Here is a 224,419-nt window from a genome sequence, read left to right as displayed (position 1 = left end):
ATTTCCTTCAGCATGATGTCCATGCAGCGGCGTCCCAGCTCCTCGAAGTCCTGGCGGACGGTGGTCAGCGGCGGCGTGAAGTACCCCGCCTCCGGCTGGTCGTCGAAGCCCACCACGGAGACGTCGTCGGGCACCCTGACCCCCGCCTCGGTGAACGCGCGCAGCAGGCCCAGTGCCATCTGGTCGTTTCCAACGAAGATGGCGGTGGCCCTGAGTCCGGAGGCCAGCTTGCGGCCGATCGCGTAACCGCTGCCAGCGCTCCAGTCCCCCTCAACCAGCAGGGAATCATCCAGGCCGGCATCCCGGAGGGCAGCACGCCACCCCTCCGCGCGCTCAGCGCCGTCCGTCCAGTCAGGCGGCCCGGCGATGTGCCCGATCTGCCGGTGGCCCTCACTGATGAGATGTTCGACGGCGAGCCTGGCGCCCGCACGCTGGTCCACCATCGCGCCGCTGACGGAAGCGCTGCCGGCCGAGCCCACTGCCACCACGGGCACGGGAAGATTCATCTGCTCCAGCACTGCGAGGGTGTCCGAGTGCGGCACCAGCACGGCGATTCCGTCCACGGCCTGGTCCATGAAGTGGCCCACGGCGTTGGAGATGGCATCCCGGCTGATTTCCCGCAGGGCCGCGATACTGACAAAGTAACCGGCGTTGCGGGCGGCATGTTCAACCCCCAGCAGGGTGTTGGCCGGGCCGTACTGCGAAAGCTCGCTTGCCAGCACGCCAATGGTCTGCGAGCGCCGGGTGACCAGGCTCCGGGCCGCGGTGTTGCGCCGGTACCCCAGTTCGGCAATGGCGGCCTCCACCTTTTCCCGGGTCGCCTTGCTGACGTTGGGATGGTTGTTCACCACCCGGGAGACGGTCTGGTGGGAGACCCCCGCCACCTTGGCCACGTCTTCCAGGCGCGGCATCCGGCCCTTGCTGGTATTTGCCATGAGCCTATTGTGCCTGTTGCAGCCCCCGCGGCGGCGTCCCCGGGCGCCGGCACAGCGCGCCTGAATCCTTGCGCGGCAGCGGAGCGATGGGAAGGATGAAGCTTATCGACTTGCCAGCGAAGGAGCCGTGAGAATGACCAAATACCTGATCTCGTTTCCCAGCGGCGCCATGGACATCCCGGATGGTGGCCTGCAGGCCGTAGCGGACGCCGCGCATGCCGTGGTCCAGGAGGCGAAGGATGCCGGCGTCTGGGTGTTCGGCGGCGGCATCGACGAGCGCGTTCCGCCCGTGATGGTCGACGGCGACGGTACGGTGAGCGAAGGCACCTACCCCCAGACGGCGCAGATCGAAGGCGGCTACACGGTGCTGGAGCTGCCCGGCTACGAAGCCGCACTGCACTGGGCCGCGAAGATCGCCGCGGCCTGCCGCTGCGCACAGGAAGTGCGCGCCTTCCAGTACGATCCCGCCAGCTGACCCATCAAGCCCCGCCAAACCATGCCTGCGGCGACCCCTGCGGACCTGGAGTATCCGTTCACCGGCCCCTGGCTGGTGCAGAATTCTCCCGCCAACCGGATCCCCAGCCACGGGACGCGGCTTTTCGCCACGAGCCACGCCATCGACTTCACCCCGCTGGACCGGAACGGGCGGTCTGCGCCGGTCACCCTGGCGTCGCTGTTCCGGCCCGAGCCGCCGGAGCAGTTCGTGGGGTTTGGCAGGGCTGTGACAGCCCCGGCCTCCGGTATTGTCCTCGCCGCCCATGACGGGGAGCCGGACCATGCCGCCTTCCGCGGCTTTCCATCCATTCGTTACGCCGCTTCGCAGGCCAGGCGGGCGCGGGAGGGATGGCCGGGCCTTGCAGGCAACCACGTGATCATCGGGAGCGGCGCGGTGTTCATCGCCCTGTGCCATCTGCAGCGCGGGAGCGTCTGCGTCCGGCCCGGCAAGCCGGTTGAGTGCGGGGAGATGGTGGGCCGCTGCGGCAACTCCGGCAACAGCACGGAACCGCATCTGCATGTGCAGGCCATGGATTCCGCCGATCCAGCCCGGGCTTCCGGCGTTCCCCTCTCGTTCCCCGGCGGACTGCCGCGCAACGGGACCATCGTGCATGCCTGAGGCGGGGGTTACCAAGGGCCGGAGCAATGGATGGGACCGGTCAGGGCCCGGCGGTGTGGGATCCCTTGCCCGCACACGTGCTACACGAGCAGGATGGACGCATCGAACGGTTGGGAAAAGGCGGGGGTCATGCGCTTGGTTCAGGTCGCTCAACACGCCAGTGATCTGCAGCGGGCAGCGGAGTTTTACAGCGCCTTGCTTTCGGCAAGATACACGGCCGTGTTCGATCCGCCCGGGCTGCTGTTCTTCGACCTTGACGGCGTACGGCTGTTGCTGGAGCAGGGCGCGCCGAGTTCGCTTCTCTATCTTGGCGTTCCCGATGTGAAGCGCACTGTGGAGCAACTCAAGGGCCGGGGAGTGGAAATAGTGGCCGAACCGCGGGTGATCTTCAGCCACGACGACGGCCTGCTGGGGCCCGCCGGCACGGAGGAGTGGATGGCATTCATCCGGGACAGCGAGGGAAACACCCTGGGGCTGGTCAGCCAGATTCCCCCGGCATCGCCATCCCGGCCGTGAGGCACCCAAACGCTTGCAGGCCGGGCCCGCGGACGCCCGCGCAATAGTTGGCCACGGCCCTGAAACCACCGGCAGGCCAGAGGCTGGATGCCTCTGACCTGCCTAAATGGTGGGCCCTGTGGGGCTCGAACCCACGACCCACGGATTAAAAGTCCGATGCTCTACCAACTGAGCTAAAGGCCCCTGCCGGCCAGCCAAACACGCTGTGTCTGCCCATCCGGCCCAATCCATTTCTGGACGTTAATACTCTAACCCATGGTTCCGGCGGCTTCGCACATGGCCGAGGCGCCGTCGTCGGACGCTTTCATCCTCCTTTTGACGCCTCTTCCCGCAGGTGAAGCCGGGTGCCGCAGACGCTCGATTTCCGCCGCGGCACAGGAGTAGCGTGGGGGCATGAGCGAGCAAGCAGGAACCAGTCCTTACGGCGGCAGCAACCGGCACCACAAGCCCAAGCCTTTCGCCCCGATGGATTTCGAGCCCTTCGCCGGCGGGGCCGATCCCGCCCGCGTCTCGGAGGCCGCCCACCTCGCCGCGCAGGCCCTGGTCCGCCACGGCCGGGACAGCGATGATCCGGTGGTCACCGAACGCCTCGTGAAGCTTGCCGACGAACAGGGCCTGGAGGCCATCGCCGAGATGTGGGCCGAGAGCCCGGCCCGCTCCCTTCCCGGCGCCCTATGGCGGCTTTACGCGCTGCGCGCTGCTACGGTCCAGGATCCGGAACGCATCTCCGTGTATTTCCGCGCGGGCCGGGACACCGCGCAGGTCTCCAACGTGGTGGCCGGCGCGGCTGAACCACCCGGCGCGGAGGAAATGCGCACCATGGCCGACGCAATCCTTTCCGGCGCGTTCGACGGCGATTTCGACGTCGCGCTGGAACGGTCCGCCGCCTTCTGCCGGGTGGTGGCGCTGGGCCAGGCCACCCTTGCCGACGGCGCCGAACACGCCAACGAGGCACACGCCAGCAAGCTGACCCGCAACTCCCACCAGTTGGTCAAGACCGCCGAGGACCTGGAGCACGCCGCCAACGCGTGGCGCCTGGGCGAACTGGACTGAGTGGCCGCCGGGACCGGGTAACCGGCCGTACAGGGCTGGTTGCTCGAGCCTACCCGGCACCCTCTGGCCCTTATTTTCGGGACGAACAAGGGCGCCGCTGTCAAGATTGACTTGGGCCGGGTGAAGTAGAAGACTGAAACCGGTGCCGAGCCGCGAAACCCCCGGGCTTCAACAATTAGCCGCCTAGAGCGGCCTACCGCCGAGAGGCGTATCCGGTTCGGCACCATTTTTCTGCCCTCTTCCGGGTGGACAATTCAGAGGTGCTCTTTCGGGCCGGTAGAGTAGGCGACAGTTGCGCGCCGGAGTCAAGTCACACGGCAGCGACCCCCGCCTTGATAAGTCCCCGGAGACCGGTAAACACGTGAAGCTGCGCCTTTTCCCCCAGGAGCCCGCAGGGCTGAACCTGCTCTCGCAGATGGCACAACAGATCGTGCTGGCCACCGCCACCCTGGCCGAAATCCTTGGCGTACCCGCGGACGAGCACGGCAACCTCGTGGAGGACATGCACAACCTCGAGGCCAAGTCCGCCGAACTGCATTTCGCCCTGCTGACCCACATGCGCACCAGCTTCGTGAACCCGCTCCCCCGCGAGGACATGTACGCCCTCTCCCGGTACCTCAACGAGGCCATGGAGAAAATGGATGCCGCCGCGGAACTGGTGGCGCTGTACAAGCTGGACCGCCTGCCCAAGCGCGCCGCGGACCAGCTGGAGATCATCAGCCGGCAGGCCGAGCTGACGGTCGACGCCATGTGCAGGCTCAACAACCTGGATGACCTTGAGGACTACTGGATCGAGATCCTGCGCCTGGCCAAGCGTGCCGAGCGGACCCACCGGGTTTGGGTGGCGGACATGATCGCGGACATGAAATGGGCGCAGTACTCGCGCAACCGGGACATCGCCAACCAGCTGGTGGAGGTCACCAAGGACATGCGGCGGGTGGCCACCCAGGTAGGCAGCATCATCGTCAAGGAATCCTGAGGTGGCGGCAGTCATCTTCGCGGCGGTGGTCCTGCTGGCGGCGGCGTTTGCCTTCCTCAACGGCTTCCGCGATGCGTCCACCTCAGTGGCCCTTGCCGTCCGGAACCGGGCCCTCACCCCCAGCGTGGGCGTGCTCCTTGCCGCGTTCTTCAACTTTGTCGGCGCCCTGGTGAGCGCCCTGCTTGCCGTCGCCGCCAGCCAGACCTGGATCCATCTTCCCGCCGGGGCCGACGGGCTCACCATCCTGGTGGCCGGCCTGGCCAGCGCCTGCGCCTGGGGGCTGCTGATGTGGCGGCGGGGCATCCCCGCGTCCTCCACCCACGCCCTTGTTGGTGGTCTTGCCGGCGCAGGCCTTGCCAGCCTTGCCATCGGCGGCCCGGGGGTTGCCGGGGTGGACCAGTCGCTGCTGTTCCAAGTGGTGCTGCCCCTGGTGCTGTCCCCGCTTGTGGCCTACAGCGGTTCCTTCCTGCTGGTGTATCCGGCCACGTGGGTGGCCCGGTACACGCAGCCCAATGTGGTGAACCAACGCTTTCGCAGGGGCCAGGCCGTTGCGGCCGGCGCGGTGGCCTTTGGCCACGGCCTGCAGGACGGCCAGCGCGTCAGCGCGGTACTGCTGCTGGCCCTCCTGGCGGCAGGCTATTCCGACGGCGGGATCCCCGTGTGGGTGGCAGGACTCTCCGCAGTAATGATGACCGCCGGGACGCTCTTCGGAGGTTGGCGGATCTCGCACACCATCGGCTACAAACTCACCAGGATCGACCCCCTGCGCGGATCGGTGGCCCAGACCTTCAGCGCACTGATGCTCTTTGTGGGCGCCATCGGGCTCCACTGGCCGCTCTCCACCACCCATACCGTCACCGCCGGGGCCCTGGGCGCCGGGGAGAACCAGAATTTTTCGGTAACGAACCGGAAGCTGGTGATCAGGATCCTGTGGCTCTGGGCCCTGACGCCCCTGGCCACCTGCGCCCTGGCCTTCGTGCTGGCCCTGGCCCTGTCCCCCGTTTCTGCCTAGCCCACCCCTGTCGAATCCACCCCCGGTGGGCCCTGGCAGCGGAGGGTGGAGCTCCCCTGTACAGGGGCACCCCCGTGACGTAGATTCGAAAAAAGCGCCCCGGGCCAAAGGTGCGGGGACCGGCGTCCGGGCCGCGTGCAGGGCCGCGGACGGGCAACCGCTGCAGCAACACGGCGGCTTGGATGCACACAGCGGAAAAGAGCAGGCGTCATGTCTTCCCCGTATTTCCGGCGCCCCCTGCCACAGCCACGGCAACTTCAGTGCGAGGCCTGCGGAACCGGGCACCAGCTGACCATTCATGCCATCACGTCCATCGGCGCCGCCGGCGGGGACCTTGTCACGGTTTCCTACACCTGCAACGACTGCAACCTGTTCCAGGAACACAGTGCCTTCGCTGCCGACGTGGCGGCCGCCCTGAACCAGGTCCGCTGGATGGCGAAAGTGATCCTCTTCGGGGACGAGTACATCCACTGCGGCTGCCCCATGGAGGAAGCGGAACACGAGGTTGAGCGGCTCTGCTATCGCAGCAGCAACACGGGCAGTGGCCTCAACGCGGTGTCCCTGCCCACCCGGGTCCTGCGCTGCCATTGCGGATTCCAGCTGGAAGTTCCGGAATAAGCCCGCCCGGGCCCGGGCGGGCGCCGGTCAGAGCTGGATGGCGGCCGGGCCATCGGTTTCGGCCATCAGGACGGCCGCGAGCTCCTCGGCGGTCAGGTTCGCCGCGGTGCAGAGTTCGTGGTGTGCCACTCCGGCCGCGGAAGCGTTGCGGACCGCCTGGTGCAGGGACTGCAGGGCGTTGTCCAGTTCCCACTGCATGCTTTCGAGGTGGGAGCTGGTGCGCCACACCTCCGACAGGACATCGCCCTCTTCCTCAAGGCCGGCCGCAGCCAGCCCGAGGTGTGGTTGAAGCTCAGGGGCCAGGGGGCCGGCGGCAAGGGGTCCTGCCAGGCCGGCGGCTGCGGCAAAGCCCTCCACGGGCAGCACGGCATCCCGGGCCGGTGCGCCCGGCCCGGGGACGGACACCGTAAGCTGTGGGCCCAGGGCGTTGCTGGCCGTCTGCGTCATGGCGAAACTCCTTTAGCTGACTTACTACTAGATTCAAAAGTATCTAGATGAGCGTACTAAACCGGCCAGTAGATCGCCAACGCTGGAGTGCCCTATCCGAAGCGGCCGGACACGTAGTCCTCAGTAGCCTTCTGGACGGGGTTGCTGAAGATCGTGTGGGTGTCGCCGTATTCGATCAGCTTGCCCGGCTTGCCGGTGCCCGCGATGTTGAAGAACGCCGTCCGGTCGGAAACCCGCGCGGCCTGCTGCATGTTGTGGGTAACGATCACCACCGTGTACTGGTCCTTGAGCTCATTGATGAGGTCCTCAATGGCCAGCGTGGAAATGGGGTCCAGGGCGGAGCACGGCTCGTCCATGAGGATCACCTGCGGCTCCACGGCGATGGCGCGGGCAATGCAGAGCCGCTGCTGCTGGCCGCCCGAAAGGCCGGAACCGGGCTTCTCCAGCCGGTCCTTGACCTCGTTCCAGAGGTTGGCGCCCTTGAGCGAGCGCTCCACCAGGACGTCGGCCTCACCCTTGGAGATCTTCTTGTTGTTCAGCTTGACGCCGGCCAGCACATTGTCGCGGATGGACATGGTGGGGAACGGGTTGGGGCGCTGGAAGACCATGCCGATCTGCGAGCGCACGGTGACGGGGTCCACGCCGGGGCCGTAGAGGTTGTCGCCGTCCAGCAGGACCTCACCCTCGACGCGCGCGCCGGGGATGACCTCGTGCATGCGGTTCAGGGTGCGGAGGAAGGTGGACTTTCCGCAGCCGGAGGGGCCAATGAACGCGGTGACGGACTTGGCCTCGATGTTGATGCTGACGTCCTCCACGGCAAGGAAATCGCCGTAGTACACGTTCAGGTCCTTGACGTCGATGCGCTTAGACATGGAGTTCCTTCACTTACTGGGTATGGATTGAAGTCTAGGATCCGCCGCGGTATGGCGGAAGGGAGGGCCTGGTTACCGGCCGGCTTTGGGGGCGAAGATCCTGGCGATCAGGCGGGCCACCAGGTTCAGGACCATCACCAGGATGATCAGCACCAGCGCCGCGCCCCAGGCCCGCTGCGAGGACGGGTCCGGGTTGGAGGGCGAGGTGGGGTTGAGGATCTGGGTGTAGATGAACGTGGGCAGCGATGCCATCCAGCCGCCAAAGACGTTCGAGTTGATGCTGGTGGCAAAACCGGCGGTGACCAGGATGGGCGCCGTCTCGCCGATGACCCGGGCAATCGCCAGGGTGACGCCGGACGCGATGCCTGAAATCGCCGTCGGAATAACCACCTTGAGGATGGTGCGCCACTTGCGCACGCCCAGGGCGTAGGCGGCCTCGCGGAGTTCGTTGGGGACGATCTTGAGCATTTCCTCGCTGGAGCGGACCACCACGGGGATCATCAGCACCGACAGCGCGACGGCGGCCACCGCACCGGTCTTGGTGCCCGGGCCCACCACCACGAAGAAGAACGCGGCAGCGAACAGGCCCGCCACGATGGAGGGGATGCCGGTCATGACGTCCACGAAGAACGTGATGGCCCTGGCCAGGCGGCCGTCGTGGCCGTACTCCACCAGGTAGATGGCGGTGAGCAGCCCCACCGGAACGGAAATCATGGTGGCAAGCAAGGTGATCTGCACCGTGCCCAGGAGGGCGTGGTAGATGCCGCCCATCACCGGGCCGCCGCTTTCCACGGCCTTGTTGTCATAGGCGCCCGTGACGCCGTTCATGGAGGTGGTGAGGAACCCGGGGTCCATAAGACCCGGGATGCCGTTCACCAGCACCGTCCAGATCACCGAAACCAGGGGCAGGAGGGCCACCAGGAACGAGCCCACCACCAGGCAGGTGGCCAGCTTGTCCTTGGCCTTGCGGGACCCTTCCACCACTGCGCTCCAGGACACCAGGCCGATGGCGAACAGGATCGCGGAGACCAGTCCCCAGCCGAACGCATTGAAGCCGACCAGGGCCAGGATGGCGGCGCCAACAATCAGGGCCGCAGCCAGGACGGCGTAGGGGGCATACTTGGGCAGTTGGCCCTTGGTGAGCGCCGACCGCTTGCTGCGGACGGGCGTAAGCGTGGAGGTCATTTAGTTGGCTCCCGAGAATTCTTTGTGCCGGGTGATGACCCAGCGGGCGATCATGTTCACGGCCAGGGTGATGACGAACAGGACCAGGCCGGCGGCGATCAGCGTGCTGACCCTGATGCCGCTGGCTTCCGGGAAGTTCAGGGCGATCTCGGCAGCGATGGTTTGGTTGCCGGACTGGATCAGGCTGGCCGTCAATGCGCCGGAGGACAGGACCAGGGCAACGGCCATGGTTTCGCCCAGCGCGCGGCCCAGGCCCAGCATGACGGCGCTGATGATGCCCGGCCTGCCGAAGGGCAGCACTGCCATCTTGATCATTTCCCAGCGGGTAGCGCCCAGGGCCAACGCGGCTTCTTCATGCAGCTTGGGGGTCTGCAGGAAAATCTCGCGCGACAGCGAGGTGATGATCGGCAGGACCATGACCGCCAGGACGATGCCTGCGGTGAGGATTGTCTTGCCGGTGGTGGAGGCCGGACCCTGGAAGATGGGAAGCCAGCCCATGTTGGCCGCCAGCCAGACGTACGCCGGAGAGATTTCCTTTGCCAGGAACGCTGCACCCCAGGCACCGTAGACCACGGACGGAATGGCGGCGAGCAGGTCAACCACATAGCCCAGTCCGGAGGCAAGGCGGCGCGGTGCGAAGTGTGAGATGAACAGCGCCACGCCAATGGCGATGGGGGTGGCGATGACCAGTGCGATGACGGCCGCGATGAGAGTGCCGATCACGATGGGCCAGATGTAGGCGAAAAAGCCCTGGCCGCCCTGGATCTTGTCGGCGGGCGCGGTCAGGGCGGGAACTGCCTGGACAACCAGGAACAGTGCGACGCCGAAGAGGACGGCAAGGATCAGGCACCCGGCTGCCAGCGTGGCGCCGGAAAAGACTTTATCCCCGGCGCGTCCGGCGCCTTGGGTACTTGTCAGGGGGGTGGCGGTCATTCGACGGCCCTTCGAGTCGTTGCTGGATTGGGAATGCAGGGTGCAAAGCCAAGTTCCCCGCACTGCCTTCCGGCAGGCGGGGAACCCGGTTTCGCAGCGATGGCTAGGACTTGGCCTTGATCGAGTCGATCGCCTTGACAGCCTTGGCTGCGAGGTCCGAGGACAGCGGAGCGGACTTGGCCGAGTCTGCTGCGGCCTTCTGGCCTTCAGCGGAAACTACGTAGTGCTCGAAGGCCTTGACCAGGTCCACAGTCTCCTGCTTGTCGTACGTGGTGCACAGGACGTGGAAGGACACCAGGACGATCGGGTAGGCGCCTTCGATGGTGGTCTTGCGGTCCAGCTTGATGGACAGGTCGTTGGCGGCGCGGCCTTCAACCGGTTTGCCGGCATCCACTGCCTTGGCGGCAGCATCGGCGGAGATCTTGGTGAAGGACTCGCCCACCTTGATCTGGGCCACGCCCAGCTTGCCGCTCACGGCGGAGTCGTCGGCGTAGGTCACGGCACCGGGGGTGTCCGTCACGGTCTTGACCACGCCGGAGGTTCCCTTGGCGTTCTCACCCTGCAGGCTGGCAGGCCAGACGCCGGCGGCCTTGTCGGTCCAGACGTCGGACGCAGCGGCGGCCAGGTAGTCGGTGAAGTTCTGGGTGGTGCCCGAGTCGTCGGAGCGGTTCACCGGGGTGACCTTGAGGTCGGGCAGGGAGACACCGGCGTTCAGGGCGGCGATGGCGGGGTCGTTCCACTTGGTGATCTGGCCGCGGAAGATCTTGGCCACGGTGGTGGCGTCAAGCTTCAGGTCCGTGACGCCGGGAACGTTGAAGGCCACAGCGATCGGGGAGATGTAGACCGGGACGTTGATGGCGCCGTCGGGGCCGCAGACGGACTTGGAGGAGGCGTATTCGTCATCCTTCAGGTACGCGTCGGAGCCGGCGAACTGGGCCGAGCCGTCCAGGATGGCTTTGCGGCCTGCTCCGGAGCCGTCCGGGGAGTACTGCACGGTGGCGCCGGAGTTGGCGGAGGCAAAGTTGGTCTTCCAGGCGTCCATGGCGGCGCCCTGGGCGGAGGAGCCGATGCCGGTCAGCGTGCCGGTGACCTTGGTGCCGCCGGCGGACTGGCTGCCGGCAGGAGCGGTGCCCGTGGCATTGTCTGAACCGCAGGCGCTGAGCGCGAGTGCGCCGGCTGCGATGACAGCGATAGCCGCGTGGCGGCCGAAGCGGAGTGCCTTCACTTAGATGTACCCCTTCCAGGGTTATTCAGGTGCGGGACAGGGCCGGAGAACCCTGCTGCGCGATGCGTACGGTGTGTACCTTTCAGTAAGTTATGGGCTGCAGGTAACGGGATGGGCTGTCCAAAGTGAACGGAGGATTAACGACGGCGGGATATTGGCTGACAAATGCCGGGTCACCATTGCGCGGATCACAGGTCCGGCCGTAGTGGCCTGCCCGGGTGCTCCACCGCCACTGAATAGACTTGAACCCATGGCAATCGAAGCAGGACTCTCGGCAACCCAACGGTTCCTGCGCAGCCGCGTCCGGACCGGCCTGATCCGGAGCCGCAACTCGTTCGTCCCTGCCATCCAGATGACCGTCTGCGCGGTGGGCGCCTACGCCTTCGCGGAATACGTCCTGGGCCACTCCGGCCCGCTGTTTGCCGCCACCTCCTCGCTGATCGCGCTCGGGTTTTCGCGGGAACCGCGGCTGCGGCGCGTGATGGAAGTGGGCCTGGGCTGCACCATCGGGATCGCCGTTGGCGACCTGCTCCTGCACTGGCTGGGCGGGGAAATCTGGGTGGCCGCCGTCGTTCTTCTCTTCTCCATCCTGCTGGCGCGGTTCCTTGACAGCGGGAACATCTTCACCACCCAACTGGCCCTGCAGTCGCTGCTGGTGGTGCTGCTTCCGGCGCCGTCGGGCGGACCGTTCACCCGGAGCATCGATGCGGTGGTGGGCGGCCTGTGCGCCCTGCTGGTGACCATCCTCATGCCCAAGGACCCACGGCGGGAACCACGCCGCGACGTCCAGAAACTGCTGCACGAACTGGCGGAAGTGCTGCGGGAATGCGCCTCCGCGCTGGCCAACAGCGACTCTACCCAAGCGTGGCATGCGCTGATCCGCGGCAGGAACTGCCAGCCCCTGGTCGATGCCATGCGGCAGTCGCTGCGGGCCTCCGGGGAAGTTGCCACGCTGGCGCCCGCCTACCGCCGGCACCGGGATGAACTGGACCGGCTCAAGCAGTCGCTGGACTTCATCGACCTGGCCCTGCGCAACAGCCGAGTCTTTGCGCGGCGGCTCACCAGCGCCATCAACCACGCCGCCCTCTCGGACGAGGCCACGGACAGCATCGCGGAGGTGCTGCAGGAGACCGCTGCCGCGATTGATGAGCTTTCGCTGGGCCTTGCGGAATCGCACGACGGCGTCCGCCGCGCCCACCTGCGTACGGCCCGGCGCGACCTGAGCGAAATCGCCCTTCGCCTGCACCCCAAACTCCTGGAGGTGCAGCGGCTGGAGGGCGAAACGGTGGTGATGCTGTTCCGGCCACTGATGGTGGATCTGCTGGAGGCCACGGGGATGGACGCGGACGAGGCCAGGGACGTGCTGCCCGCACTGTAGGCGGGATGGGCCGGGCCCAGCGCGGGGTGGGCCCGATGTCGGTGCCCGCCACTAGGGTTGGACGCATGGCAACAAAGACTTCCCGGGCCTCCAAGGCGCCCGCATACAAATGCGCCGAATGCGGCTGGACCACCGTGAAGTGGGTGGGCCGCTGCGGCGAGTGCCAGGCGTGGGGCACGGTTGAGGAAACAGGCACGGCGGTGGCGCGGACCACCGCGGCCACAACAGTCGTGGAGCCGGCGCGGCGGATCGCGGACGTGGACGCCACCACCGCGGCGTTCCTGCCAACAGGGGTGGATGAACTGGACAGGGTGCTGGGCGGCGGACTGGTTCCCGGCGCCGTCATCCTGCTGGCGGGTGAGCCCGGGGTCGGCAAGTCCACCCTGCTGCTGGACGTTGCCGCCAAGTTCGCGCGGACAGCCCAGGACGTCCTGTATGTCACCGGCGAAGAGTCGGCCGCCCAGGTGAAGCTGCGGGCGGAGCGGATCGACGCCGTCGCCGAATCCCTCTACCTGTCCGCGGAGACGGACCTTGGGCAGGCGCTGGGGCAGGTGGAGAAGATCGAACCTCGGCTGCTGATCGTGGACTCGGTGCAGACGCTCAGCAGCGCGGACGTGGACGGCAGTGCCGGTGGCGTGTCCCAGGTCCGGGAAGTGGCGGCTTCCATCATTGCCGCAGCCAAGCGGCGGAACATGACCACCCTGCTGGTTGGCCACGTCACGAAGGACGGTTCCATAGCCGGACCGCGGCTGCTGGAACACCTGGTGGACGTGGTGTGCCAGTTCGAAGGTGAGCGGCACTCCCGGCTGCGGCTGCTCCGTGCCGTGAAGAACCGGTACGGGCCCACGGATGACGTGGGCTGCTTCGACCTGAATGAAAACGGCATCGAGGGCCTGGCCGATCCCAGCGGGCTGTTCGTCAGCCGCACCAAGGATCCGGTTTCCGGGACCTGCATCACGGTCACCATGGAGGGACGCCGCCCCCTGCTGGCGGAGGTGCAGTCGCTGCTGGCGGAAAGCCCCAACTCTCAGCCGCGGCGGGCCACCAGCGGGCTGGACAGTTCCCGGGTGTCCATGCTCCTGGCCGTGCTGCAGCAGCGCGCAGGGACCCAGCTGCACAAGGACGATTCGTACGTTGCCACCGTGGGCGGGGTGAAGCTCAGCGAACCGGCAACGGACCTTGCGGTGGCCCTCGCCGTGGCGTCGGCCAAGGCCCGCAAGCCCCTGCCTGTCCGGCTGATCGCATTCGGCGAGGTGGGGCTGGCAGGTGAAGTCCGGCCAGTACCGGGCATCAACCAGCGCATCCAGGAGGCGCACCGGCTGGGATTCACCCACGCCGTGGTTCCGGCCAGCCACACCGGCCCGGGCCCTGTGCCTGCAGGGTTTTCGGTCCGGGAAGTGGAACACCTCACGGAAGCGCTCAGCCTCCTGATCGGGTAGCGGCAGGAGATTGCCGGCGCCCACGGAACGCCCTGCCCTGGTTTCTGCAGGGCTTTCGGCGGGTACTGTTGGTGCAAAACCTTCTTGCAGACGGAGGCTTTTGGTTTCTGCGCTGGGGGAAGCATGGCAATCAAGGAACAGCAGGGCACCACCGACCGTGCGGGCCGCGTACGCATGGCGCCTGTGCAGCCGGTTGTGTCGGACCGGATTGACGGACTGCTCGAAGGCCTGAGCATCCGGAAGCGCGTGGCCGCAAGCCAGCTGCCGGTCACGGCCACGGTTGCACTCGTGGTGATCGCCACGGCAATCTTCAGCCCGGAGACGTTCGACGACAACCTGTTCGTGGCGGCGCTGCTCTTCCATCTGGCAATTGCCGCGGCGTGCTTTGCAACACCCTGGGGCCGGCTCCCTGCAGGTGCGTTCGCCGTCATCCCGCTGCTCGACTGCCTGGCCATCGGGTTCACCCGTGAGGCGGGAGGCCCGCCCTTCAACGTCCTCAGCATCATGCTGGTGTTCCCCGTCATCTGGCTCTCCGTCCACGACCGGCCGTACATGCCTGTCCTGGCCATGGCCGGGGCAGTCCTCAGTACCGTGGTTCCGTCTGTTGTCCAGGGCTCCCCGGTGCTGGGGGGATCGATGATCAGGACCCTGATCCTTCCCCTGGTCCTGTCAGTCATAGCGGTGACCGCGCATGTGATGGCCACAACCATCCGGCGCCAGCGGATCAAGCTCATGGAAAACGAACTGCACCTGGGCCGAACACTCGGTGAAGGCGTCCGCCGGCAGGCCCTGCTCGACGCAGTGCTCAGGGCGGTTGGCTTGGGCGTTTGGGTGGTGGACGCCAAAGGGAACACGGTGCTGGCAAACAGGGCAATGCACGCGGACCCTGCCCTTGCCGGCGTCATCAGCCCGGCAGGGGGCCAGGCACCCCTGATGTCCGCCGACCGCTCCACTCCAGTGCCGGCAAACCTGCTTCCCGCTGCCCGCGCCGCAGCGGGAGAAGCCTTCATTGACGAGCTGTACTGGGCCGGCCCGGCGGACCGGCAGCGCGCCTATTCCGTGAGCTCGCACGGGTTTCCTCCGGCGGGCGGGCAGGAAGGCGGCGCCGTCATCACGTTTGTGGACGTCACCAGCCTGATCGGTGCGCTGGCGGCCAAGGACAACTTCGTTGCCACGGTTTCGCACGAGCTGCGGACCCCCCTGACATCCATCCTCGGCTACCTGGAACTGGTCCTGGACGAACCCGGGCATGAGGACATCCGCGACGAGCTCCTGGTGGTGCGCCGGAATGCCGAACACCTGCTGGGACTCGTCAACGACCTCATTGCGGTCGCCTCGGAACGCGTGGACCTCGCGCTGGAGCAGGCGGACCTTGCCCGGCTGGTGGCCCGGGAGGTGGACGCAGCTTCGCCCACGGCTGCCGGCAACGGACTGCAGCTGGTGCTCGATGTGGAGCAGCCGCTTCATGCCAGGATGGATCCGGCACGGATCGGCCAGGTGATCCGGAACCTGCTTTCGAACGCCATCAAGTACTCCCCCAACGGCGGCCTGATAACCGCCCGGGCCTTCCGGACCCGGGAGGGCCTGGCCTGCTCCATCACGGACACCGGCTTGGGGATGACCGGGGAGGAGCAGGAGCAGGCCTTCAGCAAGTTCTTCCGTTCGGCCCGGTCGCGTGAAACCGCCATTCCCGGCGCCGGCCTGGGCCTGCCGGTGAGCAAGACCATTGTTGAGGGCCACGGCGGATCAATCAGCCTGGAGAGTGAACCCGGCCGGGGTACCAGGGCAACATTCATCCTGCCGGAATCCTGACCCGCCATCGCAGGGAGCTCCCGTTCTGCCCCTCAGGAGGAACCGCGCCGTCGGCAGGCGACGTGGGTCAGGAACCCGTGCCGGCCAGCCAGTTGGAAACGTCGCTGCGCAGCACGAGAAGGGGGCCCCCGGTGGCGCTCACGTTGCCGTTCACCACGTAATAGCCGCGGCCCGATCCGGCTCCCCCGGCGGCACGGTCCAGGGCATCCACCAGATGCCGCGGCAGGTGGCCCTGCGGCCCAAGGCTGCGGAGTTCATCGACTTCTTCGGGCGTAAGCCGCCCCAAAACCTCGGCAATGTTGGCCATGAGTGGTCCCGTCCCTTTCGACCAGAGTGCCTGGCAGAGTGCCTGAAGGAATAACCTAAAGCAGGGCCGTGAACTCCACGTTAACGGCGGACGGCAACTTCCTTTCCTGTTCCCAGCGGCTTTCTTGGAGGATCAATGCCCATTCGAAGCGCCGGCATCCTGCTGTACCGGCAGGACCCGGCCATGCCCGCCGGCGCCCGGGAGGGCCTGCAGGTGTGGATCGCCCACATGGGCGGCCCGTTCTGGGCCCGCAAGGACGCGCATGCCTGGTCGATTCCGAAAGGCGAATACAGCGAGGGCGAAGACCCACGCGCTGCCGCGCTGCGCGAGTTCGCCGAGGAAATGGGCACCGCGGCCCCGGACGCCGAGTACCGGCTTCTGGGCGATTTCCGGCAACCGTCCGGAAAGCTCATCACGGTCTTCGCGGCCCAGGCCGACTTCGCCCCGGCCGTGATCAGCAGCAACACGTTTCCGCTGGAATGGCCCAAGGGGTCCGGCAGGATCCAGCATTACCCCGAAATCGACGACGCCCGCTGGTTCCCCGAGCAGGAGGCGCGGCTCAAGCTCGTGAAGGGCCAGCTGCCCATCCTTAGTGCCCTGGTCAGCGACGCCGCGCTGGCGTGAAGCCCCGACCCATTAAGAACGCACCCCTGCCTTCACGGCCAGCACCGGCCGGTCCGCCTGCATCAGGATCTGCTGGGCGTGGCTGCCGAGGATGAACTTGCCCACCTGGGTGCGGTGGCGGAGGCCGATCACGATCAGCGAAGCATCAACTTCCCTGGCCACGTCCAGGAACTCGTCCGCCAGGTCGTGCTCGTACGGCGGCTGGATGACGGTGGCATTGACTCCGGCGTCGGCCGCCTTTTTCGCGGCCTGGGCCAGGACGTCCTCCGGGGCCACGGACTTGTCCACCAGCGCCCCCTGGCGGGCGGAGTTCACGATGTACAGGTCCTTTTGCCGGAGCCGCGCTTCGGCGATCCCGGCGGCGAGGGCTGCCTCGCCGGCAGGCGTGGGGACGAACCCAACGATGATGCTCATACCTTCTCCTTGATGTTGTTGGTGCTGTCCGTGGCGGAGGCGACTGCCGCCGTCGTGCCCTTGCGCTTGGCCAGCATGCTGCGGAGGCCCGGCAGCACGGCCACCAGCACGAAGACCACCAGCAGTGTTGCCGAGATGGGGCGGGTGAAGAAGCCGGAGGCGTCGCCGCCGAAGACCAGCAGGGAGCGGCGCAGTGAGCTTTCCAGCAGCTCGCCCAGGACGAAGGCCAGGACCAGCGGCCCCGGTTCGAAGCCGAACTTCTTCATCAGGTAGCCCAGCACGCCGAAGAACACCACAAGGGTCACGTCGAACATGCTGTTGTTGATGGTGTAGGCACCCAGCAGCGTGATCAGGGCGGTGACCGGCGCCAGGATGGCTGCCCGGACGCGGAGGATCCGGACGAAGATGCCTACCAGCGGCAGGCTCATGATCAGCAGCAGGATGTTGCCGATGTACATGGAGTTGACCACGCCCCAGAAGAGCTCCGGGTTCTGCTCCACCAGCTGCGGGCCCGGGGTGACGCCCTGGATCAGCAGCGCGCCGAACATCAGCGCCATGGTGGCGTTGGCGGGGATGCCGAGGGTCAGCAGCGGGATGAACGACGACGTTGCTGCCGCGTTGTTCGCTGTTTCCGGGCCGGCCACGCCTTCCGGTGCGCCCTTGCCGAACCGCTCCGGCTGCTTGGCCCGCTTCTTCTCCATGGCATAGGAGGCCATGGAAGCGATGGTGGCGCCGCCGCCGGGCAGAATGCCCAGGAAGAAGCCCAGGACCGAGCCGCGGGTAATGGCTCCCGATGCCTGCTTGAGGTCGGACCTGGAGGGCCAGACATTCGAGACCTTCGACGGCGCCTTGGCAGCCCGGTGCCGCTCCTCGAGGTTGTAGAGGATCTCGCCCAGTCCGAAGAGGCCCATGGCGATGGGCACGAAGTCGATCCCGTCCGCGAGCTGCAAGCTGCCGAAGGTGAAGCGGCTTTCGCCGGTAAAGATATCGCGGCCGACGGTAGCGAGCAGGAGTCCGACGGCGGCCGCGATGAGTGCCTTGGCCTTGGCGCCTCCGCTGATGGTTGCCACCAGCAGGATGCCCAGCAGCGCCAGCGCGGAGTACTCCGCGGGTCCGAAGTCGAGCGCGAAGCCCGCCACCACGGGAGCCAGGAAGGTCAGGCCGATAATCGAGGCGGTTCCGCCGATGAAGGACCCAATGGCCGCCAGGCCCAGGGCCGTGCCGGCCTTGCCCTGCCTGGCCATCTGGTACCCGTCGAAGACGGTGACCACGGAGGATGCCTCACCGGGAAGCCGGAGCAGGACGGACGTGATGGTGCCACCGTACTGGGCGCCGTAGAAGATGCCGGCGAGCATGATGATGGCGGTGACCGGCTCCACGCTGTAGGTCAGCGGAAGCAGGATGGCGATGGTGGCGGCCGGGCCCAGCCCGGGCAGCACGCCGATCAGCATGCCGATCACCACGCCAATCAGGCAGTAGAGAAGGTTCATTGGTTCCAGGACGACGGAAAAACCGTTGATCACAGGATTGAGGAAATCCACTGCGGTCTCCTAGAAGAGGTGGGGGATGGAAGTGCCCAGCGCCAGCACGAAGATCCCGTAGAAGGACGCGACGACGATGGCACTGATCACGAGGGTGGAACGCCAGGTCTCGCTGCCCAGGAACTTCATCCAGATGATGCACAGGATGAGGGCGGGAATCTCGAACCCGATCAACGGCATCAGCGCCACCATGGCGGCCAGCGTGGCCAGGCCAGTGAGGGGCGCGAAGGACATCCGGGTGAACTTCTCCGCGTCCCGGTTGTGCCGGCCCCACACCAGCTGGAAGGTGGCCAGGGCCACCATCACGCAGCTGGTCAGGAAGGGCCACAGCCCCGGTTCGGGCTTCTCCGGAGTGCCAAGGCCCATGGAAACTGACAGCGCCAGGGCGGCGGTTCCGACGGCGAGCACCACCAGGGATGAGGCCGCGTTGGCGAGCGGGCCTGCAGCGGGAGGCTTTTCCTCCTCCCACTGCGCAGCCAGTTCTTCGGGGGTCAGGGCCTCGGGCAGGTCTTCCGGGCCGTCACAGCCCGGCGGAAGGGCGGAGCTGCCGCCCCGCCCGGCAGCCACTGCTGGAGTAGTCCCCATGGCCGTTACTTGTTCCCGTTGAGGCTGATGCCGTACTTCTCCACCAGGGACTTGTACTTCGCGGCGTAGTCCTTCCACTGCGTTACCACTTCCTCGCCGGAGATCTCCTTGGGCGTCAGGAGGTTCTTCTTGTTGAACTCCTGGTAGGCGTCGGTCTTGAACGTGTCCTTGAATGCAGCGGCGAGCTTGTCCTTGACCTCCTGGGGAGTGCCCTTGGGAGCCGCGACCGCACGGTACTGTGCCACGGGAACGTCGTAGCCGGCTTCCTTGGCGGACGGAACGTCAGGCAGGAAGCTGTTGCGCCCTTCGGAGAAGACCAGCAGAGGGGTGACTTTTCCGGCCTGGATCTGTGCCATGGCTTCGCCCAGCTGGACAGTGGCCAGCTCCACCTGGTTGCCCAGGACGGCGGTCAGTGCCGGCTTACCACTGTCGAACGGCACATCGGTGCCCTGCACGTTGGTCTGCTTGAACAGGACGGTCTGGGCCAGCTGGCTGCCCGTGCCCACGCCGGTGGTCCCGAACGTGACGTTCCGGCCGGCGGCGGTGACGTCCTTGAAGCTCCTGAACCCGGAGCCCTGGCTGGCCACCAGCACGTAGTCGTCCTGCGAAAGTCCAGTGATGATGTCCAGGTCGTCGAGGTTCACTGCCTCGTCCTTGCTCACGGCAAGGGGGGTGATGGTGACCAGGGAGGCTGTGAGGAGTACCAGCTCCTGGCCGTCGGCCGTCTTGCCGGCAACTTCCTTGGTGGCGAGGGCGCCGTTGGCGCCCGGCTTGTTCACCACGGGCATCGGGGCTCCGAGGGTCTTGGCGGCGCCGTCTGCAAGCGCCCTGGCGATCAGGTCCGTGCTGCCGCCGGCGGCCTGTCCCACGGTCATTGTTACGGGCCCGGCCGGGTACTTGGACGGGTTGCCGGCTGCGGCTCCGCCGGCAACGTTGCCGCCGCAGGCTGTCAGTGCCAGCAGGGTGAAGGCCGACGCCGTTCCGAGAACGGCGCGGCGGGACGGGAAGTGCATCATTGGGACTCCTAGGTGCAAGCGCAGGTGCGGGCTGGGACGCCCGGTACATCTGTGAAGCGGATCACCCCCGCCTCGCTGTGTTGAGTGTAGGGAGCAGTTATGATGCCTGTCTAAGCCCATATCTGCATCATTTGATACCCGGAAGGCATCATGTTCACTTTCGACCAACTGGCCGGATTCATCGCCGTAGCGGAGGAACTCCACTTCGGCAGGGCGGCAGAACGCCTGAATATGACGCAGCCGCCACTGAGCCGGCAAATCCAGAAACTCGAAAAGGCCGTGGGCGCCGAACTGCTGGAGCGGGACAACAGGAAAGTGGAGCTGACATCTGCTGGCCGGACGTTCCTGGACGAGGCCCGCCGGCTCATGGCACTCGCGGAGCGGGCACCTGTCACCGCACGCCGCATCGCTTCCGGCAAATCCGGCGTCCTGCGGATAGGCTTCACCGCGGCCAGCGGCTTCAGCATCCTGGGTCCGCTGCTGGAGGAACTCGCGGGCATCATCCCCGATGTGGACATCGAGCTGCAGGAACTGGTGACCGGAGACCAGTTGGCCGGGCTGCTGACGGGCGAACTGGACCTGGGGCTGGCACGGCCGCCGTTCGACCGGGAGACCTTTGACTCGCATCTCCTCTACCGCGAGTCCATGATGCTGGCCGTCCCCGAGGGGCACCCGCTGACGAAGCTGGAACGGAGCATTGCCGCGGACGATTTCAGCGATGAGCCCGTGATCATGCACTCGGCCACCCAGGCCCGCTACTTCTATGACCTGGTGGTGCGCATGCTCCCCATCCGCCACACCAACGTGGTGCACACGGTGAGCCAGATCCTCACCATGGTGTCGCTGGTGGCGGCCAAGCGCGGGCTGGCCTTCGTGCCCCACTCGGCCACCATGCTAGGTATCCGCGGCGTTGAATTCCTCCCGCTGGAGGGTGGCGACCACGAACAGGTGGAGCTGCATGCGCTGTGGAACCGGAGGGTCACCAATCCTGCGCTGTCGCGCCTCCTTCGGGACCTTGAGTTCGCCATGGAGTAACCGGCGCCCCTCCGGTCGGTAATGCAGCAAAGGTATCAATGCATATAAAAATGCACTTAGACAGGCATCGAGGGCGCTCCTACTGTGGGAACGGAATCATCAGCCTGCCGCCCGCGGCGCACACACCCGGAGGACCCACACCGTGGCAAAGTACACACCCCAGGAACTGGCGGACACGCTCAAGGAAGGCCTGCTGTCCTTTCCCGTGACCCCGTTCGATGCCCAGCTCCAGGTCGATGAGGAGAACTACCGCAAGCACCTGGCGTGGCAGGCGAGCTTTCCGGTGGCGGGCCTGTTCGCGGCCGGCGGCACCGGCGAAGGGTTCTCCCTGACTCCTGCCGAGTCGGAGCACGTGGTGCGGACAGCCGTCGACGAGGTGGGCAGCCGCATCCCCGTCCTTGCCTCCGCCGGTGGCTCCACGGCGCAGGCCATCGAAAATGCGAAGGCTGCCGAGGCTGCCGGCGCAGAAGGCATCCTCCTCCTGCCCCCGTACCTCACGGAGGCAGACCAGGACGGGCTCGTGGAACACGTCAGCGCGGTCTGCCGGGCCACCTCCCTGGGCGTCATCATCTACAACCGGGCCAACGCCATCTACCGGGACACCACGGTGGCAACCCTCGCCGAGCGGCACCGGAACCTGATCGGCTTCAAGGACGGTGTGGGCGACCTGGAACACGATGCCCGCGTTTACGCCAAGCTCGGCGAACGCCTCTTCTACCTGGGCGGCCTCCCGACCGCCGAGACCTTCGCCCTTCCCCTCCTGCAGCTCGGCATGAGCACGTACTCCAGCGCCATGTACAACTTCGTCCCCCAGTTCGCACTGGACTTCTACCAGGACGTCCGCAACCAGGACCGGGCCGCGGTGAACAGGAAGCTCAACGACTTCGTCATCCCCTACCTGGACATCCGCGACCGCGTGAAGGGCTACTCTATTTCCATCGTCAAGGCCGGCCTTGATGCCGTGGGCCGTCCCGCCGGCCCGGTGCGGCCGCCGCTGCAGAACCTCAACGAGCAGGACTTCGCGGACCTCAAAGCCCTGATCGCCACCGTTTCATAGCCGTCGCTGCAGACACAGGAGCCCCACCATGACCCTCAACGGACATTCACTCATCGCCGGCCGGCCCGTTACCGGCGAAGGCAAAACCACCAGCGGGTTCAACCCGGCCACCAACCAGGCCCTGGAGCCCGCCTACTCGCTGATCACGGAAGAACAGTTGAAAGCCGCCACGGCAGCGGCCGCCGAGGCCTTCCCGTCCTTCAGCACCCTTGACCCGGAAACCCACGCGTCCTTCCTCGAAGCGATCGCGGACAACATCGACGCCCTGGGCGAGGAACTGATCATCCGCGCCGGCCAGGAAACAGGGCTCTCGGCGGCGCGGCTCACCGGTGAGCGGGCCCGCACCACCGGCCAGCTTCGCCTCTTCGCGGACGTGGTGCGGCAAGGCGACTTCCGCGGCGTCCGCATCGACCCCGCCCTCCCGGACCGGAACCCGCTCCCCCGGGCTGACATCCGGCAGCGGCAGCTCCCCCTGGGTCCCGTCGCCGTGTTCGGCGCCAGCAACTTCCCGCTGGCGTTCTCGACGGCGGGCGGAGACACCGCCTCGGCCCTCGCCGCAGGCTGCCCGGTGGTCTTCAAGGCCCACAACGCCCACCCCGGCACCAGCGAACTGGTGGGCCAGGCGGTGACCCAGGCCGTCAAGGACGCAGGGCTGCACCCCGGCGTGTTCTCCCTGATCTACGGTCCCGGTTCCAGCATCGGCCAGGCCCTCGTGGCGGACCCCGCCATCAAGGCGGTCGGCTTCACCGGCTCCCAGGCTGCAGGCATCGCCCTGATGAAAACCGCGGCCGCCCGCCCCGAGCCGATTCCCGTGTACGCGGAGATGTCGTCACTGAACCCGGTCTTTGTCTTCGAGGGCGCCCTCGAGGGCGACGTCGACGCCCTTGCACAGCAGTACGTCACCGCCGTCACCGGAAGTTCCGGCCAGCTCTGCACCTCCCCCGGGCTCCTGTTCGCCCCCGAAGGCGAGGCAGGGGACAAACTCGCTGCCGCCGTCGGACGTGCCGTGTCCGCCTGCGCCGGTCAGACCATGCTCACCGAAGGCATTGCCAAGTCCTGGAACGCCGGGACGGAAAACCTTGGCGCGGCAGCCGGCGTCGAACTCATCGGCCAGGGCACTCCCGGCCCCACCGAGAACGCCCCGGCCCCCACCATCTTCGGCACGGGCGTCACCGAATTCACCAGCAACCACGTCCTGCATGAGGAAATCTTCGGCGCCGCGTCCCTGGTGATCCGCTACAGCTCCATCCAGGACCTCCTCCAGGCAGCCGGCCGGATGGAAGGCCAGCTCACCGCGTCCCTGCAGCTCACCGAACAGGACTATCCAACAGCGGCGCCGCTTATCCCCGTCCTGGAGCAAAAAGTGGGACGTATCATTGTCAACGGCTGGCCCACCGGCGTCGAAGTCGGCCACGCCATGGTCCACGGCGGCCCCTTCCCCGCCACCTCGGACTCGCGCACCACCTCCGTTGGAACCCTGGCGATCAACCGCTTCCTGCGTCCCGTGGCCTACCAGAACCTCCCCCAGGAACTGCTCCCGGCAGCCCTGCAGGACGCCAACCCCTGGCACCTCAACCGGCGCATCGACGGCGAAGTGGTTTCCGCCGCAGAGAAAGCAGATAGCAACGCATGAGCAACCAGCCCACCATTGCCGCCATCGAAGTTGTACCGGTAGCCGGCCACGACAGCATGCTGATGAACCTCAGCGGCGCCCACGGCCCGTTCTTCACCCGCAATGTGGTGATCATTACCGACTCGGACGGCCGCACCGGCCTCGGTGAGGTTCCCGGCGGCGAAAAAATCCGCAGCACCATCCAGGAAGCCGGCGTCCTGATCAAGGGCAAGCCCGTGGCCCGGTACCGCTCCCTGCTGCGGGAAATCGCCGCGGGATTCGCGGACCGGGACGCCGGCGGGCGCGGGCTGCAGACGTTCGACCTGCGCACCACCGTCCACGCCGTCACCGCCGTCGAGTCCGCCCTGCTGGACCTGCACGGCCAGTTCCTCGGCGTTCCCGTCGCGGAACTGCTCGGCGACGGGCAGCAGCGGGCGTCCGTGCCGATGCTCGGGTACCTGTTCTTCATCGGCGACCACACGCGAACCGACCTGCCGTACCTGGTGGAGGAGTCTCCGTCGGACCGCTGGGAAAAACTCCGGCGCCAGGAGGCCATGACTCCGGAAGCCGTCGTCGCGCTGGCGGAAGCCGCCCAGGAACGTTATGGCTTCTCCGACTTCAAGCTCAAGGGCGGCGTGCTGTCCGGCGACGACGAAGTGGACGTGGTCACGGCACTCGCCAAGCGGTTCCCGGAGGCCAGGGTCACGCTCGACCCGAACGGCGGCTGGCTGCTGGAGGAGGCAATCCGGCTTGGCAAGCGGATGCAGGGCGTGGTGGCGTATGCAGAGGACCCCTGCGGCGCCGAAGGTCGGTTCTCCGGCCGCGAAGTGATGGCCGAGTTCCGCCGGGCCACCGGACTGAAGACCGCCACCAACATGATCGCGACGGACTGGCGCGAAATGTCGCATGCCATCCGCAGCAACGCCGTGGACATCCCGCTGGCCGATCCGCACTTCTGGACCATGCACGGCTCGGTCCGGGTGGCCCAGCTGTGCAACGAGTTCGGCCTCACCTGGGGCTCGCACTCCAACAACCACTTCGACATCTCGCTGGCCATGTTCACCCACACCGGAGCCGCCGCCCCCGGTGGGATCACGGCACTGGACACGCACTGGATCTGGCAGGACGGACAGGGCCTCACCAAGGAGCCGCTGCAGATCAAGGGCGGCGCCATCGAAGTCCCGGCGGCTCCCGGCCTGGGGATCGAGCTGGACCGGGACGCGCTGGACAAGGCGCACCAGCTGTACCTTGAGCACGGCCTGGATGCCCGTGACGACAGCATCGGCATGCAGTACTACATCGACGGCTGGTCCTTCGACCCCAAGCGGCCGTGCCTGGTCAGGTAATGGGCCAGGCCACGACAGCAGGTAACGAAAGCCGGCAACCGCAAGTCCGGTAAGTTTCTCCAAGGCCCCCGCCTTGCCAACACCCCTCCCAAAGGAAACATTCAATGAAGTCTGTGGACAACGCCGTCCTGGACCTGGCATCTGCCACCAGGAAATTCTTCAAGCGCGTGCTCCCGGTCATGCTGGTCATGCTGGTCTGCAACCAGCTGAACCGCTCAAACATCGGCTACGCCCAGGACCACCTCCAGGCTGACGTGGGAATCGGCGCCGCCGCTTATGGTTTCGGTGCCGGCCTGTTCTTTATCGCCTATGCCATCTTTGAGCTCCCCAGCAACGTGATGATGGAAAAATACGGCGCCAAGGTCTGGTTGACCAGGATCATGGTCAGCTGGGGCATCGTCTCCTTCCTGATGGCGTTCGTGCAGAACGAGACCATGTTCTACGTCCTGCGGTTCCTCCTGGGCGCCGCAGAGGCCGGCTTCTTCCCGGCCGTCATCTTCTACTTCGCCCGCTGGGTTCCTGCCGGCCAGCGCGGAAAGGCAACGGCGGTCTTCATCGCCGGTTCCTCGGTTGCCGCGGCGATTTCCGGCCCCATCGCCGGCATGCTGCTGAGCCTCAACGGCGCCCTGGGAATGCGCGGCTGGCAGTGGCTCTTCGGGTTCGAAGGCATTCTGTCCGTCCTGGTGGGCGTCACTGTGTTCTTCCTGCTGGACGCGAAAATCGCCGACGCCAGGTGGCTCTCCCCCGCCGAAAAGGACGCGCTGTCCCAGGCCATCGATGCGGAGGACGCCGGGCACGCCAAGGCGGAGAGTGGAAAGGTCAACCGCTGGAAGATGCTGCTGAACCCGCAGATCCTGCTCCTGTGCGGCATCTACTTCGCCATCTAGCTGTCCATCTACGCCAACACCTTCTGGCTGCCAAGCATCATCAAGCGGATCCCCGGGACCACCGACCTCTCCGCAGGTTTCCTCTCCTCCATCCCCTGGATCTGCGCCGTGTTCGCGATGTACTTCGCGGCGAAGTGGCAGGACAAGGCCAGGTCCAGGAAGCCCCTGCTGGTGGTCGCGCTCCTGGTGGCAGCCATCGGTACCTACGCGGCGGCCGTGGCCTCGCCCGTGCTGGCGCTGGTGTTCCTGGCCGTAGCGGCCATGGGGTTCAAGAGCGCCTCACCGCTGTTCTGGACCATTCCGCAGTCCGGACTGCACCCGCTGGTGCTGGCTCCGGCCATCGCCATCATCAACTCGCTGGGCAACCTGGGCGGGTTCGTGGCACCGTTCGGTTTCGGCATCATCAAGGAGCAGACCGGCAGCGTCATCCCGGGACTATTCGCCCTGGCTGCGGCTTCGGCGGCGGCAGCCGGCCTGGTCTACTTCCTGAAGGAACGCCGCAGCGGGGCTGAGGCGTCGCCCGAGACGCCGGAACTGCCCAACACGGCGCCGCTCCCCAGCAGGGCCTAACCCGCGGTAAGCACCAGCGCCACGCTGTGGCCGCCAAAACCGAAGGCATTCACCAGCCCGGCCGGGGCATAACCCGGCGGAAGCTGGTGGGTGCCTTCGGTGAGGACGTTAAGGTCCACTTCCGGGTCCAGCGCTTCCACGTTCAGCGTCCCGGGGACCTTCCCGGTCCGCAGGGCTTCGAGGACCACGACGGCGGCCAGGGAACCGGCGCCGCCCAGCAGGTGGCCGGTATGCCCTTTGGTGGAAGTGACCGGCACGTCAGCGCCGAAGACGGCGTTGATCGCCTGGCCCTCCAGCCGGTCCCCCACAGGGGTGGAGGTGGCGTGCGCGTGGACGAATCCGATATCAGCCGGCCGCATGCCCGCCGAGTCCAGCGCCTTCTGCATGACCCGCCGCTGCATGGCGGGGTCCGCGGCCACGATGTCGTTCGCGTCGGAGGTCACGGCTCCGCCTGCCACAGCACCAAGGACGGCGGCGCCGCGGGCACGGGCGTGCTCCTCGCTCTCCAGCACCACCACGCCGGCGCCCTCTGCCAGCACAAACCCGTCGCGGCCGCCGTCGAACGGGCGCGAGGCCAGCTTGGGGTCATCCGACCGGGTGGACAGGGCACGGATCTGGGAGAAGCCGGTGATCACAAGGTCGTTGACGGAGGCGTCCACGCCGCCGGCAATCACGACGTCGGCTGCACCGGAGCGGATCATCTCGGCTGCCTGGACAATCGCCTCAGCCCCGGAGGCGCAGGCGCTGACAGGCGTCCGGGCGCCGCCACGGGCGCCAAGGTCGATGGACACCCATGCGGCCGGACCGTTGACCATGAGGCGGGTGAGGGTATGCGGCGAAACCTTCCGGGGGCCCGATTCGGCCAGCACCCGGTCCTGCTCGATGGTGGAACCGAGCCCGCCGTAAGCGGAGCCGATCACCACGGCGAACCGCTCCGGATCCACCTCGGGGGCGCCGGCCTGCGCCCATGCCTCGCGTGCCGCGATCAGCGCCAACTGGCCGCACCGGTCCATCCGCTTCATCTCGCGGGTACTGAGGTGCTCCGAAAGGTCTGTGGTGACCTGCCCTGCGATTTTGACGGGCAACTGCCCTGCCCAGTCCTGCTCCAGCGGCCCGATCCCGGACCGGCCCTCAAGCAGGGCCTCCCAGGTTTCCTTGACGCTGGAACCCAGCGGGTTGATGGTGCCGGCGCCGGTGACCAGCGCGCGTGGTTGTACTGCCGTCATGGTTGGCTACTTTGCGGGGTTATGGGTACCGATGGGCACGAGCGTCAGGTCGGGGTGGTTCTTCTCGATCCGCCGGAGCGCCCAGACGTCGTTGAACAGGGCGAGGTATTCGCCGTCGGACCGCAGCAGCACCTCCGCGCCCGGGACGTTTGCCAGCGCGGGCATGGCATCCGCAGTCGAAATCCTGGCCAGGGAGTAGGGCAGGCGTTCCAGGCGCATGGGTGCGCTGAAGTCGTGCGCCATGCGGTCCTCCACCACTTCGAACTGCATGGGCCCGACGGCGGCAAGCACCGGCGCCTGGTCACCGCGGACGTCGGAGCGGAGCACCTGGATGACGCCCTCGTGTTCCAGCTGCTCAATGCCGCGGCGGAACTGCTTGAACTTGCTGGGGTCCTTGGACCGGGCCACCTGGAAGTGCTCGGGGGCAAACAGCGGGATGGCCGGGTATTCCACCGGGTTCTCAAGGAACAGGCTGTCGCCCACGCGCAGCGAGGACGCGTTGACCAGGCCCACCACGTCACCGGGGTAGGCCTCGTCAATGACTTCGCGTTCGCGGCCGAACACCTGCTGTGCGTACTTGGTGGCGAAGGACTTGCCGGTGCGGGTCTGGGTGACCACCATGCCGCGCTCGAAGACGCCCGAGCAGACGCGGATGAAGGCCACGTGGTCGCGGTGCGCCTTGTTCATGCCGGCCTGGACCTTGAAGACGAACCCGGAGAACGGGGATTCCACGGGACGGGGGTTTCCGTCCACGTCGGGGCGGGGCGCTGCCGGCGGGGCGAAGTCCACCAGCGCGTCCAGCAGTTCCTTGACGCCGAAGTTCAGCGCAGCGGAACTGAACAGGATGGGGGTTGCCCTGCCGGCGTGGAAGGCGTCGACGTCGAACTCCAGGTTGGACTCAATCACCAGTCCGGCCTCGTCCACCGCGTCTGACCAGTTGCTGCCCTGGTCTTCCGCCGCTTCCTCGGGAGTGAAGTACTCGGTGATGGCGATCTGCGCTCCGGCGTTGTTGCGCTGGAACCGGGCGAAGCGGTCGTTGCGGAGGTCCCAGACGCCGCGGAAGTCACCGGAGATGCCCACGGCCCAGGTCAGCGGCATGGGCTGCAGCCCGGTGCGCTCGGTGATCTCGTCCATCAATGCCAGGGCGTCCAGGCCCGGGCGGTCCCACTTGTTGATGACCGTGATGATGGGCAGGTTGCGCTGCTTGCAGACCTCGAAGAGTTTCATGGTCTGGGTTTCCAGGCCCTTGGCGGCGTCCACCAGCATCACGGCGCAATCAACGGCGGCGAGCACGCGGTAGGTGTCCTCGGAGAAGTCGGCGTGGCCGGGGGTGTCCAGAAGGTTGATGACGGTGTCCCGGTAGGAGAACTGCAGGGCCGCGGAGCTGATGGAGATGCCGCGGTCCTTTTCCATCTGCATCCAGTCCGAGACTGTTTCCTTGCGGTTGGCCTTGCCACTGGAAGCGCCCGCGGTGCCGATCACCTTTGCGTGCAGCGCCAGCGCTTCGGTGAGCGTTGACTTGCCCGCGTCAGGGTGGGAGATGACAGCGAAGGTCCTGCGGCGGCCAGCCTCTTTGTGGATCCCGGAGATCCGGGCGGGGGTCAGGACATCTTGGGACACGGTGCTACTTTCGCTGCGGTTGTGGCTGCCCAGGTGTCTTTCGGGTACTGCGCTGCGACTCAAGGGCGGGGAAGGTGATTGGCAAACGGCCAAAGTACAGTTTATCGCAGGGCTGCAAACCGGACGGGTTCCGCTTAACGCGGGCGAAACCGGACGTTCAAGGCGGCGAAATGCGGGGCAGTTAGCTTTGGGCGCATGATGCATGGCGCCACTTTCACCGGCAACCTTTTTTTCGACCCCCTGGCCACCAACCTGGGCGCCAACGCGGGTGCGGTCCTTGGCACCGCCGCGGCCCAGCCGCCGGGTTCGGTCCTTCCTACCGGCCCGTCCCGGAAACGGGGAGTGCAAACAGCGGCTGAACACAAAGCACTCCGTGCCGCTTCACTGTCGAAAGTCAGCCGGGATTTGGAGCGGATGCTCAGGGACCGGAAGCGCTGACGTCCCCGCGGCGGCAAAACCTGGCAGGCATGGGGGTGCCCGGCAACGGGTACCCGGCAACGGCATGATGGGTTCATGCGCAGCATCGAGTTGGTCTTTGACGGCCCCACCGAATCCCTGGTCAGGGCTGACTGGGCACGGCTCGCGGCCGCCGGCCTCCCCAGCCTGGCAGGGCATACCTCCCCCAGCAACAGACCGCACATCACCCTTGCGGCAGGCACGGACCTGGTTGCCGCCCGGGAAGGTCCCTGGGAGGTGCTGCCCGTGGATGTCACCTTCTCCGGAGCGGTCGTCTTTCCCGCCGGCGCAGGAAAATATGTCCTTGCCCGCGCGGTGCTGCCGACTGCTCCCCTGCTGGACCTGCACGGAATCCTGCACCAGGGCCTGTCAGGGGCGCTGCCGCTGACGTGTCCGGGGGCGTGGACACCGCACGTCACCATCTCCCGGCGTATTCCCGGCCATCAGCTCGGAACGGCGGTGGACCTGCTGGACCTGCGCCTCGAGGGCCGCTGCACGGGAGCGCGGCTCTGGGACAGCAGCACCAGAACGGTCACACCCCTGGGAGCCTCCGCCTGAGCAACCCGCTGAAAGGCAGAGCTAAGGCCGGGCAGGGTCAAAGCCGGGGCAGGGTTGAAAATGGCGGGGGCCCAAAGCGGCGAAAGTGGCCGCCCCGCAATGCCCCCAACCAGCGTTTTTGCCGCCGTTCCGGGCACCCCCTAATGGGGCACTTTGGGGCTTGCCCGTGCGGAAGTTGGGTTTCTTACCCCTATCATTGAGCTTGCGGGAATCAGTGCACTTTTTGATCCTGCCGGCAAACTGCGGACGCCGGCATTCCTGCGGGTGGCGGTCCGCACCTTTGAAGGGAAAAACCTATGGCGCGGAGCCCCGAAGAATCGCTGAGGGCCACTCTGGGCAGGGTTGCACCCGGAACGCCCCTCCGCGACGGCCTGGAACGGATCCTCCGCGGACGCACCGGCGCACTGATCGTCCTCGGCTCCGACCGCACCATCGATTCCATCTGCTCCGGCGGATTCGATATCGGCATCGAATTCTCGCCCACCCGGCTGCGCGAACTGGCCAAGATGGACGGCGCCATCATCTGCGACAAGGATGCCGGCAACATCCTGCGTGCCGCGGTCCAGCTGGTCCCGGACTCAAGCATCGAAACGCAGGAATCGGGCACCCGCCACCGCACGGCGGAACGGGTGGCCAAGCAGACCGGGGTCCCGGTCATATCCGTGAGCCAGTCCATGCAGATCATCGCCCTGTACGTCAACGGGTTGCGGCACGTCCTGGAGGGCTCGGAAAACGTCCTTGCCCGCGCCAACCAGGCCCTGGCCACCCTGGAGCGCTATGTTGCCCGCCTGGACCAGGTCACCAGTTCGCTCTCGGCCCTGGAAATCGAGGCAATGGTGACGGTGCGCGATGTGGCCGTGACCCTGCAGCGGCAGGAGATGGTGCGCCGCATCTCGGAGGAAATCTCGCAGTACGTCCTGGAACTTGGCGAAGACGGCCGGCTCCTCTCGCTCCAGCTTGACGAGCTCACCGTGGGCCGTGGACCGGGCAGCGACGTGATCATCCGCGACTACGCCAGCCCCAACGCCTCCGCGGAGGACATCGAAAAGGCCGTCAATGAACTGGTCAGCCTGGGCCCGACAGAGCTGATCGATCTCGGCAAGATCTCCGCGATCGTGGGGTTCGCGGGCGGCGAGGCAAACCTCGATGCCGTCGTCCAGCCCCGCGGATACCGGCTCCTGTCCGGCCTGAAGGCGGTTCCCAAGGCGGTAGCGGACCGGCTGGTGGACCATTTCGGTGGCCTGCAGTTCCTCATGGCGGCCACCATTGACGACCTCATGACCGTTGACGGCATCGGCGACCAGCGCGCCCGCACCGTGCGTGAGGGGCTCAGCCGGATGGCCGAAGCAAGCCTCCTGGACCGCTTCCTGTAACCCCAAGCCCCAACCCCACGGCCCGCTCCCACCATGCCGGCGGGATGCGTCAGTTCAGCTGGAAGACGGCCTTTGGACTGGCCCGCGAGCCAAGCTTGGCGGTGAAGATGTAGTAAGCGCCACCGCCGCCGGGTGCCGCCGCCACGGCCTTGCAGCCATCGGCACTGCGGGTCCGGTTCCATGGAAAGTTCGCGGTTTCGCTGGCGCCGGGCGCGATCACCTTCACCAGGTCCTCGCTGGACGCCTGGCAGTCCTTGGACGAGAAGATCCGGTCGGAACCGCTGGTCACCAGGAATTCCATTTGCGAGGTACCGATGTTGACCTCACAGGGGACGGTGCCGCCGTTGGTCACCTTCAGGGTGAGCATCGGGTTTTCCCCCGGCCCGTAGGCGGGCTTGTCAGTGGACGCCGAAACAGTCACCAGGTTCTGGTTGCAGGAGGGGGCAGCGGGGGCAGTGGGCGACGGCGTGGCGGACGGGGTTGCCGACGCGGACGCAGAGGGACTGGCGGCAGCAGACGGGGAAGCCTGGGAGGTGGCCGGATCGGCGGAAGACGGCTGCGTGGAGGACGCCTGCTGCGAGCCGCCCTTGAAGGCACCGGCCAGGGCGAAACCACTGATCACGAGCGCAATCACCAGCAGGAGCGCGCCGCCAACAACCAGGCGGCGGCGGCGGTACACGGCGGCGCTGGGCTTCCGGACGCTGCTGGAACCGGATGCCGTGCCGCGTGCTGGTGAATCGCCTTGCCTGCCCATCCTCCTAGGCTAGGGAACGCCGCCGGATCTGCACTGCCACCACGCCGCCGCAGGCCCATCGCACTGGTCACACCCCTGTTTTTCAGCCCGCCCGAACCTATCCACTACAGTGTTGGCATCGACACTGAAACCTCCACCGCCGCCCGCGCCGCGGTCGCTCCCACCGGCCCTGCAGACCTGGAGTTGCTCCATCACCGGATCAACTCCTGGTTCGCCGGAATCGCCCGGGACCTGCCCTGGCGCGAACCTGGCTGCTCGCCGTGGGGTGTGCTGGTCAGCGAGATCATGCTGCAGCAGACCCCCGTGGTCCGGGTCCTCCCGGTCTGGCACGAGTGGCTCAAGCGGTGGCCCACGCCGGCCGGCCTGGCCGGCGAACCGGCAGGTGAAGCGGTCCGTTCGTGGGGCCGGCTGGGCTACCCCCGGCGTGCCCTTCGCCTGCACGCCGCAGCCACAGCAATCGTCGAGGACCACGGCGGCCATGTCCCCGGCACCTACACGGAACTGCTGGCTTTGCCCGGAGTGGGCAGCTACACGGCCGCCGCGGTGGCCGCCTTCGCATATGGCCGCCGCGAGACTGTGGTGGACACCAACATCCGGCGGGTGCACGCCCGCCTGGTGTCCGGCGTCGCGCTCCCCGCGCCTGCACTGACCGCTGCGGAGATGCGGTTGGCCGCCGCCCTGTTGCCGGACGACGACGAAACCTCCGTGCGCTGGAACGCTGCGGTCATGGAACTGGGGGCGCTGGTGTGCACGGCCCGGGCACCCAAGTGCGCTGCCTGCCCGGTGAAAGACTCCTGTGCGTGGCTCGCCGCGGGTGAGCCCCCGCCGTCGTACGTTCCCAAAGGCCAGGCGTGGCACGGCACTGACCGCCAGGTCCGCGGTGCGGTGCTGGCCGTGCTGCGGCTGGCCGAAACTCCCGTGCCGGCCGACATGTTCCAGCGCGAGCCCGCCGACCTTGGGTTCACCGCCGAGGGCATCGGCGTGCCCCTCGCCGCGCTGCACCGGCTCAACTCCGCCCCCGAGCAGCTGGAGCGGGCGCTGGCGGGACTGCTGGCGGACGGCCTCGCCGAGATCCACGACGGCGGCTACCGGCTCCCCGCCTGACCTGCCGCACCCTCAAGGGCCAGGCCGGGATGGCATACTTCTTGGTGACCGGAACCGGGGGAGCCATGAAAACCATTCTGTACATCGTGTGGGCATTGTTCGTTGCCGCCGCGATATTTTCGCTGGTCCGTGCGGCCCGCAGGACCAGGCGCCAGGAACAGCAGATGGCGGCCTGGCCCAAGGTACAGGCGACCGTCACCGGCAGCACCACCGGCTGGACCAGCGGCGTGGGCGGCGCCAACCGGAACCTCCGCCACTACCCCACCTACCAGTTCACCGATCCGCAGGGCACCCTCTTCATGGGCAAGTCGGAGATCTCCGGGGTGGAGCAGCCTGTGCCGGGAGCCCTCATCGAGGTGGCCTACAACCCGCAGAACCCCAACGAATCCCTGCAGGTTTCCCCGGAGCCGCGCACCGCCATGGGCTGCCTGATCGCGTTTTTCTCGGTCTTTGCCATCGCGCTCTTCTGGTTCATCGGCATCTTCCCGCTGGGTTAGGCCGTGGAGGCATAACAATGCTGCCTCCAATTGACGCCGATCCGGCCCTGCGCGGGCCCGCCCGACGTAGCCTGAAAGCATGCACAAGCCCGGACTGCTCCTGGCATTGACGACCGCGCTCATCTCCGCCCTTATCTCCGCCTGCGGGCCTGCCGGCAGCGCCTGCCCCGCGATCGCGCAGGCCACCGCCGTTTCCATCACCGTCAGCGCCGGCTACTCGCCGAAGGTGGCGGCGCTGCACGTCCGCGCCTGCCAGGACGGCACCTGCAAGGAGGCCGACGTCGAACTCCGCCCGGGCAGCACTTCCGTGGACGCGGGGTGCAGCCGCGAGGGCGCCTGTTCGGCCACTGCCTCGCCCGACGGCACCAAGACCGCTGTGCTGATGCTGGATACCCTGACCGAATCGCCCATGACGGTGACCGTGTCCGGTACAGCGCCGGAGGGAACCGCACTGCCGGTACGCACCCTGGAATTCAGGCCGCAGGTGGCCTACCCCTTCGGTGAACAATGCGGCAAGGTCCTGTCTGCGTCCGTCGTCCTGGACGACGCCGGACTGCACCAGCAGCCTGCATCCCGGTAACTGGACCGGGCGGCACCGGACTAGAACAGCACGGGCTGGGTGAAGGTTTCGCCTTCGGCGGTTCCGGCCGCCGGACCGCCACCCACGGGCTGGGCACTCCAATCGAAGCCGAGTTCGGCGAGCAGTTCCTCCACGGAGATTTGACCGTCCAGCACTTCGATTTCCTGGGGGTTCTCTGCAAGCGGCCGTTCCATGCCATCGAGCTTATTCGCAGGAACCCGCCATCGGGCTTAGGGCTCGCCGAAGCCGGCCTGCACCAGGCCGCCGACGTACTCCACTGCCCGTTCCGCATCCGCCCCCCACGCTTCCACGTGCAGCACGGTGCCCTTGCCGGCGCCGAGGGTCATCAACCCCGTCATGGACGCGCCATCCACCCCGTTGATGGTGACCTCGGCATCCAGCGAGGCCAGGCCCCCTGCCACTTTCGCGGCCGGCCGGGCGTGCATCCCGGCCTGGTTCACCAGTTCAAAGTCGCCGGTGGAATCCGGTGCGGCGCTACTGACAGGTCCCTGCCCCGCTCCCCCGGTCCGTACGGGTTCCGGCCGGCGGGCCGGACCGCCTGCCGCTTCAGCCGCCGCCCGGACCGCCTGCACATCTGCTCCGCCCTGGGCGGCAACCGCAGCGGCCACCAGCCCTTCCACCAGCGGCGCGTCGGCGAGCAGGACGCCGGCGGCATCCTCCAGGAACTCCAGCGCCGCTTCGGCCGTCATCACCGCTGATCCAAGGTCCGTCAGGATCACCGTGCCGTTCCCGCCGGGCTGCACTCCGGGCTGTTCCGCGCCGGCCTCTTGTGCATTGCGCTGTTTATCGCCGGCCTGTTCAAGGGCTGCCAGCACCTTCTCCAGGCTGGTGCCGATCCTGCCGTCGTCGGTGCCGCCGGCGGGCAGGATCACCACGTCGGGAGCCATCTGGGCGGCAAGCTCCACGGCGCCGTCGGCGATCTTTTCGCTGTGGGACACCACCACGATGCTTACGGTCACGCAGCCGCCCCAACGGCCGCACGCAGGATCAGCGCACTGGACACAGCGCCGGGGTCCCGGTGGCCGGCGCTGCGTTCGCCAAGGTAGCTGGCCCGGCCTTTCCTTGCGATGAGGGGATCGGTGGCCACTGCCCCGGCCTCGGCGGCTTCCGCGGCTGCCACCAGGACGCCAAGGACGTCCGTGCCGTCGCCGTCAGCCGCGGCCCGGGCCGCATCAACTGCCGGCGTCCACGCATCCACCATGGTCTTGTCGCCGCTCTCCGCCTTCCCGCGCGCCACGATCCCGTCCCGGGCAGCCTCCAGGGCAGAGGCCAGCCCTGCCGGATCAATCTCGGGCGCGTCGCCGAAGGCGGTGGCGGCGCGAAGGAACGCGGTGCCGTAGAGGGGACCGGCGGCTCCGCCCACCTTGGACATCAGGGTCATGGCCGTCATCTTCAACGCCGCCCCGGGCGTCTCCGGCGTGGATTCGCCCAGCTTGGCCAGGACGGCCTGGAAGCCGCGGTCCATGTTCTCGCCGTGGTCCGAGTCCCCGATTGCACGGTCCAGTTCGATCAGTTCAACGCGGTGTTCAGCCATGGCCTGCGCGCACAGGGTCAGCCATTTCACGGCCCAGTTGGCGTCCAGGACCACGGTCACACGCCCCAGCGGAGGGCGGCGGTGTGCACGGGTGCATCCCACAGTTCCGTGAGCTCGTCGTCCAGCCGGAGGACCGAAATGGAGCAGCCCTGCATCTCCAGGGCCGTGATGTAGTTGCCCACCAGCGACCGTTCCACCGTGGCACCTGCTTCGGCGAGCACCTGCACGGCCCGCCGGTACACGATGTACAGCTCGCTCAGCGGTGTGCCGCCCATGCCGTTGACGAACAGCAGCACCCTGTCCCCCGAACTGATCTTCAAATCAGCCAGGACCGGCTCCAGCAGGCGGTTGGTGATGCTGTCCGCGTTTTCCATGGGGATGCGGTGCCTGCCCGGCTCGCCGTGGATGCCAATGCCGATCTCGATCTCATCCTCTGCGAGGTCGAAACTGGGCGTGCCCGCGTGGGGCACGGTGCACGCGGACAGGGCCACGCCCATGGTCCTGACATTGGCGTTGACCCGTTCGCCGATGGCAGCGACGGCGTCCAGATCGTCCCCGCGCTCGGCGGCGGCTCCTGCGATCTTCTCCACCAGCACTGTGCCGCCCACCCCGCGGCGGCCGGCCGTGTACAGGGAGTCCTCCACGGCGACGTCGTCATTGACCAGGACGGTGCGGACGCTCACGCCCTCCGCCTCGGCCAGTTCGGCCGCCGTCTCAAAATTCAGGACGTCGCCGGTGTAGTTCTTGACGATGTGCACGACGCCGGCACCTGAGTCGACTGCCAGGGTGGCGGGAAGGATCTGGTCCGGCGTGGGTGAGGTGAACACCGCCCCCGGCACCGCGGCGTCGAGCATTCCCTTCCCCACGTAGCCGGCATGCAGCGGCTCGTGGCCGCTTCCGCCGCCGGAAACCAGCCCCACCTTGCCGGCCACCGGCGCGTCCTTGCGCGTGATGTAGATGGGGTCTTCGCTGACCGTCACCAGTCCGGCGTACGCCATGCCGAAGCCCTGGACAGCTTCCTGGACAACGGATTTTGGATCGTTGATGAGTTTCTTCACGGCGTTGCTCCTGGCTGTGCTCCTGAAGGGTGTGTTTTCCGACCCTACTACCGTCATCGCAGGTGGCGGTAGGTTCTTCCTGCCCGGGTTTGCCGCCCGCTTCCCGGAACCGCCGGCCCGGGACGCAGCAAAGGGACAGCCCCCAATGACTGTCCCTTTCCTGAGGCCCCCCACATACCGGCCTGCAGTAGTTTATCCATCAATTCGAGTAAAGCCAATACGGCAGTCCCCCGTGCTCCCGCGGTTGGCTTTGAAGGGTGCGGAACAGCGTTAGAGGGTGCGGATCATCCGGGTGTTGCCCAGGGTGTTGGGCTTGACCCGGGCCAGGTCCAGGAACTCCGCCACGCCTTCGTCATGGGAGCGCAGCAGCTCGGAGTACACTTCCGGGTCCACCGCCGACTGGTCCGCCATCACTTCGAAGCCGTGGCGCTTGAAGAAGTCCACTTCGAAGGTGAGGCAGAAGACCCGGGAGACACCGAGGGCACGGGCCTCCTCCAGCAGGCTTTCCACCAGGACGTGCCCCACCCCTTTGCCGCGCCATTCACCCGAAGCCGCGAGGGTGCGGATTTCCGCAAGGTCCTCCCACATCACGTGCAGGGCGCCGCAGCCGATCATTTCGCCGTCGCTGGACTCGGCAATGCGGAACTCCTGGAGGCTCTCGTAGTACGCCACCGTCTCCTTTGCCATCAGGATGCGCTCCTCTGCCAGGGGCGCCACCAGCTTCTTGATGGCGGGGACGTCGCTGGTGCGTGCTGGGCGGATGTGGAAGGAGTCGGTCACAGAGCTATCCTACGAGGCGAAGGAGGCTGGGACATTTGCGCAGCTTGCGTCAAAGCTGGGCCCACGCTGGTGAGGGTCCCCGGCCGAGCTTGCGAGGCAGGGGGCCAGCGGGGAGGAACGAGCAGCAAGCGGCAAATGCCCCAGCCTCCGAGCCGGAGTATCCAACAGCTTAGAGGCCGAGTTCTGCCGGCAGTTCGATGTCCTTGCCCAGGACGTTCCGTGCCAGGAACCACTCCACCACCTGGTACCAGACCTTGGCGTGCTGCGGCTGGAGGACCCAGTGGTTTTCGTCCGGGAAGTACAGGAACCGGTGCGGGGTCTGCCCGTCCTGGTCCGCCGCGAGCCGGGACTTGGACAGCAGCTCGTACCAAAGCCGCAGGCCCTCGCCGATGGGCACCCTGTAGTCCTTGTCCCCATGGATCACCAGCATGGGCGTGCCGATGTTCTCCGCATGCACGTGCGGCGAGTTCTCTAGTGCCATCTCCTCGGTCATTTCCTTCAGCCAGTACTGGGAGGCGTCCGTGGTGGGCCCGAACTGGTCCAGGGCCCACAGACTGGCATGGGTGACAACTGCCTTGAACCGGTCCGTGTTGCCTGCAACCCAGTTGGCCATGTACCCGCCAAAGGAGCCGCCCATCGCCGCGGTCCGGGACTCATCGACGTCGGGCCGTTCCACCGCCGCATCGGTCACGGCCATCAGGTCGGTGAAGGGCGCCTTCCCCCATGAGCCCCAGCCCCGCTGGATGTACGACTGCCCGTATCCCGTGGACAACGCGGGATCCGGCAGCAGCACCGCATATCCCCGGGCAGCCAGAAGCCACGGGTTCCAGCGCCACGTCCAGGCGTTCCAGGATCCCAGTGGACCGCCGTGGATCCACAGGAGCAGCGGCGCCGGCTCACTTGCGGAGGCGCCCTCCGGCAGGGCCAGGTAGGCAGGCACCCGGGACCCATCGGCCGCGGTGGCCGCGATGCGTTCCAGCCGCCCCGGGAGGCTGGGACGTTCCGCAGGAGCCGGGAGGCGGGTTGTTTCCCCTGTGGCCAGGTCGATCCGGACGGCTTCGGCCGGAAATTCGTAGGAGCTGCGCAGGGCATACGCGCTCCGCCCCTCTGGAGAAATGACGACGTCGGAATATGCCGCGGCGTCCTGCGTCACCCGGGTGACGCCAACCTCAGCGGCAGCCGACGGAATGCTGACCCGGAAAACCGGCGACGCGCCGTCGTCGTCCGCTGTGACCAGGAGGGCAGAGCCATCGGGGAGCCACGCTGCAGGCTTGGGCCAACGGTCCCAGTCGTGGGCCAGGGGCTGCAGGCCCGCGGCGTTCCCGGCGGCACCGCCGGAGACGTCCAGGAGGTGCATCTTGATGTCGGGGGCCTGCTGCGGGGTGGAGTCGCTTTCGCTGACCACCACCAGGGTCCGGCCGTCGGGGCTGACCGGACCCGGGAAGTAGCTCATTCCCTCCTGGTCCAACAGCACCTTGAGCCCGCCGGATGCCACATCCACCGCCACCAGGACGGACCTGCTGTCCGCCTTGGCCAGTGGTTTGGTGTAACTGCTGTAGATGGTCTTGCCGTCAGGGCTGACCACGGTCTCCGCTTCCCGCAGCCGGGGCCCGGCGTCCGGCGTCAGGTTACGCAGGACCAGCGGGGCGGTGGCGTCAACAGTTGCCGGTTTGCCGGGCGCCTTGTCCTCCCCCGCTTCCACCGCAAAGATCCGCGGCTGGCCCGGCCCCAGGTCCGCGTCCCAGTATCGGACCGGATATTCGCTGTGCAGGATGGCAGAGACTTTCCGGTCCTTGCGCGTCTTGCGCCGGTCGGCGTCGTCTTCCTCGTCCGTTGACCCTGCCAGGACCTCGGCGGTGACGAACGCTGCGTCCGCGCCCCTGGCCGTCAGCACTTTGCTGATGCCGCCGGGCCGGCTGAAAGCCACCCTGGCTTCCCCGCCGTCCGCCGGAAGCACCCACAGGGCGTTCACCGGCTCCTCGTCGGGGCTGTCCGGGTCGGGACGCGCGGACGTGAAGTAGACGTCGCCGTTGGCCGAGAAAGCGGCACCGGCTTCGCCCTTGGCACTGCGCGTAATTCGCCGCGCATGCTTCTGCCCGGCCGGGTCCAGCTCCCACAGTGCAGTGGCGAACTCGGTGCCTTTGCCGTTCAGGGTGCTGACGGTGGTGACCAGCCGCGAGCCGTCCGGGCTCAGGGCCAGGCCGCTTACCCGGGGGATGGACAGGTAGTGGTCGAGGTCGTGGAAAGGGGTCAGTGATTGCTCATCCGGGATCGCCGGTTCCAAGTTAGCCATGCCACCGATTCAACACGTTTTGTGTCCTGGAGCACAGCCGCCACGCACTGCCCGGCTGCGCGCCCGGGTGCGTTTTCCGTGGCTGGGTTCGCTCCGGCCCCGGCGCCATTTGCCGCTTGCTGCGCCGGGAAATCTCTGATGTCCGGCGCCGGACCCAGCCAGAGATGAAAGCGCCGGACCCAGCCGGCGGAGGGGTGGATAACAAGCGGAAGCCCCGCCGCTCCTTGCGGAGTGGCGGGGCTTTGGCTGTGGAGACTAGACGCTCGGGGCGATCTCCGGGATGCGCGGCTTGGCGTTGCCGGCGAAGGTGAACTTCGCGTCGTCGCCTTCGCCTTCGACATCCACCACGACGATGTCGCCGGGGTGGATCTCGCCGAAGAGGATCTTCTCGGAGAGCTGGTCCTCGATCTCGCGCTGGATGGTGCGGCGCAGGGGCCGGGCACCCATGGCGGGATCGTAGCCGCGGGTTGCGAGGAGCACCTTTGCGGCCTTGGTGAGCTCGATGCCCATGTCCTTGTCCTTGAGGCGCTTCTCCAGGCGGGTGACGAACAGGTCCACGATCTCGATGATCTCGTCCTGGGTCAGCTGCGGGAACACCACGACGTCGTCAACACGGTTCAGGAACTCGGGACGGAAGTGCTGCTTGAGCTCCTCCGTCACACGGGCACGCATGCGGTTGTAGCCGGTCTGCGTGTCGGTGCCGGACTGGAAGCCGGTGGCAACGCTCTTGGAGATGTCCCGGGTACCCAGGTTGGTGGTCATGATGATCACGGTGTTCTTGAAGTCCACCACGCGGCCCTGGGAGTCCGTGAGGCGGCCGTCTTCCAGGATCTGCAGCAGCGAGTTGAAGAGGTCCGCGTGGGCCTTTTCCACTTCGTCGAACAGCACCACGGAGAACGGACGGCGGCGGACCTTCTCGGTCAGCTGGCCACCCTCTTCGTAGCCGACGTAGCCCGGAGGGGCACCGAAGAGCCGCGAGACGGTGTGCTTCTCGGAGTACTCGGACATGTCCAGGGTGATGAGGGCGTCCTCTTCACCGAACAGGAACTCCGCGAGTGCCTTTGCGAGCTCGGTCTTGCCGACGCCGGTGGGGCCGGCGAAGATGAACGAGCCACCGGGGCGCTTGGGGTCCTTGAGCCCTGCACGGGTACGGCGGATGGCCTGGGACAGTGCCTTGATGGCCTCGTCCTGGCCCACCACGCGCTTGTGCAGTTCGTCTTCCATCTTGAGCAGCCGCGAGGACTCTTCCTCGGTCAGCTTGAAGACGGGGATGCCGGTGGAGTTGGCCAGCACCTCGGCGATGAGATCCTCATCCACCTCGGAGATGTCGTCCATGCCGCCGGACTTCCAGTGGCGTTCCTTCTCCGCGCGCTCGGAAATCATCTTCTGTTCCTTGTCGCGGAGCGAAGCGGCGCCTTCGAAGTCCTGCGCGTCGATGGCGGATTCCTTCTCCATCTTCAGCTTGGCGATGCGCTCGTCCATGGCCTTGAGCTCCGGCGGAGCGGTCATGCGGCGGATGCGCAGCCGGGCGCCGGCTTCGTCGATCAGGTCGATCGCCTTGTCCGGCAGGAAGCGGTCCGAGATGTAGCGCTCGGCAAGGCTTGCAGCGGAGGCCAGGGCGCCGTCGGTGATGGTGACCCGGTGGTGCGCCTCGTAGCGGTCGCGCAGGCCCTTGAGGATCTCAATGGCGTGCGCCACGGAGGGTTCCTTGACCTGGATCGGCTGGAAGCGGCGCTCCAGGGCGGCATCCTTCTCGATGTGCTTGCGGTACTCATCCAGAGTGGTGGCGCCGATGGTCTGCAGCTCGCCGCGGGCCAGCATGGGCTTCAGGATCGAGGCTGCGTCGATGGCGCCTTCGGCGGCACCGGCACCCACCAGCGTGTGGATCTCATCGATGAACAGGATGATGTCGCCGCGCGTGCGGATCTCCTTGAGGACCTTCTTGAGGCGCTCTTCAAAGTCACCGCGGTAACGGGAACCTGCCACCAGGGAACCGAGGTCCAGGGTGTACAGCTGCTTGTCCCGGATGGTCTCCGGAACGTCGCCGCGGACAATCGCCTGGGCCAGGCCTTCGACGACGGCCGTCTTGCCGACGCCGGGCTCACCGATGAGGACCGGGTTGTTCTTGGTGCGGCGGGAAAGGACCTGCATGACGCGTTCCATTTCCTGCTCGCGGCCGATGACCGGGTCCAGCTTGTTCTCGCGCGCAGCCTGGGTCAGGTTGCGGCCGAACTGGTCCAGGACCACGGAACCGGCGGGTGCGCCTTCGGGCTGTCCGCCGCCGACGCCTGCGCCGGTGGTTTCCTTGCCCTGGTAGCCGGAGAGGAGCTGGATGACCTGCTGGCGGACCCGGTTGAGGTCGGCGCCGAGCTTGACCAGCACCTGGGCGGCGACGCCTTCACCCTCGCGGATCAGGCCAAGCAGGATGTGCTCCGTGCCGATGTAGTTGTGGCCCAGCTGCAGGGCTTCGCGCAGCGAGAGCTCCAGCACCTTCTTGGCGCGGGGGGTGAAGGGGATGTGGCCGGAGGGGGCCTGCTGGCCCTGCCCGATGATCTCCTGCACCTGCTCGCGCACGCCGTCGAGCGAAATGCTCAAGGACTCAAGAGCTTTGGCGGCAACGCCCTCACCCTCATGGATCAGACCCAAGAGGATGTGTTCGGTACCGATGTAATTGTGGTTCAGCATGCGTGCCTCTTCTTGGGCAAGCACAACTACGCGACGGGCACGGTCCGTAAATCGCTCAAACATTTCGCCACACTCCTAGCTACGACGTACTTTGATGCTACGTGGCCGGTCCGAAGTTGTGGAGCGTGTTCGCCACAGGGGAAACATGGGACTTCCGGGAATATTGCCGCGCCCCCTTCCACGGACTTCGGCCGCCGGGCAGCAGCGGGCAAAGGAGCCCTCCAAGAAGCCCTTGTCCCGCGCCGGATGATGGGCCATTCTTGGCCCTAACGGCGGCCTTGGCCGCTCCAGCGGGAGCAACATGGGCAGCGTGAATCAGCGGGGAGGGCGGGAACATGTCGCAGGTGGACCTGGAACGCGTCAGGCGCCCGGCGGGGGTTGCCCTCGCGGCCGGTGCGGTTTGGCTGGCCGGCATCAGCCCGGTGCCGGGGGTCTACCTGGAGCCCGACGCTGCGCGGCGGCTGGACATGCTCCGGAAGGGGCAGCGCTGGTGGGTGGCCGGACAACATGTGGCGGCGGCGGGGACGGCTGCCATGCCCGCGGCGTTTGCCCGGCTGGCCCTGGCCCTCCCGCCCGGAAGGAGCAGGGCACTCGCCGGCACAGCCGCCGTCGCACTTGCCGCCGGGGCGCCGTTATTTGTGTCCGAACTCGCAATGCGTGCGTCGGACCTGGAGCGCTTCGCGGCGCGCCGCTTCCCGGCGTGGCCGTTCCACGCCTATGCGTGGCTGCATGTGCTCGCGCTCGGGTCCCTGTCCGGCACCCTGGCAACCTTGCCGCACCGGAAAAAGGAAGCGGCAGCGCTGGCCCTCGCCAGTGCCGGGTCTGGAGTGGTACTGGCGAAAACAGGCGATATTCCGCCTTTCGTGTTCTATGTCGCCGAGCAGTTTGCTGCCGGCAGCCTGCTGCGCCGTGAATCGCACAGCGGTGAATCCCCGGCTGCGGCGCGGGAGTAATTACGCCCGTACCGCTAAATACCTGTACCCCGCCAAAAGCCCTGCCTCCCGAAGGGGGGAAGCAGGGCTTTTTAGTCAGGCCACGCGCGTACCTAGGAATTTGCCTTTTGGTAGGCTTCCTGGATTTCAGCCTGAATTCGGCCGCGGCTGTTAACGGTGTAGCCGTTATCCCGGGCCCATTGCCGGATTTGCGCCGAATCGTGGCTGCGGCCACCGGCCGGAGCCTTCGCCCGCTGGGCGGTGCGGCCTCCGGAAGCCTTGCGTGCAGCGTTGATGAACCTCTCCAGTGAAGACCGAAGTTCAGCGGCATTGGCTGCCGACAGGTCAATCTCGTAGTTGACCCCATCGAGGCCGAACTTAACATTCTCGTCTGCGGATCCCCCATCCAGATCATCAACGAGGATGATGTTTACTTTCTGTGCCATTAAAGGTCTTCCTCTTGGGTTTTCAGAAAAGCAGGATGTTTCCCAAAAAAATTATGACTCTTATCTTGGCAACGCGTCAAAGCGCCTATTCGTTCCTTGGGGATAAAACCGGAAAGAAGGGGGTTTATCTATTTGGATTCGGGGCCCGGGCGGTCCGTGGGCTGCACCGGGAGGGAATCCGCCTCGGCCTGCGCACGGGCCTCCGCCTGGCGCTCGGCCTTGTCCGCGTTGAAGATTGCCTTCATGGCGAACCAGAACAGCAGGCCCACCACCAGGGAGGGCAGGATAACCGCTACGTATTCCATGGTCAGTGCCCTTCGGGCTTCAGCAGGGGGAACAGGATGGTTTCGCGGATGCCGGCGCCCGTGAAGAGCATGACCAGCCGGTCGATGCCCAGGCCGATGCCGCCCATGGGAGGGGCGCCGTATTCCAGGGCGCGCAGGAAGTCCTCGTCCAGCTGCATTGCCTCCACGTCACCGGCGGCTGCGTGCAGGGACTGCTCGGTGAGCCGTTCGCGCTGGATGACGGGGTCGATCAGCTCGGAGAAGGCGGTGCCGCGCTCCATGCCGCCGATGATCAGGTCCCAGGCCTCGATCAGCCGGCCGTCCTCGCGGTGCGGGCGGGCCAGCGGCTGGGCGGAGGGCGGGTAGTCGTAGACGAAGGTGGGGTTCAGCAGGGTGGGCTCCACGATTTCGCCGAAGAGTTCCACCGCCAGCTTTTCGGCGTCCCACTTGGGGTCCGCCTTGACGTCGTGCTTTTCCGCGATCTCCCGAAGCACCTCAACGGGCGTCTCCGGCGTGATCTCCTGCCCCACGGCGTCGGAAAGTCCGGGGTAGACGGCCAGCCAGGCCCACTCGCCGTCGAGGTTGATCTCCCCCGCCCCGGTCTGAAGGACGCGTCCGGCACCCACGGCGTCGGCGGCGTCGAGGATGATCTCCTTGATCCGCTCTGCCATCACGAACTGGTCCGCCCAGGCCTCGTAGCACTCAAGGGTGGTGAATTCGGGGCTGTGGGTGGAGTCCACGCCCTCGTTGCGGAACACGCGGCCCATGTCATACACGCGGTCGATGCCGCCAACAACGGCGCGCTTGAGGTACAGCTCGGTGGCGATGCGCAGCGTCATCTTCTGGTCGAAGGCGTTCATGTGGGTTTCGAACGGCCGGGCGAGGGCGCCGCCGTGGACCAGGTTCAGGATGGGGGTTTCCACTTCCACGTAGCGGTGCCGGAACAGCGTTTCGCGGATGGAGCGGGTGATGGCGGCACGGGTGTAGACCATTTCGCGGGCTTCGTCGCGGACCATCAGGTCGACGTAGCGCTGGCGGACGCGGGTTTCCTCGTTCAGGTCCGCGTGCAGGACCGGAAGCGGGCGCAGGGCCTTGGAGGCCATGGACCAGGAGTCCGCCATGATCGACAGCTCGCCGCGGCGGGAGGAGATGACCTCGCCCTTGATGAACACGTGGTCGCCGAGGTCAACCAGGGCCTTCCAGTCGGCGAGCGCCTCCTCACCCACGTTGGCCAGGCTCAGCATGGCCTGCAGGCGGGTGGCTTTGCCGTCGGTGCCGCCTTCCTGCAGGGTGGCGAAGCAGAGCTTGCCGGTGTTGCGGATAAAGACAACGCGGCCGGTGACGCCCACGGTGTCGCCGGTGGTGTCGTCGGCCTCGAGGTGGGCGTACTTTTCCCGGATCTCGGCGAGCGAATGCGTCCGCTCCACCCCCACGGGGTACGCCTCCGTGCCGCGCTCAAGAAGTTTGGCGCGCTTTTCCATGCGGATCCGCATCTGCTCGCTGGCATCAACGGGCTCCGGGGCGTTCTTGGGCGAGGGGGTGTTTTGGGAAGTCACAATCATCAAGTTTACCGGGCATTGGGTGCCAGGACTTGCAGCTGGCCCGCAGGCTCACACCCTGGGATGGACGGGTGAAAGAACGGGTACTTCCAGCGCACGACGGCGGCAGGCTGGCTTTGTACAGCTACGGCACCGAAGACGCGCCCGGGCAAAAGCGGGTGCTGCTGATCGGCGGCGCGTTCCTCACGGCCCTGATCTACCGCCAGTTCTCCATCGCCCTGGCGAAAGGCCTGGGAGAGGGCTGGGCGGAGCGGTGGCGCTGAACGCCGTGCAGGAGTTCAGCGGAACCGTAAAGGTCCCGGACAGGCTTGCGGTGTACGACGCAGCGGTGAACATCGACGGCAACATCGACACCGCGTGGCTGGACGGGTTCGAGGACGCCGTCAACGGCGGCAAGGTGGGCCACGCCCTGGCGCACATGAAGAAGGCCACCAGCCCGGGCTACAAGGAAACGGCGGAGCGGCTGCACCAGGCAGTTCCAGGCAGCACTTACCAGCTCTCCCCCAAGTGCTTCCACGGGTCCATTCCGGCGGCCGTCAAGGAGCTTGTGACCGACATCGCAGCGTATTTCACGGGCGGGCATCCGGACGGCGGAACCCGCCCGGATGCTGCCGGCACTATCCCCGCTCGCCGCGGCTGAACCCGGCCAGGGCCGCCTCCCCCAGGTCCCGCCACACGGTCCGCGGCTTCGGTTCCACGCTCCGGTCCGCCAGCCAGTCACCCCAGGCCGTGATGTCCTTCCCGCCCGCAGCGGCAACCGCATCACAGGCGAACCCGACGGCGCTGGAGCCGTCCGAAAGCTCCACGGATCCCAGGAGCATGGGTTCCGGGAGGGCGGCCAGGAACGTCCCCAGGGCCGCAGGGGACAGCAGCCACCGCTCCCCCACCAGTTCCGCGCCGTCGTCGGACCGGTAGACGCCCGGCTTTGCCGGCACCGTGTCCAGCGCCACCATGCGGTAGCGTGCGGCGGTCCGGACCGGACCATCCCACGAGGCCCCGAGTTCCTCCAGCTGCGGTGCCAGCGGCTGGCCCTTGCGGTGCGCACCCACCACCACCAGCGGCACGGCCGTTGCGCCCGCCGCCAAAGGCCAGGGCGTGGACGACGACGGGTGGGCGCCGGTGCGGCCAACTTCCGCTGCTGCGCCCGGAGCGAAGAGGGCGGGAGCGTCCGGGGTTAGCTCCAGGCGGCGGGCGATATCGGCCGCCACGGCATCGTCGAAGGTCCGGCCGACCACCGTGAGGCCGAACTGCGCGCCGTCCACTTCCCCGGCAGGGACAGCCACGGCACAGAGGTCGAACAGGTTACAGAAATTGGTGTAGGTGCCCATCAGCGAATTCACGCCTACCGGGTCCGCGGCCACCTCAGCCAGCGTGGGGTGGAAGGGCGCCGTGGGAACCAGGAGGGCATCGAAGCCGGCGATCCGGGCCAGCGCCCTGGTCCGCAGTTCCTCCAGCCGGGCGGTATCGGCAACGTACCGGGAGGCGGAAACGGTACCGGCCGCCCGGATGATGCCCGCCACGGTGGGATCGATGCCCGCCTGGCCGTCAGTGCCGGCGTCGTGCTTTGCCAGGAAGGCCCCCACCGCAGCGTGGCGTTCGGCCACCAGCGCGCCCTCGTACAGCAGCCGTGCTGCCTGCAGGAAGTCGTCGAATTCGATTGCTTCGGCATCCACCCCGCTGGACCGCAGGCGGTCAACCTGCCGCTGGAATTCCGCGGCCCACTCAGGGGGCAATGCGGGCAGGCTGGCGGGAAATGCCACGCGGGGACGTGCCGGCGCGGCCAGTCTGATGTCCGCGGGCCAGGACCGGGAGTTGCCGGCCATGAAGCCCATGGCCAGCTCGGCGGTGGACAGGTGCCGGGCAAAGATGGTGACGGCGTCCCAGGACCGGCAGGCGGGCACCACCCCCTCCGTGGAGACGGCGTTCAGCGTTGCCTTGATGCCCACGATGCCCTGCAGCCCGGCGGGGACCCGGCCGGAGCCCGCCGTGTCCGTGCCGATCGCGATGTCCACCAGTCCCAGTGCCACCGCCACCGCGGAGCCGGAGCTGGAACCGCCGGAAATGTACTCCGGCCGGCGCGAATCCCGGACGGCGCCGTAGGGGCTGCGCGTCCCCACCAGCCCGGTGGCGAACTGGTCCAGGTTGGTGGCGCCCAGGACCAGGGCACCGGCGGCGCGGAGGCGGGCCACGGCTTCCGCATCCTTTTCCGGCGTGTAGGCAAAGCCAGGGCAGGCTGCCGTGGTGGGGATGCCCGCCACGTCAACATTGTTCTTGACGGCCAAAAGCAGCCCGGCCAACGGCAGATCCGCGCCACCTGCCACGGCGGCGTCGATCGCTGCAGCCTCCGCCAGGAGGTCCTCGCCGCTGCGGACCGTGATCCAGATTTCAGGCCGGTTTACTGATTCCAGCGCCGCTAGTGCCGCCTTGGCGCGACTGGTGGCACTGCTGTTGGTTGCCGGACTCATACTGCTGCCTCTTCCAGTTCCTGGGCGTCGTCTGCCGGTTCAAGGCCCAAGTCGGCGCCGAGGACCACTACCGCCTCGCCGGCCACCACCTGGGAGCCGGCGGCCGGCAGGACGCGGAGCACCACGCCCTCGCACGGCGCTTCGAGGACCGTTTCCATCTTCATTGCTTCCAGCGAGACCAGCGGCTGGCCCTTGGCGACACGGTCGCCGGCCTTGACGTCCACCTTCCAGACGCTGGCGGCGAACGGTGCGGAGATGAGCGATCCGCCGTCGGGAACCACCACGTCGTCAACAGCGGGGGCCACGACGGCGGCGAGCGCGTCCGCCCGGTCGAACTCGCCGGCGTCGGCCCAGGCCTGCCGTTCCACCGCGAACGCTGCGCCCTGCTTCTCCCGGAACGCGTCGATGGACTGGCTGTTGTCGGCAAGGAACTGTTCGTGCTCGGCGAGGGAGAACGTGCCCTCCTCGATCTCCACGCCGCGGCCGCGTCCTGCTGCCATGTCCGCGCGCAGGTCCAGGAGTTCCTCGGGGCTGACGGGGTACCAGGAGATGCGGTCGAAGAACCGGAGCAGCCAGGGCGAACCGGGTTCGAACGGCGCGGAACCGGCGTACCGCGACCACACCTGGGTGGTGCGGCCGACGAACTGGTAGCCGCCGGGGCCCTCCATGCCGTAGATGCACATGTAGGCGCCGCCGATGCCCACCGCGTTCTCGGGCGTCCAGGTCCGGGCGGGGTTGTACTTGGTGGTGACCAGGCGGTGGCGGGGGTCCAGCGGGGTGGCCACGGGGGCGCCGAGGTAGACGTCGCCCAGGCCCAGGACCAGGTACTCTGCGTTGAAGACGGTGTCGAAGACGTCGCTGATGGAGTCCAGGCCGTTGATCCGCCGAATGAATTCGATGTTCCACGGGCACCAAGGGGCGTCGTCGCGGACGCCTGCCATGTAGCGTTCGATTGCTTCGCGGGTGGCCGGATCGTCCCAGGACAGCGGCAGCCGGACGGTGCGGCTGGAGACCACCAATTCTGAGCTGGCGGGCAGGGCGGCCTCGATTTCCTGGACCAGGTCCAGCAGCCGCCCGGTGGTGAGGACGGACGGGTCCACCTTGATCTGCAGCGACCGGATACCCGGGGTGAGGTCCACGATGCCGGGTACCCGGAGCGCTTCGATGTGCTGGTGCAGGGCGTGGACCCGGGCGCGCAGGCCCAGGTCCAGCACCATCTCGCCGTATTCCACCAGCAGGTTGTCGTCTCCGGAGCGGCGGTACGTGACCGCGGGCCGGCCGGAACCTTCCGGCACCCGGCCCAGCACGCCGTCGTCGCCGTCGCCGCGTACCGTGCGTGCGGGACGGCCGGCTGCCGGGCTCACCGCCGGGAGGTGCGCTGAAAGATTGCCGGACCAGCCGGCGTCGCCCGGGAGCACCAGCTGGCGGCCGGGTCCCAGGTCCCTGGCCGACGGCGCCTGGCTGGCTTTGATGGGCACGAAGCGGACTTTGTCCCCCGGGCGCAGCTGGCCGAGCTTCCAGCGTTCGGCCGTCACCACGGTGACGGGGCAGACGAAACCGCCCAGGCTGGGGCCGTCCGGGCCGAGCAGGATGGGGGTGTCGCCGGTGAAGTCCAGGGCACCCACCGAGTAGGCGGTGTCGTGGATGTTGGAGGGGTGCAGGCCTGCTTCGCCGCCGTCGGTGCGTGCCCAGCGGGGCTTGGGGCCGGTGAGGCGTACGCCGGTGCGGGCGGAGTTGAAGTGGACCTCGTACTCCGCTCTGTACAGTTCCTCGATGTCCTCACGCTGGAAGAATTCCGGGGCGCCGTGCGGGCCCTCGGCCACGGCCAGTTCCCAGGTGGAGGTGAGGGCGGGACGGCTGTCGAGGGGCACCGCTGCCGCGGCGGCTTCCTCGGGTGCGCCGGCGGCAGGCTTGACCGTCCGCAGCACATCGCCCGCGCGCAGGACCCGTCCGGCGTGGCCACCGAACTGGCCAAGGGCGAAGGTGGAGGCGCTGCCCAGGTACTCGGGAATGTCCAGGCCGCCCTGGAACAGGATGTAGCCGCGCAGGCCCTTGCCGGCTGCGGTGCCGGCGTCGAGCGTTCCGCCTGCCGGGACCGTCACGGGCGTCCAGGCGGGCACCTCCGTTCCGTCAACTGTCACAGCCACTTCGGCGCCGGTAACGCAGACGGTGGTGGCGTGGGTGAAGGTCAGGCTGGGGCCGGTCATGGTGAACTCGAGGCCCGGGGCGCCTTCGGGGTTGCCCAGCGCGGTGTTGCCAAGCCGGAATGAGAGATCGTCCATGGGGCCGCTGGGCGGAACGCCGATCTGCCAGAGGCCGGTGCGGCCGGGCCAGTCCTGCACGCTGGTCTGCAGGCCGGGCCGGCCCACGGTGATGCGCGGCTCCGGGTCCCCCACGTTGTCCAGGGTGCTGGTGGAGTGCTGAACGCTGCGAACCACCTCCAGCCCGGTGGCGGCGCGGAGCAGCCCTAAGTTGGTCTCGATGCCGTCGATCCGGGTGTTGCCCAGCGCTGCGGCGAGGAGGTCGAAAGCTTCGGTGCGGTCAGTGCCGGAGGTGATGATCTTGCCCAGGAGGGGGTCGTAGTTGGTGGAAACGTCGGTGCCGGTTTCCACCCAGGCGTCCACGCGTGCTTCTACCGCCGTGGGGTAGGCGGCGTTGGTGACGGTTCCGGCGCTGGGCTGGAAGCCCCGGGCCGGATCCTCGGCGTAAACGCGGGCCTCCACGGCGTGGCCGGTCACGGGCAGGCTGTCCGGCACGTCCGCAAGGACTGCCTGGGCCTGGCTGCCGCCCTGGGCCAGTCGGAGCATCCATTCCACCAGGTCCACCCCGGTGACGGCTTCGGTGACGGGGTGCTCCACCTGGAGCCGGGCGTTGACTTCCAGGAAGGAGGCTTCCTTGCGGGCGGAGTCGTAGACGAACTCGACGGTGCCGGCGGAGCGGTAGTTAAGGGAGGCGCAGAGGGCCCGGGAGCTGCGGTGCAGTTCTTCGCGCAGTTCGTCCGGGAGGTCGGGTGCGGGTGCCTCTTCGAGGACTTTCTGGTGGCGGCGCTGCAGGGAGCAGTCGCGGTCCCCCAGGCTGACCACGCGGCCTTCGCCATCGCCAAAGATCTGTACCTCGACGTGCCGGGCGTTCTCCACGTACCGCTCGGCGAAAACCCCTGCGGTGCCGAAGCTGGCACCCGCCAGGCGGGCCACGCGGGGGAAGCTGTCCACAAGCTCGGCCTCGTTGCGGCAGACCGTCATGCCGATCCCGCCGCCACCGCCGGTGGCCTTGAGCATCAGCGGGAAGCCAATCGCGGTGCTGGCCGCAACGGCATCGTCCACGTCCCCAAGCAGCCCTGAACCGGCGATCATCGGCACCCCGGCTGCCCGGGCGGCGTCGCGCGCTGTGTGCTTGGTGCCGAAGATGCGCAGTTGCTCGGCGGTGGGGCCCACGAAGACCAGTCCCGCCGCTTCCACGGCCTCGGCGAAGGCCGCATCCTCGGAGAGGAAGCCGTAGCCGGGGTGGATGGCGCCGGCGCCGGTTTCCTTTGCCGCCGCCAGGATTGCGTCCACCCGGAGGTAGGATTCCTTGGCTGGCGCGGGCCCCAGCAGTACGGCCTCGTCGGCGAGCCGGACGTGCTTGGCGCCGCGGTCCGCCTCGGAGAAGACGGCAACGGTGCGCAGGCCCAACCTGCGGGCGGACTCAATGATGCGGCACGCGATCTCGCCGCGGTTTGCGATCAACAGTGTGTCGAAGGTGTTCGGCGTGTCAAAGGGGTTCACAGTGCAGCCTCCGGCCGGGTGACGATCATGCGGACGGGGGTGGGGTTGAAGCCGTTGCAGGGGTTGTTGATCTGCGGGCAGTTGGAGACCAGGACCAGGGTGTCCACCTCCGCCTTCAGTGCCACGCGCTTTCCGGGGGCGGACAGGCCGTCAACGATGCCCAAGGCGCCGTCCGGGTCCACCGGGACGTTCATGAACCAGTTGATGTTGGACACCAGGTCCCGTTTGCCCAGGCCCCAGCGCGAGCCCTCGATCAGGAAGTTCTCCACGCAGGCGTGCTGTTCGCGGGTGTGCTGGCCGTAGCGGAGGGTATTGGATTCCTGTGAGCAGGCGCCCCCGATGGTGTCGTGCACGCCCACTTCGTCTGCAACGACGGTCATCAGGGCAGCGCGGTTGTCGGCGCGCAGGACCGAACCGGTGGTGAGGACGATGGACTGCTGTGCGGCGATGGTGGCTGCCGCCGAGTAGCGCACGGTGGTGTCCGCCGCGGCGTACAGCAGGCAGTCAACCGCCTGGTTGCCTTCCAGGTCCACGATGGTCAGCACGTCGCCTGCTGCCACCACGGCAGACCAGGGGCCGCGGGCTTCGACGAACTCATCAAGTACAACGGCGCCAGGGGCCAGCGCGCTGGCGGCGGCGTCCGGGATGGGCGTGGTGTCAACGGCAGTGTTCATCGGGCGTTCCTTGCGGCGAGGTCGTGTTCGGTGTTGCGGAGGGCCTGCAGGTGTTCCGGGGCCAATGGTCCGGCCAGGTGGCCGGCCTCCAGTGCTGCCAGGTCCTGCGGCGCGTGCCAGGCGACGATGTCGACGGCGGTCCCCGCAAAGTCAGCGCGCGGGTCCAGGGGGTGGGCGGTGTTGGCCAGTACCAGCACGGTGTCCAGCTGGAGCAGGAGTTCGACGGCGGCACCGGGCCCGGCGCTTCCGGTAAAGGTGATGCTGCCGGCAGGGTCGACGGTGATGCCTTTGAAGAAGGAGATGGACGGCGCCACGTCGCGGGTGCCCAGGCCGTTCTTGAGGGCGCCCAGGGTGAGCAGTTCGCGTGCTGCCGGGGAGGGGCTGTGGGCGGTTCCGGCGCCGTACTTGGCGGTGTTGCCGGCGAGGGTGGTGGCGCCGGTGAGTGCGTCATGCCGGGACGACGTGTCCGCCACGATCGTTGCCATCAGGCGGCCGGCGTCGGACAGCAGCGGGTGCCCGGCGGCGGGGTAGGCCTGCCACGGGACCTTGACGGTGTCGGCGACGTTCAGTCGTTCGTGGGTGGCCCCGGCGCGGTACAGGAGTGCGTGCACGCAGGCGTCGCCTGCCTTGTCGGTGAGCCGGACCCGGGTGCCGCGCGCCAGGGACATGGTGGTGTAGCGGCCAAAGGCGACGGATTCCGCCCATGTGGGGGACGCGGCGTCGGCCCCGTCCACTCCGGGCAGTCCGGCCAGAAGGTGCGCGGGCGCGGACGCTGCCGGTACGTGGCGCATGGTCTCAGCGGTCCTGCCGTGCTGTTCCCGGGCATGGGCGCGGGCACCGGCCGTGGTGGCCGTCCCGGCGGCTGGCGTTTCGATGGTCTGTGTCATGTCAGTCCTGTAGGTCTGGAAGCGTGGCTTGCGGAAGCGTGGTTTTTGGGTGCGGGGCGGGCGGTCAGGCCTTGGCGGCCAGGTTCCTGCTCCGGACCCAGATGCCCAGGAGCAGCACCGCGGTGACCATCAGCGGCGCGGACCAGAGAAGGAGGCCGTTCTCGCCTGTGGGGTCGTACACCTCGGGCCGGGGCCATGCCAGGTTGACCACCATGACGCCGCCGTAGAGGACGGCGAGGATGTTGACTGGAAGGCCCCAGCGGCCCAGGGAGAAGAGGCCTGCCGGCATGGTCTGTCCCACCCGGTTCCAGTCGCCGCGGAGGCGGTTGACCAGCTGCGGGACGGTGACCAGGAGGTAGGCGAGGTAGACCATCACGATGCAGACGCTGCACAGGGTGGTGAACAGGGCGGCGTTGCCGACGTTGATGGCCAGCACGGCGACTGCAAGGGCGCCGATCACGATGGAGGGCCACATGGGGGTGCCGCGGGTGGGGTGCACGGAGGAGAGCAGGGCCGACGCCGGGAGCTTGCCGTCGCGGGCCATGGAGAAGACCAGGCGGGAACCGGCGGTCTGGATCGCCAGGGTGCAGACGAAGATGGCGATGGCGACATCCACCAGCAGGACCTTGCCCCAGAAGGTGCCCAGGACCGCGGTGAGGACGTAGGGCAGGCCTTCGGTGGCGAGGCGGCCGTCGTCGACGCTGGGCGCTGCCATGAGGGCGGTGATGATCATCAGCGCGCCGCCGATGCCGGAGATGAGGAGGGCGGAAAGGATGGTCCGGGGTGCGGTGCGGCGCGGGTCCTTGGTTTCCTCGGACAGTTCACCGGCGGAGTTGAAGCCCACCATGACGTAGGCGGCCATCAGCCCCGAGACCAGGAAGGCTCCCACGGCGCCCAGGTCCGATCCCTGCAGCACGGTGGTGTCCGCAACCACGTTGGGTCCGCGCTGGGCGGCACTGACGAGGGCCAGGATGACGGCAGCGACGCCCACGATCTCGCAGGTGACACCCACGGAGTTGACGTGGGCCATCAGCTTCACGCCCAGGGAGTTGATGATGGTGGTGGCGACCAGGAGGACGGCGCCGAGGACCACGGCGTTGGAAGCGCCGGTCACCGTGTTGAGCGCGGAGTCGCCGCCCACCACCTGGAAACCGTCCCAGAGCTGGGGCAGGACCACCTGCAGGGCGATTGCGGCAGCAGCTGCGGTGACCACCTGTGCGATCGCCATGAACCAGCCGGCGAACCAGCCTACGCCTTCCCCGCCCACGCGCCGCGCCCACTGGTAGACGGCACCGGACAAGGGGTAGCGGGCCGCAAGTTCGGCGAAGTTCAGGGCCACGAGCAGCTGGCCCACCAGCACTACGGGCCAGGTCCAGAAGAAGGCCGGCCCGGCGAAGGAGTAGCCGAACGCGAAGAGCTGGAAGATGGTGGTGAGGATGGAAACGAAGGAGAAGCCTGCGGCAAACGAAGCGTAGCGGCCGAGCTTCCGGTGGAGGGTGGGCTGGTAGCCAAGGGACGTCAGGTCTGCATCGTCCTGGTGGACGGTAGGGAGAACGGTTGATGTCATCGGGAATCTCCGGGGCTGGAAAGGGATCTTGGGGGCGAAGCCTCCCGGCACTGCAGCGCTCGGCCGAAGGCTGCGGATTACCGGTCACTTGATAGTTTTCCAGCGGGATGTCCCCAAACAGTTTCGCCTCTGTAAAAGGCGGATAGACATCCTGTTTCCGGCAGATTTCCGTCCCCTCACAACGTCCGGGCGTCATTTCCGCCGCGCCTGGCAATGCAAGAATGGGGCCGTGACTTCAGCCGGACCGGGACGCCCCCGCCACCAGCAGCCCTCGCGGCCAGGTGCCACCGCCCGCGATGAAATCCTGGACGCCGCGGCGGAGCTTTTCACCACCCAGGGCTTTGCCAGCACCTCCACCCGGTCCATCGCGGACGCGGTGGGCATCCGGCAGTCGTCCCTGTACCACCACTTCAAAACCAAGGACGACATCCTCGAGGACCTCCTCGAGGGGACGGTGTCCGGTGGGCTGACGTTCGCACGCTCGGTGGCCGCGCTTCCTGCCGACGCACCTGGAACCGAAAGTCCGGCTGGAAGCCGGCTGCACGCCGTCGCGCTTTATGACGGCACCCAGCTGTGCAGCGCCCGGTGGAACCTTGGCGTGCTGTACCACCTGCCCGAGGTCCGGAGCACCCGCTTTGCCCGGTTCCTCAACAACCGCCAGGAACTCAGGCGGCTCTACGGGGAACTGGGCGCCAGGTTGTCAGCCTCCCCGCACGGACCCGACGGCGGCGACTTCACCTTCCGCCTGGTCGAATCCCTGATCTACCTCCGCGCGGACGGCGCGGCCAACGCCGAATCGGCACTGCAGGCCGCCGACGCCGGGCTGATCCTGTGCGGGCTCGGGGACCGGCTGCCGGCCATCCGCGCCGCGAGCCAGGCCATCATCGACCGCCTTGCCTGACCTCCGGGCCGCCGGTGGCCGGGATGCCCCGCCCGGCTTGCTCGGCTAGGCTCGGAACATGACGCGAGAGAACATCAGGACCCCCGACGGCGGCACTGTGGAGCTCTTCTCCACCGGCGCTGAGCTTGCTTCTGCCGGTTCGGGCGTGGTGGTTGTGCCGCCTTCCATGGTGACCGCCGCGGATTACACCAAGTTCGCCCAGAAACTGAGCGCCTCCCTGGGCCGTCCCGTGCACACCTTCAACCGGCGCGGCCGCGGATCCTCGTCACCGCAGCCCGAGGACTACACGCTGGACGTGGACATCCGGGACCTGGACACGGTCATGAAGCACACCTCCAGCACGGACGTCTTTGGGCACAGCTTCGGCGGCGCCGTCGCACTGCACGCGGCCCGGACCCTTCCGGTGGAACGGCTGGCCGTCTACGATCCCGCGGTCTCGGTGAACGGCAGCGTCACGGCCGACTGGATCGTGGAGTACGAGCGTGCCATCGCCGCAGGAGACCATGACCGCGCCCTCGCCGTGATCCAGCGCGGGCTGGAAGCCGGCGGCTCCTTCTCATCGCGCATGCCGCTGTCCATGCTGACCCTGGCCAACAAACTGACCGCCGGCACCACCGAGGGCAAGCAGCAGCGCGAGCTGATGCGCACCGGAGTCCGCGAGATCAAAGCCATCATTGCCGCCGACATGCCGGCCGAACCGTTCCAGGCGCTCCCCCTGGAGACGCTGATCGTGGTGGGCGAAAAGAGCCCCGCCTACTTCGGCATCGCCTGCGGCCAGATCCACGACGTGCTTTCCGGCTCCAGCTACACCATCCTGCCCGGGCTGGGCCACGACGGCGCCATCAAGGCCCCGGACAGGCTGATCAAGGAACTGAGCGACTTCTTCGCCGGCTAGCGCGGCCTGGGCTAATGTCCTGCGCCGTGGCCCGCGCCGGCGCCTTCGGTCTTGCGCATCATCGCTGAAAGCACGACGGCGGCAAGGGCTATGACGGTTGCCGTCAGGAAGGCGGCGCTCATCCCGGCGACGAGTCCCGACGTCGCGCTCACAACCGCGAAGATTGACACCAGCAGCGCCGTGCCAGCGGCACCGGCCACCTGCTGGGTGGTGCTCATGATCGCGGAGCCGTGCGAGTAAAGGTGCGGCGGGAGCGGGTTGAGCCCGGTGGTGAAGGCGGGGGTAAACAGCAGCGCGAGGCCGAAACTCAGCCCAACGTGCAAGGTGACGATCCACCACACCGCTGTTCCGGCGTCGAGCATTGAAAACTGCCAGAGGGTCACCACCATCAGGACGGACCCGGTAATGGTGAGCGGCAGCGGACCCACCTTGTCGAACGCCCGGCCGATGACCGGGCCCAGCAGGCCCATGGCCAGGCCGCCGGGGAGCAATGCCAGGCCGGTTTCCAGCGAACCCAGGCCCCGGACCTGCTGGAGGTAGAGCGGCAGCAGGATGACGCCGCCGAACAGGGCCATCATGGCCACCACCATCAACAGGACGGAGACGGTGAACATCCGGAACTTGAAGGCGCGCAGGTCCAGCAGCGGCGCGGCTGCTTTCTGGAGGCGCACCTGGCGGAGGACGAAAACCGTCAGGGCGGCCACGCCGATGACCAGGGCTGCGATGGCGCCGGCACTGGGGCCGGCCTGGCCGCCATGCCCGCCGCCGATCTGGCTGAGCCCGTAGACCAGGCCGCCAAAGGCCGGGACGGTGAGGATGACGGACAGCACATCCAGCCTGGCCTTTTCAGGCTTCCCAACGTTGGTGAGGTATTTGGCCCCGATGGCCAGCGCCGCCAGGGCAACCGGCAGCACGAAGACGAACATGAAGCGCCAGGTGAAATGCTCCAGGATCAGGCCGGACACTGTGGGACCCATTGCGGGTGCCACAGAGATGGCAATGCTCACGTTGCCCATGACGGCGCCGCGCTTGGCCAACGGGACCAGGGTGAGGATGGTGGTCATCAGCAGCGGCAGCATGATGGCGGTGCCGCCGGCCTGGACAATGCGCGCCAGGAGCAGGACCTCGAACCCGGGAGCCACCGCCGCAAGCGCCGTTCCACCCGCGAACAGGCCCATGGCCAGCATGAAGACGGCGCGCGTGGACAGGCTCTGGAGGATGAAGCCGGTAGTGGGGATCACCACCGCCATGGTTAGCATGAACCCCGTGGACAGCCACTGGACCGTGGGAGCGTCCACGCGAAGGTCCATCATGAGCCGCTGCAGGGCGACGTTCATGATGGTCTCGTTGAGGATCACCACGAATGTCGCCACCAGCAGCGTGCTGATGATGGTTACCGATTCACGGGACATCTTCTCCGGCGCTGCGGACTGGGTTCCTTCGCGGGTTTCAGCGCGTATTCCTTCGCCCTGAACGGGCTTGCCGCTGGCGTTCGGAGAGACTTCGGTAGACATGGGTGTTCCCTCAGGGGTTTTTGGAAGTGATGCACGGCCGGCGCCGCTGCAGATGCAAACACTCTACCCGCTGGAGTAATTCCTCCATACGGGTTTTTCAACCCTGAGGGAACATTGGGGGTCAGGCGGTCTGGCCCGCGTGCTGGCCTTCGGAGATCTCTTCCACCAGCTTGTTGTTGAACGCCGGGAGGTCGTCCGGGTTCCGGCTGGTCACCAGGCCCTGGTCCACCACCACTTCCTGGTCCGTCCAGTTGGCGCCGGCGTTCTTCAGGTCGGTTTCAAGCGTGAAGTAGGACGTGACGTTCCGGCCCCTGATGACTCCCGCGTCGATCAGCAGCCAGGGTCCGTGGCAGATGGATGCCACGGGCTTGTGCTGTTCAAAGAAGCTGCGCGTGAAGCTCTGGGCATCCTTGTCCACCCGCAGGTGGTCCGCGTTGACGACGCCCCCGGGAAGCACCAGGGCGTCAAAGTCCGTGGCATTCGCCTCTGCCACGGTGAGGTCGACGTCGAAGGTGTCGCCCTTCTCGGTGCCGTTGTAGCCCTGCAGCTTGCCGCTCTTGGGTGCCACCAGGGTGGGCTCGCCGCCGGCATCCTTCACTGCCTGCCAGGGGCTGGTGAGCTCCACCTGCTCCACGCCGTCAGTGAGCAGGAATGCCACCTTCTTGCCTGCGATGCTGTGCTCTGACATTGATCCTCCTCATGCTTGCGGTTGCACGCTTTTGGCGCACAGGTCCCGCTTCGAGAGTTGTTTGCCTGACGCTTTCCAGCCTAGGAAAGTTGAAAGTCATAAGCAAGCTGACTATTTACTTTCCGGGGTACGTGCTTTGTTCGGTACGGCGGCTGCGGGCCGGCAAGGACGACGGCGGCACGGGGCTGCACGCTGACGGGTTGTCTGCGGGCCTTTCGGGTTCCTTCTGCGCACGGCAAAGGGAGCTGCGAGTCCTGCGGATTGTGCCTCGGCGCCCTTTTCGCTGCGGATATCTTTTGGCGCTGCGCATCTTCCCTTTCGCGCGGCATATTTGGGGTGCGAAAAGGAATGTGCGTGTCGACAAGGCGTACGACGGCGGCACGGGGCTGGCACGCTCGCGGCACCTTGGCTGCGGCTGACGTTGGGGTACGGGCAGGAGCCTGGGGGCAGGGCTGGTCGGCAGGCCTGATTGTCAGTGCCTCGCTGGATGATGTTTCCATGGGAATCGGCACGGATGTTGGGGTGGTTTTGGAGGGTGTTTCTGCCTCTGTTGCTGCCCTCGATGCGCTGAACCGTGAGGATCATTTCCTTGCCGCCGGGTCCGGTGTTGGCGCTGACGTGGATGTGCTGCAGCGGCGGTATGAGCTCCGGCTGGAACGGCTGGAGGCAGTCTCCCGGGTCGAGGCTCAGCTCGCGGCGGTGAAGGCCCGTGACGCGGCAGAAGCGGTCGAGATCCAGCAGGCACTGCTTGCCCCCGACGCCCCGGTGGATGAGCGCATGTTTTCGGAGATGTCAACGGTGGAGGAGATCGCCGGTGTCCTGACCGTCAGTTCCGCGGCCGCGGGTGCTTTGGTGGAACAGTCCCGCCGGGTGTGTTCCCTGCCGCCGATGATGGCTGCCCTGTCAGCCGGTGACCTGTCGTGGCAGCATGCCAGGATCGTCGCCGATGAAACCGAAGGGCTCACCCCTGACGGGGCTGCTGCCTTGGTGGCGCACTTCTTCGACCCCGACGCGCCCAACCCCGCCCGCGGCGCCGCGCCCGGTGAACTTGTCCCTGCCCGGTTCCGCGCCAAGGTCCGCGCCTGGCGGGAACGCCACCACCCCGAAACCCTCGAAAAACGCCACGCCAAAGGTGTGGCGGACCGGCGGATGGAATACACCCCCGACCGCGACGGCATGGCCTGGCTCTCGCTCTACCTCCCCGGCGACACCGCCTGCGCCATCTGGAACCGCACCACCGCCACCGCCCGCGGCCTGCAGGGCCCTAACGAGCCCCGCACCCTCACCCAACTCCGCCCCGACATCGCAGCATCACTCCTCCTCGGCGCGGGAACCACCACGGCCACGGGTGAGGCTGCTCCGGGTGGGGCTGCACGGGCTACAGGTGATACGGCGGCCGCAGGCAGCGTTTCCGGCACAGGGAGCACTGGTGATGTTGGCAAGGTCCCCACCCCTCGGGCCGATGTCCTGGTCACCGTCCCGGTCTTCGCCCTGCTCGGACTGACCGATGAGCCGGCCGTGCTGGACGGCCTGGGCCCGATCCCGGCGTCGATGGCGCGGAGGCTTGTCGCGGACGGGGCGGAGTCGTTCTACCGCGTCCTGGTCGACCCCCGCGACGGGGCACCCCTGGAGATCGGACGCACCCGCTACCGGCTCCCCGAAACCATCAAACAATGGATCCGCATGCGGGACGGAAAATGCACCTTCCCCGGCTGCAGCAACCACACCCCCGACAACCACACCGACCACCTCACCGCCTGGGAACACGGCGGCAGAACAGCCGTCCGGAACCTGGCCCAGCTATGCCCAAAACATCACCGTTTGAAGCACGCCCGCGCCTGGACCCCGGATCCCGCGACGGAACACGGACCGCCCGGCTGGACCTCACCCACAGGCCGCCACTACAACCCCGAACACCAAGACCCCGAACCAACCCACTGGCCACAATGGCCCATGCCCGCTGCTGCAACCCCGGGTGGAGATCCCGGCCCGGAGCACCCACAGTGGGAACCAGACGACGACACCTTCATAGACCTCAACGATCTGTCACCGGAAGACCCCCTCTGGGCAGACTTCTACACCACGCCATTCGCGCCCTTTCCGGACCGCGTTGGCGCCGGGCAGTAGTAACTGTGGCGCCGGAGCAATGCATCGCGTCGTACCTTATGCCTCGCCTCGGACGCCTATCTGGCGTCGGGCGCTATGCCCGGTGGTGCTCGATGAGCCAGCGCGCCATCTGTTGGGCGCGCTGGGCGGCCTGGAGGTCACCCTCGGTGGCTGAAGTTATGGAGCCCTTCATCAGGATGTGCCAGGAACGCGAAAATTCCTCCGGTCGGGCCAAACCGGCTTCCTCCGCCAGCCCCCGGACGTGCCCGCGGACCTTCGCCAGGTAGTCGATGCTCGCCTGGCCCAGGGGGTGGGAGGGCCCCATCTCCAGCAGGACATTGATAAAGGCACTGCCTTCGAAATCGTCCTGCTGGAACCAGTCGCCCAGGACGTCGAAGATCGCCAATAGTTGCTCAACGGGAGTGCTTCCCTTGCCGCGGGCCTTGGAAATGATGCTGTCCTCCGTCCACTGCTTATCCCGCCGTTCCAGGAAGGCCAGGACCAGCGAATCCTTGGATGGGAAATGCCGGTAGAAAGTCGCCTTCGCTACACCCGAACGCTCGATGAGCTCGTTGACGCCCACAGCCCGGATCCCCCGGCGCGAGAAGAGCTCGTACGCCACGGACAGGATCCGTTCCTCCGGGCTCGACTGGCCGCTCGGCGAAGCCGGCGCCGCTGGGAGTGGCACTGGCGATTCCGGCCCTGACGATGCTGGGGACGATGAATTTTCGGGCTCCGGATTCGTCACGTCCATGGGGTAATTCTGTCATGAGACAGACTTGTCTTCCCCGTTGTAATGTTTGTCCTACGTGCAGTGCATTCGAACGTCGCGGTGGTTCCCCGGCCACTGCAGCTTGATGCAAGGAGGCCACTATGACCGTAGAGCGGTCGGTCCAAGGCGTGCCATCGGCTCCCGAGCCGTGGATCCCCAGTGATACTCCTGTGGAGATCCGCCAGTTCGCCATCGAATCCCTGCGCTGGCAGGCGCAGGAGATTATCGACGAACAGCTTTCCAGCACGGATCCGGCCGAAGAACTCTCCAGGGCACGGCTTCGACAGTTCGTTGCACGCAACCCCGGCCGTCCGGAAAAAGCACTCCTGGAACAGCTGATGGCCAGCGAGGACGGGCTTGCCCCTTAACCCGCCATCCTCGTTCCCGGCGCTTCAGCCCGGCTGGAGGCCAGTGAAACAAGAAGTCAGGAACTGAGCGGCATATTGTCGATCAGCCGCACCGGGCCAACCTTGGCGGCGATGAGCGCCAGGGCCTCACCCCGGAAGGGAGTCTCGCGGCAGTTCTCGGCCAACGGTTCAAGGGTTCCCGGATCCACTACCTCGAAGTAGTCCAGTTCCACCAGTGGCTGGGACCTCACAAGCGCCAGCGCGGAGTCCAGGTCCAGCGGCTCATGCGCGTTTGCCCGCTCCTCCAGCAGCCGCAGGGCCCTGGACAGAACAAGCGCGGCATCCCGCTCGGCGTCGGACAGGAAGCGGTTGCGGCTGGACAACGCCAAGCCGTCCTCCGCCCTGACCGTGGGCACGCCGACGATCTCGACCGGAAAGTTCAGGTCGGCAGCCATCCGCCGGACCAGGGCCAGCTGTTGTGCGTCCTTCTGCCCAAAGTAGGCCCGGTACGCCGGCAGGCCGCCTGCTTGTGAAGCCCCGTCAGTGGAACCGGAAGGAAGGCCCGCTGCCGGCATTCCGTAGTGCAGCAGTTTTGCCACAACGGTCAGGGCGCCGTCGAAGTGTCCGGGCCGGGAAGCGCCCTCCCACTTCTCCCCCAGGCGGCCGGAGGTAATCCGGACCAACGGCTCCCCACCGGGGTAAACCTCCTCCACGGACGGCGCGAACACCAGGTCAACACCCTGTTCCTCCAGCAGCGCAAGGTCGGCGTCCAGCGTCCTGGGATAGCGGTCCAGGTCCACAGCGTCGCCGAACTGCAGGGGGTTGACGAAGATGCTGGCCACCACAACGTCATTGTGCTCGACGGCGGTGCGCGCCAGAGCGGCATGGCCTTCGTGGAGTGCGCCCATGGTGGGCACCAGGCCCTGCGAGGTCCCGCGCCTGGCGCCAAGGAGCCTGGCGCTTTCCGCGTGCAGTTCGTGAACGGTTTTGACGAGTTGAATGGACATTCAGTCCTCCTTTGGATCGAGGGCCTCGTGCAGCCCCTTCAGCTGGTCAGGTTTCAGCAGTCCACGTCCTTCTGCCCTGAGGGCAGTGGCCCGCGCCATCGCAAGGTAGGCCTCAAGCACATCACCGTGCCCGCCGCCATCGAACTCCCGCAAAGCCTCCGCATGGGCACGGACCGTCCCCACGTCCCCGCGGGCCACCGGGCCGGTCAGCGCAGACTCCCCTGAGGCCAGCGCGTTTTCCAGCGTGGCCCTCAGCAGCGGACCAAGCATGCGTTCGGGCGCCTCCACGCCAACCTCCCGCAGGAGCTGCGACGCCTGCGCCACCAGGGTCACCAAATGGTTGGAGCCGTGCGCCAGGGCAGCGTGGTAAAGCGTCCGGTCCGCCTCGGCGATTGCAACCGGTTCCGCCCCCATCTCCACTACCAGCGCCTGGGCGATGGGCAGCATGGCGGCATCGGCCGTCACCCCGAAGGTGCAGTCCAGCAGCCGGGTGAGGTCCAGGCTCATTCCGGTGAAAGTCATGGCCGGGTGCAGCGCCAATGGAATGGCACCGGCGGCGCGGACGGGATGCAGCACGCCGACGCCGAACCGACCGGAAGTGTGTGCCACAAGCTGGCCGGGCTGCCATGCCCCAAGCTTCGCCAGGCCCTCCACCAGGCCCGGGAGGGCGTCATCCGGCACTGCCAGCAACACCAGTTCCGCGCGCTCAACGATGTCCTGCACTTCCAGGATGGGCACGCCGGGCAGCAGCGCTTCAGCCCGTTCCCGGCTTGCGTCGGACACCGCCGACACCCCGACGACGGCGTGCTCGGCTGCGCGCAAAGCCGCGCCAAGCACGGCTCCCACCTTGCCGGCACCGATGATTCCGACGCCGAGGCGTCCGGGCTTAGCCATGCTGCTGGCCTTCCTGTTGGTGGTGGGTGCGGGTTTCGCCGGCCGCCGCCTGGGACATCGGCGCGGCAGGGGTCGGCCCGGCAGGCAATTGCACGCCCAATTGCATGCCACCCGGCAGCGTGGGCGCAACTGCCGGAACAACCTGCAGCAACCATTGTTCGGTGGTTTGCCGCTTCCGGGCCAGCCGTGCGCGTGCTGACTGGTCGTCGAAGAGTTGCCTGGCTTCGTCCAGCCCGGCCTGCCTCAGGCGCGGCACAACCGGCCCGGCGGTTGTATGCAGGACCAGGTCCGCCACCCGGAACCGGCGTGCCAGGGGCCCCTGGTGCAGGGCCAGCGACTGGGTCCGCTGATGGGGAACCAGCACCAGCTCACGCCACCACCGCCCGGAACGGATCAGGAGGGCCGTGTCCGTTGACGTGAACCCGTTCCGGCGCCACGCGAGGGGCGCCAGCAGCCGGGCCCGGCGCGGCGTGGTGACGAATCCGCCGTCGGAATCCCTGCCTGCAAGCCCGGTGGTGAACACCAGCTCCGGCCGGTCCGTCCCGGGGTCCGGCAGGACCAGCGACAGCATTGCCATGACGTCGGCAAGCTTGCCGACGGGCAGGAGGATGGTCCTGGTGTTGCCCTCGACGGCGTTGCCGGAAACCCCGTAGCCGGCCGCATTCACCTGCATCCGATACCAGCCGAACGGCCGCCACAGCGGAGGCTGGGCGATTTTCACCGCCTGGATCCGGCCGGGCGGAAGCGTCTGCGCCTGGGTGTCCAGCAGCCCGTACCGCAGCCGGATGCCGTCGGGCGAAACCGCTGCGGTGAAGTTGAATCCCTTGTTGAAATAGTTCCAGTAGCCGGCGGCAAGGCCCAGAGCCGCGGGCACCAGGTAGAAGTAGAACGCGCGGTTGTCCGTCAGTGCCGACAGAACCACCGACGCAATGCCGCCCACCACAATGAAGACGCTTTGCTCGCTGAGGATCAGCGATCCGAGAAGGCGCGACGGCGGCACGGCGAGGACAGTGATTTCCGGCGCCTCGGGTGCGGGTTGGGGAAAGCGTCCCGGCCCCTTACTATCCCCGGAAAAACCATCCGGGGCGGAACCAGCGCCGGCACCGGTATGGGAACCGGCGCCGGAGACTGCTCCGGAAGCCTGCGCCAGGATGGTGGCACGAAGCTGGCGGGCGTCATCGATCTTCAGGTAGGCCAGGCGCACCGCTGATTCGCCGGCGTCGGCCACCTCGAATTTGAGTTCGGCCAGTCCGAAGATCCGGGCCAGCAGGGGCTGCACGATGTCAATGGCCTGCACCCGGTCCAGCCGTGCCTGCCGGTGCTGGCGGAAGATGAGCCCGCTGTTGACCCGGACGTAGCCACCGGATACCTGGTACTTGGTGAAGTACCAGGTAAGCACGAATCCCAGCACCGCCACGGCCAGCACCACGGCCCCGCCGCCCAGCAGCCATGGGGCGCGCCTGGCGAACCCCTCCTCGAACACGGGCTGGCCCTGCAGTGTCCGCTCGAAGAGGTCCCGGCCGAAGAAGAACGTGATGGCTGCCAGGGCAACCCAGCCGCGGACGAACGGCGAGGCGGGATGTACGCGCAGCCATTCGCCGTCGGGCGTTCCGTTGGTTTGCGGCCCGGCCGCAGCAGGCGGAACCGCTGCCTGCCCGGGCAGCTGGCCGTCAGTGGTCACAGCCCTGCCAGCCTGGCTTCGCCGCGGGCGGCCAGCTGTTCCCGGAGCCGTGCGCCCTCCGCTGCCGGCAGGCCGGGGATGCGTGCGTTCGTTCCGGGTGACGCGGTGTGCAGCTTCACGGTGCACAGGCCCAGCGCGCGTTCCACGGGTCCGACGCCGATGTCCACGTACTGCATGCGGCCGTAGGGGACGGCCATGGTGCGCTGGAAGAAGATCCCGCCCCGGATCAGCAGGTCCTCGTCGCGCTCGGCGTAGCCGATGGCCCTGACCTGCCGCGGAATGAGCACCAGCCGCCACAGGGCAGCCAGGAGCGTGGCAGACGGAACAGTGATGGCGAGCCACAGCGGCGGCCACCGCCACCAGCCCAGGAGGACAAACAGCAGCGGAGCGGCCAGGACCACTACGGTGACAAGGTTGGCCACAGCCCATTCCACCAGGCGGACTGTGATGTATTTCGGTGAAACCCGCTGCCAGGCGATACCCGGCGGGTCAATCGCCTCGGTATGCATATTCGCCTTCCCCGGCGGCTTCCCCGCGGGCAGGGCGGCCCTTCTTCCCGTCGAGGCTGTTGGCGTCGCCGTCCTCCGGGGGGATCTTGCAGAAACGCTCCACGAGGAGCCCCACCACGATCATCACCAGGCCGCCGCCGGCCATGGCCAGGGCCAGCCAGGTGATGCCCTGGTCGCTGCGCAGGCTCCAGATCCGCAGCTGGTCCAGGAAGATGCCCACGTGCCAGCCCAGGAGCACCGTTCCAGCGTAGGCGCACGCCTGTGCCAGAATCAGCGTCCGCGCGGCGAGAAGGGGGTCCAGCTGAGTCTTCCTGGCCGTGCTGTTGGGCTGGAGGCTGTTGCGCCACCGCAGCACCCGGATACCCAGAATCAGCGTGATGGCAACGATGACGCCCATGGTGGCCAGCGCTGTGGCGGGCAGGACAGGCGTGGCCATGCTGTACCGGCTGGTGACTACCGTGGCTGACCAGCCCGCCACGGCGAGGATCACGCAGATCAGCAGGAGGCGCAGCGGGTTGATCGGCTTCATCGCTCCTCCACCGCTCCCGCCGTGGGCATGCCGTCAAAGTCGCCGAACCCGTCGAACGGCGACAGGTCCTTGAAATCCTCTGCCCGGGCTGCCAGGGCGCTGATCCGTTCGCCGTCCAGCGTGGCGGCTGGTTCGATAAGCGACCAGGGGTAGAGGACGAAAGCCCGCGACGCGGCGCGCGGGTGCGGCAGGGTCAGCGCGGGATCATCGCTGCGGTGGTCGCCGTAGGTGATGATGTCGACGTCGAGCGTCCGCGGCCCCCAGTGGACCTCGCGGACGCGGTGGTGCTTGTTCTCCACCGCCTGGCAGTGTTCCAGCAGTTCCTGGGGGCTCAGGCTGGTTTCCACCGTGATGACCATGTTCAGGAAGTCCGGCTGCCCGGCCGGGCCCCCCACGGCTTTGGTCTGGACTATGGGTGAAACGGCAAGGAGCCGGACCTCCGGCGGATCCACCAGGTCCCCCACAGCCTCGGTCAAGGTCTCGTTCCGTTCACCAAGGTTGCTGCCCAGGGCCAGCACGGCCTTGGTATAGGTCCCGTTCACGTCTGCACCCCGGAGCCGTCCTGGCCAGCGGGGACCAGTGCCCGGTGGACGGTGACAGCCACGTCCCCGAAAGGAACCGCGATGGGAGCCTGCGGCTTGTGCACGGTGATGTCCACGGCCTGGAGCTTGAATTCGGACAGGAGGCTGTCGGCGATCCGCACTGCGAGTGCCTCGATGAGGTTGAGTGGTTCGCCCGTGATCCAGTCGGTGATACGCTGCGCCACCTCGCCGTAGTGCGCGGTGTCCCGCACATCGTCGGACTCTGCCGCTTCGGTGAAGTCCAGGTGGAGCACTGCGTCCACCACGAAAGGCTGGCCCTCCCGGCGTTCGAAATCAAAGACGCCGTGATGGCCGACGGCGGTCACTCCGGTCAGCGTAATCCTGTCCATGGGTCCCCCGGCCCTATTGGTTTTTGGGTACGGCTTGTGCCGTGGATGCTGCGGCCATGCGTGCAGCCACCTTGACGGCGTCAAGGCTGGACCCCACCTCGTGCACGCGGACGGCCCAGGCCCCGCGGTAGGCGCTGATGGCTGTGATCGCCGCTGTGGCCCCGTCCCGTTCCTCCGGGGCGGCGGACTTGCCGGCCACCGTGAGCAGGGTGCCGAGGAAGCGCTTGCGGGAAGCGCCCACCAGGACCTTGTGGCCCAGGCTGTCCAGCTGGTCCAGGTTCTGCAGCAGTTCCCAGTTCTGGGCGTCATTCTTGGCGAACCCCAGGCCGGGGTCGATGATGATCTGTTCCTGGCTGACACCGGCGGCGTAGAGCTTGTCGCGGACTCCTGCCAGCTCGGCCACCACTTCACCGGCAACGTCCGTGTACTCGGCGAGGGAGTTCATGGTGCGGGCGTCCCCACGGCGGTGGGTGAGGACGTACGGCACCTTGGAGGCCGCCACGAACTCGGCCATTTCGGGCTCGATGCTCAGGCCGGAGATGTCGTTGATGATGGCTGCGCCGGCTTTTACCGCCGCTGCCGCCGTCGAGGCATGCGTTGTGTCGATGCTGACCAGTGCGCCGGCCTTCACCAGGGCCTCGATCACCGGCAGGACGCGGCGCTGCTCTTCTTCCGGGCTGACATCGTCAGCGCCGGGCCGGGTGGATTCGCCGCCGACGTCGATGATGTCCGCACCCGCGTAAAACATCCGCAGGCCGGCGGCGATGGCGGTGTCCGCCGTGGCGTGCTTCCCGCCGTCGCTGAAGGAATCGGGGGTGACGTTGAGGATTCCCATGACCAGGGTGCGGTCGGTGGGCAGGCCTTCGAAGCGCGCGGCCGGGCGGGGCTTGCGCAGGATGGGCAGCGGGGAGGTTGCGGGCCCCGTTCCAGGGGCTGCAGCGAGTGAATCCATGGTCTGTAGTTACCTTCCGAGGATGAGGCTCATGGCTTCGGCACGGGTGGCCGGGTCATGAAGCTGCCCGCGGACCGCACTGGTGACGGTCTTCGCTCCGGGCTTGCGGATACCGCGCATCGACATGCACATGTGTTCGCATTCAACGACCACGATGGCGCCACGGGGCTTGAGGTAGCGGACCATCGCTTCGACGATTTCAGTGGTGAGGCGCTCCTGCACCTGCGGGCGGCGGGCGTAGATGTCCACCAGGCGGGCCAGCTTGCTCAGCCCGGTGACCTTGCCGTCGTGGGACGGAATGTACCCCACGTGGGCCACCCCGTGGAACGGCACCAGGTGGTGCTCGCAGGTGGAGTAGAACGGGATGTCCTTGACCAGGACCAGTTCCTCATGGTCCAGGTCGAAGGTGGTGGACAGCACGTCAGCAGGATCGTGGTGCAGTCCCGCGAAGACCTCGGCGTACGCCTTCGCAACCCGCTTCGGGGTGTCGCGCAGGCCGCCGCGGTCCGGGTCCTCGCCAATGGCAAGGAGGATCTCGCGGACGGCCGCCTCGATCCTCGGCCGGTCCACCTTTTCGCGTTTCGAATGGTGGGATCCGTCCTCCGCCAGGTGTACGGCGGAGGCGGGAACGTCGTCGTCGTCGAAAGAAGTCACAGGGAAAGCTTAGCCGCGAAGGGTGTCAGGCCCCGAGTCGGAGGTGCCTCCGTGAAACGGAGCGTCCTCCGGAACGCCCTGCGAGTGCGGCGGCTGGGCGTCCAAAGGCTCGTCCAGCCGGGCCTTCTTTGCCTCTTCCTGCGCCTCGCGTTCCGCCCTTTCCTGGCGGGACTCCACGGGGCCTGCCATCTGGACAGGACGGGTTTCCTTGGACAGCCACACTTCGCGGAAGTCGCGCTTGCGCACGTCGCGGAAGATGTCGGCAATCTCGGACTGGTTGAGGGTTTCGCGCTCCAGCAGCTCAAGGGCCAGGATGTCCAGGATGTCGCGGTTCTCGGTAAGGATCTCGTAAGCCTCGTCGTGGGCCTGCTCGATCAGCCGGCGCACTTCCTCGTCCACCACGTAGGCGATCTGGTCCGAGTAGTTGCGCTCGTGGCCGGCGTCGCGGCCCAGGAAGGGTTCGCCGCCGCCCTGGCCCAGGCGGACAGCGCCGACGCGTTCGCTCATGCCGTACTCGGTGACCATCTTGCGGGCGGTGCCGGTGGCCTTCTCGATGTCGTTGGAGGCGCCGGTGGAGGGGTCGTGGAACACGATCTCCTCGGCAACGCGCCCGCCCATGGCGTAGGCCATCTGGTCGAGGAGTTCGTTGCGGGTGATGGAGTATTTGTCGTTTTCGGGGACCACCATGGTGTAGCCCAGGGCCCGGCCGCGCGGAAGGATGGTGATCTTGGTGACCGGAGCCGAGTTCCGCAGGGCTGCCGCCACCAGGGCGTGGCCGCCTTCGTGGTAGGCGGTGATCTTGCGCTCGTGTTCCTTCATGACGCGGCTGCGCTTCTGCGGGCCGGCCATGACTCGGTCAATGGCCTCGTCCAGGGCGCGGTCGTCAATCAGGTTGGCGTTGGAGCGCGCGGTGAGCAGTGCGGCCTCGTTGAGGACGTTGGCGAGGTCTGCGCCGGTGTAGCCGGGCGTCTTCTTCGCCACACCCTTCAGGTCGACGCCGGGCGCCATCGGTTTGCCCTTGGCGTGCACCTGCAGGATCTGGTCGCGGCCAATGAGGTCCGGCGCCTCCACCGAAACCTGGCGGTCGAAACGGCCGGGGCGCAGCAGTGCCGGGTCCAGGACGTCGGGCCGGTTGGTGGCGGCGATGAGGATCACGTTGGTTTTGACGTCGAAGCCGTCCATCTCCACCAGCAACTGGTTGAGGGTCTGCTCGCGTTCGTCGTTGCCGCCGCCGATGCCTGCACCGCGGTGGCGGCCAACGGCGTCGATCTCGTCCACGAAGATGATGGCGGGCGAGTTGGCCTTGGCCTGTTCAAAGAGGTCGCGGACGCGGGATGCGCCGACGCCGACGAACATTTCCACGAAGTCCGAGCCCGAGATGGAGAAGAAGGGGACGCCTGCCTCACCGGCCACTGCGCGGGCCAGCAGCGTCTTGCCGGTGCCGGGCGGGCCGTACAGCAGCACGCCCTTGGGGATCTTGGCGCCAACGGCCTGGAACTTGGCAGGCTCCTGCAGGAATTCCTTGATCTCCTGCAGTTCCTCGACGGCCTCGTCCGCGCCTGCGACGTCGGCGAAGGTCACCTGCGGCATGTCCTTGCTGACCATCTTGGCCTTGGACTTGCCGAACTGCATGATCTTGGAGCCGCCGCCCTGCATCCGGGTCATCAGGAACCAGAAGAGGGCACCCAGCAGGATGACGGGGATCAGGAGGGAGAGCAGGCCGGAGAACCAGTTGCTTTCAATCGGCTGGTCGGTGAAGCCCTGGGCCGGCTTGGCGTCGGTGACAGCCTTCACCACGTCCTGTGCGCGGGCGTCAACGAAGAAGAACTGGACGCTCTTGCCTTTGTCCTGCCCGTCCACCTGCAGGTTGTCCTTCAGCGTGAGGTCAACGCGGTTCTCTCCGTCGAAGATCTTGGCCTGCTCCACCTTGTTGCCGGAGAGCAGTTCCAGGCCCTTGTCCGTATCGATGCGGGCGGCACCGCCGGGGGCGAGCGTTGCAAAGGCCACCAGGAGCAGACCGACCACAACGACGATCCAGATGCCCGGGCCTTTGAAGAAGTTCTTAGCTTTCATCTGTTCGGGGGCTGGCCCCGTCCCTTCCGGTAGTGCTTCACGGCGAGTAGTCTGCGCGCGTGATGGTGCTGCGTCAGCTTCTAGCTATACACCGTCCGGAGTACATCACGCATAGCGAAAAGCAAAAGTTCCCTGTGGGCGTAGCAGTGCCGGGACAGCCCAGGAGTTGCCCACATGGCGCGGTTTTACCGGAGTACGGCGGCGGAGTGTGCGGCGCCGCTTACTCGTAGACGTGCGGGGCCAGGGTGCCCACGAAGTCAAGGTTGCGGTACTTTTCGGCGTAGTCCAGGCCGTAACCCACCACGAACTCGTTGGGGATGTCATAGCCGACGTACTTGACGTCGATTTCCACCTTGGCGGCTGTGGGTTTGCGGAACGCCGTGCAGATCTCCACGGACGCGGTGCCGCGGGACTCCAGATTGGTCTTGAGCCAGGACAGGGTGAGGCCGGAGTCGATGATGTCCTCGACGATCAGCACGTCCTTGCCCATCAGGTCGGTGTCCAGATCCTTCAGGATGCGTACCACGCCGGAGGACTGGGTGCCCGAACCGTAGGAGGACACTGCCATCCAGTCCATGGAGATGTGGCTGTGGAGTGCGCGGGCAAGGTCAGCCATGACCATGACGGCGCCCTTGAGCACGCCCACCAGGAGGATCTCGCGCCCTTCGTAGTCCTTGTCGATCTGGGCAGCGAGCTCGGTGATCCGCTGCTGGATCTGCTCCTTGGTGTAGAGAACGTGCTTGAGATCTGCCTGGACGTCGTTTGAATCCACCAATGGCTCCTGTTTAGATGCGGGGTGCGACTATTTTGCGGGCGGTTTTTGGGACCGGAATACTAGCTTCCCACAGCGCGCCCGTTCGCGGGGAACAGAACCGGGGCCGCCCTGGGCACCCGGCACGCCGGCGTCCTTTGATCCCTCCAGCTGTGCCAGCGACAGCCGGTACACGCTGACGCCGCCGGGAAGCTCCACCGGACCCGCCGAACCCTGGCGCCGCAGCAGCGCTTCCGCCGCCAAAAGGCGCTGGTAGCTGGGCTGCTGGCCGCCGACGTCGGCCGCTGCCTTGGCGATCACACGGAACCTGATGGCCGGGGCCAGGGCACGCAACGCCTCCTCGGGCAGCGCCAGTGTGCCGCCGTCCCGCTCCACCAGGGAGGCGAAGGTGCTTTCCGCCACAGCCTCCAGGTAGTCGGCGTCAAGCTGCAGGATGGCGGCGGTCCGGGCCAGGGATTCGGCAACCCCGGGGCCCAGGTTCTCCTCGAGGTGCGGAAGGACCTCCACGCGGGTCCGGGAGCGTGCAAACGCGGGATCGGCGTTGGTGGGATCGTGCCAGGGATCCAGGTCCTCCACCGCGCAGATCTCCTCGGTGTCCGCCCTGCGCAGGCCGAGGAACGGGCGCAGCAGGACACTGTTTCCGGCGCCTGCCCGGGACGGCCGCATGCCCGCGAGCGAGCGGGAGCCGGAGCCCCGGGCCAGGCCCAGCAGTACCTGCTCCGCCTGGTCGTCGAGCGTGTGGCCCAGCAGGATGGCGCCGGCGCCCTGTCCCGCCGCGGCGGCTTCGAGCGCGGCGTGCCGGGCTTCGCGTGCGGCGGCCTCTGGGCCCATACCGGCACCAGCCACCGTGACCGTGCGGATCTCAACCGGTGAAAGGCCCAGCTCCTCCAGGGTCTTGGCGGTGCGCGCGGCAATGTCGCCGGACCCCTCCTGCAGCTGGTGGTCCACCACCACGGCTCCCACGGTCAGCGGGCGTCCGTCCACATGCCCGCGCCGGGCAAAGTACGCAGCGACGGCGGCCAGCGCCAGGGAATCGGGGCCTCCGCTGCACGCCACGACGACGTGGCCGGGATATCCGGCATCGGCGAGCGCGTTTTGCAGCATCCTGCGCGCAGTCCCGACGACGGGCGCGAGCCTTCCGGGCCGGCGCCGTCCGCTGCGTGGCCCGGCGGTGCCGGCAGGCCACTCAGTCCCGGGTACAGGTGTGTCCGTCAATCAGTGACCCATCCGCTCAAGCCACAGCTTGGCGTCGTGGATTTCGGGCTCGGTAGGCAGGTGGTCCACGGACTCCCAGACTTTGTTGAAGCCGTCCATTCCGGCCACGTCCACCACGGCCCGGACGAAGCGGGCGCCGTCGGAGTACTGGCGCATCTTGGCGTCCAGGCCCAGGAGGCTGCGGATGAACTTCTCGATCACGCCCCGGTCCTTGCCGCGGTCGTTGAACCGCTGCCGGATGGTCTTCACGGACGGGACGATGCTGGCGTCGACGGCGTCCATCACCACGTTGGCGTGCCCTTCGAGGAGGCTCATGACGGCGGTGAGGTGCGAGATGGCGGCCTTTTCCTCCGGATCCTGCAGCAGGTCCAGGATTGCGCCGCGGCCGGGAGTGTTTCCGGTGGCGGAGCGGTCCTTCAGGGAGCGGGCAGCAGCGGTGGCGCGCTCCATCAGGGTGTCGACGTTGCCCAGCAGGTGGCCGCTGAGTTCGTCGATTTGTTCCAGCATGTGGTGCCGCAGCCAGGGGGCGGCCGCGAACTGGACACGGTGGGTTTGCTCGTGCAGGCAGACCCAGAGCCGGAAGTCCTCGGGCGTGACGTTGAGTTCCCGTTCCACCGACACGATGTTGGGGGCCACCAGCAGGAGCCGGCCGGCCGCGGGAGCCGTGGAGTTTTCTGCCAGCGCCGCGAAGGGATCGTACTGGCCCAGGACCTTGCTGGACAGGAAGGCAAGCACGGCGCCCAACTGGCTGCCGGTGATGGCGCCGCTGACCTGGGCGGCAGCGGGGCTGAGGCTTCCGCGGCGGCTGTCCAGCATCTTCTGCATGGCGGGTTTGAGCATCACCGCGAAACTCTGCGTGTTGGCTTTGGCCCAGGACGCTCGGTCCACCACCAGCACCGAGGAATCGCGAAGGTCGCGCGCCGCCTCCAGGCCGGTGATGTCGTGCACGTGCGGAACGGAAGCGTCCGCCAGCCGTCGAAGGCTGTCCACCGCTTCCCCGATGGCCTTTTCATCGAGCTCCGGTCCGGCGGGAGCCAGCCGCGCTGCGGCAGACGCAGCGAGGTCCCAGTTGATCAGGGACTGGGCTGTTGGGGACAACGTCGATGCGGATTCGCGCGCAGTGGACTCCATGGTTCCCATCAGAACACAGCAGGCTGGGGATCGTCCTTAAGTTCGCTGACCGGCGAACTTGCACAGCCCCGGCACAGGCGGCCAGAAGCGCCGTCCCAGTCCAGGCCGGCACGTTGGAAGTGCAGGAAGAATCCCCCTCATGGAGTACCAATGGCAGCCGTGCTAGCGGCAGCCGCAGCCTGCCAGCGCCGTGGCGGCCCGGTCCAGGGCTTCCTTGTTGCCGGCCGCGCCCGGGGTCAGGCCGTTGCCGATGAAGGAGAAGACCAGGAGCCGCCCGTCGGAGTCCACCACATATCCGCTCAGCGCCAGAACGGTGTTCAGTGTCCCGGTCTTGGCGCGAACCAGGCCGGCACCGCCGGACGTGGTGGCATCCCCGTAGCGGGTGTCCAGGGTTCCTGACAGGCCACCAACCGGAAAGCCGTCCAGGGCGGCCCGCAGCCTGGTGTCGGCGCCGGTGGTGATGGCCCGCACCACGTCAGTGAACTGGCGGGCCGCAACCTGGTTGCCCATGGCCAGCCCGCACACATCCACCAGCTTCACGGCGTCAGAGGGGATGCCCGCTGCCGCGAGTTCGGCCGCGACCACGGCCGTGGCACCGTCATTGCTTCCGGGCCGGCCGGTGGCCAACGCGGCCATCCGGCCCATGGTTTCGGCAAGGTAATTGTCAGATACCTGCAGCATCAGGTTCACCTGCTCAGCCACGGTGGCCGATTGGACGGCCGCCAGGGCTGGGGCGGCGGCTTGGGACGCGCCGGGTGAGCGTTCGACGCCGGCCGCCACGGTGAGGCCGGCCCCGGCACCTGCCGCACGGAGCCGGGCCGCGAACTCCTCCGCGGCGGTTATGGCTGAATCCTGGGGCCGGGGGCCGGTGGTGACGGCGGGGTCGAAGCGTGCAGAGTTGAGGGCCAGGGGGTACAGCGGCGCTATTTCGCCCGCCTCCACGTCGCCGCTCTGCCAGGCCGGATTCAACGCCGCGCCGGTGAAGAGGGAGTCATCCACCACTACCTTGATGTCTCCCGTGGTTCCGGCGGCCTGCAGGGCCTGCACCGTAAGGGCGGCAAGGGTGGCAAGGCCGGCGTGGCCCATAACCTGGTCCGGCTTCGACTCCCCGGCGGCCAGGAGGACGTCGCCGCCGCCCACCAGCACCACCTCCCCGGCGGCGGAGCCCGGCACCACCTTGGTGGCGAAGCGGTGGTCCGGCCCCAGGGTGCGCAGTGCGGCCACCGCCGTCAGCAGTTTAAGGTTCGACGCCGGCACCCGGCTTTCCGCGCCGCCCCGGTCAAAGAGGACCTGGCCCGTGAGCGCGTCCTGCACCATGCCGGTGAAGGTACCGCCGCCGTCGGCCTTCAATGCCGGGTCCACCTGGGCTGCCACCGCTGACGGAAGGGGCACTGGGGCGGACTGCTGAAGCGGGGCGAGCGCCTGCGGGGCGGACAGGGTGGCGGGGGCCTGCTGCCAGGCGGGGGGCGCCGGGGCGGATTCGGGGGCTTCCGCACCAAAGAACCCTGGGCCCAGGAATCCGGGGGCCACCAGCAGGGCTCCCGGGAGGGCGAGGACAAGCAGGATCAAGGCCGCCAGGGCCAGGGGCCAGGGCTTGCGCGGCCCTTCCGCGGGGGTCCGGCCAGGGCTGCCGGGGCGCCCGGACCGGTGCGCGCGCAACGGTTCCTGGCCGGTTGTTTTGGTCATGCTGGTGCTGGTCCTCAAGTCCTGAAATTTCCCCACAAGTTCCTGATTCCAGGGCCTCTCGCTATATCCTCAATAGTAGTCGGCGGCACCGACACTCTTTTTTGTGGGCCCGTCAAGTGTGCCGCGCACCCCCTGCAATTGCCGAGGAGCATTCCATGAAGCACGACGTGACCATCGAGATCCCCAAGGGATCGCGCGTCAAGTACGAAGTTGACCACGAGACCGGCCGTGTCCGCCTGGACCGCGTCCTCTTCACCTCAATGCAGTACCCCACGCACTACGGGTACTTCGAAAACACCCTCGGCGAGGACGGCGACCCGCTGGACGCGCTGGTGCTCCTGCAGGACTTCGACCTGCACCCCGGCGTCATCGTCGAGTCCCGCCCCATCGGTGTCTTCAACATGACGGACGACGGCGGCGGGGACGCCAAGATCCTCTGCGTCCCCGTGGATGCCCGCTTTGACCACATCCAGGAAGTCAGCGACGTCAACGAATTCCTGATCAAGGAGATCGAGCACTTCTTCACCCGCTACAAGGACCTGGAGCCCGGCAAGTGGGTCAAGGCCGAGGGCTGGGGCGACCGCGCCGCGGCCGAAGCCGAGCTGGAAGCCTCCATCAAGCGTTACGTGCCCGCGTCGCACTAGTTCCACCGTCGCACTGGTTCCACCGGCGCACTGGTTCCACCGGGCCACCGCCTCAGGGCGGCCAGGCCCTGAATCCCCGTCTGCCGGACAAGTCCCCGCTTCATGCAAGGGGGATAGGTCCGGAAGGCGGGGATTTGTCGTTGTCCCCGCAAAGGTAAATCTGTGGAATCGTGGGGCTGTGAGTTCTGAGCCAGCACTGACTTCCCAGCTCTTGTTCCATCCGCCCTGCGGCCCTGTCGCCGGCTGGCGGGACGGCGAGGTTATCCGCGCCACAGGGATCCCGTACGCCGCGGCCGCACGGTTCCAGCCGCCCGTGCAGGTCCCGGACTGGACCTCCGAGCTGTCCGCCACGTCCCTCTCCCCTGCCTGCCCCCAGGCGCCCGTGCCGTTCCTCGACGACGTCCTGGGCACCAGATACGGGGAGCTTCCGGGGAGCGAGGACTGCCAGAACCTTTCCATCACCATGCCCGGCGACGTCAGGCCGGACGAAAAGCTGCCCGTCATGGTCTGGATCCACGGCGGCTCCTACACCACCGGCTCCGGGGACCTGGCCATCTTCGACCCCGCCCGGCTGGTGGCCGAGAACCGCGTCATCGTGGTTTCCGTGACGTACCGGCTGGGGCTGTTCGGGTTCCTGGCCACACCCGCGGGACGTCCCGGCAACCTGGGGCTCCTGGACCAACTGGAGGCATTCCGGTGGGTACAGCGGAATATCCAGGCCTTTGGCGGCGACCCCCGCCGGGTCACCGCATTCGGCCAGTCCGCCGGTGGTGACGCGATCGCCCACCTGATGGCCACACCCGAGGCGCCCACCCTCTTCCAGCGCGCCATCATCCAAAGTGCACCGCTGGGCATCACCCGCGGGCGGGCCAAAATGAACCACGCCATGGGCATCGCCGCCGAATCGGTCACCGAACAGACACCGGCCATGGACGTGGTGGCGGTCGAGGAACAGGTCACCCAGGTGGCCAAAAAGTTCGGCATGCTGGCCGCCATGCCCTTTGGCACACAGTACGCGCACGATCCACTCCCGGAGGAAGCCGGGATCGAAGCGGCGTGGGACCGGACGGCGCCCGGCATCGAGGTGCTGATCGGCCATACCTCGGAGGAGGCCCGCCTGTTCCTTCCCCGCAGCCCTCGACTGATGCGGCTGGCCGGTATCCCCTTGGTGGGTCAGCACGCCGTGCGTGCCATCGACTGGGTGGTCACCGAAACCGTGTACGGCCGGGCAACGCGCCGGTTCGCCCGGCGCCACGCCAAAGCGGGCGGAAAAGCCCACCGGTACCTCCTGACCTGGCATGCCCCCGGCAACATCTTTGGCGCGGCCCACACCGTGGACCTGCCCCTGCTGCTCGGCACAAGGGAAACATGGGACGGGGTGGGACTGATCGCCGGCGCCCGCTGGGAGGACGTGGAGGCGGCTGGCCGGAAGGTGCGGGCCCTGTGGGCCGGTTTCGCCCGCGGCGCCGACCTTGGGAAGTCCGGCGGCATCACCGGAGTCCTGCAGTATCAGGCAGCCTGAGAGCGTGAAAACGCTGGGCGTGGACCTGGCGGCGGCCACCAGGAAGACCGCCGTCGCGGTGATCGAGTGGGAGCCAGATACGGCCCGGCTCACCCACCTGGCCCTGGACGTGGACGACCAGGACATCGTGGAGCTGTTCGGCTCCTGCGACATGACCGGCGTCGACTGTCCGGTGGGCTGGCCCGACGCGCTGATCCCGTTCCTTACCGGCCACCTGAACTTCGACGCCGATCCCGTCCTCGAGTACGACGGAATTGCCGGCCGGAGGCTGCTCGCCTACCGGGACACCGACCGCTTCGTCACGCGCGAAACCGGGCTGATCCCGCTCAGCGTCTCCGCCGACCGGCTGGCCCATCCTGCCATGCGCTGCGCCGTGATCCAGGCAAAGATCGCCGCCCTGCACGGCCCACAGGCGCGTGACGGCTCAGGACGCCTGGCCGAGGTCTACCCGGCAGCATCCCTGAAGATCTGGGGCCTGAACGGGCGCGGCTACAAGGGCCGGGGCGTCCCGGAAGCCGAACGTCTCGGCCTCCTGCTGGCGGCCCTCGAAGAGCAGGCGCCATGGCTGGACCTGGGCGGGCACCGGGGCGCCCTGGCCGGCTCGGACGATCTCTTCGACGCCGTCATCGCTTCCCTGACCGCCCGGGCCGCCGCCCGTCGTCGTACGCTCTTGCCGGACGGTTCCCATGCGCAGGCAGCGCGCAGCGAAGGTTGGATCCACCTGCCCTCCTGCACGCTGGACGAACTCCGCAACTAGGTGGGGGTCAGCCGCCCAGCTTCCAGTTCCGGATCTCCTCCGGGTCCTCGCCGTGGGTGCGGGTGTGCTCGCGCGCCCGGTTGCGGCGGTCCTGCAGGTCCTGGCGCAGGAGCGAGTGCTTCTCAGCCAGGCCGGGTACCCGGTCGATCGCGTCGATAGCCAGGGTGAACCGGTCGATTCCGTTGAGCATGGCCATGTCGAACGGTGTGGTGGTGGTCCCCTCTTCTTTATAGCCGTGCACGTGGAGGCCCTGCTGGTTGGTCCGCCGGTAGGCCAGCCGGTGGATCAGCGCCGGGTAGCCGTGGTACGCGAAGATGACCGGCTTGTCGGCGGTGAAAATCCCGTCGAAGTCATGGCCGGGGAGGCCGTGTGGGTGCTCGCTGTCGTCCTGCAGCCGCATCAGGTCCACCACGTTCACCACCCGCACCTTGAGTCCGGGCGCGCCCTCCCGGAGCAGTTCGGCGGCCGCCACGGTCTCCACGGTGGGGACGTCACCGGCGCAGGCCAGGACGACGTCGGGCTCCTCGCCGGGCACCTCGGAACCGGCAAACGTCCAGATCCCCAGGCCGCGGCGGCAATGGTTGGCGGCATCGGCCGGACCGAGCCAGGTGGGTGAGGGCTGCTTCCCACTCACCACGATGTTCACGTAGTCCGTAGAGGCCAGGCAGTGCTCCATGACGGAGAGCAGGGTGTTGGTGTCCGGCGGCAGGTAGACCCGGATGACCTCGGCCTTCTTGTTCACGGCGTGGTCGATGAAGCCGGGGTCCTGGTGCGAGAAGCCGTTGTGGTCCTGCTGCCACACGTGCGACGACAGCAGGTAGTTCAGGGATGGCACCGGCTGGCGCCAGTGCAGCTTCCGGGAGACCTTCAGCCATTTGGCGTGCTGGTTGAACATGGAGTCGACAATGTGGACGAAGGCCTCGTAGCAGTTGAAGACGCCGTGCCGGCCGGTGAGGAGGTACCCCTCCAGCCAGCCCTGGCACAGGTGCTCGCTCAGCACCTCCAGGACCCTGCCGGAGCGCGCAAGGTGCTCGTCGACGTCGTCGATCCTGTACTGCCACACCTTGTCGGTGACCTCATAGACGTTCTGCAGCCGGTTGGAGGCCGTCTCGTCCGGGCCGAACAGCCGGAAGTTATCCATGTTCTGCGCAATCACGTCCCGCATCCAGGATCCGAGCGTAACCATGGGGCTGACCCGCTCGGTGCCCGGGCTGGGAACCTCCACGGCGTGGTCGCGGTAGGAGGGCAGCTTCAGCGCGCGCCTCAACAATCCGCCGTTGGCATGCGGTGTGGCACTCATGCGGAAGTCGCCCGTGGGCGCACCTTCGGCGACGTCGGGCCGGAGCCGGCCGTCGCCGTCGAACAGTTCCGCCGGCCGGTAGGACTGCAGCCACTCCTCCAGCTGCTTCAGGTGCTCGCCGTTGGTGCGGACCTCGGACAGCGGCACCTGGTGGGCCCGCCAGGTGCCTTCCACCTGCAGCCCGTCAACCATGCGGGGTCCGGTCCAGCCCTTGGGCGAGCGCAGCACGATCAGGGGCCAGCGGTGTCCGCCGTCCCCCGCCTCTTCACCGGAAGCGTCCTGCCGGTGGGCATCCTGGATGGCCTTGATATCCGCCAGGCACCGGTCCAGGACGCCGGCGAAATCGCGGTGCGCCTTTTCGGTGTCGTCCGGGTCCGCCACCGTGACGAAGTACGGTTGGTGCCCGTATCCGCGCAGCAGCTGCTCCAGCTGGTCCTGGGGCATCCGGGCCAGGATGGTGGGGTTGGCGATCTTGTAGCCGTTCAGGTGCAGGATGGGCAGGACGGCACCATCCACGGCGGGATCCAGGAAGTTGTGGGAGTGCCAGCTGGCGGCCAGCGGACCGGTTTCCGCCTCGCCGTCGCCAATCACCACGGCGGTCACCAGCTGCGGGTTGTCGAACACCGATCCGTACGCGTGGGCCAGGGAGTACCCCAGCTCCCCGCCTTCGCTGATGGAGCCGGGGGTTTCCGGGGCCGCGTGGCTGGGGATTCCGCCGGGGTAGGAGAACTGCCGGAAGAGTTCGGCCAGGCCTGCCTCGTCATTGCCCACGTGGGCATAGATTTCGGAGTAGGTCCCCTCCATCCAGGCATTGGCGACGACGGCGGGACCGCCATGGCCGGGACCGGCGACGAAGAGCATCTCCAGGGAGTCGCGGCGGATCACGCGGTTCAGGTGGGCGTAGACGAAGTTGAGTCCGGGGGTGGTGCCCCAGTGCCCCAGCAGGCGGGACTTGGTGTCCTCTGCCTGCAGCGGTTCCCGCAGCAGGGGGTTGGACCGGAGGTAGATCTGCCCCACCGAAAGATAGTTGGCGGCCCGCCACCATTTGTCGACGAGGCCCAGGTCTTCCTGCCGCCGTTCATCCTGCCGTGCGCCGCCCTGCTGCACGTCGTCCTGCTGCATCTCATCCTGCCCAGTGCTGCCGGCCATAACCATCCTCACGTCGGGTGTGCCGCTGCAGGCGGCCGTTCCCCCATGGCAACAGATGGAGGGGCAGGCAGGCAAGCCCCGCCGTCGGGCTTTCCGCTCTTGCCACCCCGCGCCAGCCGGCATGGGCTCGCCCGGGCCGGGAAAATCTCCTGCCCCAACCGGCAACCGGGCCCTGCAATCGGCCGTTCCGTAGTTCCTACTTCCGGGTAGTGTGGATCCAGAAATGTTCACGTTGACCATCAATCAGACGGACAGCCGGCGCGACGGCGACCAGGTGCCGCAGCTGCTCAAGGCGCTGCGGCACATCCCTGCGCGCCTGGACTTCGACCGGTCGGTGGAGGACGAAGTCCAGGGAATCGTCGACTGCCCGCACCAGGCCGTGGATGCCGCACTGATCGCACTTCGCAGCGGGCACTGGTACGTGGGGATCGGCGCGGGGCCGGTAAATGAGCCGCTGCCCAACCAGATCAAGGACGCCTCCGGCCACGGTCTGGTGTACGCGCGCCGCGCCGTGGACAGGCTCCGCAGCAGCAAGGAGCGGATCCCGGTGGCGGTGGAAGGACCGCTGGCCGATGTCGCCCACGACGCCGAGGCCATCCTCAGGCTGCTGGGCCATATCGTGCGTGACCGTTCCGATGCTGAATGGCGGGTGCTGGACCTGCTGACCCCCGGTGTCCGGGGGCAGCAAAAAGCCGTGGCGCAGGAACTGGGCATCACCACCCAGGCCGTCAGTAAAGCGGTGGCCCGGGCGCAGTGGAATGAGGAGCACGGCGCCCGGCCCGCAGCTGCCAGGTTGCTGGCACTGATCCTCGAAGCCCGGTAGCCAGCTGACTGTCCAGGCAGCGCTCTTTAGCTACCTTCCGGGCCGGCCGGCCTAGTTGCCGGCGGCTGCCATCACGGGCTCGCCGTTGAAGTACTCCAGTTTCCAGCCGTCCACCGCGTGGTGGTGCGCCAGGTTCAGCACCGCGTTGTCCACGCTCGCCAGGGTCTGGCCAATGGCCCGGCTGAGGCTCACGCGCAGCAGGGTGCCGTGGGTGACCACCAGCAGCCGCTGGCCGCGGAACTCCTCCGCCAGCGCCTCCAGTGCGGCAAGGCCGCGGCCGGCGGCCTCGTCTTCACTTTCCGCGCCCTTGAAGCCGCCCGGAATGCGCAGCGCGTCCAGCTCGGGTCCGGCCTGCATCCCTTCGGCCGGGCCGAAACTGCGCTCGGTGAGTTCCGGAACGCGCCGGGAAACCGCCAGCCCGAGCCCTTCGGCAATCAGGTCTGCGGTTTCCGCGGCACGGCTGAGGGGCGACGAAACGATTGCGTCCCATTCGTACGGGGCAAGGACGGCGACGGCGTCCCTCGCCTGGCCGCGTCCGACGTCGTTCAAGGGGATGTCGGTGGCTCCCTGCAACCGGCGCTCGGCATTCCAGTCGGTCTGGCCATGGCGGACGAGGGCGAACGTCGTAAGGGTCATGCTTCTATTCTGCCTTGACCCAGGACGCGGTCCGGAATCGGGACGGACGGAAGTACCCCGGCCTAGAGGAGGCTGCGCAGCACGTGGGCGGCGCCGTCGTCGTGCACTGAATGGGTGACCTCATCAGCGGCGGCCACCACCTCCGCCGGAGCCTGGCCCATGGCTACACCCCGGCCGGCCCAGGTGAGCATCTCGATGTCGTTCCGGCCGTCACCGACGGCGACGGTGAGGTGCTCTTCAAAACCAAGGCGGACCCGAAGGTTTTCCAGGGCGCTGGCCTTGGTCACCCCTGCGGCAGCGATATCCAGCCACGCAGTCCATCCCACCGAATAGGTCACTCCCGCTAGGCCCACATGGTTGATGGCCTCGTTGAACTCCTCCGGCGTGTTTTCGGTGCTGAAGACCACCACGCGGACGGCGGTGGCTTCCAGCATGGTGTGGAAGTCCACGCCCACGGCCTCCACCCCGAAGCTGGCGTCCTGGAACCGCTCGGTGGAGAGGAAATTGCCGTCGGCATCCTCGAGTGCGTACTTGGCGGACGGGAGGCGCTCCCGGAGCGCACGCAGGGCCGGAGCGGGATCGAACGTGGCCTTGTGGATCACTTCGTAGCCGTTTTCGAGTTCAGGGTGGAGCCGGAGCGTTACGCCGCCGTTGCAGCAGACGGCGTATCCGCGCTCGATTCCGATCTTCTCGATGATGGGAAGGGTGGCGTTCAGGGAGCGGCCGGTGGCGATCATCACCTCGTGCCCCGCTGCAACCACGGCCTGGGCGGCTTCCCGCACACCTGGGGACATGTGGCCGTCGTGGTTCACCAGGGTGCCGTCCACGTCCAGGGCGACCATGAACTTCTGGTCCACAGCGGCGAAGCCGAGGGTGTTGGTGTTGGTGTTGTTGTTCGGATTGTTGTCTCGCCGGTCATCGTTGCCGGCGACTGAGGTTTCAGTCAGCGTTGTCATCCACATAGTGAACCAGACGTAACTGACACGCGCTAGGACGCAGGACACAGGTTTATTGAACTGTTGGTAAACACGGCGGATTCCCACATCCCGGCGGTCCCTCGCGCAGCAGATCCCCCTGGGCGGACGAGTCCCCGTCTTCCCTGGACCAACAGTCCTCACCTCGTTCGCACATCCGTGCCTTCACGGTTCTGATTAGCGAACCAGCTTCTGATTCGCGGGCGAGGACGTGCCGCAGCCCGGGCGGAGTCCGGCTGCCAGGAGCGGGCGGAGTCCGGTTGCCAGGAGCTTGCACCGCAGCCGGCTGGGGTCCGTGAGGTCAGCCCATCGCCAGCGAACAAAGCCGTGGCCCAGCGCCCGGATCCGGTCCTCGCGGAGCTTCTCCCGATATACGGCCTCGTCAGCCGTCATCCCGTCACGCAGGGCGGCCTGGACGTACTTCCCCTTGCCGTCGAACTCACCCACCACCCCCTGGGAAGGCCACCAGAAATCGCTCCTGCCGATGAAGCCGCTGCCGTCCCTAAAGACGTGTTGAAGTTCGGGCTGTTCGAAACCAAGGAACTCAAAGATGGCCCGGCTGTACGACTCCCCAACGGACTCCGGCTGGGGGCTCGCCAGCGCAGCGACCCGCTCCGCGCGGCGCCGGGCAGCCGCAGACGGAAGAGCCGCTATGCCGGCGGCAATGCCCGGCACGGACAGAAGGCTGGCGCCAGGATCCACAACGCCGTCGGCCAGGAGTTTGCGGGCGGCCCCGTCTGCGAGTACCAGTGCCTGGCTCAGGTTCGTGGAGGAAATGACATCCACGGTGGTCTCCATGAGTCCTGTGCAGAGGAACTCCCCATGGCGGACAGGTTCCAGCACGCTCTTGAGCCGGTACCTAAGCGGATAGGAACGCGTGCGGCGCACGTCTTGGGCCGTTCCGTCCCCGCCCAGGACCAACAGCGGCGATTTCCTGATGCCGCTTCGGCCGGGCAAGGCAGTCGCCAACTCCACGCACGGTGGCGTTCCCAGCGTCGGCAGACCGCTCGCCACCGCTGCCGTTTGCCCGCACAAAACGGCACCTTTGACCGATCTGGCGAGTGACGTCGTCGTCCATGCGAAGCGCTGGGACGGCAGCGCGTTGAGCCAGTCCTCGGTGGAGACGTAGAAGCCGCGCCGAATCCGCACCAGTTGCCCTGCCTTGAAGGCGCGGTGCACGCCGTCGGTGCCGGCGCCCGTGCGGAGAATGGCGGCAGTATCAATCAGTCCGGGCGGCATGTCCATTCCAACAGGATGTTGGACCATGGAAGCGCGGTCACCGGTCCGCTGCCTGTATGTGGACAAGCGACCGTCAGGCCTAAGCATGTTCGCGGATCAGAACCATGAAGGTCCTGATCCGCGAACAAGCTTATGAAAGGTCCTTTAGAGGACCGGCAGGACCTCGAGGCCGCCCAGGTACTTCTGCAGCGCCTTGGGCACGTTGACGGAGCCGTCCGGGTTCTGGTGGTGCTCCAGCAGCGCCACGATCCAGCGCGTGGTGGCGAGGGTGCCGTTCAGGGTGGCCACTGCCCGGGTGCCCTTGGCGACGCCCTCGGAGTTCACCACGCGCTCACGGATATTCAGGCGGCGCGCCTGGAAGGTGGTGCAGTTGGAGGTGGAGGTCAGCTCGCGGTAGGCGCCCTGCGTGGGAACCCAGGCTTCGCAGTCGTACTTGCGTGCGGCGGAGGTGCCGAGGTCACCGGCAGCGGTGTCGATCACGCGGTACGGCAGTTCGCACTTGGCCAGCATTTCCTCTTCCCACGCCAGGAGGCGCTGGTGCTCGGCGGCGGCCTCTTCAACAGTGGTGTAGATGAACATCTCCACCTTGTTGAACTGGTGGACGCGGATAATGCCTCGGGTGTCCTTGCCGTGCGAGCCGGCCTCGCGGCGGTAGCAGGAGCTCTGGCCGGCGTAACGGATGGGGCCCTTGGAGAAGTCCAGGATCTCGTCTGCGTGGTACCCGGCCAGGGCAACCTCGGAGGTGCCCACCAGGTACAGGTCGTCTTCGGCGAGTCGGTAGATCTCGGCGTCGTGCTTCACATCGAAGCCGGTCCCCTGCATGGTCTCGGGACGCACCAGCGTGGGGGTGATCATCGGGACGAACCCTGCCTCGATGGCCTGGTCCATGGCCATCTGCAGCAGGGCCATCTCCAGCCGGGCACCCACACCGCGCAGGAAGTAGAACCGGGCACCAGAGACCTTGGCACCGCGTTCCATATCTATGGCGCCGATCAGCTCGCCGATCTCCAAGTGGTCGCGCGGCTCGAAGTCGGGGAATTCGCGGGGGGTGCCGACGGTCTTGACCACCACGTAGTCGTCCTCGCCGCCCTCGGGCACGCCGTCCTCAATAAGGTTGGGGATGGTGCGCAGGAGTTCTTCCTGCTTGGTCTGCGCGGCATCGGCCTCGGCAGACGCAGCCTTAACCGAGTTGGCGAGCTCCTTGACCTCTGCCAGCAACGCCTGCTTCTCTTCACCCTTGGCCTGCGCCACCTTCTTGCCGAACACGTTCTGCTCGGCGCGGAGGTTTTCAAAGCGGATCAGGGCAGCGCGGCGGGCGGAATCCGCGGAGATGATCGCGTCCACCACTGATTCGTCCGCGCCACGGGCACGCTGGCTGGCACGGTATTTCTCCGGGTTTTCGCTGAGGTCTTTTACGTCGATCACCACACAAGGGTATCCAATACCGCGCACGACGGCGGGCGGCAGGGTGCGTGCCCCCACGCGCCGCCCGCACGGCTACTGTTGAAGCACCATGAGCGACTGGATTCTCTACCTGCTGATTGCGGTGGCGCTTGCCTTCGCCACGTCCAGCTGGTGGGGGGTGCGCCGCCTCAAAGCACTGCATATGCGCAGCACCGTGGCGGGGGAAGTTTACGACTCCGGGCTGGCGCAGCAGCGGGTGGCCGTGGTCCTGAATCCAATCAAGGCGCGGGCCGGGGAAGCGAGGGAAATCATCCAGCGCGCCTGCCTGGCAGCCGGGTGGGAGGAGCCTGTCTTCTTCGAGACGACGGCGGAGGACCCCGGCTTTTCCCAGATGCAGGCCGTCCTGGCCGGCAAGCCGGACGTCGTCCTTGCGGGCGGCGGCGACGGTACCGTCCGGGTGGTGGCCGAGGCCCTGGCGCACACGGACATTGCCATGGGTTTGATTCCACTGGGTACCGGCAACCTGCTGGCGCGGAACGTGGACCTGGATGTGAACGACCTTCACGGCAACGTCCAGACAGCACTCTTCGGCCGCCAGCGCTACATCGACACCGCACGGATGGCCATCGAGAACTCCCGGACCGGCCACTACTCCGAGCACATCTTCCTGGTGATCGCCGGGATAGGCATGGATGCCGAGGTCCTGGCCGACACCAATGACGGGTTGAAGAAGGCGGTCGGCTGGCTCGCGTACACGGAGGCGGGCGTACGCCACCTGCCGGGCCGGCGAAAGAAGGTTTCCATTGCGCTGGACGGAAACCCGGAGCAGGTAAGGAATATCCGCAGTGTGCTTTTCGCCAATTGCGGCCTTGTCCCCGGCGGCATCGACCTGATCCCGCAGGCCATGATCGACGACGGCATGCTCGACGTTGTGGTGATGAGCCCCCGCAGCGCGCTGGGGTGGCTGCTGATGTACGTGAAAATCATGTTCAAGCACAGCGGCAAGCTGCCCATCATGACCGTTTACCGGTCAGGCAGGGTGGTGATCAAGTGCCCCGAACCCATGCCCACACAGCTCGACGGCGACACCTCGGGTGAAGCCACGCAGCTCACCGTCCAGGTTCTGCCGCGGTCACTCCTGGTCCGGGTCAAGCGGGACGTCCATGGCAGCAGTGCCACGGCGGTGCGTTAGCAAAGGTGCGTTGACAAAAGAGCGCTGACAGCGCTGTTACGTGACAAAAGCAAGAGTGCTGCGCGGCTCAGGCGCTGGCCTGCTTCTTTGCATCGGCGGCCGCCTTGGCGGCAGCGTGGGCTTCAGACTGCTCGCGGATCATGGCCTGCTCTTCCTCGAAGCGCAGGCGGTCGGCGCGGTCAGCGTCATCCCCGTCCCAGTCCTGGTTGTCAGCGGTCGGCTTGGGGTTGACGATCATCCCCTGGCCGTCGTTCTCAGTGCTGCTGGTCATGACCCTCTCCCTTCGTCAGGGGCCATACCCCGTGTGGATCAAGCAAGCATACGCATTGTCCGCAGCCCGCGGAAGTAGTTCCCAATCCATTTGCCTACGCTCTGGGCGAAGCTGCGGAACCGGTTTCACCTGCGACGGATTCTGCATCGAGTATGGATTCAACCCATGATTGGGCCGCAGAGAACGCCGCGTCGGAGACATAGGCCGGGACCGGCGTCTGCTGCTTGTCTGCCCGGGCGTACGAGCCAAGGAAACGCGTCCCCGGGCTGATGCGGTGCAGCCCCGCCAGCGCGTCGGCCACCCTCGCCTCGCCTGCGTGGCCGTCGGCATCAATGCTGAAGAAATAGTGTCCCAGGTACTGTCCCGTGGGCCGGGACTCGATCCGGCTGAGGTTGACGCCGCGGCTGGCGAACTGGTCCAGGATCTCCATCAGGGCTCCGGGACGGTCCTCCGGAAGCGGCACCACCACCGTGGTTTTGTCCGCACCGGTCCGCGCCGGCAGGGCCCCTGGCAGGCTCACCAGGATGAAGCGGGTGACCGCACCCGGGTTGTCACCGATATCCTCCGCCAGCACGGACAGTCCAGCATGTTCGCTGGCCACCAGCGGCGCGCAGATGGCCGCGTCGTAGTGGCAGTCGGCCGCCAGCAACCCCACGGCCGCGGCGGCGGTTGAGGAACCGGGAACGTATTCCGCATCGGGTATGTTCTTGTCCATCCACAGCCTGCACTGGGCCCAGGCGTGGCCGTGCGTGGAAACGCGCCGGACATCTTCCAACCGAGCCCCGGGACGGGTTACCAGGACAAAGCTGATGGGAATCAGGACCTCGCGGATGATCCGCAGTTCCTGGCCGGTGGCGATGGCGTCCAGCGTGGCCGTGACACCGCCCTCCACGGAGTTCTCGATGGGGACCATGGCGGCGTCGGCCGCACCTTCACGGACCTTCCCAAGGGCGGAGTTGACGTTCGACGCCGGGATCCTCACCGCCTCAAGGGCATCGGGTACCTGGAGGAGGGCAGCCTCGGTGAAGGTGCCTTCCGGACCCAGGAACGTGTAGGTGCGGGAAGTACCGGCCACTAAAGCACCAACGGCTTGAGTCCGTTGTCCGAAACCAAAGGTTTGCCGGCTTCCAGCCACTGGTCCATCCCGCCCGAGACGTTGATGGCGGAATATCCCTGGCCCGTGAGCCATTGGGCAGCGCGGAAGGAGCGGCCGCCCGTACGGCAGATGACATAGAGGTCCTCGTCCGGATCGAGCTCACCCAGCCGGGCCGGGATCTGGTCCATGGGGATGTGGAGTGCGCCGTCAGCGTGGCCGGCGACCCATTCGTAGTCCTCCCGGACGTCCAGGATCACCGCGTCAGCGGGAATGTCATGCACGGGGACGGTATCGAAGTCACTCATCGGAGTCCTGTCTTGGCGGATCAGAGTCAGGTTTAAGCCTAGCTCTTCCGCCCCCTTCCATCGTGAACAGGTATGCAAAAAGCCCCGGGTTAGGCTGGTGAAGCCCAAGGAGGTTTTCATGTCCCAACAGCCCGCCGCCCTCCCCGCACCCCCGGCTCCGGCCGCCCGCACGGAACGGCCTGCCGGTGCGCAAACGGAGTCCCGGTTCCGTGACTGAACTCCATGAGCTTTCGGCACTGGCCCTGCGGGACCTCCTGCGGAGTGGAGCAGTGTCCGCCGCGGAGGCCGCCGCCCATTTCCTGGCCCGGACCGGCCAGCGGAACGCCCTTCTCGGCGCCTTCATCACCGTGACCGCGGAACAGGCCATGGACCAGGCCAAGGCGGCCGATGCCCTGCATGCCCGCGCCGACGCCGATGACCTGCCTGTGCTGCACGGCATGCCCCTTGCCTTCAAGGACCTGACGGACGTGGCCGGGGTGGTGACCACGCACGGCAGTGCCGCCCTTGACCACAAACCCGCCCCCGCCGACGCTCCGCTGGTGTCCCTCTTCAAGGACGCCGGCGTGGTTTCGCTGGGCAAGACACAGGTACCTGAATTCGGACTGACGGCCTACAGCGAAAACCGCATCGCACCGCCGTCGCGCAATCCCCATGCACCCAGCAGGAGTTCGGGAGGTTCGTCCGGCGGCAGTGCAGCGGCCGTGGCAGCGGGGCTGCTGCCTTTCGCTCCGGGGACCGACGGCGGCGGGTCAGTCCGCATCCCGGCGGCAGCATGCGGCCTGGTGGGCCTGAAGCCGGGCCGGGGGCTGGTGGCAGCCGGGGAAAGTGCCGGCGATCCCGCGCGGCTGGTGGTGCCCGGTCCCCTTGCCCACAGCACGGAGGACGCGGCGCTGATGATGGACGTCATGGTCCCGGGAAACCACTACCTCCGGGCAGTGCAACAAGAGGAGCCGCCGCGGCTGCGGATCGGCGTCACCCTGGACAGCCCGTGGTCCGGCACGTTTCCCTTCACGCCCGAACAGGACGCCCTGGACGCGCTCCGTGCCGGTGAGGCCCTCCTGGAACACGCCGGCCACAGCCTGGGTGATGCATCCGTCCGCTACGACAACCGTTACCCGGATGCCTTCACGACGGCGTGGACCGCCGGGGTGGGCGCAGCCAGGATCAGTCCGACGCGTGAAGCTCTGCTGGCCCCCTTGACGCGGACCTTCCGCCGTCGGGCACAGCAGCGCAGCCCCGCCAAGCTCGCGGAGGCACTGGCATTCCTGCGGCAGTTCCAGCATGACACGGTGGCGCAGTACGGGCAGTGGGACCTGATGCTGATGCCGGCCCTGGCGCAGACGCCGCGGCCGGTGGGATGGTTTACCGGCACGGCGCATGGCGGGGAGCGCTGGCCGTCGGCGCAGTGGCCCGGGGACGCCGACGGCGACTACCGGAAGCAGTGCGAATACGCCCCGTGGTCCTCCATGGTGAATGTGTGCGGCCTGCCGGCCATCACCGTTCCCGTGCACTGGACCGCGGGTAGCGCCGGCAGTGGACTTCCCATGGGAATCCAACTTGTTGGCCCCATGGGCTCCGAAGCCCTCCTCCTGCAGGTGGCCCACCAGCTGGGCTACTAGGGAAACTTCGGGAAGCTTCGCCGGAGGGCAGATGTTGACCTGCTCCTAACACCGGCTTAATCCGCTGGTAACCCTGGCGGCGCACACTTGAAGGAGCACCTTTCAGCACCCTCCATTCGCCCTCCGCCCGATGAGGAGTTGCCCCACCATGAACGTTGAACACCCTGCCCCAGGCACCGAAGCCACCATGACGGCAGACGACGGACGTCCAGACATGAGCAACTCGAACGTCAGGGAAGACCTGGCGATGACCGGCCGGTGCGCGCTGGTCCACCTGCCCACGGGACGGACCTGCCTCCTCCCCCTCCGGCATCAGGGGCCCTGCGAGTTCCACCGCCCGCAGGAGGCACAGGACGTGGTTGACGGCGCCTGACAATCGCGGACATTACTCCTGCCGCAGCGGAGGCCTCTGGTGCATTCGTTGCCCCTGGACTGCGTTGGCATATCGACTCCCCCGCCAATCAGGAGGACGATTAAAGGGCAGTCACCATGAGGAGGTCTGTGATGTGCTACGCATCGAACAAGGACTTCGGGTGGGGCGCCAGGAAAGAAACCAAGCGCCGGCCTGAAGCCGAAACGGAAGCCCCTGCGGAAACTCCGGAGGAGCCGGTCAAGGCACCGGACTTCACGTTCTGGGCCTTCCCCAACTGGCGCAGGATGCCTGCGCCCCGCACCCCCTCCGCCGAACGGAGCAAGGAGAGGGTCTGACCCGGGCGGTGAGACCCGGGCCGGGCTGACCGGACCGGACCGAAAATGGTCCGGCCAGACTGCCGGAAGGAGGGGTTCTCACGTGAGGGCCCCTCCTGGCCGACAGCTCCCCCGCACCCTTTTCCTGCGCAGGTCATTGCGCCGGTCATGACGCAATTCCTAACGCAGGACGCGGTACCGGTCGTTGTGCCGCGTCAACCGGGGCGTCTATGGTTAGACAATAAGCATGCTTAGCATTTTGGGAAAGGGGACGGACATGAGCGCAGGACAGTACACGCCAGGGCCGGAAGGCCGGCAGGAACCGGATGCCACCACGCCGTCGAACGCAGCGCAGCCATCGGGAGACCGGGCCGCAACCTACGGCGGCGCGCCGTCCTACGCACCGGACGCAGGGGGAACAGTCGGAACAACGGGGACACCGGCCACCGGGACAGCGGCGACGGGCCGTGGAGTCCCTGAACGCAAGGTCACCCGCGCCGGAGTCATCTGGGCAGGTGTCGTGGCATCCTTGGTGCTCCTGATCCTGCTGATCGTCTTCATCCTGCAGAACCAGGGCCAGGCCCTGGTCCGGTTCCTTGGTTTTGAGGGGTCCGTCCCGCTGGGGATGGCAATGTTCATCGCTGCCGTATCAGGCGGCGTCTTGGTGGCCGTGGCAGGCGGAGCGCGCATCCTGCAGCTGCGCAGGAACGCCCACCGGACCAGACTCCAGTCCAGGAGGTAGTCCCTTGGCAGCGGGTGCCGCCCGCCGCCGCGGGCGCTTCCCGCCACGGAAAGGCTGACCGCAGTGGGCAAGGTCGTGGTGATGAACCATGTGACGCTCGATGGCGTCATGCAGGGACCGGGGCGCCCGGACGAAGATCCCCGGGGAGGATTCACCGGCGGCGGCTGGGCCGTTCCGCGTGCCGACCAGGCGACAGTCCAGAAGATGGGCGGGCGCATGGGCGCCGGCCACGCCTTCCTCTTTGGACGGCGCACCTACGTGCAGCTCCTGTCGTCATGGAACGCCCAGGGCGGTCCATTCAAGGACGCCCTGAACAACACGCCCAAGTACGTCGCTTCCGGTGACCCCGCCTTGAAGCTTGAGTGGCCAAACTCAACGCTCCTTCGCGGGGACGTTCCGGCGGCTGTGAAGGAGCTCCGGGAAACCTTCCCCGGGAACCTCGTGATCATGGGCAGCGGAGTGCTGATCCGCAGCCTTATGGCGGCAGATCAAATCGACGAGTACCTGCTCATGATCCATCCCCTGGTGCTGGGCAACGGTCACCAGCTTTTCACCGGGGCAACAAAAACGCCGCTGCGGCTCCTCGAAGCCGAACACACCGCCACGGGCGTCATTATGGCCCTCTACGTGCCGGACCAGCCGTAGGAAGCGCCGGAACCGATACTCCGGCGCCTCCCGGGCCTGCCCCCCACGGCCAAGTGGCAACCGTCAGCTGCCGCCGAGGGATGCGAACTTCCGCGCCCGGGCAGCCACGAGTTCCGGCACGGGAACGCCGGCCACCGAGCCCAGCTCAAACTCAATCGCCCGGGCCATCCGGGTGCAGAATTCGCGCGGCTCCAGAGAAGCATCGTCCCGCTCATCCACAATGTGGTCCACCAGGCCGTTCGCGTACAGCGCGGCCACGTTCACTCCCTGCGCCTGGGCCATGGCCGGGGCGAACGCGGTGGTCCGGTGCACGATGGCGCTGGCACCTTCCGGAGGAAGCGGTGAAAGCCAGCTGTGCTGGGCCGCGATGGTCCTGTCCGCGGGCAGCAGTGCCAGCGCACCTCCCCCGGCGCCCTGGCCAAGCAGCACGGACACCGACGGCGATTCCAGACCGATCAGTTCGTGCAGCGAGCGCGCAATTTCGCCGGCAAGTCCGCCCTCCTCCGCCTCCTGCGACAAAGCAGCGCCGGCGGTGTCGATCACGGTGAGCAGCGGCAGCCGCAGTTCCTCCGCCAGCTTCATGCCGCGGCGCGCCTCCCGCAAGGAACCCGGTCCCATCCCGGCGGCGTCCTTCCGAAGCGGGCGGGCGTGGCCCAGGACGATGCAGGACTGGGTGCCAAAACGCGCCAGTGCCAGCAGCAACCCGGGGTCCTTCTCCCCCTGTCCGGTTCCGTTCAGGGGGAGAGCGTCGGTGGCGCCGACCCTCAGCAGCTGGCGCAGGTCCGGCCGCCGGGGACGCCGGGAGATCCCGATGGACGTCCAGGCGTCAACTGTTGAAGGCCGGACGTTGAGGGTCTCGGGAGGGGCAGGGCGCGCAGCCACCGGGCCCCCGGGAGAGAGGATGTCCAGTGCCCGGCCCACCAGGTCTGCAAGATCGCCGGGTTCCACCACGCCGTCGATCAGTCCCTTGTGGAAGAGGTTCTCCGCCACCTGCACGTTCTCCGGGAACGCCTCGCCGTACAGCGCCTCGTACACCCGGGGACCCAGGAAGCCCAGCAGGGACCCAGGTTCCGCCACATTGATGTGGCCCAAGGAACCCCACGATGCCATGACGCCACCGGTGGTGGGGTGCCGCAGGTAGACCAGGTACGGCAGCCCGGCCTGGCGGTGCGCCCGGACGGCGCCGGTGATCTTCACCATGGACAAAAACGCGAGCGTCCCTTCCTGCATCCGGGTTCCCCCGGACGCAGGCCCGGCCAGCAGCGGCAGCCCCTCCGCGGTGGCGCGTTCAACGGCGGCAACGATCCGTTGCGCCGCCGCATGGCCGATGGAGCCGGCCAGGAAGGAGAATTCGCTGACGATCAGCGCAACGCGGCGGCCGCGGATGAGGCCGGCGCCGGTGACCACCGACTCATCGGCGCCGCTGCGTTCGCGCGCTTTTACCAGGTCGCGGGCGTACTCGTCAGAGACGTCCGGCTGTTCCGGTTCGGTGTCCCAGGAGACGAACGAGCCCTGGTCCACCACGGCGTCCAGCAGTTCGGTTGCGTTCAGGTGCCACACCTTTTCCCTCGTCGGCATGCTATTTGGCCCCCGCCGTTGCAGAAGCCAGGCCCAGCCACTCGCGGATTGCCGGCCCGTCCTCGTCCAGCAGCGGCGGTGCATCGTGCTGGGTGGGGGTGGTTTCGGCCGCATCCCCGGGAGCGAAGAACCGCAGCGGCGGGCCGGGCAGGCTCACTTTTCCGAGCAGCGGGTGGTCCACATCCACCACCAGCCCTTGGGATGCCACCTGCTCCCAGGCGTACACCTCGTCCAGCGAGCGGACCTTCCCTGCCGGGATCCCGGCGTCGTTCAGTTTCGCCAGCAGTTCCGCCGCACCGTAGCCGGCAAAGGCGCGTTCGACGGCGGCAATCACCCCCGCACGGTTCCGCACCCTTTCGACATTGCTGGCAAAGCCGGGGGCACCCGGCTCCAGGCCAAAGGCCGCAGCAAAGGACGCCCACAGCTTCTCGCTGCCGACGCTGATCTGTACGCTGCCGTCCTTGCAGTTGAACAGGCCGTAGGGGGCGATGGACGGGTGGTGGTTGCCCTGGGCCTGGGGAACTTCGCCTGCAACGGTGGTCCTGGTGCCCTGGAAGGCATGGACGCCGATCAGCGATGCCAGCAGCGACGTGCGTACCACCTTGCCCTGGCCGGTCCGGGTCCGCTCCACCAGCGCCGCGAGCACGCCGAAGGCGCCGTTCATCCCGGAAAGCAGGTCGGCAATTGGAACGCCGACGCGCTGGGGGTCGTCCGGCCCTGACCCGGTGAGGGACATGAGTCCGGCCTCGCCCTGCAGGATCTGGTCGTAGCCGCTGCGCTGGGACTCGGGCCCGTCGTGGCCAAACCCGGTGATGGACAGGATCACCAGCCGCGGGTTGATCTCATGCATCGCCGCGGTGGAGAAGCCCAGCCGGTCCATGACCCCGGGCCGGAAGTTTTCGATCACCACGTCCGCCCGCTCCAGCAGGCCGCGGAGCACCGTCTGCCCGTCGCCGCTCTTCAGGTCCAGGCTGATGGACTCCTTGTTGCGGTTGCAGGACATGAAGTAGGTGGACTGGAGGTCGTCTTCGGGGCCGACGAAGGGCGGCCCCCAGCCGCGGGTGTCGTCACCGGTTCCGGGGTTCTCCACCTTGATGACGCGGGCGCCGAGGTCCGCCAGCATCATGCCTGCGTGGGGCCCGGCCAGTGCGCGGCTGAGGTCGACGACGGTGTGCCCGGCCAGGGGGCCTTGGCGGTTCTCGGTGCTCATGGTTTGGGTTTCCTTTCTGGAACGGGTGGCGGACGGCCGCCGGTGTGGGGCAGCGGCGGCTAGAGCCAGCCGGGCACCACCAGCGCCAGCCATGCCAGGACGGGGCCGGCCACGATCACGATGCCGCTGTAGCCGAGGATCCGCTTGTAGAACTGGTCCTTGTCCACGCCTTCCGGGGCATTGGCCAGAACCAGCGCGCCGTTGGTGGAGAACGGTGAGACGTCCACGATGGTGGCGGACACTGCGAGGGCGCAGATGACGCCGACGGCGCCGATCTCGCCGGTGGAGAGGAACGGAACCGCGAGCGGGATGAGCGCTGCAAGGATGGCGGTGGAGGAGGCAAAGGCGGATACCACGGCACCGATGAAGCAGATGATGAGGGCGGCCAGGAGCGGCATTCCCATTCCGGCAACGCCGCTGGAAACGAACTTGATGGTTCCAGCTTCCTCCAGCACTCCGACGAACGTCAGCATGCCGCAGATCAGCAGCACGGTGGACCAGCTGATCTTGTTGATGGCCCCCTTCTGGGCTGCGGGTGACACCAGGGCCAGCACAATGGCGATGGTGATGGAGACGAAGCCGACGTCCATCTTGAAGCCAAGGGCCACGACGGCCAGCACGATCAGGCCTGCAATGGTGACCAGCTGCGGAATCCGCTCTTTGCGCTCCTTGGTGGCCGCGACGCCGTCGCCTGCGGGGTCCCGGGGACCGTACATGCCGGAGCCGAAGCCCTTGAAGGGGACGTCGGCGCCGGCTTTGGCGCCGACGCTGACGGCCATCCGTGCCTCAGCTGCCTGCTCCACGAACTGTCCCACCTTGGAGGACATGAGGTTCCTGCCGCCGAGGACCACGAAGAGCACCAGGGCGATGACCAGGTTGAAGATGAAGCTGGACAGGAACAGCGCGGTGGGGCTGAAGGCAAGGTCCGTCTTGGCCAGGATGCCGTTGACGGTGACACCGTAGACGGCGATGGGCGAGAAGCCGCCCGCCTGCGCGCCGTGGATCACCATCATGCCCATGAGCAGCGGGCTGATCTTGTACTTGCCGGCGAAGCTCAGGGCGATGGGGGCAATGATGGCGACGGCGGCGGGAGACAGGGCGCCCACGGCGGTGATGACGGCGGTGATGGCGAACATGACCCACGGGATGAGGGCAACGCGGCTGCCCACCAGGCGGACTGCGCCGCGGACCAGCAGGTCGATGGTTCCGTTGTTCTGCGCTATGGCGAACAGGTAGGTGACGCCGACGATGGTGAGGAAGAGGCCGCCGGGAAAGTTGGCCAGGATCTCGTTGGTGGACATGCCCAGCACCAGGGCGCCGAGCAGGAACGCGCCGACGAAGGCGAGCGCGCCCATGTTGAGGGGCAGGACGGTGGCGAGCAGAAACATCGCCGCGAGGATGATGATCGATAAGACAGGAGCGGACATCGTTGGTCCTCCGTTGGGGGAAAGAAAGAATGTGACGTGAGTTACTGGCTCACTGGACTAGCCTCTTAGACAGTGAGTCTATCTGTCAATAGACGAAGGAGGTATTCTGGTCCCTACGACCCCGAGGGAGGGCTTTGTGGAGAAGACAGCACGGCTGGGCCTGGAACGCGTCACGCGGCCCCGGCTGTACGAGCAGCTGGTGGAGCAGATCCTCGCCTACATCGAGTCCGCCCAGCTCCGGCCGGGCGATCTCCTGCCGGCGGAGCGCGACCTTGCCGAACGGCTTGGGGTTTCCCGCGCCACGCTGGCGCAGGCGCTGGTGGCCCTGGAAGTGCTTGGCGTCATCGACGTGCAGCACGGCACCGGCGCAGTCCTGGCCCGGCGGCCCAGCGTAGCCTCGGTCATCAAGGGCCTGCGCGAGCACCAAAGCCGGCTTCCCGAAATCGTGGAGGCGCGCAGCACCCTGGAAGTGAAGCTTGCCGCCCTCGCCGCCGAACGCCGGACCGACCAGGACCTTGCCGCCATCGACGATGCCCTGGACGTCATGGCCAGGGAAATCAACGACGGCGACCGCGGCACCCACGGCGACGAACTGTTCCACCAGGCCATCACCGCGGCAGCACACTCGTCCGTCCTGGCACAGCTGATGGCCTTCATCGCCGAGATGATCCTGGAAACGCGGATGGAGTCGCTGGGGCAGCCCGGCCGGCCCGAACAGTCCCTGGCGTCGCATCGGAAAATCGCCGATGCCGTCCGGGCCCAGGACGCGGCGGCGGCCGCGGACGCCATGCTGGCGCACATCGAGCTTGTCTCGGACGTGGAACTGCTCCGCTAGCCAGGCCGCGCGACACGCGGAGGCGTCTGGTTTCCCGGACAGCAGGACCCGGTTGCGGGTGTTGGCCGGCCGCCAAACCCGGTGTGATGGACCCTACGTTTCCATCACTGAGGAGTTAGGCCATGGCCGGAGGCAGTACCGCCGTTGAGGCACGATCGATCGACATGATCCCACCGGGCGAGCGGCACGGACACCCGCGCGGCCAGTTCACCCTGTGGTTTGGTGCCAATGCCCAGATCACCGCCATCGTGGACGGCGCCCTGGCCGTGGTGTTCGGCGCGGACGCCTTCTGGGCAATAGTGGGCCTGCTGGTGGGAAATGTGCTGGGCGGCGCGGTCATGGCCCTCCACTCAGCCCAGGGTCCCAAGCTGGGCTTGCCGCAGATGATCTCCAGCCGCGCCCAGTTCGGCGTCTACGGGGCCGTGATTCCGCTGGTGCTGGTCATCCTCATGTACGTCGGGTTCGCCTCAACAGGCACCGTCCTCTCGGGGCAGGCGATAAACCTCATGCTGGGAGTGGACGCGCCCGCCGTCGGAATCCTGGTCTTCGGTGCCGCAACGGCCCTGCTGGCCATCCTGGGGTACAAGTACATCCACGCGCTGGGCCGCATCGCCACCGTACTGGGCCTGGCAGGCTTCCTGTACCTGACCCTGGCGGTTGCCACCAAGTTCGACATCACCCAGGTGATGATGGTCAAGGGCTTTGAATGGCCCACGTTCCTCACCGCCGTTGCCCTGGGTGCCGGCTGGCAGCTCACCTTCGGCCCATACGTTGCCGACTACTCCCGCTACCTTCCCGCGGACACCTCGGAACGGAAGACCTTTTGGTACACCTTCGCCGGCTCGGTGGGCGGGGCGCAGTGGGCCATGACCCTGGGCGCCCTGGCCGGCGGACTCTCCGCCGCCAAGCTGGGCGGGGACTTCCTGAAGAACCAGGTGGGCTACATGGGCGATCTCGCCGGCGGCGGGCTGATCGCCATCTTCATCTACCTGATGATCGTCACCGGCAAGCTGACGGTTAACTGCCTGAATGCCTACGGCGCCTTCATGTGCGGCGTGACCATCAGCACCGCCGTCAACCGGAGGGATACCGTCTCCAAAGTCGTGCGAATTGCCTTCATCGTGGCGGTAATCGGCGCCAGCGTGCTCATCGCACTGTTCGCCAGCAAGGATTTCCTGAACCTGTTCAAGAACTTCGTCCTCCTGCTGCTCATGGTCTTCACGCCCTGGTCCGTGATCAACCTGGTGGACTACTACAAGGTCTCCCGGGACCGGCTGGACATCCCCGCCCTCTACAACCCGGACGGCCGCTACGGCCGCTGGAACGTGGCCGCCCTGGTTTCCTATGGAATCGGCGTCGTCATCCAGGTCCCGTTCCTGGCGCAGGCGCTGTACACGGGCCCCGTCACCAAGCTGCTGGGCGGCGCGGACATTTCCTGGCTGGTGGGAATCGTTGCCACCCTGGCCGTCTACTACCCCTGGGCCAAGGCCACCAACCGCGCGCCGGCGGAGACCATTTACCCCGGGTATCCGGTAGAGGTGCCCGCCACCGCAGCAGTCAAGGGGTAAGGCACGACGGCGGCAGAAGGCACGACGGCGGCACGGGCGCAGGTGCCCGGCCGCCGTCGCCGTGCTTTCCCAGCCGGCCAGGGCTAGAAGGTGCCCGTATTGGAACCGGGGGTGCCGGCGATCGCCAGGCCGATGATGAGCAGCAGCCAAAGGGCGCCGTAGCCCAGGAGGCACAGGTAGCCCAGCACCAGGCCGGTGATGGACATCCCCCTGCCGGAGGGTTCGCGCCGGAGGGCCAGGTGGCCGGTGATGATGGCGGCAAACTGCGGAAGCAACAGCCAACCCGTGATGACCGAGGCGATGCCGCAGACCATGCTTGCGATGCTCAGGGTCTTCGCTTCCACCGGCCGGCCATAGTAGGACGGTTGGCCGAAATACTGCGGCTGGCCGTACTGGCCCTGGTTGTAGGAGCCCGGGTTGTACTGGGGCTGGCCGTACTGTCCCTGCCCGTACTGTCCCCGTCCGTACTCGGCCGGCGGCCGGTAGCTGGGCCACGGCGAACCGTCACGCTGGTAGTCAGGCCCCTGGGATGGCTGGTTACTCATGGTTTCTCCCCTGCGGATCTCGGCTCCAGCCTACTTCAGTGCAGGACCAGGCGGATGGCCAGGGCCAGCATCAGCACACCGATGGCAGCATCAATCCAGCGCCACGTTCGCGGGCTGCCGAGCACTCCAGCCAGCGCGCGTGCCCCATACCCCAGGGCGGAGAACCACAGCACGCTTCCGGTGACTGCGCCTGCGGCAAAGACCCAGCGCAGATCGGCTCCCTGCTGGTTGGCGAGGCTGCCCAGCAGCACCACGGTGTCCAGGTAGACGTGCGGGTTCAGGAAGGTCAGGGCGGCCGTGGTGGCGATCACCGAGTTCTTCGACTTGGGCGCCTGCTCCGCCAGGGTGGAGGGTTTAACCGCCGCCATGAAGGACCGCGCGGCGAACCACAGCAGGTACGCGGCGCCGGCCCAGCGCAGGACTTCCAGCGCCTCGGGGAACCGGGTGACCAACGCCCCGATGCCGGCCGTGCCAGCGACGATGAGCAAGGCGTCGCCGGCCATGCAGACGGCCACTACCGCCCCGATGTGCTCGCGCCGGATGCCCTGGCGCAGCACGAAGGCGTTCTGGGCGCCGATCGCCACGATCAGCGCGATCCCGGTGAGCATTCCCGTTATTCCAGCAGTCCACATACCTACTGACGGTAGGATCCGCATAACATATAGGCAAATTAATGATTCTTGGTATTCATTAGGATGTCTTCATGAATCTTGAGCACCTGAAGGCCCTGGTGGCTGTCATCGACGAAGGAACGTTCGAGGCAGCGGCCGATCTGCTCCGGATCACGCCATCCGCCGTGAGCCAGCGGATCAAGGCACTGGAAGCGTCGGTAGGCCAGGTCCTGGTCCGCCGAAGGCTGCCCTGCACGGCCACCGACGCCGGCGCGCTGCTGCTGCGGATGGCCCGCCAGGTGCAGGTGCTGGAAGCGGAGACGGCGGCGGCACTGGGCGCAGGGTCGCCGGCCCGGGCCCAGCTGCCGGTGGCCGTCAACGCGGACTCACTGGCCACGTGGTTCGTCCCCGTCCTGCATCAGGCCGCCGCGTGGGAGGACTCAGCCCTCGATCTCCACGTTGAGGACCAGGGCTACAGCAGCCAGCTGCTCCGCGAAGGCGAGGTCATGGGAGCGGTGACGTCGGACCCTGTCCCGGTGAGCGGGTGCAGGGTGGAACTGCTGGGCTCCATGCGGTACGTTCCGGTGGCCACCCCCGGGCTGCGCCGGCGGTTCTCCGTGTCCGGCGGCGTGGATTGGGCGGCAATACCGGTCCTGAAATTCAACACGAAAGACAACCTGCAGGAGCAGCTGCTTACGGCCAGGAGCCTGCGGCAGCTTCCCCCAACGCACACCGTCCCTTCGTCCCAGGGATTCCTCGCGGCAGTCAAAGCCGGTTTGGGCTGGGGGATGATTCCGGAGCTCCAGCTCACGGACGAGCTGGAGTCCGGCGCCCTGGTGCGGCTCGAGGACGGCCCCCACCAGGACGTGGCCCTGTACTGGCAGGCCTGGACCCTGGACTCGGAACGGCTCAACCGGATGACCGGAGCAGTCCGCGCGGCCGCCAAAGACCGGCTGCTGCCAGGAGATGCGCCGGAGGCTAGCGGCCCAAGTAGGGCAGGATATAGACGGCAAAAATGACGAAGGCCGCCAGCAGGGCAAGCTTCCCTCCACTGGTGCCGCCATGCTGCTGCGCTTTGCCGTTCCTGCCGCGGCGCGCCGATCCCGCCGACGCCCCGGTCCGCGTTCCGGCCGGCGCTCCCGCCCTGTGCCCTGTGGGTTGTCCTGCCTTCGTTCCGCGCGGGGGGAGGGCCCGCCCCGCGGGGTGCCGGGATGCACTTTGGCTGCGGCGCGTTTCGTCCGGGGAGCCGGGCTTCCCGCGGGGAGTTGCTGCGGGGCCGGCCGGGGGCAATGCTCCCGCCGGGCGCACCACGGTTCCCGGCCGTACGCTGCGAAAAGCGGTGATGCCTGGTTCCTGTTCATGGGTGAGCTGCTGGCCCAGGTGCGCGTACAGGCCCACCACTGTTTGCTGGTCGAGCACGGCCGGCAGCGCTTCGATGGCTCCCACCACCCGCTGGGAACCGGCCACGGCAACGTCGGATTCAGTCACCCCGAAAAGGTCGGGCTGCGCGGACATGCAGATGAGTGGACGCACCAGGCGGCGGTGCGGCGGAGTCAGCACCGAGGCCACGGCAGCACACTGGGCCAGGGCCCCTTCCACTGCCTGGGTCCGCGCAAAGCGGCCCTGCCACAGCACCCCGGAAGCCACCCGCACCTCACCGGTCCAGTTCTTCGAGTCGATCACCACCACGCCGCCGGGGCCCACCAGGACGTGGTCAAGGTTCGCTTTGGGCCGGCCGGGCCAGTGGACATCGTGGAGGACGTACCAGCCGCGCGGGACCAGTTCGCTGAGCTTGTCGGCCACCACCCGCTCCCCTGCGGCGCCGGCGTCCCACGCCTTCGTGGAACGTTCGGCCTGGTCGAGTTGGCGCTTCAGCCTCGCAACGCGCTCGGCAGCCAGCCTGGACTGCTCCGCTGCCCCGTCTCCTGCCCCCATTGGACGTCCCCGTTTCCTAGCCGGACAGGACTCCGGCGGCGGCCCGCCGTCGTCCGTTCCTTTCCCTTGTTTCCTGGAATTTTTTGAAAGGTAGCAGGGCGTCAAAGGGCCGGTATATAGGTACTTTCCGGGCCGGGTACTCAGGTGGACTACTTGGTTTGACGAGCACATTGCGCGTCACAGGGTCCGGATTATGGGCGGGTCGTTTGGACTCCTGCCAGGTTCTGGCATGCTGGAGCCATGGCTAGCCGCGCGGGTACAGTTGCCCAACCCCAGGACCTTGTTGACATCACTGCGCTTCTTGACGCGTACTACGACGTTGCGCCGGACCTGGGTGATCCCGGCCAGCGCGTCGTCTTTGGCACCTCCGGGCACCGGGGCTCCAGCCTCAAGGCCTCGTTCAACGAACAGCACATCGCTGCCATCACGCAGGCAATCGTGGAATACCGGGCTGCGCAGGGCGTCACCGGCCCGCTGTTCCTGGCCAAGGACACCCACGCACTGAGCGAGCCCGCGCAGAACTCCGCGCTGGAGGTGCTCGCCGCGAACGGCGTCCAGGTCCTCGTCGACGCCAGGCACGGGTACACCCCCACCCCGGCGCTGAGCCACGCCATCCTGACGTACAACCGGAAAGCCGCGCCGGGCGCCCCGCAGGCCGACGGCATCGTGGTGACCCCCAGCCACAACCCGCCCGGCGACGGCGGCTTCAAGTACAACCCCCCGCACGGCGGCCCGGCGGACTCGGATGCCACCGGCTGGATCGCCAACCGCGCCAACGAGCTGCTGGAGAACGGGCTGCGCGGCGTGAAGCGGATCCCGCTGGCGGACGCCCAGGCCGCAGACACCACCGGCAAGTTCGACTTCCTGAGCAGCTACGTGGACGATCTTCCGTCCGTACTGAACCTGGACGCCATCCGCAATGCCGGGGTCCGGATCGGTGCCGATCCCATGGGCGGCGCGTCCGTGGACTACTGGGGCGAGATCGGCGAGCGCCACCACCTGGACCTGACCGTGGTGAACCCCACGGTGGACCCGCAGTGGGCCTTCATGACCCTGGACTGGGACGAGAAGATCCGCATGGACTGCTCTTCGCCGTCGGCCATGGCGTCGCTGATCCAGCGGATGTCCGACGCCGCCGCCTCCGGCCAGCCCGCATTCGACGTGGCCACGGGCAACGACGCCGACGCCGACCGCCATGGCATCGTCACCCCGGACGGCGGGCTGATGAACCCCAACCACTACCTGGCCGTCGCCATCGACTACCTCTACCGCAACCGCAGCGGCTGGAACCCCGCCTCGGTGATCGGCAAGACGCTGGTGTCCTCCTCCATCATCGACCGCGTGGCCGAGAGCCTGGGCCGCAAGCTCGTTGAGGTGCCCGTTGGCTTCAAGTGGTTCGTTCCCGGCCTGCTCTCGGGTGAAGGGGCGTTCGGTGGCGAGGAATCCGCCGGTGCCTCCTTCAACAAGCTGGACGGCAGCGTCTGGACCACGGACAAGGACGGCATCCTGCTGGCACTGCTGGCCTCGGAGATCACCGCGGTCACCGGCAGCTCCCCGTCCCAGCTGTACAAGGGGCTGACGGACCAGTTCGGCGCCCCCGTCTACGCCCGGATCGACGCCGCCGCCACCCGCGAGCAGAAGGCTGCACTCGGCAAGCTGTCGCCGTCGGACGTTACCGCCACGGAACTGGCGGGCGAGACGATCACCGCCAAGCTCACCGAGGCGCCAGGGAACGGCGCGCCCATCGGCGGCCTGAAGGTGGTCACCGAAAACGCCTGGTTCGCGGCCCGCCCGTCCGGCACGGAGGACGTGTACAAGATCTACGCCGAGTCCTTCAAGGGCGAGGAACACCTGAAGCAGGTGCAGGCGGAGGCCAAGGCGCTGGTGGACAGCGTCATCGCCTAGTACTGCGAAGGTTCCTGGCTCCACAACCGGAGGATGCGCCTGATGGCGTGGTCGCCGCCGGGCGCCATGTCCACCAAAGCCACGCTGTCAAGCACGACGGCGTCGCCCCGGTGGAGGCGCTTGGCGTCCGGGCCTGGGGTGGCCTGGTGGGAGACGTGCGGCCGGTAGCCGGACAACGTGTGGCGCGGCGTGAGGATCCTGCCGCCCGCGTCCACCACCACCTGCACCAGCCGCTCATGCAGTTCCTGCAGGGCGGGGTGCGGCTCCACCAGGTTGACGGGGACGGACCCGTTGCGGCCAAAGGCGGCGTCCTCCCCCACGGTCAGCTCCGCGCCAAGCGCTGCGTTGGCCGGCCCATCTGCAAGCGCGGCGATGCTTTGGGCGACGTCGGCACCGTCCGTGGCGGCGGCGTCGAACCTCACCAGGGTGACGTGCAGCGGCCACTCCGTCCGCAGAAAAACTTGGCCGTCCGCCACCGGTTCCACGAAGGCCACAAAAATGAGGTTCCGCATCGGCATACGCCCAGTCTCCCACCGGCCCACCTCCACGCCTCTGAACGCCCCATCACATCCCGCCCAAAAAACCCAAACGCCCCATCACCAGGTGATGGGGCGTTTGGAGAAAAGACGCAGGAAGTGATGGGGCGTCAGACGGTGCGGACAGCCTCGTCGTAGGAGAATTTGGGCTTTGCCTCGCCCCAGGCGTCCTCGCCCGGCTGGCCGATGTTGACCACCAGGAAGCTCTTCTGGTCGCCGGCCGGGAAGAAGGCGGCGTCGATGGCGTTGAAGTCAGCGCCGGTCATGGGGCCGGCGGCGAAACCGAGCGAACGGACGGCCAGGATGAAGTAGCCGGCCTGCAGGTGGGCATTGTTGTTGCCCGTGGCTGCGGCGAGCTGCGGGTCGGCGTCGTACATGGCCTTGGGGGCGTTGTAGCCGGGGAGGAAGTCGTCCCACTTGCCGGCCCAGTCGGTGTCGTAGCTGAGGATGGCCACCAGCGGGGCGGAAGCCGTCTTGGCCTGGTTGCCGCGGGACAGGGCATCCACCAGGGTGGCGCGGGCCTCAGCCGAGCGGACATAGGTGACGCGCAACGGCTGGGAGTTGAACGCGGTGGGGCCGAACTTGGTGAGCTCGTAGATGGCCTGGGCCTGCTCCTCGGTCACCTCGCCGGTGAAGGAGTTGGCGGTGCGGGCCTGGGCAAAGATGGCGTCCACGGCTGCCGAATCGATAACCGCTTCTTCGTGGGCAATGGTCATTGGCTTACCTTTCGCTGCGCCGCCCGCCTGCCGGGGTGGCCTCTGATGCTTTCCATAGTTGCAACTTCAACTGCTTTCCTCCTCTTCCCGTGACGCCGGGTGACCTTGGCCACAGCGGGCCCGCACAAACACTTGGCGGTATTCTGGAGCGAGTTGATCTTCGCCCCCTCGCGGCACCCCCTGAAAGGCATTCCTTCCCATGAGCATGCTCGGAATCAAATGGAAGCTGCACGGCACCGGCAAAACCATCAAGCCCGGCCAGGTGGTGGCCCCGGATGAGCGGCTGGCGTGGCCCCTGACCATCGGCGTGGGCATGCAGCACGTGGTGGCCATGTTCGGCGCCACCTTCCTGGTTCCCATCATCACCGGGATGCCGCCCGCCACCACGCTGTTCTTTTCGGGGATCGGCACGCTGCTGTTCCTGGTGGTCACCAAGGGCCGGGTGCCCAGCTACCTGGGTTCAAGCTTTGCCTTCATTGCACCCATCACCGCCTCGCAGGCGCAGTTCGGCATCCCCGGCGCCCTGGGCGGCGTGGTGCTTGCCGGCGCCACCCTGGCCCTGGTGGGGGCCGTGGTGCAGAAGTTCGGCGCCGGCTGGATCAACCGGTTGATGCCGCCCATCGTCACGGGTGCCATCGTGGCACTGATCGGCCTGAACCTTGCCCCCGCCGCCAAGCAGAACTTCGACGCCGCCCCGATTACGGCCCTCATCACACTGGTCACCATCATCCTGGTCAGCGTCCTGTTCCGCGGAATCCTGGGCCGGCTCAGCATCCTGGTTGGCGTTGTGGTGGGCTACCTGGTGGCCATGCTCCGCGGCGAGGTGAAGTACGACAAGATGGACGCCGCAGCCTGGGTTGGGCTGCCGCATTTCCAGACCCCCGAGTTCCACATCGGCGTCCTGGGCCTGTTCGTCCCGGTGGTCCTGGTGCTGGTGGCAGAGAACATCGGCCACGTGAAGTCCGTTGCCGCCATGACAGGACAGAACCTCGACGGCGTCTCCGGACGCGCGCTGATGGCAGACGGTGCTGCCACCGTGCTGGCCGGCCTGGGCGGCGGATCAGGCACCACCACGTACGCGGAGAACATCGGCGTCATGGCGGCCACCAAGGTGTATTCGACGGCGGCCTACTGGGTGGCGGGCATGTTCGCCATCCTGCTCAGCTTCTCGCCGAAGTTCGGCGAACTGATCGCCACCGTCCCGGCAGGCGTGCTGGGCGGGGCCGCCACGATGCTGTACGGCATGATCGGCATCCTGGGCGTGAAGATCTGGGTCCAGAACAAGGTGAACTTCTCCAACCCGGTCAACCTGACCACTGCCGCAGTGGCCCTGATCATCGGCATCGCGGACTACACCTGGACCATTGGCGACCTGAAGTTCACCGGCATCGCCCTGGGTTCAGCTGCCGCCCTGGTGATCTACCACGGCATGAAAGCCGTCGCGAAGGCGCGCGGAACGGTGGCCGAACCCGAAACCGAGCAGGGCGTACTGCCTCCGGCAGCGAAGGCCGCGATGAAGGCCGCGGCCAAGCGCTCCCCCAGGAAGCGCTAAGCCACCCTGCCGGTTTCCACCCCGGGGTCCACTCCAGGCTGTCCGTCATAACCCGGTCCGGAGGTCCTGGCCGCGGGATGTCCGGGCGGGAAGGGACCGGGACGGCCAAGGCCGAACACCGGGACCGGCTGCGGCCGCTTGGCCGCCAACCCGCTGACCTGGTGGGGCCGCATCCGCTTCAGCACCCACGGCACAAAGTACTGCTTGGCCCAGACCAGGTCTTCGGCCCGGGCCTGCGTCCAGCCGTGCGCGGGAAGCGGCCGCGGCTGCAGCGGCCTGAGCGTATGCGGTACGCCCAGGGCGTTGAGGGTGGCCACCGCTACGGAATGGTGGCCCAGCGGGGACAGGTGCAGCCGGTCCGGGTCCCACATCAGCGCATGCTGCAGCTCCGGCAGGCACCAAAGGTCAACCATGATGGCGTGGTGCCGGGCCCCGATCCTGTGGAGATGTTCGTTGTAGACCGCCACGCGGCCGCGGATCTTGCCGAAGACCGGCGTGTTCCCCCAATCGGGACCTGCATACAGCAGGATGGTGGCGCCCGTGTCAGCCAGGATGCCCACGGCCTCGTCGATCTTTTCCGCCAGCTTGTCCGGGTCGCCGTGGCGGAACACGATGTCGTTGCCACCGCCGGACATGGCAATCAGGTCGGGCTTCAACGCCAGGGCCGGTGCCAGCTGCCCGTCGAGGATTTGCCGCAGCAGCATGCCGCGGATGGCCAGGTTGGCATAGGCGAAGTCCGGCTGGCTGTCCGCCAGTTCCTCCGCCACGCGGTCAGCCCAGCCCCGGAGGCCGCCCAGGCTGTGCGGCTCGGGATCGCCGATCCCTTCGGTGTAAGAGTCCCCCAGGGCGACGAACCGGTGCCAGGGGTGCCTGCCCGGTCCTTCCGCGATGGAGCGCAGTTCCTGTTTCCCGATAGTCATGCTGTCCTCCCTTCCGCAGCAGGCGGGGGTTCCGTCCCCGCCGCAGCGTCCTTGCGGGCCGACCTTCCGGTTGGAAAGTCCCGCCCCGCCGGCGACGGCCGCGGGAGCTCCGCCACGCCGTCGTACGTTTCCTGCCGCAGCCCCGACGGCTGCCCAACCCCGAGGTCCATCCCTGCGGGGGCCACAACGTTCAATGCCACGTCCCGGAGATCCAGCTCGTGGTGCAGCGCCTGCGTCTGCAGGAACCGCAGCGCACCCTCCCGGGTGAGTCCGTATTCGTTCATCAGGCTGCGCACGGCGAGGTCCACCAGGACCAGGGAGCTTTGGACGACGGCGAGACCCGCCGTCGTTTCCGCGCGTTCGGCCACCCGGACCACAACATGCATGGCCCGCGCCACCTCACGGGCATAGCTTTGGCTGCGCACCAGGTCATCGCTGGTGAAGGCGTGCGGGAAAGGCGCGTAAAGATTGATTGCGGCACTGGTCCCGCCTTCGGTGAGGATGGGGACGGAGAGCAGGGACTGCACCCCATGGGCCGCGGCAGCGCTGGAATACCCCGGCCAGCGGCGGTCCCGGCTCAGGTCCGACACCAGGACGAATTCTGCGGTGCGCATGGCTTCCATGACCGGTCCGTCAGCGAACGAGCATTGCTCCCGGTCCGCTTCGCGTGCCTGCTCCGTACTGGCTGCGATGGTCCGCGCCGTGCCCAGGCGGAAGAGGGTGGCCGCCCAGCTGATGCTGCGGCGCTCACCTTTGATACCCGCCATGAAGTCGCGGGTAACATCCCGGAGGTAGTCTTCAACGTCCTTGCTGTCGAAAACCGGCTCCGAGGTAACTGGAAGCGGTCCCCAGCCAACCTGCCCCGTGGGTTCAGCGGCCATGCTCCAGCCCTGCTATCAGCGCACCGGGCCCACTGCAAAACCTTGCTCTAAGAATACGACCGCTGGCCGCCATAGTGGGCAAAGTTGGCGAAACAAGGGGGAAAGGGGGATTCGCAGAATGGGGCAGGCGTGGGTAGGCTTCAGGCGCACCCCAGCATCGGTCTGCCGGAGAGGAGCCGCTTTGGACACCCGGAAACTGAAGTACTTCCTGGCGGTGGTAGACCACGGTGGATTCAACCGCGCGGCAGAGCACCTGCTGATCGCCCAGCCGTCCCTGTCGCAGACCATCGCCGGACTGGAGAAGGAGCTGGGCGTGCCCCTGTTCCACAGGATCGGCCGCCGGGCTGTCCTCAGCGACGCCGGCAGGGAGTTGGTGGGTCCAGCGCGTCTGGTAATGCGGGACCTGGCCGCGGCACAGTCCGCGGTGCAGGCTCTTCGCGGCATCCGAAGCGGGCAGCTGGACATCATCACCATGCCCTCACCGGGAATTGAACCACTTACCTCAATGATTGCCGCCTTCACCCAGACCTACCCGTCGGTCCGGCTGAACGTTGGGGCCGCGTTCACGCCGGAGGAAGTGGTGGAATCCGTGCGCAGCGGCAGCACGGAAATAGGACTGGCCGGTTCCCCCACCGCCATCCGCGTTCCCGGCGTCGAAGTATTGGCGCTGGAGCGGCAGCCCCTGATCCTCATCGTTAACCCGCAGGCGGACACTTTTGGTTCCGGTGACTCGATTGTGCGGGAGGACCTTGGCGGCCAGCGCATCATCGCCAGCCAGCGCGGTTCCCTGATGCGCTGGCTCGTGGACGATGCGCTGGCCCAGGGCATCGAAGCCGAGATTGTGGTGGAGGTGGCCCACCGCACATCCATCCTCCCCCTCGTTCTCGCCGGCGTGGGGCATGCGGTGATGCCTTCCTCGTGGGCACCCACCGCGCACAAGGCCGGCCTGCGGACGCTCCTGATCGAACCGGTCTCGCACCTGGAAGTAGCCATCCTGAGCCGCAAGGACGACCTCACCCCTGCGGCGTCCGCCTTTCTGGAAGTCGCCAGGCAGCACGCGGAGTAGCCGCGGCACAACCCATCGGCGGCTCCGGCAGCGCAGTTTAGGGCTCAAAAGGGCGTTATCGGAGCATTGATCACTGGATCGATAGGCGGTTCCTATCAGCTGGATCGAATCTTGGTCTTGGACGCTGATGGAGCGGGCCGCGTCTACTTGAGGAGGAAGAAAAGCAGCGTGATCCCGGCAACAGGACACACTGCCCACACTCAACGAGGAGGTAGCCACATGGGCGCCAACCAGACATTCAACATCGCTTCGATCCCCGCGGACGGCGTAGGCAAGGAAGTGGTCGCCGCTGGCCGCCGCGTCCTGGATGCGCTGGCCGAAAACTCCAACGGCAGGTTCGCTTTCGATTGGACCGAGTTTCCCTGGGGCTCGGAGTACTACGCCAGGACCGGACAGATGATGGACCCCAAGGGCCTGGAAGCCCTGAAGGACTTTGACGCCATCTACTTCGGCGCCGTCGGCTGGGAAAACGTCCCGGACCACATCAGCCTCTGGGGGCTGCGCCTGAACATCACCCAGAACTTCGACCAGTGGGCCAACATCCGCCCCGTTAAGTTCCTCCCCGGCGTGCAGTCCCCGCTGCGCAAGGCAGACAACACCGAACTCGACTGGGTTGTGGTACGCGAAAACAGCGAGGGTGAATATGCCGGCCTGGGCGGCCGTAACCTCAGCGGCCGCGGCCCCGGCAACGAGGTGGCGCTGCAAACCGCACTGTTCACCGAAAAGGGCTGCGAGCGCATCGTGCGCTTCGCGTTCGACCTGGCCCGGACCCGCACCGTGAAGAAGGTTTCCTCCGTCACCAAGTCCAACGCCCAGCAGTACGGCATGGTCCTGTGGGACGAGGTCTTCAACCGCGTGGCCCTTGACTACCCGGACGTCCAGACCGAAAGCGTCCTGGTGGACGCCATGAGCGCCAAGTTCATCCTCAAGCCCGAGGACCTGTCCGTGGTGGTGGCCTCCAACCTGAACGCCGACATCCTCTCCGACCTCGGCTCCGCACTGGCGGGCAGCCTGGGCCTGGCAGCCAGCGCCAACCTGAACCCGGAGCGCCGCTTCCCGTCCATGTTCGAACCCGTCCACGGCTCCGCTCCGGACATCGCCGGCCAGGGCATCAGCAACCCGATCGGCGCCATCGCCAGCGCCGCCCTGATGCTGGACCACTTCGGCCTGCACGGGGAAGCACGCCGCGTTGAAGCCGCCATCGAAGCGGCCACCGGCGCGGGCCACCTGACGCGCGACGTGGGCGGCACTGCAAACACCGAGGACGTCACCGAAGCCATCATCAAGGCCCTGACGCTCACTCCGGCAGCTGTCTAGGCAAGCAGTAACCTCCGGCGCCGCCATTCGGTCGCCGGTGCCACGCCCGGGGCGGGCGGTGAAGCAGCGCTGCCGCCCGCCCCGCAGCAATCTCTTCCCCAGAACATCCTCCAGCGACATTCCAACAATGAGGTAGGAATCATGGACCACAACAGCACCGCCGCAGCTGCAACAGCGGCCCCGAAAACCCGGTGGTACCGGCAACTGTACTTTTGGGTACTGACAGCGATCGTCATCGGCATCCTGGTGGGCTGGCTTGCCCCGGCAACCGGTATTGCCATGGAACCGATCGGCATCACGTTCGTCAACGCAATGAAGATGCTGATCGGACCCATCGTCTTCCTCACGATCGTGGGCGGCATCGCCAGCGTCGCCGACCTGAAGAAGGTGGGCATGACCGGGCTGAAGGCGCTCACGTATTTCCAGGTCGGCACCATCTGCGCCCTGGCATTCGGACTGGTGGCCATCAATATCTTCCGGCTCGGCGAAGGCGTGAACGCCGACCCCGGCGCCATCAAGACTTCCGACTCGGCCGCCAAGCTGATCGACGCCGGCGCGCACCAGGAATGGTGGCAGTTCATTACCAACATCATCCCCACCAGCGTCGTCCAGCCCTTCGTCGTGGGCGACATTCTGCAGATCATCTTCATTGCGGTTGTCTTCGGGATCGCCCTGAACGCCATGGGCAAGGTGGGCGCCCCGGTCCTTGACGGCGTCCAGCGCCTCACCGCTGTGATGTTCAAGATCCTCAGCTTCATCATGAAAGCGGCGCCACTTGGCGCATTCGGTGCCATGGCCTTCGCGGTGGGTAAGTACGGCGTCTCATCCCTGACCAGCATGGGCGGCCTGATCGCGCTCTTCTACGCCACTTCCATCCTCTTCGTGGTGGTGGTCCTCGGCTCGGTCATGGCCTTCCTGAAACTGAACATCTTCAGCATGATCCGGCACCTCAAGGAGGAATACCTGCTCATCCTAGGCACCTCCACTGCCGAGCCTGCCCTGCCGGGGCTGATGCGCAAGCTCGAGCACGCCGGCGTCAAGAAGGAAACGGTGGGCCTCGTAGTCCCCACGGGCTACAGCTTCAACCTGGACGGCGCCGCCATCTACCTGTCCCTCGCGGCCCTCTATATCGCCCAGGCCACCAACACCAGCCTGACCATCGGACAGCAGCTGGGCCTGCTCGCCGTCATGCTGCTGACCTCCAAGGGCGCAGCCGGCGTGGCGGGCGGCGGCTTCATTGCCCTGACCGCCACACTGGCCACCATCGGTACCATCCCGGCGGCCGGCATCATGCTCATCTTCGGCATCGACAAGTTCATGTCGGAGTGCCGTGCCCTGGTCAACTTCACCGGCAACGCGGTGGCCACCCTGTTCATCGCCTGGTGGGACCGCACGCTCGACGCCGACCGTGTCCGCCGCGTCTTTGCGGGCGAAACCGTGGAACCTGTGCCCGCGCAGACTCAGGCTCAGGCTCAGGCTCAGGAACTGCATGCCGGGGCCGGCCCCAACGACGACGACCTCCACCAGGTGCCTGCCCCAGGGAAGGATTCGGCCGGCGTCGGGCATCCCCTCCCTGCCGACCGCCGCCCCGCCTACTCCGAGACCGTCTGACATGTCCACTTCCACCCCCTCCCTCCGCGCCCTCATCGCGCCCGACAAATTCAAGGGCAGCCTGACCGCCCATGAGGTGGCACACGCCCTGGCGGCCGGACTCCGGTCCGTCGCCGGGGCCCACCGAACCATCCAGTGCGACCTGCTCCCCCTGGCCGACGGTGGAGACGGCAGCGTGGACGCCGCCGTCTCGGCAGGGTTCGCGCGGCACACCTGCCAGGTCACCGGGCCGACGGGGCAGCAGGTGCAGGCATCCATCGCCTTCGACGGAGTCACCGCCGTCGTGGAAGTGGCCAACACCTGCGGGATCTCGCTCCTGCCCCACGGCACCCTTGACCCGCTCAACTCCTCCAGCCGCGGATTCGGCGAAGCCATCCGCTTCGCCCTCAGCCTTGCCCCGGCACGAATCGTGCTGGCGCTGGGCGGCAGTGCCAGCACAGACGGGGGCACGGGGATGCTGTCCGCCCTGGGCTACACCTTCACCGACACCGATGGCCACCGCCTTGAAGGGACAGGGCGCAGCCTCTTCCGGATCCGCTCCGTCCAGGGCTCCCCCCTTCCAGGCCTGGTGGCGGCTGAACTGATCGTTGCCAGCGATGTCTCCAATCCGCTATGCGGTCCTGCCGGCGCTGCTGCCGTCTTCGGGCCCCAAAAGGGGGCGGTGCCGGCCGATGTGGCCAGCCTGGACGCCGGGCTGGTGCACTTCGTGGCAAGGATGGAAGGCGCGGGATTTGCTTCCGCCCGCGAACTGGCCGGACACGAGGGAGCGGGCAGCGCCGGCGGATTGGGCTTCGCCTGCCTGCTGCTGGGCGCGCGGCAGGTATCGGGAGCGGACTTCTTCCTGGACCTGCTGGACTTCGATGGCCGCAGGGACAACTGCGACCTGGTCATCACGGGCGAAGGCAGCATCGACTTGCAGACCCTCGCCGGGAAGCTCCCGGCTGCCGTGGCCCGCCGGTCCGGCACCCGGCCCATCATCGCCGTCGCCGGCCGTTCCCTGCTTCCCCGCGAACGCTGGGCGGACCTGTCCCTGGCACGGGTGTACGCCCTGGCCGACTACACCAGCCGGGACTCCGCCAAAGACCCAGGGTTGTCCACCGCCCTCCTCCAGCAGATTGGCCGGGACATCGGACAAAGCATCCACTAGCCCAGGCACGTTTGTCCCCTCCACCGGCTCCGCTGAGCAGTAGCATCGGGAGAGGGAACGCCGAATACTCCCTGTTGCCCTGGGTACGTTTCCTTGGGCAAGGGGTCTTGGAGCATCCATGCCAGCACGGAAACGAGCAATGGAAAGAGGAGCTTATGCCTGAGCCGGGCACCAGCGGGAACACTTCGGAAGCGGATGCAGCCGCCCCCATCGGGGAAGTGGAAGCGGGCGCTGCGGAGCCGTCAACGGAACTGGACGTCAATTTCGACGAGCAGTTCTTCGCGGCCAGGCCAAAGGCGCTGCGGCCCATCGCGCGCCGGCGCCAGTTCGTCGGCAGCAGGCCGTCCTTTGAGTTCGACGGGCGGAACGCGGCGTACGTGGACTGGCTCCGCAACCAGGCGATGCTCGGGGACGCGAACACGCTGGCCCGGCAGCTGTCCGGCCAGGCCAGCATGTGGCAGAACTCGTACGCCCATCCCAACCCGCGGGCCGCCGTCGAACGCGCCTCCGTGTGGTTCACCGCCTACCCGCTGTCCTTCATCACCCCGTCCGGCCAGTCATTCCTTTCGGCGCTGGGCGATCCGGCCATGTGGAAGGCGTTCCGCGAAATCGGTATCCGCGGAATCCACACCGGGCCCGTGAAGCTCGCCGGCGGCATCAGCGGCTGGTCCCACACGCCCAGCGTGGACGGGCACTTCGACCGCATCAGCATGGCGATCGACCCTGTTTTCGGCACCGAGGATGAGTTCCGGCGGATGTGCGAGGTGGCCGCCGAGCACGACGGCACCGTCATCGACGACATCGTCCCGGGCCACACCGGCAAGGGCGCGGACTTCCGCCTGGCCGAAATGAACTTCCGGGACTACCCCGGTATCTACCACATGATCGATATTCCGGAGGAGGACTGGAACCTGCTCCCGGACGTCCCGGAGGGGGCGGACTCGGTCAACCTCAGCCCCGACTCCGAGCAGGCGCTGCAGAAGGCCGGCTACATCATCGGCAGGCTGCAGCGGGTCATCTTCTACGAACCCGGGGTGAAGGAAACCAACTGGAGCGCCACGCGGCCCATCGTGGATACCACCGGCAAGACCCGCCGCTGGGTCTACCTGCACTACTTCAAGGCCGGCCAGCCCTCCATCAACTGGCTGGACCCCACCTTCGCCGGAATGCGCCTGGTGGTGGGCGATGCCCTGCATTCGCTGGTGGACCTGGGCACGGGGGCGCTGCGCCTGGACGCCAACGGCTTCCTGGGCGTGGAGAAGAGCGCCGAAGAACAACCCGGCTGGTCCGAGGGGCACCCACTGTCCGAGGCAGCCAACCAGCTCATCGGCTCCATGATCCGGAAGGTGGGCGGGTTCTCCTTCCAGGAACTGAACCTGACCATCGACGACATCAAGGCAACCTCCGATGCCGGCCCCGACCTGTCCTACGACTTCATCACCCGGCCTGCGTACCACTACTCCCTGGTCACGGCCGACACCGAGTTCCTGCGGCTGACCCTCCGGCTGTCGCTGGAAATCGGCGTGGACCAGGCGTCGCTGGTGCATGCCCTGCAGAACCATGACGAACTCACTTACGAGCTCCTGCACTTCGCCGCCGGGCACCGGGACGAGATGTTCGAGCTCAACGGCGAGGAACTCACCGGGGCGCAGCTGGCCGAACAGGTCCAGCAGACCCTGCGGGAACGGCTCACCGGCGAAAACGGGCCCTACAACGCCGTCTTCACCACCAACGGCATTGCCTGCACCTCGGTGAGCTTCATCATGGCCGCGCTGGGCATCAAGGACCCGTCCACCACCACCCCGGAGCAGGAAGCCCAGATCCGGGACGTCCACCTGCTCCTGGCCATGTACAACGCCCTGCAGCCGGGCGTCTTTGCCCTTTCCGGCTGGGACCTCACGGGCATCCTGGCCCTGGACCGGAGCAGCGTCCGCGAGCTCACCTCGCAGGGCGATACCCGCTGGATCAACCGCGGCGCCCACGACCTCATGGGAACCAGTCCGGACGCCACCACCTCGTCCGCCGGGATGCCCCGGGCCCGCAGCCTGTACGGGCCGCTGCCCGAACAGCTCAAGGACCCCGACTCGTTCGCCCGCCGGCTGCAGCGGATCCTCGCCGTGCGGGAAGAGAACGGGATCGCCACCGGCACCCTGCTCGACGTCCCGGACGTTTCCAACCGCAGCGCACTGGTGCTGGTCAACCGGCTGAAGGACGGCAGCCTGCAGGTCACGGCGCTCAACTTCTCCGGGCAGGACATCGCCGGCAGCATCCAGTCCAACGAGCTGCCGTCCGGCGCCAACGTCAAGGATCTGTTCAGCGGCGAGACGGTGGGGCAGGTGGATGACCTGCACAGCTTCTTCCTGGAGCTGCCCGCGTACGGCGGCACGGCACTGATCCTGGCCGAAGCGCCCGAGCCGGAGGCGGAGGCGTAGGGCCCACGCCGGGTAGGCCGGGGATTCCCGGCTTTACCCGGCGATGGCGCCTGCCAGCGTGGCTTCGATGACGGCCGGCGAGAGGACGTACTGGGTGACCAGTTTGCTTGCGCCAAGGACCGCCGCCTGGCTCCCGGCACGGGAGCCGTTGATGCGCAGGTGCGAGGTGGCCAGCGGCGGGGAGCGCCGGTACACCACCTCGCGGATGCCGGCCACCAGGTGCTCGCCCGTCTCGCCAACGCTGCCGCCCACCACAATCACGGACGGATTGAGCAGGTTCACCACGGTGGCCAGAACCTCGCCGATGTCCCGGCCGGCCTGGCGCAGCGCCTGGATGGCCTGCAGGTTGCCGTCGGCGGCGAGCCGGAGCACGTCCGAGCCCTTTGCCACGTCCAGTCCCTGGTCCCGGAGGGAGCGCACGACGGCGGGACCGGACGCCAGCGCCTCCAGGCACCCATAGTTTCCACAGGCACACAGGACATCCGCGCCGCGGGCCACCTGGACGTGGCCCAGGTCGCCTGCCGTGCCGTTGGCGCCACGCTGCAGTTCCCCGTTGCTGATGATGCCGGAGCCGATGCCGGTTGCCACCTTCACGAAGAAGAAGTTGTTGTGTTCGGGCCAGTGCGCGGACTGCTCCCCCAGCGCCATGATGTTCACGTCGTTGTCCACCAGCACGTGGACGGGCAGGGACCGCTGGACGTAGCTGACCACGTCGAACCCGTCCCAGCCCGGCATGATGGGCGGCTTGACGGGCTTGCCGGTGTCATGTTCCACGGGCCCGGGCAGCCCGATGCCGATCCCGGCCAGTTCCGCAACGGTCCGTCCGGTGGACGCCAGCAGTTCCTTGCCCTGCGCCACCACCTGGTCCAGCACGGCTTCCGGCCCGTCGGCCACCTGCTGCGCCAGCCGGTGTTCGGCCAGGATGTTTCCGCCGAGATCCGTCACCGCAACGATGACGTGCGTGGCGCCCACGTCCACGGCCAGCACCAGGCGGGCTGACGGGTTGAAGGCAAAGCGCGACGGCGGCCTGCCGCCGCTGGAGAGCGCCTCACCCGCGGGACCCACCAGGCCGGACAGCATCAGCGCATCGATCCGCGAGGCGACGGTTGAGCGGGCCAGACCCGTGCTCAGCGCAAGCTCGGCGCGGGTGCGGGCCCGGCCGTCACGCAGCAGTTGGAAGAGGTCCCCGGCGCGCGACAGGCTGCCGACATCGGACTCTTTTCCGGCCTGCTTACCTGTCACTGAAGTCATGTCTAAGTCATAACACTCTTACTTTCTGCTGTCACCAATCAGAAGAATGACGCGCAACAAACAACTTTTGCTTGACGTGCGTCAAAAGTAGTTCTACGTTGTGACTCAAGGCACATTCGCGGATCCGATGGTGAACATCAGCCGCACTGATTCCGGCACCGTAATCCGCTTACACCCCCAGAGTCCGCTTACAAAGAGGTAACTGACCTTGTCCCAGCAAGCAGCGTCCCAGCACGCAGCGCCGGCAGACCGGCCGCTCCTCGGCGTCGGCATCCTCGGCGCGGGGCCCGTCACGCAGGCCATCCACCTCCCGGCACTGGCCCGCCTCCAGGACATCCTGGAAGTACGGCACATCATGGATGTGGATGCCGCCGTGGCCTCGTCGGTGGCAGCCCGCGTTGGCGCCACGGCCGGCACCAGCATGGCTGCCCTGCTGGACGATCCCGCCGTGGACGTCGTGGCAATCTGCAGCCCCCACCAGTTCCACGCCGACCAGGTCATCGCCGCCTGCAGGGCCGGCAAGAAGGCCGTCCTCTGCGAAAAGCCTTTCGCCATGAACGCCGAAGAGGCCGCCCGCATCTCGGCCGTCAGCTCCGAAACCGGGGTCCCAATCGTCGTCGGGGCCATGCACACCTTCGACCCCGGCTGGCTCGCGGCCGAACAGAACTGGGGCGACCTTCCCGGGCAGGTCCACACCATCCGTTCCTCCATCGTCCTGCCGCCCAATGCCCGGTTCGAGGACTTCGCCACCGAGATCGTCACGCGGCCGGCCGCAGGCCGGCCCGACTACTCGGACCCGGACGTCATCAAGAGCGCACTCCGGGGCGGGATCATGGGCCTGGCCATCCACGACCTGCCGCTGGTCCGCCGGTTCACCCCGGACTTCACGGACCTCGAAGTCCTCCAGGTGTTCCACGTCCGCCCGTTCGGCTATGCCGTTTCGCTGCGCACCCCAACCCGCGTCATCGAACTGCGTGCCGTCATGAACGGCACCTGGAAGCCCGAGTGGACCTTCGAGGCCATCGGGGACGATGCGGCCCTTCACATCGACTTCACACCGTCGTATGTCCAGGCCGGCTCCGCAGTGGCCACCCTCACCCGCGGCAACGGCAGCGATACCCGCACGTTCGGCCCGTACGGCCACAACGGTTATGAGGGCGAATGGCGTGAACTTGCCGGGCTTGCCCGGGGAACCCGCCAGGCACCCGCCGCACAAACCCTGATCGACGACCTCACCTTTGCCCTCGCCATCGCCGACGCCACGGCAGCAAGCGCCGGGGCGGGGCATGCCGGTGCCGCGGAAAAAGCAGGAGTTACGCCATGAGCGGCCAGTACACGGTCTCGGCATCACCTGCCGCGCGGGAAGAGGGCGCGGTTACCCAAACGGTGGCCTCACTGCCTGCAACCTTCGGCCCGGCTCCGGAGAGCCGGCAGGGCACGGCCGACGTCCTGGTGGTCGCAGGCGGACCCGGCTGGACCACCGAAGCCCTTCACGCCGTTGCCGCCGGCGCCCGCGGCGTTGTGGTGGCCAACCCGGCACCCGAGGACACCACGGAATTGGCCGCCGCGGTTGACGCCGCAGGAACCGCCGTCGTCCTGGACCTCCGCTGGGCCTCCAACCCCGCCCTGGTGGCGGAAGGCAGCACCCCGGACGCCCGCGACGCAGTGCGCAGTGCCCTGGGCAGCGCGTCCCTGCTGGACAGCGTTGCGACGGCGGCCCCCGGCACCGACCCGCAGCGGCTCCTGGGCGAACACCTCGCCGCGCTGCTGGCCGTCAGCGGACCGCTCGACGGCGTAAGCCTCCTCCGCAGCGACGCCACGGGATACACGGTGGCCGGCAGGCTGGCCAACGGCGCGCCCTTCACCGCCCAGGGCGTGCTGACCGCTGCCCGCCCGGCCGCCGTCGACATCCGCCTCTACACCGCCGACGGCGGGGTGTCCGTCCAGGTCCCGGATCCGGACGCCGCCTGGCCGGCCGAAGTCCGGGTCACCGGAGCCCATGGCGAACTTTTGCTTCCCACGCTTTACGAATCCGCCCACCGGTCAGCGTGGCGGCGCCTGAAGGACCATCTTGGCGCCGGCACCCGGCCGGACGATCTGGCCGGGTTCGCCCGGCTGACCGACCTCTACGCAACCCTCGCTGCCACGTAACCAGACCCACCGATACGCAACCTGAACAGCAGTCCAGTCCCACCTCCACTCTCGACGATGAGCAGGACCGCACCAACGGCGCACTGCGCCGGCCGGTCCCGAAAGGACACATCATGAACGCAACTTCCGAACAGCGCCGCCCCTTCTCCCGGCGCGGTTTCCTGGGCCTGACGGCTGCCGCCGCCGCAGCACCCCTCCTCGCCGCCTGCGGCGGCGGCTCGGCATCGCAGGGCGGCGGAGGCGGCGCGGGCGGAACGGTCAAGTTCTGGGACATGCCGTGGGCAACGCCCGCCTACAACGACGCCGCCAAGGGCATCGCGGAAGGTTTCTCCGGAGCCAACGGCGCCAAGGCCTCGTACCAGATCATCCAGTGGAACAACTTCTACCAGACCTTCTCCTCCGCGATCGCCTCGAAGACGGGCCCGGCTGTCTCCACCGGCGGCGGCTTCCAAGCCTTCCAGTTCGAGCAGCAGGGCCAGATCGCGTACGCGGACAAGGTGATCGAGAAGCTGAAGGCCAATGGCCAGTTCAACGACTTCCTGCCCGGCGTGCTGGACCCCTTCAAGTCGGACAAGGGCTACGTGGCGGTCCCGTGGCAGCTGGACATGCGCGTCTTCTGGTACCGCAAGTCGCTGTTCGAGAAGGCAAACGTTGCCCTCCCCACGGACTGGCCGTCCCTGCTGGAAGCAGGCAAGGCCCTGAAGAAGGTGGGCGCATTCGGCTTCACCACCGGCGCAGGCGCGGGCAACAACTACGCCAACCACTCCATGATCATGATGATGGTCAACAACGGCGGCGGTGTCTGGAACAAGGACGGCGAGCTGGACCTGATGAACGACCGCAACGTGGAGGCCATGGAGTTCGTCCTGGAACTCGTGTCCAACGGCATCGTCGACCCCGCCGCTGTCAGCTACACCACGGACAACATGTCCGCGCAGTGGAAGGACGGCAAGGCAGGCTACGGCCTGTTCCAGGTCAACGTTCCGCAGCGTGTGGGCGATACCTCGGGCGACCTGCTGGTGGCTGACCCCATCAAGGGTCCGCACGGCGACAAGGCAACGATCGTCTTCCCGAACAACATCATGATGTACACCAACACCCCGTCCCAGGAGGCGTCGGAGGAGTTCCTGGTGTACTACCTGGGCCAGCTCAAGCAGCTGTGGCAGAAGAAGCTGATGTCCGCCCTTCCGGTCTTCAAGTCGATCACGGAGATTCCCGAGTTCGCCAACGACCCCAACAACGTCAAGATCGTCAAGGACTGGCAGCCCATCGCCAAGACCTTCGCCGCCCAGGGCAGCAGGCTCAACGCCAACCTCGCCGCACTCGACGGCGGCCAGGCACTGAACCAGTTCAGCCAGACCATCATCACCGGAAAGGCCGACGCCAAGACTGCCCTGCAGACCTTCCAGTCCGGCCTCGAATCAGTCCTGAAGAAGTAGGACGGACCGCCCATGTCCAGCACCACCACCCAGTCCGGCCTGGCCCGGGCCCGCCGCGGGATTGCCCCCGGCGGGTCCGGGACCGCCCCCGGCAAGCGCAAGAGCAAGCTCTCCGCCCAGGCGACCAGGACCTTCTTTTGGCTCCTGCTTCCCTCCGTGGTCCTCCTTGTCCTGATCCACGGCTACCCGCTGATCTATGCGGCCATCCAGGCCACGCATGACGGGGACCTGCTCCAGACCGGCAACTTCGTGGGCGCGCAGAACTTCGCCACCGTCCTGACGTCGCCGGCCTTCTGGAAGGCAGCACAGTTCACGCTGTGGTTCACCATTGTGGGCGTCTTCGGGTCATGGCTCGTGGGCCTGGGCCTTGCCCTGCTCCTGCGGACCAGGATTCCGGCCGGCGGCACCTTCAAGGTCCTGCTGCTCCTGCCGTGGGTGGTGCCCATCGTGGTCTCCTCCACCGCATGGAACTGGCTGGTGGCCACCCCGGACAGCCTGATCCCGTCGCTGTTCCGGAACCTGGGCATGGGCACCCCGCTCTTCCTGGCCGACCCCTCCCTTGCTTCCATCACGGTGATGGTGTTCAAGGTCTGGGTCAGCTTCCCGTTCATGATGATGATGATCTCGGCCGCGCTGGCCTCCGTGGACACCACCGTTTACGAGGCAGCCAGCATGGACGGCGCCAGCCGCTGGCAGCAGTTCACGCAGATCACCCTGCCGCTGATTGCCCGCTCCACCTACATCAGCTGGATCCTGATGACCATCTTCTGCGTCAACGACTTCCCCACCATCTACCTGCTCACCGGCGGCGGCCCGGTCAACGCCACCACCTCCCTGGTGGTCCTGGCGTACCGGACCGTGTTCCAGGACTTCGCCACCGGCCCAGGCGTGGCCATCGCCTTCCTCATGACCATGACCCTGGTGGTCATCTCGGTTATCCTGTACCGCCAGATCCGAAAGTCGAGCGTCGAATAATGAGCGCAGTACTCCACGCCCATCCCGAATCCGGCCCCACGCTCGGCGTCGATGCCGGCAAACGCCGCAGGGTCCTCTCCGAGGCGGGACAGCGCGGCCGCTGGTGGCGGTTCGCCGCGATCCTCATCATCACGGGGATCGTGCTGGTGCCCATCATGGTCACCATCCTCCTGGCCTTCACGCCCGGGCCGAACAGCACGGCCACCGGCCTGACCTTTGAAAACCTCGGCAACGTCTTCTCCAAGACCCTGGCCGCCACCTGGCTGAAGAACAGCCTGATCACCACCCTTTCCACGGTGGTGGTGTCCGTGGCCGTGGCCGCACCTGCCGGCTACGTCCTCTCCCGGGGCCGCAGCAAGGCGGTTTCCGGATATTCGCTGCTCCTGTTCGTGATGCAGTCGCTGCCCATCATCACCTCCGTGGTGCCGCTGTTCATCCTGTTCGCCGGCATGGGCCTGGTGGACAACCTCCTGGGCCTGACCATCATCTACGTCGGCTCCACCATGACGGTTGCCACCTGGATGATGGCCGCCTACTTCGATTCCATCCCGATCAGCCTGGAGGAGGCGTCCTGGATCGATGGGTGCTCCGTTTTCGGCTCCTTCACCAAGGTGGTCCTGCGGAACTCCCTGCCCGGCGTCCTTTCCACCGCGATCTTCGCCTTCCTCCTGGCCTGGAACGACTACCTGGTGGCCATCGTGTTCCTGCGCTCGAATGAAATCTTCACCCTTCCCATGGGCGTGCAGTCCTTCTTCCAGCAGAATGCAACGGACTGGACCTCGGTCATGGCCCTGGCCGTGGTCATGATGCTTCCGCCCGTCATCGTCTTCGCCACCTTGAACAAGTACTTCAGCGTGGGCGGCATCGGCGGCTCGCTCGCCGGCCGCTGACCCCAACCCCAACGACCTCTACAGAACCGCTAAGGAAACCCATGTCCTACTCACTGCAGCTTTACACGCTCCGCAACGCCATTTCCGAGGATCTTCCGGGGACCATCAGGAAGGTGGCGGAGATCGGCTTCACCCAGGTTGAGCCGTACAACTTCGTGGCCACCGCCAGGGAACTCGGCGCCGCCCTGAAGGAGTACGGCCTCACCGCGCCGTCCGGCCACGCGCCCCTGATGAGCCAGGACCAGGACGAAATCTTCGCGGCGGCCAAGGAACTGGGCATCACCACCGTCATTGATCCTTTCCTTCCCGCCGAGCACTGGCAAAAGGCCGAAGACATCCAGGCCACCGCCGAAAAGCTCAACGCGGCCGCCAAAAAGGGTGCTGAATACGGCATCCGCGTGGGCTACCACAACCACGCCTGGGAACTGGAGTCCACCATCGAGGGCCGCACGGCCCTGGAGTACTTCGCATCCCTGCTGGACCCGGAACTGGTCCTGGAGGTGGACACCTACTGGGCAGCCGTGGGCGGCCAAGACCCCGTGGAACTCCTGGCCAGGCTGGGCGACCGGGTCAAGTTCATCCACATCAAGGACGGCCCCCTGAACAAGGACAATAAGGCCCAGCAGCCCGCAGGCCAGGGCAAAGTGCCCGTGATGGAGGTCATCGCCGCAGCAAAGTCGCTGGAGGTGGGCGTGGTGGAGTTCGATGACTATGCCGGCGACATTTTCGATGGCATCGCCCAGAGCCTTGCCTTCCTGAACAGCGACACCGACAGCAACACCGCAGCCGAAGGAGCCAACGCGTGAGCACCCCCGCAAGCAAGCCGGCCCGCACCGGGCCGGTGGGCGTTGGCGTCATCGGCGCCGGCGTGATCAGCAAGCAGTACCTGGACAACCTGACCGCGTTCCCGGACCTCAAGGTCCACGTGATCGCCGACCTCTTCGAGGAAGCCGCCGAGGCCCGGGCCAAGGAGTACGGCGTCCCGGAGTGGGGCGGCGTGGACAAGGCCCTGAACCACCCCGACGTCGAGATCATCGTCAACCTCACCATTCCCGCCGCCCACGTGGAGGTGGCCACCGCCGCCGTCAACGCCGGCAAGCACGTCTGGACGGAAAAGCCGTTCTCCCTGGACCGCGAATCCGGGCTGGGCCTGCTCAAGACCGCCGACGCCGCCGGGATCCGCCTTGGCTGCGCCCCGGACACCTTCCTCGGGGCCGGCATCCAGACGGCCCTGCGCCTGATCCAGCGCGGCGACATCGGCACGCCGCTGACGGCGATGACCACGTTCCAGACCCCCGGCCCGGAATCCTGGCACCCCAACCCCGCGTTCCTCTTCCAGCACGGCGCCGGCCCGCTGTTCGACATGGGCCCGTACTACCTCACCACCCTGGTCCAGGCCTTCGGCTCCATCCGCAAGGTGGCCGCCGTCGGGTCCAAGGCCAAGGATGTGCGCGTGATCGGTTCCGGGCCCAAAGCCGGCGAGGAGTTCACCGTCGAGGTGCCCACCCACGTCTCCGCGATGGCGCAGTTCGAATCCGGCGCCTCCTCACACAGCGTCTTCTCCTTCGAGTCGCCCCGGACCCGGATGGGATTCGTGGAAATCACCGGGACCGAAGCCACCATCTCGCTGCCGGATCCCAACTACTTCACGGGCGACATCAAGCTCTGGCGCGCCGGCGACGAGGACTGGACCACCGTTCCGGCCACCGGGCCCGCCAACGGCCGCGGCATGGGCGTGCTGGACATGGCACGCTCGCTGCGGGCAGGAACAGCCCACAGGGCCACCGGCGAACTGGCGTACCACGTCCTGGACACCATGGTCTCGATCTCCGAGTCCATCGATGCGGGCACATTCGTGAACGTCGAAAGCTCGGCCCCGGTATCCCCCGCCCTCCCCGAGGACTGGGCACCGGAAACCGCCACCCTCTAAATCCAGCACGTAGTCCAGCCAGCAGGAAGCACGCAGGAACGCATCATGACCACACCCGCACACCCGTCCGAACCTTCGGCCTCCCAACCGGCTCCCCGCCCGCTGGGTGTAGCCGCGATCGGTTACGCCTTCATGGGCAAGGCCCACTCCAACGCGTGGCGGAACGTGGCCAGCTTCTTCGACGTCCCGGCCTTCGAGCAGAAGGTCCTCGTGGGCCGGGACGCCGGCGCCGTCGCCGAGGCGGCGGCCAAGTACGGCTGGGCAGAATCAGCCACCGACTGGCGCACGGTGATCACCCGGGACGACATCGACATCGTCGACATCTGCGCCCCGGGGTGGATGCACGCCGAGATCGCCATCGCCGCCCTGGAAGCAGGCAAGCATGTCCTGGTGGAAAAACCCCTGGCAAACACCCTCGCGGAGGCCGAGCTCATGACCGCCGCCGCGGCCAAGGCCCGGGCCAAGGGCGTGCAGTCGATGATCGGCTTCAACTACCGGCGCGTCCCGGCACTGGCACTGGCGAAGGAGCTCATCGCCGAAGGCCGCCTGGGCACGGTCCGGCACGTCCGCGCCGCGTACCTGCAGGACTGGCTCGCCGACGCGCAGGCCCCCATGACCTGGCGGCTGCGGAAGGAAACCGCCGGATCCGGCGCGCTGGGGGACATCGCCAGCCACGCCATCGACCAGGTCCTGTTCCTCCTGGGCGACCAGGTCACCGAGGTCAGCGGCCGGCTGAACACCTTCGTGGGCCGCCGCCCCGGCACGAACGGCATCGAGGACGTCACGGTCGACGACGCCGCCTGGGCCACGCTGTCCCTCACCTCCGGGGCGGTCGCCTCAGTCGAGGTCTCCCGGGTGGCCACCGGCAGGAAGAACTCGCTGCAGATCGAGGTGTACGGGGACAAGGGCAGCCTCCTGTTCGACCTGGAAAACCTCAACGAACTCGGCTTCCTGGATGCCACCGTCCCGGTCCGCGAACAGGGCTTCCGCCGGATCCTGGTCAACGAGCCGGAGCACCCGTACCTGGACGCGTGGTGGCCGCAGGGCCATATCATCGGCTGGGAACACACCTTCACGCACCAGGTCCGCGACTTCCTGCTGGCCATCCGGGACGGAAACCAGCCCTCGCCGTCGTTCGAAGAAGGACTGAACGTCCAGTACGTCCTGGACGCTGTGGAGGAATCCGCCGCCAACAAGAGCACCCTCACCGTCGTCCGCCACTAGCACCCCCGTCTTCCAAGGAGCCCTGCATGCCCCGCCCGTTCACCCTGTTCACCGGCCAGTGGGCCGACCTGCCCTTCGAAGAAGTCGCCCGCCTGGCCTCCGGCTGGGGCTACGACGGCCTGGAAATCGCCGTCTCCGGCGACCACCTGGACGCCTGGCGCTGGGACGAACCCGGCTACGTCGAGTCCAAACTCGAAATCCTGGACAAGTACAACCTCAAGGTCTGGGCCATCTCCAACCACCTCAAAGGCCAGGCCGTCTGCGATGACCCCATCGACTTCCGCCACCAGGCCATCGTCGGCTCCAAAGTCTGGGGCGACGGCGACCCCGAAGGCGTCCGCACCCGCGCCGCCGAGGAAATGAAACACACCGCCCGGCTCGCCAAAGCCCTCGGCGTGGACACGGTCGTCGGGTTCACCGGCTCCTCCATCTGGCAATACGTGGCCATGTTCCCGCCCGTCCCGGAAAAAGTCATCGACGCCGGCTACCAGGACTTCGCCGACCGCTGGAACCCCATCCTGGACGTCTTCGACGAATGCGGCGTCCGCTTCGCCCACGAAGTCCACCCCTCCGAGATCGCCTACGACTACTGGACCACCGTCCGCACCCTCGAAGCGATCGGGCACCGGGCAGCGTTCGGCCTGAACTGGGATCCCTCGCACATGATGTGGCAGGGCATCGATCCCGTCTCCTTCATCTGGGACTTCAAGGACCGGATCTACCATGTGGACTGCAAGGACACCAAGATCCGCCAGACCGGCCGCAACACCGTCCTGGGCTCCCACCTGCCCTGGGGCGACCCCCGCCGCGGCTGGGACTTCGTCTCCGCCGGACGCGGCGACGTCCCCTGGGAAGCCTCCTTCCGCGCCCTCGCCGCCATCGGCTACAACGGGCCCATCAGCATCGAATGGGAAGACGCCGGCATGGACCGCCTCCACGGCGCCCCCGAAGCACTCACGGCCCTGAAAAAATACGACTTCCCCGCCTCCCAAACCAGCTTCGACGCCGCCTTCAGCAGCAAGGACTAGGACGAACTGACGTGGTCCGCACCCTTCAACCAGGCCAGCGCTGCGAGGTGTGGACCGCGTCGGTCACCGGCGAATCCTCGCTGGTCTTCCGCACCGGGGACATGCTGCTCGAGGCGCCCAACTGGACCCTCGACGGCCGGGCGCTGATCCTTAACGGAAACGGGGAACTGTGGCGGCTCAACCTGGCGGCCGGTTCGCTGGAGCCCCTCCCACTGACCGGCGCCCCGGACCTCAACAATGACCACGTCCTGGACCCTGACGGCAGCAGCATCTTCCTCTCGGGCGAGGACGGCCACATCTACCGCGCACCACTGGCAGGCGGGCGGGCCACCAGGATCACGGACGACGACGGATCCTTCCACTTCCTCCACGGCGTCAGTCCGGATGGGCGCAGGCTGGCGTACGTGGACATTGCGGCGGGAGACTTCACGCGGCCCGGCCGGCTGCGCACCATCCCCGCTGGCGGAGGCCCGCCCTGGGACGTGGAGGTGGGCGGGGGACACTGCGACGGGCCCGAGTATTCACCCGATGGCGACTGGCTGTACCTCAACACGGAGTCGTTCACCACGGCACCCGGCCATGCCCAGCTTGCCCGGGTCCGCCCGGACGGCAGCCAGTTCGAGCGGCTTGTCAGCAGTGCCACCGTCGACTGGTTCCCGCACCTGTCCCCCGACGGGCGCCTGGCCAGCTATGTGCGCTTTCCCGCTGGAACCCGGGGCCACCCCGCAGACCTGCCGGTCGACGTCGTCCTTGTCTCCACCGGCGACTGGACCGCGCCGCTGCACACCTGGCCGCTGTTCGGCGGCCAGGGCACGCTCAACGTCAACAGCTGGGCGCCGGATTCGAAGCGGTTCGCGTATGTGGCCTACCCGCTGGACGCCGCGCAGGGCCACTAGGGCCTGGTCACACAGCGTCCTCGTTCAGGACCACGTCGTACGCCTCTACCCGCCGGTCCGTCACGGTCGTGGGCGATTCAAGGTGGACCGCGCCGGACGGCAGGATCCCGGCCCCGCCGTACCGTTCCATCACCTGCCACTGCGCCACCACGTCCTCCCCGGCGTGGTCTGCAGGGAGCGTGCTCCAGAAACGGAACCCGCCGGCGTCGTCCAGCGCCTCCCTGCGGTAGAGCACACAGCCGCCCAGCCAGGCCACGTGGTAGGGCACCCACTCGCCGGGCTGCAGCGACAGTTCCGCGCAGACGTGGCTGAGGTTGGCGGCGCTGTGCAGCGGCCAGCGTTCAAAACCCGGGGCACCCGGACGGATGCGCTCCGGAGCCACCGGTCCGTCCCAGGCTTGGAAGGAGGCCGTCTGTTCCGGCCTGCGGTCGTCCAGGAAGGACAGGCCCTGCGGTGCCATCCCGACGAAACCGCACTGGAGCTGGTCCAGTGCCTTGCTCAGCCGTTCCACGGCACCGGGCTCCAGCCAGACGTCGTCGTCCAGGAAGAGACACTGATCCGCGGTGGACTGGTCCAGCAGGAACTGGCGGTGTTCGGCCAGTCCGCGCCGCGGAAGGTGCCGCAGCAGCGTGACGGGCCGGCCCTGCGCCTGCAGCACCCGCACCATGGCGGCGGCAGCGGGATGGTCCCAGGCCGGCTGTCCGGCTGACTGGTCGCTGATGACGACGGCGAACGCGGGCTCGGACTGTGCGGCCAGTCCTGCGAGGGTGACGGCGAGTTCGGCAGGCCGGTTGCAGGTGGGCACCAGGACGTCCACCGCTACCTTGTCCGGCCGGTCCTGCGGCCGCGCCCACTGTTCCGCAGATCTCCTGCCCACAGTCCACCTTCCTGGCGTTGACGTTGGTGCCGGCGGCAACGCAGGCTGCTTGCTGCTGCCTGCCGGCGGGATGGGGTTCCGCGTGTTCCGTACCCCGGGGGACGGGATGTATTCGCCTTGGCGGAACCGCAAAGGCCCCCGCTTCCACTGCCCGGGGGCAGCGGAAACGGGGGCCCTTTGGATCAGGAGGCTTTATCCGGCGTCGAAGCTCTCGTCGTCGTCATTGGGCGACTCTTCCTTCGGAAGGTCGTTTCCGCTGCCGTCGGGAAGGCCCGTCGCTTCCTGGCCCGACTCCGAGGACACCGGCGCCGACCCCTGGGAATCGTCATTGGACTCGTCGATCTCGGCCGCGCTGGACGGAAGATCCATGTCGTGCGGGACGGGAGCCTGGCCCGTGCCCGACTGCGGTTCGTTCGTGTCCGCGCCGGCCGTGGACGCGCCGCCGCCGGACTGCTGGCCACCCTGCGTGCCTGCCGCCTCCTGCTCGGCCGTGGGGGTACCGTAGCCGCCCGGAGCCGTCTCGGGTTCAGCCTGCTGGTTTTCCTGCGTCATGCTTCCTCCTGTTGTTCGTTGCCGATATTGCTGGTCTGGTGATGCCGGCCTGGATGCCCCAGCGGGTGGGACCCCCATTAAAGCCCCTTGCCGCCCGTGACCGGGAGGACTGCACCGGAAATGTAGGACCCGTCCTCGGATGCGAGCAGCACGTACGCCGCGGCAAGCTCGGCCGGCTGCCCCGCGCGCCCCAGCGGCGTGTCCTGCCCGAAGGAGGGGAGCTTGTCCGGCCATTCGGTGGCCGGGATCAGCGGTGTCCAGATGGGGCCCGGGGCCACGGCATTGACGCGGATCCCCTTGGGACCCAGTTCCTGGGCCAGGGCCTTGGTGAACGCCACCTGCGCCGCTTTGGTCATGGCGTAGTCGATGAGCCCGGGTGACGGGTTGAAGGCCTGGATGGAGGCCGTGGTGATGATCGAGGCACCCGCCTTCAGGTGCGGCACGGCCGCCCGCGCGGACCACAGCAGCGAGTAGAGGTTGGTGCGGAAGACCCTGTCGAACTCCTCGGTGGGGAGCGTCTCGAGGCTCTCGCGGTTCTTCTGGTACGCGGCGTTCAGGACCAGGATGTCGAGGCGGCCGAATCCGGAGACCGTCTCCTCCACGATGCGGGTGCTGAACTCCTCCTCACGTCCGTCACCGGGAAGCAGGAGCGCGCGGCGGCCGGTTTTCCGGATCCATTCCGCCGTGTCCTGCGCGTCGTCTTCCTCCTCAGGCAGGTACGAGATCGCGACGTCGGCCCCTTCCCGGGCGAAGGCGATGGCGGCAGCCTTGCCGATGCCTGAGTCCCCGCCCGTGATGAGGGCTGCCTTGCCGTCGAGCTTGCCGTGCCCCTCGTAGCTGCGCTCCCCGTGGTCGGGTTTGGGGTCCATGGGGCCGGTCAGCCCGGGCTGCTTCTGTTCCTGCTCGGGAAACGGGTCCGAGTGGTAGCCGCCGCGCGGATCCTTCGGCTGGTCTGTTTGCTTGTCGGTCTCGCTCATAGTCCGCCTGCCTGTGTCGGTTGACCTGTGTCGGTGCGAAGGGCCCGCCGTGCTCCGGCCCTTCGAAGCTATCCCGGGCGGAGGACCAAGTCCACCGCCCAAGACTAATAATCAGTAAACTTATCAAATGTAGGAGCACGCGCAACGGCCTGCCTTGTTTCTGGGTACGGGAGGAGTAGAAAGAAAGCCTGGGCCGCGGCCGGAGAGGAAGGAGGGCCGATGTCTGAGGTTGAGGACTACACGGGCCGGACGGGACGCAATGAAACCCGCGAGGAGCAGCTTGACCGCAACTGGGCGGAACTCCTGCAGGAGCTCCGCGTACTTCAGACCGGGGTGCAGATCCTGGCCGGCTTCCTGCTGACGCTGCCGTTCCAGCAGCGGTTCGAAAAGCTGGACGGCTGGGAGGTTGGCCTGTATCTCGTCAACGTCGTCATCGCCGCGCTCACCACGGCCTTCATCCTCCTCCCGGTCAGTGTGCACCGCCGGCTTTTCCGCAAGCGGCTCAAGGAAACACTGGTCTCCAGCGCAGACAGCATCACCAAGATCGCACTGGGCGGCATCGCCCTGCTGAGCGCCGGAACAGCCGCCCTGGTGTTCGATGTTGCCGCCGGGCGGTCTGCCGGCGTCACGGCCGGGGGTGCACTGCTGGGCGTCATGGTGGTCATGCTGGTTTTCGTTCCGCTCCGCCTGAACAAGCGGGCTACAGGCAGGATCCTCCCGCCAGCATCGGACAAGGAGTAAGACATGCGCAAATGGGCAAGGGAACATGGCCTGCTGCTGGCCAACCTGGGCTGCTTCCTGGCGTTCTTCGTGGGCATGATCCTCTCCGGAGCCGCTTCCTACAGTGAAGACCAGCAGGCCCACGGGGAGCCCGCCGTCTCGGTCCTGGAGTTCCTGGGCACGGGCGCCTTCGTCGAGGCCACCTTCGAGAACTGGGAATCGGAGTTCCTGCAGATGGCCATGTACGTGGTCCTCACCGTGTTCCTGTTCCAGAAAGGCTCATCCGAATCCAAGCCAATGGGCAAGGAGGCGCCGCAGGATGAAGATCCCCGCCAGGCGGCCCTGCGGAAGGCCACGCCCTGGCCGGTGCGGCGGGGCGGAGTGGTGCTCAAGGTGTACGAGCATTCACTGTCGATCCTGCTGTTCTCCCTGTTCCTTGGCTCGTTCTTCCTGCACGCCGCCGGCGGTGTGGACGAGTACAACCAGAACCAGCAAAGCCATGGCCAGCCCGCCATCACGTACCTGCAGTACCTGGGCACCAGCCGCTTCTGGTTTGAGTCCTTCCAAAACTGGCAAAGCGAGTTCCTGGCCGTCGCGGTCCTGGTGGGCGCGTCGGTCTACCTCCGGGAGAAGGGGTCCCCGGAATCGAAGCCCGTTGCCGAACCCCACTACGAGACCGGGACCTGAAGGCCCGGCCCACCTGGCCGATCCAACACCCGGCCCAATCCAGCCGGCAATCCAACCAGCCCCACCCAAGTGGCCGTGGGCTAGGCCCCTTCGAGTACCTGGCTTGTTGCCCAGGCCAGGTACTTGCCGGCGTTCGCCACAGCGTCCTGTGGGCTGGATGCGACGTCCAGCAGCTGCGCCGCGGAAACCACGCCGTGCCCGGCAAGGTCCTCAAGGGTCACCAGGATCCTGCCGGCCACCACGATGACGGGAATTCCACGTTCCCGGGCTGCGTCCGCGAGCGCGATCGGCGCCTTGCCGGTGAGTGACTGGGAATCCATGGATCCCTCACCGGTGATCACCAGGTCTGCCTGGTCCAGCTGCGCGGCCAGGCCGGTCAGTCCGGCCACCAGTGCGAAGCCGCCTTCCAGCGTGGCGTCGGTGAAGGCAAGGAACGACGCCGGGAAGCCGCCGGCGGCGCCGGCGCCTGGGACGTTCACGTCCCGGCCCGTTGCTTCCCGCAGCACTGACGCCCAGTTGCGCAGCCCGGCGTCGAGCATTTCCACGCTGTCCTGGTCCGCGCCCTTTTGGGGGCCGAAAACGTGCGCGGCACCGGATGGCCCGTACAGCGGGTTGCGGACGTCGACGGCGATGCGGAACGTGGTTGCAGACAGCCGCGGGTCCAGCCCGGTGGTGTCCAGGGCGACGATGTCCGCCAGGGAACCGCCGCCCAGGGGCACCACGTTCCCCGCGCCGTCCAGGGGCTTCAGGCCGAGGGCGCGCAGGGCGCCGCTGCCGCCGTCGGTCATGGCCGAGCCGCCCAGGCCCAGGACGATCTCGGTGGCGCCCGCATCCAGTGCGGCAGCAATGAGCTGGCCGCAGCCATAGCTGTGGGCACGCAGGGCGTTGGCGGCCGTTGGTTCCATGTCCGCCAAACCGGAGGCCTGGGCCGTTTCGATCACTGCCGTAACCTTGCCGTCCCCGGCCTTGTGGATGGCCCAGGCAGCGCCCAGCGGGGCAAGGATGGGCCCCACCACGGCGTTCAGCCGCTCTTCGTAGCCTGCGGCCACGGCCGCCTCAAGGGTGCCCTCGCCACCGTCGGCAATGGGGAACTGCGTGACGACGGCGTCCGGGTACACCCGCAAGGCGCCTTCCGCGATGGCAGCGGCAGCCTCGGCCGCCGTCAGGGACCCCTTGAACTTGTCCGGAGCGATAAGAATGCGCATGCGCTCCATCATGCCAGCAAGCCGCCGGAAAGCGCTTGCCAGATCCGAGATATGGACTCTGTGACTGCCCCACGGTCAGGAGAACAGCCAGCGACAGGCACAAGGGGCCTACGCTTCGCGCCAGTCGTTGCTGGTGATGTGCGATCCCGCCTGCGGACCCATCTGGAGCATCCCGCCGTCGACCACCCACGCCGCACCGGTCACGTAGCTGGAGGCAGGCGAGGCGAGGAAGGCGATGACGTCGGCGATCTCCCGGGCATGCCCGGGCCGGCCCAGCGGCACCCCGGGGCGCTTCGTCGTCGTCGGGTCCTGGTCCTCCTGCCCCGTCATTGGCGTGGCAATCTCCCCCGGCGCCACCGTGTTGGCGGTGATGCCGTACTGGCCCAGCTCCAGGGCGAGCGTCTTCATCAGGCCGCCCAGGCCGTGCTTGGACGCATCATAAGCAGACGATCCGACGCGCGGCTGGAACTCGTGCACGCTGGACACCGCCACCAGCCGGCCGCCCTTCCCGGCCTTGACCATGCGCCTTGCTGCCGCCTGCAGGCAGACGAACGCGCCGTTGAGGTTCGTGTCCAGGATCCTCATCCAGTCATCGATCCCCATGTCCAGGAACTTTGTGCTCGCACCCGTCCCGGCATTGTTCACGAAGACATCCAGGCCGCCCAGCTCCCCGGCGAGTTCATCGATCACGCCGGCAGCGGCGTGGAGCTCGGTGGTATCCAGCTGCCGGACCACGGCCTTGCGCCCCAGGCCGCGGATTTCTTCGGCGGTACCCTCGGCGCCTGCCTTATCCGAATGCCAGGTGACACCCACGTCCATGCCGGCGCGGGCGAGCGCCACGGCGGTGGCCTTGCCGATTCCTGAGTCTGAAGCGGTGACGATGGCGGTGGTGGGCGTGAAGTTGCTGGTATCCGGCATGGCGGGGCCTTTCGTCAGGTCTGGCGGGTCTTGTCAGGGCGGCTCTGGTTCGGGCAGGGCGGCTCTGGTTCGGGCAGGCCGGCTCTGTTCAGGCCGGGCGGCGGAGATCGGGCTGGTAGGACTCGTCGGCGGCGGTGGCCGTGCTGCCGCCGGCTTCCCGGGGCTCCGGCTGCGGTTCGGGCACGGCCATCAACGGAACCGCGAAGGTCACCACTGGCCGGGCACCGCCGTCGTCCGCCGACCTGATGGTCAGGCTCCTGGTGCCGGGCGGCACCGACGGGGTAAACACCTGCAGGTTGCGGGAACCGACAGTGGCCGATTCCTGCAGGGTGTATTCCGTGCCGAAGTGGTCCTCCACGATGAGGTGCGGTTCAGCCGCGTCATCCGAGGGAAGGTGGATGTTGACCACCAGGCCGGATGCCCAAACCTCCACTGAGAGGATGGTGAACTCCGTGGCGGAGGTGACGTGCCGCCCATAGGTGGGCGGAAGGAGCATCCGGCGCAGGGCGCCGGATGGAATGAAGTTGCTCATGATGGTTCCTGTAGGTCTTGCGCCGGCGGTCGGGGTGGCGGCGCCGGAGGGTGATCCGGTGGCGGCCGAACGGGGTGGCGCGGGTGCGGCTTAGGCGTCTTCGCGATCCGCGGCATCCGCATCGCGGATCCGGTTGCCTTTATCTCCTGCCATGGCAGTCTTCCCTCCATCCCCAGCTAACTAGTAAGTCTACTTACCATGGAGCCTCCGGATCCGGCCCCTGTCAAGGGGATGGAAGGCAGCCTGCGGCCGGACTGCGGGGATATGCGTGAAGTCTGCGGAACAGTTCGAACATCCCGTTGCCAGGGCTACCGGCGGGGGCGGACCATCGCGTAATACCCGGGCACCCTGTCCTGGCCCGGCACGCCGGTCACCGGGTTGGTTTCGATGGCCACATGGCCATCCTCAAGGAGTTCCCAGTCCGACGCCGGGAACGCACGTTCGCGCTCTTCCGGCCCGAAGTGCCCCGGCATGGGAAGCCCGCGGATGGCCAGCTCCAACGGCGCCGGAATGCCATGCGTGCTTGCCCCAAGATGGGTGACGTACTCCAGCGGGTTTCCCTGGAAGTTGGTTTCCGCCATGAAGACCGTCCCGCGGCCGCCCACCAGGATCCGCAGGTTGTCGACCATCGCCGTTTGGTGGGCCGGATCGAGGACATGCAGCACGCCGCGGATAAAGACGTTGGCGCCGTCAGGGTTCAACTGGAAGGACTCCGCCAGTTGCCCGGCAGCACCCTCCGCCGTCATGTCCCTGGCTTCAAAGGCGGCGTTTGCGATTCCTGCGGACTCCGCCCGCGCCCGGGCAACAGCATGGGGTGAGACGTCCACGCCGATGACCCGTGGAAAGATCCCGGCGAGCGCGCGGGTGAAGCTGCCGTGCCCACAGCCGGTGTCCACAACGGGAAGCGCAGGGTCCAGGTAGCGAAGGAGGCTGTCCTGGTAGCCCTGGAACTCATGGTTGCTCCCCGAGTCCCACAGGACCTCGCCGCCCGGACCGGTGGAAGTAATGCCGGCCCAGTACCGGTCCCACGCCTTATGCCGGTCCTTGGGGGCGCTGCGTGAGAGCCTGATGAGCTTGGGGATCATCAGGTACTTCTGCCAGGTGGACCGTGGCGACTTTGTTGAAGACACGGCTCAAATATATGGTCCTGCCCGTCCCGGTGGCGGACCTTCGGCAACATTACGGCGTGCCACAACTCCCTGGCAGCGCGGAAAGCGGGGGTAAGGGTGCGCACGCCGTGGACCCGCTTCGCCCGCATCCCCCTAGAATGTAGTCAACTGGGAGGGAAGGGAGCACTGTGACGGCTGTCCCGAGTGACGCGCGCCTGCCCCGCACGGCCGTCGTGGCCGATCCCGACGCAGGCCGGAGGGCCCGTAACGCCCAGGCGCTGCGCGACGCCGGATACACCGTCCTCGAAGCCACCGACGCCGGCAGCCTCGCCGCGGTGCTGGACGGCGGTGAACCGTCAGTCGTCGTCGCCGATGCCTTCCTCTCCGGCGTCCTGTCCACCACCACGTCCGCCGCCCCGGTCCTGGTGATGGTGGACCTGGACAGCCCCGCGGAGATCGCAGCTGCCAACCCGCCAGGTGTCCACGACTGCATCACCAAGCCGCCTGCACCCCAGGAGCTGGTGCACCGCGCGTCCGTCCTCATCGACCAGGTATCCCGCCGCCGCGCCTCCAGGCAGGAAGCCGAAGCGCTCCGGGAGCAGTTGCGTGAAGTCTCTGCCGCGGTGCGCGCCACCAACGACCCCCAGGAAATCGCAAACCACGTCGTCGCGGGATTCGGCCGCACCTTCAAGGCCGACCACGTTGTCCTGGCAACCTTCGAGGATCACCGCGTCCCCGTCATCACGGCCGGGTGGCACAGGCGGGGCCTCGCGGAGCTGCCCGCTGACGCCCTTCCACGCGAGGAAGACGCCCGTGCCACGGCGGACATGCTCTGGGCCGGGACCGAGACGCTCTCCGCCGACGGAAACGAACCGGCCGCCCGCAGCGAGGCGAGGCCCGGCCCCGGTCCCGCCATCGCTGGAGCCGCCTCAACCCTGGCGGTGCCCATCGGCGAAGGGAATTCCTCCCTGGGCATCATCTGGATCGCCATGATGGACCGGCCCCGGACCTGGTCCAGCGCTGAACTGGGGCTGATCCAGCACGTGGCCGGCAACGCCGCCTACGGCCTCATCCAAAGCCACCTGATCAGCAGCCAGCAGCAGGTGGTCAAGCAGCTGAGGGAACTCGACAAGGCCAAGACTGACTTCCTGGCAACGGTGAACCACGAGCTGCGGACGCCGCTGACCTCGATCATGGCTTACCTGGACATGATCCAGGAAAGCACCGAGCATCCGGTGTCCCGGGAGGTCCACCAGATGCTGGACATCGTGGTCCGCAACACCGAACGCCTCCGCACGCTCATCGAGGACATGCTCAGCGTCTCCCGCGGCGGGCTGGACAACGCCGCGATGCAGCTGGCACCCGTGCGGCTGGGTCAGACCCTGGATCTGGTGGCCGCGGCGCTCCGTCCGCTGGCCACGCTGCAGAACGTCACCATCGACGTGGACCCCGTTCCGGAGGATCCGGAGATACTCGCGGACGAAGTGCAGCTGCAACAGGTCTTCACCAACCTGGTGTCCAATGCCATCAAGTTCACGCCCAGTGGTGGACGGATCGAGGTGGGCAGCGAGTCCCATGCCGCCGCGGACGGCTCCAAATGGGCCACCGTGCGCATCGCCGACACCGGCATCGGCATCTCGAGCGATGAAATCAACCACGTATTCACCAGGTTCTACCGCGCCTCCAACGCGATGAACGGCGCCATCCCGGGAACAGGCCTGGGCCTTGCCATCTCCAAGGACATCGTGGACCGCCACGGCGGCCGGATCGACGTCGCCTCCACCCTGGGCTCCGGGACCACTGTCACCGTCAGCCTTCCCCTCGGCACCGACAACGTCCAGGCCAACTAGGCGCCGAAGGAGGACCTGCCATGTTTGCCGACGACGATCCCCGGCTTTCGCAGCTGCTGGAAGGTATTGTCCGGCTGGCTTCCGGGGACCTCAGCTCACGGATCGAGGTCTCACCCGCCCGGGATGAACTGGACGCGATCATCATGGGCACCAATCTCCTGGCCGAGGACCTGCAGATCATCTACGAGGAGCTCGAGCAGCGGGTGCAGGTCCGGACCCAGCTGCTGCACGAGGCGCACCTTGAGATGCAGAAGATGGCAATGCAGGACCCGCTGACCGGCCTGGCCAACCGGTCCGCACTGATCGAAGCACTGCGCACCGCCCTGGAAGCCCGCACCGCGGCCGGCGGCGAGCCGGCGGATGAAGGCCCCGCCATCTTGCTGATGGACCTGGACGCGTTCAAATCCATCAATGACAGCCTGGGACACACGGCCGGCGACCAGGTCCTGGTGACTGTGGGCGAAAGGCTCCGGACCGCGGTCCGCGCGGCGGACGTCGTCGCCAGGCTGGGTGGTGACGAGTTCGCGATCGTCATGCCGTCGGCGTCGGCAGACCAGGCCGCCATCGTGGCGCACCGCATCCTGGCCGCGCTCACCGAACCCATCGAACTGCCCGGCCGCAGCGTGCGTTGCGGTGCCAGCATCGGGCTCAGCGTGGGCAGTGAAGGCCACAGCCCGGAGGACATGCTGATGGAGGCCGACGTCGCCATGTATGCCTCCAAGGCCGAAGGGCAGAACAGGCTGCACCGGTTCGAGCCGGCCCTGCTGCTGATGCGGCGGCTCCGCAGCCAGCTGGTGGACGACCTGCGGGCCGCCATCAAGGATGACGCGCTGACGCTTTACTACCAGCCCGTGGTGGAGCTCGCCACGGGACGGATCGAGGGCGTGGAGGCACTGGTCCGCTGGAACCACCCCACCCGCGGCTTCATCATGCCGGACGAGTTCATTCCCCTCGCCGAGGAGGCGGGACTGATCTCGGAACTGGGCCTGTGGGTGCTCAGGACGGCTGTGAGGCAGCTCCGGGCCTGGATCGACGCATGCCTGCTGGACAGTACGTTTTCCGTGCGCGTCAATATCTCCGCCACGGACCTGCAGAGCCTGCAGTTCATCGAGGACGTGCGGAACGTGCTCCAGGAGACCGGGGTCAGGCCCGACCAGGTGGTCCTCGAATTGACCGAAGTGGCCATCGTCAAGGGCAATGAACTGGACCGGTACTCGCTGGGCGGGCTGCGCGGCCTGGGCGTGGGCATCGAAATTGACGATTTTGGCACCGGCTACTCCTCCATCAGCTACCTCCGCCGGCTGCCCGTGGACCGGGTCAAAGTGGACAGAACGCTGATTACCGGGCTGGAGACCGATCCCAGCCAGCCTGCCCTGGTGGCCGCCGTGCTGCAGCTGGTACGGGCGTGCGGGCTGGAAGCCGTATGGGAAGGCGTGGAAACCGCTGAGCAGGCGGAAATCCTGCGCGGGCTTGGCTGCCGCAGCGCGCAGGGCTACTACTTCAGCCGTCCGGTTCCGCCGGACCAGATACCCCAACTGCTGGCTGACCAGCAGGAAAGCGCTAACCAGTAACGCAAAACTACTGCGCTTTTGTGGCCGCCGTTATACGATCAGCGTGCGGTGTCTGGTTTTTCGCCGCCGCGAAATTCAGGTCTGGCAACACCGTACTTTTATAGGGCGTTTGGAAATTTGAACATTATTGGGCCATCGGGTCATTACTTCGTCAACTGGGGGCGTTGCTAATGTCGGTTCGGGTACAGGCATGGGGAATTATCGCTGCCGTGCTGGCGGATACGGATCCTGCGGGAGCCGCTGTCCGGCAACGGCTGAGCAAGAGCCTCGACGAGAATCCAGGCGTGCCGGAACGCGCTTTGCTGGAGTATCTCCTGGAGACCCGGCGCAGCGATGCCAACACCGTGGAAACACTGGAAGCGGCCAGGGACATGCGCCTCACAGCGCCCACCCTGCCGCCGCAGTTCGCTGAGCAGCTGGACGCCATCCGCAGCATCTCACGGATCAGCGCCCTGCTCGAGAACCAAATGCTGATGACCGCATTCCAGCCCATTTACGGCCTGGAAGGAAAAACCGTGGTCGGCGCGGAAGCCCTCTCGCGCTTCGTCAGCGATGACGGTGCCGCTGCGGAACTGTGGTTCGCCGAGGCCGCGGCCGTGGGCCTGGGCGCAAACCTGGAGTTCTCGGCTTTGGGATCCGCCGCGGTGGCAGCCCGCGACCTGCCGGACAACCTTTATGTGTCCCTCAATATTTCGCCCACCTCCTGCATGGACCCGCGGCTGCCGGAACTGTTCGACCATATTGAACTCCCCATCGACCGCATAGTGCTCGAATTGACCGAGGACATTCCGGAAGAGGAATATCTGCAGTTCATTTCCGCGATCAATCCACTGCGGGAAAAAGGCCTGCGGATTGCCGTCGATGACACCCACACCGGGGCCGGCGCCCTCAGCCGCATGATCCACCTGCGTCCAGACTTCCTCAAGGTGGGACGCAACGTGATTGGCGACGTCGACAAGGACGGCCTCCAGCGGGCACTGTCGGCCTGCCTGGTGGACTTCACCGACCAGATCGGCACCATCCTGGTGGCTGAGGGGATCGAAACGGTGGGCGAACTCAAGGTCCTCACCGAACTTGGCATCAGCGCCGGCCAGGGTTACCTGCTGGGGCGGCCGTCAGTGCGGCCCCAGGACTGGGCCAACTGGAACACGCGGCTGGACGTGGACGGCCTGGAGCGCCATTTGGCGGGACCAGGGGAGTCGCGGGGCCGCCATGGCAAAGAGACTTCCTGACACACACCACGCTCACACCTAAGGCGAGCAGCGCGGCGCATGGCATGACGCCAGGCGCCGCGCCTGCCATTTGACCGCTATTCGGAGTGGCCCTGGTCCCGGCTCATCTGGTCCTCTGCCGGCGGCGTCTCTCCCGGGGGCACTCCCCCGCCCGGTTCCAGCCCGGTGACATTGCCCTCCGCCGGGTCGGGGTTTGGCGAACCGGCCGCCTCCCTGCTGCGTTGCTCCGCCAGGTGCGGCTGGGCGGCGCCAACGTCTTCCTTCCCCGGGCGGTCGGGGTTCGCGGGGTCATTCTCCGGATGGTAAGTGCTCATGCTGGTCTTCCTTCCTCTCCGGCTGCGGTCCGATTCCCCAGCACTGGACTAATTGTAAGCATGCTGATAATTCTGGAGGAGTAGGGCCGGTATGCCGCTGGGCGCCGGCACGCAATGTCGGAAGGAGCAGTCAGATGGGAATCGGCGACAGCATCGGCAAGGCAGCAGAAAACGCCATGGAGGACCTGGCCGGAACATCCAAGCCGACGGAGAAGATGGATGTGCCCGACCCCACGAACCCCAATGACGACGTGGAAGTCCACTCGTCCCTGAGTGAAGGTTCAAATGCCATGGAGGCGGAGAAGCAGAAGGCGCCCGGCCTCAAGACAGGGGCTGCCCCGGCACCGGTCTCCAACCGCCCCCTGGGCGGTGACACCGACGAAACTGACCCTGGCCAGGCGGACCGCGACGGCCTTACCGGCGACGCCACCGCGCCGTCCGGAGGCTAGGAACCCGGCGCAGGCGGGTGGCCCTGCGGCCACTCCCCGCGCTCCATGAGCACTTCGCGAAGCAGGTCCGCGCGGTCCGTGACGATGCCGTCCGCGCCCAGGTCGAGGAGGCGGTGCATTTCCGCGGCATCGTTGATGGTCCAGACGTGCACCGCCAGGCCAAGGGCGTGGGCGCGGCGGATGAACCCGGCGGTGACCACAGGGATCCGTCCATAGCGGACGGGGACCTGCAGCGCATGGACGTCCCTGAGCACCCGGCGCATGAGCCGGTGGAACACCGGGCGTGGAAGCACGGGGCCCAGCAGGGTGAAGAGGGCATTGGAGGACACGCCGGCGGAGGAGGCAACCGGCCGGCTGAGCAGTTTCAGCACCGCCCGCCGTCGACGGTCCGAAAAACTGGTGACCAGCACCCGCTGGTGCACTTGGTGCCGCTCGATGGCGGCGGCCGTGCTGTGGACGGAGCCCCAGTCCTTGACGTCCAGGTTCAGCCGGGCGTGTGGCAGCTGGGTCACCAATTCATCGAACGTGGGGATGGGCTCGCGGCCGTTGATCCTGGCCTTGGCGACGTCCGCGGCCGGCAGGTCCGCCACGCGGCCGCTGCCGTCGGTCAGGCGGTCCAGGGCTTCATCGTGGAAGAGCAGCAGCACGCCGTCGGCCGTGGTGTGCACGTCCGTTTCCAGGTACCGGAAGCCCAGTTCGACGCCGGAGCGGAACGCGGCCATCGAGTTTTCCAGCCCCTCAGCCGAGAACCCGCGGTGGGCCATGGCGATGGGTAGCTGCCGCCCGGCGTCGTCCTTGTGCTCGAAAAAGGGCAGGGTCACAATGTGAGCGTACCCGAGCCGCGCGGGGTTGGGGCCGGCGGGTCAGTCAGCGCAGTCGGTTTCCCCGCATGGCACAATGTCCACCCCGTCGCCGCAGTGCAGGAGCGCCCGGCCGCGGCCGCCGTCCAGGTGGACCCAGACTGCCGTGTGGTCGGCGGTGATGGTGTCCACCACGCCGCCCGCCTCAAAACCGGGAGAAAGCAGGACGCGGACCCGGTCGCCCTGGCGCAGCTGCTTCCAGTGCGGAGCCGGGGTTGCTGGCCGGTGCGGCCCATCGGCCATGTGCTGTTTGACGTTCCTTGCCATGGTTGCCCCCTATGAGCCGGCGTAAGTAGTGCCTGCTTTCCGTGGTTCACGCTAGGGGGCGAAGGTAAACGCCAGGTGAGCGGCAGCTGTGAATACGGGGGGCTGCTGCGGTCAGGAAAACTGGACGCCCAGGGAGGCGAGCCGCGCCTCCAAAACCTGGGCCACGCCGTCGTTGTCAAAATGCGGTGCCTGCTGCCCCGCCGCGCGGATGGCCTCCGGATGGCCGCTGGCCATGGCATAGCCGTGACCCGCCCACCGGAGCATCTCGATGTCATTGGGCATGTCGCCGAAGGCCACCACATCCGCGGCGTCAATGCCCAGCCCCGAAGCGTACTCGGCCAGGGTAACGGCCTTGTTGACCCCCGGCAGGGAGAGTTCCAGCATGGCAACGCCGGGCGAGGAGTGGGTCGTCGCGGCCAGGTGCTCGACGGCGGGTGCCACCTCGGCGAGGAAATCATCGGGTGTGCCGTCGCGGACGATGGCAAGGAATTTGACCACCGAATCGTCACTGGTGAGCGTGTCCTTCAGCGGGGCCGGGGTGAATTCGGCCAGCAGCTCGCTGGATTCGTTTTCGATGAAGCCCGGTTCCAGATGGAATCCGGTGAGCGTTTCCGCTGCGAACAGGGCCGCGGGGCGGAGCGCCTTGATGATGCCGCGGACCTCCAGGACGGTGTGGATCGCCAGGGTGCGGGCGGAGACCAGGCGGTCCGCCTCCAGGTCCCAGACCACGGCACCGTTGGAGCAGATCACCCGTCCCGTGTGGCCCAGCTGCTCCTCGAGGGGGTGCAGCCAGCGCGGCGGACGGCCCGTGACAAACACGAGCTCGACGCCGGCATCGCGGCAGGCGTGGAAGGCGCGGATGGTGCGGGGGCTGATTTTTCCGTCGTGCCCAAGGATCGTTCCGTCAATATCGCTTGCTACCAGCCGCATGATGCCAGTCTACGTGGGGGTTTGCGCACCGTCGCCGCCGGGGCGGCCGCTTCGGGTCCGCGGGCTGTCCAGGGACGGCCGGGGTGGTGCCGTTGTCAGCCTCCGGGTCTACACTGAAATTATCGAACATATATTCGAATAAAAGGTGTGTTGTGGGCGTTATTATCGGTCCCCGCGTGATAAATGCGGGCGCCTCGTTATTCTCGGTGCTGATCTCCCCCGTGGCGGTGGCGGCAGGGTTTCCGTCTCCTGCGCAGGACTACTTTGACGGGCGGATCGACTTGAACGCGCACCTCATCAAGGACATCACCAGCACCTTCGTGGTCCGGGTCACCGGGGACTCCATGGAGGGCGCCGGCATCAGCGACGGTGACGAACTGATCGTGAACCGGGCACTGGAGCCGAAGGACGGGTGCGTGGTGATTGCGGTGCTGGACGGGGAGCTGACGGTTAAGCGCCTCCGCATCACCGGCACCGGCGTGGTGCTGCAGGCGGAGAACCCCAAATATCCGGATATCCACGTCCCCGCCCTGTCCGAGCTGACCATCTGGGGTGTCGCCACCAGGTGCCTGCACCATGTCTGAGGTATTCCATGTTTGAGGAGCAGCATGCCTAAGCCGGTGCTCATGCGGCGGATGCCGCAGATCGCCCACGTGGATGTCAACTGCTTCTACGCCTCCGCGGAGCGCGCCTTCGACCCCTCCCTGGAGGGCCGCCCGCTGGTGGTGCTGTCCAACAATGACGGCTGCGCGGTGACCCGCTCCCCCGAGGCGAAGGCCCTGGGCATCGCCACCGGCGAGCCCTGGTTCAAGCTCGCGCCGCGGGCCAAGGAGTGGGGCCTGGTGGCGAAGTCCAGCAACTATGAGCTCTACGGGGACATCAGCTCCCGGGTGATGGAGCTGCTGGGCAGGTACTCGGCGTGGCTGGAGGTGTACAGCATCGACGAAGCGTTCCTGGGCGTGAAGGGAAAACCCGACGAGCTGCTGGCCCTGGGCCGCAGGATGAAAGAGGCCGTGCGGCGGCACGTGGGGGTGCCGGTCTGCGTGGGCATCGCCCCCACCAAGACCCTGGCAAAGCTCTGCAACAAGTGGGCCAAGAACAACGCCGCTTTTGGCGGGGTCTGCCTCTGGGAGTCGGTCCCGGCCGACGTTCGCGAGGCCCTCATGGGCCGGTTGCCGGTGGACGAGGTGTGGGGCATTGCCGGGCGGCTGATGAAGCGGCTCAACGTGTTGGGCATCTTCACCGTGCTGGACCTGGTCCGGGCGGATCCGGTGGCGATCAGGGACAAGTTTTCGGTGGTGCTGATGCGCACCGTCCTGGAACTGCGCGGCACCCCGTGCATTCCCATGGAGGAGGAGCGCGTCGGCCGCGACCAGCTGATATTTTCCCGTTCCTTCGCCACTCCCGTGACCACCGCCGCCGGCCTGCGCGAGGTTCTGAGCATCTACGGGCAGCAGGCGAGCGCCAGGCTGTCCAAGCACGGACTGCAGGCGAAAGTGCTGACGGCCTTCGCTGCCACGTCCCCCTTCAGGGATTACGAACAGGCCTACCCTTCGGTCTGCGTCTCCTTGCCCATGCCCACCGCGGACCCACTCCTGCTCACCAAAGCCGCCCACGCGCTGCTGCCCAATATCCGGGATGGACTGAAATATGCCAAAGCAGGCCTGATGCTCACCGACCTGCGGCCCACGGGAAACCAGCCCCCGCTCGAACTGTTCGAGAACCGGCACGAGGAACGCGGCATCGGGCCGTTGCTTGAGGATGTGAGCCGCCGGTTTGGACGGGGGTCCATCGGGCTGGGGCATGCGGGCATCAAGTCGGGCCTGGACTGGACCATGAAGCGGGACATGCGTTCGCCCCGTTACACCACGCACTGGGACGAGCTCCCCCTGGTGAAGGCCGCGTAGGGGCACCAGGAGGGCCGAATCAAGACGCTCCGCGACGATTTTTGACGCCCTGCTACGCCGCATTGAGGCTTCGCGTCTCCGCGTGAACCACTGCGACACGAATGATTGTGGGGCCGCCGGGCGCTCCGTAATCTCGTCTCAGCATCAGCCCCAGCAAAGGATTTCCCCATGGCAAACCCGCAGGACAAGAGTCCGCAAAACCAGCAAGCATCCACCCGCATCGTCGCCGGCGGGTCAGCCAAGCCCCAGCGCCCGCTTGGCCTGAAAATCGGCATCGCGGCAGCCGCCCTGGCCCTGATCGGCGGTGGTGCCGCCATCGCCTCCGCCGTCAACAACGGCACCGCTGCACCGGCAGCCGACGTGGCGCCCGCCGGCAACCCGGCGGCCGAGCTGAAGCTTGGCTACTTCGGCAACGTCACCCACGCCCCGGCCCTGGTGGGGGTCAGCAAGGGCTTCATCGCCGATGAACTGGGCAGCACCAAGCTCAGCACCCAGGTGTTCAACGCCGGCCCCGCAGCCATCGAGGCGCTGAACGCCGGCGCCATCGACGCCACCTACATCGGCCCGAACCCGGCCATCAACTCCTTCGTGAAGAGCCAGGGCGAATCCGTCAACATCATCGCCGGTGCCGCGGCCGGCGGCGCACAGCTGGTGGTCAAGCCGGAAATCGGCTCCGCTGCAGACCTGAAGGGCAGGACGCTCGCGTCGCCGCAGCTCGGCGGCACGCAGGACGTCGCCCTCCGGGCCTGGCTTGCCACCCAGGGCTACAAGACCAACGTGGACGGCAGCGGGGACGTGGCCATCAATCCCACCGAGAACGCCCAGACCCTAAAGCTGTTCCAGGACGGCAAGCTCGACGGCGCGTGGTTGCCTGAACCGTGGGCGTCACGGCTGGTGCTGACGGCCGGAGCGAAGGTCCTGGTCGATGAAAAGGACTTGTGGGATGGCACACTGTCCGGCAAGCCGGGCGAGTTCCCCACCACCATCCTGATCGTGAACCGGAAGTTCGCCGCCGACCATCCGGACACCGTCAAGGCACTCCTGAAGGGGCATGTGAAGTCGGTCGAGTGGCTGAACGCGGCACCGGCCAACGAAAAGGCAACTGCCATCAACGCCGCGCTCAAGGAAGCCGCCGGGGCCGAACTGAAGGCCGACGTCATCGACCGTTCACTGAAGAACATCGTCTTCACCGTGGACCCGCTCGCCGGAACCTACCAGAAGCTCCTGGCCGACGGCGTGACTGCCGGCACCACCAAGCAGGCGGACATCAACGGCATCTTCGATCTGCGGGCCCTCAACAGCGTCTCGGACGGGAAGACCTCGGCAGCGGGGCTTGGCAAGGAGTAGGCCCTCCCTCCATCGGTTGCTCCGCAGGTGTCCTTTTGAGTCCTCAGAGCGGCACTTGCGGAGCAGCCGATTCGACTCCTAACCCTCTTCGCCAGTTCCCAGCCGGTCCATCTCAGCCCGCGTCGGCGGGTTGGCGCCGGGCCGCGACACCGTGACAGCCGCTGCACGGGCAGCATGCGCAAGGAGTTCGGCCAGCCCTTCGGCGGGCAGGTCGCGCAGCGCCCCGCGGTTCTGCGCGCCGTCCAGGTCCCGGTCCACCAGGCCGGACAGCAGCGCCGCCATGAAGGAATCCCCAGCCCCCACGGTGTCCGCCACGTCAACTTTCGGTGCGGGAACGGACGCTTCGCCGGCGCGGCACACTCCCCACGGCCCATCCGCGCCCCGGGTCACCACCACAAGCGCCGGCCCCTCCGAGCCTCCCAGGGCCAGCCACTTCCGCGCCGAGTCCAGGACGTCCTGCCCCGGATAAAGCCATTCCAGGTCCTCGTCGGAGGCCTTGACCACGTCCGCCAGGGTGACGAACTTCTCCGCCTGCCGCCGCGCGAAGTCCACGTCGGTGATGATGCTGGGCCGGCAGTTGGGATCGAAACTGATGGTGGCCGAGGGGTGGGCGTACTCGACGGCGGCCAGGACTTCGGTGGCACCAGGCATCAGCATCGTGGCTATCGAACCCGTGTGCAGCAGCGTGGTGCCCTGCAGCATGAAGCCGAGCCGGTCCGCGAGGCCCGGGAGCTCCCAGGTGAGGTCGAACGTGTAGGTGGCGGCGCCGTCGTCGTCAATCAACGCGGTGGCCACGCTGGTGGGCAACTCATCCGGCGGTACCGGCAGCATGACGGAACTGGCGCGCAGGTGGGCAGCCACCGAATCGCCGTACGCGTCCCGGCCGTAGCGGCCAATGAACTGCACCGGATGGTCCAGCCGGGCCAGGCCCACCGCAACGTTCAGCGGGCTGCCGCCCACATGGGCCTCAATTCCGGAGGCGCGCTGGACAACGTCAACAAGGCCTTCGCCGATCACTGTGAGCATGGTCATACTCTGCCAGAAAGCGGACCGGTCAGCAGGTCGTGTCAGCGGAGCAGCCCGCCCACCAGTTCCCGGCACGTGAGATACGCCTCCGCCGTGACGTCGATCAGGGCGAAGTGGTCCCCCGGCACCCTGACCAGCTGTGCCGGCACGGGTCCGGCCTGGCTGGCCTCAACATAGGTGGTGGACATGCTGAGGGGGACGTCGTCGTCCCCCAGCGCGTGGACGGCATAGACGGGAACGTCCAGCGGCAGCGCGGCCATGGGGTCGGCCATGCGGTGGCGTCCGGGAAATTCCGACGACGGCCCGGCCAGCAGGTTTGCCACCGCACCATCGCTGAGGCTGAGCCGCTCGGCCCCGCCCAGGTTGAGGACCCCCGACTGGCTCACCACCCCGGTGAGGCGGACGCCGTCCGTGCTGTTTTCCACCTGGCTGCCCTCTGCGGGTCCGAGCCCGTCCAGCCTGTTCCTGCCTGCCGCCCACACCGCCAGGTGCCCGCCGGCGGAATGGCCCAGCGCCACTACTCTGCCCAGGTCCAGCGCGTGCGGTGCTGCCAGGTCGGCCAGCTTGTCGATGCCGGCCAGGATGTCCTGGAAGGTGCCCGGCCAGCCGCCGCCGTTGCCGGCACGCCGGTACTCGAGGTTCCAGGCCGCCATGCCGTGTTCCGCCAGGTCCTTGGCCAGCGGCTCCCCCAGTTCGGCCCCGTAAGTGGAGCGCCAGTACCCGCCGTGGATGACCACCACCACGCCCCGGTGCCTCCCGCCAACCGGAAGATCGGGAAGGAAGAGTTCGCCCCACTGGCTGGGGTCGTCGCCGTAGTCATGGCGGTAGCGTCGCGTCACACTGGCCCACTTTAGCGGCCCGGATCGCCGCAAGAGCCCCGTGTTTCCGCGGCCAGGCCCATCAAAACTGGGCCAGAAGCGCGCGGTGCCGCCGTGCCCTGCCGTTTAGCCCCTCACTTTTCTGGGCACGGTCCCTGGCATGGAGGAACCTGTAGTGACCACCCAAGGGTCAACGGTGGAAGAGTGGACGCGCGCGCTGGCGGAATCCACAGGCTCACCCGGCGGAGGGGCGGGGACAGGGCTGATGCTCGCCGTCGCCGCCTCGCTGACGTCCATGGTGGCCGGCTACAGCGGGGACGACGGCGGGGAGCCGGCCCGGATACGCGCCCGGGCGCACGCACTGCGCCAGGAAGCCCTGCGGCTGGCAGATGACGACGCGTCCGCTTCCAAGGCGTTCGGCGCCGCCTTCCGGCTGGACCCGGGCCCGGAGCGGGACGAGGCGATCCGTTCCGCGTCGCTGGAAGCCGCGGCGTCCTCCGCCCTCTTGGGCGAACGGGCCATCGGGGCCATCGACGACCTGGGCTGGCTGGCAACAAACGGCAACCGGTCGCTCGTGGCCGATGTCGTCGTCGCGTTCGGCGCCCTTCGGGCTGCCGTTGCCGGGGCACGCACCAACGTCAGCTTTGACCTCGGGTCACTGCGGTCCGCCGGTGCAACCCTGGATCAGGTCCGGGAACAGCATCCGGACCTGTGGGCCGCCGTCGAGAAACTCAACGGAGCCATGGAGCGCATCGACGAACTGACGGCTGCGATTGACCACCGCGCGGCCCCCACCGACGCCGTCTGACGCCGGGATACTGGTACAACACCGGGAACAAGGGAGGGCCGCGCATGGCACGCGTTTTCATCACCGGATCCACCGACGGGCTTGGCCTGGCCGCGGCGGAGACGCTGCTGCAGGACGGCCACGACGTGATCGTGCATGCGCGGTCCTCCCGGCGCGTCCCCGCGGTGCAGCACCTGCTGGACCGCGGGGCGCACTGCGTCACCGGTGACCTCGCGGTTGCACAGGAAGTCCGGCAGATCGCGGACCAGGCCAACGCGATCGGCGGCATCGACGCGGTCATCCACAACGCGGGCGTACTCAACGGTGCGGCCCTGCTCCCGGTGAACGTGGTGGCCCCTTACCTGCTCACCGCCCTCATTCCCGGCCCGCGCCGGCTCATCTACCTCAGCAGCGGCATGCACCGCGGCGGCAGCACCGGCCTGGACGGCCTGGACTGGGCAGGACGGACGACGACGGCCTCCTACTCCACAACGAAGCTGCACGTCACTGCGTTGTCGGCAGCGCTGGCCCGCCTTGTCCCGCATGTCGCCAGCAACGCCGTCGACCCCGGCTGGGTACCCACGCGGATGGGCGGCCGGTCAGCTCCGGATGACCTGGAATTGGGGCACCGGACCCAGGAGTGGCTGGCCACCAGTGATGATCCCGGGGCCCTGGCCAGCGGGGGCTACTGGTACCACCAGCACCGGCAAACGCCGCATCCGGCGGCCACCGACCCCCGCTTCCAGGACGCCCTCCTGGCTCGCCTTGCGGACCACACCGGGGTCACCCTCGACGCGCTGGCCTAGCTGTACTGCCCAGGGACGTTGGTTCGGTGAATGTGATGACTCGCTGGAGTCGTTGAGCCAAAGGTGAGGACCTCCGGTTGCACAGTGGAGTTGCTTAGACAACCGCTGCAGCGACCAGGAGGTCCTCATGTCCCACGCTAATGCCGCTTTGACTCCGCGCCAACGTTTACGCGTCGCGCGTCTGGTCGTTGACCACGGCTGGCCGGTATCCCGGGCTGCCGAGCAGTTCAACTGCTCCTGGCCGACCGCGAAACGGTGGGCGGCCCGTTACGCCGCGATGGGTGAGGCCGGTATGGCTGATAGGTCCTCCCGCCCGTACCGGGTGGCCAACCGGACGCCGCAGCAGCTGGTGCGCAAAGTTGTGCACCTGCGCTGGAAGCAACGGCTGGGACCGGTCGCGATCGGGGCGAAGCTGGCCATGCCGGCCTCGACCGTGCACGCGGTCCTGGTCCGGTGCCGGCTGAACCGCCTGCATCACGTGGACAAGCGCACCGGAGAAGTCATCCGCCGCTATGAGCACGTGACTCCCGGAGCGATGATCCATGTGGATGTGAAGAAGCTCGGCAACATCCCCGACGGCGGCGGCTGGCGCTACGTCGGGCGGCAGCAAGGCAAGCAGAACCGTGCTGCGACTCCGTCAAAGCCGCGCAGCAGACACCGTAGCCCGCTGATCGGGACCGCCTACGTACACACGGTCATTGACGACAATTCACGGGTCGCCTACGCGGAGATCCATGGCGATGAAACAGCGGCCACCGCAGTAGCAGTCCTGCAAAGGGCTGTGTCCTGGTTCGCTGCCCGCGGCGTCATCGTGGAACGGGTTCTCTCTGACAACGGGGCGGCCTACAAATCACATCTCTGGCGGGACACCTGCCAAGAACTGGGGATCACGGCAAAGAAGACCCGGCCATATCGCCCGCAGACCAACGGCAAGATCGAACGCTTCCACAGAACCCTTGCCGATGGGTGGGCATTCAAGCGCTTCTACGCCACGGAATCAGCCCGCAGAAACGCCCTCCCGGCATGGCTGCACCACTACAATCACCACAGGCCCCACACCGCAATCGGAGGCCACCCGCCCATCAGCCGCTTAACCAACCTGCCTGGGCAGTACACCTAGCCCTTCACGCGGGGGCCGCCAGTTCCCGGATGGTGATGCCGGAAAAGATGGCCCGGCCGCCGTCGGTGTACAGCGAGATGCCGGTATCGCCGTCCGCAAAGTGCACCTGCTGCGACAGCACAGTGTGGCCGGCGTTAACGAACACTTCCACGCTCTGGGTATCCACCAGGACGCGCAGGTGGACGGACTTGGCGTTGGGGTCGATGGGCGCCGCCGCCCGTGTGTAGGGCACCAGCGAGTAGCCGGGGAGGTCCGAGGGCGCCCGGTCAACGTACAGTTCGGCCCCATACTTGCCGATGTTCGTGTGGCGGGTCCCGTCCGCCGAGCGGCCAACGGAGACCCCCACATTCGTGGCCGCCTCCCATGAGATGTCGAGCTCCAGCTCGTAGGCGCGGCCGTTCCAGGGCAGGACGGCACTCCCCTCCACGGTCCGGTCCGGGAGCCCGGTGGTGGCCGTGGCATAGCCGGCGAGCGCCCTGACGGGGCTGCTCAGCAGGCTGTACCAGCCCCCTGCCTGGCGCTCCAGGCGCAGTTCGCGCACCACCGAGTTCTGTCCGTTGTACCCGTCCGTGGCATCGGTGGGGACATCCCGGGCGGCGTACTTCCAGTTGTTCATCCAGGCAACGGCGTAGCGGCGCGTCTCCGGTGCTTCGGCCGCAGGCCAGGTCACCGCCGCGTACCAGTCCCAGCCCCAGTCCAGCCATTGCGGATTGTCCACGTCGTCGGCAAGGAACTGGTTACCGTCCCAGGTTCCCGTCCAGTAGGCGTAGGTCATGGGCAGCCCGATGCTGTACGCATCCATGCTGGCGCCAAGCACCCAATGCCAGGTCCCGTCGTCGGCCTTCATCTGGAACAGGTCCGGGCACTCGATGCCGCCCAGCGCGTGGTTGGGGTAGTCGAAGTTGCGCTTCAGCTGCCAGTCCCGCAGGTTCACCGACGTGTAGAAGGCAGCGTAGCGCGCCCGGCCGATCACGCACACCCACTCCCCGCGGGCCGCGTCCCAGTGGATCTTCGGGTCGCGGAACCATTCCGCATTTTCAATTTCCGCCTGGGTAACGGCCGTACGCCCGTCGGTGTTGGCAATGACCGGTTCGGGCAGGGAGGTGAAGGTGTAGCCGCCGTCCGTTGACCAGTAGAGGTACTGCTCCTGGTATTTGCGGATGCCGCCCGTGGGCTGCGTTGCCAGCACAACGACGGCACCGGTTCCGAAGCCTGCGGTATTGCCCGTATCCACCACTGCGGAGCCGGACCAGACAGGAAAGTCCGGCTGCAGCGGAAGGGCAACCCCGTGGTGCGTGAAGGCCACACCGTCCGCGGTGGTGGCGTGGTCCCAGCCGCCGGGGCCGTTGTTCTGCGCGGAACGCAGGTAGTAGAGGTGGTAGGTGCCGTCCAGGTGAACCGGACGCTGCGGGTCGCAGAGCCAGCCCGACGGCGGAGTCATGTGGTAGGCGGTCCGCAGTGAGGTTTGGGCGCGCGTGGGGACGGTGAGTCCGTTGCCCAGGAACAGGGCGAGCGCGCCTGCTCCTGAACCTTGCAGGACGTGGCGGCGGGACAGGGCGTGGGTCATCGTTGACTTCCTCTCATGGCCGGCGTCATCGCCGGGGCGCTCGACGGCGCCGGGACCCTCGTCAGCCCAGGACCCACCGCCGTGCTTAAGCGCTTTAGCAGGAGAGGGTAATGTCCATCCACTCGACTGGTCAAGCGTTTCAGCAAAATGGCCCCCGTCACAATGCGGCCGAAAACGACCGGGGAAAGTATTTTTGCTAAAACGCTTGATCAAGTGGCGCATTCCAGGCTACCTTCGTGGTGATCAAACGCTTTAGCAGAAATGGACATCACCGCTGATGAGCTATCCCGTCTTCTTCCAGCCCGCCGATGCCTGGGTTGGAGACCTTATCCCCTTCCAGAAGGACGGCGAGTTCTGGCTGTTCTACCTTCACGAAGTCCGGGCCGAACCCAAGCCGGGCACCGCCTGGAACCTGGTGACCACCAAGGACCTCACCCAGTTCCAGGACCACGGGGTGGCCCTCCCCCACGGAACAACGGAGGAGCCGGACTTCAACTGCTACACCGGCAGCATCGTGGCCGACGGGTCCGGGGTGCACCACCTGTTCTACACCGGACAGAACCCCGCCAACCTCGGCACCGACGGGCTGCCCCTGCAGCTGGTCATGCACGCCACCAGCACGGACGGCATGGACACCTGGACCAAGCACCCCGGGCTCACCTTCGGGGCACCCACCGGGTATGAATCCGCTGACTGGCGCGACCCCTTCGTCTTCCGCGACGAAGCCGCCGGCCTGTGGCGGATGCTGCTCGCCGCCCGCCACTCCGACGGGCCCGAGCGGCGCCGCGGCGTCATCGCCCAGTGCGTCTCCACCGACCTGATGGCCTGGACGCACACGGACCCGTTCTGGGACCCCCGCCGCTACATCACCCACGAGTGCCCCGACGTCTTTGAATGGAACGGCTGGTGGTACATGGTCTACTCGGAATTCTCCGAAACCTTCACCACCAGGTACCGCATGGCCAAGAGCCCCACCGGCCCGTGGACCGTCCCCGCCCTGGACAGCGTGGACGGCCGCGCCTTCTACGCCTCCAAGACGGCAGAGCGGGACGGCCGGCGGTTCTTCTTCGGCTGGATTGCCAGCAAGGAAGGGAATTCCGACGACGGCGCCTGGCAGTGGGCGGGCACCATGGCGGTCTTGGAGGCGCGGCAGAACCCGGACGGGACTTTGGCGTTCGGGTTCACCGACGAGCTGGTGGACAGCTTCTGGGACGACGTGCCGCTGGAGCTTGAATCCGGGCTGCCCCTCCGGCTGGACGTGCCGGACGGCTACGGCGCCGCCGTCGCCACCAGCAACCTGCCCGCCCAGTTCCATGCCAGGGCGGTGTTCGATATCCAGGCCGGAACCACCGAATGCGGAATGCTGCTCCGCTCCAGCCCGGACGGTGACCGCTCCTACGTCCTCCGCCTCGAACCGAAGCGCGGGCGCCTGGTGTTCGACCGCTGGCCCCGGACCATCACCGGCGACGCCCAGTGGCACGTGTCCGGCGATGTTCCCTTCGCCATCGAACTCGAACGCCCCTGCAACCTTCCACCCGGCCGGCACACGCTGGAAGTGGTGGTGGACGGGGACCTCTGCGTCGCCGTCGTGGACCGCCAGGTGGCGCTCAGCACCCGGATCTACGACCTTCCCGCCGGCGCAATCGGCGTGTTCGCCGGCGAAGGATGCGTTACCGTCACCGACCTCGAAGTACGCAAGCGCACCGACAACTGAATACCAATCCTCCGTTCCACCCGACCCGTTCCACATGATCCACTCCAATCAAGGGAGATTGCCGCAATGAAGAACCTGTTCCGCGCTGCCGCCGTCGCAGCAGTCACCGCCCTGGCCCTGACCGGCTGCGGGGGCGGAAGCTCCACCAGTTCCACCAACGTCGCCCCCACCGGCGAGATCAAGCCCCGCGAAATTTCGTGGCTGCTGTCCCGCCCGGCTGACGGCGCGGTCATCAACATCATGAAGAAGCTGGCCGACGACTACGGCAAGGACCACCCGGGCTTCAAGCTGAACCTGATCACCACCCCGGACCGGCCCTCCTACATCCAGAAACTCGAAACCCTGGCGGCGGCCAACAAGCTGCCCGAACTGTTCGACACCGACGCCACTCCGTTCGCGCAGCAGCTGGCAAAGCAGGGCAAGATGCTGGACGCCGAGAAGCTGCTGAAGACACTGGACATCTACGACAAATACCGCCCCGGGGCCCTGGACTACCAGCGGTTCGACGACGGATCCCTGTACATGATCCCGTTCCAGTACGAGCTGGAATACATCTGGTACAACAAGGCGCTGCTGGCAAAGGCCGGGGTGGCCGTGCCCAAGTCCCTGGACGACATTCCCGCCATGTGCACCGCCCTCCGCGGCGCCGGCATCACGCCGATTGCCATCGACGGCCAGGACCAGTGGCCGCTGGAACGCTACGCCGCCTACCAGCCCTTCCGGGCAGCCGGACCGGAGTTCGTCCAGAAACTGAAGAAGGGCGAGGCCAAGTTCACCGACCCCGCAGGACAGAAGACCGTCAACTGGCTGGCGGAACTGGGCAAGGCCAAGTGCTTCCAGGACGGGTTCTCCGCGCAGGGCTATTCAGACGCGCAGAACCAGTTCACCTCCGGCCAGGCCGCCATGTACAACATCGGCACCTGGGAATTGCCCAGCCTCGCCACGGACAAGCTCAACCCTGCCGTGCGCGACGACATCGACTTCTTCACCCTGCCCACCACAGCCGGCTCGGTGACGGCGGCCAACGAGTTCGTGTCCCCGTCGGGCATCGGCATGGCGGTCAACGCCAAGACCTACGATCCGCTGGTGAGCGACTTCCTTAAGTTCGCCCTCCAGAAGTACCCCGCTGAATACGCCGCCACCGGGGCACTCTCCCCCACCACCGACGTCGAAACCGCCATTCCTGCCAACGCCACGCCGCTGTACCGGAAGGCGCTGGACCAGGCCAAGGACCTGGGCGCCAAGCAGGCCATGCCCTGGGACACCCAGCTGGACCCCACCACCAACGGGCGGCTGCAGCAGGAGCTCGTCCTGCTGGTGCAGGGCGAAATCACGCCCCAGCAGTTCACGGAGACCATGGACAGCACCATCGCCCAGAACGCCCCCAAGTTCTTCAAGTAAAGGCCAGCCATGCTCCCCAACAGGATGCTTCCCAACAGATCGAGGACCTCAGTCCTGGTCTTCCTGCTCCCGCCGCTGCTGCTGTACGGCGCGGCCGTCCTCTTCCCCATCCTCCAGTCCCTGTTCCTGAGCTTCTTCTCCTGGAACGGCATCAGCGACATGGAATTCGTGGGACTGGAGAACTACCTCCGCATGTTCACCGCGGACGACATCTTCTGGCGGGCGTTCCTGAACGCCCTCCTCTACCTGGCCATCTGCCTGGTCCTGCAGCTGGGCGGCGCCCTGGTGGTGGCCAGCCTCCTCACCTCCCTCCGCCGCGGACGGGAGCTCATCAAGACCCTGTACCTGCTGCCTGCCGTGATCTCCACCGTGGCCATCGCCTTCCTCTTCGTGCGGATCTACTCGCTGGAGCCGGTAGGCCTGCTCAACCAGCTCCTGCACTGGATCGGGCTGGGCAGCCTGGAACGGCCCTGGCTCTCGGACGTCAATACCGTCCTGGCGGCGGTGTCCGCGCCGGAAGGCTGGCGCTTCACCGGGCTGTACATGCTCATCATCTACGCGGCGCTGCTGGCGGTGCCCAAGGAGCTGGAGGAAGCCGCGGTCCTTGACGGCGCCTCCCGGTGGACCCTGTTCACCAGGATCCGTTTCCCGTACATCCGCCCGGTGTGGATCACCACCACGATCATGGCCACCACCTACGGGCTGCGCGGCTTCGACATCCCCTACCTGATGACCAACGGCGGTCCGGGCCAGTCCTCGGAACTGCTCACCACCTACATGTACAAGACCGCGTTCACCAGCACGGACTTCGGCTACGCCAGCACCATCTCGGTGTTCATCGTGGTGGAGTGCCTCGTGGCCGTCGGCCTCATCCTGTTCCTGCTCAAGCGGAAGGCAGACGCATGATCACCCAGGCAGCCCCGCCCACCCGGCCCGCCGCCGTCGTCCCGCCCACGCCGGCCGCACCACGCCGCAGGCGCCGGCCGGACCTGTTCCGGACCCTGTCCCGCGTGCTGATCATGCTGATCGTGATCGTGCAGGTCTACCCGCTCGCGTGGCTGTTCCTCACCAGCCTCCGCACCGAACACGACTTCGCCACCGGCGACCCCTTCGCCCTGCCCGGCGCCCTGACGTGGGACAACTACGCCAGGGCATTCGAAACAGGCGACCTGGGCCGGAACATCCTCAACAGCTTCGTGGTGACCATGGGCGCCAACATCCTCATCGTCCTGCTGGGCATGATGGCCGCCTACGCCATCCAGGTGCTGGGCTTCCGGCTCAGCAAACTGGTCCGCGGGCTGTTCCTGATCGGCATCATCGTGCCGGTCCAGATCGCCCTGGTCCCCCTGTTCATCGACTACTCCACGGTGAACCTGCTGGACACGTACCAGTCAATGATCATCCCGCTGGCCGGGTTTTCCCTGCCCATGTCCGTGTACCTGTTCTGCTCGTTCTACGAGTACATCCCCAAGGAAACCTATGAGGCAGCCTCCCTGGACGGCGCAGGGCCCTACCGGATCTTCGGGCTGATCACCCTGCCGCTGTCCCTGAACACCGTGGTCACGGTGGTGCTGGTCAACAGCATCTTCATCTGGAACGACTTCATCTTCGCCAACACGTTCGTCCTGTCCGAGGAGCTGAAGACCATTCCGCTGGGCCTGCAGAACTACATCGGCGCCATGGGCAAGGTGGACTGGACGGCAACCTTCGCCGCCGTGTGCGTCACCATTACGCCGCTGCTGCTGGTGTTCCTGGTGCTCAACAAGGCCATGATCCAGGGCCTCGAAAGCGGGGCGACCAAGGGATGACCGCCACGGCAGGCAGATATACTCCAGACGGAGGCCAGAAGATGTCAACGGAGAACAAGCCAGGCGGGCCGGCGCCCACCGCCCAACCGCCGCGGATGCCAGAACGCGCCCATCCGGTGACCCTCCGCGAAGTGGCCGAAGCCGCCGGAGTCTCCACGGCCACCGTCTCCCTGGTGGTCAACAAGAAGAAGAGCGCCAGGATCGCCGAGGAGACCCGGCAACGCGTCAAGGACGCCATCCGCACCCTCGGGTACCGGCCCAACGCCATGGCCAAGACGCTGGTCAGCGGGACTTCGAAGTTCATCGGGCTCGTGGCCGACGGCGTGGCCACCACCCCCTTCGCGGGCCAGATCATCCACGGCGCCCAGGACGAGGCATGGAAGCACGGGTACGCCCTGCTCATCGCCAACACCGAGGGCAACGGCGAACTGGAACAGGACGCCATCAAGATGATGCTCGAGTACAAGGTGCGCGGCATCCTGTACTCCACCTGGTTCCACCGGCAGACCGAGATACCGGAGCCGCTGCGCGAAGCCGAGTTCGTCCTGGTCAACTGCTTCTCCGACGAGCCCGGCACCCGCGCCGTGGTTCCGGACGAGGTCCAGGGCGGCCGCTCCGCCACCGAAATCCTGCTCCGGAACGGCCACCGCCGCATCGCCTTCATCAACGCCACCATTCCCGCTCCGGCCAAGGACGGACGCCTGGCCGGCTACCGCGAAGCCCTCGAGGATGCCGGGGTGGCGTTCGATCCCGGGCTGGTGATGGAGGCTTATCCGGACCAGGAGGGCGGCTACGGCGCAACCGCGGAACTCCTCACGCGCGACGTGACGGCGGTGTACTGCTACAACGACCGGATGGCCATGGGCCTGTACGACGGCCTGCGGGAGCGGGGCCTGTCCATCCCGGACGACATGGCGGTGGTGGGCTTCGACAACCAGGAGGTCATCGCCGCCCACCTTCGCCCGCCGCTGTCCACCGTGTCCCTGCCGCACTATGAGCTGGGCGCGGCCGGTGTGCGGACCCTCCTGGGCATCGACGCCGCCACTGACGGGGCCGCCAAGATCCACTGCCCGCCAGTGGAGCGGGCCTCGGTCCGGGCCCAGGCGCGGGCCTAGCCTCACCGGCCGGCCCCGCCGGCGGCGTCAGGACGCGCGGAGGCGGCGTTCGACGTCGGCCGTGTCCGGGTACGCTGCCTGGGTCCCTTTGCGGGTGGTTGCCAGGGCCGCGGCAACGGAGGCGAAGGCGGCGGCATCGGCGAGTGCATCCCCCGCCGCAAGCCGCACGGCAACTGCTCCCGTGAACGCGTCCCCGGCACCGGTGGTGTCCACCGCGTGCACCTGGGTGGGTTGAACGGACGTCACGCGGGAGCCGGGAGACGCCAGCGAGTCCAGCACCACGGAGCCCTGCGAACCGAGCGTCACCAATACCTGCTGGATGCCCCGGGCGGCAAACCGCTCCCGCGCCGCTTCCCACTCGTCGGCTGGCGCGCCGGCACCCGGCACGGAAACACCAAGGAACAGCGCGGCCTCGTGGGCGTTGACCAGCAATACGTCAGCCAATCCGGCCAGGGCTGACGGAATCTCCGCGTAAGGCGAGAGGTTCAGCAGGACCGTTGCGCCGGCGTCGTGCCCTGCCCGGGCTGCGGCCAGCACCGTGTCCATGCCGACCTCAAGGCAGAGGCTCACCACGGCGGCCTCCTCCAGCACGTCCCCGGCGTCCGCGACGTCGGCCGGGGACAGAGTGCCGTTGGCCCCGGCGGAGATGATGATGTTGTTCTCGCCACGGGCGTCCACGGCGATGACCGCGACGCCGGTGGGCTCAGTGGAGGTCCGCACGTGCCCCACATCCACGCCGGCCCCTGCCACCGAGGCTTCGAGCATGGCTCCGTTGGCGTCCTTTCCCACGGCACCCACCAGGCTGACGTGGCCGCCCAGTCGGCCGGCGGCCACCGCCTGGTTGGCGCTCTTGCCGCCCGGGTTCACGGCAAATCCGTTGCCCTGGACGGTTTCGCCCGGCTGCGGCAGGCGTTCGCAGTAGATGGTGAGGTCGGCGTTGAGGGAGCCGACGACGACGATCCGGCCCGTGCTGCCGGCCGCGGTACTCATTCAGTCACCTCAGCCTCAACCGGCTTGGGGATCAGCAGGGACGCGGCGAAGGCGGCGACGGTCAGTGCCAAGCCGACGACCACGACGGTGAGGTAGGAGGCCTTCGCGTCGCCAAGTGCCGACGTCGCCACCAGCACGGCCGGCAGGATCAAGAAGCTGAGGCCTGCGCCCAGGTTGAACGCGCCCGCGTTCATGCCGGGCAGGAAGCCGGGGTTTCCGGCGGGCGAGAGGACAACACCGAGTCCGTTGAGCATGATGTTGACCGTACCGGCGTACATGATGCCCAGCAAGACCGTGCCGGCGATCATCAGGGGCAGGCTGTCCAGGCCCAGGAAGGCAATCAGCGCCAGGGCCGCGATGCTGCCCAGGAGGCCGATCCGGAGCACCTTGGTGTAGCCAAGGACCGGAGCCAGTTTTCCGCTGATCGGGCCCACCAGCCAGCCCAGCAGGGCGTACGGGGTGAGGATGATCAGCGACATTTCGGTGGGGCCTACGCCGAACCCGGGGTTGGCGGCCTGGACGTAGGCGGGAACGATGCCGTTGATGACGGCGAAGATGCCGGTCATGGTCAGCGTGGTGGTGAGCAGCGGAGCCCAGGTGGAGCGCTGGCGCAGGTGCACGGTTTCCACCATGGGCTGCGCGGCGCGCTGTTCGGTGCGCCAGAAGGCGAAGAACGCGACGGCGGACACCAGTACCAGCGCCAGGCTCAGCATCAGCGTTGTGGCGGAGAAGCCGCCCACCAGCTTGGAGGCCTCGTTCAGTGCGGTCAGCAGGGCGCCGACGGCCACCACGATGAAGAACACGCCCAGCCAGTCCATCCGGGTGCCGGCGGCAGGCTTGCTTTCCGCCGCGAGGACCATGATCAGGGCGGTGGCGGCGGCGGCCAGCACCACCATGAGCCAGAAGATGCTGCGGAAGCCGAAGTGCTCCGCGAAGTAGCCGCCCACGAAGGAGTCCACGCCGGCCACGCCGCCGTTGACCGCGGTGATGAGACCCATCAGGGTGCCGTATTTCCGCGGGTTGCTGACCGCAGAACGCAGCATGATCAGGCACAGCGGCACGGTGGGGCCGCTGACGCCCTGGATGATGCGGCCCACGAAGAGCCACGTGACGTCCGGGGCGAGGGCCGCGATGACGGACCCCACGGCCATGAGCACCATCATGCCCACCAGGACCTTCTTGCGGCCCACGATGTCGCTGAGCCGGGGCAGGAACAGGGAGAAGAGGGCGGCGGCGGTGAAGAACCAGGTCTGGGAGAGGCCGATGACGGCCTGGTCGGTGTTGAGCTCCTCGCCCATGGTGACCAGGGCGGGGCTGAGCATGGAGGCGTTGAGCTGGAAGGCCACGCAGGCTGCCAGCAGGGCGGTCATGAGGGCGGCGATGTTGCCGCGGCCGGTCTTGGTTTCGGTCATCGTGGCAGTCACTTACTTGATCCCTCCGGCGGTGAGGGAGGCACTGGCGTGGCGTTCGACGTCGGACGCGTTGCCTTTGGTGATTGGCTCGCCGATGCGTTCCAGCGCGTCGGTGACCAGGTCCCAGAAGCGCGCGTGGTCCAGGTCCACGGCCACGCTGGTGTGGCAGTCGGCGGGGGCGGGGGCGCGGAAGTCCGCCACGGTCATACCGAGCGTGAGGGCGCCCTGCAGTTCGATGTTGACCGGCACCTTGCGGGTGCTGACGATGCTGGGGTCGATCACGTAGGCCACGGCGCACGGATCATGGACCGGCGGGTGATCGAAGCCCTGCGCGTCCTTGTAGGTGTGGGCGAAGAAGTCCATCAGCTCGGTGACGAATTTGGCCGGGGTGGTGCCGATGGCGGCGATCTTTTCCACGACCTCGGGGGTGGCGAGCGCCTGGTGGGTGAGGTCAAGACCCACCATCACCACCGGCCATTGTTCATTGAAGACGATGTGGGCGGCCTCGGGGTCGATGATGATGTTGAACTCCGCCACGGCGCTCCAGTTGCCCACGTGGTAGCCGCCGCCCATGAGGACCACTTCCCGGACGCGTTCCACGATGCGCGGTTCCTTGCGGGCGGCCATGGCGATGTTGGTCAGGCCGGCAGTGGGGACCAGGGTGACGGTGCCGGGCTCGTGCGCCATGACAGTGTCGATGATGAGGTCGACGGCGTGGCGCGGGTCCAGTTCGATGGTGGACTCCGGGAGGGCGGGGCCATCCATGCCGGACTCGCCATGGATGTCCGGCGCGGTTTCGATGCTGCGGACCAGGGGCCGCGGGCAGCCGGCGGCGAAGGGGACGCCGGTGATCCCGGCGATGGTGCCGACGGCCAGGGCGTTGCGGGTGACCTTTTCAAGGGTCTGGTTGCCCACCACCGTGGTGACGGCCAGCAGTTCGATGTTCGGGCTGCCGTGCGCCAGCAGCAGGGCCACGGCGTCATCATGGCCGGGGTCGCAGTCCAGGATGATCTTCCGGGGCTTTGGGTGGCTGTCTACGGGCCGGGGATCTAGTTCCACGATGGTTCTCCACGTCATTGGGGCCTGCCGGTGAGGCAGGGATTCAGTATTCCGGGAGTGATCATGGCAGGCTTTTGCGGCTCACGTCAAACGCTTAACGTTGGGGAGGTGTTTGTGCACGTCAAACGCTTGATGCGTTGCTGCCCCTGGTGTTCCCTGCGGCGGATAGGATCGAAGTATGGATTCCGGGGAACAGGTGCAGCAGCGGGCGCGGCCCCGGCGGGTGACGGCAGCCATGGTGGCGGCGCGGGCCGGCGTCTCCGTGGCCACGGTGTCATTGGTGGCCAACGGCAAGACGGCGGGCCGGGTGTCCGAAGACAACATTTCCCGGGTGCGGGAGGCCATCGCCGAGCTGGGTTACGTGGTGGACGGCATCGGGAGCTCGCTGGCCAAGGGCGTCAGTTCAATCGTGATCCTGGTGGCGCCGGACATCTCCAACCCGTTCTTCGCCAAGGTGATCGGCGGGGTGCGGGAATCCCTGGGGCCCAACTACCAGCTGCTGCTTTCGGTCACCGATTCGGGCGAATTCCCCAAGGCCGACGACGTCCGGAAGCTGATGTCCCTGCGGCCGGCAGGGCTCCTGGTTGACGCACCGAACGCGGACTTCCTGGCCGATCTGTCCGTGGCCGGGCCCCTGGTCCTGCTGGACGCACCCGGCCTGGAATCGGTTGCTCCCGCGGTCAATCTGGACGTCGCGCAGGGCGCCCGGGAGTTGGCCGCCCACCTCGCCGGGGCCGGGCACCGGCGCGTGGCCTACCTGGACAGCGTGACCGGAACCGAAACTTTTGCCATCCGCCGCGAGGCGTTCCTGGCCGAAGCGGCCGCCCGGGGCATGGCGGTGGATCCGCAGCATATCCCTGCCACCACCATCGACGTTGGCGAGGCCGCGGCGGCCTTTGCCGCAGCGTGGCCGGACTGGCAGCGCCAGGGGGTGACCGCCGTCGTCTGCGCCACGGACACCCACGCCTACGGTGTGCTGCAGGAAGCCCGGGTGGAAGGGGTCCGGATTCCGGAGGAGTTGGCGGTTGCCGGCTTCGACGACCTGCCGTACTCCGCTACCAGCAGCCCGGGCCTGACCAGCGTGCACCTGCCCGCGGCGCTGCTGGGCCTGAAGGCCGGGGAGCAGCTCCGCCGCCTGATGGAAGGCCGGCCGCTGGAGCAGGAGGAACTCATCCTGGAGAGCTCCCTGGTGGTGCGCGGGTCCACGTCGGCCGCCGAAACGTAGGGGGCCCAAAGGCTTCCTGTCGGACCCCCGCCGTAAGCTGGGACCATGCCGAGTAACTGGGAAAGCCTGGACGAGCCGCTGCGTGAGTCGGTGCAGCACAACGTGGAGATTTATGAGCGCGTCCGGCCTGCCCTGAAGCTGGTTACCCGGGACGTTTTGCTGGTTTTGCGGGACATGCTGAAGGACAGCGAGGTCACGCCGCTGTTTGTCACCGGCCGCACCAAGACTGTGGAATCGTTCAAGGAGAAGATCTCCCGCACGGAGGAGCCGCTGGAGCCCGGCGGCAGGCGGCTCCTGAAGTTCCCGGACCCCTTCCGCACGCTGAATGACATGGTGGGCATCCGGGTGATCACCAAGCTGCCGGCCGAGAACGCCGCCGTGGCCAACATCATCAAGCGCCAACGGCAGCTGTTTGACTGCCGCGGTGACCGCGAAAAGGACATCGGCTCCATCGAGAGCGGCACATACGGGTATTCCAGCCGCCACCTCATCCTGCGCACCATCCAGAACGAGGCCGTCAAGGAATACCAGCAGGTCTTCAACCCGGACCTGCAGCCCAACGGCAGCTACTTCTTCGAGTGCCAGATCCGCACCATCTTCGCCCACGCATGGAGTGAGATCGAGCACGACATCCGGTTCAAGGCCGAGGACCCTCGCGCCTGGACCCCGCACTTCGACCGGCAGTTCACCGCCACCGCGGCCATGCTGGAAACCGTGGAGACGGCCTTCGCCGACCTGCACGAACGGTATGAGGAAGTCCGCAGCTTCTGGGACGTGGAGGGCGAAGGGGCCGCGCCGCTCACGCCCAACCGGATCCGGGACGTGTGGCGCACGCTGCTCCCCCACGTTGACCGCAAGGTGGACGACGACTGGGGCTGGGCCGCCGAACTCCTCGCCGCGCACGGCCTGAACCAGACCATGCAGCTGGCCGGGCTGCTCAGTGCCAACCGCATCACGGAGGTCCGCAAGGCCCTGGACCACCGCTACTCCCCCGGGCCGGACCGGCTCCTGGACGACCTCCTCCTGTGGCAGTACGGCACCAAGCACATCGACCTCACCGCGGAAGGGCCCGACGCCGTCCCGCACCCGCGGCGCGACAGCCTCCTGCGGCGGCTGCGGCAGATCGAACGGTATCGGATGACGAAGAAGTAGGGGTAGGTACCTTGACGGCCCGTTTATATGGATCGAACCCGCGACCTGAACCAGATTCCCTGAACGATGGGAGGTTATTGGGGAGGCACGGCAGCTGATCCGAGAACTCGACCGCACTCCTCTGGTCCACCTGACGCCGCTCTTTGACCAGCACGCCTATGGGGAGCTGAGGATGACCACCCTTGACCTTCTTCGTGTGTTGGGACAAGAGGCCGACGAACGCAGCAGACTCTCATCAGCCTAAGGGCCGATAGTTGATCTTGTGCAAAGCCGCGAGCGAGAGGGGGTGGAGCGACCCCTCCCCCGCCGTTCAGGAAAGGCTGTGGATTGCCCCGGCCCAGCGGGGACCCGAGACGGCCCGGCGGACCGCCCTGGTACGTCCATGGAAGTCGATTTTTGGCATGCGCGGGGAATCGTCAGTTTGACTGCCGGGGTCAGTCCAGGTGGCTGGCGGTGCCGCATTTGTGGTTGTTGTGCTGTGGTCGGTGATCAGTCCCATGCCGGCATATTCGCGCACGGCTGCGATGCCGGCAACGGCGTCGGTCTTGGTATCGAAGGGCTTGGACACTGCCATGACAGTTCCATCGGGTGCTGTGAGCCGGAACCTGAACGCAGATTCGGTGTCGATAAATAGTTCGAACATTCCTGCCATTGCGATCCTTTCGTCTGCGGGATCTTGGGGCGGCATCTTTGCCGCCGGACAGGAGCGGTGGCATCGTTGCCTCCGTTTTCCCTGGTATCCCGCCGTCCAAATTTTCATCAATTCAGCGCGCGTTCCTCGAGTTTCTCGTGGGACCGCTTGCCGGCGCAAGATGTCGCCTGGCATCCAGTAGAAGTGATCACCTGCTCTCGGGTGTCCAGTCCACGCGCACCTTCCTCGGGGAGTTCACGAGACAGCCTCAGCGCTCGGCAGGTCGTCAACAAATGTTGACCCAACCTCTGGCGTCAACTAATGTTGACGCATGGAGGTGGAACGGATGAAGACTCTGGTGGCATCCATGGACGGGAAAGGACCGGCTGAAGCCCTGCAGGCGGTCGCCCAGCTGCAGAAGGAAGTCGGGCGAACAGAAGCGTCCCTGGTCAGGAAGGCCCGGCAGGCCGGCTTTTCCTGGAAAGCCATCGCGCTGTGCCTGGGCGTGAGCAACCAAGCCGTCCACCGTAAATACGGAAGGCGCTAGGTGCTGCCTCCGACTCTGGGCTGCGACCGCCCAGGCAGCAGGCATCCACTCCCCTGCCCAGCTAAGAAAACGTATCTGTCCGATAGCCGGCGTTATGTAAAGCTAAAGCCTGCGTATTGCATCCGATGCATCATTCAAGCCATTAGCTGAGGCTCGACCGCCGAGACGACCCACGACCGCCGGTGACAGCTGCGAACCAAAGTTATCGGCTATCAGTTATGCCAACCTGTCGCCGGCCACCGGGCGGCCTCAGGAGCTCTCCCGCCTCCGCGAGGGCTGTCCCAGCCCTCGCATTCGATGCAGTATGAGTGGCCGTTGCATTCACGTGAAAGCTGAGAGCGATGCCGTACCTTCGAGAGTCGGCCTGTCTCGTTTTGTCCAAGGTGCTGACCCGCACGTGTCCGATGCGTTGACCGACCATGGTTCGCCTCCAAACCGTTGCGTGTGTTTGAGCTTCAGGTCCACTTGACGCACATCAAGGCTGGCGCGCTGACTGCGGGGCGGCCTGGATTCGATTCCCAACGCCGGGTATGGATGGGTTGGATTTCGAAATACCTCAGTCCCCGTCAGCCTCCGGATGCCACCGCCAGCACGGCGTCTCGCAAACGGTGATCGTCCTGAGACAGCCCGTTGATGACCTCATCGAGACTGACGCCTGTCTGCACGATCGGCTCGAAGCCCTGCTGACCCGCGGCCTTAAGCGTCACGAACACTCGCGAGTAGTCAGGGTCGGACACCACCTCTGGCGCCCGCTCGTTTTCCACGACGGCAGTGGGCCCGAACACGAGGAGGATCGTAGGCTGCACATCAGCGCGTCGCATAGCGACGCACCACTCCCATTTTCCGGCGAGCCTCGCCTCGACCTTCGTCACCGGCCCGCTCTCGACCATCTCGTTCACCTGCTCCGTCAGCGTCGTCTCCGCAAAGCTGCGCAGCCCGGCCTTCACAGCGGCTAAGGTCTTGCGGCTGTCCTCCAGCTGCCGCCGCGCATGCTCGGCGATGAGATCGGCGAACTCCTGGGCCGCACGATCCTGCGGCCGGTACCCGTAACGTGCAGACTCCCCGGTCTCGCACATCGCCTTGATGAAGGAAATCTGGTCGTCGAGGTTCACTGCCGTCGGGCCTTCCACGAAGTGGTCAATCATCTGCTGGATGAAGAAAAGCTGCTCACGATGCCCCCGACGCCACGACCGATCGCGATCAACGTGTGCGCGAAGTTCCCCTAAAACCTCGGCATAGGTGACGACGACAGCCTGTTCCCACCCATCTTGCTGGCGGTGGGCCTCACGGCGGTGGCAGAGCAAAACGACTGCGGCCGCTCTCCCGGGCCCAACAGCGTGGGCGAGGTACCGGTGGTAGCCGTGACCGTGCCCATCGGTGGTCGCGTAGTTCTCGACGACGACGGCGGCATCCTCTCGCAAGAGGAGAAGGTCGGCGATGTCCATGCCGACCTGGCCGCCAGCGGCTTCCTCGTCTCCTCTGGTGTCGACTTCCTGGGCCACGCGGTAGCCGGCGGAAGGCAACTGCTGGTCAGCCGGCAGCTCGGCGTTGATTCTCTCGAGGAAGATGCGCTGGAAGGCATCCCCGAGTGCGTGAGTCGCATCGGTGGCAAGCAGCCAGGCGAAGACGTTGGAAAGTTGCTTCTCGTGGGTGCCGTGGTGCATCACCCGGAAGACATTGAACTCCTCGGCCAGGCTCCGGGAGAGCATGGGCACGAGCGCCGTGACAAAGCCACTCATGTCCGTCGGTCGTTGGGCCATAGCCTGATGCTAGATGAATGGTCGGCAAATAGAGCGGCCGGCGCGGAAAGCGCCAGTCCCAAGGAGTCCGGCCAACGGGGGGTCACTTCAGCAACTCGATCCCAAGGTGGTGTAGGCGGCCAGTTCATGCATGGTCAAGCTCCGGTCACATAGCGGCCGACCGGAGCTTCACTTCGGCGCCAAACTGAAAACAGCTGGGATCGTGACAAGACACCCGCTCGACATCGACGTTGGGAGTCGAATCCAAGGTCGCCTCGCAACCAGGGCGGAAGCCTTGACGTGCGTCAAGCGGACCCTGAAACTCAAACACACACCTAAGGGTTTGGAGGCGACCATGTTCGGTCAGCGCATCGGGTACGTGCGGGTCAGCACTCTGGACCAAAACGAGAAACGCCAACTCGAAGGCCAGGTACTGGACAGGGTCTTCACCGACAAAGCCTCCGGAAGGGACACCGCACGGCCGCAACTCACGGAACTGCTGCGGTTTGCCCGCGACGACGACACAGTCATCGTGCACAGCATGGACCGACTGGCGCGCAACCTTGACGATCTGCGCGCACTCGTCCAAGGACTCACCAGCCGCGGCGTACGCGTCGAATTCATAAAGGAGCAGCTCGCCTTCACCGGCGAGGACTCCACCATGGCCAACCTCATGCTCTCCGTTATGGGCGCGTTCGCCGAATTCGAACGCTCACTTATAAGGGAACGGCAGCGGGAAGGCATCGCCCTGGCCCAGCAGCGCGGCGTGTACAAGGGACGAAAGAAGTCTCTGACACCGGAACGGGCGGCCGAACTGGTCCAACGCGCCGGCAGTGGTATCCCGAAAGTAGTCCTGGCCAGGGATTACGGAATCAGCCGAGAAAGGGTGTACCAATACCTCCGCCTCGCTAATGGAGTAAATCCACAGCCACTTCCTCCTACGCAGAGCCTCTAGCCCTGCTACCCCACCCAACACAACGTCCAATATCGGCGGTAGGTCTTGGTTGTCATTAGACGGGAGAATCATGCATCTGATTGCAGATGTGGCGCCTCAAGAAGCTCTGGGGCTTTTCCCGGTTGAGACTCATAACTCCGGCCCTTGGATGTCGAAGGACCGCAACTGGACCCGAGGCAGGACGCCGCGGACCACGGATCTATTTGGCTTATTAACCTGTCCGTTCCGAACTGATCGGGGGTGCGTTATAGGCGGCTGGCTTCGACCAGCGGATAAGCGTGTCGATCTCGTGCCAAGCGGGACTTAATTTCTTCGTGGTCAAGCCCCAGCTCAGCTGCGATCCATGCTCGGAAGAGGAGAGTCCCTTCACGCCAGCAGTTAGCAACCATCGGAATCGGTTGGCTACGTCGGTTCACATGTTTGAGGGAGTTGTACGCGGTGGCCATCGTTTGCGCCCACGTCTTGTTCACGAAGGGAAGAACACCAGACACATCCTGGGCTATGCGAAGCAGTCGTTCCTTATAGCTGAGAGAGTTGGCTTCATCTTCGGTTTTGCCATCGTCGCGCATGGCAATCAAATACCCCAGTGCTTCAAGGCCGATGGCCATTTGGGTCAGTTGTACTTCGATTATCGATTGCTTCAAGTAGATGCTTGATACGGCCGGATCAATCGCACGTGCAAGTCCTCGCGAAGTTTGATCCACTTCGCCATTCCTTCAGGCTTCAACTCGTCCCACCAGATCAAGTGTTCGATCCTTGTGGTTTCCTCCATCGGAGATGGTGTACCGGAGAAAATGGCTTTGCGCCACCATGGATTCTGGGTTGGCTGGCCCTTTCTGTCATGCAGCAGATCGTCGGAGCGGGACGCATATGCAGGTATGACTGTTTCCGCACGCCATCGAGAAATGGCAAGGAGGTCGCGTACGGCTAGCTGAGCACCTTGATGGACGTGCCAAGGTTCGTCTTGTTCCGTTCGGTTTATCAGATAAACCATGTCTCTAATATTCACGGTGTTCGTTTTCCGCGAGAAAAAGTAGTCGGGTTTAAACGTAAGTCCTGAATCGGGGATGTTGATCGAGTCGGGGGACTCCAGCACAACCGTCTGCTTTGTCTTGTTCGTGTCCAGGTCCCTCTCCAAGGAGTCCCGGACACTAGTTGCACCGATCCAGGACCTCAGACCCGAAACCTCGGAGCGAAGGCCTGTAATTTTCGCATAGGCAATGGATGGTGCCCCTATGACTGCCGCACTGGCTTCGATGGTCCCGTATCCAGTATGAAAATTAGAGTGCCAGTTCACTGCGCGACAGCCCAAAAGCGCGATTTGGCCGTGAGAATCTACGAACATAAGTTCCGCTGGTGGGCCAACCGGCTTAGTTTCTTCCGGGCTTATAGGGAACATAAGACCGCCGTCGGTAAACCAACGCCGATACTCGGGGGTTTCTTCATGGTTGAACGTCATCGAGAAGGAGACGCCCTGCTCAGTCCGCATAAGGGTTGCGGTCAAGGACGGCGTATCCGGATCGCCGTCAATGATATTTCCGTAACGCCGATCGCCCACATTCAGTTCGTTTACCATGCTGTCAGTGTCCCCTAAGCGATGTGACGTTTCATCCTCAACATGAGACCGAAGTATACGAATGACTGGGACAGGTTTAGATGGCCCCGGTGGGGCGGTTAATTATGGCCCCGAGCAGGCAAGGATTCTGCTGGGCCAACTGCAGGCGGCCTGCTACGACGTCCAGACAAGGACGCCTGCCCTAAACTGGAGACGACACAGGGCCCCGTTAAAGTGGGGCCCCCTCGTTGAGAGCGAAACTTTAGTGGCCGTTCGTACCGCGTCAACAACAGCCACAGCATCGTGCAGGGGCCGCTCTCAAGCCTGCAAGAACTTTGAGCGCTAACCTCCGCGCGGACTATCAACCTCCGTAACCGAAGGTGCAGACCCTGAAGACAACTGACGCCAACCTTGAGCGGCGAATCCGGAAGCTCATCGATGCCTGGTTTGCGCTGCCCGGAGTCGCAGCAAACCCTCAGGAGACCGATCTTGACGCTTTCCTTAACAGTGTCGGATTGGTTAACGCGGCGGCCGAATGCACACGCAGTTGTTTGGATACGCTGCCAGAAAACCGTATAGCCAGAGGCATTCTGGCACGATCAATCTTTGAGTTTGGCATCACTTGCGTGTGGCTCACGCTGAGGGGAGCTGAGGGCTTCGAAGCCCTTCGCTGGGATGATCAGCGGCAACAGAAGAACACCGCAAAGGAGATGGACGGTCAGGCCGTTTTCGAAGAACTTCGTGAAACGCTGGACCGCATAAAGGCTGAGCCTGAACGTCCCCGCGATCATCTCGCATATGAAGCGCGACGGTTCGACAGAATGATTGCCGCTCTGGACTGTGGCGATACACCTATGTACGTCATCTACCGTATGTACAGCCCGTACAGCCATGGATCACTAGCCGTTTCAAATAGCTACCTGGACAAGGATGACGACGGCGGCATTGGTGTGTACTTCCCGGCTCGTCACCCCGCGCTTAATGATCACTTGGGAACAGCGGTTTCCCCATTGGTGTGGGCGATGAACGCCGTCAACAAGCAACAAAAAGACCAGCCAATGAGCAGTAAGTTAGCGACGCTTCAGACGCTGCTGGGGACCGGCATTGATTTCACGTTGCGGGAGCCTGTGACACCCTAGCTTTACGTAGTCTCCATTATCGGCTCTCTGAAATAGCCGGGGGAGGGGCGCCAAACGGGGTCATTTCCCGCCTTTATTAGCGCGTTCTCCCCAGGCCAGGAGGCTTAGCCCTGGTCCCGCAACCGCCGTTTGCAACGAACGGGACTGCGGAGATCTGGACGCATTTCCAGAGGGGGGTGGGGATAATCGGTGCCTGTCAGGACGCCGACCGCGTATCGAAGGCCGCGGCTGATTCGCGCAGCAGCCGGGCGACGGTATCCACCGGCGTGCTGTTACGCTGGCGGCCGTCAAGCCGTCGCAGAACGATGCGACGCGTCCCCAGGCCGGGGATGTCCAAGATCTCGACGCCGTCATGGACAACGCCGGCCAGCGCCAGGGTGGGCACAATGGCCACTCCCTCGCCGGCAGCGACCAGCGCGAGGGCCGTTAGGGTTTCCTGGTACTGGTGCACTGTCTCAATGTTGGCGCCAGTCGACTGGCGAAGCCTTCCGAGTACCGTGGAGTTTGCGGCTGAGGAGTCCACCCCGAGCCACGGGAGCGGCAGGCGACCAAGGTCCACGTTTTCGGTGCTAAACAGTGCTCCGGAGGGGACTACCAGCTTCCAGGGTTCGTCCAGCAGGGGTTCCTCGATCATGCCGGCGCCGAGTGAAAGCTGTGCGGCCGTGGTCGAATCCAATTCGACCACCACTGCGTCAAGCTGGCGTTGACGCAGCAGCCGCATCAACGCCGGGAAATCGTCCTCGATGATGCGGATCTTTAGCTGGGGGTACTGATTCCGCCATTCGGGGAGACGTGGAATCACCAGTGTCCGAATGAAGCTTGTAAAGCCGCCCACCCTCACCTCGCCGGCCACTTCGGCGCCGCCCTCCATTCGGGCCTGGGCCACGCTGAGCGCGCGTTCGATTTCTTCGCCGGCTTCCGCAATCGCTACGCCTGCGGGGGTCAACGCTGAGCCTTTCGGAGTACGTACCACCAGCGCGTGGCCCGTTTCGCGCTCCAATTTGTTGATCTGCTGGGACACGGCGGATGGCGTCAGGCGCAGCTCGTCGGCAGCTGCGAGGATGCCCCCGGTCCGGGCGACGGCCACAAGCACAAGTAGCCGGCGGGGGTCCAGATCCATGTTAAGCATTCCTAAACGAGGTCTTCAGAAGAATGCAATTGAACTACATCTCTTGGGCCCCGGACAATTGCCAGGTAACGATTACGGAAGGGGCACGATGGAACTGGTTTGGGAAGTTGCCGGTTGGGCTGGCGCCGTCGCGATACTTGGAGCGTACCTCGCCGTGTCTATGGGCTGGCTGAAGACCGGGCGGGCATTCCAGAGTGCGAACCTCGTGGGTGCCTGCGCATTCATCATTAACAGCGCCTTCCATGGAGCTTGGCCTTCCGTTGCCACGAACGTCGCTTGGTTCCTGATTTCCGCTGTCGCACTCTTTCGGATGCGTGCGGACTATGGTGCGGCTTCCGGCGAAGCGCCGCCGGTGCAACTTCCCGGCGTTCCGGACACTACCGGCCAGCTCGCCGTCATTGAGCCGCCGCGGGCGGCATGTTCCGCATAGCCTGCTGATGCCGCACGGCCCGGAATGGTGAACGAACGCTCGAACTAGTCTGGGGCTTACTCCGCCGATACTTCATCTGCTTTTTCGAGGCTCTTGGTGACTTCGTAATGGAAACCGTCTCGGTCCTCCGCTGCCCAGGCCTCGTAGAACTCAGCCTTTTCGAAGAGCCTGCGGTTTTGTGCAGGAGAGCTGACCCAGAGGATTTTCCCGTCGTCAGTAACTGCGTCTACATAGCCGCTGCAAACGCTGGTCCCCTGCTGGCGGATCTCGACACTTGCCCCGGGGAGGATCGTCCAGTCTTTGATGCGTCGCTTGTCCAAAGCTCAGGTTCCTGTTCGTTATTGAGTCGTCATGGATTTCACAATGAGCTTGCCCCGATACCTCGGGGCAAGCTCATACAGAAGAAGGGAAAGCGGCCGGCGTGGAGGCGGTCGTAGCTAGTGTGCGTACCCGGCGGCCGCTTCCGTGAGCGTTTTGCCCTTGGTTTCCGGGGCGAGCCACTGGGACAACGCGGCTCCGGCGAATGCGACCCCGGCTGCGATCAGCATGGTGGGACCTGGTCCAAGGTTCTGCATTGATATCGGAAGCAGGAAGGTGCCGATGCCTGCCCCGACCCGGCTGACGGCAGCCGCGAAGCCTGTTCCGATTCCGCGGATTTCGGTCGGGAGGACCTCACCCGGGTAGACGTTCGTCAACGTGTTGTATCCGGCGTTGAAGAATGAAAAGACCAGGAACAGGATCAGCACGATGATGGCCGGCGCACCGGCCCAGAGCCCAATGATTGCCAGGACAATGGCGCACAACCATTGCGGCGGGACGGTCAGGGCACGTCGGCCAATCTTTTCGATCAGCAGGAACGTGACGATCACGCCTGCAAGGGCGACGGCGGAAAGACCGACTCCGCCTGCGAGGCCGCCCGAGAGTCCGTATTGGTCCAGGACGCTGTCTGCGAATGTGGCGATCGCGAAGTAGGGTGTCACGGCGCAGAACCAGAAGCCCGAGATGAACAGTGTTGACCGCCAGTATTCTTTGGAGAACAGCATCCCGAAGCTGCCCTTGCGGACGTCTTCGTGCTGGACGTCCTCGAGTGCGTCCTCGGGCATGTATTTGGCAGCGAGGGCACGGGCTTCGTCCTTGCGTCCAACGCTCCACAGCCAGCGTGGTGACTCGGGCATTCCGAGCCGGGCGAGGAAGATGGCCACTGCGATGAAGGTGCTCGTGCCGAGGATGAAGTTCCAGCTCAGCTGCGTGTATGTGCTGAGCAGGTGGCCGGTCAGGAATGCGACCATGAAGCCGCCGTACCAGGCAATCCCCATGGCGGCCATCAGGCGTCCGCGCAGGTGGGAGGGTGAGAACTCAGCCATCAGGGGCCAGCCCACGGCATATTCGGTGCCGATCGCGATTCCCATCAGCAGGCGGACCACAACGAGCAATACCGGTGAGTCGACGAAGAACTGCATTCCCGAGGCGATGGCGAAAATTCCGATGTCGAACATGAAGATCGGCTTGCGGCCCCACTTATCGGAGGCCCATCCACCGATAGGTGATCCGATCAGGATGCCGACAAGGGCGGCGGCGGCGATGAGGCCCTGCCACAGGGCCGTTAGGTGCAGGTCCTGGGCCATGGTCCCCGACACCGGACCGATGATGCCCAGGACGTAGCCGTCCAGCACCATTCCGCCGATCAGGACAGTGACCATTCTGATCAGGAACCGTCGTTTGCTGGCCGCTGATGCAACAGCCTTGTGGGCCGTTTGGTTCTTCATGGAAGACATGATCACTCCTGGCGACCTGGGAGGGACAGAGGGGTTCGCCTTGTTCGCTTCTTTGAGAAGTTGGCGTTGGGACATTGTCGACCTGGCCTTATCCGCGGTTGTACATGACGTGCTTGGTGCGGGAGAAATCGTCCAGGGCGTAGGCGGAGAGGTCCCGGCCGTAGCCTGAGCCCTTGAAGCCGCCCCAGGGCATCTCGGTGGCGATGACCAGATGCGAGTTCACCCAGACCGTGCCGAAATCGAGCTGCCGCGGCACGGTGAGGGAGCGTGCGGAGTCCTTGGTCCACACGGAGGCGGCCAGTCCGTAGATGGTTTCGTTGGCGCGGGCCACGGCTTCTTCGTCGGTGCTGAAGGTCTCCACGGATACCACCGGGCCGAAAATCTCGTTGCTGGTGATCGGGGCGCCGGCGGGCACGTTGGTGACCACGGTTGGTTCGATGAAGTAGCCGGGTCCGTCGATGGCGTTGCCGCCCACGGCGATGGTCAGGCCGTCCTTGCGGATGTCCTCGAGCGCTGCCAGGACCCGCTCGTAATGGGCGCCGGAGATCATGGAGCCGATTTCGACGTCGCCTCCGGTACCGGGGGTGCCGATGGAGATGTCGCTGACTTCCCGGACGAGGAGTTCGATGAATTTGTCCGCGACCGATTCGTGCACCAGGACGCGGCAGGCGGCGCCGCATTCCTGGCCGCCGTTCCAGAACCCGGCAGAACGCACGCCCTCGGCGGCGGCTTGAAGGTCGGCGTCGGCGAAGACCACGACGGGGGCCTTGCCACCGAGTTCCAGGTGCACGCGCTTGACCGAGGATGAGGCGCTTGCGGCGACCTTCTGGCCGCTGCCGACGCTTCCGGTGATGGCCACGAGGTCGACATCCGGGTGCTCGGCGAGCCTGTTGCCCACCACCCGTCCGGGCCCGGTGACAATGTTCACCACACCGGCGGGCACTTCATCGGCGATGAGCTCTGCGAGTTTGAGCGTGGTCAGGGGTGTCTGTTCTGAGGGCTTGAGCACCAGGGTGTTGCCGGCGCCGAGGATGGGGGCGATCTTCCAGGCAGCCATCAGCAGCGGGTAGTTCCAGGGCGTAATCACCCCGACGACGCCCACGGGTTCGCGGAAGATCACCGAGGTGTGGTTCTCGGCGTAGTCGTCCGCGCCCAGGGTGTTGTAGGCACGGGCTGCGCCGGCGGAAAACCGGAAGGTGTCGATGGCGCTGGAGATGTCGTCCTCGGCCACCATCGCCGTCTTGCCGGTGTTGGCGGATTCCAGGGTCTCGAACAGTTCCCGGTTGGATTCGATGATGTCCGCGATCCGCAGCAGGACGGCCGCGCGCTCCTTGGGCGTTGTCGCCGCCCACGCTGCCTTGGCAGCGACTGCGGCAGCGACGGCAGCGTCGACGTCCTCGACGGAGCCGGCGGGCACCTGGGTGAGAACTTCCTCGGTGGCCGGGTTGACGACGTCGACCTTTTCGTCCGAGGTGGACGGAGCAAACGCGCCGCCAATGAACTGGCCAAAGGGTGGAAGGGATGGGGCAGGAGTGTTTTCTGCCCGCACAACTGTGAACGGTGAGGTCTTGGTCGTGCTCATTGCTATGCCACCGTCTGGTAGAGGGCGGACAGTGCCTGCTCGACGCGGGCGTGGTCCTCGGCGCTGAGCTCTGCCGTGGGCCGCTTGGGCACGCCGGCGGTAAGACCCTGGAGGGTTAGGCCGACCTTGACTGCGGGGATGAATGGCACGGAGAGCAGGGCATCGATGACCGGGTACACGCGCTTCCACTGGTCAAGTGCACCTTGCAGGTCACCTTCGGCGATGCTGCGGCTAACGGCAACGATTTCGTTGGGGACCACGTTGGCGGTGCCTGCCATGACGCCGGCCGCGCCTTCGACAAGAGCGCTGTAGAGGTAGACGTCCCAGCCGATGAAGGTGCCGATGACGTCGGAGTGGTGGTGGATCAGCTGCAGTGCCTGCTCCCAGTTGGCGCTGGAGTCCTTGATGTAGCGGATGTTCTCCACTTCCTCGGCGAGGGCACGGACGGTGGCCGGGTCCAGGTTTACGCCGGTAACGGCAGGGATGTTGTAGAGCATCACCGGGATCGTGACGGAGTTGGCCACGTCCTTGATGTAGGTGACGGTCTCTTCCAGGGACAGCGGCTCGTAGTACGGGGTGATCAACATGAGCACGTCTGCGCCGAGTTTCTCGGCGGCCTGGGACAGGCGGATGGCCTCGGCGGTGGACGTGGCGCCGGTGTTGGCGATGACCGGCACGCGGCCGTTGGCCTGCTTGATGACGGTCTCGATGAGCAGCAGCCGTTCCTCCGAGGACAGGGCGCCGACCTCACCAGTGGAGCCTGCGGCAACCACGCCGTCGACACCGGCGTCGATGGAGCGGTCCACGATGCGGCGGAGGGTTTCGACATCAATGGTTTCGTCCTGGTTGAAGGGCGTGGAGAGGGCGGTGAGAACACCGCGGAGGTTCTGCGACATGAATGGTTCCTTAGTGAAGTTCGTGGGTGTGGTCAGCGGTCTAGGGGGTCAGGCGACGACGGACAGGCCGGACTGGTGCGGGGCCTGGCGCTGGGTGGCCAGGACGCTGGCGGCCTCCTGGGCTGCGGAAAAACCGGTGGTGATGGAGCTTTCGGTGTAGAGGGTTCCCAGGTAGTCGCCGGCCAGGAAGACTCGGTCCGCTCCACGCATGAGGGTGGACTGGATCTTGGCGCGGCCCGGGAAGCAGTAAGGGGAAGCGTTCTTCCACCGGTCCACCTTGGCCTCCACAACGCTGTCGGCGAAGCCGTGGCCAAGAACTTGGTCAAGGTCGGTGAGGTGCGTCTTGATGACGTCCTCCTCGCTCTTCTCCAACAGGGCCCTGCCCAGACTGGCCGGTGAGAACGTCATGAAGCTCCCCCCGGGCTTGCGCACGGACTCGGTGCCGCGGACGATGCTGGCCTGGTTCAGGGCGATCGCGAAGGAGCGCTTGGGAGCTGCGATGGCATAGAGGTCGTCCCACGGGCGGGCGCTGGTTTCGTTGGTGAGGAACGCGGTGCTGACGTGCGGGCCGTACTTGATCTGGCTCAATGCCCCGCGCAGGTCCTCCGGAAGATCCACACCGACCTGGTGCGACACGTCGGCGGTGGTGGCCAGGACAACGGTGCGCGCCTCAACTTCGCGGTCAACGCCATCCTGGCGGTACCGGACCAGCACGGATTCCTTTTTATGGACAACTTCGTGGACCACGGCGCCGAGTTCGATACGGTCACTACCCATGGCGGCTGCGATGGACTCGGTCAGCGTGGACGGGCCACCCACGATGCCCCGGCTGAGGCCCTGGCCGAATCCGAGGACAAGGCTGAAGTAACCGATGCCTGCGCCGGCGGAAATCTGGTCCATGTCACCGGCAGAGCGGGTGACGGTGGTCTTGAACAGGGCAGCCGCGTCTTCGGAGAGGTTGCCGACGAAGTCCTGGAAGGAGGTGTTGTTCTCGAAGTCGTAGATGCGCTGCTGCCGCATGGCACCGGACTCCCCCGCACGCTTCCGGACCACCCCGGTGTACTTTGCCACTCCGCTGACCACCTTCAGGCCGGCGCGGAAGGTGTCAATACGGGAGTTGAGGGACATTGGAATGCGGAAAGGGTAGGTGGCGATGTGCCCCTTCTTGATGAACTTGCCGTTCATCGACAGGCCCTGCAGTGACCCGGGAATCTCGACTGCCATAACGCCAACCTCATTAAGCAGCGCATCGGTGGAGGATCCGGCGCCGGCGAAGACGTGCCCGCCCCAGTTCAGCCAGTAGTCACCCCGGCGTTCGGAGCGGATGCGACCGCCAACCCGGTCTCCAGACTCCAGGACTACTGTGTCCCAGTGCCGGAGCCGCCAAGCTGCGGAGAGTCCGGCCAGGCCACCACCGACGATAACTGCGTCTTTCATGATTCCCATTCCTAGCTGTGTTGATACTGATGTGTTGGCGAGTGCACGCCCCGGTTCCTTGGCGTAAGGGCCGGCCCTGCGGATTCACCACAAGGAGATAAGTCTCTTGTCAGGCACCTGCCATCATTGGCTGGGTACCAAGCCAAACCACGAGTCCCTCCCCTAGGTGGGATCCAAGCGTTGTGACACAAACCACCATAAGATGTGATCACAAATCAAACAAGGGGGTTGTCGCAAAATCTTTTGGACTGGCCGGGCAAGCCAAGGCCGAGCCTCCCGGCTCACCCGTATATTTGATCTGTGGTCATATCCCAGCGCGCAGAGCCCACCTTGCTGACCGATCAGGTTTATTCGATGATTCGCGCCGCGATCCTGAGCGGAGACCTTCCCTCCGGTTCACGCCTCAAGGTGCGCGACCTGGCCGAGCAAGTGGGGACGAGCGTGATGCCTGTCCGTGAGGCAATCCGGCGGTTGGAGGAGATCGGACTCGCCGAGCGCGAGCCGCACAAGGGCGCGGTGGTCAAGACATTAACCTTCGAGGAGCTGATCCACGTCTACGACGTCCGGCGGCTGCTGGAAACCGAAGCGGCGCGACTGGGCAGCGAAAACGTCAGCTCGGAGGACTGCGACCGGATGCAGGCCGAATACGACCTCATGCGCAAGGCGATCGACGAGCGGCAGGTCATCCCCACGCTGGACCATGACGAGGCAATGCTGGCCATCCTGTACCAGGCCGCCGGCAACCCGGTGCTGCTCCAGATGATCAGGAGCTTGTGGCAACAGTGCCGTGCGTACAAGATCGTGGGCGCCCAGGGCTCGCTCGACAACGGGAACGACGACTCGCTGTGGCGGTACCAGCAGGATCTCATTACCGCTGCCCGCAACAGCGATCCGACTGCGGCGGCGGCAGTGAACAGTGCCTCCCTTCTGGACGCCAGCGAGCGGATCAAGGCCCGCTTGGCCGACCAGCACTCTGCTTAGAGCCTGATATCCCCCGGTAGGCCTGCCGGAATACCGTAGACCGGCCACCTTGCACGGGTGGGCTAGCTGTACTGCCCAGGCAGGTTGGTTAAGCGGCTGATGGGCGGGTGGCCTCCGATTGCGGTGTGGGGCCTGTGGTGATTGTAGTGGTGCAGCCATGCCGGGAGGGCGTTTCTGCGGGCTGATTCCGTGGCGTAGAAGCGCTTGAATGCCCACCCATCGGCAAGGGTTCTGTGGAAGCGTTCGATCTTGCCGTTGGTCTGCGGGCGATATGGCCGGGTCTTCTTTGCCGTGATCCCCAGTTCTTGGCAGGTGTCCCGCCAGAGATGTGATTTGTAGGCCGCCCCGTTGTCAGAGAGAACCCGTTCCACGATGACGCCGCGGGCAGCGAACCAGGACACAGCCCTTTGCAGGACTGCTACTGCGGTGGCCGCTGTTTCATCGCCATGGATCTCCGCGTAGGCGACCCGTGAATTGTCGTCAATGACCGTGTGTACGTAGGCGGTCCCGATCAGCGGGCTACGGTGTCTGCTGCGCGGCTTTGACGGAGTCGCAGCACGGTTCTGCTTGCCTTGCTGCCGCCCGACGTAGCGCCAGCCGCCGCCGTCGGGGATGTTGCCGAGCTTCTTCACATCCACATGGATCATCGCTCCGGGAGTCACGTGCTCATAGCGGCGGATGACTTCTCCGGTGCGCTTGTCCACGTGATGCAGGCGGTTCAGCCGGCACCGGACCAGGACCGCGTGCACGGTCGAGGCCGGCATGGCCAGCTTCGCCCCGATCGCGACCGGTCCCAGCCGTTGCTTCCAGCGCAGGTGCACAACTTTGCGCACCAGCTGCTGCGGCGTCCGGTTGGCCACCCGGTACGGGCGGGAGGACCTATCAGCCATACCGGCCTCACCCATCGCGGCGTAACGGGCCGCCCACCGTTTCGCGGTCGGCCAGGAGCAGTTGAACTGCTCGGCAGCCCGGGATACCGGCCAGCCGTGGTCAACGACCAGACGCGCGACGCGTAAACGTTGGCGCGGAGTCAAAGCGGCATTAGCGTGGGACATGAGGACCTCCTGGTCGCTGCAGCGGTTGTCTAAGCAACTCCACTGTGCAACCGGAGGTCCTCACCTTTGGCTCAACGACTCCAGCGAGTCATCACATTCACCGAACCAACGTCCCTGGGCAGTACAGCTAGCTCCGCCATTGCCGGGACCGGCAGGACCGGTACCCCTCACTTCACATCGTCTGAGACCCGCCCAGGGGACGTCTTCGACCAAGGATTGGGATCGTGGTGGCAGGCGGGCGTGTGCAGGACCGGGGGCGCCTCTCTGGCAAAAGAAATGTGATCACAGATCTAGACAGGGCGCAGCGGGCTGGCTACAGTGACTTAGACCACAAGCCGGCAAGCACTGTTACCGGCGATCAGCAAGTCACGCTCCCCTGAAAACCCAGCTTGGACCGACTCTCAGGGTCAAGGCGTCCGCTACTTGAAGGAAACGAAGATGGGCTTAAGCTTTGGCACGAAAGCTCCCCGGCTCGCGCTCTCTGGAGGCGTCGTGGTCTCCGGACTCGGCAAGAGTTACGGGGCTAGCCGCGTGTTGTCGGATGTGAATCTGACGATGAACGAAGGTGAAGTTGTCTCCATCATCGGCCCCTCAGGGGCTGGCAAGAGCACCTTCCTGCGCTGCCTGAACTACCTGGAGACCCCCACCGAGGGCGAGATCTCCATCGGCGGGGCCCACGTCGTGGCCGGCGGGAAGCTGCCGGACAAGGCGAGCCTTGATCACCTTCGCCGGGTCACCGGAATGGTCTTCCAAAGCTTCAACCTGTTCCCGCACCTCACCGTCATGGAGAACATCACGCTCCCCCAGCGCAAGGTGCTGGGCTCAAGCAAGGAGCAGGCCGAAGAGGTCGCCAACCGGCTGCTGAAGCGGGTGGGTCTTCCCGAGAAGGCCAAGGCCTATCCTGCCCGACTTTCCGGAGGCCAGCAGCAGCGCATCGCGATCGCGCGGGCCCTGGCGTTGTCCCCGAAGGTGATGCTCTTTGACGAGCCGACGTCCGCGCTTGATCCCGAGATCGGCCTGGAAGTCCTCGCCGTAATGCGTGACCTGGCCGACGAGGGCATGACCATGCTTGTGGTCACGCACGAGATGCACTTCGCCCGGGACGTCTCAAACCGCATCATGGTCATGGGCAACGGCGGGGTGCTGGAGATCGGACCCAGCCACCAAGTGATGTCTGACCCGCAGAACGAACGCACGCGGCAGTTCCTCAAAGCTGTGCTGGACAGGTGAGCCGGCGATGATCATGCAACTTCTGTCCTCGATTGTTCAGGGTGTAGGGCTCACCCTCTACGTCACCGGCGCGTCGCTGCTGTTCGGCGGCATCGGCGGCCTGGTGCTCGTCGGCGCTGCCCGTTCACCCATCGCCCCCGTTCGGGCTGTCGCCACTCTGTACATCAACATCGTCAGGGTCATCCCGCCGATCACCTGGTTGTTCTTGATCTACTTCGGCTTGCCCCAGTTCGCACTGAGGCTGACCACCATCCAAGCCGCAATTATCGGGTTCTCAGTCATCGCCTCGGCGTTCATGGCGGAGATTTACCGCTCGGGACTGCTGAGCATCCCGGACGGTCAACGAGAGGCGGCCCACGCGCTCGGCCTGAGCTCGGTCACCACGGTGGGGCATATCATCACACCGCAGGCGTTCCGGGTCGCGCTGCCCGCGATCGCCACCTATGGGATCGGGCTGCTGAAGGACTCTGCCCTGGCCTCCACTATCGGCGTGCGTGAGATCACCTACTACGCGCAGCAAAGCGCCAAGCAGACGCATGAAGGCCTGCTGTCATTCGTCGTCGCCGGTGCCCTGTACATCGTCATCAGCCTCATCGTCGCCCTCATCTCCCGGCGGGTCGACCTCACGCTACGCAGGAAGATCGGAGTGGCGTGATGGACATCTTCACCCAATGGCTCGCTTGGATGCCCGCCCTCACTCCGGGCCTCATGATCAGCCTCCAGTTGACCGGGCTGTCGCTGCTCTTCGGCTTCCCGCTCGGCCTGCTGTTTGCTGTCATGGCCGCCGCGAAAATCGCGCCCCTGCAGTGGATCTCATTCTTCTTCGTGGAGATCGGTCGCGGCCTTCCGGCCCTGGTGCTGTTGTACCTGATGTATTTCAGCCTCCCCGACGCCGGCATTACCCTGACGTCGTTCACCACAGCGGTCATAGCGCTGAGCTGGAACACCGGCGCTTACGCCTCGGAGTACTTCAGGGCCGGGATCGCGGCGGTACCCCTGGGACAACGGGAAGCGGCACTGACCTCAGGGCTCCGCGGCTGGACAGGATTCCGGCTCATCATCCTGCCCCAGGCACTGAGGATCTCCACCCCGCCACTGGCCGGACTCGCTGTCCTGATCTTCCAGGGCAGCGCACTGGCCTTCGTGATCGCCGTACCCGAATTGATGTCCAAAGCCTTCGAAATCGGATCCATTACCTTCCAGTACCTGAGCGTCTACACCCTCACCGCAGTCATCTATGGATCCCTCACCCTCGTCTTCCTCGGCCTCGTCCGGATCCTGGAACAGCGCCTCGGACGGCACCTGCAACGCAACTAAACCTTTCCATCCATCCCCGGGGATTCACCCCACCAGCTCAACAAGAAAGAGAAACCATGTCCCGTACTCTCGTGCGCGCGCTTTCGGCCGGCACCGCCGCCGGTTTGCTCGCCATCAGCCTCTCCGCCTGCGGCGGCACCAACACTGCCAGCAGCTCAAGCGACTGCAAGGCTGCCCACACAGACCTTAAAACCATCAACCAGGGCGAGCTGACCGTGGCGAGCTATGACTACGCACCCGCCACCATCCTGCAGGGCGACAACGTCACCGGCATGGAAGGCGACCTGATCAATGAGATTGCGAAGCTCGAATGCCTCAAGCTCACCGTCAGTACTTCCGGCGGTGCGGGAGCAGTCATCCCGTCCGTGCAGGCCAAGCGCGTGGACATCGGATCGGGAAACTGGCTGCGCACCAAGGAACGCACCAAGATCGTCTACCTGAGCACCCCGCTGTGGAGCGACCCGCAGGCCATCGTCTCCACCAAGGGCCTAACCAGCGATGATCTGGAGGGCAAAGTCGTGGGCTCGGTCGCCGGCAACCTCTGGAACGACAGCATGTCGAAGTGGCTTGGCGACAAGTTCAAGATTTACCAGGACGACGAATCCATCTACTCCGACCTGAAAGCCGGCCGCATCGACGCCCTCGTCGCATCCGCCGCATCCGCCAAGTACCGGTTCAAGGACGCCCCTATCGAGGGCGCGCAGGTGATTCCCGTCAAGCCCAACCCGCGCGTCCCCCAGTTCGCCTCGGTCGGCCAGGTCATGCTGCCCTCCAGCCTGGACAACGACACTCTCGGCAAAGCGCTGGACGAGGACATCAAGAAGCTCCGTGAAGACGGAACGATCAAGAAGATCCTCGAGAAGTACGGCATCGACCCCTCTGTCGGTGAGCCGGGGGCACCCAGCGAGCTCTAACCGACACGTCTTGCACAGGGCGGCGCCGGAATATATGTCTTCTCCGGCGCCGCCCTATGCGGCGTCCCTGTTGGCGCCGTACATCAGAGTCTGAAAGCAAAGCAAGCAAAGGAGCATGCGCATGAGCGGAACCATCGTTGTGGGGGTTGACGGCAGCCCAACGGCCAGAAAGGCAGCAGAGGCCGCAAGGGACCTGGCATCGGCGCTGGGAGCAACCCTTCATGTGGTCTCGGCCTTCGACAGCGAACGCTCGCAGGTGTTCGGCAGCGGCAGCAACAAATGGCTCGTATCGGACGCAGACAAGGCCGAACACGTCGCCCGGGCAGTCGCTGACACCCTGGGCGGGGACATCAACATCACCTCTTCCGCAGCGCACGGCAGCCCAGCCGATGCCATCATCAGGGAAGCGACCGGCAAAGAGGCACGCATGATCGTGGTGGGCAACCGCCGCATGCAGGGCATCGGACGGGTCCTCGGAAGCGTGGCCAACAGCGTGGCCCACAACGCCCCCTGCGACGTCTACATCGCCAATACATACGACGCGGACTGAACCAGCGCTTGCCGAAAAGCATTCACGAGTCCAGAGTCTGAATTTCATCAGGAGCCCATATTGCATGACGTGATCATTGTCGGAGGCGGCGCGGCGGGACTCAGCACCGCGTACCATCTGCGGGACACTGGCCTGGACGTCCTCATCCTTGAGTCCAGCGACGACATCGGCGGCAGGGCACACACAGTCCCCCTCGCCGGAACCGCAGCCAATTCCGGAGCCATGTTTGTCTACAAAGACACCAAAACCGAAGAGCTCGTCAATGAGCTGGGAATCGATGCCGTTCCGTTCCTCCCGGAAACCTACGGAATCCACGTCAACGGCAAGACCGTTGTGGCCAAAACCAATGAAGACGTTGTAGCCGGCCTCAATATCAGCGAGTCCGAAAAAACAGAGCTTCTCAACTTCATCGATGCGTCCCTCACGGAATACCAGGACTACGTAGCTGACGCGACACCTGTCGGTGAACTGGGCAAGCTATCGGAAGAGACCGTAGCTGAACGCCTGATCGGCCTGCAGCCCGCCATACAGGAAATCATCACCACAGCCGTCCGCGGCGGCGCAGTAGGTGATCCCGCCAACCTCTCCGCGAAGTACGCGCTCCGCTACTTTGCCAGCTACCTCGCACGAGAGAAGAACAACCGCCTGTTCGCGCCGGCAGGCATGCAAACCATACCCCGGGCACTGCTCAAACACCTTCCCAACCACACACTGCGCTGCAACACCCACGTCACGAACGTGGTCCCGCTCGAACAACAGCTCTACGAGGTCACCGTGACCCGTGAGGAAGGCCTGCAGAAGCTCACGGCCAAGCACGTCGTGCTGGCCGTCCCCGCCCCGGTGGTTCCCGACATCGTCAAGAGCCTGCCAAGCTGGAAGACGGCAGCGCTGCAAAAGGTAGCAAGTCCAGGCAGCACAACCCTCAACATCGTCGCCGACATTGAAGGGCTGCCCGAGCTCAGGGACTGGGCTTTCATTGTGACGGTCGGCATGGCCTTTGACGCCATCATCAACCCTGTTCCCGGCGGAACCGAGGAGACACGCAAGGCGAACATACTCCAGTTGACCTGCTATGGAAATTCGTCAGGCTACCTGCCCGGGTTTGCCGACAACGAGCAAAACATCACGGACTGGATGGAGGACGTGTACACGGTGGCTCCCGAGCTTCGCGGCCGGGTGCTCGGCGTGCACGCCCAAACCTGGCAGCACTGTTTCGCCCTGCTCAGCCCGGAACGGGCATCTGCCCTTCCCGAACTCCAGCACCCCGTTGGATGGCTGCACTTCGCCGGTGACTATACCTCGGAGACCGCTGGCACCCATGGGGCGTATTCCGAAGGAGAACGGGTTGCAGCCCAAATACGCGCTGCTATGAAGCCCGCAAGGTAGCAGGCATAACCGGCATGGGTACCACGGGACCCAAGCAATGCCACGCCCTGATCCTGCAATTAGCTTCTCCTCTTGAAAGGACCTCCTCATGACGGTCTTCGGAATAATCGGCGTCGGGTCCATTGCCTCCGCGATCGTCACGGGCCTATGTGAAGACGTCGGAGAACCCCCACAGGTAGTGCTGTCACCGCGCAGCCAGGCGCGTTCCAGTGATCTTGCCGCACGCTTCCAAACAGTCACGATTGCTTCAACCAACCAAGAGGTCATCGACCAGAGCGACGTGGTCGTTTTGTGCGTACTACCGCACCAGGCAGAGGAAGTGCTCGGGCAATTGGCATTTCGAGAAACCCAGGAAGTCGTCAGTGCCGTGGCCGGGGTGCATCGGACCGTCCTGCAAAACCTGGTCTTCCCGGTCAGAGACATCGCACGAAGCATCCCCGCGCCAGCCGTAGCCACACGATCGAGCGTTACACCGATCTTCCCCTCTACGGAAGCTGCCCGCGACCTCTACGACAGACTCGGCGGACGATTGGAACTCGCCGATGAGCTCGCATACGAAGCAGTTTCTGCGGCATCGGCGACTGTAGAAGCCTACTTCCACTACCTTGGGGCCATCGCCGACTGGCTCACTGCGCGTGGAGTGGCCGGCACAGATGCCCGTCGGTACGTCGCCGCCACGTTCAGCGACCTGTCCGAGGAAATGGACACGCCGGACGTCGACTTCCGTGCCCTGGCTCATGCGCACACGACAGAAGGAGGCCTCAATGAACAATTCGCAAAGCACCTCACCTCGAAAGGTACCTTCACCGCTGTGGGCCAAGGTCTGGATGCGGTTCTCGCACGCCTCTCGCCCACCTGACAGGGCCGGCACCGCATCGCCAGTCCCAAGACCCCTTTCAGCAACAGCGCCCAACGCAAAGAGGGCGATCGGTCTACTTCGAAGCCGACCCGATTGGGTACACCCCAACCTGACGTCAGCCAGGTGTGGGAGCTACGTCAGGTTGAAGTCCGAAACCCGTTTTCCTGGCGTGCTAATCCAACCTCTATAGATCCCAACCTGACACGCAGCCAAGGTGTGTCCCAGCCGGGAACCAGTTAGTTCGGTGCCCAACTACCAGGGCGCCTGTCAGGGCTCGCAAGCTTCACAGAAGCCTTGCAAAGTTCAGCCTACAGGACGTTATCCATTATAGTGAACAGATGACTTCCCGTACGACCGTAGCCATCGCCGTCCCGCTCGAAGCAGAGCTTGTGGACCAGATCCGCGCCGTTGATCCCTCGATTACCGTCCTTTATGAGCCCGACCTCCTGCCCCCGGAACGCTATCCAGCCGACCACGCCGGCGATCCCGCCTTCAAACGCACCGACGAGCAGGAGGAGCGCTACTGGGCCATGCTCAACCGGGCCGAAGTGCTCTACGGCTTCCCCAACGAAAGCCCAGCCGGGCTTGCCCGCATCGCCCGCGACAATCCCGGACTGCAATGGATCCATGCCATGGCGGCGGGAGCGGGCGGAGCGGTGAAGGCGTCCGGCCTCGGCCAGGACGTCCTGCAGAAATTCAGGATCACCACCTCCGCCGGAGTGCACGCCCTGCCCCTCGCGGAATTCGCTGCGATGGGAATCCTGAACGGCTTCAAGCGGAGTTCCGAACTTGCCCAGGACCAGGCGGCGAAGGCCTGGCCCACCCTTCGCGTCCCCACCCGGCTCGTCAACGGCTCCAACCTCGTGGTCAGCGGCCTGGGGGAAATCGGATTGGAAACGGCCCGGATCGCCCGGGCGCTGGGCATGAAGGTCAGCGGTACCAAACGGTCCGTAGAGCCCATCGACGGGATCGATCAGGTTGTGGACAACGCCGGCCTTCCTGCCCTCCTGGCCACGGCAGACGCCGTCGTCAACACCCTGCCCGGCACTGCCTACACGGAGAAGCTGTTCAACCGCCAACTGTTCGCCGCCATGAAGCCCGGCACGACGTTCGTTAACGTAGGCCGCGGCACCGTGGTGGACGAGGACGCCCTGCTGGAGGCACTGGACAACGGCCAGGTGGGCTACGCCTGCCTGGATGTTTTCGCCGTGGAGCCGCTGCCGCAGGACAGCCCGCTATGGAACCATCCCCGGGTCATGGTTTCGCCCCACACCTCGGCCCTCAGCGCAGCCGAGAACCGACTCATCACCGAGCGCTTCTGCAGCAACCTGCGCACCTTCCTCGACGGCGGGGATCTCCCCCACCTCGTGGACACGGTCCACTTCTACTAGGACGGGGCGGAGAACCGGTGCGCATCGCAAGACTAGATACAGCAGCTGGTCCGCAGTACGCCGTTGAGAGCGACAGCGGCTGGGACCACATCGTCGACCCGTTTGAGGAAAGCCTCCGCTACACCGGCGGTGCCACCACCCACAACGAGGCAATATTCCTCGCCCCGGTGAGGCCCGCCGTCGTCCTGGGCATTGGCCATAACCGCACTTTGAATGACCATCCCCTGCCCATCCAGGCGTGGCACAAGTCCGTCCACACCATCGCCGGGCCGGGCGATGCCATCACCGCGGTCCGTGGACAAGGCACGGTCAATGCCGAGGGTGAACTCGCCGTCGTGATGGGCAGGACCGCCGCCAACCTGACCGCGGAAAACGCCCTGGAGCACGTCTTCGGCTACACCTGCGTCAACGACGTCACCAACGTGGATCAGAACGCGGTGGACGAGCGGAACTTCCAGGGCAAGGCCGGCGTCAACTACACACCCCTGGGCCCTTGGATAGAAACCGGACTCCCGGATCCCGAAAGGGTGGCCATCGACGTCTACGTCAATGGGGCCGCAAAGGCCACTTCCGGGACCTTCAACCTCCCCTCCTCGGTGGTGGACTGCCTCATCTATGTCACTTCATGGCTGACCTTGGAACCCGGCGACGTGGTGATGACCGGAGCGCCCGCCACAGTGGTTCCCGTCGAGCCCGGGGACCGTGTGGACATCACGGTGGAGGGCATCGGAACCCTGAGCAACCGCGTGGCCTGAGCCGGCCGGCGTCAGCGGGCGTCGCAGGACGTTAAGATGGATAACGTTCAGAGGACTGAACAACAGCGAAGCCCGCCCCGGCAAACCCAAGGAGAATCATGGCCGATTCCCCCATTCCTGCGTCATCCGAAAAATCGGGAACCGCCTCCCCGGCGCCCGCAGTCACCCGCGCCGCGGCCGTCCTGGATGCCCTGGCCGCCTCGGCAACCGGGCGGCTGACGCTCAGCGATCTCTCGCGCGAAGTGGGAATTCCCAAGTCATCCACCTCCAATCTCCTGCTGGCCCTGGAGGAGGCGCGCCTGATCAGCAGGCAGGGCTCGGAGTTCACCCTTGGCCGCAAGCTGGTGGAACTGGGTGCCGCCTACCTGGGCCGCATGGACGAAGTCCAGGAGTTTTACCGTTACTGCGAACAGGCCTCCGTCCTTTCCCGCGAGACGGTCCGGATCGCCATGCTGGACGGAACAAACGTCATTTACCTTGCCCGGTACGAGGGCCACCCGGCCGTGCGGCTCACCTCCAATATCGGCGACAAGATGCCCGTATCCCTCTGCGCAGTGGGGAAGGCGCTGATCGCCCGGTTGAATGTGCACGACATCGAGGAGATGTTCCCCGATGACGCAGAACTGCCCGTCCTCACGCCAAAGTCCTTACGAACAGGGGCGGAGCTGAAGGCGCAGCTGCGGGAAATCCGCGAGCAGGGCTTTGCCTTCGAGGACGAAGAATCCACCACCGGCGTGGTCTGCCTGGCCGTTGCCGTTCCCACGCGGGGCGCGCACGGCCCCAGCCTGGGCCTGTCCGTCACGGCCCTCAAAGCCACCTACACGCCGGAACAGGGCTCCCAGATAGTCAAGGAACTGCAGGAACTGGCCCACTCGCTGGGCAACCCGATGGGCTGAACGCCAAGCGGCGGCGGCCTTCTGCGACATATAACAGCCAGAGACTATTGCCAGTTGTTCAACTTGCTGTATCGTGTTCAGCATAGTGATCGACGCAATGGACGTTGTCGCTATCCCACCAGGCCAACGGGGGCCTGGAGTGTGTTAGAGGGAGTTCTCGTGACAACTCGTACTAAATCACCGCAGGCCATCGCGGACGGCGCCGTCGTCGATCCGGACCAGCTGCGAAGGGCAACTCTTGCCAGCTCCGTGGGCTCCGCCCTGGAGTACTACGACTTCTACATCTACGGCCTTGCCTCGGCCCTGATCTTCGGCCCGCTCTTCTTCGCACCGCTGGGTGAGAGCGGAGCCGTCATCGCCTCCTTCGCCACCTACGGCGTCGGCTTCGCCGCCCGGCCCTTCGGTGGCGTGGTGTTCGGCTACATTGGTGACCGCTTTGGCCGGAAGATGGTGCTGATCCTGACCATCGGCCTGATGGGCCTGTCCAGCTGCGCCATCGGCCTCCTGCCCACCTTTGAACAGGCCGGAATGCTCGGTGCGGTACTCCTGGTGGCCCTGCGTATCCTGCAGGGCCTTGGCGCCGGCGCCGAGCAGGCAGGCGCCACGACCCTTATTTCGGAGGTGGCTCCGCGCCGCCGTCGTGGTTTCTTCGCGTCACTGCCGTTCGTCGGCATCCAGCTGGGCACCCTCCTGGGCGCCGGGACATTTGCCCTGATGGCGCTGGCGGACAAGGCAGTCCTGCAGGCCTGGCTGTGGCGCGTACCGTTCCTGGCAAGCGTCGTCCTGATTGCGATTGCCGTCTTTATCAGGCTTCGGCTCAAAGAGACGCCGGTCTTCCAGGAACTCGAGAAGCACAAGGCCGTGGCCAAAAACCCTGTGGGCCAGATCTGGAAGCATTCCAAGAAAAACGTGCTGATAGGTATCGGCCTGCGGATGGGGGAAAACGGCAACTCGTCCATCTATTCCGCGCTCCTGGTGTCCTTCATCAGCATGCCTGCAGGTGTCTTCGCCGGCGACAAGTTCATCGGCCCCACAGGCCTGTTGATTGCCGCGGGCTTCGCCGCGGTAATGGTTGTTGCCTTCGGCGCCCTGTCCGACCGTTTCGGCCGGGTTCCCGTCTACCGCTACGGTGCACTCTTCCAGGCCGTTATCGCCTTGCCGGCCTTTTACCTGGTCACACTGGGCAATGTCACCCTGGTGTGGGTGGTCATGGTGATGGGCATCGCCCTCGGCGTGCAGGCCATGCTGGGCCCGCAGTGCGCCCTGCTGCCGGAACTCTTCGGCTCCCAGCACCGCTTCACCGGCGTGGCCCTCAGCCGCGAACTGTCCGCCGTACTTGCCGGCGGCTTCGCCCCGATGATCGGCGTGGCACTGCTGGCAGTGACCAACCACTCCTGGCTGGTCCCGGCGGTCTACTCGCTGGTCCTGGCGGCAATCTCGTTCGCCACCACGTTCTTCACCCCGGAAACGAATGGCCGCGACCTGGTGCTCGTAGAGGACGCCAGGTAACAACCGGCGCCGTCCCGCCCACGCCCCCCGGATCCCGCACTCATGCGTGCGGGATCCGCGGGGTGGGGCCGCTGCTATATTCTGTTGCTTTCACGTCCAGGCCGGGGGTAGCCGGGACACAGCACGTCGAATGGCCCTTCAGTGACTTCCAGCAGCAGCTTTCCAGGACTTGGATCCGTCGATATCCCGAATGATGTCTTTCTCGACTGTCCCACCGGACTGGTCGAGTACTACTTCGCGGACGGCATCTTCCGCTGGTCGGACGGGTTGTACCGGATCTACGGGTATGAGCGCGGCGAGGTTGTCCCCTCCATGGACATGGCCATGGCCCACATCGAGCCGGCAGACCGGCCCCGGGTCCAGGCGTATTGGGACCACGTCTCAGCCGCTGGCGGCCCATCATCGATCTACGTTTCCATCCGGGACCGCAAGGACCGTCAACACAAACTGCTCTACTCGGCGGACTACATCCTGGACGGGGACACCCCTGTTGGCGTCTGGGGCGTGGTGGTGGACCTCACCACATCCATTCATACCGACCGGCACCAACTGGCTACCGAGGCGGTCGCCGCCTCAGCCCGCAGCCGGGCAGTCATTGAGCAGGCCAAAGGCATCCTCATGGGGCGCACCGGCATTGACGCCGACAAGGCCTACGACCTCATGAGCCAGCTGAGCCAGGATACGAACCGCAAGGTGCACGCGATCGCCCAGGAAATCGTGGAACGGGCAACCGGGCGGGCCGGAAATCTGACAAACCAGCCACACCCTTTGCTGTAACCGCCGCCCCCACGCGCGGGCCGCCGTCGAACCCTACAACGCCAGGCGCGGCCCGTCCGCTCCAACCGGGGCGGAACCCCCAACAGGCCTGGAAGCCACAACGGGCATGGAACCGGTCAAGGCCTCAACAACCGCCATCTGGCCGGTGGTGTCGGGGACACCGGGATACTGAACCTGCGCCGGCTCGACGGCAGCAGCTGGGTTTTCGGAACGCATGCGGACCAGCGCAACGGCAGAGATCAGGAACCACGCCACATTGGTAACCACGGACGGCCATGCCCCGTGCAGCGTCCCGTTGATGATGAAGGCAACGGATCCGAACAGGTTGGCCGTCTGGAAACCCTTGCCTGCCTTCAGCCAGCCCATGGAAACCGCAAGGTAAGCACTGAGAATCGCAACAGCGCCTGCCCAGCCGGCAATTTCCCACAGCAGTTCCATGGTGTCCTTCCAAAGTGGTGCCTGCGCAGTATCCGGGCAGGGCTGAAGATGGTGATTCAGGGTTTGGTTTCGCCAGCTCTGCGTTGCCTCGAGCCCTGTTCGGGCGAGGACCTCATGCGCTGGCAGCGGCACAATCATACCCCGCTGCCGAGCGTCACTTTGACGCCGAATTCCCCACCGCCCGAAGGGTGGACAAGACCCCTCCCGCGTAGCACGATCAGAGCTGTGACCACCAGTCCCGCTTCCGATCCCTACCTCCGCGAGCTCACCCAGTTGAGGCGCGTCAAGGACCGCATGGACCGGGAGTACGCCCAGCCGCTCGACGTCGAATCCCTCGCCAGGGACGTCCATATGTCCGCGGGCCATTTCAGCCGGCGGTTCAAACTCGCCTACGGCGAATCCCCCTACAGCTACCTCATGACCCGCCGCATCGAACGGGCCATGGCGTTGCTCCGGATGGGTGACCTCAGCGTCACCGACGTGTGTTTCGCCGTCGGCTGTTCCTCGCTGGGAACCTTCAGCACCCGCTTCAGCGAACTGGTGGGGATGCCGCCCAGCATCTACAAGCAGGAGGCGCAAAGCGCGGCGGCGGGCATCCCCGCCTGCGTGGCGAAGCAGGTCACCAGACCGGTCAGGAATCGAGAAGCGTCCGCCCCCGAGCCGTTACTAGCATGACTGCCATGGACATCAACATTTCCTCAACCTTCCTTCCCGCTACCGATCCGGACGCCTCGCTGGCGTTCTACCGCGACGCCCTGGGCTTCGAAATCCGCAACGACGTGGGCAAGGGCACCATGCGCTGGATCACCGTTGGCCCCGCAGGCCAAAAGGACGTCTCCATCGTCCTGCACCCGCCGGCCGTAGACCCCGGCATCACCGACGACGAGCGCCGCACCATCACGGAGATGATGGCCAAAGGCACCTACGCCACCATCGTCCTGTCCTCCCCGGACGTGGATGCCGCGTTCGCCAAGGTGGAAGCGACCGGGGCGGACGTCGTCCAGGAGCCCATCGACCAGCCGTACGGCATCCGCGACTGCGCATTCCGCGACCCCGCCGGAAACACGGTCCGGATCAACCAGCAGGCCTAGGCATATAACCAGTCACGTATATAACGGACGACGCCGACGGGAGGCTGCCAGCGCAGCCTCCCTCCGCGCCGCTCCAGGAGAAGGGGGACATTTTGAGCACGGACATCACCACCGATGAGGGCGTGGCCACGAAAGCCGGGACCCATATCGCCGACACCCACGACCTGATCCGCGTCCAGGGGGCGCGGGAGAACAACCTCAAGGACATCAGCCTTGAGCTGCCCAAGCGGCGGCTCACGGCATTCACCGGTGTGTCCGGCTCGGGCAAAAGCTCCCTGGTTTTCGCCACCATCGCCGCCGAATCGCAGCGCATGATCAACGAGACCTATAGCGCGTTCGTACAGGGCTTCATGCCCAGCCTGGCCCGCCCCGACGTGGACCGGCTGGAGGGACTGACCACCGCCATCATCGTGGACCAGGAACGGATGGGCGCCAACCCGCGCTCCACCGTGGGCACCGCCACCGACGCCAACGCCATGCTGCGCATCCTGTTCAGCCGTTTGGGCAAACCCTACGTCGGCCCGCCCACCGCGTTCTCCTTCAACGTTCCCACCCGCAAGGCCAGCGGCATCATGAGCACCGAAAAGGGCGGCCGGGTGGAAAAGAACGTGGTCCGCCAGGTCACCTACCTGGGCGGCATGTGCCCCCGCTGTGAGGGCATGGGCAACATCAGCGACATTGACCGGACCGCCCTCTACGACGAGTCGAAGTCCCTCGCCGAAGGCGCGCTCACCGTCCCCGGCTACTCCATGGACGGCTGGTACGGGCGCCTGTTCGAAGGCATGGGCCTGCCCATGGACAAGCCCATCGCCACGTTCACCAAGAAGCAGCTGGAGACGATGCTGTACGCCGAGCCCACCAAGATCAAGGTGGAGGGCGTCAACCTCACGTTCGAGGGCATCATCCCCAAAATCCAAAAGTCCATGCTCTCCAAGGACGTGGAGGCCATGCAGCCGCACGTGAAGAGGTTCGTGGAACGCGCCGTCACGTTCGCCACCTGCCCCGACTGCGGCGGGACGCGGCTCACCCCGGAGGTGCTCAACGCACGGATCAACGGCAAGAACATCGCGGACCTCTGCACCATGCAGATCAGCGACCTGGCGCAGTGGATCCGCGACCTGGACGAGCCCTCCGTCCGTCCCCTGCTCATCGGGCTGCGGGACCTCCTCGATTCCTTTGCCGAAATCGGCCTGGGCTACCTCTCCTTGGACCGCCCGGCCGGCACCCTCTCCGGCGGCGAGGCGCAGCGGACCAAGATGATCCGCCACCTGGGTTCCTCCCTCACCGATGTCACCTACGTCTTCGACGAGCCCAGCATCGGCCTGCACCCGCACGACATCGAGCGGATGAACACCCTCCTGCTGCAGCTTCGGGACAAAGGCAACACCGTCCTGGTGGTGGAGCACAAGCCGGAGATGATCGCCATCGCCGACCACGTCGTCGACCTCGGCCCCAAGGCCGGCACCGGCGGCGGCGAGATTGTCTACGAGGGCGACGTCGACGGGCTGCGTTCCAGCGGCACCATCACCGGGCGCCACCTGGACGACCGGGCCCGGCTGAAGGATTCGTTCCGCGAACGCAGCGGGGCACTCGAAGTCCGCGGGGCCTCGACGAACAACCTGCGCAGCGTGGACGTGGACGTCCCGCTGGGAGTGCTGTGCGTGGTGACGGGCGTGGCCGGGTCCGGGAAGAGCTCGCTGATCCACGGCTCACTGGCCAGGCGCGAGGGCGTGATCGTGATCGACCAGGGCGCCATCAAGGGATCCCGGCGCAGCAACCCGGCCACCTACACCGGGCTGCTGGAGCCCGTCCGCAAGGCGTTCGCCAAGGCCAACGGCGTGAAGCCGGCGCTGTTCAGCTCCAACTCCGAGGGCGCCTGCCCCACCTGCAACGGCGCGGGCGTGATCTTCACCGAGCTGGGTGTCATGGCCACGGTCGAGTCCACCTGCGAGGACTGCGAGGGGCGCCGCTTCCAGCCCGCCGTCCTCGAATACACGCTGGGCGGGCAGAACATTGCCGATGTGCTGGACATGTCCGTGGACGCGGCCCTTGCCTATTTTGCCGGGGGCGAGGCCAAGACCCCGGCCGCCCACAAAGTCCTCGAACGCCTGGCGGACGTCGGCCTGGGCTACATCACCCTCGGCCAGCCGCTGACCACCCTGTCCGGCGGCGAGCGCCAGCGGCTCAAGCTGGCCACGCAGATGGCGGAGACGGGTGACACCTACATCCTGGACGAGCCAACGGTGGGCCTGCACCTGGCCGACGTCGAACAGCTCCTGGGCCTGCTGGACCGGCTGGTGGATTCCGGCAAGTCGGTTATCGTCATCGAGCACCACCAGGCCGTGATGGCGCATGCTGACTGGATCATCGACATCGGTCCGGGCGCAGGGCACGACGGCGGCAGGATCGTCTTCGAGGGCACGCCGGCCGAGCTGGTGGCCGGGCGGGGGACGCTCACCGGGCAGCACCTGGCCACGTACGTGGGTGGCTGAACGCTGGCCTACGCTGGGCCTATGCCCGAAACCTACCGGTATGACGTCGAGATCCTGCACCTGCTGGTGTCGCCCGCGCACGCCTATTTCGGACGCGCCCGGGACGGCGCGGCGGACGTTCCCACCACTGATGCGCAGACGGCAGAGGTGGTGGCCGGCAAGGGCATCGTGGGCGACAGGTTCTTCGGGAAGGCCGCCCACATGGACGCGGCGGTGACCCTGTTCGCCGTCGAATCCCTTGAGGCCATCGCCGCGGAGCTTGGCGCCGGGCCGTTCAATCCCCTGTTGACCCGGCGGAACGTGGTGCTCCGCGGAGCGCAGCTGGCTCCCCTGCTGGGGCAGGACTTTGCGCTGGAGTCCGGCGGCTCGGCTGTTTCGTTCCATGGCGGCCGGCACGCCCAACCGTGCGCGTGGATGAACGGGATGCTGGCACCGGGGGCGCACCCGGCCATGCGGGGCCGCGGCGGCATCCGCTGCCGTGCCCTGTCCAGCGGATTGCTGCACCGGGGTCCGGCCGTGCTGGTCAGCCCGGTGCCGCTGGACCCGGCCCAGGCGGGCCGGGCGAGCCTGCTGCGGCCGTCGCGGCTTCCCTAGGAGGGCGTCCGACGGCGCCCCTTCCTCACGTCACGTGATGGCGGTGGCGTTGGCCGGGGAGCCCGTGCCCCCGGTGATGTTCAGCGGCTTAATGGTGATGAAGGCGTCCCATCTGCCGGTGCTGCGCATATGCCGGGCGAGCGGTCCCAGCTTCCATAGTTCCCCGAGTGGCAGGCCGAGTTTGGCCAGGAGCTGCTGGTGCATCATGCCGTTGTCGTTGGCGGCCGAATGCCGGTAGGGGCTGTCCGGGACCGCGGGCAGGCACTCGAGGGCGAAGTTGTCGGCGGCGAGGACGGCAAAGCGGTTATCCCACGCCCAGGCGGCAAACTCCCGGGACTGCGCCATGCCTGAGGCCTTCCGGCTTTGGCGGATGCGCTGCTTGTCCTCCGCGGACAGACCCAGAAACCATTCGCACCAGCCTGTATGGAGCATGAGGATATCCCCGGGCTGGGTGCAGAGGGACCGGGCCTTCAAGGCGGACTCCACCAGGTCCAGGGTGAGTGGTTCCCCGCCCGCGTGGTCGATGGGCTCCCCTGCTTCGTCCCGGTGACCCTCGAGGTCCACCAGCACGCCCCTGCCGGTAATCGGGTTTTCCGCCCATTCCTGGATGCCGAGGTCCGGGGTGCCCTCGGTGATCCGGTCATCCGGGGTGCCGTTGTAGAAACCGACATCATCGGCCCGGCGGTGCCTGAGCCCGTCAATCTGGGTTGACCCCTGAAGGTAGTACCCGTCCAGGTAGTCGTCCCGGTGCGCCGGGTGCGAGGAGTAGATGGTGTGCCGCGGGGCGCCGCGCTTGAGGGACATCCCGGGATCGAAGGCGTCAGCCGGGTAGTCCAGGCCGAACACCGTTCCGGTGCGGATGCACTGCCGGGCATCCAGCACACCTTGGGGTGTAATGAACGACGGCGTCCCGCGGCTCTGGTGCGGAAAGAGGCCCCAGGAGGTGCCGGCCAGGCGGCCCTCCCTTTGCAGCAGACCTTCAAAATCCGGATATATTCCTTCAGCGGCATTCACCGTGCACCGGCCTTCTGGTGCTGCTCCTGGGGCTGGCGGCGCTTGTAGCTGAGCAGGAACCCGGCAACGGCGCAGACGGATGCAGCGATGCAGATGGGTGTCTTGATGGCGTCATTGAGCAGGGTGAGCCACTGGGCCTGCCCCGCAACCAGGCCAATGGCCTGGCCGAGGACGAACAGGATGCCCCCGCCCAGGAGTGCGGCGAGCGTCAGGACGAAGAGGACTTCGATGGCCCTTCGGATGGTGTTCATGGAATGTTTCCTAGATTGGCAGGATGCCGAGGATGATCAGGACGCCGATGCCCAGCAGCGGCAGGGCGTAATGGGTCAGCAGGCGGGCAAAGGTCTTGAGCGGGTCCACGTCAGCGATGCCGCAGGCCACGTACAGCGGGGCGCCGCCGGGCGGGACCGCCGCTTCGCAGGACGAGAACACCAGCACGGCCACGGCCGCGGTGGTGGCCGGAACCCCGGCGGCCACCAGGGTTGCCACTCCCACCGTCCCCACGGCGGCCATGGTGGCGGTGGCGGACAGCGGGGCCGCCACCGCGATGACGATCAGGCCGATCAGGATGGCCAGCAGCCACAGCGGCAGGTTCATCCCGTTCAGGAGCGAGGTCATCTGCTTGGGCAGGCCGGTGGCAGCCAGGGCGTTGGCGCCGGCGAAGGCGAACACCACGGTGACGCCCACGATTCCAAACCGCGGAGCGGATTCCCGGAGCAGCGCCCACCAGCCGCGCCCGTCGCGGGGCAGCGTTTTCCTGCCCAGCAGGAGACCGGTGATGATGAGGACCACCGGGATCCAGACGATGACGCTGACCGACTTGGTAACGTCCCCGCCCGTCCACTCCGACAGGCTCTTGGCGATGGCGCCGGTGGTGATGACCAGCGGGACGGCCACCACGACGAACAGCAGCAGGGTGGCCCAGCCGCGGCCGAACGCCGAGCGGACGGACAGGCGGTGCGCGGCGTCCAGCGGGGTCATCCCGCTCTTGCGGACCAGCAGCCAAGTGACCACCAGCCGGTGCAGGAAGCACCACAGTCCGCCGAACAGCAGGGGCAGGACCAGTGCGTTGATGTCCAGCAGCGGTCCCACGGTGGCGGAACCGACCAGGACGAACATCGAGGCGCTGAACGGGAATGTGATGCCCATGCCGGCGTTCCCCGCCACCAGCGTGGCTGCTGACGGTTTGTCCAGCCTGGACTTCTCCATCCAGGGAATGGTCACCGAGCCCACCGTGGCGGCGATGGCCGCCTGGTTGTGGACCACGCCGCCGAGGCCTGCGGAGGCCACCGTGGAGACCCAGGCCGGCCCGCCCTTGACCCCGCCGATCAGGGAGTTCAGCAGGTCGATCAGCCGGTCCAGCACGCCGGCCTTGTCCAGCAGGTAGCCCATGAAGACGAACGCCATGGTGGCGTACACGATCTCGTCGGTGATGGCAGAGTACAGGGCGTCCCAGCCGATTGCCGCTGCTGCGGCACCGGTGAAGGGAAGGACGGCCAGGAAGCCAAGGATCATGGCTTCGCCCACGCTCCGCTTGAAGGCCGTGGTCCAGAGCAGGATGACGGCAAGGTAGGCGCCGAGTGCCCAAATGCCGATCATGATGCTGCTCCTGACGGCAAGATGCCGGTTGTTGTGGTCACGTGTATTACCCGTTCCTGATTGTGCCTGACTGCGCGGTCAGCGCAAGGCCGGCTCCGAGGTCTGCGCCATACGGGCCAGCGCGGCGGCGGAGGCGTTGGTCATCTCGGCGGGGACACCCAGGTCCGAGAGGTAGCTTGCGGTGTCCTGCATCTCCTTGGAGCGGCGCACGGCGTGCTTGGCGGTGCCCGTCAGGAACCGGTCGATCACGGCCTGCCCGTCGCCGGCCAGCTGACCGGCGATCTGGGCGCGGATCCACTCCTCGAGGCCGGCCGCCCGGCCGGCCGTCACAGCTTCCACCACCACAGATGCCAGGCCCTTCATCAGGACGCTGCGCAGCAGTTTGTGCGCCATCGCCGCCCCCGGGCCGCCGTCGGTGATTTCAACATCAACTCCCAGCGGCCGCAGCAGGTCGGCCACGGCCTGGGCGCCGGGGCCACTCACCATCAGGGGTGTCTTCTCGCCCAACGCCGCGACCGGTCCCAGGATGGCGACATCGGCAAAGGCGGCCTTGCCGGGAAGCTGCCCCAGTTCCTGCATGGTAGCCGGTGAGGACGACGTGAAGTCGGCGTAGACGCTGCCGCTGGCAAGGACCGGAAGGCACTCCTGTGCCACGCTGCGGGCCGCGGCAGCGCCGGTCATCACCAGGACGATGTCTGCACCGGTGCATGCTTCGGCGGCTGTTGCTGCCCGGGTTACTCCCTGCAGCGTACTGGGGGCCACCGGATCGAAGCCGGTAACCGTGTGGCCGGCGGCGGTCAGGGCCGCGGCGTAGGTGGCTCCGGCTTCGCCGAGGCCGATGACGGTGCACGCTGTCATGGTTTGCTCTGTTCTTTCTTGGCTTTGGTGAAGGTTCAGTTGCGGGCGGCGACGATGGCCTGGCGGCGGCTGGTTTCGTCCGCGAAGACCGCTTCGGCGGCATCGGCGACGGCGGCAGCCTGTTCCCGGGGGATGACCACCACGCCGTCCGAGTCGCCGACGATGACGTCGCCGGGCAGGACGGGGACGCCGCCGAACGCGAGGGCGGTTCCCAGCCGGAAGGGACCGTCCTTGTAGGGGCCCGCCGGCGAAGTAGCCCTCGCAAAGACGGGCATGCCAATCTCTGCCAGCGCCCCGGCGTCGCGGGCTGCTCCGTCCAGCGCGAATCCCGCTACACCAAGGTTGATGGCGCGCTCCCCGATCAGTTCGCCCAGCAGGGCGCGGGATTCATCGCCGCCCCCTGCCACCACAATGACGTCTCCGGGACGGGCCAGCTGCAGGGCGGCGTGGATGCCCTTGTTGTCTCCGGGGCGGGTCCACACCGTAAACGCCGGGCCGGCGAGCTTTGCGCCCGGCCAGACCGCCTGGATGGCGGAGTCCGCCACCCCAAGCCGGTCCATGGCGTCGCCAATATTGGCCGCGGGAAGCTTGCCGAGCCTTTCCACGATGTCGCTGCTGGGACGTGCGAAATCAGCGCCGATGGCGTCAATGGCAGGAGTTGTCATGATGGGTCTTTCCGTTCCGGGCAGTGGGGGTCAGTCTTTTTTCTGGACCAGCGGGAGGACTTCCTTGAAGTCCTCTTCCTGGCCGGCCCAGAACGTCTTGTAGTCGGCGCCGTTGAGGTAGCTGGTCTGCAGGCCCAGGTCCTTCATCTTCTGCACCACGGTGGGGTCCTCGATGGCCTTCTGGATGGCGGCCTCGAGCTTCTTGGCCACATCAGCGGGCAGGCCGGCCGGGGCGGAGTAGCCGCGGGCGGTTCCCGCCGTCAGGTCATAGCCGGATTCCTTGAAGGTGGGGATCTCCGGCAGGGAGGGTGCGCGTTCCGCGGACATGACGCCCAGCACCCGCGCTTTGCCCTGCTTGGTGAGGTCGTTCACGTCGCTGACGTTCGCCACCAGCACGTCCACGTGCTTTCCGAGGAACGCGGTGGTTGCCTGCGACGCGCCTTCGGAGAAGTGGACCGGGGCGAACTCGGAACCCGTGGCCTGCTGGATCTGGGCCAGGGCAAAGTGCTCGCCGGTCTGAAGCCCGGTGGTGCTGGCGGTCATGGACTTGGGCTTGGCCTTGACCGCTTCCAGGAGGTCCTTCAGCGTCTGGTACGGGCTGTCCGGCTGGACGGCGATGACTGTGGGATCGATGACCTGGCGGCCCAGGGGCTGGAAGCTGTCCCGGGTGTACTTGGCGCCGCGGGACGGGTCCAGGGGCGAGACGACCACGGACGGCGAGCCGGTGGCGCCGATGGTGTAGCCGTCCGGCTTGGCGCTGGTGAGCTGGGTGTAGCCGATCTGGCCGCCGGCGCCGGGCTTGTTGATGACCTCGACGTTGGTTCCGAGTTCCTTCTCGAGAACGGGCTGGATGAGCCGCGCGGCTGTGTCCACGGCACCGCCGGAACCGAACGCGACCACGAGGTCGATGGACTTGCCCTTTTTCGGGAAGTCGCTGGCGGCATTGTTGTTGGTGGCGCCGGCATTGGCGCCGCAGCCGGTGAGGCCGATCAGGGAGGCCGCGGCAAGGGCGGCGGTGAGGCGGAGGCGGGTTTTCATAGGTCTTCTCCTTTGAAGGTGTGCGGGGTTCAGGGGCCGGGTGGGGTTTAGGTTTCGGGGTCTTCGGTAAGAGCCTTGGGCTTGCGGAGCTTGAGCAGCGGGCTGATGACAATCAGCAGGCCGATGCCGATCAGGACCGCGGAAATGGGACGGCTGGTGAAGATGCCGAAGTCGCCCTGGGAGATCTCCAGCGACTCACGGAGGGACCGCTCCATCAGGGGACCAAGGACCAGGGTCAGCACCATGGGCGCCAGCGGGATGTCCAGGTGGCGGAGGGCGAGGCCCAGGAGCCCGAAGCCGATCATCACGAAGACATCGAAGACGCTGAAGTTGATGGTGTAGGCGCCGATGACCATGAAGAGCAGGATCAGGGCCGTCAGGATTGTTGACGGGACACGGAGGATGGAGGTCCAGAGCCCCACGAGCGGGACGTTGAGCAGGAGCAGGATCAGGTTGCCGATGAAGAGGCTGGCGATGATGGCCCAGGCGATCTCGGAGTTCTCGGTGAAGAGGGTGGGTCCCGGTGTGAGGCCCTGCTGCAGGAAGGCGCCCATCAGCACGGCGATGGTGGGCGAGGCCGGGATGCCGAGCGTGAACAGCGGAATCAGGGCCGCGTTGGCGTGGGCATTGTTGGCCGTTTCGGGTCCGGCCACGCCTTCGATGGCACCCCTGCCCAGTTCGTGGCGGTGCCGGGAGAACTTCTTTTCCGCCCCGTAGGACAGCAGCGAGGACACAGACCCGGTCATGCCGGGGATGAGCCCCAGGCCGAAGCCGATGCCGGTGCCGCGGGCCATCGCCGGGGCGCTGCGCCGCCACTCCGTGGCGGTGGGCAGCAGCGAGCGCAGGTTGGGGGCGTGCACCGCCGCGGGCTGGTCGCCCTTGCGGTAGGACAGGAGTTCCGAGAGGCCGAAGACTCCGACGATGACGGCCACGAAGCTGACGCCGTCCAGGAGCCGGTCCATGCCGAAGGTGAAGCGTGGAGCACCGGCCACGGGGTCGATGCCCACCATGGAGATCAGCAGGCCCAGGGCGCCGGAGATGACGGCCTTGACCATGGATTTCCCGGCCAGGGCCACCAGGAGCGAGATGCCCACCACCATCAGGGCGAAGAATTCCGGCGGGCCGACCAGCAGGCCCAGTTCTCCCAGCGGCTTGGCTGCCGCCACCAGGCCGAGGGTGGCGATGGTTCCGCCAACGAAGGATCCGACGGCGGCGATGGTCAGCGCGGCGCCGGCCTTGCCCATCTTGGTCATGGCGTAGCCGTCGATGGTGGTGATGGCTGATGCTGCTTCGCCGGGGGTGTTGAGCAGCACGCTGGTGATGGTTCCCCCGTAGGCGGTGCCGTAGAAGATGGCACACAGCATGATGATCGCCCCGGTGGCGTCCATGTTCAGCGTGAGCGGGATCAGCAGGGCGACGCCTGCCACGGGCCCGATGCCGGGCAGCACGCCGATGATGGTGCCCAGGAGGCAGCCTAGGAAGGCGAACAGCAGGTTCTGCCAGGTCATGGCGGCCGCGAAGCCGTTGACCAGTTCGTTGAGGGTATCCACGTCTAGAGTCCGATGGCGTTAAGGAAGGGAAGGGCGGACACCGGCAGCGCGACGTTCAGGCCGTAGTTGAAGGCATAGAACGCTCCGAAGCTTCCGGCCACCGCGATGATCAGCGAGGACTTCCAGGTCCTGCGCCCGCGAAGTTTCAGGTGGTACAGCAGGAACAGGAACATGCTCAGCTGGAAGCCAAGCAGGTCCATGACGGCCGCAAGGATTACCAGGCTGGCAACGACGGCGATCACCAGGCCCCGGTCAACGCCGGCTGCGGTTTCGCTGGGGTTGCGGAGTTCCTGGAACAGCCAGAGGACGGCCATGGCGGCGAGGACTGCGCCCATGGCGAAGGGGAACAGGCCCGGGCCCGGGCCCAGGGAGGTCCAGAGTCCCAGGCCGATCGAGCTGGCCAGGACATAGACGCCGACGGCGGCGAACGCACCGATTCCTACCAGCACGCTGCGGGCCACCCGTACGGGACTTCCGGGTTTCGTCGTGACTGACTCCGTTGTCATGGATTTCCTTTTCACTGCGCGTCATTGCGTTTCACAGAATGAAACTATATTGCGTACTGAGAAATAGTGACAGCAGACACATTGGCTGTCAAGCGCAAGAAACTTACATAGAATGAAATGATGGCGATGACTTCCACTTCAGGCAGCCCGACGGAGGACAGCCCCAAGTCCTCGAACATGCGCTCCCTTTCCCGGGCCTTGGAGGTCTTCGCGGAACTGCAGCGGGCGGAACGCCCGCAGCGGCTCAGCGATCTTGCGCGGAACTGCGGCATGAGCCTGCCCACCACACTGAGGATCCTTCGGGTCCTGCAGGATTTCGGGATGGTGAGCCAGACTGACAAGTCCTACCGGATCGGCCCTGCCGTCCTCCCGGCCGCCAGGAGCTACCTGGAGAACGATCCCCTGGTGGTCTCTTCCCGGCCCGTCCTCCAGCAGCTGGCGACGCAGACCGGCCTCACCGCCTCCCTCTACACGCGCCTGGGTTATGAACGGATCCTGGTGGCCCGGGTGGATGGAGAGGCCCCGCTTCGCTATGACCTCCCGCTGGGCAAGCGGCTGCCCCTGACATCCGGTGCGGCCGGAAAGATCCTGCTGGCAACGGCCTCTGCGGAGGAACTGCAGGAGGCCGTGGAGGCCGCCATCGGAGCGGGCCATGAAGGCAAGGCCTTCACGCTCGGGGAGCTGCAGTCGCGGCTGCCCGCGGCGGATGCCGACTACGCCTATTCAGCCGACGAGCGCGCTTCAGGAGTGTTGTCGGTGGCTGTAGCCCTGCCCAGGAGGTCAGGACAGCCGACGGAATCAATTTCGCTGACCAGCCCCGTGGAGGCCGCCTCCGAGGACACGCTGAAGGTGGGCGTTCCGGAGCTGAAGCGGGCGGCAGCCAGGTTGGCGGAACTGCTTGAGGGCTCCGTCTACTGACGGCACCCGGGGAAACGGCCGGCAGGGAAAGCACACGACGGCGTCACGCACGGCGCGCTTTCGGCCCACCTGAGGTGGCCGTGGCCCCGGAAACACGTGGTCCCGCCGTCGTCCATTCCTCCGAAGCATGCCCGGCGTGACGCGAGGGCATCCGCAGTCAGTCGAGCTGCACGCCCCGGAGCAGCAGGAGCGTCCCGCCCACCACAACCGCCGAGGCAAGGAAGACTCCACCCGCCCCCAGCCCGGCCGCCACGCCGCCGATGGCGCTCGGAAGGACCACCTGCCCCACCCGGTTGCCGGCGAGCCTCAGCGCCAGCGCCCTGCCCCGCTGCCCGGCCGGCGCCTGGGCCGACAGCCAGGACATGGTCAGCGGCTGGCCGATGCCGAGCCCCAGCCCGAGCAATGCCATGACGGCAAACAGCAGCCACAGGGGCATGGGGATTGCCAGCGCAGCCAGCGCAAACGTGGACAGGGCCAGGCTCACCACCAGCAACCTCATGCGGCCGATCCGCCGGGACACCCGGCCCAGCATGAGACGGGAGACCATGGAGAACACGGCGCGCACCGTCAGCATGGCACCCACTGTTGCCACTGTGAGTCCGCGGTCGGCGCCGAGCGCGGGCAGGTAAACCACGGTCAGGTCCACCACGGCGAGGACGGTGGCGCTGGTGGCCAGCGCCCGGGCCACGCCGGGAGCCCTCAGCAGTGAGACGCCACTGGCGCTGCTGCCAGCGGACGCTCCCTTCTTCCTGCCGCCGCTGACGTGCGTCGATACGGCGAACGTGGCAGCGAACAGCACCAGGCTCAAGACCACCGAGAGCAGGAAGATCGCCTGGGTGTCGGGCCGGACCGAGGCGCCGCCCACCAGCGCAATCGCCAGCGGTCCGAGGGCCTGCCCCAGGGAGGCGGCGAACGTCAGGTAGCCGAACGCGGAGTCCATCCGGGACGAGGCAGCATTATTGGCCACCACGGCCTGCTGCCCCACCACGCAGGCCAGTTGACCGGCACCAAGCAGCGCGGTTCCCGCCACCAGCGCCACGATCGACGAGCCCCACAGCAGCAGGAAGGCAGGGCAGGAAAGGACGACGGCGGCCCCGATCGCCATGAGCCGCCGCTCACCCAGGCGGTCCACCAGGGTGCCCGTGGGGACGGCAAGCAGCAGCGGAAACACCGCATAACTGGCAGCCAGCATGCCCAGGGCTAAGTCCGGAACGTCCAGCTCCAATGCGCGGTAGGTGGCCGCCGGCCGGACCAGGAAGGTGACGGCCTGGATCAGCGCCGAGTGGACCAGGAGGGCAGTGGCCGAGCGGCGGCCCAGCTCGCCGATCATGAGCCGGGGACGCTGGTGCCGGACATGGCCTGGACGGCGGCGTCGCGGGCGCCCATGACATGGTCGAACGCCACCTTGGCTGCCTTCTCCGGGTCGCCGCCGGCCAGGGCAGCCACCAGGGTGCGGTGCTGGGCCAGGGCCTGGTCGCGCCGTTCCTGGGTGCTGTTGGTGAAGTGGCGGTACCGTTCCATGTGGCTTGAAATCTGGTTGTGGAAGCGGCGGGCCCAGGAGTTCCCGGCAATGCCCGCGATCTTTGCGTGCAGTGCCATGCCCTGCTGCATCGCGTCGTCGGCGAACGCCACCATGGCCGCGTTGCGTTCAAGAATGCCTTCGAGGGCCTCGATGTCAGCCGGCGTTGCCTTCATGCAGGCATTGCGCGCCATGAGGGACTCCATGGCTGCGCGGACCTCGTAGAGTTCCGAAATGGCTGCCTCGTCCAGCGCGGGCACCAGCACGCCTCCGGTGGGCTGCTGTTCCAGCAGGCTCTCCGAAATGAGCCGCCGGATGGCCTCCCGGAGCGGTGTGCGGCTCACCTGCAGGGCCGAGGCCATTGCCGGCTCGTAGATGCGCTCCCCCGGCTTGAGCTCAAGGCTCAGGATCCGCCGTTTCAGCTCGGCGTAGACAACGTGTGCCCCGGTGTTCCGGGCAGGTGATTCGGCCATGGTGTACCTCCCCGGCCATCATACTTGTATACATCTATACAAGCAGCCCCAAGTCCCGGAAACACCAGGGAGGGGGCAGCATCCGCTGCCCCCTCCCCCTGTCCCGGTGGCGCGCCCCTGGCCGGACGCACTGCGGCTGGACTACTTGCCGGCGGTACCGGCAGGTGCCACCTTCTGCACCTCGAGGTCCTCGAGTGACTTGCCCTTGGTGTCCGGGGACATCAGGGTGGCCACTGCGGAGATGAGGCAGATGCCCAGCGTGGCCAGTCCGATGGTGAACGGAACGTTGGTGGAGCCCGGAGGGGCAATCGCCGTGAAGATGCTGGGGAAGAACGATGCAATCATGAGCCCGATGTTCTGCGAAACGGCGAACCCGGTCACGCGGATCCGCATGGGGAACTGCTCCTGGAAGAACGTGGCGAAGGTGGCATTCCACATCTGGAAGAAGATGCCCTGCACGATCACAACGCAGACGAAGACCAGCGGCAGGCTCCCCTGTTCAATGGCCCACAGGTATCCGCCCACCAGGAGGCCGCCCGCCACCCCGCCGGCAGCCATGAGCGTCCGCCGGCCAATCCTGTCGGACAGCGCGCCGAACAGCGGGATGGTCATGACGGCGGCAATGTTGGCCACGAGTGTCACCCACAGGAACTCACTGCTGGAGAAGCCGTTGCCGTAGCCCTTTTGGGTGGCAAAGGATACGCCGAAGATCAGGGTGGCCATGCCGATCACGTTGGTGAAGGTCATCGCGATGCAGCGGACCAGGACGCCCGGCCGCGTTCGCAGGAGTTCGACGAGCGGGAAGCGCTTGGTTTCGGGCTTGCCGGACTGTGCTGCGTAGGCGGGCGGTTCCTGGACCCGGCGGCGGATGAAGTAGCCGGCCAGGATCACGACGGCGCTGAGCAGGAAGGGGATGCGCCAGCCCCAGGTGCCGAACTGGTCGGCGGGGAGGACTGCCGCGAGCGGGAGCAGGACGGCGGTGGCCAGGATCGAGCCCACCTGGGTGCCCTGGAGGCTGAAGCTGGCAAAGAATCCGCGCCGGGCATCGGGAGAGTGTTCAACGATCATCGCGCTGGCGCCGCCGAGCTCGCCGGCCACCGCAAAGCCCTGGATCAGGCGAAGGAGCACCAGGAGGGCGGGCGCCAGGAGGCCCACCTGCCCATAGGTGGGCAGGAGCCCGACGGCGAAGGTGGCAAAGCCCATGAGCAGCATCGCGAAGACGAGTACCTTCTTGCGGCCGTGCCGGTCACCGTACGCCCCCAGGACAACCGCGCCTACCGGACGGGAGACATAGCCCACGGCATACGTTGCCAGGGAGGCGATAATGCCGACTGTGGGGTTCTCCGAGGGAAAGAAGATGGTGGGGAAGATCAGGGTCGCGGCCAGCGAGTACAGCGCGAAGTCGTAGTACTCCAGGGCGCTTCCGATCCAGCCGCTCATCGCCGCTTTCCTGGGGTCCCGCGAACCGGTGCCGGCACCCTGGCTGGGGAGGGCCACGCGGGTTGGGGTGGTGCTCATGTGCTTATGTCCTTCGTCTTCATTGGCAAGGAACCGGAACCGCTGGAATTCAGCCGATGTTCGTGGTGGTGTCTGCGCCGCCGCAGTCCGTCATGGACTGGAGCGGCAGCTCTTTGAATCGATTCATCCAATATAGGAGGTGATGCCGGTTACGTCAATGGGCAAGCGCTATCCCGGACGGTCCGCGCCAGGATGAGCGGGGTCCTGCTACCGGCTGGCGTAGTAGGCCGCGGCCATATCCTGCCTGCCGCGGCCCTGGCCGGCCACCCGGTCCAGCCGGGCTGTGGAGGCAACGGCGCCGTCAAGCGTCAGGCCATGCTCGACGGCGGCATCCACAATGAGGTGGGCATCCTTGCGCGCGGTGTCCACGGCGAAGGAGGCAGGCTCCAGCTGGTCGTTGAGGATGAGGTCCATCTTCAGGCGGAGATAGGGCAGGTCAAGCGGGCCGCCGTCGAGCACGTCGAGGAACTGCTGCGGATCGACGCCCAGCGCCTGGGCAAGGGCAACCACTTCGCCGGCGGCGTTGGACGCCGCGATGACCCAGCTGTTGACCACCAGCTTGAGGCGGGCCGCGGAACCCTTGGACGGGTCGTCGCCTGTCCAGATGGTGCGGGCGCCAATGGCATCGAGGACCGGCCCCACGCGTTGGCGCACTGCTTCGGGAGCGGCGGCGAGGACCAGAAGCTGGCCGGCTTCTGCGGGGGCGCGCGTTCCGGAAACGGGCGCCTCCACCAGGTCCAGGCCAAGTTCGCCGGCCAGTGCGGCCAAAGCGGCCGCGTCCTGCACCCCAACCGTTGTGGACTGGACCCACGTTGTGCCCGGCCGGACGCCGGGTGCGGCACTCCGGATGACCTGCTCCACCGCGGCAACGTCGTGGAGCATGGTCAGGACCACGTCGGCTGCCTCGACAGCTTCGGCGGGGGCAGCGGCATGCCGGGCACCGTCCGCGGCCAGCCGTTCCGCTTTGGCCGCGTCCCGGTTCCACACCGAGACCTCATGACCGGCGCGCAGGAGGTTGCGCGCCATGGCCGCTCCCATGATTCCCGTCCCCAGCACAGCCACCTTGGGTTTCGTATCCATCGAATCCGCCTTCCGGTCCAGGTTTGGTGTTCTCCATACCTACCCAACGTCTCCAGGATTCTGTAAATTATTCATACGGAGGGGAGTATCCCCACTTCACAGTCCATCGTCAGTACGGAGGCCCCTGAGCCTTCCGGTGGGCGGGCCGCATGACGGCCGGGAGAGACCTCCAGTTGGTTGTCACTGACTGGAAGCAGGTGCCCCATGAACGTTCCCCTCTGGATGTGGTTCGCCGTCATCGGATTCATCCTCCTCATGCTTGTCGTCGACCTCGTGGCCCACCGCCACGCCCATGTCATCAGCGTCCGCGAGGCCGCAGCCTGGTCCGGGATCTGGGTGCTGTTCGGCGTTGCATTCGGCGCACTGGTGTGGTTCCTGTACGGCGCGGAGTTCGGCCAGCAGTACTTCGCCGGATACCTCATCGAGAAGTCGCTCGCCGTGGACAACGTCTTTGTCTGGGCAATCATCTTTACGTTCTTCGCCGTTCCCCGCGAGTACCAGCACCGCGTGCTCTTCTTCGGTGTCCTGGGGGCGCTGGTGTTTCGCGGCCTGTTCATCGCCGCGGGCTCGGCGATCATCGCCAGCGCCGGGTGGGTCCTCTACCTGTTCGCGGCATTCCTGCTCTTCACCGGCTACCGGATGCTCAGGCAGCGTGACGAGCACATCGACCCCGGGAAGTCGCAGGCATTGAAGCTGTTCCGCCGGCACGTGCCCATGACGGACGCCTTCCATGGCCAGCGCTTCCTCATCCGGAAGGGCGGTGCACTGCTTGCCACTCCCCTGCTGGCGGTCCTGGTGCTGGTTGAAGTCACGGACATCATCTTCGCCGTCGACTCCATCCCGGCCATCTTCGCGGTCACGGACGAGGTCTTCCTGGTGTTCACGGCCAACGCGTTCGCGATCCTCGGCCTGCGCGCCATGTACTTCCTGCTGGCGGACCTCATCCACCGCTTCGTATACCTGAAGACGGGCCTGGCCCTGGTGCTGATCTGGGTGGGCATCAAGATGGCGCTCAAGATCGACGTCTACTACATTCCGACGCCGGTCTCCCTCGCCGTCATCACCGCCATTTTGGGCGTTTCCGTCGGGGCGAGCCTCATCGCCACCCGGCGCACGGGCCGGCAGGAACCGCACCTTCCCGCGGACCCGCCCTTCCGGAACGCCACCCCGGAGGAGCTCGACGCCCTGGAGCGGCTGTGGCGCAGCCGGCGGGCACGCTCCCGCGGGAAGGTGCCGCCGGCGGCCGAAGAGTCCGTCAGGTAAAAAATCCGAGCGTCAGCAGAAAAGGACAGCCGGGCCGGCACCAGGCGTTGGCGTCAAGATCCTGTGGCGCCAACGCCAGGCCAGGACCTACCAGGCCTGGTGTTCGCGGGTAAGGCCGAAGGGAACCGCGTCGCTGAGGGCAACGGTGAACTTGTTCGCGCCGTGCCGGGTAACGAGGATGCCGTGGCTCTTGCCGTCCAGGGCGTGGGCCTTGGCGGCAGCGACGGCGGCGTCGAGCTCGCGGTCCATGCTCTGGCGGTCGGACACGGTGAGGGTCAGCGGGAAGTTCATGGGTCTAGCCTTTGTGTGTTGGGGGTAGGGGGTGATATCCAACACCTGCGCTCCCCAAGGCTGCAGGCGAAGTTTGGGAACCTTTGTGCCCAGCTCATAATGCCCGAGGGATGGATCACCAGCAACTTGAAAAATCAAGTAATAAGTCGCCGCAGGTCAAGGCGTGACGGCTCGAGCCTGCCTCAGCAATTACGGGCGCTAAAGCACCGTGAATTAGAGTTGGACAGGAGTGGAAGCTGTTTCCGAACGGCTCCGCTGCCCCTGACCCAGCCCTGCGGCAGAACCAAGCCACCAGCACGACACCACACGTGTGCCACGACCTGACAAGGATCCGCCATTTCCACCGACGCTCTCTTCGGCCATCTCACCAGGATCCGCAACGTCATCCTCCCCACCCCGGTGCGGAGCCGGTTGAACACCGGGGGCGGCCTGCTGGCGGGATTCATCGTGGTGCACCTTGTCTTCCTGGTCTTCGCCGCTTCCCTCTCCCTTCGCGGCGAGGCGTTCAGCGACACCTTCATCTACCGTGACTGGGCCATGGCGGGATTCAACGACGCGAACCTCCGGGGCGGCCCCAGCCCGTGGGTGTACCCCATCCTGGCGCTCATCCCCATGGCCATCGCAGGCCTGGCGGGACCGGGACCGTTTTTCTTCATCTGGGTCCTCATGACCACGCTCCTGAACGCCTGGGCCCTGCTCAAGCTCACCGGGCGGGGCCGCAACGCCAGCGCCATCCCCGCCGGCTGGTGGTGGCTGGCCTTCACCTTCCTGATGGGCTGGCTGGGCTTCGCCCGGGTGGACGGCCTCACCGCCCCGCTGGTCCTTGTGGCCCTGGCCTACGGCGTCCAGCGCCCGTTCGTCGCCTCGGTCCTGCTGGCCGTCGGCACCTGGGTGAAGGTCTGGCCGGCGGCCATCATGCTGGCCCTTTTCGCCGTCGTAAAGAACCGCCTGCTGGTGGTGCTGGCAGGAATCGCGACGACGGCGGGCGTGGTGGCGCTGGCAGCAGCCCTGGGCAGCGTCCCCAAGCTCCTGAACTTCCTCACCCAGCAGGGCGACCGCGGCATGCAGCTCGAGGCCACCTTCACCACCCCCTGGCTTTGGCTCTCCGTCCTGAACGTCGGCGGCTCGCGCATGTACATGAACACGGACATCAACTCCATGCAGGTGGACGGCCCGGGCACCGCCACCATGTCCGTGCTGATGCAGCCCCTCCTGGTGCTGGCGGCACTCCTGGTGGCCGGGCTGACCTTCTGGGCGCTCCACAACGGAAAGCAGCACAAGGTGGCCGGCGGCGTGGACCGCACCGAGCTGCTCCTGGCCGGGGCCCTGACCCTGGCCACCGCGTTCGTGGTTTTCAACAAGGTGGGTTCGCCGCAGTTCATGGTGTGGCTCGGCCCCGCCGTCGCGGTGGGCCTGGCGCACAGCTGGCGTGAATGGCGGGTTCCGGCGGCAATGCTGATCGCCATCGCCGTGGCAACCTACTTCATCTACCCGCTCTTCTACGACGCCCTGAGCCACAACAACCCCTGGATGGCCCTGGTACTGACAATCCGCAACGTCCTGCTGGTGGTCCTGTTCCTGTGGAGCGTCCGGCGCCTCTACACGCTGGGCAAGAAGACCGCAGCCCCCGCCCCCGCGCTCAAGGAGACCTGACATTTCCACGAGGTTCTTTGACCGCCTGGTGACCGTCCGCACCAGACTGCTCCCGGCAAAAGTGGTGGACTGGTTCGCCCGCCCATCCAGCGTCTGGTGGGGCTTCGCCGTCGTCCATCTGTACTTCCTGGGCTGGATGGCATCCTTTTTCCTGAACGGCGATACGTTCAGCGACACCGAGCAGTACCGGCAGTGGGCCCTGGACGGCTACAACCCGGCGGACCTCACCGGGAAGATCAGCCCCTGGGTCTACCCGGTGCTGGCTCAGATCCCCATCTTCCTGGCCAACATCGCCGGCCCAGGCCTCTACCTGCTGGTGTGGTTCCTGATCATCACGGCGCTCAACGCCGTCGGCCTGGTCTACCTCACCCGTGGCCCGCGGAAGGTCACGGGCATTGCCCCCGCCTGGTGGTGGTTGTTCTTCACGGTGTTCATGGGCTACCTGAGCTTCGCCAGGGTGGAGGGCATCACGGCGCCGATCGTGCTGATCGCCCTGCTCTATGCCGCTGAACGGCCCATCGTGGCCGGCGTCCTGCTCAGCATCGCCACCTGGATCAAGGTCTGGCCCGCAGCCGTCCTGGTCCCGATCGTCATCGCCAGCCACAAGCGGATCCAGGTGGTCCTCGCCGGCGCCGCCGTCACCGCGGTGGTGGGCCTGGGCACGTGGCTGACCGGCGGGCTGCCGCACATCATGGACTTCCTCCTGAACCAGGGCGAGCGCGGAATGCAGCTTGAAGCCACCTTCTCCACGCCCTGGGTGTGGCTGAGCGTTTTCCACATCGCCGGTTCACGGATGGCCGACAACACCGCCATCAATTCCACCGAGGTCTACGGCCCCGGTGCCGGCACCGCCGCATTCCTGATGCAGCCGCTGCTGGTCCTTGCGGCCGTCACCGCGGCCATCCTTCTGGTCCGCGCCCTGCGGCGCGGCGCCGAACGCGAGGAACTGTTCCTCGAAGGCGCGCTCATGATGGTTACCGCCTTCATCGTGTTCAACAAGGTGGGCTCGCCGCAGTTCATCATCTGGCTGGCACCGGTGATCATCGCCGGCCTGGCGCATGACTGGGAGCGCTGGAAGGTCCCGGCCGCCCTGCTGATGGGCATTGCCATGACAACGTTCGTGATCTACCCGCTGTTCTACACCCCGCTCATCCATGCGCACCCCGTCATGGCAGCCATCCTGACCACCCGCAACGTGCTCCTGGTGGTCCTGCTGTGGTGGTCGGTGAAGCGCACCGCGGAGTTGGGCCGGAAAACGTCAGCCCAGGTGCCGGCCGGAGCCTAGCTGCCCCCGGACGACCGGTCGACGGCGGCACGGGCCTCAGCCTGGCGCGCGGCCCGGCGCTCCGCCACCCACCGCCAGGCCCGCCGGGCAACGTCCAGCGGCTTGCCCTCGATGAGCAGCTTGCGGGTATGGACGTCCAGGACCAGCAGGTAGAAGGTGAAGGCCAGGGCCGTAAAGAAGGCCAGGGACGAGGCGTCGATGGGCAGTTCCACGAAGGACCAGACCGAAAGCTGGTCCTGGGCGCCGAATACCACAAAGAACGTCACGCCCACGTACAGCGAGCGGATCTGCCAGTCGTCCCGGATTCCCGTGACCGCCAGGAACGGCAGGAACCACAGGATGTACCAGGGCTGGATGATGGGTGAGAGCATCACGACGGCGGTGAACGCCAGGGCCATCCGCCGCACCGCCCGCGAGTAGTCGCCGCGGAACATCAGCAGCAGGACCAGTGCGATCGCCGCCCACTTCATGGCGGTCCGCAGCCAGGTGGCCAGCGTTCCGCCGGGCAGTCCCAGGGCGTTGGCCAGCATCTCCACCTGCTGGCCCAGGAAGCCCGACGGCGAGTAGCCCGTGTAGCCGGGGGTGGGGTCCATGATGGCCCACGTCCAGCCGATGCCGAGGTTGTAGGGGATGCCGCTCAGGGCCAGCACGCCGAAGCTGATGCCCGCCGTGGCACCCCACATCAGGAATTTGCGCGGCCAGGACGCAGCGGGCCCCGCCCACATCACACCGATGAACGGCAGCAGCAGGACGGTGATGGGCTTGATGCCGATGGAGGCGGTGACCAGGAGGACGCCCAGGAGGTAGCGGCGGGTGGCGGCCAGGTAAACGCCGGCGACGGCCAGCCCCACCATCAGGGCGTCATTGTGGGCACTGGCGATGAAGCTGATGAGGAACAACGGGTTGGCCACGGAGATCCAGAGCGCGCGGGCACCGTTGATCCCGTGCAGTTCGGCGAGCCTGGGCACGTAGATGACGCAAAGCAGCACGCCGACGCCGGCCAGGAGGCGGAACAGCAGGACGGACGCGTCAGGCTGGGCTCCTGTCAGTCCCACCACCGCGCGCGCCAGCCACAGGAAGTACGGTCCGTACGGGGTTCGGTTTTCCGCCCAGGCGGGGTCGGCCCCCAGGGAGAACCAGTTGTTGAGGGTGGAAATGCCCACCTCATACGGGTTCTGGCCTTCCTGGACCAGGCGGCCCTGCCCCGTATAGGCGTAGACGTCCCTGGAGAAGACCGGAACGCAGAACAAGAGCGGCAGGGACCAGGCGGATATGGCCACCACCACGGACCGCAGGGAGGATTGTCCCCAGTCCCCCAGCCTCTGGCCCAGGCGAAGCCAGGAGCGCATCAGGAGCATGGCACCGGCCGTCAGCAGCACGGTGGATACCGCCACGCCCCAGCCTTCGGTACGGAGTGCGATCACCACCGGTTGCCGGATCATGGGCGACCCGTTGGCGATCCAGCCCGTTCCGATGGAACCGACGAACATCATGAGGGCGCCGACAAAGCCTTCGAGGGTTGCCAGGTAGGCACGGCCTTTGGCGGGCACGGAAACCCCGGCCGGTGTGCCCGGCCGGCTCTCCGACATCCTGAGGTGTGACCCGCCTGCCGTCATGTTTGTGTGGTCCCCTGACTTGTTACGGCACTGCTCGCCCCAGCTTCAAATGGCCGCCCTGCAACCCGGCCATTTTATCAGCCGAGCTTACTGCCGCCCGGGGCCGGGCCGAGCGGAAGCGCCACAGTTTGGCAACGGCTGCGGAACTGCGTATCGCGGTTGGCTGCCCCTCCATAAACCCTGGCGGGTAGTGTTGCCTATGCAGCCGAAAGCTACCGGCGCATTCCCTTCCCACCCCATTGTCTTCCATGGCCGGGCTGGACCCGTGCGCACCGTGGCGCGCAGAAACGTTGCACACCCGCTCTCCCAGGAGAGCCATGTCCCCTGGAGCCGCTCCTTGGCCGTAACCGCCCGCCCCCGCCCCGTCCGGCAACCGACCACTGTCCTGACCGCCGTGCGCTCCCCGCGGCAGCTCTCCCGTGAGGTCCTGGCCGGCATGGTCACCACCCTGGCCCTGGTCCCCGAGGTCATATCCTTCTCGATCGTGGCCGGGGTGGATCCCATGGTGAGCCTGGTCGCCTCCATCGTGCTGGCCCTGGCGATGTCGGTCCTTGGCGGCCGGCCCGGCGTCGTTACCGCCGCAGCCGGTTCCGTCGCCCTGGTGATCGCCCCGCTGGTGCACCAGCACGGTGTCCAGTACGTCCTGCCCGCCGTGCTGCTCGCCGGCGTGATCCAGGTGGTCTTTGGCCTGGCCGGCCTTGCCCGGCTGATGCGGTTCATCCCCAGATCGGTGATGATCGGATTCGTCAACGCCCTGGGCGTGCTGATCTTCATGGCGCAGGTGCCCCATGTCCTCAATGTCCCCTGGCCCGCCTACGTCCTGTTCGCCCTGACGTTCGCGATCATTTTCGTCCTTCCGCGCTTCACCAAGGTGGTTCCGTCGCCGCTGGTTGCCATCGTGGCCGTCACGGCAATCGTCATCATCGCCGGCGTGGCCGTTCCGAGCGTCGCGGACGAAGGTCCCCTTACGGGCAAGCTGCCGGGGATCACCCCGTTCCTTTTCCCGCTTGACCTTGCCACCTTCCAGCTGGTCCTGCCCACGGCACTGAGCGTGGCGTTCGTCGGCCTCATGGAAACCCTCCTCACAGCGAAACTCGTCGATGACATCACCGGCACCCCGTCCCATAAGGGACGCGAGTCCTGGGGGCTGGGCGTATCGAACATCCTCGCCGGTTTCTACGGCGGCATTGCCGGCTGCGCCATGATCGGGCAGACGGTCCTCAATGTGAAGACCGGCCAGGCCCGCACCCGCATTTCGACGTTCGTGGCCGGACTGTTCCTGCTGGCCCTGGTGACCGGGCTCAGCTCGATCATGGGGCAGATTCCCATGGTGGCCCTCGCCGCGGTCATGATGGTGGTTGCCGTCACCACGGTGGACTGGCACAGCGTCAAACCGTCCACCCTGAAGCGGATGCCCATACCGGAGACACTGGTCATGGCTGTTACTGTCGCCGTCGTGGTCCTGACGGGGAACCTGGCCTACGGCGTCCTCGTCGGCGTCATCCTGGCCATGGTCCTGTTCGCCCGCCGGGTGGCGCATGTGATCACTGTTGAGAGGACCCTGGCCGGCGACGGGGAGAGTGTCCGCTACCAGGTGGTGGGCCCGCTGTTTTTCGGGAGCAGCAACGACCTGGTGGAACACTTCGCCTACGCGGACGATCCGGGCCTGGTGTCCATCGACCTCAGCCGTGCACAGATCTGGGACGCCTCGACGGTGGCCGCCCTCGACTCCATTGAAACGAAATACGCGGACCACGGGGCCACGGTGAGGATCGAAGGCCTCGATGAGCGCAGCACCGGATTCCACCGCCGGCTCACCGGTCATTTGGGCGCCTGACACGCCGGACGGCATCCAGCCCGGACGGCACGGGCAAAAGGGCGGAGCCGCAATCCGCGCGGCCCCGCCCCTTTGCAGCCCGGCTTAGGAGAAGCGTCCCGGCCGGAAGGTGGCCAGCATGGGGTGCTTCCTGCCGGTCAGGATTTCCCCGGCCAGGAGCTCACCGGCAATGAGTCCCAGCGTGGCGCCGGAGTGCGTGAAGGCAACGAAGCATCCGGGCACCTGGCCCAGTTCGCCCAGGACGGGTTCGCCGTCCCCGGGAATGGGCTTATAGCCCATCTTCCAGGAGGCGGGCTTGAGTTCCGGATTGCCGGCAACAAGCTTCGATGCCTCATCGGCCAGTTCCTGGACCACCTCATCGGGGATGCTGAAGGAGCCGTCCGCGTGCTCGGTAATGTGTTCCTCGTACCAGTCGTGGTCCAGGGCAAACGTCCCGCCCGGGTTGGGCCGCAAGGCTGCGCGCGGGGTGTTCATCACCGCGGCCACGTCGTGCTGCACCTGCTTGGTCACCACCAGCATGGACACGGGAGAGCCGTTGGGGATGTGCACTCCCAAGGGTTGGACGACGGCGGGCGTCGCCGCGCCGCAGGCCACCAGCACGGCGTCGGCCGGGTATGTCCCGCCCGACGCTGTCTCCACGCCGGAGGTGCGGCCGCCTTCCACCATGACGGAGGCTTTTCCCGCGTTCAGGACCAGTTCGCCGCCGCGGGCGTGGAACTCCTCCATGAGGAAGTCGATCAGGTCCGGCAGGCTCACCCAGCCCTCGCCGGGATTGAAGATGGCATTCTCCGGCACGGCGTCCGCATCGATGCCGGGGGTGGTGGCTGCGATACCGCTGGGGGCGAGAAGCCGGGAGTCGTAGCCGATGGACTTTTCGTAGGCGTGCCGGGCCGCGGTGGCCTCGCCCTGCCCCGCGGCGTTCCACATCAGGCCGCCGCCAAACTGCAGCCAGTCGCGGCTGGGGTCCGAGGCGAAGAGGGTGCGGTAGCGGTCCACGCCGGCCACCCGCAGCTGGTGATACGGGGTGGACCGTTCGCCGGCGGAGTTGAGCCAGGACAGCGAGCGGCCGCTGGCTTCGCTGGCGAGGCCGCGCTCGGTCAGCAGGATCACCGACGCTCCTTCGCGGAGCAGGTGGACCGCGGTGGAGACCCCGAGGATGCCGCCGCCGATGACGGCAACGCGCTTGGTGGCTGGAAGAGAGGACATCGTGTCCCTTTCTGTGAAATTCGTGGTTGCGGAAGACGCTGACGACGCGCCAGGGAAAGCAGGGGAAATTGGGTGTGGCGTCAGGCCAGGGCGTGGATGCCCTCGATCACCTTCAGCACCTCAAGCGGTTCGGCGGGATCCACCGGCAGCGGCCCGTTCCCGTGCAGGGCGGCGGCCAGCTGGACGTAGAACTGCGGGTAGGCGCCGCGTTCGGCGGGGACGGCCGCCGTTGCCCCGTCCACGCCCAGGAGCCCCCAACGCTCCTGGGGTTCCACACCATAGGCGGGGTCCGACGGCGGCGTCCCGGCAGCGAGGGCAGGTTCCTGTCCGTCCAGGCCCCACTTGGTGTAGCCGGCGCGGGAACCGAGGATGTGGAACCGCGGCCCGGCCTGGGCGGCCATGCCGTTCATCCAGAGCCGCGTGCGGACGCCGGAGGCGTGCAGCAACGACACGAACGCTTCCGTATCCGCTGCGTCCGGATGCGGACCGCGGTTGGCCGTCTCGCCGTAGCTCCGTTCCACCGGGCCGAAAAGGTGGATGGCCTGATCGATCAGGTGCGCGCCGAGGTCGTGCAGGATGCCGCCGCCCTCGGACAGGGACACGGTGTCCCGCCAGTTTCCGAAGCCTTCGGGCCGCCACCATTCGAACCGCGATTCGAAGCTGGTGACCCCGCCAAGGTCTCCGGACGCCAGCACCTTCTGCAGGGTGAGGAAGTCTGCATCCCACCGGCGGTTCTGGAACACCGTTAGCTGCACCCCGCCGTCGGCCGCCCTGCTGATCAGCTCCCCGCCCAAGTCGGACGTGGGGACGAAAGGCTTGTCCACCACCACATGCAGGCCGTGGGCGATGGCTGTCGCGGCCAGCCCGTAGTGCGTGTGCGGCGGGGTGCCCAGGATGACCAGGTCCAGGTCCGCGGCCAGGGCGAACAGCTCCTCCGGGGTGCCGGCAATCCGTGCCTGCGGATACAGCCGTGCCGCCTCCGCCGCACGTTCCGGCTGGGCAGTGACGATGACGTCCAGCGAGAAGTCCGGGTTGGCCGCCACCAGGGGCGCGTGGAAGACCTTGCCGGAGATTCCAAAACCGACGACGGCGGTCCGGATGGGTGCCGCTGCAACCGCACCCATCAGAGCACCTCGGAAAGGAAGCGCTGGAGGCGTTCGCTGCGGGGATTGTCGAAGAGTTGGGCGGGTGTCCCGGCCTCCACTACTTCGCCTTCATCCATGAAGACCACCTGGTCTGCCACTTTCCGGGCGAAGCCCATTTCGTGGGTGACGACGAGCATGGTCATGCCCCGGCGGCCCAGGCCGGCCATGAGGTTCAGGACGCCCTTGACCAGTTCGGGGTCCAGGGCGCTGGTGGCCTCGTCGAAGAGCATCACTTCGGGTTCCATGGCCAGGGCCCGCGCGATGGCGACGCGTTGCTGCTGGCCGCCGGAGAGGTCACGGGGGCGGTGGTCGGCGCGTTCGGCGAGGCCAACCTCGGCGAGCCGTTGGCGGGCGCGTTCCATGGCCTGGGCCTTGGGCATGCCTTTGACGCTCCAGAGGGCCAGGGCCACGTTTTCCTCGGCGGTGTGGTCCGGGAAGAGGTTGAAATGCTGGAACACCATGCCGATGCGGGTGCGGAGTGTGTCCGGGTTGACGGTCAGGGTGCTGTCGCCAGCGAGCAGGACGTTCCCGCTCTTGGGTTCGTGCAGCCGGTTGACGCCGCGCAGCAGGGTGGATTTTCCGGATCCTGAGGGGCCAATGATGCAGGTGGTGGTGCCCGGCGCCACGGTGAGGCTGACGTTGCGCAGTACCTCGATGTCGCCGTAGGCCATGGTGAGGTTGCGCAGTTCCAGGCTTGAGCCGCGGAACGACTGTTCCTCCGAGGTGGCCGCATTCATGGTGGTGGGGGTGGGGGTGTTCATGTGTTGCTCCCGGCTGTGAGCGGCGAGGCCGCGTCGAGTTCCTTGACTTCCTTCAGGCCGCTGGTGGGTGGTGCGGCGCGGCGGCGGCCGGTGCGGAACTTGTTGTCGAAGTGGTTCACCAGGTGCGTCAGCGGGACGGTAATCACCAGGTAGAGGAGTCCGGCGGCCACCAGGGGTGAAAGGTTCCCGGACAGCACGGCGGCGTCCTGGCCCACGCGGAAGAGTTCGCGTTCGGTGACCAGCAGGCCCAGGAAGTACACCAGGGAGGAGTCCTTGACGATGGCGATGAACTGGTTCACCAGGGCCGGGAGGACCCGGCGGACGCCCTGGGGTACCACCACCAGGGCCATGGATTTGGCGTAGCTCATGCCCAGGGCACGGCAGGCCTCGCCCTGGCCCTTGTCCACGCTGAGGATCCCGGCGCGGAAGATCTCCCCGATGTAGGCGCTGGCGATCAGGCTCAGCGCGATGATGCCCAGCGGGTAGGGTGACGGGCCGAAGATCGACTGGCTCAGGCGGGCAAAGCCCTGGCCGATCAGCAGGATGGTGAGGATGGCGGGCAGGCCACGGAAAAGGTCCGTGTAGATCCTGGCCGGGACCCGCAGCCACTTGGATGGTGAGATGCCCATGACGGCCACCACCATTCCCAGCACCGTGCCAAGGACGGTGGCGGCAATGGAAATGATCAGCGTGTTCAGCAGGCCGACCGCCAGGAGTTGGGGCAGGACCTCGGCCATAGCGCCGAAGTCGAAGAAGGTACGGATGATGGTGTTGAGCCAGTCCATGATTGCTCTCAGACGTAGATGAAGGGGAGGTGCCGGGCAGGCCGCGTACGGCGGCCCGCCCGGCCAGGTGGCCCTAAGGCCTGACAGCCCGGCAAATAATGCTTGGGGCTACTTGCTTGGCGAGGGTGATGCGGTCTGCTCGGCCTTGGGCAGGTACTGCTCGGGCATCGGTGAGCCCGGGAACCACTTCTGGTAGAGCTTCTTCCAGGTGCCGTCCTCCATGGCTGCGGCCAGGCCCTTGTTCAGGGCTTCCTTGAAGGCCGTCTTGCCCTTGGCCACTGCGAACCCGGCCGGGGCGTCGAAGGACGGGATGTCCGCGGCGCTGACCAGGCCGTGCTGCTCCTCGTAAGCCTTGGCGGCCTCGTAATCCAGGAAATGCGCGTCCACCGTTCCGCTGTTCACGGCGGCGATGGCGGTGTTGTTGTCAGGGAAGCGGACCAGGCTGGCCGAGGTGAAGTTCTTCACCGCATAGGCTTCCTGCAGGGTTCCCTGGACCACGCCCAGGCGTTTGCCGGCCAGCCCGTCCGCGCTGGTGATGCCGGAGGTCTTGGTGGTGATGACCGTGAGGTAGCCGGCCAGGTAACCGTCCGAGAAGTCCACGGTTTCCTTGCGCTTGTCGGTGATGCCGATGGCTGCGACGCCGGCGTCGAACTGTCCGTTTGCCACTGCGGCAAGGAGCCCCGAGAAGTCCTGCCCGGTGAAGACCACGTTGTCCACACCGGCCCGGTGGGCCACGTCCTTGAAGAGTTCCACGTCGAAGCCGGTGAAGTTTCCGGAGGCATCGGCGAAGGTGTACGGCTTTGAGTCACCCAGGCTTGCCACCCGGATGGTGCCTGGCTGGATCAGTCCGTAGGGGTTGTTCTCTGTGGTGGAGGCGGCGGAGGTGGAGCTGCAGCCGGAGAGCGCCAGGACCGCGGCCAGGGCTGCCGCGGCAAATCCGGCAGGTCGGAGATTCTTTTTCTTCACAGCGTTGTCCAATCGTTGGTGGGAAGGCGGTGCTGTCAGGGCCGCCGAAGAAAGTCGTCGATGCTCTTGTTGAGTCCGGTCTCACAGCTTAGGATTGAGACCGGACTCACATCGATTGATAGAAATGTAGCCGATGTCACATGGGGCGTCAACAACCCCGTCGAAAGGTGAAGATGAACGGTGATGGAGCACGACGGCGGGACGTAACCGTTGCCGACGTCGCAAAAGCTGCGCAGGTCTCCAAGGCACAGGCCGCCCGTGCACTGGGCAATTACGGCGCGGTCAGCGACGACGTCCGCGAGCGCGTCCTCGCCGCTGCCGAGGCGCTTTCCTACCGTCCCAACGAGCTGGCCCGCAGCATGAACACCGGAAAATCGCACACCATCGGCGTGGTGGTGGGTGACATCGAAAACCCGCATTTCGGCCTTGCTACCCGGGGCATCACGGACACTGCCAAGAAGGCCGGGTACAACGTCATCCTGGTCAACACCGACGAGGACCGGGCGGCGGAAGTGGACGCGGTGCGGGTGTTGCTGGACAAGCGGGTGGACGGCCTCATCGTCGCCCCGGCATCATCAGTGGACACCGAACACCTGCAGGAGGTGCACCGGTCCGGACGCCCCCTGGTGTTCATCGACCGCACCGCCGGCGACCTCAAGGTGGAGACCATGGCCGTGGACATGGCGCGGATTTCCAGGGAAGCTACGCAGTATTTGCTCGAGGCAGGGCACCGGCGTATCGCCTTCATCTCCACACTGCGGACGGACACCCCCTACACGCCGGGCATGACCCTGGAGTCCTCCCAGATTGCGGACCGCATCGAGGGGATGCTGGACGCTTTCCTTGCGGCGGGGCTGCCCTTCCCGGAAGACCTGGTCAGGTTGAATGCCGGCGATGCCGACTCGATCCGCAGCATCACCCGCGAAGTGCTCCGGGGCCCGGACCAAGCCACGGCAGTGGTCGCTTCGGACGGCCTGATTGCCCTCAGCGTGGTGGAAGCGATCCAGGAATTGGGCCTGTCCATTCCGGCCGATGTGTCATTCCTGATGTAC

At 66.6% G+C, this 224,419-nt stretch carries 216 protein-coding genes, 1 tRNA gene and 2 pseudogenes (2 of these 219 running past the window's edge); 105 read left to right on the top strand and 114 right to left on the bottom strand.

Annotation, left to right across the window (positions count from 1 at the left end; genetic code table 11):
- Positions 1-935, bottom strand: the 5' portion of a protein-coding gene (locus ACEN9K_RS02480; protein WP_018770918.1) for a LacI family DNA-binding transcriptional regulator. Its footprint begins 85 nt before the window's first position; only the first 935 of its 1,020 coding nucleotides appear in the window; it begins with the start codon at positions 933-935; its stop codon lies off the left edge, out of view.
- A gap of 133 nt (positions 936-1,068) precedes the next feature.
- On the opposite strand from ACEN9K_RS02480, the gene ACEN9K_RS02475 reads away from it, so the two are divergent.
- The 3 genes from ACEN9K_RS02475 (at position 1,069) to ACEN9K_RS02465 (ending at position 2,565) form a co-directional block, all read left to right on the top strand.
- A complete protein-coding gene (locus ACEN9K_RS02475) occupies positions 1,069-1,410 on the top strand; it encodes a YciI family protein (RefSeq protein WP_488315233.1) in 342 nt (113 codons plus the stop codon).
- 21 nt (positions 1,411-1,431) lie between these two features.
- Positions 1,432-2,049 carry a M23 family metallopeptidase gene (locus ACEN9K_RS02470; RefSeq protein ID WP_268002442.1) on the top strand — a complete coding sequence of 206 codons (618 nt, stop codon included), beginning with the start codon at positions 1,432-1,434 and terminating at the stop codon, positions 2,047-2,049.
- Between the two features lie 129 nt (positions 2,050-2,178).
- Positions 2,179-2,565 carry a VOC family protein gene (locus ACEN9K_RS02465; protein WP_018770921.1) on the top strand — a complete coding sequence of 129 codons (387 nt, stop codon included), beginning with the start codon at positions 2,179-2,181 and terminating at the stop codon, positions 2,563-2,565.
- 107 nt (positions 2,566-2,672) lie between these two features.
- Here the strand turns inward: ACEN9K_RS02465 and ACEN9K_RS02460 are convergent.
- Positions 2,673-2,748: transfer RNA gene (locus ACEN9K_RS02460), tRNA-Lys, on the bottom strand.
- A gap of 210 nt (positions 2,749-2,958) precedes the next feature.
- On the opposite strand from ACEN9K_RS02460, the gene ACEN9K_RS02455 reads away from it, so the two are divergent.
- From ACEN9K_RS02455 to ACEN9K_RS02440, 4 genes are all read left to right on the top strand, one after another.
- Positions 2,959-3,618 (top strand): hypothetical protein, encoded by a 660-nt coding sequence (locus ACEN9K_RS02455; RefSeq protein ID WP_018770922.1) that lies wholly within the window; start codon positions 2,959-2,961, stop codon positions 3,616-3,618.
- Positions 3,619-3,979: 361 nt separating this feature from the next.
- The gene (locus ACEN9K_RS02450) at positions 3,980-4,597 is read left to right on the top strand and encodes a DUF47 domain-containing protein (protein WP_018770923.1); all 618 of its coding nucleotides are present in this window, start codon (positions 3,980-3,982) and stop codon (positions 4,595-4,597) included.
- 1 nt (position 4,598) lies between these two features.
- A complete protein-coding gene (locus ACEN9K_RS02445) occupies positions 4,599-5,609 on the top strand; it encodes an inorganic phosphate transporter (RefSeq protein WP_018770924.1) in 1,011 nt (336 codons plus the stop codon).
- A 210-nt stretch (positions 5,610-5,819) separates the two neighbouring features.
- A complete protein-coding gene (locus ACEN9K_RS02440; RefSeq protein ID WP_056388345.1) occupies positions 5,820-6,227 on the top strand; it encodes a hypothetical protein in 408 nt (135 codons plus the stop codon).
- 27 nt (positions 6,228-6,254) lie between these two features.
- On the opposite strand, the gene ACEN9K_RS02435 is transcribed toward ACEN9K_RS02440, so the two are convergent.
- The 5 genes from ACEN9K_RS02435 to pstS all read right to left on the bottom strand — a co-directional run bounded on the left by ACEN9K_RS02435 (position 6,255) and on the right by pstS (position 10,889).
- Positions 6,255-6,674 (bottom strand): hypothetical protein, encoded by a 420-nt coding sequence (locus tag ACEN9K_RS02435; protein ID WP_018770926.1) that lies wholly within the window; start codon positions 6,672-6,674, stop codon positions 6,255-6,257.
- 92 nt (positions 6,675-6,766) lie between these two features.
- Positions 6,767-7,546 carry a phosphate ABC transporter ATP-binding protein PstB gene (gene pstB / locus ACEN9K_RS02430; RefSeq protein ID WP_018770927.1) on the bottom strand — a complete coding sequence of 260 codons (780 nt, stop codon included), beginning with the start codon at positions 7,544-7,546 and terminating at the stop codon, positions 6,767-6,769.
- Positions 7,547-7,618: 72 nt separating this feature from the next.
- Positions 7,619-8,731, bottom strand: a complete 1,113-nt coding sequence (pstA, locus tag ACEN9K_RS02425; RefSeq protein WP_018770928.1) for a phosphate ABC transporter permease PstA — start codon at positions 8,729-8,731, stop codon at positions 7,619-7,621.
- Positions 8,732-9,664, bottom strand: coding sequence for a phosphate ABC transporter permease subunit PstC (gene pstC / locus ACEN9K_RS02420; protein ID WP_018770929.1), 933 nt, complete (start codon positions 9,662-9,664; stop codon positions 8,732-8,734).
- A 103-nt stretch (positions 9,665-9,767) separates the two neighbouring features.
- A complete protein-coding gene (gene pstS / locus ACEN9K_RS02415; RefSeq protein WP_018770930.1) occupies positions 9,768-10,889 on the bottom strand; it encodes a phosphate ABC transporter substrate-binding protein PstS in 1,122 nt (373 codons plus the stop codon).
- A 250-nt stretch (positions 10,890-11,139) separates the two neighbouring features.
- On the opposite strand from pstS, the gene ACEN9K_RS02410 reads away from it, so the two are divergent.
- From ACEN9K_RS02410 to ACEN9K_RS02400, 3 genes are all read left to right on the top strand, one after another.
- A complete protein-coding gene (locus ACEN9K_RS02410) occupies positions 11,140-12,267 on the top strand; it encodes an FUSC family protein (RefSeq protein ID WP_018770931.1) in 1,128 nt (375 codons plus the stop codon).
- A 65-nt stretch (positions 12,268-12,332) separates the two neighbouring features.
- Entirely contained in the window at positions 12,333-13,706 is a 1,374-nt protein-coding gene (radA, locus tag ACEN9K_RS02405; RefSeq protein ID WP_377204391.1) for a DNA repair protein RadA, read from the top strand.
- 123 nt (positions 13,707-13,829) lie between these two features.
- Positions 13,830-15,518 carry a sensor histidine kinase gene (locus ACEN9K_RS02400; RefSeq protein ID WP_495635126.1) on the top strand — a complete coding sequence of 563 codons (1,689 nt, stop codon included), beginning with the start codon at positions 13,830-13,832 and terminating at the stop codon, positions 15,516-15,518.
- A gap of 67 nt (positions 15,519-15,585) precedes the next feature.
- Here the strand turns inward: ACEN9K_RS02400 and ACEN9K_RS02395 are convergent, their stop codons facing one another.
- Positions 15,586-15,825 (bottom strand): hypothetical protein, encoded by a 240-nt coding sequence (locus tag ACEN9K_RS02395; RefSeq protein WP_056388356.1) that lies wholly within the window; start codon positions 15,823-15,825, stop codon positions 15,586-15,588.
- 135 nt (positions 15,826-15,960) lie between these two features.
- On the opposite strand from ACEN9K_RS02395, the gene ACEN9K_RS02390 reads away from it, so the two are divergent.
- The gene (locus ACEN9K_RS02390; protein ID WP_018770935.1) at positions 15,961-16,449 is read left to right on the top strand and encodes an NUDIX hydrolase; all 489 of its coding nucleotides are present in this window, start codon (positions 15,961-15,963) and stop codon (positions 16,447-16,449) included.
- Positions 16,450-16,461: 12 nt separating this feature from the next.
- Here ACEN9K_RS02390 and ACEN9K_RS02385 read toward each other — a convergent pair whose 3' ends face one another.
- Genes ACEN9K_RS02385 through ACEN9K_RS02370 form a run of 4 tightly spaced genes read right to left on the bottom strand, consistent with a single transcriptional unit; the run spans position 16,462 to position 20,005 of the window.
- Positions 16,462-16,863, bottom strand: coding sequence for a universal stress protein (locus tag ACEN9K_RS02385; RefSeq protein ID WP_018770936.1), 402 nt, complete (start codon positions 16,861-16,863; stop codon positions 16,462-16,464).
- The gene (locus ACEN9K_RS02380; RefSeq protein WP_495635125.1) at positions 16,860-18,404 is read right to left on the bottom strand and encodes a tripartite tricarboxylate transporter permease; all 1,545 of its coding nucleotides are present in this window, start codon (positions 18,402-18,404) and stop codon (positions 16,860-16,862) included. Before ACEN9K_RS02380 ends, ACEN9K_RS02385 begins: the two co-directional genes overlap by 4 nt.
- A 9-nt stretch (positions 18,405-18,413) precedes the next feature.
- Positions 18,414-18,989 carry a tripartite tricarboxylate transporter TctB family protein gene (locus ACEN9K_RS02375; protein ID WP_223993419.1) on the bottom strand — a complete coding sequence of 192 codons (576 nt, stop codon included), beginning with the start codon at positions 18,987-18,989 and terminating at the stop codon, positions 18,414-18,416.
- A gap of 5 nt (positions 18,990-18,994) precedes the next feature.
- Entirely contained in the window at positions 18,995-20,005 is a 1,011-nt protein-coding gene (locus ACEN9K_RS02370) for a tripartite tricarboxylate transporter substrate binding protein (protein ID WP_495635124.1), read from the bottom strand.
- A 150-nt stretch (positions 20,006-20,155) separates the two neighbouring features.
- Between ACEN9K_RS02370 and ACEN9K_RS02365 the strand changes: the two genes are divergently transcribed.
- The 6 genes from ACEN9K_RS02365 to ACEN9K_RS02340 all read left to right on the top strand — a co-directional run bounded on the left by ACEN9K_RS02365 (position 20,156) and on the right by ACEN9K_RS02340 (position 26,512).
- Complete coding sequence (locus ACEN9K_RS02365; RefSeq protein WP_495635123.1) at positions 20,156-21,040, top strand: LysR family transcriptional regulator; 885 nt, start codon at positions 20,156-20,158, stop codon at positions 21,038-21,040.
- Between the two features lie 142 nt (positions 21,041-21,182).
- A complete protein-coding gene (gene kdgD / locus ACEN9K_RS02360) occupies positions 21,183-22,097 on the top strand; it encodes a 5-dehydro-4-deoxyglucarate dehydratase (RefSeq protein ID WP_495635122.1) in 915 nt (304 codons plus the stop codon).
- Between the two features lie 28 nt (positions 22,098-22,125).
- Positions 22,126-23,730 carry an aldehyde dehydrogenase (NADP(+)) gene (locus ACEN9K_RS02355; RefSeq protein ID WP_495635121.1) on the top strand — a complete coding sequence of 535 codons (1,605 nt, stop codon included), beginning with the start codon at positions 22,126-22,128 and terminating at the stop codon, positions 23,728-23,730.
- Positions 23,727-25,055, top strand: coding sequence for an enolase C-terminal domain-like protein (locus ACEN9K_RS02350; protein ID WP_495635120.1), 1,329 nt, complete (start codon positions 23,727-23,729; stop codon positions 25,053-25,055). The genes ACEN9K_RS02355 and ACEN9K_RS02350 overlap by 4 nt, the downstream gene beginning before the upstream one ends.
- Before the next feature lie 104 nt (positions 25,056-25,159).
- Complete coding sequence (locus tag ACEN9K_RS02345; RefSeq protein WP_495635119.1) at positions 25,160-25,942, top strand: MFS transporter; 783 nt, start codon at positions 25,160-25,162, stop codon at positions 25,940-25,942.
- Complete coding sequence (locus tag ACEN9K_RS02340) at positions 25,943-26,512, top strand: MFS transporter (protein ID WP_495635671.1); 570 nt, start codon at positions 25,943-25,945, stop codon at positions 26,510-26,512.
- Here the strand turns inward: ACEN9K_RS02340 and ACEN9K_RS02335 are convergent.
- The gene (locus ACEN9K_RS02335) at positions 26,509-27,738 is read right to left on the bottom strand and encodes a beta-ketoacyl-[acyl-carrier-protein] synthase family protein (RefSeq protein ID WP_478222523.1); all 1,230 of its coding nucleotides are present in this window, start codon (positions 27,736-27,738) and stop codon (positions 26,509-26,511) included. The two genes, ACEN9K_RS02340 and ACEN9K_RS02335, sit on opposite strands and share 4 nt — an antisense overlap.
- A 6-nt stretch (positions 27,739-27,744) precedes the next feature.
- Positions 27,745-29,358, bottom strand: coding sequence for a peptide chain release factor 3 (locus ACEN9K_RS02330; RefSeq protein ID WP_144600974.1), 1,614 nt, complete (start codon positions 29,356-29,358; stop codon positions 27,745-27,747).
- 195 nt (positions 29,359-29,553) lie between these two features.
- Here ACEN9K_RS02330 and ACEN9K_RS02325 point away from each other — a divergent pair, with 195 nt between their 5' ends.
- From ACEN9K_RS02325 to disA, 3 genes are all read left to right on the top strand, one after another.
- Complete coding sequence (locus ACEN9K_RS02325) at positions 29,554-29,796, top strand: hypothetical protein (RefSeq protein WP_018770947.1); 243 nt, start codon at positions 29,554-29,556, stop codon at positions 29,794-29,796.
- A gap of 75 nt (positions 29,797-29,871) precedes the next feature.
- Positions 29,872-30,372, top strand: coding sequence for a 2'-5' RNA ligase family protein (locus tag ACEN9K_RS02320; protein WP_495635118.1), 501 nt, complete (start codon positions 29,872-29,874; stop codon positions 30,370-30,372).
- A 296-nt stretch (positions 30,373-30,668) separates the two neighbouring features.
- On the top strand, positions 30,669-31,745 hold the full coding sequence (disA, locus tag ACEN9K_RS02315; RefSeq protein ID WP_018770949.1) for a DNA integrity scanning diadenylate cyclase DisA: 1,077 nt from the start codon (positions 30,669-30,671) through the stop codon (positions 31,743-31,745).
- Positions 31,746-31,794: 49 nt separating this feature from the next.
- On the opposite strand, the gene ACEN9K_RS02310 is transcribed toward disA, so the two are convergent.
- Positions 31,795-32,499: a hypothetical protein gene (locus ACEN9K_RS02310; protein WP_478222524.1), complete on the bottom strand. Its 705-nt coding sequence runs from the start codon at positions 32,497-32,499 to the stop codon at positions 31,795-31,797.
- Positions 32,500-32,676: 177 nt separating this feature from the next.
- On the opposite strand from ACEN9K_RS02310, the gene ACEN9K_RS02305 reads away from it, so the two are divergent.
- The 3 genes from ACEN9K_RS02305 to ACEN9K_RS02295 all read left to right on the top strand — a co-directional run bounded on the left by ACEN9K_RS02305 (position 32,677) and on the right by ACEN9K_RS02295 (position 34,680).
- Positions 32,677-33,603, top strand: a complete 927-nt coding sequence (locus ACEN9K_RS02305) for an HhH-GPD family protein (RefSeq protein WP_043425267.1) — start codon at positions 32,677-32,679, stop codon at positions 33,601-33,603.
- A 65-nt stretch (positions 33,604-33,668) separates the two neighbouring features.
- Entirely contained in the window at positions 33,669-34,100 is a 432-nt protein-coding gene (locus tag ACEN9K_RS02300; protein ID WP_488315240.1) for a DUF3592 domain-containing protein, read from the top strand.
- Positions 34,101-34,179: 79 nt separating this feature from the next.
- Positions 34,180-34,680: a hypothetical protein gene (locus tag ACEN9K_RS02295; protein ID WP_495635117.1), complete on the top strand. Its 501-nt coding sequence runs from the start codon at positions 34,180-34,182 to the stop codon at positions 34,678-34,680.
- Between the two features lie 20 nt (positions 34,681-34,700).
- Here ACEN9K_RS02295 and ACEN9K_RS02290 read toward each other — a convergent pair whose 3' ends face one another.
- The 7 genes from ACEN9K_RS02290 to ACEN9K_RS02260 form a co-directional block, all read right to left on the bottom strand.
- Complete coding sequence (locus ACEN9K_RS02290; protein WP_018770954.1) at positions 34,701-34,874, bottom strand: hypothetical protein; 174 nt, start codon at positions 34,872-34,874, stop codon at positions 34,701-34,703.
- A 36-nt stretch (positions 34,875-34,910) separates the two neighbouring features.
- Positions 34,911-35,660, bottom strand: coding sequence for an HPr family phosphocarrier protein (locus ACEN9K_RS02285; protein WP_495635116.1), 750 nt, complete (start codon positions 35,658-35,660; stop codon positions 34,911-34,913).
- A complete protein-coding gene (dhaL, locus tag ACEN9K_RS02280; RefSeq protein ID WP_026266016.1) occupies positions 35,657-36,289 on the bottom strand; it encodes a dihydroxyacetone kinase subunit DhaL in 633 nt (210 codons plus the stop codon). The genes ACEN9K_RS02285 and dhaL overlap by 4 nt, the downstream gene beginning before the upstream one ends.
- 2 nt (positions 36,290-36,291) lie before the next feature.
- Entirely contained in the window at positions 36,292-37,293 is a 1,002-nt protein-coding gene (gene dhaK / locus ACEN9K_RS02275; RefSeq protein ID WP_223993402.1) for a dihydroxyacetone kinase subunit DhaK, read from the bottom strand.
- A gap of 270 nt (positions 37,294-37,563) precedes the next feature.
- On the bottom strand, positions 37,564-38,073 hold the full coding sequence (locus ACEN9K_RS02270) for an amino-acid N-acetyltransferase (protein WP_018770958.1): 510 nt from the start codon (positions 38,071-38,073) through the stop codon (positions 37,564-37,566).
- A gap of 169 nt (positions 38,074-38,242) precedes the next feature.
- Entirely contained in the window at positions 38,243-40,366 is a 2,124-nt protein-coding gene (locus tag ACEN9K_RS02265) for a S9 family peptidase (protein ID WP_495635115.1), read from the bottom strand.
- Positions 40,367-40,621: 255 nt separating this feature from the next.
- A complete protein-coding gene (locus tag ACEN9K_RS02260; RefSeq protein WP_026266017.1) occupies positions 40,622-43,114 on the bottom strand; it encodes an ATP-dependent Clp protease ATP-binding subunit in 2,493 nt (830 codons plus the stop codon).
- A 272-nt stretch (positions 43,115-43,386) separates the two neighbouring features.
- On the opposite strand from ACEN9K_RS02260, the gene ACEN9K_RS02255 reads away from it, so the two are divergent.
- Complete coding sequence (locus tag ACEN9K_RS02255; protein WP_018770961.1) at positions 43,387-44,004, top strand: hypothetical protein; 618 nt, start codon at positions 43,387-43,389, stop codon at positions 44,002-44,004.
- A 92-nt stretch (positions 44,005-44,096) separates the two neighbouring features.
- On the opposite strand, the gene ACEN9K_RS02250 is transcribed toward ACEN9K_RS02255, so the two are convergent.
- The 3 genes from ACEN9K_RS02250 to lysS all read right to left on the bottom strand — a co-directional run bounded on the left by ACEN9K_RS02250 (position 44,097) and on the right by lysS (position 46,275).
- The gene (locus tag ACEN9K_RS02250; RefSeq protein WP_018770962.1) at positions 44,097-44,429 is read right to left on the bottom strand and encodes a histone-like nucleoid-structuring protein Lsr2; all 333 of its coding nucleotides are present in this window, start codon (positions 44,427-44,429) and stop codon (positions 44,097-44,099) included.
- A 128-nt stretch (positions 44,430-44,557) separates the two neighbouring features.
- Positions 44,558-44,734, bottom strand: coding sequence for a hypothetical protein (locus ACEN9K_RS02245; protein ID WP_018770963.1), 177 nt, complete (start codon positions 44,732-44,734; stop codon positions 44,558-44,560).
- Between the two features lie 2 nt (positions 44,735-44,736).
- Positions 44,737-46,275 carry a lysine--tRNA ligase gene (gene lysS, locus ACEN9K_RS02240; protein ID WP_018770964.1) on the bottom strand — a complete coding sequence of 513 codons (1,539 nt, stop codon included), beginning with the start codon at positions 46,273-46,275 and terminating at the stop codon, positions 44,737-44,739.
- A gap of 68 nt (positions 46,276-46,343) precedes the next feature.
- Between lysS and ACEN9K_RS02235 the strand changes: the two are divergent.
- A pseudogene (locus ACEN9K_RS02235) lies at positions 46,344-46,912 on the top strand (hypothetical protein).
- On the opposite strand, the gene atzF reads toward ACEN9K_RS02235, so the two are convergent.
- From atzF to ACEN9K_RS02210, 5 genes are all read right to left on the bottom strand, one after another.
- Complete coding sequence (gene atzF, locus ACEN9K_RS02230) at positions 46,890-48,737, bottom strand: allophanate hydrolase (protein ID WP_495635114.1); 1,848 nt, start codon at positions 48,735-48,737, stop codon at positions 46,890-46,892. The pseudogene ACEN9K_RS02235 and the gene atzF overlap by 23 nt on opposite strands.
- Positions 48,734-52,501 (bottom strand): urea carboxylase, encoded by a 3,768-nt coding sequence (gene uca, locus ACEN9K_RS02225; RefSeq protein WP_495635113.1) that lies wholly within the window; start codon positions 52,499-52,501, stop codon positions 48,734-48,736. The genes atzF and uca overlap by 4 nt, the downstream gene beginning before the upstream one ends.
- Positions 52,498-53,175: an urea amidolyase associated protein UAAP2 gene (locus ACEN9K_RS02220; protein ID WP_495635112.1), complete on the bottom strand. Its 678-nt coding sequence runs from the start codon at positions 53,173-53,175 to the stop codon at positions 52,498-52,500. Before ACEN9K_RS02220 ends, uca begins: the two co-directional genes overlap by 4 nt.
- The gene (locus ACEN9K_RS02215) at positions 53,172-54,062 is read right to left on the bottom strand and encodes an urea amidolyase associated protein UAAP1 (RefSeq protein ID WP_144600983.1); all 891 of its coding nucleotides are present in this window, start codon (positions 54,060-54,062) and stop codon (positions 53,172-53,174) included. Before ACEN9K_RS02215 ends, ACEN9K_RS02220 begins: the two co-directional genes overlap by 4 nt.
- A gap of 64 nt (positions 54,063-54,126) precedes the next feature.
- Positions 54,127-55,629 (bottom strand): amino acid permease, encoded by a 1,503-nt coding sequence (locus tag ACEN9K_RS02210; RefSeq protein ID WP_495635111.1) that lies wholly within the window; start codon positions 55,627-55,629, stop codon positions 54,127-54,129.
- Between the two features lie 229 nt (positions 55,630-55,858).
- Between ACEN9K_RS02210 and ACEN9K_RS02205 the strand changes: the two genes are divergently transcribed.
- The gene (locus tag ACEN9K_RS02205) at positions 55,859-56,530 is read left to right on the top strand and encodes a TetR/AcrR family transcriptional regulator (RefSeq protein WP_495635110.1); all 672 of its coding nucleotides are present in this window, start codon (positions 55,859-55,861) and stop codon (positions 56,528-56,530) included.
- A gap of 58 nt (positions 56,531-56,588) precedes the next feature.
- A complete protein-coding gene (locus tag ACEN9K_RS02200) occupies positions 56,589-57,425 on the top strand; it encodes an alpha/beta fold hydrolase (RefSeq protein WP_018770971.1) in 837 nt (278 codons plus the stop codon).
- An 11-nt stretch (positions 57,426-57,436) separates the two neighbouring features.
- On the opposite strand, the gene ACEN9K_RS02195 is transcribed toward ACEN9K_RS02200, so the two are convergent.
- Positions 57,437-58,939 carry an MDR family MFS transporter gene (locus ACEN9K_RS02195; protein WP_495635109.1) on the bottom strand — a complete coding sequence of 501 codons (1,503 nt, stop codon included), beginning with the start codon at positions 58,937-58,939 and terminating at the stop codon, positions 57,437-57,439.
- Positions 58,940-59,060: 121 nt separating this feature from the next.
- The gene (locus tag ACEN9K_RS02190) at positions 59,061-59,627 is read right to left on the bottom strand and encodes a type 1 glutamine amidotransferase domain-containing protein (RefSeq protein WP_018770973.1); all 567 of its coding nucleotides are present in this window, start codon (positions 59,625-59,627) and stop codon (positions 59,061-59,063) included.
- 498 nt (positions 59,628-60,125) lie between these two features.
- Here ACEN9K_RS02190 and ACEN9K_RS02185 point away from each other — a divergent pair, with 498 nt between their 5' ends.
- Positions 60,126-61,754, top strand: coding sequence for an HNH endonuclease signature motif containing protein (locus ACEN9K_RS02185; protein ID WP_495635670.1), 1,629 nt, complete (start codon positions 60,126-60,128; stop codon positions 61,752-61,754).
- Between the two features lie 73 nt (positions 61,755-61,827).
- Here ACEN9K_RS02185 and ACEN9K_RS02180 read toward each other — a convergent pair whose 3' ends face one another.
- Complete coding sequence (locus tag ACEN9K_RS02180; RefSeq protein ID WP_134165346.1) at positions 61,828-62,355, bottom strand: TetR/AcrR family transcriptional regulator; 528 nt, start codon at positions 62,353-62,355, stop codon at positions 61,828-61,830.
- A gap of 251 nt (positions 62,356-62,606) precedes the next feature.
- Here ACEN9K_RS02180 and ACEN9K_RS02175 point away from each other — a divergent pair, with 251 nt between their 5' ends.
- Positions 62,607-62,873: a hypothetical protein gene (locus ACEN9K_RS02175; RefSeq protein WP_018770249.1), complete on the top strand. Its 267-nt coding sequence runs from the start codon at positions 62,607-62,609 to the stop codon at positions 62,871-62,873.
- 56 nt (positions 62,874-62,929) lie between these two features.
- Here ACEN9K_RS02175 and ACEN9K_RS02170 read toward each other — a convergent pair whose 3' ends face one another.
- The 14 genes from ACEN9K_RS02170 to dacB form a co-directional block, all read right to left on the bottom strand.
- The gene (locus ACEN9K_RS02170) at positions 62,930-63,859 is read right to left on the bottom strand and encodes a 4-phosphopantoate--beta-alanine ligase (protein ID WP_134165309.1); all 930 of its coding nucleotides are present in this window, start codon (positions 63,857-63,859) and stop codon (positions 62,930-62,932) included.
- The gene (locus ACEN9K_RS02165) at positions 63,860-64,753 is read right to left on the bottom strand and encodes a Rossmann-like and DUF2520 domain-containing protein (protein ID WP_018770251.1); all 894 of its coding nucleotides are present in this window, start codon (positions 64,751-64,753) and stop codon (positions 63,860-63,862) included. It abuts the gene before it with no gap.
- Positions 64,746-66,434, bottom strand: coding sequence for a PH domain-containing protein (locus ACEN9K_RS02160; protein ID WP_395858352.1), 1,689 nt, complete (start codon positions 66,432-66,434; stop codon positions 64,746-64,748). Before ACEN9K_RS02160 ends, ACEN9K_RS02165 begins: the two co-directional genes overlap by 8 nt.
- The gene (locus ACEN9K_RS02155) at positions 66,431-66,943 is read right to left on the bottom strand and encodes a PH domain-containing protein (protein WP_018770253.1); all 513 of its coding nucleotides are present in this window, start codon (positions 66,941-66,943) and stop codon (positions 66,431-66,433) included. The genes ACEN9K_RS02160 and ACEN9K_RS02155 overlap by 4 nt, the downstream gene beginning before the upstream one ends.
- The gene (locus ACEN9K_RS02150; RefSeq protein ID WP_144600988.1) at positions 66,924-67,472 is read right to left on the bottom strand and encodes a DUF3180 domain-containing protein; all 549 of its coding nucleotides are present in this window, start codon (positions 67,470-67,472) and stop codon (positions 66,924-66,926) included. Before ACEN9K_RS02150 ends, ACEN9K_RS02155 begins: the two co-directional genes overlap by 20 nt.
- On the bottom strand, positions 67,469-68,014 hold the full coding sequence (folK, locus tag ACEN9K_RS02145) for a 2-amino-4-hydroxy-6-hydroxymethyldihydropteridine diphosphokinase (RefSeq protein WP_144600989.1): 546 nt from the start codon (positions 68,012-68,014) through the stop codon (positions 67,469-67,471). The genes ACEN9K_RS02150 and folK overlap by 4 nt, the downstream gene beginning before the upstream one ends.
- Positions 68,011-68,403: a dihydroneopterin aldolase gene (folB, locus tag ACEN9K_RS02140; protein ID WP_495635108.1), complete on the bottom strand. Its 393-nt coding sequence runs from the start codon at positions 68,401-68,403 to the stop codon at positions 68,011-68,013. The genes folK and folB overlap by 4 nt, the downstream gene beginning before the upstream one ends.
- A 13-nt stretch (positions 68,404-68,416) precedes the next feature.
- The gene (gene folP, locus ACEN9K_RS02135; RefSeq protein WP_018770257.1) at positions 68,417-69,355 is read right to left on the bottom strand and encodes a dihydropteroate synthase; all 939 of its coding nucleotides are present in this window, start codon (positions 69,353-69,355) and stop codon (positions 68,417-68,419) included.
- A gap of 9 nt (positions 69,356-69,364) precedes the next feature.
- Positions 69,365-70,009, bottom strand: coding sequence for a GTP cyclohydrolase I FolE (gene folE / locus ACEN9K_RS02130; RefSeq protein ID WP_018770258.1), 645 nt, complete (start codon positions 70,007-70,009; stop codon positions 69,365-69,367).
- 9 nt (positions 70,010-70,018) lie between these two features.
- Positions 70,019-72,082, bottom strand: a complete 2,064-nt coding sequence (gene ftsH, locus ACEN9K_RS02125; protein ID WP_018770259.1) for an ATP-dependent zinc metalloprotease FtsH — start codon at positions 72,080-72,082, stop codon at positions 70,019-70,021.
- 220 nt (positions 72,083-72,302) lie between these two features.
- On the bottom strand, positions 72,303-72,854 hold the full coding sequence (gene hpt / locus ACEN9K_RS02120; protein ID WP_018770260.1) for a hypoxanthine phosphoribosyltransferase: 552 nt from the start codon (positions 72,852-72,854) through the stop codon (positions 72,303-72,305).
- Positions 72,855-72,884: 30 nt separating this feature from the next.
- On the bottom strand, positions 72,885-73,958 hold the full coding sequence (tilS, locus tag ACEN9K_RS02115; RefSeq protein ID WP_018770261.1) for a tRNA lysidine(34) synthetase TilS: 1,074 nt from the start codon (positions 73,956-73,958) through the stop codon (positions 72,885-72,887).
- Between the two features lie 111 nt (positions 73,959-74,069).
- Positions 74,070-75,200, bottom strand: a complete 1,131-nt coding sequence (locus tag ACEN9K_RS02110) for a zinc-dependent metalloprotease (RefSeq protein ID WP_026265930.1) — start codon at positions 75,198-75,200, stop codon at positions 74,070-74,072.
- 162 nt (positions 75,201-75,362) lie between these two features.
- Positions 75,363-76,886 (bottom strand): D-alanyl-D-alanine carboxypeptidase/D-alanyl-D-alanine endopeptidase, encoded by a 1,524-nt coding sequence (gene dacB, locus ACEN9K_RS02105; protein WP_495635107.1) that lies wholly within the window; start codon positions 76,884-76,886, stop codon positions 75,363-75,365.
- Positions 76,887-77,041: 155 nt separating this feature from the next.
- On the opposite strand from dacB, the gene ACEN9K_RS02100 reads away from it, so the two are divergent.
- From ACEN9K_RS02100 to ACEN9K_RS02090, 3 genes are all read left to right on the top strand, one after another.
- Positions 77,042-77,530 carry an inorganic diphosphatase gene (locus ACEN9K_RS02100; RefSeq protein ID WP_018770264.1) on the top strand — a complete coding sequence of 163 codons (489 nt, stop codon included), beginning with the start codon at positions 77,042-77,044 and terminating at the stop codon, positions 77,528-77,530.
- 178 nt (positions 77,531-77,708) lie between these two features.
- A complete protein-coding gene (locus ACEN9K_RS02095) occupies positions 77,709-79,052 on the top strand; it encodes a carboxylesterase family protein (RefSeq protein ID WP_495635106.1) in 1,344 nt (447 codons plus the stop codon).
- 4 nt (positions 79,053-79,056) lie between these two features.
- On the top strand, positions 79,057-79,809 hold the full coding sequence (locus ACEN9K_RS02090; RefSeq protein ID WP_495635105.1) for a DUF429 domain-containing protein: 753 nt from the start codon (positions 79,057-79,059) through the stop codon (positions 79,807-79,809).
- A gap of 7 nt (positions 79,810-79,816) precedes the next feature.
- Here ACEN9K_RS02090 and ACEN9K_RS02085 read toward each other — a convergent pair whose 3' ends face one another.
- A complete protein-coding gene (locus tag ACEN9K_RS02085; protein ID WP_495635104.1) occupies positions 79,817-82,258 on the bottom strand; it encodes a phosphoketolase family protein in 2,442 nt (813 codons plus the stop codon).
- A 223-nt stretch (positions 82,259-82,481) separates the two neighbouring features.
- Between ACEN9K_RS02085 and ACEN9K_RS02080 the strand changes: the two genes are divergently transcribed.
- Positions 82,482-83,081, top strand: coding sequence for a hypothetical protein (locus ACEN9K_RS02080; protein ID WP_056388417.1), 600 nt, complete (start codon positions 82,482-82,484; stop codon positions 83,079-83,081).
- A 51-nt stretch (positions 83,082-83,132) separates the two neighbouring features.
- Here the strand turns inward: ACEN9K_RS02080 and ACEN9K_RS02075 are convergent, their stop codons facing one another.
- The 4 genes from ACEN9K_RS02075 to serS all read right to left on the bottom strand — a co-directional run bounded on the left by ACEN9K_RS02075 (position 83,133) and on the right by serS (position 87,355).
- A complete protein-coding gene (locus ACEN9K_RS02075; protein WP_018770269.1) occupies positions 83,133-83,717 on the bottom strand; it encodes a histidine phosphatase family protein in 585 nt (194 codons plus the stop codon).
- Between the two features lie 62 nt (positions 83,718-83,779).
- Entirely contained in the window at positions 83,780-84,673 is an 894-nt protein-coding gene (locus ACEN9K_RS02070; protein WP_268002418.1) for an HAD family hydrolase, read from the bottom strand.
- Between the two features lie 195 nt (positions 84,674-84,868).
- Positions 84,869-85,936 carry a hypothetical protein gene (locus tag ACEN9K_RS02065; RefSeq protein ID WP_495635103.1) on the bottom strand — a complete coding sequence of 356 codons (1,068 nt, stop codon included), beginning with the start codon at positions 85,934-85,936 and terminating at the stop codon, positions 84,869-84,871.
- A 138-nt stretch (positions 85,937-86,074) separates the two neighbouring features.
- A complete protein-coding gene (gene serS, locus ACEN9K_RS02060) occupies positions 86,075-87,355 on the bottom strand; it encodes a serine--tRNA ligase (protein WP_026265933.1) in 1,281 nt (426 codons plus the stop codon).
- 88 nt (positions 87,356-87,443) lie between these two features.
- Between serS and ACEN9K_RS02055 the strand changes: the two genes are divergently transcribed.
- Complete coding sequence (locus ACEN9K_RS02055; RefSeq protein ID WP_018770273.1) at positions 87,444-88,526, top strand: diacylglycerol/lipid kinase family protein; 1,083 nt, start codon at positions 87,444-87,446, stop codon at positions 88,524-88,526.
- Positions 88,527-88,593: 67 nt separating this feature from the next.
- Here the strand turns inward: ACEN9K_RS02055 and ACEN9K_RS02050 are convergent, their stop codons facing one another.
- The 3 genes from ACEN9K_RS02050 to ACEN9K_RS02040 form a co-directional block, all read right to left on the bottom strand.
- Positions 88,594-88,797, bottom strand: a complete 204-nt coding sequence (locus ACEN9K_RS02050) for a hypothetical protein (RefSeq protein WP_056388420.1) — start codon at positions 88,795-88,797, stop codon at positions 88,594-88,596.
- A gap of 94 nt (positions 88,798-88,891) precedes the next feature.
- The gene (gene pheA, locus ACEN9K_RS02045) at positions 88,892-89,872 is read right to left on the bottom strand and encodes a prephenate dehydratase (RefSeq protein WP_134165318.1); all 981 of its coding nucleotides are present in this window, start codon (positions 89,870-89,872) and stop codon (positions 88,892-88,894) included.
- On the bottom strand, positions 89,872-90,198 hold the full coding sequence (locus tag ACEN9K_RS02040) for a rhodanese-like domain-containing protein (protein ID WP_018770276.1): 327 nt from the start codon (positions 90,196-90,198) through the stop codon (positions 89,872-89,874). Before ACEN9K_RS02040 ends, pheA begins: the two co-directional genes overlap by 1 nt.
- 209 nt (positions 90,199-90,407) lie before the next feature.
- Between ACEN9K_RS02040 and ACEN9K_RS02035 the strand changes: the two genes are divergently transcribed.
- From ACEN9K_RS02035 to ACEN9K_RS02015, 5 genes are all read left to right on the top strand, one after another.
- Positions 90,408-91,817 carry an amidase gene (locus ACEN9K_RS02035; protein ID WP_018770277.1) on the top strand — a complete coding sequence of 470 codons (1,410 nt, stop codon included), beginning with the start codon at positions 90,408-90,410 and terminating at the stop codon, positions 91,815-91,817.
- 148 nt (positions 91,818-91,965) lie between these two features.
- The gene (locus ACEN9K_RS02030) at positions 91,966-92,190 is read left to right on the top strand and encodes a hypothetical protein (protein WP_056388427.1); all 225 of its coding nucleotides are present in this window, start codon (positions 91,966-91,968) and stop codon (positions 92,188-92,190) included.
- Between the two features lie 131 nt (positions 92,191-92,321).
- On the top strand, positions 92,322-92,525 hold the full coding sequence (locus ACEN9K_RS02025) for a hypothetical protein (protein WP_018770279.1): 204 nt from the start codon (positions 92,322-92,324) through the stop codon (positions 92,523-92,525).
- A 256-nt stretch (positions 92,526-92,781) separates the two neighbouring features.
- Complete coding sequence (locus tag ACEN9K_RS02020) at positions 92,782-93,246, top strand: LapA family protein (protein WP_495635102.1); 465 nt, start codon at positions 92,782-92,784, stop codon at positions 93,244-93,246.
- Between the two features lie 63 nt (positions 93,247-93,309).
- Positions 93,310-93,891 (top strand): dihydrofolate reductase family protein, encoded by a 582-nt coding sequence (locus ACEN9K_RS02015; RefSeq protein ID WP_134165321.1) that lies wholly within the window; start codon positions 93,310-93,312, stop codon positions 93,889-93,891.
- Positions 93,892-93,954: 63 nt separating this feature from the next.
- On the opposite strand, the gene ACEN9K_RS02010 is transcribed toward ACEN9K_RS02015, so the two are convergent.
- The 3 genes from ACEN9K_RS02010 to ACEN9K_RS02000 are packed head-to-tail and all read right to left on the bottom strand — an operon-like array spanning position 93,955 to position 98,106.
- Positions 93,955-95,469: a carboxyl transferase domain-containing protein gene (locus ACEN9K_RS02010; RefSeq protein WP_495635101.1), complete on the bottom strand. Its 1,515-nt coding sequence runs from the start codon at positions 95,467-95,469 to the stop codon at positions 93,955-93,957.
- A 1-nt stretch (position 95,470) separates the two neighbouring features.
- Positions 95,471-96,679: a CaiB/BaiF CoA transferase family protein gene (locus ACEN9K_RS02005; RefSeq protein WP_495635100.1), complete on the bottom strand. Its 1,209-nt coding sequence runs from the start codon at positions 96,677-96,679 to the stop codon at positions 95,471-95,473.
- A gap of 59 nt (positions 96,680-96,738) precedes the next feature.
- Positions 96,739-98,106: an SLC13 family permease gene (locus tag ACEN9K_RS02000; RefSeq protein ID WP_018770284.1), complete on the bottom strand. Its 1,368-nt coding sequence runs from the start codon at positions 98,104-98,106 to the stop codon at positions 96,739-96,741.
- A gap of 136 nt (positions 98,107-98,242) precedes the next feature.
- On the opposite strand from ACEN9K_RS02000, the gene ACEN9K_RS01995 reads away from it, so the two are divergent.
- Together ACEN9K_RS01995 and ACEN9K_RS01990 are read left to right on the top strand one after the other, a co-directional pair.
- Positions 98,243-98,941, top strand: coding sequence for a FadR/GntR family transcriptional regulator (locus ACEN9K_RS01995; RefSeq protein ID WP_056388437.1), 699 nt, complete (start codon positions 98,243-98,245; stop codon positions 98,939-98,941).
- Positions 98,942-99,063: 122 nt separating this feature from the next.
- Positions 99,064-100,509 carry a purine-cytosine permease family protein gene (locus ACEN9K_RS01990; protein WP_223993365.1) on the top strand — a complete coding sequence of 482 codons (1,446 nt, stop codon included), beginning with the start codon at positions 99,064-99,066 and terminating at the stop codon, positions 100,507-100,509.
- A gap of 83 nt (positions 100,510-100,592) precedes the next feature.
- Here ACEN9K_RS01990 and ACEN9K_RS01985 read toward each other — a convergent pair whose 3' ends face one another.
- The gene (locus ACEN9K_RS01985) at positions 100,593-101,054 is read right to left on the bottom strand and encodes a DUF4190 domain-containing protein (protein ID WP_495635099.1); all 462 of its coding nucleotides are present in this window, start codon (positions 101,052-101,054) and stop codon (positions 100,593-100,595) included.
- A 35-nt stretch (positions 101,055-101,089) separates the two neighbouring features.
- On the bottom strand, positions 101,090-101,662 hold the full coding sequence (locus ACEN9K_RS01980) for a LysE/ArgO family amino acid transporter (protein WP_495635098.1): 573 nt from the start codon (positions 101,660-101,662) through the stop codon (positions 101,090-101,092).
- Between the two features lie 95 nt (positions 101,663-101,757).
- Here ACEN9K_RS01980 and ACEN9K_RS01975 point away from each other — a divergent pair, with 95 nt between their 5' ends.
- Positions 101,758-102,684, top strand: coding sequence for a LysR family transcriptional regulator ArgP (locus ACEN9K_RS01975; RefSeq protein ID WP_018770289.1), 927 nt, complete (start codon positions 101,758-101,760; stop codon positions 102,682-102,684).
- Here ACEN9K_RS01975 and ACEN9K_RS01970 read toward each other — a convergent pair.
- Positions 102,644-103,600: a nuclease-related domain-containing protein gene (locus ACEN9K_RS01970; RefSeq protein WP_495635097.1), complete on the bottom strand. Its 957-nt coding sequence runs from the start codon at positions 103,598-103,600 to the stop codon at positions 102,644-102,646. The two genes, ACEN9K_RS01975 and ACEN9K_RS01970, sit on opposite strands and share 41 nt — an antisense overlap.
- Positions 103,601-103,840: 240 nt before the next feature.
- On the opposite strand from ACEN9K_RS01970, the gene pgm reads away from it, so the two are divergent.
- Entirely contained in the window at positions 103,841-105,505 is a 1,665-nt protein-coding gene (pgm, locus tag ACEN9K_RS01965) for a phosphoglucomutase (alpha-D-glucose-1,6-bisphosphate-dependent) (protein WP_495635096.1), read from the top strand.
- On the opposite strand, the gene ACEN9K_RS01960 is transcribed toward pgm, so the two are convergent.
- Both ACEN9K_RS01960 and ACEN9K_RS01955 read right to left on the bottom strand, forming a co-directional pair.
- Positions 105,502-106,017: a 2'-5' RNA ligase family protein gene (locus ACEN9K_RS01960; protein WP_495635669.1), complete on the bottom strand. Its 516-nt coding sequence runs from the start codon at positions 106,015-106,017 to the stop codon at positions 105,502-105,504. The two genes, pgm and ACEN9K_RS01960, sit on opposite strands and share 4 nt — an antisense overlap.
- Before the next feature lie 134 nt (positions 106,018-106,151).
- On the bottom strand, positions 106,152-106,757 hold the full coding sequence (locus ACEN9K_RS01955; protein ID WP_018770293.1) for a malonic semialdehyde reductase: 606 nt from the start codon (positions 106,755-106,757) through the stop codon (positions 106,152-106,154).
- A 199-nt stretch (positions 106,758-106,956) separates the two neighbouring features.
- Between ACEN9K_RS01955 and ACEN9K_RS01950 the strand changes: the two genes are divergently transcribed.
- Complete coding sequence (locus ACEN9K_RS01950) at positions 106,957-108,309, top strand: uracil-xanthine permease family protein (protein ID WP_018770294.1); 1,353 nt, start codon at positions 106,957-106,959, stop codon at positions 108,307-108,309.
- On the opposite strand, the gene ACEN9K_RS01945 is transcribed toward ACEN9K_RS01950, so the two are convergent.
- Positions 108,306-109,229 carry an SGNH/GDSL hydrolase family protein gene (locus ACEN9K_RS01945; RefSeq protein ID WP_134165331.1) on the bottom strand — a complete coding sequence of 308 codons (924 nt, stop codon included), beginning with the start codon at positions 109,227-109,229 and terminating at the stop codon, positions 108,306-108,308. The genes ACEN9K_RS01950 and ACEN9K_RS01945 overlap by 4 nt on opposite strands.
- Complete coding sequence (locus ACEN9K_RS01940; protein WP_495635095.1) at positions 109,226-110,110, bottom strand: GAF domain-containing protein; 885 nt, start codon at positions 110,108-110,110, stop codon at positions 109,226-109,228. The genes ACEN9K_RS01945 and ACEN9K_RS01940 overlap by 4 nt, the downstream gene beginning before the upstream one ends.
- Positions 110,111-110,291: 181 nt before the next feature.
- On the opposite strand from ACEN9K_RS01940, the gene ACEN9K_RS01935 reads away from it, so the two are divergent.
- From ACEN9K_RS01935 to treS, 5 genes are all read left to right on the top strand, one after another.
- Positions 110,292-111,176, top strand: coding sequence for a LysR family transcriptional regulator (locus ACEN9K_RS01935; protein ID WP_224084198.1), 885 nt, complete (start codon positions 110,292-110,294; stop codon positions 111,174-111,176).
- A 219-nt stretch (positions 111,177-111,395) separates the two neighbouring features.
- Positions 111,396-112,493 carry a tartrate dehydrogenase gene (locus tag ACEN9K_RS01930; protein ID WP_224084197.1) on the top strand — a complete coding sequence of 366 codons (1,098 nt, stop codon included), beginning with the start codon at positions 111,396-111,398 and terminating at the stop codon, positions 112,491-112,493.
- A 141-nt stretch (positions 112,494-112,634) separates the two neighbouring features.
- Positions 112,635-114,104: a C4-dicarboxylate transporter DctA gene (gene dctA / locus ACEN9K_RS01925; RefSeq protein ID WP_224084196.1), complete on the top strand. Its 1,470-nt coding sequence runs from the start codon at positions 112,635-112,637 to the stop codon at positions 114,102-114,104.
- Between the two features lies 1 nt (position 114,105).
- Positions 114,106-115,251, top strand: a complete 1,146-nt coding sequence (locus tag ACEN9K_RS01920) for a glycerate kinase (RefSeq protein ID WP_224084195.1) — start codon at positions 114,106-114,108, stop codon at positions 115,249-115,251.
- 155 nt (positions 115,252-115,406) lie between these two features.
- Positions 115,407-117,683, top strand: coding sequence for a maltose alpha-D-glucosyltransferase (treS, locus tag ACEN9K_RS01915; protein WP_056388456.1), 2,277 nt, complete (start codon positions 115,407-115,409; stop codon positions 117,681-117,683).
- 33 nt (positions 117,684-117,716) lie between these two features.
- Here treS and ACEN9K_RS01910 read toward each other — a convergent pair whose 3' ends face one another.
- Positions 117,717-118,934: an ROK family transcriptional regulator gene (locus tag ACEN9K_RS01910; RefSeq protein ID WP_018770298.1), complete on the bottom strand. Its 1,218-nt coding sequence runs from the start codon at positions 118,932-118,934 to the stop codon at positions 117,717-117,719.
- A gap of 208 nt (positions 118,935-119,142) precedes the next feature.
- Here ACEN9K_RS01910 and ACEN9K_RS01905 point away from each other — a divergent pair, with 208 nt between their 5' ends.
- The 10 genes from ACEN9K_RS01905 to ACEN9K_RS01860 all read left to right on the top strand — a co-directional run bounded on the left by ACEN9K_RS01905 (position 119,143) and on the right by ACEN9K_RS01860 (position 129,467).
- Positions 119,143-120,258: a Gfo/Idh/MocA family protein gene (locus tag ACEN9K_RS01905; RefSeq protein WP_056388458.1), complete on the top strand. Its 1,116-nt coding sequence runs from the start codon at positions 119,143-119,145 to the stop codon at positions 120,256-120,258.
- Positions 120,255-121,085 carry a hypothetical protein gene (locus ACEN9K_RS01900; RefSeq protein WP_144601006.1) on the top strand — a complete coding sequence of 277 codons (831 nt, stop codon included), beginning with the start codon at positions 120,255-120,257 and terminating at the stop codon, positions 121,083-121,085. Before ACEN9K_RS01905 ends, ACEN9K_RS01900 begins: the two co-directional genes overlap by 4 nt.
- 113 nt (positions 121,086-121,198) lie before the next feature.
- Entirely contained in the window at positions 121,199-122,524 is a 1,326-nt protein-coding gene (locus ACEN9K_RS01895; RefSeq protein WP_018770301.1) for an ABC transporter substrate-binding protein, read from the top strand.
- A 12-nt stretch (positions 122,525-122,536) separates the two neighbouring features.
- Positions 122,537-123,499, top strand: a complete 963-nt coding sequence (locus ACEN9K_RS01890) for a carbohydrate ABC transporter permease (RefSeq protein WP_018770302.1) — start codon at positions 122,537-122,539, stop codon at positions 123,497-123,499.
- A complete protein-coding gene (locus ACEN9K_RS01885; RefSeq protein WP_018770303.1) occupies positions 123,499-124,389 on the top strand; it encodes a carbohydrate ABC transporter permease in 891 nt (296 codons plus the stop codon). Before ACEN9K_RS01890 ends, ACEN9K_RS01885 begins: the two co-directional genes overlap by 1 nt.
- Positions 124,390-124,430: 41 nt before the next feature.
- A complete protein-coding gene (locus ACEN9K_RS01880; RefSeq protein ID WP_488315270.1) occupies positions 124,431-125,195 on the top strand; it encodes a sugar phosphate isomerase/epimerase family protein in 765 nt (254 codons plus the stop codon).
- Positions 125,192-126,319, top strand: a complete 1,128-nt coding sequence (locus ACEN9K_RS01875; protein WP_018770305.1) for a Gfo/Idh/MocA family protein — start codon at positions 125,192-125,194, stop codon at positions 126,317-126,319. The genes ACEN9K_RS01880 and ACEN9K_RS01875 overlap by 4 nt, the downstream gene beginning before the upstream one ends.
- Positions 126,320-126,364: 45 nt before the next feature.
- Entirely contained in the window at positions 126,365-127,543 is a 1,179-nt protein-coding gene (locus tag ACEN9K_RS01870; protein ID WP_495635094.1) for a Gfo/Idh/MocA family protein, read from the top strand.
- 26 nt (positions 127,544-127,569) lie between these two features.
- Positions 127,570-128,571, top strand: a complete 1,002-nt coding sequence (locus tag ACEN9K_RS01865) for a sugar phosphate isomerase/epimerase family protein (protein ID WP_495635093.1) — start codon at positions 127,570-127,572, stop codon at positions 128,569-128,571.
- 11 nt (positions 128,572-128,582) lie between these two features.
- Positions 128,583-129,467 (top strand): TolB family protein, encoded by an 885-nt coding sequence (locus ACEN9K_RS01860; protein WP_495635092.1) that lies wholly within the window; start codon positions 128,583-128,585, stop codon positions 129,465-129,467.
- Positions 129,468-129,474: 7 nt separating this feature from the next.
- On the opposite strand, the gene ACEN9K_RS01855 is transcribed toward ACEN9K_RS01860, so the two are convergent.
- The 3 genes from ACEN9K_RS01855 to ACEN9K_RS01845 all read right to left on the bottom strand — a co-directional run bounded on the left by ACEN9K_RS01855 (position 129,475) and on the right by ACEN9K_RS01845 (position 131,873).
- Positions 129,475-130,344, bottom strand: a complete 870-nt coding sequence (locus ACEN9K_RS01855; RefSeq protein ID WP_478222558.1) for a glycosyltransferase family 2 protein — start codon at positions 130,342-130,344, stop codon at positions 129,475-129,477.
- Between the two features lie 192 nt (positions 130,345-130,536).
- Entirely contained in the window at positions 130,537-130,896 is a 360-nt protein-coding gene (locus ACEN9K_RS01850; RefSeq protein WP_478222559.1) for a hypothetical protein, read from the bottom strand.
- 77 nt (positions 130,897-130,973) lie between these two features.
- Positions 130,974-131,873: an SDR family oxidoreductase gene (locus ACEN9K_RS01845; protein ID WP_056388474.1), complete on the bottom strand. Its 900-nt coding sequence runs from the start codon at positions 131,871-131,873 to the stop codon at positions 130,974-130,976.
- A 219-nt stretch (positions 131,874-132,092) separates the two neighbouring features.
- On the opposite strand from ACEN9K_RS01845, the gene ACEN9K_RS01840 reads away from it, so the two are divergent.
- Together ACEN9K_RS01840 and ACEN9K_RS01835 are read left to right on the top strand one after the other, a co-directional pair.
- Positions 132,093-132,614, top strand: coding sequence for a DUF6328 family protein (locus tag ACEN9K_RS01840; RefSeq protein ID WP_018770312.1), 522 nt, complete (start codon positions 132,093-132,095; stop codon positions 132,612-132,614).
- A gap of 3 nt (positions 132,615-132,617) precedes the next feature.
- Complete coding sequence (locus tag ACEN9K_RS01835) at positions 132,618-133,280, top strand: DUF6766 family protein (protein WP_495635091.1); 663 nt, start codon at positions 132,618-132,620, stop codon at positions 133,278-133,280.
- 80 nt (positions 133,281-133,360) lie between these two features.
- Here the strand turns inward: ACEN9K_RS01835 and ACEN9K_RS01830 are convergent, their stop codons facing one another.
- From ACEN9K_RS01830 to ACEN9K_RS01815, 4 genes are all read right to left on the bottom strand, one after another.
- Positions 133,361-134,485: a glycerate kinase gene (locus ACEN9K_RS01830; protein ID WP_134164777.1), complete on the bottom strand. Its 1,125-nt coding sequence runs from the start codon at positions 134,483-134,485 to the stop codon at positions 133,361-133,363.
- Positions 134,486-134,593: 108 nt separating this feature from the next.
- Positions 134,594-135,403 (bottom strand): SDR family oxidoreductase, encoded by an 810-nt coding sequence (locus ACEN9K_RS01825; RefSeq protein ID WP_018770315.1) that lies wholly within the window; start codon positions 135,401-135,403, stop codon positions 134,594-134,596.
- Positions 135,404-135,491: 88 nt separating this feature from the next.
- Positions 135,492-135,935, bottom strand: coding sequence for a hypothetical protein (locus ACEN9K_RS01820; protein WP_488315277.1), 444 nt, complete (start codon positions 135,933-135,935; stop codon positions 135,492-135,494).
- A 308-nt stretch (positions 135,936-136,243) separates the two neighbouring features.
- Entirely contained in the window at positions 136,244-137,020 is a 777-nt protein-coding gene (locus tag ACEN9K_RS01815) for a class I SAM-dependent methyltransferase (protein ID WP_495635668.1), read from the bottom strand.
- 212 nt (positions 137,021-137,232) lie between these two features.
- On the opposite strand from ACEN9K_RS01815, the gene ACEN9K_RS01810 reads away from it, so the two are divergent.
- From ACEN9K_RS01810 to ACEN9K_RS01800, 3 genes are all read left to right on the top strand, one after another.
- The gene (locus tag ACEN9K_RS01810; protein ID WP_268002401.1) at positions 137,233-138,894 is read left to right on the top strand and encodes an ATP-binding protein; all 1,662 of its coding nucleotides are present in this window, start codon (positions 137,233-137,235) and stop codon (positions 138,892-138,894) included.
- A gap of 20 nt (positions 138,895-138,914) precedes the next feature.
- Positions 138,915-140,465: a putative bifunctional diguanylate cyclase/phosphodiesterase gene (locus ACEN9K_RS01805; RefSeq protein ID WP_056388484.1), complete on the top strand. Its 1,551-nt coding sequence runs from the start codon at positions 138,915-138,917 to the stop codon at positions 140,463-140,465.
- Between the two features lie 170 nt (positions 140,466-140,635).
- Positions 140,636-141,697: an EAL domain-containing protein gene (locus tag ACEN9K_RS01800; RefSeq protein ID WP_478222561.1), complete on the top strand. Its 1,062-nt coding sequence runs from the start codon at positions 140,636-140,638 to the stop codon at positions 141,695-141,697.
- A 77-nt stretch (positions 141,698-141,774) separates the two neighbouring features.
- On the opposite strand, the gene ACEN9K_RS01795 is transcribed toward ACEN9K_RS01800, so the two are convergent.
- Complete coding sequence (locus ACEN9K_RS01795) at positions 141,775-142,011, bottom strand: DUF6480 family protein (RefSeq protein ID WP_018770321.1); 237 nt, start codon at positions 142,009-142,011, stop codon at positions 141,775-141,777.
- Between the two features lie 134 nt (positions 142,012-142,145).
- On the opposite strand from ACEN9K_RS01795, the gene ACEN9K_RS01790 reads away from it, so the two are divergent.
- On the top strand, positions 142,146-142,460 hold the full coding sequence (locus tag ACEN9K_RS01790; protein ID WP_134164780.1) for a hypothetical protein: 315 nt from the start codon (positions 142,146-142,148) through the stop codon (positions 142,458-142,460).
- On the opposite strand, the gene ACEN9K_RS01785 is transcribed toward ACEN9K_RS01790, so the two are convergent.
- The 3 genes from ACEN9K_RS01785 to ACEN9K_RS01775 all read right to left on the bottom strand — a co-directional run bounded on the left by ACEN9K_RS01785 (position 142,457) and on the right by ACEN9K_RS01775 (position 144,517).
- Entirely contained in the window at positions 142,457-143,281 is an 825-nt protein-coding gene (locus ACEN9K_RS01785; RefSeq protein ID WP_134164781.1) for a glycerophosphodiester phosphodiesterase family protein, read from the bottom strand. The two genes, ACEN9K_RS01790 and ACEN9K_RS01785, sit on opposite strands and share 4 nt — an antisense overlap.
- Positions 143,282-143,323: 42 nt before the next feature.
- On the bottom strand, positions 143,324-143,587 hold the full coding sequence (locus ACEN9K_RS01780; protein WP_495635090.1) for a hypothetical protein: 264 nt from the start codon (positions 143,585-143,587) through the stop codon (positions 143,324-143,326).
- Positions 143,588-143,698: 111 nt separating this feature from the next.
- Positions 143,699-144,517 carry an HAD family hydrolase gene (locus ACEN9K_RS01775; protein WP_495635089.1) on the bottom strand — a complete coding sequence of 273 codons (819 nt, stop codon included), beginning with the start codon at positions 144,515-144,517 and terminating at the stop codon, positions 143,699-143,701.
- 152 nt (positions 144,518-144,669) lie between these two features.
- Here ACEN9K_RS01775 and ACEN9K_RS01770 point away from each other — a divergent pair, with 152 nt between their 5' ends.
- The 3 genes from ACEN9K_RS01770 to ACEN9K_RS01760 all read left to right on the top strand — a co-directional run bounded on the left by ACEN9K_RS01770 (position 144,670) and on the right by ACEN9K_RS01760 (position 147,771).
- Positions 144,670-145,101, top strand: coding sequence for a LexA family protein (locus ACEN9K_RS01770; RefSeq protein WP_495635088.1), 432 nt, complete (start codon positions 144,670-144,672; stop codon positions 145,099-145,101).
- A gap of 24 nt (positions 145,102-145,125) precedes the next feature.
- Positions 145,126-146,424, top strand: a complete 1,299-nt coding sequence (locus ACEN9K_RS01765; protein ID WP_186447809.1) for a Y-family DNA polymerase — start codon at positions 145,126-145,128, stop codon at positions 146,422-146,424.
- A 168-nt stretch (positions 146,425-146,592) separates the two neighbouring features.
- Positions 146,593-147,771 (top strand): ABC transporter substrate-binding protein, encoded by a 1,179-nt coding sequence (locus tag ACEN9K_RS01760; protein WP_018770328.1) that lies wholly within the window; start codon positions 146,593-146,595, stop codon positions 147,769-147,771.
- A 78-nt stretch (positions 147,772-147,849) separates the two neighbouring features.
- Here ACEN9K_RS01760 and ACEN9K_RS01755 read toward each other — a convergent pair whose 3' ends face one another.
- On the bottom strand, positions 147,850-148,797 hold the full coding sequence (locus ACEN9K_RS01755) for a carbohydrate kinase family protein (RefSeq protein ID WP_495635087.1): 948 nt from the start codon (positions 148,795-148,797) through the stop codon (positions 147,850-147,852).
- A 41-nt stretch (positions 148,798-148,838) separates the two neighbouring features.
- Positions 148,839-149,636, bottom strand: coding sequence for an alpha/beta hydrolase (locus ACEN9K_RS01750; RefSeq protein ID WP_018770330.1), 798 nt, complete (start codon positions 149,634-149,636; stop codon positions 148,839-148,841).
- 139 nt (positions 149,637-149,775) lie between these two features.
- Between ACEN9K_RS01750 and ACEN9K_RS01745 the strand changes: the two genes are divergently transcribed.
- From ACEN9K_RS01745 to ACEN9K_RS01735, 3 genes are all read left to right on the top strand, one after another.
- Entirely contained in the window at positions 149,776-150,423 is a 648-nt protein-coding gene (locus ACEN9K_RS01745; protein ID WP_495635086.1) for a cyclodeaminase/cyclohydrolase family protein, read from the top strand.
- 44 nt (positions 150,424-150,467) lie between these two features.
- On the top strand, positions 150,468-151,208 hold the full coding sequence (locus ACEN9K_RS01740) for an SDR family NAD(P)-dependent oxidoreductase (protein WP_495635085.1): 741 nt from the start codon (positions 150,468-150,470) through the stop codon (positions 151,206-151,208).
- A 127-nt stretch (positions 151,209-151,335) separates the two neighbouring features.
- A complete protein-coding gene (locus ACEN9K_RS01735) occupies positions 151,336-152,328 on the top strand; it encodes an IS481 family transposase (RefSeq protein WP_223994767.1) in 993 nt (330 codons plus the stop codon).
- 4 nt (positions 152,329-152,332) lie between these two features.
- Here the strand turns inward: ACEN9K_RS01735 and ACEN9K_RS01730 are convergent, their stop codons facing one another.
- Entirely contained in the window at positions 152,333-153,895 is a 1,563-nt protein-coding gene (locus ACEN9K_RS01730) for a glycoside hydrolase family 32 protein (protein WP_495635084.1), read from the bottom strand.
- A gap of 277 nt (positions 153,896-154,172) precedes the next feature.
- Here ACEN9K_RS01730 and ACEN9K_RS01725 point away from each other — a divergent pair, with 277 nt between their 5' ends.
- The 5 genes from ACEN9K_RS01725 (at position 154,173) to ACEN9K_RS01705 (ending at position 159,933) form a co-directional block, all read left to right on the top strand.
- Entirely contained in the window at positions 154,173-155,609 is a 1,437-nt protein-coding gene (locus tag ACEN9K_RS01725; protein ID WP_495635083.1) for a family 43 glycosylhydrolase, read from the top strand.
- Between the two features lie 66 nt (positions 155,610-155,675).
- Complete coding sequence (locus ACEN9K_RS01720) at positions 155,676-157,010, top strand: ABC transporter substrate-binding protein (RefSeq protein WP_018770335.1); 1,335 nt, start codon at positions 155,676-155,678, stop codon at positions 157,008-157,010.
- A gap of 24 nt (positions 157,011-157,034) precedes the next feature.
- Positions 157,035-157,916 (top strand): carbohydrate ABC transporter permease, encoded by an 882-nt coding sequence (locus tag ACEN9K_RS01715; RefSeq protein WP_056388621.1) that lies wholly within the window; start codon positions 157,035-157,037, stop codon positions 157,914-157,916.
- Positions 157,913-158,818, top strand: coding sequence for a carbohydrate ABC transporter permease (locus ACEN9K_RS01710; RefSeq protein ID WP_018770337.1), 906 nt, complete (start codon positions 157,913-157,915; stop codon positions 158,816-158,818). The genes ACEN9K_RS01715 and ACEN9K_RS01710 overlap by 4 nt, the downstream gene beginning before the upstream one ends.
- A gap of 41 nt (positions 158,819-158,859) precedes the next feature.
- Positions 158,860-159,933 (top strand): LacI family DNA-binding transcriptional regulator, encoded by a 1,074-nt coding sequence (locus tag ACEN9K_RS01705; protein ID WP_208324262.1) that lies wholly within the window; start codon positions 158,860-158,862, stop codon positions 159,931-159,933.
- A gap of 27 nt (positions 159,934-159,960) precedes the next feature.
- Here ACEN9K_RS01705 and ACEN9K_RS01700 read toward each other — a convergent pair whose 3' ends face one another.
- The 3 genes from ACEN9K_RS01700 to uriH are packed head-to-tail and all read right to left on the bottom strand — an operon-like array spanning position 159,961 to position 163,412.
- The gene (locus ACEN9K_RS01700; protein WP_018770339.1) at positions 159,961-160,923 is read right to left on the bottom strand and encodes a ribokinase; all 963 of its coding nucleotides are present in this window, start codon (positions 160,921-160,923) and stop codon (positions 159,961-159,963) included.
- Positions 160,920-162,335 (bottom strand): uridine transporter UriT, encoded by a 1,416-nt coding sequence (gene uriT / locus ACEN9K_RS01695; RefSeq protein WP_495635667.1) that lies wholly within the window; start codon positions 162,333-162,335, stop codon positions 160,920-160,922. Before uriT ends, ACEN9K_RS01700 begins: the two co-directional genes overlap by 4 nt.
- A gap of 12 nt (positions 162,336-162,347) precedes the next feature.
- Positions 162,348-163,412 (bottom strand): uridine-preferring nucleoside hydrolase UriH, encoded by a 1,065-nt coding sequence (gene uriH / locus ACEN9K_RS01690; protein ID WP_134164791.1) that lies wholly within the window; start codon positions 163,410-163,412, stop codon positions 162,348-162,350.
- Between the two features lie 217 nt (positions 163,413-163,629).
- On the opposite strand from uriH, the gene ACEN9K_RS01685 reads away from it, so the two are divergent.
- The gene (locus tag ACEN9K_RS01685; protein ID WP_186447859.1) at positions 163,630-164,619 is read left to right on the top strand and encodes a LacI family DNA-binding transcriptional regulator; all 990 of its coding nucleotides are present in this window, start codon (positions 163,630-163,632) and stop codon (positions 164,617-164,619) included.
- A gap of 45 nt (positions 164,620-164,664) precedes the next feature.
- Positions 164,665-165,771 carry a GTP pyrophosphokinase gene (locus tag ACEN9K_RS01680; RefSeq protein ID WP_495635082.1) on the top strand — a complete coding sequence of 369 codons (1,107 nt, stop codon included), beginning with the start codon at positions 164,665-164,667 and terminating at the stop codon, positions 165,769-165,771.
- A gap of 310 nt (positions 165,772-166,081) precedes the next feature.
- On the opposite strand, the gene ACEN9K_RS01675 is transcribed toward ACEN9K_RS01680, so the two are convergent.
- Positions 166,082-166,423, bottom strand: coding sequence for a YegP family protein (locus ACEN9K_RS01675; RefSeq protein ID WP_488315313.1), 342 nt, complete (start codon positions 166,421-166,423; stop codon positions 166,082-166,084).
- 310 nt (positions 166,424-166,733) lie between these two features.
- On the opposite strand from ACEN9K_RS01675, the gene ACEN9K_RS01670 reads away from it, so the two are divergent.
- Complete coding sequence (locus tag ACEN9K_RS01670) at positions 166,734-166,949, top strand: AsnC family protein (RefSeq protein WP_495635081.1); 216 nt, start codon at positions 166,734-166,736, stop codon at positions 166,947-166,949.
- A gap of 566 nt (positions 166,950-167,515) precedes the next feature.
- Here the strand turns inward: ACEN9K_RS01670 and ACEN9K_RS01665 are convergent.
- Positions 167,516-168,709, bottom strand: coding sequence for a PD-(D/E)XK nuclease family protein (locus tag ACEN9K_RS01665; protein WP_495635080.1), 1,194 nt, complete (start codon positions 168,707-168,709; stop codon positions 167,516-167,518).
- 334 nt (positions 168,710-169,043) lie between these two features.
- Here ACEN9K_RS01665 and ACEN9K_RS01660 point away from each other — a divergent pair, with 334 nt between their 5' ends.
- A complete protein-coding gene (locus tag ACEN9K_RS01660) occupies positions 169,044-169,643 on the top strand; it encodes a recombinase family protein (RefSeq protein WP_495635079.1) in 600 nt (199 codons plus the stop codon).
- A gap of 245 nt (positions 169,644-169,888) precedes the next feature.
- On the opposite strand, the gene ACEN9K_RS01655 is transcribed toward ACEN9K_RS01660, so the two are convergent.
- Entirely contained in the window at positions 169,889-170,251 is a 363-nt protein-coding gene (locus ACEN9K_RS01655; RefSeq protein ID WP_495635078.1) for a HEPN domain-containing protein, read from the bottom strand.
- Between the two features lie 32 nt (positions 170,252-170,283).
- Complete coding sequence (locus tag ACEN9K_RS01650; RefSeq protein WP_495635077.1) at positions 170,284-171,219, bottom strand: ApeA N-terminal domain 1-containing protein; 936 nt, start codon at positions 171,217-171,219, stop codon at positions 170,284-170,286.
- 359 nt (positions 171,220-171,578) lie between these two features.
- Here ACEN9K_RS01650 and ACEN9K_RS01645 point away from each other — a divergent pair, with 359 nt between their 5' ends.
- On the top strand, positions 171,579-172,337 hold the full coding sequence (locus tag ACEN9K_RS01645) for a DUF5677 domain-containing protein (protein WP_495635076.1): 759 nt from the start codon (positions 171,579-171,581) through the stop codon (positions 172,335-172,337).
- Positions 172,338-172,533: 196 nt separating this feature from the next.
- Here the strand turns inward: ACEN9K_RS01645 and ACEN9K_RS01640 are convergent, their stop codons facing one another.
- A complete protein-coding gene (locus tag ACEN9K_RS01640; protein ID WP_495635075.1) occupies positions 172,534-173,457 on the bottom strand; it encodes a LysR family transcriptional regulator in 924 nt (307 codons plus the stop codon).
- Between the two features lie 97 nt (positions 173,458-173,554).
- Here ACEN9K_RS01640 and ACEN9K_RS01635 point away from each other — a divergent pair, with 97 nt between their 5' ends.
- Positions 173,555-173,896, top strand: coding sequence for a CBU_0592 family membrane protein (locus ACEN9K_RS01635; RefSeq protein ID WP_461841999.1), 342 nt, complete (start codon positions 173,555-173,557; stop codon positions 173,894-173,896).
- 56 nt (positions 173,897-173,952) lie between these two features.
- On the opposite strand, the gene ACEN9K_RS01630 is transcribed toward ACEN9K_RS01635, so the two are convergent.
- From ACEN9K_RS01630 to ACEN9K_RS01610, 5 genes are all read right to left on the bottom strand, one after another.
- Positions 173,953-174,216 carry a hypothetical protein gene (locus tag ACEN9K_RS01630; protein ID WP_495635074.1) on the bottom strand — a complete coding sequence of 88 codons (264 nt, stop codon included), beginning with the start codon at positions 174,214-174,216 and terminating at the stop codon, positions 173,953-173,955.
- A gap of 117 nt (positions 174,217-174,333) precedes the next feature.
- The gene (locus ACEN9K_RS01625) at positions 174,334-175,671 is read right to left on the bottom strand and encodes an MFS transporter (protein WP_461841898.1); all 1,338 of its coding nucleotides are present in this window, start codon (positions 175,669-175,671) and stop codon (positions 174,334-174,336) included.
- 88 nt (positions 175,672-175,759) lie between these two features.
- The gene (locus ACEN9K_RS01620; RefSeq protein ID WP_495635073.1) at positions 175,760-177,253 is read right to left on the bottom strand and encodes an aldehyde dehydrogenase family protein; all 1,494 of its coding nucleotides are present in this window, start codon (positions 177,251-177,253) and stop codon (positions 175,760-175,762) included.
- Between the two features lie 2 nt (positions 177,254-177,255).
- Complete coding sequence (gene dapA, locus ACEN9K_RS01615) at positions 177,256-178,149, bottom strand: 4-hydroxy-tetrahydrodipicolinate synthase (RefSeq protein WP_495635072.1); 894 nt, start codon at positions 178,147-178,149, stop codon at positions 177,256-177,258.
- A gap of 48 nt (positions 178,150-178,197) precedes the next feature.
- Positions 178,198-179,586 carry a protoporphyrinogen/coproporphyrinogen oxidase gene (locus ACEN9K_RS01610; RefSeq protein ID WP_495635071.1) on the bottom strand — a complete coding sequence of 463 codons (1,389 nt, stop codon included), beginning with the start codon at positions 179,584-179,586 and terminating at the stop codon, positions 178,198-178,200.
- A 300-nt stretch (positions 179,587-179,886) separates the two neighbouring features.
- On the opposite strand from ACEN9K_RS01610, the gene ACEN9K_RS01605 reads away from it, so the two are divergent.
- Positions 179,887-180,567: a GntR family transcriptional regulator gene (locus ACEN9K_RS01605; RefSeq protein WP_495635070.1), complete on the top strand. Its 681-nt coding sequence runs from the start codon at positions 179,887-179,889 to the stop codon at positions 180,565-180,567.
- A 62-nt stretch (positions 180,568-180,629) separates the two neighbouring features.
- Here ACEN9K_RS01605 and ACEN9K_RS01600 read toward each other — a convergent pair whose 3' ends face one another.
- On the bottom strand, positions 180,630-181,622 hold the full coding sequence (locus ACEN9K_RS01600; RefSeq protein ID WP_495635069.1) for an IS481 family transposase: 993 nt from the start codon (positions 181,620-181,622) through the stop codon (positions 180,630-180,632).
- Between the two features lie 438 nt (positions 181,623-182,060).
- Here ACEN9K_RS01600 and ACEN9K_RS01595 point away from each other — a divergent pair, with 438 nt between their 5' ends.
- From ACEN9K_RS01595 to ACEN9K_RS01540, 12 genes and pseudogenes are all read left to right on the top strand, one after another.
- Positions 182,061-182,852, top strand: a complete 792-nt coding sequence (locus ACEN9K_RS01595) for an amino acid ABC transporter ATP-binding protein (RefSeq protein ID WP_285249499.1) — start codon at positions 182,061-182,063, stop codon at positions 182,850-182,852.
- A gap of 7 nt (positions 182,853-182,859) precedes the next feature.
- Positions 182,860-183,507, top strand: coding sequence for an amino acid ABC transporter permease (locus ACEN9K_RS01590; RefSeq protein WP_495635068.1), 648 nt, complete (start codon positions 182,860-182,862; stop codon positions 183,505-183,507).
- Positions 183,507-184,169, top strand: a complete 663-nt coding sequence (locus ACEN9K_RS01585) for an amino acid ABC transporter permease (protein ID WP_285249501.1) — start codon at positions 183,507-183,509, stop codon at positions 184,167-184,169. Before ACEN9K_RS01590 ends, ACEN9K_RS01585 begins: the two co-directional genes overlap by 1 nt.
- 56 nt (positions 184,170-184,225) lie before the next feature.
- Positions 184,226-185,083: a substrate-binding periplasmic protein gene (locus ACEN9K_RS01580; protein WP_495635067.1), complete on the top strand. Its 858-nt coding sequence runs from the start codon at positions 184,226-184,228 to the stop codon at positions 185,081-185,083.
- A gap of 121 nt (positions 185,084-185,204) precedes the next feature.
- A complete protein-coding gene (locus ACEN9K_RS01575) occupies positions 185,205-185,633 on the top strand; it encodes a universal stress protein (protein WP_495635066.1) in 429 nt (142 codons plus the stop codon).
- Between the two features lie 54 nt (positions 185,634-185,687).
- A pseudogene (locus ACEN9K_RS01570) lies at positions 185,688-187,019 on the top strand (flavin monoamine oxidase family protein); the annotation flags it as partial.
- A gap of 88 nt (positions 187,020-187,107) precedes the next feature.
- The gene (locus ACEN9K_RS01565; RefSeq protein ID WP_495635065.1) at positions 187,108-187,878 is read left to right on the top strand and encodes an NAD(P)-binding domain-containing protein; all 771 of its coding nucleotides are present in this window, start codon (positions 187,108-187,110) and stop codon (positions 187,876-187,878) included.
- 338 nt (positions 187,879-188,216) lie between these two features.
- Positions 188,217-189,269 (top strand): D-2-hydroxyacid dehydrogenase, encoded by a 1,053-nt coding sequence (locus tag ACEN9K_RS01560; protein WP_495635064.1) that lies wholly within the window; start codon positions 188,217-188,219, stop codon positions 189,267-189,269.
- Positions 189,270-189,286: 17 nt separating this feature from the next.
- A complete protein-coding gene (locus ACEN9K_RS01555; RefSeq protein WP_018770350.1) occupies positions 189,287-190,024 on the top strand; it encodes a fumarylacetoacetate hydrolase family protein in 738 nt (245 codons plus the stop codon).
- Positions 190,025-190,122: 98 nt separating this feature from the next.
- A complete protein-coding gene (locus tag ACEN9K_RS01550) occupies positions 190,123-190,920 on the top strand; it encodes an IclR family transcriptional regulator (protein WP_018770351.1) in 798 nt (265 codons plus the stop codon).
- 159 nt (positions 190,921-191,079) lie between these two features.
- Positions 191,080-192,429: an MFS transporter gene (locus tag ACEN9K_RS01545; RefSeq protein ID WP_056389514.1), complete on the top strand. Its 1,350-nt coding sequence runs from the start codon at positions 191,080-191,082 to the stop codon at positions 192,427-192,429.
- A 141-nt stretch (positions 192,430-192,570) separates the two neighbouring features.
- Positions 192,571-193,206 carry a PAS and ANTAR domain-containing protein gene (locus tag ACEN9K_RS01540; RefSeq protein ID WP_018770353.1) on the top strand — a complete coding sequence of 212 codons (636 nt, stop codon included), beginning with the start codon at positions 192,571-192,573 and terminating at the stop codon, positions 193,204-193,206.
- Between the two features lie 33 nt (positions 193,207-193,239).
- Here the strand turns inward: ACEN9K_RS01540 and ACEN9K_RS01535 are convergent, their stop codons facing one another.
- Entirely contained in the window at positions 193,240-193,644 is a 405-nt protein-coding gene (locus tag ACEN9K_RS01535; RefSeq protein ID WP_018770354.1) for a CBU_0592 family membrane protein, read from the bottom strand.
- A gap of 225 nt (positions 193,645-193,869) precedes the next feature.
- Between ACEN9K_RS01535 and ACEN9K_RS01530 the strand changes: the two genes are divergently transcribed.
- The 4 genes from ACEN9K_RS01530 to ACEN9K_RS01515 all read left to right on the top strand — a co-directional run bounded on the left by ACEN9K_RS01530 (position 193,870) and on the right by ACEN9K_RS01515 (position 197,821).
- Positions 193,870-194,319 (top strand): helix-turn-helix transcriptional regulator, encoded by a 450-nt coding sequence (locus tag ACEN9K_RS01530; protein ID WP_495635063.1) that lies wholly within the window; start codon positions 193,870-193,872, stop codon positions 194,317-194,319.
- Entirely contained in the window at positions 194,316-194,735 is a 420-nt protein-coding gene (locus ACEN9K_RS01525) for a VOC family protein (RefSeq protein ID WP_018770356.1), read from the top strand. Before ACEN9K_RS01530 ends, ACEN9K_RS01525 begins: the two co-directional genes overlap by 4 nt.
- A gap of 92 nt (positions 194,736-194,827) precedes the next feature.
- Positions 194,828-197,227 (top strand): ATP-binding cassette domain-containing protein, encoded by a 2,400-nt coding sequence (locus ACEN9K_RS01520; RefSeq protein WP_495635062.1) that lies wholly within the window; start codon positions 194,828-194,830, stop codon positions 197,225-197,227.
- Between the two features lie 21 nt (positions 197,228-197,248).
- Positions 197,249-197,821, top strand: a complete 573-nt coding sequence (locus tag ACEN9K_RS01515; protein WP_056389528.1) for an MOSC domain-containing protein — start codon at positions 197,249-197,251, stop codon at positions 197,819-197,821.
- A gap of 30 nt (positions 197,822-197,851) precedes the next feature.
- Here the strand turns inward: ACEN9K_RS01515 and ACEN9K_RS01510 are convergent, their stop codons facing one another.
- The 8 genes from ACEN9K_RS01510 to ACEN9K_RS01475 all read right to left on the bottom strand — a co-directional run bounded on the left by ACEN9K_RS01510 (position 197,852) and on the right by ACEN9K_RS01475 (position 205,051).
- Positions 197,852-198,835: a cyclase family protein gene (locus ACEN9K_RS01510; protein ID WP_495635061.1), complete on the bottom strand. Its 984-nt coding sequence runs from the start codon at positions 198,833-198,835 to the stop codon at positions 197,852-197,854.
- Positions 198,832-199,086: a hypothetical protein gene (locus ACEN9K_RS01505; RefSeq protein WP_224084184.1), complete on the bottom strand. Its 255-nt coding sequence runs from the start codon at positions 199,084-199,086 to the stop codon at positions 198,832-198,834. Before ACEN9K_RS01505 ends, ACEN9K_RS01510 begins: the two co-directional genes overlap by 4 nt.
- Positions 199,087-199,096: 10 nt before the next feature.
- Complete coding sequence (locus tag ACEN9K_RS01500; protein WP_223993224.1) at positions 199,097-200,434, bottom strand: TRAP transporter large permease subunit; 1,338 nt, start codon at positions 200,432-200,434, stop codon at positions 199,097-199,099.
- A gap of 78 nt (positions 200,435-200,512) precedes the next feature.
- Complete coding sequence (locus ACEN9K_RS01495) at positions 200,513-201,292, bottom strand: NAD(P)-dependent oxidoreductase (protein WP_495635060.1); 780 nt, start codon at positions 201,290-201,292, stop codon at positions 200,513-200,515.
- Between the two features lie 35 nt (positions 201,293-201,327).
- Positions 201,328-201,957, bottom strand: a complete 630-nt coding sequence (locus tag ACEN9K_RS01490) for an RraA family protein (RefSeq protein WP_018770363.1) — start codon at positions 201,955-201,957, stop codon at positions 201,328-201,330.
- Between the two features lie 30 nt (positions 201,958-201,987).
- Positions 201,988-202,995: a tripartite tricarboxylate transporter substrate binding protein gene (locus tag ACEN9K_RS01485; RefSeq protein WP_134164818.1), complete on the bottom strand. Its 1,008-nt coding sequence runs from the start codon at positions 202,993-202,995 to the stop codon at positions 201,988-201,990.
- Positions 202,996-203,042: 47 nt separating this feature from the next.
- Entirely contained in the window at positions 203,043-204,545 is a 1,503-nt protein-coding gene (locus ACEN9K_RS01480; protein ID WP_018770365.1) for a tripartite tricarboxylate transporter permease, read from the bottom strand.
- A gap of 2 nt (positions 204,546-204,547) precedes the next feature.
- Complete coding sequence (locus ACEN9K_RS01475; RefSeq protein ID WP_018770366.1) at positions 204,548-205,051, bottom strand: tripartite tricarboxylate transporter TctB family protein; 504 nt, start codon at positions 205,049-205,051, stop codon at positions 204,548-204,550.
- Positions 205,052-205,171: 120 nt separating this feature from the next.
- On the opposite strand from ACEN9K_RS01475, the gene ACEN9K_RS01470 reads away from it, so the two are divergent.
- The gene (locus ACEN9K_RS01470) at positions 205,172-205,969 is read left to right on the top strand and encodes an IclR family transcriptional regulator (RefSeq protein ID WP_488316008.1); all 798 of its coding nucleotides are present in this window, start codon (positions 205,172-205,174) and stop codon (positions 205,967-205,969) included.
- A gap of 157 nt (positions 205,970-206,126) precedes the next feature.
- Here ACEN9K_RS01470 and ACEN9K_RS01465 read toward each other — a convergent pair whose 3' ends face one another.
- The 4 genes from ACEN9K_RS01465 to ACEN9K_RS01450 all read right to left on the bottom strand — a co-directional run bounded on the left by ACEN9K_RS01465 (position 206,127) and on the right by ACEN9K_RS01450 (position 210,559).
- The gene (locus ACEN9K_RS01465; RefSeq protein ID WP_495635059.1) at positions 206,127-207,299 is read right to left on the bottom strand and encodes an MFS transporter; all 1,173 of its coding nucleotides are present in this window, start codon (positions 207,297-207,299) and stop codon (positions 206,127-206,129) included.
- Positions 207,296-207,961, bottom strand: a complete 666-nt coding sequence (locus ACEN9K_RS01460; RefSeq protein WP_056389564.1) for a GntR family transcriptional regulator — start codon at positions 207,959-207,961, stop codon at positions 207,296-207,298. Before ACEN9K_RS01460 ends, ACEN9K_RS01465 begins: the two co-directional genes overlap by 4 nt.
- 141 nt (positions 207,962-208,102) lie before the next feature.
- Positions 208,103-209,479 carry an MFS transporter gene (locus ACEN9K_RS01455; RefSeq protein WP_056389566.1) on the bottom strand — a complete coding sequence of 459 codons (1,377 nt, stop codon included), beginning with the start codon at positions 209,477-209,479 and terminating at the stop codon, positions 208,103-208,105.
- A gap of 207 nt (positions 209,480-209,686) precedes the next feature.
- Positions 209,687-210,559, bottom strand: coding sequence for an NAD(P)-dependent oxidoreductase (locus tag ACEN9K_RS01450; RefSeq protein ID WP_018770372.1), 873 nt, complete (start codon positions 210,557-210,559; stop codon positions 209,687-209,689).
- Positions 210,560-210,763: 204 nt separating this feature from the next.
- Here ACEN9K_RS01450 and ACEN9K_RS01445 point away from each other — a divergent pair, with 204 nt between their 5' ends.
- Positions 210,764-211,822 carry a TerC family protein gene (locus ACEN9K_RS01445; RefSeq protein ID WP_495635058.1) on the top strand — a complete coding sequence of 353 codons (1,059 nt, stop codon included), beginning with the start codon at positions 210,764-210,766 and terminating at the stop codon, positions 211,820-211,822.
- 87 nt (positions 211,823-211,909) lie between these two features.
- Here ACEN9K_RS01445 and ACEN9K_RS01440 read toward each other — a convergent pair whose 3' ends face one another.
- Positions 211,910-212,113: a hypothetical protein gene (locus tag ACEN9K_RS01440; RefSeq protein ID WP_018770374.1), complete on the bottom strand. Its 204-nt coding sequence runs from the start codon at positions 212,111-212,113 to the stop codon at positions 211,910-211,912.
- 384 nt (positions 212,114-212,497) lie between these two features.
- Between ACEN9K_RS01440 and ACEN9K_RS01435 the strand changes: the two genes are divergently transcribed.
- Together ACEN9K_RS01435 and ACEN9K_RS01430 are read left to right on the top strand one after the other, a co-directional pair.
- Entirely contained in the window at positions 212,498-213,766 is a 1,269-nt protein-coding gene (locus ACEN9K_RS01435) for a glycosyltransferase 87 family protein (RefSeq protein ID WP_495635666.1), read from the top strand.
- A 28-nt stretch (positions 213,767-213,794) separates the two neighbouring features.
- A complete protein-coding gene (locus ACEN9K_RS01430) occupies positions 213,795-215,051 on the top strand; it encodes a glycosyltransferase 87 family protein (RefSeq protein ID WP_495635057.1) in 1,257 nt (418 codons plus the stop codon).
- Here the strand turns inward: ACEN9K_RS01430 and mptB are convergent.
- Positions 215,048-216,667, bottom strand: coding sequence for a polyprenol phosphomannose-dependent alpha 1,6 mannosyltransferase MptB (gene mptB, locus ACEN9K_RS01425; RefSeq protein WP_488315356.1), 1,620 nt, complete (start codon positions 216,665-216,667; stop codon positions 215,048-215,050). The two genes, ACEN9K_RS01430 and mptB, sit on opposite strands and share 4 nt — an antisense overlap.
- 337 nt (positions 216,668-217,004) lie before the next feature.
- Between mptB and ACEN9K_RS01420 the strand changes: the two genes are divergently transcribed.
- Positions 217,005-218,504, top strand: coding sequence for a SulP family inorganic anion transporter (locus ACEN9K_RS01420; RefSeq protein ID WP_056389664.1), 1,500 nt, complete (start codon positions 217,005-217,007; stop codon positions 218,502-218,504).
- 84 nt (positions 218,505-218,588) lie between these two features.
- On the opposite strand, the gene ACEN9K_RS01415 is transcribed toward ACEN9K_RS01420, so the two are convergent.
- From ACEN9K_RS01415 to ACEN9K_RS01395, 5 genes are all read right to left on the bottom strand, one after another.
- Positions 218,589-219,710 carry an NAD(P)/FAD-dependent oxidoreductase gene (locus ACEN9K_RS01415; protein WP_018770379.1) on the bottom strand — a complete coding sequence of 374 codons (1,122 nt, stop codon included), beginning with the start codon at positions 219,708-219,710 and terminating at the stop codon, positions 218,589-218,591.
- Positions 219,711-219,790: 80 nt separating this feature from the next.
- A complete protein-coding gene (locus ACEN9K_RS01410; protein ID WP_495635056.1) occupies positions 219,791-220,834 on the bottom strand; it encodes a Gfo/Idh/MocA family protein in 1,044 nt (347 codons plus the stop codon).
- Positions 220,834-221,616 carry an amino acid ABC transporter ATP-binding protein gene (locus ACEN9K_RS01405; protein WP_018770381.1) on the bottom strand — a complete coding sequence of 261 codons (783 nt, stop codon included), beginning with the start codon at positions 221,614-221,616 and terminating at the stop codon, positions 220,834-220,836. Before ACEN9K_RS01405 ends, ACEN9K_RS01410 begins: the two co-directional genes overlap by 1 nt.
- On the bottom strand, positions 221,613-222,401 hold the full coding sequence (locus ACEN9K_RS01400; RefSeq protein ID WP_018770382.1) for an amino acid ABC transporter permease: 789 nt from the start codon (positions 222,399-222,401) through the stop codon (positions 221,613-221,615). The genes ACEN9K_RS01405 and ACEN9K_RS01400 overlap by 4 nt, the downstream gene beginning before the upstream one ends.
- 108 nt (positions 222,402-222,509) lie before the next feature.
- Positions 222,510-223,367, bottom strand: a complete 858-nt coding sequence (locus ACEN9K_RS01395) for an ABC transporter substrate-binding protein (protein WP_018770383.1) — start codon at positions 223,365-223,367, stop codon at positions 222,510-222,512.
- A gap of 173 nt (positions 223,368-223,540) precedes the next feature.
- Between ACEN9K_RS01395 and ACEN9K_RS01390 the strand changes: the two genes are divergently transcribed.
- Positions 223,541-224,419: the 5' portion of a LacI family DNA-binding transcriptional regulator gene (locus ACEN9K_RS01390; RefSeq protein ID WP_495635055.1), read on the top strand. The gene runs 228 nt beyond the window's last position; 879 of the gene's 1,107 nt are visible here — the first part of the coding sequence; its start codon is at positions 223,541-223,543; the stop codon falls past the right edge of the window.

The organism is Pseudarthrobacter sp. Pseusp20, from assembly GCF_059492155.1.
The sequence above is the reverse complement of the archived record's forward strand: the minus strand, read 5'-3'. Positions and strand labels throughout refer to the sequence as shown.

Excerpts from the sequence above, each read along its gene's own strand:
- ACEN9K_RS02200 (WP_018770971.1), top strand. The coding sequence starts at position 56,589 with ATGACGCGAGAGAACATCAGGACCCCCGACGGCGGCACTGTGGAGCTC.
- ACEN9K_RS01740 (WP_495635085.1), top strand. The coding sequence starts at position 150,468 with ATGGCACGCGTTTTCATCACCGGATCCACCGACGGGCTTGGCCTGGCC.
- ACEN9K_RS01920 (WP_224084195.1), top strand. The coding sequence starts at position 114,106 with ATGTCCACTTCCACCCCCTCCCTCCGCGCCCTCATCGCGCCCGACAAA.
- ACEN9K_RS02170 (WP_134165309.1), bottom strand. The coding sequence starts at position 63,859 with ATGTCCATTCAACTCGTCAAAACCGTTCACGAACTGCACGCGGAAAGC.
- ACEN9K_RS01470 (WP_488316008.1), top strand. The coding sequence starts at position 205,172 with ATGGCGATGACTTCCACTTCAGGCAGCCCGACGGAGGACAGCCCCAAG.
- ACEN9K_RS02025 (WP_018770279.1), top strand. The coding sequence starts at position 92,322 with ATGTGCTACGCATCGAACAAGGACTTCGGGTGGGGCGCCAGGAAAGAA.
- ACEN9K_RS02355 (WP_495635121.1), top strand. The coding sequence starts at position 22,126 with ATGACCCTCAACGGACATTCACTCATCGCCGGCCGGCCCGTTACCGGC.
- ACEN9K_RS02470 (WP_268002442.1), top strand. The coding sequence starts at position 1,432 with ATGCCTGCGGCGACCCCTGCGGACCTGGAGTATCCGTTCACCGGCCCC.
- ACEN9K_RS01410 (WP_495635056.1), bottom strand. The coding sequence starts at position 220,834 with ATGGGTGCGGTTGCAGCGGCACCCATCCGGACCGCCGTCGTCGGTTTT.
- ACEN9K_RS01600 (WP_495635069.1), bottom strand. The coding sequence starts at position 181,622 with ATGTCCCACGCTAATGCCGCTTTGACTCCGCGCCAACGTTTACGCGTC.
- ACEN9K_RS02400 (WP_495635126.1), top strand. The coding sequence starts at position 13,830 with ATGGCAATCAAGGAACAGCAGGGCACCACCGACCGTGCGGGCCGCGTA.
- ACEN9K_RS01895 (WP_018770301.1), top strand. The coding sequence starts at position 121,199 with ATGAACGCAACTTCCGAACAGCGCCGCCCCTTCTCCCGGCGCGGTTTC.
- ACEN9K_RS01650 (WP_495635077.1), bottom strand. The coding sequence starts at position 171,219 with ATGGTAAACGAACTGAATGTGGGCGATCGGCGTTACGGAAATATCATT.
- uriT (WP_495635667.1), bottom strand. The coding sequence starts at position 162,335 with ATGACCGAAACCAAGACCGGCCGCGGCAACATCGCCGCCCTCATGACC.
- ACEN9K_RS01720 (WP_018770335.1), top strand. The coding sequence starts at position 155,676 with ATGAAGAACCTGTTCCGCGCTGCCGCCGTCGCAGCAGTCACCGCCCTG.
- ACEN9K_RS02325 (WP_018770947.1), top strand. The coding sequence starts at position 29,554 with ATGATGCATGGCGCCACTTTCACCGGCAACCTTTTTTTCGACCCCCTG.
- ACEN9K_RS01595 (WP_285249499.1), top strand. The coding sequence starts at position 182,061 with ATGGGCTTAAGCTTTGGCACGAAAGCTCCCCGGCTCGCGCTCTCTGGA.
- ACEN9K_RS02195 (WP_495635109.1), bottom strand. The coding sequence starts at position 58,939 with ATGTCTACCGAAGTCTCTCCGAACGCCAGCGGCAAGCCCGTTCAGGGC.
- ACEN9K_RS01680 (WP_495635082.1), top strand. The coding sequence starts at position 164,665 with ATGCCGAGTAACTGGGAAAGCCTGGACGAGCCGCTGCGTGAGTCGGTG.
- ACEN9K_RS01625 (WP_461841898.1), bottom strand. The coding sequence starts at position 175,671 with ATGTCTTCCATGAAGAACCAAACGGCCCACAAGGCTGTTGCATCAGCG.
- ACEN9K_RS01580 (WP_495635067.1), top strand. The coding sequence starts at position 184,226 with ATGTCCCGTACTCTCGTGCGCGCGCTTTCGGCCGGCACCGCCGCCGGT.
- pgm (WP_495635096.1), top strand. The coding sequence starts at position 103,841 with ATGGCTAGCCGCGCGGGTACAGTTGCCCAACCCCAGGACCTTGTTGAC.
- mptB (WP_488315356.1), bottom strand. The coding sequence starts at position 216,667 with ATGACGGCAGGCGGGTCACACCTCAGGATGTCGGAGAGCCGGCCGGGC.
- ACEN9K_RS01985 (WP_495635099.1), bottom strand. The coding sequence starts at position 101,054 with ATGAGTAACCAGCCATCCCAGGGGCCTGACTACCAGCGTGACGGTTCG.
- ACEN9K_RS02265 (WP_495635115.1), bottom strand. The coding sequence starts at position 40,366 with ATGGCTAACTTGGAACCGGCGATCCCGGATGAGCAATCACTGACCCCT.
- ACEN9K_RS02465 (WP_018770921.1), top strand. The coding sequence starts at position 2,179 with ATGCGCTTGGTTCAGGTCGCTCAACACGCCAGTGATCTGCAGCGGGCA.
- ACEN9K_RS01835 (WP_495635091.1), top strand. The coding sequence starts at position 132,618 with ATGCGCAAATGGGCAAGGGAACATGGCCTGCTGCTGGCCAACCTGGGC.
- ACEN9K_RS01910 (WP_018770298.1), bottom strand. The coding sequence starts at position 118,934 with ATGACTTCAGTGACAGGTAAGCAGGCCGGAAAAGAGTCCGATGTCGGC.
- ACEN9K_RS02375 (WP_223993419.1), bottom strand. The coding sequence starts at position 18,989 with ATGGGGACTACTCCAGCAGTGGCTGCCGGGCGGGGCGGCAGCTCCGCC.
- ACEN9K_RS02185 (WP_495635670.1), top strand. The coding sequence starts at position 60,126 with ATGGGAATCGGCACGGATGTTGGGGTGGTTTTGGAGGGTGTTTCTGCC.
- ACEN9K_RS01715 (WP_056388621.1), top strand. The coding sequence starts at position 157,035 with ATGCTTCCCAACAGATCGAGGACCTCAGTCCTGGTCTTCCTGCTCCCG.
- ACEN9K_RS02155 (WP_018770253.1), bottom strand. The coding sequence starts at position 66,943 with ATGCATACCGAGGCGATTGACCCGCCGGGTATCGCCTGGCAGCGGGTT.
- ACEN9K_RS01685 (WP_186447859.1), top strand. The coding sequence starts at position 163,630 with ATGGTGGCGGCGCGGGCCGGCGTCTCCGTGGCCACGGTGTCATTGGTG.
- ACEN9K_RS02395 (WP_056388356.1), bottom strand. The coding sequence starts at position 15,825 with ATGGCCAACATTGCCGAGGTTTTGGGGCGGCTTACGCCCGAAGAAGTC.
- ACEN9K_RS02475 (WP_488315233.1), top strand. The coding sequence starts at position 1,069 with ATGACCAAATACCTGATCTCGTTTCCCAGCGGCGCCATGGACATCCCG.
- ACEN9K_RS02220 (WP_495635112.1), bottom strand. The coding sequence starts at position 53,175 with ATGAACACTGCCGTTGACACCACGCCCATCCCGGACGCCGCCGCCAGC.
- ACEN9K_RS01675 (WP_488315313.1), bottom strand. The coding sequence starts at position 166,423 with ATGGCAGGAATGTTCGAACTATTTATCGACACCGAATCTGCGTTCAGG.
- ACEN9K_RS01505 (WP_224084184.1), bottom strand. The coding sequence starts at position 199,086 with ATGAACACCATCCGAAGGGCCATCGAAGTCCTCTTCGTCCTGACGCTC.
- ACEN9K_RS01790 (WP_134164780.1), top strand. The coding sequence starts at position 142,146 with ATGGGAATCGGCGACAGCATCGGCAAGGCAGCAGAAAACGCCATGGAG.
- ACEN9K_RS01730 (WP_495635084.1), bottom strand. The coding sequence starts at position 153,895 with ATGACCCACGCCCTGTCCCGCCGCCACGTCCTGCAAGGTTCAGGAGCA.
- ACEN9K_RS01575 (WP_495635066.1), top strand. The coding sequence starts at position 185,205 with ATGAGCGGAACCATCGTTGTGGGGGTTGACGGCAGCCCAACGGCCAGA.
- ACEN9K_RS02390 (WP_018770935.1), top strand. The coding sequence starts at position 15,961 with ATGCCCATTCGAAGCGCCGGCATCCTGCTGTACCGGCAGGACCCGGCC.
- ACEN9K_RS01655 (WP_495635078.1), bottom strand. The coding sequence starts at position 170,251 with ATGGCCATCGGCCTTGAAGCACTGGGGTATTTGATTGCCATGCGCGAC.
- ACEN9K_RS01455 (WP_056389566.1), bottom strand. The coding sequence starts at position 209,479 with ATGAGCACCACCCCAACCCGCGTGGCCCTCCCCAGCCAGGGTGCCGGC.
- ACEN9K_RS01535 (WP_018770354.1), bottom strand. The coding sequence starts at position 193,644 with ATGGAACTGCTGTGGGAAATTGCCGGCTGGGCAGGCGCTGTTGCGATT.
- ACEN9K_RS01975 (WP_018770289.1), top strand. The coding sequence starts at position 101,758 with ATGAATCTTGAGCACCTGAAGGCCCTGGTGGCTGTCATCGACGAAGGA.
- ACEN9K_RS01515 (WP_056389528.1), top strand. The coding sequence starts at position 197,249 with ATGCCCGAAACCTACCGGTATGACGTCGAGATCCTGCACCTGCTGGTG.
- ACEN9K_RS01440 (WP_018770374.1), bottom strand. The coding sequence starts at position 212,113 with ATGAACTTCCCGCTGACCCTCACCGTGTCCGACCGCCAGAGCATGGAC.
- ACEN9K_RS02365 (WP_495635123.1), top strand. The coding sequence starts at position 20,156 with ATGTTCACTTTCGACCAACTGGCCGGATTCATCGCCGTAGCGGAGGAA.
- disA (WP_018770949.1), top strand. The coding sequence starts at position 30,669 with ATGGCGCGGAGCCCCGAAGAATCGCTGAGGGCCACTCTGGGCAGGGTT.
- radA (WP_377204391.1), top strand. The coding sequence starts at position 12,333 with ATGGCAACAAAGACTTCCCGGGCCTCCAAGGCGCCCGCATACAAATGC.
- ACEN9K_RS01700 (WP_018770339.1), bottom strand. The coding sequence starts at position 160,923 with ATGAGTACCGCGGCCGGCAGCACGGGCCGGATCGTCGTCGTCGGCTCC.
- tilS (WP_018770261.1), bottom strand. The coding sequence starts at position 73,958 with ATGCTGCAAAACGCGCTCGCCGATGCCGGATATCCCGGCCACGTCGTC.
- ACEN9K_RS01665 (WP_495635080.1), bottom strand. The coding sequence starts at position 168,709 with ATGGCCCAACGACCGACGGACATGAGTGGCTTTGTCACGGCGCTCGTG.
- pstB (WP_018770927.1), bottom strand. The coding sequence starts at position 7,546 with ATGTCTAAGCGCATCGACGTCAAGGACCTGAACGTGTACTACGGCGAT.
- ACEN9K_RS01970 (WP_495635097.1), bottom strand. The coding sequence starts at position 103,600 with ATGGGGGCAGGAGACGGGGCAGCGGAGCAGTCCAGGCTGGCTGCCGAG.
- ACEN9K_RS02040 (WP_018770276.1), bottom strand. The coding sequence starts at position 90,198 with ATGAGTGACTTCGATACCGTCCCCGTGCATGACATTCCCGCTGACGCG.
- ACEN9K_RS01405 (WP_018770381.1), bottom strand. The coding sequence starts at position 221,616 with ATGAACACCCCCACCCCCACCACCATGAATGCGGCCACCTCGGAGGAA.
- ACEN9K_RS02350 (WP_495635120.1), top strand. The coding sequence starts at position 23,727 with ATGAGCAACCAGCCCACCATTGCCGCCATCGAAGTTGTACCGGTAGCC.
- ACEN9K_RS01960 (WP_495635669.1), bottom strand. The coding sequence starts at position 106,017 with ATGCGGAACCTCATTTTTGTGGCCTTCGTGGAACCGGTGGCGGACGGC.
- ACEN9K_RS01465 (WP_495635059.1), bottom strand. The coding sequence starts at position 207,299 with ATGATCGGCGAGCTGGGCCGCCGCTCGGCCACTGCCCTCCTGGTCCAC.
- ACEN9K_RS01990 (WP_223993365.1), top strand. The coding sequence starts at position 99,064 with ATGGCCGGAGGCAGTACCGCCGTTGAGGCACGATCGATCGACATGATC.
- ACEN9K_RS01780 (WP_495635090.1), bottom strand. The coding sequence starts at position 143,587 with ATGGCAAGGAACGTCAAACAGCACATGGCCGATGGGCCGCACCGGCCA.
- ACEN9K_RS01950 (WP_018770294.1), top strand. The coding sequence starts at position 106,957 with ATGAGCATGCTCGGAATCAAATGGAAGCTGCACGGCACCGGCAAAACC.
- ACEN9K_RS01775 (WP_495635089.1), bottom strand. The coding sequence starts at position 144,517 with ATGCGGCTGGTAGCAAGCGATATTGACGGAACGATCCTTGGGCACGAC.
- pstC (WP_018770929.1), bottom strand. The coding sequence starts at position 9,664 with ATGACCGCCACCCCCCTGACAAGTACCCAAGGCGCCGGACGCGCCGGG.
- dacB (WP_495635107.1), bottom strand. The coding sequence starts at position 76,886 with ATGACCAAAACAACCGGCCAGGAACCGTTGCGCGCGCACCGGTCCGGG.
- ACEN9K_RS01900 (WP_144601006.1), top strand. The coding sequence starts at position 120,255 with ATGAGCGGCCAGTACACGGTCTCGGCATCACCTGCCGCGCGGGAAGAG.
- ACEN9K_RS02290 (WP_018770954.1), bottom strand. The coding sequence starts at position 34,874 with ATGGAACGGCCGCTTGCAGAGAACCCCCAGGAAATCGAAGTGCTGGAC.
- ACEN9K_RS02300 (WP_488315240.1), top strand. The coding sequence starts at position 33,669 with ATGAAAACCATTCTGTACATCGTGTGGGCATTGTTCGTTGCCGCCGCG.
- ACEN9K_RS01705 (WP_208324262.1), top strand. The coding sequence starts at position 158,860 with ATGTCAACGGAGAACAAGCCAGGCGGGCCGGCGCCCACCGCCCAACCG.
- ACEN9K_RS01795 (WP_018770321.1), bottom strand. The coding sequence starts at position 142,011 with ATGAGCACTTACCATCCGGAGAATGACCCCGCGAACCCCGACCGCCCG.
- ACEN9K_RS01475 (WP_018770366.1), bottom strand. The coding sequence starts at position 205,051 with ATGACAACGGAGTCAGTCACGACGAAACCCGGAAGTCCCGTACGGGTG.
- ACEN9K_RS01840 (WP_018770312.1), top strand. The coding sequence starts at position 132,093 with ATGTCTGAGGTTGAGGACTACACGGGCCGGACGGGACGCAATGAAACC.
- ACEN9K_RS01845 (WP_056388474.1), bottom strand. The coding sequence starts at position 131,873 with ATGAGCGAGACCGACAAGCAAACAGACCAGCCGAAGGATCCGCGCGGC.
- ACEN9K_RS02370 (WP_495635124.1), bottom strand. The coding sequence starts at position 20,005 with ATGATGCACTTCCCGTCCCGCCGCGCCGTTCTCGGAACGGCGTCGGCC.
- ACEN9K_RS01830 (WP_134164777.1), bottom strand. The coding sequence starts at position 134,485 with ATGCGCATTCTTATCGCTCCGGACAAGTTCAAGGGGTCCCTGACGGCG.
- ftsH (WP_018770259.1), bottom strand. The coding sequence starts at position 72,082 with ATGAAAGCTAAGAACTTCTTCAAAGGCCCGGGCATCTGGATCGTCGTT.
- ACEN9K_RS01490 (WP_018770363.1), bottom strand. The coding sequence starts at position 201,957 with ATGACAACTCCTGCCATTGACGCCATCGGCGCTGATTTCGCACGTCCC.
- ACEN9K_RS02410 (WP_018770931.1), top strand. The coding sequence starts at position 11,140 with ATGGCAATCGAAGCAGGACTCTCGGCAACCCAACGGTTCCTGCGCAGC.
- ACEN9K_RS01825 (WP_018770315.1), bottom strand. The coding sequence starts at position 135,403 with ATGCCGGATACCAGCAACTTCACGCCCACCACCGCCATCGTCACCGCT.
- ACEN9K_RS01805 (WP_056388484.1), top strand. The coding sequence starts at position 138,915 with ATGTTTGCCGACGACGATCCCCGGCTTTCGCAGCTGCTGGAAGGTATT.
- ACEN9K_RS01755 (WP_495635087.1), bottom strand. The coding sequence starts at position 148,797 with ATGCTCACAGTGATCGGCGAAGGCCTTGTTGACGTTGTCCAGCGCGCC.
- ACEN9K_RS01930 (WP_224084197.1), top strand. The coding sequence starts at position 111,396 with ATGGGCGCCAACCAGACATTCAACATCGCTTCGATCCCCGCGGACGGC.
- ACEN9K_RS01450 (WP_018770372.1), bottom strand. The coding sequence starts at position 210,559 with ATGGATACGAAACCCAAGGTGGCTGTGCTGGGGACGGGAATCATGGGA.
- dctA (WP_224084196.1), top strand. The coding sequence starts at position 112,635 with ATGGACCACAACAGCACCGCCGCAGCTGCAACAGCGGCCCCGAAAACC.
- ACEN9K_RS02250 (WP_018770962.1), bottom strand. The coding sequence starts at position 44,429 with ATGGCACAGAAAGTAAACATCATCCTCGTTGATGATCTGGATGGGGGA.
- ACEN9K_RS01725 (WP_495635083.1), top strand. The coding sequence starts at position 154,173 with ATGAGCTATCCCGTCTTCTTCCAGCCCGCCGATGCCTGGGTTGGAGAC.
- ACEN9K_RS02110 (WP_026265930.1), bottom strand. The coding sequence starts at position 75,200 with ATGGAGTCCACTGCGCGCGAATCCGCATCGACGTTGTCCCCAACAGCC.
- ACEN9K_RS01980 (WP_495635098.1), bottom strand. The coding sequence starts at position 101,662 with ATGCTCACCGGGATCGCGCTGATCGTGGCGATCGGCGCCCAGAACGCC.
- ACEN9K_RS01560 (WP_495635064.1), top strand. The coding sequence starts at position 188,217 with ATGACTTCCCGTACGACCGTAGCCATCGCCGTCCCGCTCGAAGCAGAG.
- dapA (WP_495635072.1), bottom strand. The coding sequence starts at position 178,149 with ATGTCGCAGAACCTCCGCGGTGTTCTCACCGCCCTCTCCACGCCCTTC.
- ACEN9K_RS02255 (WP_018770961.1), top strand. The coding sequence starts at position 43,387 with ATGTCGCAGGTGGACCTGGAACGCGTCAGGCGCCCGGCGGGGGTTGCC.
- ACEN9K_RS01945 (WP_134165331.1), bottom strand. The coding sequence starts at position 109,229 with ATGACTATCGGGAAACAGGAACTGCGCTCCATCGCGGAAGGACCGGGC.
- ACEN9K_RS01660 (WP_495635079.1), top strand. The coding sequence starts at position 169,044 with ATGTTCGGTCAGCGCATCGGGTACGTGCGGGTCAGCACTCTGGACCAA.
- ACEN9K_RS01815 (WP_495635668.1), bottom strand. The coding sequence starts at position 137,020 with ATGATCCCCAAGCTCATCAGGCTCTCACGCAGCGCCCCCAAGGACCGG.
- ACEN9K_RS01850 (WP_478222559.1), bottom strand. The coding sequence starts at position 130,896 with ATGACGCAGGAAAACCAGCAGGCTGAACCCGAGACGGCTCCGGGCGGC.
- ACEN9K_RS01735 (WP_223994767.1), top strand. The coding sequence starts at position 151,336 with ATGTCCCACGCTAATGCCGCTTTGACTCCGCGCCAACGTTTACGCGTC.
- ACEN9K_RS02005 (WP_495635100.1), bottom strand. The coding sequence starts at position 96,679 with ATGAGCACCGAGAACCGCCAAGGCCCCCTGGCCGGGCACACCGTCGTC.
- ACEN9K_RS02175 (WP_018770249.1), top strand. The coding sequence starts at position 62,607 with ATGACCGTAGAGCGGTCGGTCCAAGGCGTGCCATCGGCTCCCGAGCCG.
- ACEN9K_RS01590 (WP_495635068.1), top strand. The coding sequence starts at position 182,860 with ATGATCATGCAACTTCTGTCCTCGATTGTTCAGGGTGTAGGGCTCACC.
- ACEN9K_RS01500 (WP_223993224.1), bottom strand. The coding sequence starts at position 200,434 with ATGATCGGCATTTGGGCACTCGGCGCCTACCTTGCCGTCATCCTGCTC.
- ACEN9K_RS01870 (WP_495635094.1), top strand. The coding sequence starts at position 126,365 with ATGACCACACCCGCACACCCGTCCGAACCTTCGGCCTCCCAACCGGCT.
- ACEN9K_RS01585 (WP_285249501.1), top strand. The coding sequence starts at position 183,507 with ATGGACATCTTCACCCAATGGCTCGCTTGGATGCCCGCCCTCACTCCG.
- ACEN9K_RS02050 (WP_056388420.1), bottom strand. The coding sequence starts at position 88,797 with ATGACCAGCAGCACTGAGAACGACGGCCAGGGGATGATCGTCAACCCC.
- ACEN9K_RS02455 (WP_018770922.1), top strand. The coding sequence starts at position 2,959 with ATGAGCGAGCAAGCAGGAACCAGTCCTTACGGCGGCAGCAACCGGCAC.
- ACEN9K_RS01885 (WP_018770303.1), top strand. The coding sequence starts at position 123,499 with ATGAGCGCAGTACTCCACGCCCATCCCGAATCCGGCCCCACGCTCGGC.
- ACEN9K_RS02030 (WP_056388427.1), top strand. The coding sequence starts at position 91,966 with ATGAACGTTGAACACCCTGCCCCAGGCACCGAAGCCACCATGACGGCA.
- ACEN9K_RS02070 (WP_268002418.1), bottom strand. The coding sequence starts at position 84,673 with ATGACAACGCTGACTGAAACCTCAGTCGCCGGCAACGATGACCGGCGA.
- ACEN9K_RS02260 (WP_026266017.1), bottom strand. The coding sequence starts at position 43,114 with ATGTTTGAGCGATTTACGGACCGTGCCCGTCGCGTAGTTGTGCTTGCC.
- ACEN9K_RS02295 (WP_495635117.1), top strand. The coding sequence starts at position 34,180 with ATGCACAAGCCCGGACTGCTCCTGGCATTGACGACCGCGCTCATCTCC.
- ACEN9K_RS01765 (WP_186447809.1), top strand. The coding sequence starts at position 145,126 with ATGCCTAAGCCGGTGCTCATGCGGCGGATGCCGCAGATCGCCCACGTG.
- lysS (WP_018770964.1), bottom strand. The coding sequence starts at position 46,275 with ATGATTGTGACTTCCCAAAACACCCCCTCGCCCAAGAACGCCCCGGAG.
- ACEN9K_RS01635 (WP_461841999.1), top strand. The coding sequence starts at position 173,555 with ATGGAACTGGTTTGGGAAGTTGCCGGTTGGGCTGGCGCCGTCGCGATA.
- ACEN9K_RS02345 (WP_495635119.1), top strand. The coding sequence starts at position 25,160 with ATGAAGTCTGTGGACAACGCCGTCCTGGACCTGGCATCTGCCACCAGG.
- ACEN9K_RS01495 (WP_495635060.1), bottom strand. The coding sequence starts at position 201,292 with ATGACAGCGTGCACCGTCATCGGCCTCGGCGAAGCCGGAGCCACCTAC.
- ACEN9K_RS01670 (WP_495635081.1), top strand. The coding sequence starts at position 166,734 with ATGGAGGTGGAACGGATGAAGACTCTGGTGGCATCCATGGACGGGAAA.
- ACEN9K_RS02085 (WP_495635104.1), bottom strand. The coding sequence starts at position 82,258 with ATGGCCGGCAGCACTGGGCAGGATGAGATGCAGCAGGACGACGTGCAG.
- atzF (WP_495635114.1), bottom strand. The coding sequence starts at position 48,737 with ATGAGTCCGGCAACCAACAGCAGTGCCACCAGTCGCGCCAAGGCGGCA.
- ACEN9K_RS01880 (WP_488315270.1), top strand. The coding sequence starts at position 124,431 with ATGTCCTACTCACTGCAGCTTTACACGCTCCGCAACGCCATTTCCGAG.
- ACEN9K_RS01640 (WP_495635075.1), bottom strand. The coding sequence starts at position 173,457 with ATGGATCTGGACCCCCGCCGGCTACTTGTGCTTGTGGCCGTCGCCCGG.
- ACEN9K_RS02020 (WP_495635102.1), top strand. The coding sequence starts at position 92,782 with ATGAGCGCAGGACAGTACACGCCAGGGCCGGAAGGCCGGCAGGAACCG.
- pstA (WP_018770928.1), bottom strand. The coding sequence starts at position 8,731 with ATGACCTCCACGCTTACGCCCGTCCGCAGCAAGCGGTCGGCGCTCACC.
- ACEN9K_RS01400 (WP_018770382.1), bottom strand. The coding sequence starts at position 222,401 with ATGGACTGGCTCAACACCATCATCCGTACCTTCTTCGACTTCGGCGCT.
- ACEN9K_RS02210 (WP_495635111.1), bottom strand. The coding sequence starts at position 55,629 with ATGACATCAACCGTTCTCCCTACCGTCCACCAGGACGATGCAGACCTG.
- ACEN9K_RS01890 (WP_018770302.1), top strand. The coding sequence starts at position 122,537 with ATGTCCAGCACCACCACCCAGTCCGGCCTGGCCCGGGCCCGCCGCGGG.
- ACEN9K_RS01865 (WP_495635093.1), top strand. The coding sequence starts at position 127,570 with ATGCCCCGCCCGTTCACCCTGTTCACCGGCCAGTGGGCCGACCTGCCC.
- folB (WP_495635108.1), bottom strand. The coding sequence starts at position 68,403 with ATGGACAGGATTACGCTGACCGGAGTGACCGCCGTCGGCCATCACGGC.
- ACEN9K_RS02245 (WP_018770963.1), bottom strand. The coding sequence starts at position 44,734 with ATGGAATACGTAGCGGTTATCCTGCCCTCCCTGGTGGTGGGCCTGCTG.
- ACEN9K_RS01610 (WP_495635071.1), bottom strand. The coding sequence starts at position 179,586 with ATGAAAGACGCAGTTATCGTCGGTGGTGGCCTGGCCGGACTCTCCGCA.
- ACEN9K_RS02385 (WP_018770936.1), bottom strand. The coding sequence starts at position 16,863 with ATGAGCATCATCGTTGGGTTCGTCCCCACGCCTGCCGGCGAGGCAGCC.
- ACEN9K_RS01800 (WP_478222561.1), top strand. The coding sequence starts at position 140,636 with ATGTCGGTTCGGGTACAGGCATGGGGAATTATCGCTGCCGTGCTGGCG.
- ACEN9K_RS01820 (WP_488315277.1), bottom strand. The coding sequence starts at position 135,935 with ATGAGCAACTTCATTCCATCCGGCGCCCTGCGCCGGATGCTCCTTCCG.
- folP (WP_018770257.1), bottom strand. The coding sequence starts at position 69,355 with ATGGATTCACTCGCTGCAGCCCCTGGAACGGGGCCCGCAACCTCCCCG.
- ACEN9K_RS01760 (WP_018770328.1), top strand. The coding sequence starts at position 146,593 with ATGGCAAACCCGCAGGACAAGAGTCCGCAAAACCAGCAAGCATCCACC.
- ACEN9K_RS02080 (WP_056388417.1), top strand. The coding sequence starts at position 82,482 with ATGTTCACGTTGACCATCAATCAGACGGACAGCCGGCGCGACGGCGAC.
- ACEN9K_RS01415 (WP_018770379.1), bottom strand. The coding sequence starts at position 219,710 with ATGTCCTCTCTTCCAGCCACCAAGCGCGTTGCCGTCATCGGCGGCGGC.
- ACEN9K_RS01745 (WP_495635086.1), top strand. The coding sequence starts at position 149,776 with ATGGAGGAACCTGTAGTGACCACCCAAGGGTCAACGGTGGAAGAGTGG.
- ACEN9K_RS02055 (WP_018770273.1), top strand. The coding sequence starts at position 87,444 with ATGAGCGACTGGATTCTCTACCTGCTGATTGCGGTGGCGCTTGCCTTC.
- ACEN9K_RS02000 (WP_018770284.1), bottom strand. The coding sequence starts at position 98,106 with ATGTCCGCTCCTGTCTTATCGATCATCATCCTCGCGGCGATGTTTCTG.
- ACEN9K_RS02215 (WP_144600983.1), bottom strand. The coding sequence starts at position 54,062 with ATGACACAGACCATCGAAACGCCAGCCGCCGGGACGGCCACCACGGCC.
- uriH (WP_134164791.1), bottom strand. The coding sequence starts at position 163,412 with ATGACGTGGAGAACCATCGTGGAACTAGATCCCCGGCCCGTAGACAGC.
- ACEN9K_RS01550 (WP_018770351.1), top strand. The coding sequence starts at position 190,123 with ATGGCCGATTCCCCCATTCCTGCGTCATCCGAAAAATCGGGAACCGCC.
- ACEN9K_RS01940 (WP_495635095.1), bottom strand. The coding sequence starts at position 110,110 with ATGGCCGCTGAACCCACGGGGCAGGTTGGCTGGGGACCGCTTCCAGTT.
- ACEN9K_RS01460 (WP_056389564.1), bottom strand. The coding sequence starts at position 207,961 with ATGGCCGAATCACCTGCCCGGAACACCGGGGCACACGTTGTCTACGCC.
- ACEN9K_RS02440 (WP_056388345.1), top strand. The coding sequence starts at position 5,820 with ATGTCTTCCCCGTATTTCCGGCGCCCCCTGCCACAGCCACGGCAACTT.
- ACEN9K_RS02010 (WP_495635101.1), bottom strand. The coding sequence starts at position 95,469 with ATGCCGACGAGGGAAAAGGTGTGGCACCTGAACGCAACCGAACTGCTG.
- ACEN9K_RS01620 (WP_495635073.1), bottom strand. The coding sequence starts at position 177,253 with ATGAGCACGACCAAGACCTCACCGTTCACAGTTGTGCGGGCAGAAAAC.
- treS (WP_056388456.1), top strand. The coding sequence starts at position 115,407 with ATGCCTGAGCCGGGCACCAGCGGGAACACTTCGGAAGCGGATGCAGCC.
- ACEN9K_RS02320 (WP_495635118.1), top strand. The coding sequence starts at position 29,872 with ATGCGCAGCATCGAGTTGGTCTTTGACGGCCCCACCGAATCCCTGGTC.
- ACEN9K_RS01565 (WP_495635065.1), top strand. The coding sequence starts at position 187,108 with ATGACGGTCTTCGGAATAATCGGCGTCGGGTCCATTGCCTCCGCGATC.
- ACEN9K_RS02310 (WP_478222524.1), bottom strand. The coding sequence starts at position 32,499 with ATGGGCAGGCAAGGCGATTCACCAGCACGCGGCACGGCATCCGGTTCC.
- ACEN9K_RS02075 (WP_018770269.1), bottom strand. The coding sequence starts at position 83,717 with ATGACCCTTACGACGTTCGCCCTCGTCCGCCATGGCCAGACCGACTGG.
- ACEN9K_RS01485 (WP_134164818.1), bottom strand. The coding sequence starts at position 202,995 with ATGAAAACCCGCCTCCGCCTCACCGCCGCCCTTGCCGCGGCCTCCCTG.
- ACEN9K_RS01710 (WP_018770337.1), top strand. The coding sequence starts at position 157,913 with ATGATCACCCAGGCAGCCCCGCCCACCCGGCCCGCCGCCGTCGTCCCG.
- ACEN9K_RS02100 (WP_018770264.1), top strand. The coding sequence starts at position 77,042 with ATGAAGCACGACGTGACCATCGAGATCCCCAAGGGATCGCGCGTCAAG.
- ACEN9K_RS02065 (WP_495635103.1), bottom strand. The coding sequence starts at position 85,936 with ATGGACATGCCGCCCGGACTGATTGATACTGCCGCCATTCTCCGCACG.
- ACEN9K_RS02165 (WP_018770251.1), bottom strand. The coding sequence starts at position 64,753 with ATGGCTAAGCCCGGACGCCTCGGCGTCGGAATCATCGGTGCCGGCAAG.
- ACEN9K_RS02190 (WP_018770973.1), bottom strand. The coding sequence starts at position 59,627 with ATGTCAGAGCACAGCATCGCAGGCAAGAAGGTGGCATTCCTGCTCACT.
- ACEN9K_RS01955 (WP_018770293.1), bottom strand. The coding sequence starts at position 106,757 with ATGACCATTGCCCACGAAGAAGCGGTTATCGATTCGGCAGCCGTGGAC.
- ACEN9K_RS01525 (WP_018770356.1), top strand. The coding sequence starts at position 194,316 with ATGACTGCCATGGACATCAACATTTCCTCAACCTTCCTTCCCGCTACC.
- ACEN9K_RS02435 (WP_018770926.1), bottom strand. The coding sequence starts at position 6,674 with ATGACGCAGACGGCCAGCAACGCCCTGGGCCCACAGCTTACGGTGTCC.
- ACEN9K_RS02150 (WP_144600988.1), bottom strand. The coding sequence starts at position 67,472 with ATGAAGCCGATCAACCCGCTGCGCCTCCTGCTGATCTGCGTGATCCTC.
- ACEN9K_RS02335 (WP_478222523.1), bottom strand. The coding sequence starts at position 27,738 with ATGACGGCAGTACAACCACGCGCGCTGGTCACCGGCGCCGGCACCATC.
- ACEN9K_RS01445 (WP_495635058.1), top strand. The coding sequence starts at position 210,764 with ATGAACGTTCCCCTCTGGATGTGGTTCGCCGTCATCGGATTCATCCTC.